General features: G+C 59.3%; 232 protein-coding genes, 1 tRNA gene, 2 pseudogenes, 2 riboswitches and 1 other annotated feature (1 of these 238 running past the window's edge). Of the genes and pseudogenes, 136 read left to right on the top strand and 99 right to left on the bottom strand.

The annotated features are described in order from the left end of the window. The 3 genes from JNB91_RS08740 to JNB91_RS08730 all read left to right on the top strand — a co-directional run. Window positions 1–552, top strand: the 3' end of a protein-coding gene (locus JNB91_RS08740; protein WP_220325115.1) for a cytochrome P450. It extends 696 nt beyond the left edge of the window; 552 of the gene's 1248 nt are visible here — the last part of the coding sequence; its start codon lies off the left edge, out of view; its stop codon occupies window positions 550–552. 132 nt (window positions 553–684) lie between these two features. Then, the gene (locus tag JNB91_RS08735) at window positions 685–1104 is read left to right on the top strand and encodes a CidA/LrgA family protein (protein ID WP_220325114.1); all 420 of its coding nucleotides are present in this window, start codon (window positions 685–687) and stop codon (window positions 1102–1104) included. Beyond that, window positions 1091–1789 (top strand): LrgB family protein, encoded by a 699-nt coding sequence (locus tag JNB91_RS08730; protein WP_220325113.1) that lies wholly within the window; start codon window positions 1091–1093, stop codon window positions 1787–1789. Before JNB91_RS08735 ends, JNB91_RS08730 begins: the two co-directional genes overlap by 14 nt. Here JNB91_RS08730 and JNB91_RS08725 read toward each other — a convergent pair. Then, window positions 1786–2583, bottom strand: coding sequence for an SDR family NAD(P)-dependent oxidoreductase (locus tag JNB91_RS08725; protein ID WP_220325112.1), 798 nt, complete (start codon window positions 2581–2583; stop codon window positions 1786–1788). The two genes, JNB91_RS08730 and JNB91_RS08725, sit on opposite strands and share 4 nt — an antisense overlap. Before the next feature lie 165 nt (window positions 2584–2748). Between JNB91_RS08725 and JNB91_RS08720 the strand changes: the two genes are divergently transcribed. Then, window positions 2749–3222, top strand: a complete 474-nt coding sequence (locus tag JNB91_RS08720; RefSeq protein ID WP_220325111.1) for a MarR family winged helix-turn-helix transcriptional regulator — start codon at window positions 2749–2751, stop codon at window positions 3220–3222. Between the two features lie 24 nt (window positions 3223–3246). On the opposite strand, the gene JNB91_RS08715 is transcribed toward JNB91_RS08720, so the two are convergent. The 3 genes from JNB91_RS08715 to JNB91_RS08705 form a co-directional block, all read right to left on the bottom strand. After that, on the bottom strand, window positions 3247–3486 hold the full coding sequence (locus tag JNB91_RS08715) for a hypothetical protein (RefSeq protein WP_220325110.1): 240 nt from the start codon (window positions 3484–3486) through the stop codon (window positions 3247–3249). A gap of 104 nt (window positions 3487–3590) precedes the next feature. Beyond that, on the bottom strand, window positions 3591–3935 hold the full coding sequence (locus JNB91_RS08710) for a cupin domain-containing protein (RefSeq protein WP_220325109.1): 345 nt from the start codon (window positions 3933–3935) through the stop codon (window positions 3591–3593). Window positions 3936–3971: 36 nt separating this feature from the next. After that, entirely contained in the window at window positions 3972–4583 is a 612-nt protein-coding gene (locus JNB91_RS08705; RefSeq protein WP_346269294.1) for a TetR/AcrR family transcriptional regulator, read from the bottom strand. 84 nt (window positions 4584–4667) lie between these two features. On the opposite strand from JNB91_RS08705, the gene bdcA reads away from it, so the two are divergent. Both bdcA and JNB91_RS08695 read left to right on the top strand, forming a co-directional pair. Beyond that, window positions 4668–5381 carry an SDR family oxidoreductase gene (bdcA, locus tag JNB91_RS08700; protein WP_220325107.1) on the top strand — a complete coding sequence of 238 codons (714 nt, stop codon included), beginning with the start codon at window positions 4668–4670 and terminating at the stop codon, window positions 5379–5381. Window positions 5382–5752: 371 nt separating this feature from the next. After that, a complete protein-coding gene (locus JNB91_RS08695; protein ID WP_220325235.1) occupies window positions 5753–7330 on the top strand; it encodes a TerC family protein in 1578 nt (525 codons plus the stop codon). 68 nt (window positions 7331–7398) lie between these two features. Here the strand turns inward: JNB91_RS08695 and JNB91_RS08690 are convergent, their stop codons facing one another. The 3 genes from JNB91_RS08690 to JNB91_RS08680 all read right to left on the bottom strand — a co-directional run bounded on the left by JNB91_RS08690 (window position 7399) and on the right by JNB91_RS08680 (window position 10304). After that, window positions 7399–7809 carry a response regulator gene (locus JNB91_RS08690; RefSeq protein WP_220325106.1) on the bottom strand — a complete coding sequence of 137 codons (411 nt, stop codon included), beginning with the start codon at window positions 7807–7809 and terminating at the stop codon, window positions 7399–7401. A gap of 134 nt (window positions 7810–7943) precedes the next feature. Continuing rightward, on the bottom strand, window positions 7944–8864 hold the full coding sequence (locus tag JNB91_RS08685) for a cation diffusion facilitator family transporter (RefSeq protein ID WP_220325105.1): 921 nt from the start codon (window positions 8862–8864) through the stop codon (window positions 7944–7946). A gap of 153 nt (window positions 8865–9017) precedes the next feature. Next, window positions 9018–10304 carry an O-acetylhomoserine aminocarboxypropyltransferase gene (locus tag JNB91_RS08680; protein WP_220325104.1) on the bottom strand — a complete coding sequence of 429 codons (1287 nt, stop codon included), beginning with the start codon at window positions 10302–10304 and terminating at the stop codon, window positions 9018–9020. A 54-nt stretch (window positions 10305–10358) separates the two neighbouring features. Here JNB91_RS08680 and JNB91_RS08675 point away from each other — a divergent pair, with 54 nt between their 5' ends. Beyond that, window positions 10359–10850 carry a DUF6455 family protein gene (locus tag JNB91_RS08675; RefSeq protein WP_223218107.1) on the top strand — a complete coding sequence of 164 codons (492 nt, stop codon included), beginning with the start codon at window positions 10359–10361 and terminating at the stop codon, window positions 10848–10850. An 86-nt stretch (window positions 10851–10936) separates the two neighbouring features. Here the strand turns inward: JNB91_RS08675 and JNB91_RS08670 are convergent, their stop codons facing one another. Next, entirely contained in the window at window positions 10937–11365 is a 429-nt protein-coding gene (locus tag JNB91_RS08670) for a CoA-binding protein (protein WP_220325103.1), read from the bottom strand. Between the two features lie 519 nt (window positions 11366–11884). On the opposite strand from JNB91_RS08670, the gene rplM reads away from it, so the two are divergent. Then, complete coding sequence (rplM, locus tag JNB91_RS08665) at window positions 11885–12349, top strand: 50S ribosomal protein L13 (RefSeq protein WP_148145307.1); 465 nt, start codon at window positions 11885–11887, stop codon at window positions 12347–12349. A 2-nt stretch (window positions 12350–12351) separates the two neighbouring features. Further along, window positions 12352–12819 (top strand): 30S ribosomal protein S9, encoded by a 468-nt coding sequence (gene rpsI, locus JNB91_RS08660; protein WP_220325102.1) that lies wholly within the window; start codon window positions 12352–12354, stop codon window positions 12817–12819. Between the two features lie 147 nt (window positions 12820–12966). Here the strand turns inward: rpsI and JNB91_RS08655 are convergent, their stop codons facing one another. Next, window positions 12967–14226: a TadE/TadG family type IV pilus assembly protein gene (locus JNB91_RS08655; protein WP_220325101.1), complete on the bottom strand. Its 1260-nt coding sequence runs from the start codon at window positions 14224–14226 to the stop codon at window positions 12967–12969. Window positions 14227–14491: 265 nt separating this feature from the next. Between JNB91_RS08655 and JNB91_RS08650 the strand changes: the two genes are divergently transcribed. From JNB91_RS08650 to JNB91_RS08635, 4 genes are all read left to right on the top strand, one after another. Beyond that, window positions 14492–14836 (top strand): antibiotic biosynthesis monooxygenase family protein, encoded by a 345-nt coding sequence (locus JNB91_RS08650; protein ID WP_220325100.1) that lies wholly within the window; start codon window positions 14492–14494, stop codon window positions 14834–14836. Window positions 14837–14844: 8 nt separating this feature from the next. After that, window positions 14845–15795 carry an agmatinase gene (gene speB, locus JNB91_RS08645; RefSeq protein ID WP_220325099.1) on the top strand — a complete coding sequence of 317 codons (951 nt, stop codon included), beginning with the start codon at window positions 14845–14847 and terminating at the stop codon, window positions 15793–15795. A gap of 73 nt (window positions 15796–15868) precedes the next feature. Then, complete coding sequence (argC, locus tag JNB91_RS08640; RefSeq protein WP_220325098.1) at window positions 15869–16801, top strand: N-acetyl-gamma-glutamyl-phosphate reductase; 933 nt, start codon at window positions 15869–15871, stop codon at window positions 16799–16801. Further along, window positions 16801–17640, top strand: a complete 840-nt coding sequence (locus JNB91_RS08635) for an aminoglycoside phosphotransferase family protein (protein ID WP_220325097.1) — start codon at window positions 16801–16803, stop codon at window positions 17638–17640. Before argC ends, JNB91_RS08635 begins: the two co-directional genes overlap by 1 nt. 6 nt (window positions 17641–17646) lie before the next feature. Here JNB91_RS08635 and JNB91_RS08630 read toward each other — a convergent pair whose 3' ends face one another. Next, window positions 17647–18747: a COX15/CtaA family protein gene (locus tag JNB91_RS08630; protein ID WP_220325096.1), complete on the bottom strand. Its 1101-nt coding sequence runs from the start codon at window positions 18745–18747 to the stop codon at window positions 17647–17649. Between the two features lie 191 nt (window positions 18748–18938). On the opposite strand from JNB91_RS08630, the gene JNB91_RS08625 reads away from it, so the two are divergent. Together JNB91_RS08625 and JNB91_RS08620 are read left to right on the top strand one after the other, a co-directional pair. Beyond that, window positions 18939–19163, top strand: a complete 225-nt coding sequence (locus JNB91_RS08625) for a DUF2842 domain-containing protein (protein WP_430736258.1) — start codon at window positions 18939–18941, stop codon at window positions 19161–19163. Window positions 19164–19271: 108 nt separating this feature from the next. Further along, window positions 19272–20480, top strand: coding sequence for a GNAT family N-acetyltransferase (locus JNB91_RS08620; protein WP_223218106.1), 1209 nt, complete (start codon window positions 19272–19274; stop codon window positions 20478–20480). Window positions 20481–20499: 19 nt separating this feature from the next. Here the strand turns inward: JNB91_RS08620 and JNB91_RS08615 are convergent, their stop codons facing one another. Beyond that, on the bottom strand, window positions 20500–22791 hold the full coding sequence (locus JNB91_RS08615) for an exopolysaccharide transport family protein (RefSeq protein WP_220325095.1): 2292 nt from the start codon (window positions 22789–22791) through the stop codon (window positions 20500–20502). Window positions 22792–23016: 225 nt separating this feature from the next. On the opposite strand from JNB91_RS08615, the gene JNB91_RS08610 reads away from it, so the two are divergent. From JNB91_RS08610 to JNB91_RS08565, 11 genes are all read left to right on the top strand, one after another. Further along, a complete protein-coding gene (locus JNB91_RS08610; protein WP_430736261.1) occupies window positions 23017–23553 on the top strand; it encodes a polysaccharide biosynthesis/export family protein in 537 nt (178 codons plus the stop codon). A 6-nt stretch (window positions 23554–23559) separates the two neighbouring features. Beyond that, complete coding sequence (locus JNB91_RS08605) at window positions 23560–24717, top strand: glycosyltransferase family 4 protein (RefSeq protein ID WP_220325094.1); 1158 nt, start codon at window positions 23560–23562, stop codon at window positions 24715–24717. 77 nt (window positions 24718–24794) lie between these two features. Further along, window positions 24795–26342, top strand: coding sequence for an undecaprenyl-phosphate glucose phosphotransferase (locus JNB91_RS08600; protein ID WP_220325093.1), 1548 nt, complete (start codon window positions 24795–24797; stop codon window positions 26340–26342). After that, a complete protein-coding gene (locus JNB91_RS08595) occupies window positions 26339–27589 on the top strand; it encodes an O-antigen ligase family protein (protein WP_220325092.1) in 1251 nt (416 codons plus the stop codon). The genes JNB91_RS08600 and JNB91_RS08595 overlap by 4 nt, the downstream gene beginning before the upstream one ends. Window positions 27590–27619: 30 nt before the next feature. Continuing rightward, complete coding sequence (locus tag JNB91_RS08590; RefSeq protein WP_220325091.1) at window positions 27620–27910, top strand: helix-turn-helix domain-containing protein; 291 nt, start codon at window positions 27620–27622, stop codon at window positions 27908–27910. Between the two features lie 71 nt (window positions 27911–27981). Continuing rightward, a complete protein-coding gene (locus tag JNB91_RS08585) occupies window positions 27982–28131 on the top strand; it encodes a hypothetical protein (protein ID WP_220325090.1) in 150 nt (49 codons plus the stop codon). A gap of 92 nt (window positions 28132–28223) precedes the next feature. Continuing rightward, the gene (locus JNB91_RS08580) at window positions 28224–28412 is read left to right on the top strand and encodes a hypothetical protein (RefSeq protein WP_220325089.1); all 189 of its coding nucleotides are present in this window, start codon (window positions 28224–28226) and stop codon (window positions 28410–28412) included. Between the two features lie 184 nt (window positions 28413–28596). Continuing rightward, window positions 28597–28929 (top strand): hypothetical protein, encoded by a 333-nt coding sequence (locus JNB91_RS08575; protein ID WP_220325088.1) that lies wholly within the window; start codon window positions 28597–28599, stop codon window positions 28927–28929. 157 nt (window positions 28930–29086) lie between these two features. Continuing rightward, a tRNA-Pro gene (locus JNB91_RS08570) sits at window positions 29087–29163 on the top strand. Between the two features lie 351 nt (window positions 29164–29514). Further along, window positions 29515–29649 carry a hypothetical protein gene (locus tag JNB91_RS31125; RefSeq protein WP_262927999.1) on the top strand — a complete coding sequence of 45 codons (135 nt, stop codon included), beginning with the start codon at window positions 29515–29517 and terminating at the stop codon, window positions 29647–29649. A gap of 188 nt (window positions 29650–29837) precedes the next feature. Further along, window positions 29838–30827 carry a GSCFA domain-containing protein gene (locus JNB91_RS08565; RefSeq protein WP_220325087.1) on the top strand — a complete coding sequence of 330 codons (990 nt, stop codon included), beginning with the start codon at window positions 29838–29840 and terminating at the stop codon, window positions 30825–30827. A 16-nt stretch (window positions 30828–30843) separates the two neighbouring features. Here JNB91_RS08565 and JNB91_RS08560 read toward each other — a convergent pair whose 3' ends face one another. Further along, entirely contained in the window at window positions 30844–31899 is a 1056-nt protein-coding gene (locus tag JNB91_RS08560; RefSeq protein ID WP_220325086.1) for a glycosyltransferase family 29 protein, read from the bottom strand. A gap of 148 nt (window positions 31900–32047) precedes the next feature. Between JNB91_RS08560 and JNB91_RS08555 the strand changes: the two genes are divergently transcribed. Both JNB91_RS08555 and JNB91_RS08550 read left to right on the top strand, forming a co-directional pair. Further along, window positions 32048–32869, top strand: coding sequence for a polysaccharide pyruvyl transferase family protein (locus tag JNB91_RS08555; protein ID WP_220325085.1), 822 nt, complete (start codon window positions 32048–32050; stop codon window positions 32867–32869). Window positions 32870–33284: 415 nt separating this feature from the next. Next, on the top strand, window positions 33285–33596 hold the full coding sequence (locus JNB91_RS08550; protein ID WP_220325084.1) for a c-type cytochrome: 312 nt from the start codon (window positions 33285–33287) through the stop codon (window positions 33594–33596). Between the two features lie 75 nt (window positions 33597–33671). On the opposite strand, the gene JNB91_RS08545 is transcribed toward JNB91_RS08550, so the two are convergent. The 7 genes from JNB91_RS08545 to JNB91_RS08515 form a co-directional block, all read right to left on the bottom strand. Further along, window positions 33672–34160: a BA14K family protein gene (locus JNB91_RS08545; RefSeq protein WP_220325083.1), complete on the bottom strand. Its 489-nt coding sequence runs from the start codon at window positions 34158–34160 to the stop codon at window positions 33672–33674. A gap of 115 nt (window positions 34161–34275) precedes the next feature. Then, a complete protein-coding gene (locus JNB91_RS08540) occupies window positions 34276–34812 on the bottom strand; it encodes a MerR family transcriptional regulator (RefSeq protein WP_220325082.1) in 537 nt (178 codons plus the stop codon). Between the two features lie 227 nt (window positions 34813–35039). Further along, window positions 35040–35378: an integration host factor subunit alpha gene (locus JNB91_RS08535; RefSeq protein WP_139673127.1), complete on the bottom strand. Its 339-nt coding sequence runs from the start codon at window positions 35376–35378 to the stop codon at window positions 35040–35042. Between the two features lie 118 nt (window positions 35379–35496). Beyond that, on the bottom strand, window positions 35497–36468 hold the full coding sequence (locus JNB91_RS08530) for a beta-ketoacyl-ACP synthase III (RefSeq protein WP_220325081.1): 972 nt from the start codon (window positions 36466–36468) through the stop codon (window positions 35497–35499). A 19-nt stretch (window positions 36469–36487) separates the two neighbouring features. Further along, window positions 36488–37534: a phosphate acyltransferase PlsX gene (gene plsX, locus JNB91_RS08525; protein WP_220325080.1), complete on the bottom strand. Its 1047-nt coding sequence runs from the start codon at window positions 37532–37534 to the stop codon at window positions 36488–36490. Window positions 37535–37680: 146 nt separating this feature from the next. Next, window positions 37681–38247, bottom strand: a complete 567-nt coding sequence (locus JNB91_RS08520) for a YceD family protein (RefSeq protein WP_220325079.1) — start codon at window positions 38245–38247, stop codon at window positions 37681–37683. An 18-nt stretch (window positions 38248–38265) separates the two neighbouring features. Beyond that, window positions 38266–38805 carry a ubiquinol-cytochrome C chaperone family protein gene (locus tag JNB91_RS08515; protein WP_220325078.1) on the bottom strand — a complete coding sequence of 180 codons (540 nt, stop codon included), beginning with the start codon at window positions 38803–38805 and terminating at the stop codon, window positions 38266–38268. 220 nt (window positions 38806–39025) lie between these two features. Between JNB91_RS08515 and JNB91_RS08510 the strand changes: the two genes are divergently transcribed. Next, window positions 39026–39544, top strand: coding sequence for an outer membrane protein assembly factor BamE (locus JNB91_RS08510; protein WP_220325230.1), 519 nt, complete (start codon window positions 39026–39028; stop codon window positions 39542–39544). A 68-nt stretch (window positions 39545–39612) separates the two neighbouring features. Here the strand turns inward: JNB91_RS08510 and JNB91_RS08505 are convergent, their stop codons facing one another. From JNB91_RS08505 to ribH, 4 genes are all read right to left on the bottom strand, one after another. Further along, window positions 39613–41754, bottom strand: coding sequence for a sodium-translocating pyrophosphatase (locus tag JNB91_RS08505; RefSeq protein ID WP_220325077.1), 2142 nt, complete (start codon window positions 41752–41754; stop codon window positions 39613–39615). A gap of 190 nt (window positions 41755–41944) precedes the next feature. Next, window positions 41945–43168, bottom strand: a complete 1224-nt coding sequence (locus JNB91_RS08500) for an MFS transporter (protein WP_220325076.1) — start codon at window positions 43166–43168, stop codon at window positions 41945–41947. Between the two features lie 13 nt (window positions 43169–43181). Then, window positions 43182–43655 (bottom strand): transcription antitermination factor NusB, encoded by a 474-nt coding sequence (gene nusB / locus JNB91_RS08495; RefSeq protein ID WP_112510313.1) that lies wholly within the window; start codon window positions 43653–43655, stop codon window positions 43182–43184. Then, window positions 43655–44116, bottom strand: a complete 462-nt coding sequence (gene ribH, locus JNB91_RS08490; protein WP_220325075.1) for a 6,7-dimethyl-8-ribityllumazine synthase — start codon at window positions 44114–44116, stop codon at window positions 43655–43657. The genes nusB and ribH overlap by 1 nt, the downstream gene beginning before the upstream one ends. Window positions 44117–44425: 309 nt before the next feature. On the opposite strand from ribH, the gene JNB91_RS08485 reads away from it, so the two are divergent. Next, window positions 44426–45565: a GAF and HD-GYP domain-containing protein gene (locus JNB91_RS08485; RefSeq protein ID WP_220325074.1), complete on the top strand. Its 1140-nt coding sequence runs from the start codon at window positions 44426–44428 to the stop codon at window positions 45563–45565. 6 nt (window positions 45566–45571) lie between these two features. On the opposite strand, the gene JNB91_RS08480 is transcribed toward JNB91_RS08485, so the two are convergent. The 7 genes from JNB91_RS08480 to JNB91_RS08450 form a co-directional block, all read right to left on the bottom strand. Continuing rightward, window positions 45572–46186 (bottom strand): riboflavin synthase, encoded by a 615-nt coding sequence (locus JNB91_RS08480; protein ID WP_220325073.1) that lies wholly within the window; start codon window positions 46184–46186, stop codon window positions 45572–45574. Beyond that, window positions 46186–47271 carry a bifunctional diaminohydroxyphosphoribosylaminopyrimidine deaminase/5-amino-6-(5-phosphoribosylamino)uracil reductase RibD gene (gene ribD / locus JNB91_RS08475; protein WP_220325072.1) on the bottom strand — a complete coding sequence of 362 codons (1086 nt, stop codon included), beginning with the start codon at window positions 47269–47271 and terminating at the stop codon, window positions 46186–46188. Before ribD ends, JNB91_RS08480 begins: the two co-directional genes overlap by 1 nt. Further along, window positions 47271–47762, bottom strand: coding sequence for a transcriptional regulator NrdR (gene nrdR / locus JNB91_RS08470; protein WP_220325071.1), 492 nt, complete (start codon window positions 47760–47762; stop codon window positions 47271–47273). Before nrdR ends, ribD begins: the two co-directional genes overlap by 1 nt. A gap of 9 nt (window positions 47763–47771) precedes the next feature. Continuing rightward, window positions 47772–49061 (bottom strand): serine hydroxymethyltransferase, encoded by a 1290-nt coding sequence (glyA, locus tag JNB91_RS08465; RefSeq protein ID WP_220325070.1) that lies wholly within the window; start codon window positions 49059–49061, stop codon window positions 47772–47774. 137 nt (window positions 49062–49198) lie between these two features. Beyond that, window positions 49199–50275, bottom strand: coding sequence for a linear amide C-N hydrolase (locus tag JNB91_RS08460; RefSeq protein WP_220325069.1), 1077 nt, complete (start codon window positions 50273–50275; stop codon window positions 49199–49201). A 34-nt stretch (window positions 50276–50309) separates the two neighbouring features. Continuing rightward, complete coding sequence (locus JNB91_RS08455) at window positions 50310–51146, bottom strand: porin family protein (RefSeq protein WP_223218105.1); 837 nt, start codon at window positions 51144–51146, stop codon at window positions 50310–50312. Window positions 51147–51315: 169 nt separating this feature from the next. Continuing rightward, window positions 51316–52644, bottom strand: a complete 1329-nt coding sequence (locus tag JNB91_RS08450) for a L,D-transpeptidase family protein (protein ID WP_220325068.1) — start codon at window positions 52642–52644, stop codon at window positions 51316–51318. A 569-nt stretch (window positions 52645–53213) separates the two neighbouring features. On the opposite strand from JNB91_RS08450, the gene JNB91_RS08445 reads away from it, so the two are divergent. After that, the gene (locus JNB91_RS08445) at window positions 53214–53414 is read left to right on the top strand and encodes a hypothetical protein (protein ID WP_112510327.1); all 201 of its coding nucleotides are present in this window, start codon (window positions 53214–53216) and stop codon (window positions 53412–53414) included. A gap of 145 nt (window positions 53415–53559) precedes the next feature. Here the strand turns inward: JNB91_RS08445 and ldtR are convergent, their stop codons facing one another. Together ldtR and JNB91_RS08435 are read right to left on the bottom strand one after the other, a co-directional pair. Beyond that, entirely contained in the window at window positions 53560–54072 is a 513-nt protein-coding gene (gene ldtR / locus JNB91_RS08440) for a transcriptional regulator LdtR (RefSeq protein WP_148145573.1), read from the bottom strand. A 234-nt stretch (window positions 54073–54306) separates the two neighbouring features. Then, entirely contained in the window at window positions 54307–54744 is a 438-nt protein-coding gene (locus tag JNB91_RS08435) for a DUF6163 family protein (RefSeq protein ID WP_220325067.1), read from the bottom strand. Window positions 54745–54875: 131 nt separating this feature from the next. Here JNB91_RS08435 and hemB point away from each other — a divergent pair, with 131 nt between their 5' ends. From hemB to JNB91_RS08400, 7 genes are all read left to right on the top strand, one after another. After that, window positions 54876–55886 carry a porphobilinogen synthase gene (gene hemB, locus JNB91_RS08430; protein WP_220325066.1) on the top strand — a complete coding sequence of 337 codons (1011 nt, stop codon included), beginning with the start codon at window positions 54876–54878 and terminating at the stop codon, window positions 55884–55886. Between the two features lie 81 nt (window positions 55887–55967). After that, window positions 55968–56426 carry an RDD family protein gene (locus tag JNB91_RS08425; RefSeq protein ID WP_220325065.1) on the top strand — a complete coding sequence of 153 codons (459 nt, stop codon included), beginning with the start codon at window positions 55968–55970 and terminating at the stop codon, window positions 56424–56426. 146 nt (window positions 56427–56572) lie between these two features. Further along, window positions 56573–57346 (top strand): arginyltransferase, encoded by a 774-nt coding sequence (locus tag JNB91_RS08420; RefSeq protein ID WP_220325064.1) that lies wholly within the window; start codon window positions 56573–56575, stop codon window positions 57344–57346. A gap of 3 nt (window positions 57347–57349) precedes the next feature. Next, window positions 57350–58225, top strand: coding sequence for a DMT family transporter (locus JNB91_RS08415; protein WP_220325063.1), 876 nt, complete (start codon window positions 57350–57352; stop codon window positions 58223–58225). A 59-nt stretch (window positions 58226–58284) separates the two neighbouring features. Continuing rightward, window positions 58285–58506 (top strand): AbrB/MazE/SpoVT family DNA-binding domain-containing protein, encoded by a 222-nt coding sequence (locus JNB91_RS08410; protein WP_220325062.1) that lies wholly within the window; start codon window positions 58285–58287, stop codon window positions 58504–58506. Further along, a complete protein-coding gene (locus JNB91_RS08405) occupies window positions 58503–58895 on the top strand; it encodes a type II toxin-antitoxin system death-on-curing family toxin (RefSeq protein WP_220325061.1) in 393 nt (130 codons plus the stop codon). The genes JNB91_RS08410 and JNB91_RS08405 overlap by 4 nt, the downstream gene beginning before the upstream one ends. Before the next feature lie 114 nt (window positions 58896–59009). Continuing rightward, complete coding sequence (locus JNB91_RS08400; RefSeq protein WP_223218104.1) at window positions 59010–59252, top strand: AbrB/MazE/SpoVT family DNA-binding domain-containing protein; 243 nt, start codon at window positions 59010–59012, stop codon at window positions 59250–59252. Window positions 59253–59437: 185 nt separating this feature from the next. Here JNB91_RS08400 and parC read toward each other — a convergent pair whose 3' ends face one another. Then, the gene (gene parC / locus JNB91_RS08395) at window positions 59438–61693 is read right to left on the bottom strand and encodes a DNA topoisomerase IV subunit A (protein WP_220325060.1); all 2256 of its coding nucleotides are present in this window, start codon (window positions 61691–61693) and stop codon (window positions 59438–59440) included. Window positions 61694–61887: 194 nt separating this feature from the next. Here parC and JNB91_RS08390 point away from each other — a divergent pair, with 194 nt between their 5' ends. Continuing rightward, complete coding sequence (locus JNB91_RS08390) at window positions 61888–63078, top strand: hypothetical protein (RefSeq protein WP_220325059.1); 1191 nt, start codon at window positions 61888–61890, stop codon at window positions 63076–63078. A gap of 69 nt (window positions 63079–63147) precedes the next feature. Here the strand turns inward: JNB91_RS08390 and JNB91_RS08385 are convergent, their stop codons facing one another. From JNB91_RS08385 to aspS, 4 genes are all read right to left on the bottom strand, one after another. Beyond that, window positions 63148–64635: a SulP family inorganic anion transporter gene (locus tag JNB91_RS08385; RefSeq protein WP_220325058.1), complete on the bottom strand. Its 1488-nt coding sequence runs from the start codon at window positions 64633–64635 to the stop codon at window positions 63148–63150. Window positions 64636–64702: 67 nt separating this feature from the next. Continuing rightward, window positions 64703–64760: a sequence feature (sul1 is cis-regulatory element that is thought to sense ions involved in sulfur or methionine metabolism; They are found in Alphaproteobacteria), on the bottom strand. Window positions 64761–64877: 117 nt separating this feature from the next. Then, window positions 64878–65198: a DUF1236 domain-containing protein gene (locus JNB91_RS08380; protein WP_220325057.1), complete on the bottom strand. Its 321-nt coding sequence runs from the start codon at window positions 65196–65198 to the stop codon at window positions 64878–64880. Between the two features lie 176 nt (window positions 65199–65374). Then, a complete protein-coding gene (locus JNB91_RS08375; protein WP_223218103.1) occupies window positions 65375–67486 on the bottom strand; it encodes a methyl-accepting chemotaxis protein in 2112 nt (703 codons plus the stop codon). Between the two features lie 198 nt (window positions 67487–67684). After that, complete coding sequence (gene aspS, locus JNB91_RS08370; protein ID WP_220325056.1) at window positions 67685–69475, bottom strand: aspartate--tRNA ligase; 1791 nt, start codon at window positions 69473–69475, stop codon at window positions 67685–67687. Between the two features lie 281 nt (window positions 69476–69756). On the opposite strand from aspS, the gene JNB91_RS08365 reads away from it, so the two are divergent. The 4 genes from JNB91_RS08365 to rnd all read left to right on the top strand — a co-directional run bounded on the left by JNB91_RS08365 (window position 69757) and on the right by rnd (window position 73292). Further along, window positions 69757–70125, top strand: coding sequence for a hypothetical protein (locus JNB91_RS08365; protein WP_220325055.1), 369 nt, complete (start codon window positions 69757–69759; stop codon window positions 70123–70125). A 42-nt stretch (window positions 70126–70167) separates the two neighbouring features. Continuing rightward, the gene (locus JNB91_RS08360) at window positions 70168–70629 is read left to right on the top strand and encodes a DUF411 domain-containing protein (protein WP_346269293.1); all 462 of its coding nucleotides are present in this window, start codon (window positions 70168–70170) and stop codon (window positions 70627–70629) included. A gap of 198 nt (window positions 70630–70827) precedes the next feature. Then, window positions 70828–72066, top strand: a complete 1239-nt coding sequence (locus JNB91_RS08355) for an MFS transporter (RefSeq protein WP_220325054.1) — start codon at window positions 70828–70830, stop codon at window positions 72064–72066. An 80-nt stretch (window positions 72067–72146) separates the two neighbouring features. Then, window positions 72147–73292 carry a ribonuclease D gene (gene rnd, locus JNB91_RS08350; protein ID WP_220325053.1) on the top strand — a complete coding sequence of 382 codons (1146 nt, stop codon included), beginning with the start codon at window positions 72147–72149 and terminating at the stop codon, window positions 73290–73292. Window positions 73293–73318: 26 nt separating this feature from the next. Here the strand turns inward: rnd and JNB91_RS08345 are convergent, their stop codons facing one another. Then, on the bottom strand, window positions 73319–73726 hold the full coding sequence (locus JNB91_RS08345) for a DUF2000 family protein (RefSeq protein WP_220325052.1): 408 nt from the start codon (window positions 73724–73726) through the stop codon (window positions 73319–73321). 22 nt (window positions 73727–73748) lie between these two features. On the opposite strand from JNB91_RS08345, the gene JNB91_RS31400 reads away from it, so the two are divergent. From JNB91_RS31400 to JNB91_RS08330, 4 genes are all read left to right on the top strand, one after another. Then, on the top strand, window positions 73749–73928 hold the full coding sequence (locus JNB91_RS31400) for a hypothetical protein (RefSeq protein WP_346269292.1): 180 nt from the start codon (window positions 73749–73751) through the stop codon (window positions 73926–73928). Then, complete coding sequence (locus JNB91_RS08340; RefSeq protein WP_346269291.1) at window positions 73925–74617, top strand: AraC family transcriptional regulator; 693 nt, start codon at window positions 73925–73927, stop codon at window positions 74615–74617. The genes JNB91_RS31400 and JNB91_RS08340 overlap by 4 nt, the downstream gene beginning before the upstream one ends. Window positions 74618–74749: 132 nt before the next feature. Further along, window positions 74750–76108, top strand: a complete 1359-nt coding sequence (locus JNB91_RS08335) for an esterase-like activity of phytase family protein (RefSeq protein ID WP_220325051.1) — start codon at window positions 74750–74752, stop codon at window positions 76106–76108. A 170-nt stretch (window positions 76109–76278) separates the two neighbouring features. Continuing rightward, window positions 76279–76722 (top strand): SRPBCC family protein, encoded by a 444-nt coding sequence (locus JNB91_RS08330; RefSeq protein WP_220325050.1) that lies wholly within the window; start codon window positions 76279–76281, stop codon window positions 76720–76722. A 51-nt stretch (window positions 76723–76773) separates the two neighbouring features. Here the strand turns inward: JNB91_RS08330 and ppx are convergent, their stop codons facing one another. The 4 genes from ppx to JNB91_RS08310 form a co-directional block, all read right to left on the bottom strand. After that, window positions 76774–78294 (bottom strand): exopolyphosphatase, encoded by a 1521-nt coding sequence (ppx, locus tag JNB91_RS08325; protein ID WP_220325049.1) that lies wholly within the window; start codon window positions 78292–78294, stop codon window positions 76774–76776. Window positions 78295–78299: 5 nt separating this feature from the next. After that, entirely contained in the window at window positions 78300–80498 is a 2199-nt protein-coding gene (locus tag JNB91_RS08320; RefSeq protein WP_220325048.1) for an RNA degradosome polyphosphate kinase, read from the bottom strand. Between the two features lie 63 nt (window positions 80499–80561). After that, on the bottom strand, window positions 80562–81269 hold the full coding sequence (hdaA, locus tag JNB91_RS08315; RefSeq protein WP_220325047.1) for a DnaA regulatory inactivator HdaA: 708 nt from the start codon (window positions 81267–81269) through the stop codon (window positions 80562–80564). A gap of 42 nt (window positions 81270–81311) precedes the next feature. Next, a complete protein-coding gene (locus JNB91_RS08310) occupies window positions 81312–82478 on the bottom strand; it encodes an AI-2E family transporter (protein ID WP_220325046.1) in 1167 nt (388 codons plus the stop codon). Window positions 82479–82684: 206 nt separating this feature from the next. Between JNB91_RS08310 and purM the strand changes: the two genes are divergently transcribed. The 4 genes from purM to JNB91_RS08290 all read left to right on the top strand — a co-directional run bounded on the left by purM (window position 82685) and on the right by JNB91_RS08290 (window position 85400). After that, entirely contained in the window at window positions 82685–83758 is a 1074-nt protein-coding gene (gene purM, locus JNB91_RS08305) for a phosphoribosylformylglycinamidine cyclo-ligase (RefSeq protein WP_220325045.1), read from the top strand. Window positions 83759–83784: 26 nt separating this feature from the next. Beyond that, on the top strand, window positions 83785–84444 hold the full coding sequence (gene purN / locus JNB91_RS08300) for a phosphoribosylglycinamide formyltransferase (RefSeq protein WP_220325044.1): 660 nt from the start codon (window positions 83785–83787) through the stop codon (window positions 84442–84444). A 78-nt stretch (window positions 84445–84522) separates the two neighbouring features. Next, window positions 84523–84885 carry an MbcA/ParS/Xre antitoxin family protein gene (locus tag JNB91_RS08295; protein ID WP_220325043.1) on the top strand — a complete coding sequence of 121 codons (363 nt, stop codon included), beginning with the start codon at window positions 84523–84525 and terminating at the stop codon, window positions 84883–84885. Continuing rightward, window positions 84882–85400: an RES family NAD+ phosphorylase gene (locus tag JNB91_RS08290; RefSeq protein ID WP_220325042.1), complete on the top strand. Its 519-nt coding sequence runs from the start codon at window positions 84882–84884 to the stop codon at window positions 85398–85400. Before JNB91_RS08295 ends, JNB91_RS08290 begins: the two co-directional genes overlap by 4 nt. A 9-nt stretch (window positions 85401–85409) precedes the next feature. Here JNB91_RS08290 and JNB91_RS08285 read toward each other — a convergent pair whose 3' ends face one another. The 3 genes from JNB91_RS08285 to JNB91_RS08275 form a co-directional block, all read right to left on the bottom strand. After that, complete coding sequence (locus tag JNB91_RS08285; protein ID WP_220325041.1) at window positions 85410–86579, bottom strand: alpha-D-ribose 1-methylphosphonate 5-triphosphate diphosphatase; 1170 nt, start codon at window positions 86577–86579, stop codon at window positions 85410–85412. 99 nt (window positions 86580–86678) lie between these two features. Beyond that, the gene (locus tag JNB91_RS08280; RefSeq protein ID WP_220325040.1) at window positions 86679–87290 is read right to left on the bottom strand and encodes an NUDIX domain-containing protein; all 612 of its coding nucleotides are present in this window, start codon (window positions 87288–87290) and stop codon (window positions 86679–86681) included. A gap of 40 nt (window positions 87291–87330) precedes the next feature. Further along, entirely contained in the window at window positions 87331–89463 is a 2133-nt protein-coding gene (locus tag JNB91_RS08275) for a molybdopterin-containing oxidoreductase family protein (RefSeq protein ID WP_220325039.1), read from the bottom strand. Window positions 89464–89546: 83 nt separating this feature from the next. On the opposite strand from JNB91_RS08275, the gene JNB91_RS08270 reads away from it, so the two are divergent. Next, a complete protein-coding gene (locus tag JNB91_RS08270; RefSeq protein ID WP_220325038.1) occupies window positions 89547–90416 on the top strand; it encodes a 23S rRNA (adenine(2030)-N(6))-methyltransferase RlmJ in 870 nt (289 codons plus the stop codon). A gap of 3 nt (window positions 90417–90419) precedes the next feature. On the opposite strand, the gene JNB91_RS08265 is transcribed toward JNB91_RS08270, so the two are convergent. Beyond that, window positions 90420–91403, bottom strand: a complete 984-nt coding sequence (locus JNB91_RS08265) for a lysylphosphatidylglycerol synthase domain-containing protein (RefSeq protein WP_220325037.1) — start codon at window positions 91401–91403, stop codon at window positions 90420–90422. A 134-nt stretch (window positions 91404–91537) separates the two neighbouring features. Here JNB91_RS08265 and JNB91_RS08260 point away from each other — a divergent pair, with 134 nt between their 5' ends. From JNB91_RS08260 to JNB91_RS08250, 3 genes are all read left to right on the top strand, one after another. After that, window positions 91538–92236, top strand: coding sequence for a ribonuclease T2 family protein (locus JNB91_RS08260; RefSeq protein WP_220325036.1), 699 nt, complete (start codon window positions 91538–91540; stop codon window positions 92234–92236). Between the two features lie 23 nt (window positions 92237–92259). After that, the gene (locus JNB91_RS08255; RefSeq protein ID WP_220325035.1) at window positions 92260–92856 is read left to right on the top strand and encodes a glutathione S-transferase family protein; all 597 of its coding nucleotides are present in this window, start codon (window positions 92260–92262) and stop codon (window positions 92854–92856) included. A 347-nt stretch (window positions 92857–93203) separates the two neighbouring features. Next, a complete protein-coding gene (locus tag JNB91_RS08250; protein ID WP_220325034.1) occupies window positions 93204–94193 on the top strand; it encodes a Bug family tripartite tricarboxylate transporter substrate binding protein in 990 nt (329 codons plus the stop codon). A gap of 71 nt (window positions 94194–94264) precedes the next feature. On the opposite strand, the gene JNB91_RS08245 is transcribed toward JNB91_RS08250, so the two are convergent. Continuing rightward, complete coding sequence (locus tag JNB91_RS08245; protein ID WP_220325033.1) at window positions 94265–94903, bottom strand: outer membrane protein; 639 nt, start codon at window positions 94901–94903, stop codon at window positions 94265–94267. A gap of 580 nt (window positions 94904–95483) precedes the next feature. Here JNB91_RS08245 and uvrC point away from each other — a divergent pair. The 4 genes from uvrC (at window position 95484) to JNB91_RS08225 (ending at window position 99146) form a co-directional block, all read left to right on the top strand. Beyond that, window positions 95484–97550 carry an excinuclease ABC subunit UvrC gene (gene uvrC, locus JNB91_RS08240; protein WP_220325032.1) on the top strand — a complete coding sequence of 689 codons (2067 nt, stop codon included), beginning with the start codon at window positions 95484–95486 and terminating at the stop codon, window positions 97548–97550. 271 nt (window positions 97551–97821) lie between these two features. Beyond that, window positions 97822–98409, top strand: a complete 588-nt coding sequence (gene pgsA, locus JNB91_RS08235; protein ID WP_220325031.1) for a CDP-diacylglycerol--glycerol-3-phosphate 3-phosphatidyltransferase — start codon at window positions 97822–97824, stop codon at window positions 98407–98409. A gap of 10 nt (window positions 98410–98419) precedes the next feature. Continuing rightward, window positions 98420–98677: a molybdopterin converting factor subunit 1 gene (gene moaD, locus JNB91_RS08230; protein WP_220325030.1), complete on the top strand. Its 258-nt coding sequence runs from the start codon at window positions 98420–98422 to the stop codon at window positions 98675–98677. Between the two features lie 4 nt (window positions 98678–98681). Further along, window positions 98682–99146 (top strand): molybdenum cofactor biosynthesis protein MoaE, encoded by a 465-nt coding sequence (locus JNB91_RS08225; protein WP_220325029.1) that lies wholly within the window; start codon window positions 98682–98684, stop codon window positions 99144–99146. A 114-nt stretch (window positions 99147–99260) separates the two neighbouring features. Here the strand turns inward: JNB91_RS08225 and ndk are convergent, their stop codons facing one another. After that, entirely contained in the window at window positions 99261–99683 is a 423-nt protein-coding gene (ndk, locus tag JNB91_RS08220; RefSeq protein ID WP_018898730.1) for a nucleoside-diphosphate kinase, read from the bottom strand. Window positions 99684–99799: 116 nt separating this feature from the next. After that, window positions 99800–100492: a glutathione S-transferase family protein gene (locus tag JNB91_RS08215; protein WP_220325028.1), complete on the bottom strand. Its 693-nt coding sequence runs from the start codon at window positions 100490–100492 to the stop codon at window positions 99800–99802. 151 nt (window positions 100493–100643) lie between these two features. Between JNB91_RS08215 and JNB91_RS08210 the strand changes: the two genes are divergently transcribed. Further along, the gene (locus JNB91_RS08210; protein ID WP_220325027.1) at window positions 100644–101156 is read left to right on the top strand and encodes a DinB family protein; all 513 of its coding nucleotides are present in this window, start codon (window positions 100644–100646) and stop codon (window positions 101154–101156) included. A gap of 125 nt (window positions 101157–101281) precedes the next feature. Then, on the top strand, window positions 101282–102316 hold the full coding sequence (locus JNB91_RS08205; protein ID WP_220325026.1) for a GGDEF domain-containing protein: 1035 nt from the start codon (window positions 101282–101284) through the stop codon (window positions 102314–102316). 82 nt (window positions 102317–102398) lie between these two features. On the opposite strand, the gene JNB91_RS08200 is transcribed toward JNB91_RS08205, so the two are convergent. Both JNB91_RS08200 and JNB91_RS08195 read right to left on the bottom strand, forming a co-directional pair. Further along, the gene (locus tag JNB91_RS08200) at window positions 102399–104012 is read right to left on the bottom strand and encodes a methyl-accepting chemotaxis protein (protein WP_220325025.1); all 1614 of its coding nucleotides are present in this window, start codon (window positions 104010–104012) and stop codon (window positions 102399–102401) included. After that, complete coding sequence (locus tag JNB91_RS08195; RefSeq protein ID WP_220325024.1) at window positions 104009–104314, bottom strand: hypothetical protein; 306 nt, start codon at window positions 104312–104314, stop codon at window positions 104009–104011. The genes JNB91_RS08200 and JNB91_RS08195 overlap by 4 nt, the downstream gene beginning before the upstream one ends. A 225-nt stretch (window positions 104315–104539) precedes the next feature. On the opposite strand from JNB91_RS08195, the gene JNB91_RS08190 reads away from it, so the two are divergent. From JNB91_RS08190 to JNB91_RS08170, 5 genes are all read left to right on the top strand, one after another. Beyond that, on the top strand, window positions 104540–106426 hold the full coding sequence (locus JNB91_RS08190) for an ABC-F family ATP-binding cassette domain-containing protein (protein ID WP_220325023.1): 1887 nt from the start codon (window positions 104540–104542) through the stop codon (window positions 106424–106426). A gap of 186 nt (window positions 106427–106612) precedes the next feature. Further along, complete coding sequence (locus JNB91_RS08185) at window positions 106613–108655, top strand: prolyl oligopeptidase family serine peptidase (protein ID WP_220325022.1); 2043 nt, start codon at window positions 106613–106615, stop codon at window positions 108653–108655. A gap of 102 nt (window positions 108656–108757) precedes the next feature. Continuing rightward, a complete protein-coding gene (locus JNB91_RS08180) occupies window positions 108758–109018 on the top strand; it encodes a type II toxin-antitoxin system VapB family antitoxin (protein ID WP_220325021.1) in 261 nt (86 codons plus the stop codon). Then, window positions 109018–109410, top strand: coding sequence for a type II toxin-antitoxin system VapC family toxin (locus JNB91_RS08175; RefSeq protein WP_220325020.1), 393 nt, complete (start codon window positions 109018–109020; stop codon window positions 109408–109410). The genes JNB91_RS08180 and JNB91_RS08175 overlap by 1 nt, the downstream gene beginning before the upstream one ends. A gap of 111 nt (window positions 109411–109521) precedes the next feature. Beyond that, the gene (locus tag JNB91_RS08170) at window positions 109522–110394 is read left to right on the top strand and encodes a polysaccharide deacetylase family protein (RefSeq protein WP_220325019.1); all 873 of its coding nucleotides are present in this window, start codon (window positions 109522–109524) and stop codon (window positions 110392–110394) included. 24 nt (window positions 110395–110418) lie between these two features. Here JNB91_RS08170 and JNB91_RS08165 read toward each other — a convergent pair whose 3' ends face one another. Together JNB91_RS08165 and JNB91_RS08160 are read right to left on the bottom strand one after the other, a co-directional pair. Then, window positions 110419–110868, bottom strand: coding sequence for a DNA polymerase III subunit chi (locus tag JNB91_RS08165; protein WP_220325018.1), 450 nt, complete (start codon window positions 110866–110868; stop codon window positions 110419–110421). Beyond that, entirely contained in the window at window positions 110868–112352 is a 1485-nt protein-coding gene (locus JNB91_RS08160) for a leucyl aminopeptidase (RefSeq protein ID WP_220325017.1), read from the bottom strand. Before JNB91_RS08160 ends, JNB91_RS08165 begins: the two co-directional genes overlap by 1 nt. A gap of 251 nt (window positions 112353–112603) precedes the next feature. On the opposite strand from JNB91_RS08160, the gene JNB91_RS08155 reads away from it, so the two are divergent. From JNB91_RS08155 to rsmA, 6 genes are all read left to right on the top strand, one after another. Next, complete coding sequence (locus JNB91_RS08155; RefSeq protein ID WP_220325016.1) at window positions 112604–113782, top strand: LptF/LptG family permease; 1179 nt, start codon at window positions 112604–112606, stop codon at window positions 113780–113782. Beyond that, window positions 113779–114867, top strand: coding sequence for an LPS export ABC transporter permease LptG (gene lptG / locus JNB91_RS08150; protein ID WP_220325015.1), 1089 nt, complete (start codon window positions 113779–113781; stop codon window positions 114865–114867). The genes JNB91_RS08155 and lptG overlap by 4 nt, the downstream gene beginning before the upstream one ends. Continuing rightward, window positions 114867–117200, top strand: a complete 2334-nt coding sequence (locus tag JNB91_RS08145; protein ID WP_220325014.1) for an LPS-assembly protein LptD — start codon at window positions 114867–114869, stop codon at window positions 117198–117200. Before lptG ends, JNB91_RS08145 begins: the two co-directional genes overlap by 1 nt. Before the next feature lie 140 nt (window positions 117201–117340). Beyond that, on the top strand, window positions 117341–118270 hold the full coding sequence (locus tag JNB91_RS08140; protein ID WP_430736260.1) for a SurA N-terminal domain-containing protein: 930 nt from the start codon (window positions 117341–117343) through the stop codon (window positions 118268–118270). A 21-nt stretch (window positions 118271–118291) separates the two neighbouring features. Next, window positions 118292–119332: a 4-hydroxythreonine-4-phosphate dehydrogenase PdxA gene (pdxA, locus tag JNB91_RS08135; protein WP_220325012.1), complete on the top strand. Its 1041-nt coding sequence runs from the start codon at window positions 118292–118294 to the stop codon at window positions 119330–119332. Continuing rightward, window positions 119332–120180, top strand: a complete 849-nt coding sequence (rsmA, locus tag JNB91_RS08130; RefSeq protein ID WP_220325011.1) for a 16S rRNA (adenine(1518)-N(6)/adenine(1519)-N(6))-dimethyltransferase RsmA — start codon at window positions 119332–119334, stop codon at window positions 120178–120180. Before pdxA ends, rsmA begins: the two co-directional genes overlap by 1 nt. Before the next feature lie 5 nt (window positions 120181–120185). On the opposite strand, the gene JNB91_RS08125 is transcribed toward rsmA, so the two are convergent. Further along, window positions 120186–120674 carry a hypothetical protein gene (locus JNB91_RS08125; RefSeq protein WP_220325010.1) on the bottom strand — a complete coding sequence of 163 codons (489 nt, stop codon included), beginning with the start codon at window positions 120672–120674 and terminating at the stop codon, window positions 120186–120188. A gap of 495 nt (window positions 120675–121169) precedes the next feature. Continuing rightward, complete coding sequence (gene zigA, locus JNB91_RS08120; RefSeq protein ID WP_220325009.1) at window positions 121170–122375, bottom strand: zinc metallochaperone GTPase ZigA; 1206 nt, start codon at window positions 122373–122375, stop codon at window positions 121170–121172. 127 nt (window positions 122376–122502) lie between these two features. Beyond that, window positions 122503–122699: riboswitch (cobalamin riboswitch) on the top strand. Between the two features lie 144 nt (window positions 122700–122843). On the opposite strand from zigA, the gene JNB91_RS08115 reads away from it, so the two are divergent. From JNB91_RS08115 to JNB91_RS08095, 5 genes are all read left to right on the top strand, one after another. Beyond that, on the top strand, window positions 122844–123863 hold the full coding sequence (locus JNB91_RS08115; RefSeq protein ID WP_220325008.1) for an ABC transporter substrate-binding protein: 1020 nt from the start codon (window positions 122844–122846) through the stop codon (window positions 123861–123863). Window positions 123864–123940: 77 nt separating this feature from the next. Next, a complete protein-coding gene (locus JNB91_RS08110; RefSeq protein WP_220325007.1) occupies window positions 123941–124954 on the top strand; it encodes an ABC transporter substrate-binding protein in 1014 nt (337 codons plus the stop codon). After that, window positions 124951–125982, top strand: a complete 1032-nt coding sequence (locus JNB91_RS08105; protein WP_220325006.1) for a FecCD family ABC transporter permease — start codon at window positions 124951–124953, stop codon at window positions 125980–125982. Before JNB91_RS08110 ends, JNB91_RS08105 begins: the two co-directional genes overlap by 4 nt. After that, complete coding sequence (locus JNB91_RS08100; RefSeq protein ID WP_223218101.1) at window positions 125979–126752, top strand: ABC transporter ATP-binding protein; 774 nt, start codon at window positions 125979–125981, stop codon at window positions 126750–126752. The genes JNB91_RS08105 and JNB91_RS08100 overlap by 4 nt, the downstream gene beginning before the upstream one ends. Before the next feature lie 9 nt (window positions 126753–126761). Continuing rightward, entirely contained in the window at window positions 126762–127541 is a 780-nt protein-coding gene (locus tag JNB91_RS08095) for a class I SAM-dependent methyltransferase (protein WP_220325005.1), read from the top strand. On the opposite strand, the gene gmk is transcribed toward JNB91_RS08095, so the two are convergent. The 7 genes from gmk to fabD form a co-directional block, all read right to left on the bottom strand. Beyond that, complete coding sequence (gene gmk, locus JNB91_RS08090) at window positions 127542–128219, bottom strand: guanylate kinase (protein ID WP_220325004.1); 678 nt, start codon at window positions 128217–128219, stop codon at window positions 127542–127544. 3 nt (window positions 128220–128222) lie between these two features. Further along, the gene (locus JNB91_RS08085; protein WP_220325003.1) at window positions 128223–129110 is read right to left on the bottom strand and encodes a YicC/YloC family endoribonuclease; all 888 of its coding nucleotides are present in this window, start codon (window positions 129108–129110) and stop codon (window positions 128223–128225) included. 52 nt (window positions 129111–129162) lie between these two features. Continuing rightward, window positions 129163–130434, bottom strand: coding sequence for an endolytic transglycosylase MltG (gene mltG / locus JNB91_RS08080; protein WP_220325002.1), 1272 nt, complete (start codon window positions 130432–130434; stop codon window positions 129163–129165). Between the two features lie 109 nt (window positions 130435–130543). After that, window positions 130544–131806 (bottom strand): beta-ketoacyl-ACP synthase II, encoded by a 1263-nt coding sequence (gene fabF, locus JNB91_RS08075; protein WP_220325001.1) that lies wholly within the window; start codon window positions 131804–131806, stop codon window positions 130544–130546. Between the two features lie 117 nt (window positions 131807–131923). Continuing rightward, a complete protein-coding gene (locus tag JNB91_RS08070; RefSeq protein ID WP_003502080.1) occupies window positions 131924–132160 on the bottom strand; it encodes an acyl carrier protein in 237 nt (78 codons plus the stop codon). Between the two features lie 285 nt (window positions 132161–132445). Then, window positions 132446–133183 (bottom strand): 3-oxoacyl-[acyl-carrier-protein] reductase, encoded by a 738-nt coding sequence (gene fabG, locus JNB91_RS08065; protein ID WP_220325000.1) that lies wholly within the window; start codon window positions 133181–133183, stop codon window positions 132446–132448. A 16-nt stretch (window positions 133184–133199) separates the two neighbouring features. Continuing rightward, window positions 133200–134168 (bottom strand): ACP S-malonyltransferase, encoded by a 969-nt coding sequence (gene fabD, locus JNB91_RS08060; protein ID WP_220324999.1) that lies wholly within the window; start codon window positions 134166–134168, stop codon window positions 133200–133202. Between the two features lie 267 nt (window positions 134169–134435). Between fabD and JNB91_RS08055 the strand changes: the two genes are divergently transcribed. Beyond that, a complete protein-coding gene (locus tag JNB91_RS08055) occupies window positions 134436–135479 on the top strand; it encodes an aldo/keto reductase (RefSeq protein ID WP_220324998.1) in 1044 nt (347 codons plus the stop codon). A 14-nt stretch (window positions 135480–135493) separates the two neighbouring features. Here the strand turns inward: JNB91_RS08055 and JNB91_RS08050 are convergent, their stop codons facing one another. Continuing rightward, window positions 135494–137131 carry a peroxidase family protein gene (locus tag JNB91_RS08050; protein ID WP_220324997.1) on the bottom strand — a complete coding sequence of 546 codons (1638 nt, stop codon included), beginning with the start codon at window positions 137129–137131 and terminating at the stop codon, window positions 135494–135496. A gap of 399 nt (window positions 137132–137530) precedes the next feature. Between JNB91_RS08050 and rpsF the strand changes: the two genes are divergently transcribed. The 7 genes from rpsF (at window position 137531) to JNB91_RS08015 (ending at window position 145067) form a co-directional block, all read left to right on the top strand. Beyond that, the gene (rpsF, locus tag JNB91_RS08045; protein WP_220324996.1) at window positions 137531–137989 is read left to right on the top strand and encodes a 30S ribosomal protein S6; all 459 of its coding nucleotides are present in this window, start codon (window positions 137531–137533) and stop codon (window positions 137987–137989) included. 24 nt (window positions 137990–138013) lie between these two features. Continuing rightward, a complete protein-coding gene (rpsR, locus tag JNB91_RS08040; protein ID WP_112457119.1) occupies window positions 138014–138262 on the top strand; it encodes a 30S ribosomal protein S18 in 249 nt (82 codons plus the stop codon). A 165-nt stretch (window positions 138263–138427) separates the two neighbouring features. Next, a complete protein-coding gene (locus JNB91_RS08035) occupies window positions 138428–139405 on the top strand; it encodes a DUF2232 domain-containing protein (RefSeq protein WP_220324995.1) in 978 nt (325 codons plus the stop codon). Between the two features lie 21 nt (window positions 139406–139426). Further along, window positions 139427–140002 (top strand): 50S ribosomal protein L9, encoded by a 576-nt coding sequence (rplI, locus tag JNB91_RS08030; RefSeq protein ID WP_220324994.1) that lies wholly within the window; start codon window positions 139427–139429, stop codon window positions 140000–140002. Window positions 140003–140164: 162 nt separating this feature from the next. Then, the gene (locus tag JNB91_RS08025; protein ID WP_220324993.1) at window positions 140165–141145 is read left to right on the top strand and encodes a TAXI family TRAP transporter solute-binding subunit; all 981 of its coding nucleotides are present in this window, start codon (window positions 140165–140167) and stop codon (window positions 141143–141145) included. An 85-nt stretch (window positions 141146–141230) separates the two neighbouring features. After that, window positions 141231–143285: a TRAP transporter permease gene (locus tag JNB91_RS08020; RefSeq protein ID WP_220324992.1), complete on the top strand. Its 2055-nt coding sequence runs from the start codon at window positions 141231–141233 to the stop codon at window positions 143283–143285. A 279-nt stretch (window positions 143286–143564) separates the two neighbouring features. After that, window positions 143565–145067 (top strand): replicative DNA helicase, encoded by a 1503-nt coding sequence (locus JNB91_RS08015; protein ID WP_220324991.1) that lies wholly within the window; start codon window positions 143565–143567, stop codon window positions 145065–145067. A 56-nt stretch (window positions 145068–145123) separates the two neighbouring features. On the opposite strand, the gene JNB91_RS08010 is transcribed toward JNB91_RS08015, so the two are convergent. Both JNB91_RS08010 and JNB91_RS08005 read right to left on the bottom strand, forming a co-directional pair. Next, complete coding sequence (locus JNB91_RS08010; protein WP_220324990.1) at window positions 145124–145801, bottom strand: energy-coupling factor ABC transporter permease; 678 nt, start codon at window positions 145799–145801, stop codon at window positions 145124–145126. A 34-nt stretch (window positions 145802–145835) separates the two neighbouring features. Next, window positions 145836–146031: riboswitch (cobalamin riboswitch) on the bottom strand. Window positions 146032–146137: 106 nt separating this feature from the next. Next, window positions 146138–146644 (bottom strand): ClbS/DfsB family four-helix bundle protein, encoded by a 507-nt coding sequence (locus JNB91_RS08005; protein WP_220324989.1) that lies wholly within the window; start codon window positions 146642–146644, stop codon window positions 146138–146140. A 230-nt stretch (window positions 146645–146874) separates the two neighbouring features. On the opposite strand from JNB91_RS08005, the pseudogene alr reads away from it, so the two are divergent. The 15 genes and pseudogenes from alr to cimA all read left to right on the top strand — a co-directional run bounded on the left by alr (window position 146875) and on the right by cimA (window position 160625). Next, a pseudogene (gene alr / locus JNB91_RS08000) lies at window positions 146875–148046 on the top strand (alanine racemase). Between the two features lie 37 nt (window positions 148047–148083). Continuing rightward, window positions 148084–148401, top strand: coding sequence for a type II toxin-antitoxin system ParD family antitoxin (locus tag JNB91_RS07995; RefSeq protein WP_223218099.1), 318 nt, complete (start codon window positions 148084–148086; stop codon window positions 148399–148401). After that, a complete protein-coding gene (locus JNB91_RS07990) occupies window positions 148397–148708 on the top strand; it encodes a type II toxin-antitoxin system RelE/ParE family toxin (protein ID WP_220325223.1) in 312 nt (103 codons plus the stop codon). The genes JNB91_RS07995 and JNB91_RS07990 overlap by 5 nt, the downstream gene beginning before the upstream one ends. Before the next feature lie 7 nt (window positions 148709–148715). Continuing rightward, on the top strand, window positions 148716–150131 hold the full coding sequence (radA, locus tag JNB91_RS07985) for a DNA repair protein RadA (RefSeq protein ID WP_220324988.1): 1416 nt from the start codon (window positions 148716–148718) through the stop codon (window positions 150129–150131). A gap of 115 nt (window positions 150132–150246) precedes the next feature. Continuing rightward, the gene (locus JNB91_RS07980) at window positions 150247–150834 is read left to right on the top strand and encodes a CvpA family protein (RefSeq protein ID WP_220324987.1); all 588 of its coding nucleotides are present in this window, start codon (window positions 150247–150249) and stop codon (window positions 150832–150834) included. A gap of 138 nt (window positions 150835–150972) precedes the next feature. Next, window positions 150973–152475: an amidophosphoribosyltransferase gene (gene purF / locus JNB91_RS07975; RefSeq protein ID WP_220324986.1), complete on the top strand. Its 1503-nt coding sequence runs from the start codon at window positions 150973–150975 to the stop codon at window positions 152473–152475. Window positions 152476–152585: 110 nt separating this feature from the next. Next, entirely contained in the window at window positions 152586–153326 is a 741-nt protein-coding gene (locus JNB91_RS07970; RefSeq protein WP_220324985.1) for an SDR family NAD(P)-dependent oxidoreductase, read from the top strand. A gap of 99 nt (window positions 153327–153425) precedes the next feature. Then, a complete protein-coding gene (locus tag JNB91_RS07965; protein ID WP_223218098.1) occupies window positions 153426–154034 on the top strand; it encodes a DedA family protein in 609 nt (202 codons plus the stop codon). A 228-nt stretch (window positions 154035–154262) separates the two neighbouring features. Continuing rightward, complete coding sequence (gene cysS / locus JNB91_RS07960) at window positions 154263–155660, top strand: cysteine--tRNA ligase (protein WP_220324984.1); 1398 nt, start codon at window positions 154263–154265, stop codon at window positions 155658–155660. A gap of 301 nt (window positions 155661–155961) precedes the next feature. Next, window positions 155962–156324: an endonuclease domain-containing protein gene (locus JNB91_RS07955; protein WP_220324983.1), complete on the top strand. Its 363-nt coding sequence runs from the start codon at window positions 155962–155964 to the stop codon at window positions 156322–156324. 2 nt (window positions 156325–156326) lie between these two features. Further along, window positions 156327–156818, top strand: a complete 492-nt coding sequence (locus JNB91_RS07950) for a GFA family protein (protein ID WP_220324982.1) — start codon at window positions 156327–156329, stop codon at window positions 156816–156818. After that, the gene (locus JNB91_RS07945; protein ID WP_223218097.1) at window positions 156815–157324 is read left to right on the top strand and encodes a GFA family protein; all 510 of its coding nucleotides are present in this window, start codon (window positions 156815–156817) and stop codon (window positions 157322–157324) included. Before JNB91_RS07950 ends, JNB91_RS07945 begins: the two co-directional genes overlap by 4 nt. Next, window positions 157321–157812, top strand: a complete 492-nt coding sequence (locus tag JNB91_RS07940; protein WP_220324981.1) for a GFA family protein — start codon at window positions 157321–157323, stop codon at window positions 157810–157812. The genes JNB91_RS07945 and JNB91_RS07940 overlap by 4 nt, the downstream gene beginning before the upstream one ends. Continuing rightward, window positions 157809–158768: a prolyl aminopeptidase gene (pip, locus tag JNB91_RS07935; RefSeq protein ID WP_220324980.1), complete on the top strand. Its 960-nt coding sequence runs from the start codon at window positions 157809–157811 to the stop codon at window positions 158766–158768. The genes JNB91_RS07940 and pip overlap by 4 nt, the downstream gene beginning before the upstream one ends. A gap of 237 nt (window positions 158769–159005) precedes the next feature. Next, window positions 159006–160625: a citramalate synthase gene (gene cimA / locus JNB91_RS07930; protein ID WP_220324979.1), complete on the top strand. Its 1620-nt coding sequence runs from the start codon at window positions 159006–159008 to the stop codon at window positions 160623–160625. A 15-nt stretch (window positions 160626–160640) separates the two neighbouring features. Here cimA and JNB91_RS07925 read toward each other — a convergent pair. The 3 genes and pseudogenes from JNB91_RS07925 to JNB91_RS07915 all read right to left on the bottom strand — a co-directional run. After that, window positions 160641–160913: pseudogene (locus JNB91_RS07925) on the bottom strand (type II toxin-antitoxin system RelE/ParE family toxin); the annotation flags it as partial. A 21-nt stretch (window positions 160914–160934) separates the two neighbouring features. Then, window positions 160935–161195 (bottom strand): ribbon-helix-helix domain-containing protein, encoded by a 261-nt coding sequence (locus JNB91_RS07920; protein ID WP_220324978.1) that lies wholly within the window; start codon window positions 161193–161195, stop codon window positions 160935–160937. Window positions 161196–161420: 225 nt separating this feature from the next. Then, window positions 161421–162320 carry an alpha/beta fold hydrolase gene (locus JNB91_RS07915; protein WP_223218096.1) on the bottom strand — a complete coding sequence of 300 codons (900 nt, stop codon included), beginning with the start codon at window positions 162318–162320 and terminating at the stop codon, window positions 161421–161423. Between the two features lie 104 nt (window positions 162321–162424). On the opposite strand from JNB91_RS07915, the gene JNB91_RS07910 reads away from it, so the two are divergent. After that, window positions 162425–163333 carry a LysR family transcriptional regulator gene (locus JNB91_RS07910; RefSeq protein ID WP_220324976.1) on the top strand — a complete coding sequence of 303 codons (909 nt, stop codon included), beginning with the start codon at window positions 162425–162427 and terminating at the stop codon, window positions 163331–163333. On the opposite strand, the gene JNB91_RS07905 is transcribed toward JNB91_RS07910, so the two are convergent. Then, window positions 163330–163956 carry a pyridoxamine 5'-phosphate oxidase family protein gene (locus JNB91_RS07905; protein ID WP_220324975.1) on the bottom strand — a complete coding sequence of 209 codons (627 nt, stop codon included), beginning with the start codon at window positions 163954–163956 and terminating at the stop codon, window positions 163330–163332. The genes JNB91_RS07910 and JNB91_RS07905 overlap by 4 nt on opposite strands. A gap of 184 nt (window positions 163957–164140) precedes the next feature. Beyond that, window positions 164141–165019, bottom strand: a complete 879-nt coding sequence (locus tag JNB91_RS07900; RefSeq protein ID WP_220324974.1) for a protein-L-isoaspartate O-methyltransferase family protein — start codon at window positions 165017–165019, stop codon at window positions 164141–164143. A 201-nt stretch (window positions 165020–165220) separates the two neighbouring features. Here JNB91_RS07900 and rarD point away from each other — a divergent pair, with 201 nt between their 5' ends. Then, window positions 165221–166147, top strand: a complete 927-nt coding sequence (gene rarD / locus JNB91_RS07895) for an EamA family transporter RarD (RefSeq protein ID WP_220324973.1) — start codon at window positions 165221–165223, stop codon at window positions 166145–166147. An 18-nt stretch (window positions 166148–166165) separates the two neighbouring features. Further along, a complete protein-coding gene (locus JNB91_RS07890; protein WP_220324972.1) occupies window positions 166166–166495 on the top strand; it encodes a DHCW motif cupin fold protein in 330 nt (109 codons plus the stop codon). Window positions 166496–166621: 126 nt separating this feature from the next. Here JNB91_RS07890 and JNB91_RS07885 read toward each other — a convergent pair whose 3' ends face one another. Beyond that, window positions 166622–167239 (bottom strand): LOG family protein, encoded by a 618-nt coding sequence (locus tag JNB91_RS07885; protein ID WP_220324971.1) that lies wholly within the window; start codon window positions 167237–167239, stop codon window positions 166622–166624. A 160-nt stretch (window positions 167240–167399) separates the two neighbouring features. On the opposite strand from JNB91_RS07885, the gene JNB91_RS07880 reads away from it, so the two are divergent. Beyond that, on the top strand, window positions 167400–169124 hold the full coding sequence (locus tag JNB91_RS07880) for a LysM peptidoglycan-binding domain-containing protein (RefSeq protein ID WP_220324970.1): 1725 nt from the start codon (window positions 167400–167402) through the stop codon (window positions 169122–169124). 476 nt (window positions 169125–169600) lie between these two features. On the opposite strand, the gene JNB91_RS07875 is transcribed toward JNB91_RS07880, so the two are convergent. Further along, window positions 169601–170449 carry a DUF6920 family protein gene (locus tag JNB91_RS07875; RefSeq protein WP_220324969.1) on the bottom strand — a complete coding sequence of 283 codons (849 nt, stop codon included), beginning with the start codon at window positions 170447–170449 and terminating at the stop codon, window positions 169601–169603. A 127-nt stretch (window positions 170450–170576) separates the two neighbouring features. Here JNB91_RS07875 and JNB91_RS07870 point away from each other — a divergent pair, with 127 nt between their 5' ends. The 3 genes from JNB91_RS07870 to JNB91_RS31120 all read left to right on the top strand — a co-directional run bounded on the left by JNB91_RS07870 (window position 170577) and on the right by JNB91_RS31120 (window position 173440). Further along, window positions 170577–171176 (top strand): TetR/AcrR family transcriptional regulator, encoded by a 600-nt coding sequence (locus JNB91_RS07870; RefSeq protein ID WP_220324968.1) that lies wholly within the window; start codon window positions 170577–170579, stop codon window positions 171174–171176. A gap of 170 nt (window positions 171177–171346) precedes the next feature. Then, the gene (locus JNB91_RS07865) at window positions 171347–173263 is read left to right on the top strand and encodes an ABCB family ABC transporter ATP-binding protein/permease (protein ID WP_220324967.1); all 1917 of its coding nucleotides are present in this window, start codon (window positions 171347–171349) and stop codon (window positions 173261–173263) included. 42 nt (window positions 173264–173305) lie between these two features. Further along, window positions 173306–173440, top strand: coding sequence for a hypothetical protein (locus JNB91_RS31120; protein ID WP_262927998.1), 135 nt, complete (start codon window positions 173306–173308; stop codon window positions 173438–173440). Between the two features lie 73 nt (window positions 173441–173513). Here JNB91_RS31120 and JNB91_RS07860 read toward each other — a convergent pair whose 3' ends face one another. Both JNB91_RS07860 and JNB91_RS31115 read right to left on the bottom strand, forming a co-directional pair. Continuing rightward, window positions 173514–173780 (bottom strand): hypothetical protein, encoded by a 267-nt coding sequence (locus tag JNB91_RS07860; RefSeq protein WP_220324966.1) that lies wholly within the window; start codon window positions 173778–173780, stop codon window positions 173514–173516. A gap of 312 nt (window positions 173781–174092) precedes the next feature. Beyond that, complete coding sequence (locus JNB91_RS31115; RefSeq protein WP_262927997.1) at window positions 174093–174218, bottom strand: hypothetical protein; 126 nt, start codon at window positions 174216–174218, stop codon at window positions 174093–174095. A 337-nt stretch (window positions 174219–174555) separates the two neighbouring features. Between JNB91_RS31115 and JNB91_RS07855 the strand changes: the two genes are divergently transcribed. The 3 genes from JNB91_RS07855 (at window position 174556) to JNB91_RS07845 (ending at window position 176433) form a co-directional block, all read left to right on the top strand. Next, window positions 174556–175254, top strand: coding sequence for a phosphatidylserine decarboxylase (locus JNB91_RS07855; RefSeq protein ID WP_220325220.1), 699 nt, complete (start codon window positions 174556–174558; stop codon window positions 175252–175254). 28 nt (window positions 175255–175282) lie between these two features. Beyond that, entirely contained in the window at window positions 175283–176095 is an 813-nt protein-coding gene (locus JNB91_RS07850) for a CDP-alcohol phosphatidyltransferase family protein (RefSeq protein WP_220325219.1), read from the top strand. 200 nt (window positions 176096–176295) lie between these two features. Next, window positions 176296–176433, top strand: a complete 138-nt coding sequence (locus JNB91_RS07845) for a hypothetical protein (RefSeq protein WP_220324965.1) — start codon at window positions 176296–176298, stop codon at window positions 176431–176433. A gap of 5 nt (window positions 176434–176438) precedes the next feature. Here the strand turns inward: JNB91_RS07845 and JNB91_RS07840 are convergent, their stop codons facing one another. Genes JNB91_RS07840 through JNB91_RS07820 form a run of 5 tightly spaced genes read right to left on the bottom strand, consistent with a single transcriptional unit; the run spans window position 176439 to window position 178890 of the window. Continuing rightward, window positions 176439–177056 carry a LysE/ArgO family amino acid transporter gene (locus tag JNB91_RS07840; RefSeq protein ID WP_220325218.1) on the bottom strand — a complete coding sequence of 206 codons (618 nt, stop codon included), beginning with the start codon at window positions 177054–177056 and terminating at the stop codon, window positions 176439–176441. Between the two features lie 50 nt (window positions 177057–177106). Further along, a complete protein-coding gene (locus tag JNB91_RS07835; protein WP_220324964.1) occupies window positions 177107–177871 on the bottom strand; it encodes an SOS response-associated peptidase in 765 nt (254 codons plus the stop codon). Between the two features lie 55 nt (window positions 177872–177926). Further along, window positions 177927–178253 carry a YnfA family protein gene (locus JNB91_RS07830; protein ID WP_220324963.1) on the bottom strand — a complete coding sequence of 109 codons (327 nt, stop codon included), beginning with the start codon at window positions 178251–178253 and terminating at the stop codon, window positions 177927–177929. Between the two features lie 6 nt (window positions 178254–178259). Continuing rightward, a complete protein-coding gene (locus JNB91_RS07825) occupies window positions 178260–178577 on the bottom strand; it encodes a type II toxin-antitoxin system RelE/ParE family toxin (RefSeq protein WP_220324962.1) in 318 nt (105 codons plus the stop codon). Continuing rightward, window positions 178558–178890: a type II toxin-antitoxin system ParD family antitoxin gene (locus JNB91_RS07820; protein WP_346269290.1), complete on the bottom strand. Its 333-nt coding sequence runs from the start codon at window positions 178888–178890 to the stop codon at window positions 178558–178560. The genes JNB91_RS07825 and JNB91_RS07820 overlap by 20 nt, the downstream gene beginning before the upstream one ends. A 58-nt stretch (window positions 178891–178948) precedes the next feature. Between JNB91_RS07820 and JNB91_RS07815 the strand changes: the two genes are divergently transcribed. The 19 genes from JNB91_RS07815 (at window position 178949) to JNB91_RS07725 (ending at window position 198187) form a co-directional block, all read left to right on the top strand. Continuing rightward, the gene (locus JNB91_RS07815; protein ID WP_220324961.1) at window positions 178949–179227 is read left to right on the top strand and encodes a type II toxin-antitoxin system RelE/ParE family toxin; all 279 of its coding nucleotides are present in this window, start codon (window positions 178949–178951) and stop codon (window positions 179225–179227) included. Window positions 179228–179250: 23 nt separating this feature from the next. Then, window positions 179251–179559, top strand: a complete 309-nt coding sequence (locus JNB91_RS07810; RefSeq protein WP_220324960.1) for a HigA family addiction module antitoxin — start codon at window positions 179251–179253, stop codon at window positions 179557–179559. A 16-nt stretch (window positions 179560–179575) separates the two neighbouring features. Next, window positions 179576–179992 (top strand): NUDIX hydrolase, encoded by a 417-nt coding sequence (locus JNB91_RS07805; protein WP_220325216.1) that lies wholly within the window; start codon window positions 179576–179578, stop codon window positions 179990–179992. A gap of 80 nt (window positions 179993–180072) precedes the next feature. Next, the gene (locus tag JNB91_RS07800) at window positions 180073–180510 is read left to right on the top strand and encodes a TIGR02301 family protein (protein WP_223218095.1); all 438 of its coding nucleotides are present in this window, start codon (window positions 180073–180075) and stop codon (window positions 180508–180510) included. 116 nt (window positions 180511–180626) lie between these two features. Beyond that, entirely contained in the window at window positions 180627–180884 is a 258-nt protein-coding gene (locus JNB91_RS07795; RefSeq protein WP_220324959.1) for a hypothetical protein, read from the top strand. Between the two features lie 14 nt (window positions 180885–180898). Then, window positions 180899–181636 carry a hypothetical protein gene (locus JNB91_RS07790; protein WP_220324958.1) on the top strand — a complete coding sequence of 246 codons (738 nt, stop codon included), beginning with the start codon at window positions 180899–180901 and terminating at the stop codon, window positions 181634–181636. Window positions 181637–181818: 182 nt separating this feature from the next. Then, window positions 181819–183534 carry an ABC transporter ATP-binding protein gene (locus JNB91_RS07785; RefSeq protein WP_220324957.1) on the top strand — a complete coding sequence of 572 codons (1716 nt, stop codon included), beginning with the start codon at window positions 181819–181821 and terminating at the stop codon, window positions 183532–183534. Window positions 183535–183657: 123 nt separating this feature from the next. After that, a complete protein-coding gene (locus tag JNB91_RS07780) occupies window positions 183658–184542 on the top strand; it encodes a helix-turn-helix domain-containing protein (protein WP_220324956.1) in 885 nt (294 codons plus the stop codon). Window positions 184543–184714: 172 nt separating this feature from the next. Continuing rightward, window positions 184715–186901, top strand: coding sequence for a TonB-dependent siderophore receptor (locus JNB91_RS07775; RefSeq protein ID WP_220325214.1), 2187 nt, complete (start codon window positions 184715–184717; stop codon window positions 186899–186901). A gap of 112 nt (window positions 186902–187013) precedes the next feature. Continuing rightward, window positions 187014–188099 carry a DUF2218 domain-containing protein gene (locus JNB91_RS07770; RefSeq protein WP_346269289.1) on the top strand — a complete coding sequence of 362 codons (1086 nt, stop codon included), beginning with the start codon at window positions 187014–187016 and terminating at the stop codon, window positions 188097–188099. A gap of 71 nt (window positions 188100–188170) precedes the next feature. Further along, window positions 188171–189013 carry a CAF17-like 4Fe-4S cluster assembly/insertion protein YgfZ gene (gene ygfZ / locus JNB91_RS07765; protein ID WP_220324955.1) on the top strand — a complete coding sequence of 281 codons (843 nt, stop codon included), beginning with the start codon at window positions 188171–188173 and terminating at the stop codon, window positions 189011–189013. A gap of 32 nt (window positions 189014–189045) precedes the next feature. Further along, window positions 189046–189627 (top strand): YfbR-like 5'-deoxynucleotidase, encoded by a 582-nt coding sequence (locus JNB91_RS07760; protein WP_220325212.1) that lies wholly within the window; start codon window positions 189046–189048, stop codon window positions 189625–189627. After that, the gene (locus JNB91_RS07755; RefSeq protein ID WP_220324954.1) at window positions 189624–190139 is read left to right on the top strand and encodes a tyrosine phosphatase family protein; all 516 of its coding nucleotides are present in this window, start codon (window positions 189624–189626) and stop codon (window positions 190137–190139) included. Before JNB91_RS07760 ends, JNB91_RS07755 begins: the two co-directional genes overlap by 4 nt. 129 nt (window positions 190140–190268) lie before the next feature. After that, window positions 190269–191102 carry a mechanosensitive ion channel family protein gene (locus JNB91_RS07750; RefSeq protein WP_220324953.1) on the top strand — a complete coding sequence of 278 codons (834 nt, stop codon included), beginning with the start codon at window positions 190269–190271 and terminating at the stop codon, window positions 191100–191102. Between the two features lie 343 nt (window positions 191103–191445). Further along, on the top strand, window positions 191446–194193 hold the full coding sequence (locus JNB91_RS07745; protein WP_220325211.1) for a DUF2339 domain-containing protein: 2748 nt from the start codon (window positions 191446–191448) through the stop codon (window positions 194191–194193). Window positions 194194–194195: 2 nt separating this feature from the next. Further along, window positions 194196–194846 carry an HD domain-containing protein gene (locus tag JNB91_RS07740; protein ID WP_220325210.1) on the top strand — a complete coding sequence of 217 codons (651 nt, stop codon included), beginning with the start codon at window positions 194196–194198 and terminating at the stop codon, window positions 194844–194846. A gap of 30 nt (window positions 194847–194876) precedes the next feature. Continuing rightward, a complete protein-coding gene (locus JNB91_RS07735; protein WP_220324952.1) occupies window positions 194877–195725 on the top strand; it encodes an MOSC domain-containing protein in 849 nt (282 codons plus the stop codon). Between the two features lie 212 nt (window positions 195726–195937). Further along, window positions 195938–196834, top strand: a complete 897-nt coding sequence (locus JNB91_RS07730) for a DMT family transporter (RefSeq protein ID WP_220324951.1) — start codon at window positions 195938–195940, stop codon at window positions 196832–196834. A 114-nt stretch (window positions 196835–196948) separates the two neighbouring features. Continuing rightward, a complete protein-coding gene (locus tag JNB91_RS07725) occupies window positions 196949–198187 on the top strand; it encodes an MFS transporter (protein WP_220324950.1) in 1239 nt (412 codons plus the stop codon). 2 nt (window positions 198188–198189) lie between these two features. Here the strand turns inward: JNB91_RS07725 and recO are convergent, their stop codons facing one another. Continuing rightward, complete coding sequence (recO, locus tag JNB91_RS07720; RefSeq protein WP_220324949.1) at window positions 198190–198945, bottom strand: DNA repair protein RecO; 756 nt, start codon at window positions 198943–198945, stop codon at window positions 198190–198192. 282 nt (window positions 198946–199227) lie between these two features. Here recO and JNB91_RS07715 point away from each other — a divergent pair, with 282 nt between their 5' ends. Then, window positions 199228–199620, top strand: coding sequence for a hypothetical protein (locus JNB91_RS07715; RefSeq protein ID WP_220324948.1), 393 nt, complete (start codon window positions 199228–199230; stop codon window positions 199618–199620). A gap of 55 nt (window positions 199621–199675) precedes the next feature. Here JNB91_RS07715 and JNB91_RS07710 read toward each other — a convergent pair whose 3' ends face one another. From JNB91_RS07710 to JNB91_RS07670, 9 genes are all read right to left on the bottom strand, one after another. Beyond that, window positions 199676–200191: a PAS domain-containing protein gene (locus JNB91_RS07710; RefSeq protein ID WP_220324947.1), complete on the bottom strand. Its 516-nt coding sequence runs from the start codon at window positions 200189–200191 to the stop codon at window positions 199676–199678. 227 nt (window positions 200192–200418) lie between these two features. Continuing rightward, the gene (gene era / locus JNB91_RS07705; RefSeq protein WP_220324946.1) at window positions 200419–201363 is read right to left on the bottom strand and encodes a GTPase Era; all 945 of its coding nucleotides are present in this window, start codon (window positions 201361–201363) and stop codon (window positions 200419–200421) included. Between the two features lie 10 nt (window positions 201364–201373). Then, window positions 201374–202084 carry a ribonuclease III gene (gene rnc / locus JNB91_RS07700; RefSeq protein ID WP_220324945.1) on the bottom strand — a complete coding sequence of 237 codons (711 nt, stop codon included), beginning with the start codon at window positions 202082–202084 and terminating at the stop codon, window positions 201374–201376. Further along, window positions 202084–202833, bottom strand: a complete 750-nt coding sequence (gene lepB, locus JNB91_RS07695) for a signal peptidase I (protein WP_220324944.1) — start codon at window positions 202831–202833, stop codon at window positions 202084–202086. Before lepB ends, rnc begins: the two co-directional genes overlap by 1 nt. A gap of 88 nt (window positions 202834–202921) precedes the next feature. Beyond that, window positions 202922–203362 carry a holo-ACP synthase gene (gene acpS / locus JNB91_RS07690; protein WP_220324943.1) on the bottom strand — a complete coding sequence of 147 codons (441 nt, stop codon included), beginning with the start codon at window positions 203360–203362 and terminating at the stop codon, window positions 202922–202924. Between the two features lie 16 nt (window positions 203363–203378). Further along, window positions 203379–203903: a DUF2062 domain-containing protein gene (locus tag JNB91_RS07685; protein ID WP_220324942.1), complete on the bottom strand. Its 525-nt coding sequence runs from the start codon at window positions 203901–203903 to the stop codon at window positions 203379–203381. Between the two features lie 284 nt (window positions 203904–204187). Continuing rightward, complete coding sequence (locus tag JNB91_RS07680) at window positions 204188–204343, bottom strand: DUF3563 family protein (RefSeq protein WP_220324941.1); 156 nt, start codon at window positions 204341–204343, stop codon at window positions 204188–204190. A 269-nt stretch (window positions 204344–204612) separates the two neighbouring features. Beyond that, window positions 204613–206556, bottom strand: a complete 1944-nt coding sequence (locus JNB91_RS07675) for a methyl-accepting chemotaxis protein (protein ID WP_220324940.1) — start codon at window positions 206554–206556, stop codon at window positions 204613–204615. A gap of 451 nt (window positions 206557–207007) precedes the next feature. Beyond that, on the bottom strand, window positions 207008–208930 hold the full coding sequence (locus tag JNB91_RS07670) for a methyl-accepting chemotaxis protein (protein ID WP_220324939.1): 1923 nt from the start codon (window positions 208928–208930) through the stop codon (window positions 207008–207010). A 385-nt stretch (window positions 208931–209315) separates the two neighbouring features. On the opposite strand from JNB91_RS07670, the gene JNB91_RS07665 reads away from it, so the two are divergent. The 3 genes from JNB91_RS07665 to JNB91_RS07655 all read left to right on the top strand — a co-directional run bounded on the left by JNB91_RS07665 (window position 209316) and on the right by JNB91_RS07655 (window position 212896). Further along, window positions 209316–210359, top strand: coding sequence for an SMP-30/gluconolactonase/LRE family protein (locus JNB91_RS07665; protein WP_220324938.1), 1044 nt, complete (start codon window positions 209316–209318; stop codon window positions 210357–210359). Window positions 210360–210823: 464 nt separating this feature from the next. Continuing rightward, complete coding sequence (locus tag JNB91_RS07660) at window positions 210824–211774, top strand: YiiG family protein (RefSeq protein WP_220324937.1); 951 nt, start codon at window positions 210824–210826, stop codon at window positions 211772–211774. Between the two features lie 288 nt (window positions 211775–212062). Continuing rightward, window positions 212063–212896: an undecaprenyl-diphosphate phosphatase gene (locus JNB91_RS07655; protein ID WP_220324936.1), complete on the top strand. Its 834-nt coding sequence runs from the start codon at window positions 212063–212065 to the stop codon at window positions 212894–212896. A gap of 169 nt (window positions 212897–213065) precedes the next feature. Here JNB91_RS07655 and JNB91_RS31110 read toward each other — a convergent pair whose 3' ends face one another. The 5 genes from JNB91_RS31110 to rpoZ all read right to left on the bottom strand — a co-directional run bounded on the left by JNB91_RS31110 (window position 213066) and on the right by rpoZ (window position 217160). After that, window positions 213066–213197, bottom strand: a complete 132-nt coding sequence (locus tag JNB91_RS31110) for a hypothetical protein (protein WP_262927996.1) — start codon at window positions 213195–213197, stop codon at window positions 213066–213068. Window positions 213198–213293: 96 nt separating this feature from the next. After that, window positions 213294–213539, bottom strand: a complete 246-nt coding sequence (gene rpsU, locus JNB91_RS07650) for a 30S ribosomal protein S21 (protein ID WP_220324935.1) — start codon at window positions 213537–213539, stop codon at window positions 213294–213296. Between the two features lie 374 nt (window positions 213540–213913). After that, on the bottom strand, window positions 213914–214123 hold the full coding sequence (locus JNB91_RS07645) for a cold-shock protein (RefSeq protein ID WP_220324934.1): 210 nt from the start codon (window positions 214121–214123) through the stop codon (window positions 213914–213916). Between the two features lie 251 nt (window positions 214124–214374). Beyond that, a complete protein-coding gene (locus tag JNB91_RS07640) occupies window positions 214375–216618 on the bottom strand; it encodes a RelA/SpoT family protein (RefSeq protein ID WP_220324933.1) in 2244 nt (747 codons plus the stop codon). 137 nt (window positions 216619–216755) lie between these two features. Beyond that, a complete protein-coding gene (rpoZ, locus tag JNB91_RS07635; RefSeq protein WP_220325209.1) occupies window positions 216756–217160 on the bottom strand; it encodes a DNA-directed RNA polymerase subunit omega in 405 nt (134 codons plus the stop codon). A gap of 470 nt (window positions 217161–217630) precedes the next feature. On the opposite strand from rpoZ, the gene JNB91_RS07630 reads away from it, so the two are divergent. Both JNB91_RS07630 and JNB91_RS07625 read left to right on the top strand, forming a co-directional pair. Continuing rightward, on the top strand, window positions 217631–218206 hold the full coding sequence (locus tag JNB91_RS07630) for a LabA-like NYN domain-containing protein (protein ID WP_112457052.1): 576 nt from the start codon (window positions 217631–217633) through the stop codon (window positions 218204–218206). A gap of 80 nt (window positions 218207–218286) precedes the next feature. Next, window positions 218287–219387 (top strand): bifunctional transcriptional activator/DNA repair enzyme AdaA, encoded by a 1101-nt coding sequence (locus JNB91_RS07625; RefSeq protein ID WP_220324932.1) that lies wholly within the window; start codon window positions 218287–218289, stop codon window positions 219385–219387. Here the strand turns inward: JNB91_RS07625 and JNB91_RS07620 are convergent. The 3 genes from JNB91_RS07620 to dapA form a co-directional block, all read right to left on the bottom strand. Further along, complete coding sequence (locus JNB91_RS07620) at window positions 219360–220328, bottom strand: lysylphosphatidylglycerol synthase transmembrane domain-containing protein (protein WP_220324931.1); 969 nt, start codon at window positions 220326–220328, stop codon at window positions 219360–219362. The two genes, JNB91_RS07625 and JNB91_RS07620, sit on opposite strands and share 28 nt — an antisense overlap. A 173-nt stretch (window positions 220329–220501) precedes the next feature. Continuing rightward, a complete protein-coding gene (smpB, locus tag JNB91_RS07615) occupies window positions 220502–220978 on the bottom strand; it encodes an SsrA-binding protein SmpB (RefSeq protein WP_112511092.1) in 477 nt (158 codons plus the stop codon). 131 nt (window positions 220979–221109) lie between these two features. After that, the gene (gene dapA / locus JNB91_RS07610; RefSeq protein WP_220324930.1) at window positions 221110–221994 is read right to left on the bottom strand and encodes a 4-hydroxy-tetrahydrodipicolinate synthase; all 885 of its coding nucleotides are present in this window, start codon (window positions 221992–221994) and stop codon (window positions 221110–221112) included. 218 nt (window positions 221995–222212) lie between these two features. On the opposite strand from dapA, the gene JNB91_RS07605 reads away from it, so the two are divergent. Then, window positions 222213–224330: a lytic transglycosylase domain-containing protein gene (locus JNB91_RS07605; RefSeq protein ID WP_220324929.1), complete on the top strand. Its 2118-nt coding sequence runs from the start codon at window positions 222213–222215 to the stop codon at window positions 224328–224330. Window positions 224331–224578: 248 nt separating this feature from the next. Here JNB91_RS07605 and JNB91_RS07600 read toward each other — a convergent pair whose 3' ends face one another. Then, window positions 224579–225682, bottom strand: a complete 1104-nt coding sequence (locus JNB91_RS07600) for a porin (protein WP_220324928.1) — start codon at window positions 225680–225682, stop codon at window positions 224579–224581. Between the two features lie 275 nt (window positions 225683–225957). Beyond that, window positions 225958–227070 carry a porin gene (locus tag JNB91_RS07595; RefSeq protein WP_220324927.1) on the bottom strand — a complete coding sequence of 371 codons (1113 nt, stop codon included), beginning with the start codon at window positions 227068–227070 and terminating at the stop codon, window positions 225958–225960. Window positions 227071–227207 lie beyond the last annotated feature (137 nt).

Here is a 227207-nt window from a genome sequence, read left to right as displayed (position 1 = left end):
ATCCACACCGAGCATAAGGGCCAGCATCTCACGGACGATGAGCTGGTATCGACGACGATCGTGCTGCTCAATGCCGGCCACGAGGCGACCGTTCATCAGATCGGCAACTCGGTCCGGGTCATCCTCGAAAGCGGCCTCTCCCCTGCTCAGCTTTTTCGCGATGAAGCTGCCACAGAGAGGACGGTGGAAGAGACGCTGCGCATCTGTGCTCCCGTCCATATCTTTCAGCGCTGGGCACTGGAGGACGTGGAGGTCGACGGCGTTACGCTGAAGCGCGGCGACAAGGCCAGCCTCATTCTTGCCGCCGCCAATCTCGATCCCAAGGTGTTTTCCGATCCCCTCACCTTCAAGCCGGAGCGCAAGGAAGCGCAGAACCTCTCCTTCGGAGCGGGCATCCATTTCTGCATCGGTGCGCCGCTGGCGCGGCTGGAACTGAACACGGTTCTGCCGATCCTGTTTCGACGCCTGCCCGAATTGAGGCTGAAGGCCAAACCCACAGTCAAAGACGTCTATCATTTCCATGGGTTGGAGCGGCTCGATCTCGTCTGGTGATGCAAATTCGGGCATCGAGCGACAGTACGCCACATCGAAAACACATGGCACTTATGCAATCTGTTCGATTGTTTAGCGGAAACAGTACCTTATAGTACGGATGAGGGAGGATCGTTGAACAGGATCCTTCCCGTGACCAAGCGCAAGACCGCTATTTTCCTGCACAAGAGCCTTCATGGCAACCGCTACGCACAGGTGGCGCTGATCGTGCTTCTATGGCTTGCCGGCGAGGCCGTTTCGCGCGGCACAGGAATACCAATCCCCGGCAGCGTGCTTGGCTTGTTCGGCCTGCTCTATCTTCTCATAACCGGTACGATCCGCCTTTCGACCATGCGGCGCGGGGCCAATCTGCTTCTGGCCGATATGCTGCTTTTCTTCGTGCCGGCTGTTCTTGCCGTGCTCGAGCATTCCGAATTCCTCGGTCTCATCGGGCTGAAGGTACTCGCCGTCATTCTGGCCGGAACCCTGATGGTCATGTGCATGACGGCACTGGCCGTCGATGTGGGATATCGGCTGATGCTCCGCTTGGAGAGCAGACATGCCGCCTCTTGAGCCGATCCTGATCACCGTCTTCTGGTCGGCGGCAACGATCGCGATCTATCTTCTTTCCAAACGAACCTATCGCCGGTGGCCGGCAATCTGGTCCTCGCCACTGGTGTTGACCCCGGTCCTGCTCGCGGCACTGGCGCTGTCACTGCACACGACCTATAGCGAATATATCGGTGCGACCCGCTGGCTCATGGCCATTCTCGGCCCCGTAACCGTCGCGTTTGCAATCCCAATCTACGAGCAGCGGGCGATGATCATGCGCTATTGGCCCGTGCTTGCATTCGGCATCGTGGTCGGCAGCGGCACTGCCATCCTGACCGCCTGGGCCCTGGCAAGCCTGCTCTCCATTGACGGCGCGCTTCGCCTCAGCCTGCTTCCCCGTTCCGTCAGCTCTCCATTCGCCATGGCGATCTCGGAAAAAGTCGGCGGCGTACCGGACCTGACAGCCTTGTTCGTGGTCATCACCGGCGTGCTGGGCGCGGCTCTCGGCGAAAAGCTGCTGCGCATTCTGCCGCTCAAATCCTCACTCGCACGTGGAGCCTTGTTCGGCATGGGCGCACATGGGGCGGGCGTTGCAAAAGCCAACCAGATCGGCGCCGAAGAGGGTTCGGTCGCCGGACTGGTCATGGTGCTGGTCGGCCTTGTCAACGTGCTTGCCGCACCGCTTCTCGCCTATATCCTGCGTTAACGTCCCACACCGTATCGGGTCGCCGGTTTGCGCAACGAAAGATTGGGGCGCAGAGCGTTTCGTGCGTCCAGGAAAGCCTCGTAGAGAGAGTAGTCTGCCAAGGAAGGCATCGTCACTAGCTCTTTCCGGTCGAGGCCAGCCAAAGCAGCATCAACGAGATCGCCGACCTCCATCACCGTTTCCGGGTCAAGCCCGTCCATCGAACCGCCGACGCGATCGAAAATCTCTGTGCGGGTGTACCCCGGGAGAACGGCCTGGACCTGCACGCCGCTATCCTTCAGATCGGTTGCCAGCGATTCCGTCAGCGCCAGCAGGAAGGCCTTGCTGGCAGCATAGGTCCCATGGAAGAAAGGCGCGGCCATAGCCACCGCGGAGGCTATGTTGATGATCGCTCCCCTCTTGCGCCCGGAAAACACCCGCGCGGCCGTAACCGCCAGCCGGTTGGCTGCGGTAACATTGATGTCGACGATGCGGTCGAGATAATCGGGATCGGTGGCCAGAAGCGGACCGGACGGCCCGATACCGGCATTGTTGACGAAAAGCGTGATCGTATCGTCCTGATTGAGCTTGTCTTCGACCTTGAGGACGTCGGTGCGATCGCTGAGATCGGCACGCAGCACGTCCGCCTTGATACCGTGGGCGGTAGACAGCTTGTCGGCCAGTTCGCCGAGGCGACCGGCGTCACGTGCGACAAGGATGAGGTCGTAGCCTCGGCGGGCAAGCCGATCGGCATAGGTGGCGCCGATGCCGGAAGAAGCTCCGGTTACGAGTGCAGTTCCAAGCTTCGAGGTCATGGCAATTCTCCTGTTTCGATGGCGACTGGAATTTACTGGTATATGCCACTATATTTGAGCGAGGATTTACTTGTGCAAGTGGGCAGCTGAAATTTTGTGGAGCGACTGCCGGAACGGGACACCTCAAGCGTTGCCTGAACCGGCAAGGTCGGAAATGATCGGAACATGGAAAAGCAGGAAGACAGTATCTGGGCGCATTGCAGCAGCAGTTCCGTCCGCCGGGCATCGCGCCAGCTAGGGCAACTCTATGACGATGCGATGGGGCTGAGCGATCTGCGCGGCACGCAGTTCTCGCTGATCACCCAGATCGGCTATTTGAATGAGCCAACCCAGAAGGAGCTGGCCAAGGCAATGGTCATGGACCTGTCGGCGCTTGGCCATACGCTGAAGCCGCTGATCCGGGATGATCTGGTGGAACTGGTGCCGGACGAGAAGGATCGTCGCGCCAAGCGGGTGCGACTGACGCCAGGTGGTCGCAAAAGGCAGGCTGAGATGGTGGCGAACTGGCAGGAGGCCCAAAGGCGCTTCGACGCCGTGCTGGGTGCGGAAAAATCGGAGGAGCTTCGCCGAACGCTTGCCTTCATCGCTTCGGAGGATTTTGCCAAAGCATATGAGGCGGCGGGCGAGAAGGGCGACTAAACTGCCGCCCAAAGCCTCAAGGGCTTACAGCCAGCTGCGCCCATCGGCACCGGACTGGCAGCCATAAGGCGGCAGGACATTGCCGAATGTGGCATGCAGCTTGTCGCAGCCCCATTTGCGCAAAGGTGTCGGAAGGCGGCTGTTGATCTCGATGCCGACCTCGTCATAGGGGCTGTCGGTATTGCCGACGTAACGGTACCAGCGGAAGCCGACGACCACCGAGATGGCGATCACGACGGTCAGGAGAAGTCTCAAAATACGCATTGCGATGTCCGGATTGCTTTCGATCACGGATGTCTATCGCGATCGATATCGGGGCGAAAGCCTCCGCTCAGGCTTTCCCCAATTCGCGCCGAGCCTCGATAATTCTAAAGCCGGATGACGTAATCCTTGCGAGTCGTTTCAACGACTTGCCAGGTTCCCTTGAAGCCGGGTCTGAGCACCATACGGTCTCCGGCGCGCAGGTGGATCGGCTTGCCTCCCTCCTCCGTCACGATGGAATGGCCGGAAAGGATGTGGAAATATTCCCACTCCTCATAGACGATCCTCCACGTTCCCGGCGTTGCCTCCCAGACGCCCGCGTAGATGCCGCCTTCGGCCTCCTCGATATTCCAGGTGCGGAAATGCGGAGTTCCCTCGATGACCCGATCGGATGCCGGGGCACCCTCCTCCGGCTCTATCGTTGCGAGATCGAATGTCATCCAGGCCTGCATCGTCACTCCTTGCTTTTGCTTCTGCGATTCCACCGGTCAGGCAGCATTCTCCAGATAGCCCGAAAGCCCTTCCGCAGCTATCGCGGCCATGACACGCAAGCGTGCTGTCGGCATGCCGTTGCGGGCGCTGGCAGAGAGACCTGCAAGAGACATCATCACATAGTCGGAGGCAAGATCCGCATTACCGGCATCGAGGCTGGAAATCTTCTGATGGATATAGGACTGGCTTGCCTCCATGCGTTCGCGCGCCTTTTCGCCAGCCGCTGCATCCGCCGAGCCCCTCGCCGCCTCGATCACCATGCAGCCGCAGGCGCCGCCGCTGGCATAGGCATCAGCCGCGTAGCGCAGGAGTTTTGCCACACCGTCGGAAAGCGGTGTGCCCGGCGCAAGTGCCGTATCGACGTCCAGCCCCTCGGTCTTTTCGTAGCGCCGCAATGCTTCATCATAGAGCTCAAGCTTGCTGCCGAAAGCAGCGTAAAAGCTTGGAGGATTGATGCCGAGCGCCTGCGTCAGGTCGGCGACGCTCAGCGCATCGTAGCCCTTTGCATGAAACAAGGCCTGAGCCTTGGCCAGCGCCTGTTCACGATCGAATGCACGGGGCCTTCCGCGCCTCGCCGTTGCTTGCGTATTTATTTCTGTATCACTCACTACAAAATCCTTGACGCCGTCCATTCGCAGATTTATGTAATGCCCACTACATTAAATCTCAAGCCTGATACAGGGAGAATGACAATGACAGACTTCCATGGAAAGAAGGTACTGGTTCTCGGCGGCAGCCGCGGCATCGGCGCCGCAATCGTCCGCCGCTTCGCAAATGACGGCGCCGATGTGACATTCACCTATGCCGGATCAAAGGATGCAGCCGACGCCCTTACAGCTGCGACCGGTGCAGAAGCGGTGAAATCCGATGCAGGTGATCGCGGCCAGACGATCGCAACGGTCAAGGCTGCAGGGCCGATCGATGTTCTCGTCGTCAATGCCGGAACGCTGGTGCTCGGCGATCCGCTCGAAACCGATCCCGACGCCGTCGACCGGATGATCGACATCAATGTGCGCGCACCCTACCACGCTTCGGTGGAAGCTGCCCGCCTGATGCCGGAGGGTGGCCGCATCGTCATCATCGGTTCTGTGAATGGCGACCGGATGCCGTTTGCCGGCGGGGCTGCCTATGCGCTGACGAAATCGGCTGTGCAGGGCATGGCGCGTGGCCTTGCCCGCGATTTTGGTCCGCGCAACATCACCGTCAACGTGATCCAGCCCGGCCCGATCGATACCGACATGAACCCGGCCGATGGCCCGATGAAGGATACGATGCACGGTTTCATGGCACTGAAGCGTCACGGCCGTCCGGAAGAGATCGCAGGGTTCGCCGCCTATCTCGCCGGCCCCGAGGCGGGCTTCATCACCGGTGCGATGCACACGATCGACGGTGGTATGGGCGCCTGATCCGGCGCCCGATCTTCAACGATAACAGGGCGTTTCACGATCCGGGAACGCCCTGCCAAGCCCGTATTCCCAAAAAAATGAACAACGCCCCGATGCAATTGTGGCGATAATCGGCTATAGCGCTTCGCCATGGACAGCCGATTGCGTGTGTCCGGCCTGACTGTCCGATCGAAATCGGCAAGGACATCGGACCGGACGTTCCTCATTCCAGGTCGAGAGATGACCGTGCCCCGCCGAAAGCCGGGGACGCCTGGGCACGCCATCCCCCAACTTCATAGTCTGCTGCCGTCCTCGTCCTGGGGCGGCATTTTTTGTTTCCCCTTTCAACCACAGAAGGATTGGCCACCAGAAACGGTGCGCCGCTTGTCATCATGATATTCGAATGGATGTCCGACCCCGCCGCATGGGCGGGTCTCGCCACCCTCATTGTTCTTGAAATCGTTCTCGGCATCGACAATCTCGTCTTCATCGCGATCCTTGCCGACAAGCTACCAGAGCATCAGCGCGAGAAGGCACGCCTTATCGGCCTCAGCCTTGCGCTCGGCATGCGCCTCATATTGCTTGCCTCCGTCGCCTGGATCGTGACGCTGACGGCACCGCTGTTCACCGTCGCCGGGCTGGAAATTTCCGGTCGCGACCTCATCCTGCTATTCGGCGGCGTGTTCCTTCTGTTCAAAGGTACGATGGAACTGCATGAGCGGCTGGAAGGCCATTCCGGCCCGAAGGAAGGCAAAATCGAACATGCCGTATTCTGGCAGGTTCTGGTGCAGATCGTCGTTCTCGACGCCGTCTTCTCGCTGGACAGCGTCATCACAGCCGTCGGCATGGTGCAGCACCTCTCGGTCATGATGATTGCCGTCATCGTCGCAGTCGGCGTCATGCTTCTGGCTTCCAAGCCGCTGATGGCCTTCGTCTCGAAACACCCGACCGTGGTTATCCTCTGCCTCGGTTTCCTGATGATGATCGGCTTCTCGCTGATCGTGGAAGGCTTGGGCTTCCATATCCCGAAGGGCTATCTCTACGCCGCGATCGGCTTCTCGGTTCTTATCGAGGCCTTCAACCAGATTGGCCGTCGCAACCGCGAGCGCTTCATGAGCACTGGCGACCTGCGCGAGCGGACCGCCAGCGCCGTACTTTCGCTGCTTGGCAGCCGACGCAGCGAGACCTCGCTAGGTGATACTGCCGACGTGATTGCCGAACGCGCTTCGGAAAACGAGCTGTTCACGCCGGTCGAGCACGAGATGATCGAAAGCGTTCTGACGCTTGCCGATCGCCCGGCGAAGTCGGTCATGACTCATCGTCTCGACATCGACTGGCTGGATATCGAAGACAGCGACGAGGAGCTGCGTCGTAAGGTTCTGCAGTCGGGCCATTCCCGCTTTCCGATTGCGCGTGGCAGTCTCGACGAATTCCTTGGCGTAGCCCTTGCAAAGGACCTGCTTCGCGACTTCATCGAGACCGGCAAGATCGATTTCGAACGCTCACTGCGTCAACCGCTCGTGGTGCATGAAAGCGTCAATGCGCTGCGCCTGCTCGAACAGCTGCGCCAGTCGCCGCTGCAGGTGGCGATCGTACTTGACGAATACGGATCGGTCGAAGGCATGGTGACGGCAACGGATCTTCTGGAAGCTATTGCCGGTGATTTTGCCGATGACGACGAGGAACAACTGACTGTCGTGCGGGAAGAGGACGGTGCACTGCTGGTCGATGGATGGATCGATATCCGCCACATCTCGCGACTGGTGGAGGCCGATCTGGTCGATGACGCCGACCGGTATTCGACGCTGGCAGGCCTGCTTCTATGGCGCCTAGGACATCTGCCGGAACAGGGAGAGACCGTCTCCTTCGGCGATCTTACCTATGAAGTCGTCTCGCTCGACGGCCGCAATATCGACAAGGTGCGGATCAGGACCACATCGTCGGTCGGCGCTGTGGCCGAAACGGCCTGATTTTCAACTTGAAACAAAAATGCCGCGGCTTCGATTGCCGCGGCATTTTCATATCGGGAACAGATGCATTACGCGCTTTGGCGGCGAGCCTCCTTGCCGGCGCGCTCCTTGGCTTTCAGCACGTTTCCGACAGTCGATAGCAGCTGTGACGCGGTGCAGGGTTTTGCGAGGCGATGCGCCACCTCCGGCAGGCCGGCGAGATCACGCTGACTGCGGGCGGAGGAAACGATGATGCTGATTCTGGGCGCGCATTCGGCGACCATTTTAGCCAGATCGATACCATTCAATCCACCGGGCATGTCGATGTCGGTCAGGAGGAGATCGATATGTTCATATTGGCCGAGCTTGCCGACGGCCTCCAGAACGCTTGCTGCCTCCAATACCGCATAACCGGCATCCTCAAGCGTGTCCGCAATCGTGAAGCGGATCAGCGCTTCATCCTCTACGACCAAAATCGTCTTCTGCCGGAAGCTATCCATATGCAATACCCTCGCTCTAGGTTCTGGCTATCAACGCATATGGATGGGAAAGGATTACGGCGGCACCTGTGCCAATTCGAAACATGTTTAATAAAATGCGAACGAATGGCGCAACGGATCCGTCGAATTAACGATCAGTCCGCCCATTCAGGATCGCTAGTGAACACGATCGTCAGCCAGCGGTCAGGCCCCTCGTCTCCAATCGCCTCTCCGATCTCGTCACGGATCGCATCCCACTCGGAAAGATGGCGCGCAGGCCAATCGGACGGCGCGATGAAGAAGAGTTCGATTTGCCGTCCCCTCCCCACACGCGCAACGTAGGCCCGATAGGACAGAAAACCGTGGCGCTCGACGATTGCTTCGGCGACCGCATCGACATGCTGTTTCAGTTCGACCGGGGTTACCAGAAGGATGTCGGCAACCGCCTGGCGCACATTCGAGAACGGCACCGGGGCGATGATCAGGCAGATGAGGGCCAGCGCACCGGGATCGATGTAAGGGCTCAGCCATTCGAACTGCGTACCCTCGATCGCGTGTCCGGCGGCAAAGGCTATCAGCAGTGCAGAGGTCAGTGCCGCCGTCATGGCCCAGGCCTGGCTGTCGAGCGCGACGAAGCTGGACTTGAGTTCACGATTGGCGCGACGGCAGAACAGCCACATGGCAAGCGATACCGTTACGGTAACGACAGTAAAGATCACCGCGGGGCCGAAATCGATCGGACGCCCGCCGGCCAGCAAGCTGCCGACGGCACTGATGAAGGCATAAACGGCTGCCCCCATCAAAAGCGTGCCGTTGAGACCAAGCACCATCGGCTCCAGATGCCAGAAACCGACACTGAACCGGTCGATCAGCTTTCCCTTTGCGGTGGGCTGAGCGGATGTCACGATCAGCCTCGATACCAGCAACGCAAGAAGCGTCATGAAGGCATCGGTCAGGGAGTAGAAGCCATCGAAGACGATGGCGAAAGAGCCGGATATAAGACCGACGGTAATGCCGAATGCAGCCAATAAGGCCGTGACGGCGATGGACAGCCTAAGAAGTGACTGCTCGCTCACGGGTATTCTCCATCGAGGCGGACGCACGGCCCCCGCCCCTTATCTGTTTTATCGTCCAGGCCGAAAAGCAGCGCATCGGACGAGCGCCGCCACGGCCAGCCGATAGCGGCCGACCATGTCGGAATGATTACATGAGCGGCTTCTATAAAAGCCTCAGCCGACTTTCGCCAGTGCCTGTTCGATGTCAGCGATGATATCGGCGGCATCCTCGATACCGATCGACAGGCGCACGACGTCAGGCCCCGCTCCCGCCGCGATCTGCTGTTCCTCGGTCAGCTGGCGGTGCGTCGTTGATGCCGGGTGGATGACCAGCGAGCGGGTGTCGCCGATATTGGCGAGATGGGAGAAGAGCTGCATTCCTTCGACGAAGCTCTTGCCGGCCTCGTAGCCCCCTTCGATGCCGAAGGTGAAGACCGAACCAGCACCCTTCGGCGAATAATGCTGCTGCAGCGGATGGTTGGGATTGTCCTCAAGGCCTGAATAATTGACCCAAGCGATTTTCGGGTGCTGCTTCAGCCATCTGGCGACCGCCAGCGCATTGTCGCAATGTTTCTGCATCCTGAGCGGCAGGGTCTCGATACCGGTCTGGATCATGAAGGCGTTGAAAGGTGAAATCGCCGGCCCTAGATCGCGCAGACCCAGCACGCGGGCGCCGATTGCGAAGGCGATATTACCGAAGGTTTCGTGCAGGACGATGCCGCCATATTCCGGCCGAGGCTCCGACATCATCGGATATTTGCCGGATTTCGACCAGTCGAAGGTTCCGCCATCGACCAAGATGCCGCCCATCGAATTGCCGTGGCCGCCAAGGAATTTCGTCAGCGAATGAACGACGATATCAGCACCGTGCTCCAGCGGCCGCAACAGATAGGGGCTGGCCATCGTATTGTCGACGATCAGCGGCAGGCCATGGCGGTGGGCAATGTCGGCGATCGCGGAAATATCCACAAATGTGCCGCCCGGATTGGCGAGGCTTTCGATGAAGATCGCCCGGGTCTCGCCGTCGATCGCCGCTTCGAAACTTGCCGGGTCATCGGTGTCGGCCCAGCGCACATGCCAGTCGAAATTCTTGAACGCGTGGCCGAACTGGTTGATCGAACCACCATAGAGGCGGCGGGCCGCGACGAAATTCGCGCCGGGCTGCATGATCGTGTGGAAGATCAGCATCTGCGCCGCATGGCCGGATGCGACGGCAAGCGCTGCCGTGCCGCCCTCAAGCGCCGCCACCCTCTCCTCCAGCACGGCCTGGGTCGGGTTCATGATGCGGGTATAGATATTGCCGAACTGCTGGAGGCCGAAAAGTGCTGCCGCATGATCGGCATCGTTGAAGACGAAAGACGTCGTCTGATAGATCGGCGTCGCACGCGCACCGGTGGTAGGATCGGGTGCCGCGCCGGCATGAATGGCAAGTGTGGAAAATCCGGGATTTAATGGCGGCATTATACCCTCCCAAAATGTGACTTGAATTTATGTTGTCGCAACAAAGCGCGGACGTTGACGGGGATCAAGGAATATAATTCCGCCTGGCGCATCTTTCTCAAAACAAAGGAGGACGTCATGGGAAGGGTGGCATTCGAGGAACATACAAGCATTTCGCGGCGCTTTTTGAGTTGGTGCGCGGAGGCCTGGTCGGCGGCAGCGGAATCGGAGGAGATTGCGATGCTGGACGAAGATACGATCCGGCAGATTTCAAAGGATTGCGCGATCGCACCGGATGACCTTTTGCAACTGGTCAAGGCAGGGCCGCACGCCGCCGATGAAATGATCGAGATGATGCATGCGCTGAATATAGACCAAAGCGATGTGGCGACATTGCATCCGGCCCTGTACCGGGAAATGCAACTCACCTGCACCAAATGCAGATCCAAGAACCGGTGTCGCCATGACCTTGAGGCCGAGGTCGCGGGGCAGGAATTTACCGGCTATTGCGGCAATGCGGTCAGTCTCAATACGATGCGTGCCGACCCCGAACTCTTGCTTGGCTAAGGACGGCACACGCAAAACATACGACAAAGCAGGGTATTAATGTGCGCAGTGCGAATATGGAGGATCGCTGCGCACATTCACTGCAGTCAGCCAACAAGCCTTGGATATTCGATCGCCGGGCAGCGGTTCATCACCACCTTGATGCCCGCGGCTTCGGCTTTTGCGGCCGCCGCATCGTCACGCACTCCGAGTTGCGCCCAAATCGCTGCCGGCTGCGTTTCCAGCGACAATGCTTCCTCAACCACGCCGTCGAGATATTCAGGCGCGCGAAACACGTCGATCAGATCGACCTGCTCTGGAACATCTGCAAGCGTCGCATAGGTTTTCTGGCCTAGAATTTCCTTTCCGGCCTGTCCCGGATTGACGGGATAGACGGTATAGCCACGATCAAGCAGAAACCGCATGACGCCATGGCTGGGCCGATCCGGTTTTGGGGAAGCTCCCAGAAGCGCGATCGTGCGGGTTTCCTTCAAAATCCCGGCGATATAGTCGTCTTCATAGCGATCATGGTTCATATACGGCTCTCCCGGCGGCTTTCTGCGCCCATTCGGTCGTCTGTCCAACTTATGTAGTCTTTCACAGTTGCCATCGCCAACATCCTGCAGCGCTTCACATGGTCGCTGGGAGCCACCCGAGGATGAAATCGGGAAATCGCTTCATTTTGTTGCGGGAACATTCCAGCTTTGTTCACAGCACTTTAGAAGTGACTAACAATTTAACGAGAAGTTACCGCCACAGGTAGGGTACGGCCGGTTCCACCAACCGGCGTCAAGATGACAGCCTAATATTAAAGCCCGCCAAATTTATGGTATCAAAATACCACACTGTCAACACATTGATTTAATTGATTTTATTTTTCAATCAGCCAAATCGTCAAAGTTGACCGCCGCCGCTCATCACGTTATAAGCGCGCCAGATTGCGGACCCTAACAGGCCCGCTTTCTTTTTGGCGCTTCAAAGGCTGCCAATACAAGCAACAAGAAACGCCCCGGCGACCAGTTTCTGGCCTCGGGGATCAAACGAAAGAGAAAATCATGTCTACCTTCGTTCAGAAGCCTGCAGAGGTGGAGAAGAAGTGGGTGATCATCGACGCCGAAGGGCTCGTTGTCGGCCGCCTCGCCACCATCGTTGCCAACCGTCTGCGCGGCAAGCACAAGGCTACCTACACCCCGCACGTTGACGACGGCGACAACGTCATCATCATCAACGCTGAAAAGTGCGTCCTGACCGGCAAGAAGTACACCGACAAGAAGTACTACTGGCACACCGGTTACCCGGGCGGCATCAAGGAACGCACCGCACGCGCCATCATCGAAGGCCGCTTCCCGGAGCGCGTTCTCGAAAAGGCTATCGAGCGCATGGTTCCGCGCGGCCCGCTCGGCCGTCGCCAGATGAAGAACCTTCGCGTTTACGCCGGCTCGAACCATCCCCATGAAGCACAGCAGCCGGTCGTTCTCGACGTGGCATCGCTGAACAGCAAGAACACAAGGAGCGCCTGATAATGGCCGATCTTTCCTCTTTGAAGGACCTCGCTCCGGCTGAAGGCCAGGCAGCACCGGTTCACGTCCGCAAGGTCGATGCGCAGGGTCGTTCCTACGCAACCGGCAAGCGCAAGAACGCCGTTGCCCGCGTCTGGGTCAAGGCTGGCTCCGGCAAGATCATCATCAACGGCCGCGACTTCACCACGTATTTCGCACGCCCGGTTCTGCAGATGATCCTTCAGCAGCCGCTGGTTACCGCTGCCCGCACCGGTCAGTTCGACATCATCGCAACCGTCACTGGCGGTGGTCTTTCCGGTCAGGCCGGCGCTGTTCGTCACGGCGTTTCCAAGGCCCTCACCTACTTCGAACCGGGCCTGCGCTCGGTCCTGAAGAAGGGTGGCTTCCTGACCCGCGACAGCCGCGTTGTCGAGCGTAAGAAGTACGGTAAGGCCAAGGCTCGCCGTTCCTTCCAGTTCTCCAAGCGCTAATCGCTTTTGGATTTATGCTTTTCGAAAGGCGGGGCTTCGGCTCCGCCTTTTTCTTTGCGTGCTCATCAAAACGGGAAGCAGCCATCAAAAAAGCCGCCGCGATCCTTACGGAAGGCGACGGCTGAATTTTGCAGGGGTATTTTTCGGTCAGTTTATCAACCGGACGGTACTCGATCCCGAGCCGGTTCCCGGCTGAGTGGATGACGAGCCACCTTGGTAAGGCTCTATATTCCAATTGGACGAATTCATGATCATCGTGTTGACGACCATGTTGATACGGCTCGTCTGGTTCGTCTTCGAGTTATAAGTGACGTCGCGGTTGGGCAGATAAATGATGCCGCTCAGCGTTTCGCCGACCGACCCGTTGAAAATATACTGCTGCTTGTTCGAATTGTTGGAGGCGCTGCTGGTTTTCTCGTACATGAGGATACCTGCGTAAGCGCCGGACGCAGGAGATGAGGCATTGAAGGTCAGGCCGCCATTGGCGCGGATCTCGCTGTAGACGTCCGGAAAATAGAAGGTGACGCCCTCGGCATTCACGGTCGCCCCGGAATTGATGATCATGCGGCCCTTGATGATGTGAAGGCCAGGCAGGAAGGTGATCTTCGGGCTGCCATTGAATGTCACATCGCAATGCATGCCGGGCTTCAGGGTGAATGTCGAGCCGTTCGGAACGCCGGATGTCTCGCATTTTGCCGGCAGCGTCGGCTCGGCAAAGGCACCGGCATAAGGATCGCTGGCAGCCGGACAGCCGGTCTTCAAGTTTCTAGGTTCAGTACCGTTCCTGATATTGTTCGTGCCCCTGACGCAGAAGCGCGGCGTCTCGATCTTCGCACCGGCATTCATGATGAAGGCCGGGTTGGAGGTGGAAAGAACATCAACCCCACATTTTTCAGACTTCACGTTTGCACCGGAGTTGATCAGCACGGCTTGAGACGTATTGGCAAGCACGTGAATACATGCTGCCCCGTCACTAACGGCCTCTCCTCCTGATTTACTGGACGCCATGGCCGTTGCGGTGACAACCAGCTTGAAATTGTCGATGCCGACTATGCCGAGGAACGAGTTCTGCGCCACATAGGTGTAGGTGCCGGTTACGCTGCCATCACTGTTATTGGTCACAACGAGAGGTTTTTCATCCGCACCGCCCGATATGGCCGGCATAAATCCTGCAGCGGTGGCATAGCGCTTGGTGCTGTCGCTTTGACCGGCGGCAGCAAGCACAGCGGCATCTAGCCGGCCCTGGATCCTGTTCCTCTCGAAATAGGCGGAAGATGCGTCAACCGCGCCCCCGCCTGCAAGAATCATGACCGGCAGCATGATTGCCGTGGCGATGGCAAAATTGCCGCCGCGATCCCGCGCAAGCCTTTTGCCGCAAGCGGCGCTTACTTTCAAAAACTCTAACATTATCAATCGCCCCCGCGAAATCATGACAGAGTGTCCGAATACGCCTCTCGCTTTAAATGTCTCTCAATGAAATGTTTCGGATTTTAACCTTCATCGCCTGGTAACCATCACACACGCTGGAGACCGCTCAATCAGTCCCGGTCCGATACAATTCAACAGAGGCAAGCCACCGCTCCCTTACTCCCGATCGATCAATATTTGAGATTTGCGTATCAAGCGCGAGGCATCAACATGGAGCGCTTGCGAAACGAGGAAAGAACATTCCATGTCCAGCCTGCCGGCCACTTCCTTTGCCCGACTGCCCGCCCCGCCCTATTATGTCGTCGCTTTCTCCTCCTGTCGCACCGAGGGCGACCATGGATATGGCAGCATGGCCGATGCCATGGTCGAGCTGGCCAGCCAGCAGCCCGGATTTCTCGGCGTTGAAAGTGCGCGCGGCATTGACGGGTTCGGAATTACCAATTCCTATTGGAAGGACGAAGACAGTATCCGGGCATGGAAGGCCGTCGTCGCGCATGCTGCGGCCCAAAAACTTGGCCGGGAGCGCTGGTACGAGGATTATCAGGTGCGGATCGCGCGGGTGGAACGAGCCTACGGGTTCGAAAAATAGGATCAGGAATGGCGAGTAAATCGATCGACAACGCCTTTACGGCCAAAGCTCTGCGGGGTGCTGCGACCGACCCGACCTATGCGGGCGCGCTCTCGTTCATGCGGCGGCGATATTCCAAGGATGTCGAGGGCGCCGACGCCGTCGTGCTCGGCATTCCTTTCGATGCAGCCGTTTCCAACCGGCCCGGTGCCAGATTCGGGCCACAGGCGATCCGGCGTGCCTCTGCGATCTTCGACAATGATCCGCAATATCCATTTGCCCGAGATCTCTTCGAAGCGATGGCCGTTGTCGATTATGGCGACGTGCTGCTCGACTACGGCAATCATCAGAAAACGCCAGGGCTGATCGAGGACACGGCAGCCGCGATTATCGCCTCCGGCGCATTCCTGCTGTCGCTCGGCGGCGATCATTTCGTGACATGGCCTTTGCTGAAGGCCCATGCCGCAAAGCATGGCCCCCTCGCCCTCGTCCATTTCGATGCCCATCAGGATACATGGGATGACGATGGCGAGCGGATCGACCACGGTTCGTTTGTCGCGCGTGCGGTGCGCGAGGGCGTGATCGATGCGGCGCATTCGATCCAGATCGGCATCCGCACCCATGCGCCGGAGGATTTCGGCATCAGAGTTCTGCATGGCTACGATGTGGAGGATATGGGCGCGCAACAGATCGCCGATGCCATCCTTGCCCATGTCGGCGACCGTCCGGTCTATCTCACCTTCGATATCGACTGCCTCGACCCGGCCTTTGCGCCTGGCACCGGCACGCCGGTCGCGGGCGGACCGTCGAGCGCGAAAATCCTGTCGGTTTTGCGCAAGCTCGGCAGCCTCGATATCCGCGGGGCCGACGTGGTGGAGCTGGCACCTGCCTATGACCATGCCGATATTACCGCCATTGCCGGGGCAACGGTTGCAATGTATATGCTCGGGCTCAGAGCCGAGCGACTGGCCCGGCTTTAACAAACTGATTCAACGGGCTGGCAAAGTGATTCCGGCTCCTTCTCCAAGGCACTGATTTAACAGGATAAAGGCAATGACACCGAAGATCTTCATCGATGGCGAACACGGTACAACGGGACTGCAGATCCGCACCCGCATGGCCGGCCGCCGCGACGTCGAGCTTCTGTCGATCCCTGAAGCCGAGCGGCGCAATGCCGCCATGCGCGAGGATCTGCTCAACAGCGCCGATATCGCTATCCTCTGCCTGCCCGACGATGCTTCGAAGGAAGCCGTCGGCATGCTGTCCGGTAACAACAAGGTTCGCGTCATCGACACCTCGACCGCCTATCGGATCGCGCCCGACTGGGCCTATGGTTTTGCCGAAATGGACAAGGCGCAGGCCGACAAGATCAAGGCCGCGCGGCATGTTGCCAATCCCGGCTGCTATCCGACCGGTGCGATCGGCCTCATCCGGCCGCTGCGTGCTGCCGGCATCCTGCCCGACAGTTATCCGGTCTCCGTCAATGCGGTCTCCGGCTATACCGGCGGCGGCAAGCAGATGATCGCGCAGATGGAAGATTCCTCCCGCGAGGACGCGATCTCGGCCAACAATTTCGTCTACGGCCTGCCGCTGAAGCACAAGCATGTGCCGGAAATGAAGACCCACGGCCTGCTCGACCGCGCACCGCTGTTTTCGCCCTCGGTCGGCCGCTTCGCGCAGGGCATGATCGTGCAAGTGCCGCTGTTCCTCGATGACCTGAAGGATGGCGCGACGATCGAAAGCATTCATGCGGCGCTCGTCGCGCACTATGCCGGTCAGGATATCGTCACCGTCGTGCCGCTTGAAGAAAGCGCGAAGCTTGGTCGCGTCGATGCGGAGGAACTGGCCAATACCGACCGCATGAAGCTCTTCGTGTTCGGCACGCCGGGAGGCGCGCATGTGAACCTCGTTGCCCTGCTCGACAATCTCGGCAAGGGCGCATCGGGTGCAGCCGTTCAGAACATGGACCTGATGCTGTCGGCGTGATGGCGGGCAAGACGCCCATCTTTCCAAAATACTGGCGGGTGGAAAACGCCCGCCAGATTGCCGATACCGTGGCCGGAATCGTGTTTGAGGTCACTGCGGATGGTAAACCCGCAGTCGTCAAGGTTTTGAAGCCGAAGGCGCTGAGCGACAGTCTTCGCGGTGCCGATTTTATGCGCTGGCGAGATGGCACGGGCTGCATAAAGCTGATCTCACAATCGTCAGACATGCTGCTGATGGAACACGCAGGCGACATCACTCTTCGCGATCACCTCATCAGCCACGGCGACGAAGACGCCACGCATATCGCAGCCGAAGCCTTGCTTGCCTATCACCAGCCATCACGGATGCCGGCACCGAGCAGCCTGCAGCCGCTCGATCGCTATTTCGCCAGCCTGTTCGAAAGGGCGGAAGACGATCGTCGCGACGGAACAGACAGCGTATTCGTCGAAGCCGCATGGATGGCAAAAAAACTGATCGGCAGTCAGCAGGACATCAAACCGCTGCATGGCGATCTTCACCATGAGAATATCATGTTCGGCCCACGCGGCTGGCTGATCATTGATCCGGCGGGATTGATCGGAGATGCCGCGCTGGATGTCGCCAACATGTTTTCCAATCCGCTCGATCGGTTCGACCTCACGCGCAGCCAGGAACGGATTGCATACATGGCAGCGGTCTTTGCCAAAACGTTGAGGCGCGACGTCCGGACCATCCTGCGTTATGCCTTCGCCTATGGCTGCCTGTCGGCGGCATGGCACGAGGAAGACGGCAACGCCAAGGATCGCGACGACGAGCTTGCAGTCGTCACGGCGATCAAAGCCGTCTTGGCACAGGCGTGACGAAGATCAGCCCCTGACCTCGATTGCCGCTTCCCGCTGGTATTCGCCGAAGAAGGCGCGGAAATGGGCGACGGCGAAGCCGAGCACGATCAGCGCCATGCCCTGATGGGCGAGCGCCATGTCGAGCGGCACCTGAAAAATGAGCGTCGCGATCCCGATTGCCGCCTGAATGCAGACGAGGATGAACAAAAGCACGGCGCGGCGCGCATGGGTCGTTGCCGGAGCCTTGGACAGCGCGATGATCATGTGCAGGAAGACGGCTGCGAGGAGAACATAAGCACCGCAGCGATGGACGAACTGCACCGTCTTCGGGTTCTCGAAGAGATTGATCCACCAGGGATTCTGAATGAAAAGGTCACCTGGGATGAATGCGCCATCCATCAGCGGCCAGGTATTGTAGCTCAATCCGGCATCGAGACCGGCAACAAGCGCGCCGAGATAGATCTGGAAGAGCACGAGGAAGGCGATCGCGCCAGCTGCCCATTTCGACCTGTCTGTCGGCGCACGGTCTTTCGCATGAGGCGCCAGTCCCCGCATGATCCAGACGCAGGCCGAGAAGATAAGACAGGCAATGACCAAGTGGGTGGCAAGGCGGTATTGTGACACGCTTACAAGCTTCGTGAGGCCGGACGAGACCATCCACCAGCCGATGAAGCCTTGAAAGCCGCCGAGCGCCAATGTGCCGAGGAGCGGCAGGCGCACTCGCTTTTCGATACGGCCCGTCACCCAGAAAAAGGCGAGCGGAAGCGCGAAGATGAGGCCGATGGAGCGGGCGAGGAAACGGTGCGCCCATTCCCACCAGAAGATCGACTTGAATTCATCGACGGTCATATGGCTGTTGAGCAGCTGATATTGCGGAATGCGCTGGTAAAGCTCGAATTCTTCCTGCCACTCGGCGGCATTGAGCGGCGGGATGACTCCGTGGATCGGCTTCCATTCGGTGATGGACAGGCCGCTATCGGTCAATCGGGTGGCGCCGCCGACAAGCACCAGACAGAAAAGCGTGAAGATGACGAGACCGAGCCAGATGCGGACCGCCTTGCGGTTCCGCTCGACCCGTCCGGTTTCGCGCGTCGCTTCGATGATGATCGTGTCCGTTGCCGACATGGTGACGCTCCTGCCATTCATGGCTTCGCTCGGGCCGCAATCGGGGTGCTCATCGGCCCGTTTTCATGGGACGCCGTGAGACAACGCGCCACAGCGGCAGATCGTCTCCGGTTTCAACGTTGCTTTGCCCCATGGACCCGTGCAAAACAAGCCCCAAGGCTTTGCGGCATCCGGTCGCGGCATACACAAGAATGGGAGGGCTGCTGGTGCCGCGTTGGAGAAGTTTTGTCGGTACCATCCTGATCATCATTCTGGTGATTACCTACGCGCTTGCCGCCACGACGATAGCGACACTGACGCTCGCCACCTCCCCTTGGTGGGTGCATTTCCTGTATTTCCTTCTCTCCGGCCTTCTGTGGATCCTGCCGGCGATGCTGATCATCAAATGGATGGCCGGCCCGAGGCCGAAACGGTAGGAATACACTGCAAGTTAACCAGACCGACCGCTTCCATCCCGCGAAACGCGGCCATAAACGCATTCTTGGTGTTCATCATCCAATATGCCGATGAATGATGGGTGATGGATGACTGCAAGGGCCAATCCGAACGCGATGAATGCTCCGCCGGTTCTCTCTGAGCAGGCGGGAATGCCGTCAGCACATTTCGGTGACCTCGATATTGCCCTGGTGCGCGATATCCCTTCGATCGAGAATGAATGGCTGTGCCTCGAACGCCGCGATTGGAATTCCCTGAACCAGAGCCTCGAATGGTGCCGCGCCTGGACCACGGCTCATAGCAGCAATCTTCTGGCCGTTACGGGGGCGATCGGTTCCCGCATTCTATTTCTGCTACCACTGGAGATCGTTGAAGGTCGGTTCGGACGTATCGCCCAGCTGCCCGGCGGACGGTTCAACAATATCAATACCGGGCTTTTCGACGATTCACTTGCCGCTCCGACTGCGGAGGAGTTGCGGCAGTTCAAAACCAAGCTTGCCCGGTGCCTAAGGGGCATTGCGGATCTTGTCGTCATTGATGGCGTTCCGCTCGAGTGGAACGGCGTCACTCATCCGCTGAGCGGTCTGGCCTCGATCGAGAACCAGAACCATTCGTTTCAGCTGCCACTCTTCAAAACGATGGAGGCCACGCTTGCGCAGGTAAATGCCAAAGCGCGGCGGAAGAAATATCGTGTCCAGGTGCGCAGGCTCGAGGCGATCGGTGGTTTTGAATACGTCGTGGCCCAGACCGTGGACGAGCAGCACGCGCTTCTCGACGTCTTCTTCGCTCAGAAGGGCGAAAGGCTGAAAGCCTTCGGCTTTCCGGATGTCTTTGCCCCGGCATCGACGCGCGACTTCCTGCACCGACTGCTCGACACGCCTCAACACGGTGACGACAGGCTGCTCGCCATGCATGCCATCCGCCTGAAAGGCCAGCATGACGGTCATATCGCGGCCGTTACCGGACTTTCGCGCAAGGGCGGCCATGTGCTCTGCCAGTTCGGCTCGATCGACGACAGCGTGGGGGCCGTTGCAAGTCCGGGAGAACTGCTTTTCTGGCTGGCCATCGAGCGCAGTATCGAGGAAGGGGCCGCGCTTTTTGATTTCGGCATCGGCGACCAGCCCTACAAGCGCAGCTGGTGCAATCAGGAAACCGTGCAGCACGATATTCTTCTGCCGGTCTCCGCCAAAGGCTCAGTCCTGTCCGGCCTGCATCTGGCACAGACCGGCATAAAGACGCTGATCAAACGAGATCACCGGCTTTATGCACTGGCACAACGCTGGCGCTCCCGCCATTAGGGACAGGACTGAGAAAATATCAGGCGGCGCTTCGGTTGCGCGATGATGGCGACTGGCTGTCGTTCGGCTGCGCCATGACGAGCAGGTTGCGGAAACCGGCGTCGGCATAGGAGACGACAAGCTCGGCAATCGCTTCTTCCGAGAAGCCCGGAACGGAAAGAATGATCTCCGTTCCATCTGCCCGCACCAGACGTTTCAGGCTGGCGAGATCTGCAGGACCACATTCGATCAGCACCAGATCATAGGCATCGGAAAGTGCATCGATGATCATCGTCAGACGATCCGCGGCCCGCATGGCGCGGACAGGATCGGATATGCCCTGCGGCACGATATGTGCTTCGGACAGGCGGTCCGGATGGATTGCCTCGCCGAACGCGGTTTCACCACAGAGAAGGTCGGTAATCCCCGGCAGGCGGTCATGCTCGGCCATCAGGCGCGTCGGGCAGGCCGATCCGGTCAGGTCAACGAGAATGACCGTACGCTCGGTTTCAGCCACCGCACGCGCCAGCATGACGCTGGCCGTCGAGCCTTCATCGCCGCTCGGAGATACGGATACGGCAACGGGCACGGCGTGACGCTGCAGGTAGTGGGCGACCGAGCCGATCGTGAAGCCTGTATCGATAGCAGACGCCGTTTTGGTCTCTTCAGATACGACCGGCTCCGGCGTTGCGACCTCGACCGCTTGCGACGGCGGAGTGGTCACGGGGACGGGCGGCAAGACCGTGGTGCGGATTTCCTGCTTCCGCTCGATCAATACCTTCTGCTCCGGCTGGGCTTTCGTCTCGACTTCCGTTTTGGAAACGACAGCAGCTGTTGTCGCGACGGCAGTCGTTGCTGCGGCGACAGTCACCGGCGCGTCAGCAATCTTTTCGCGTTCCTGGACCGGCGCCGGCTCCAGCGACGCTTCCCGATTGACAGGCCGCAGCGCCCTGCCACTGAACAGTTCCGAAATCATCACGATCAGGCAGCTGACGATCAATGTGGCAAGCGTCACGACGATGACGATCGGAATGACTTTCGGGAAATAGGGCTCCGACGGTTCAACGGCTTTTGAGACAACGCGGGCATCGGCCGGCGTCGCATTGCCGTCGAGCCTTGAAGTCGCCTCGCGGTAGCGGGCCAGATAGGTTTCCAGCAATTGCCTCTGGGCCGCCGCCTCACGCTCCAGCGCGCGCAGACCGACCTCCTCCTGTCCGGCACGGGCAGAATCGGCCTTCAACGTGTTGAGCTGCGACATGAGTTGCTGCTCGCGCAAGCGCGAGACCTGAGCCTCGCTGTCGAGGCTTTCGAGCACCTTGCGGGTCTCGCTGGTGATCTGCTGGCGGATTTGGGCGAGCTGCGCCCGCAGCCCCCTGATCCGGGGATGAGCATCCAGAAGCGATGTCGCCTGATCAGAAATCTGCGCCTGAAGATTGGTTTCTGCTTCCTTCAACCGCTGGATGACCTGCGAGCCGACAACATCCGCGATCGTATCGGGCGCGCGCCCTGCGCTCAGCGCCGTGCGAACGTTTTCCGCCCGTGCCTCGGCATTGGCGCGTTCGCCGCGCACGCGGGCAAGCTCGGTGGAAATGTCGTTCAGCTGCTGATTTGAAAAACTGTTGGCTTCCGTTGTCTGGAACAGGCCGTTGCTGGAGCGATAGTCCGCGACTTTGCCCTCGGCCTCCCTCACCTTCTGGGTCAGATTGGCAATCTCCGGTTCCAGCCATTTGGCCGTTTCCGAATGGGTATCGAGCTTCGCGCCGCTCTGCAGTTGCAGATAGACCTCGGCCATCTTGTTTGGAATTGTGGAAGCCAGGATCGGATCATGCGACGAAAACTCGACGCCGATCACGCGGGAGTTCTCGACCGCATAGACTTCCAGCCGCTCGCGGAATTTCTCGACGACGCGATCTTCGGGATCAAGCGCCATCGGATCCGGCTTCAGGCCTGCCATGACCAGAAGATCGGGCAGCGCGGATCGCGAAGCCGGATCGAATTCCTTGTACTGAGCAAGGTTCAGTTCGCGGGCGACACGGCGGATCAGATCCGTCGATTGCAGAAGCTGCGCCTGGCTGGTGATGTTGAGGCTGTCGAGCACCGGATCGTTGGCGGCTGCGGCCCCCTCTCCACCGGTCAAGTTGGGTGAGCGGGATTCGATCAGAAGCCTCGTCTCCGCCTTGTAGCTCGGCGTCATCATGCTGGTGATGACCAGCGAGGCGACGGCGGCAAAGGCGGTCACGGCAATGATACGTCCCTTGCGCGCCCAAACGGCGGCAATCACGCGGCCAAGATCGATATCCACGTCCTGGAAATTGCCATTGCCACCAGACATCACACACTCCACCGTCTCAATTCAGCGAATGGTAAAGGAGCATGGTAACCCTGTGGTTAATACTCTTCCATTTTCGACGTTGCTGATTTCCTGCGCCGTTTTTACCGGCCATTAACCCTAACAGATCCATAACTGGTGAAACGACATGAACAGCCGGAGCCTGAGTGGGACATGGTCCTTGCCCGACGCAAACAAGTGCAGACCCATAAGGCAGTGGCAGCAGCCATGCTCGCCGCAGTCGCGCTTCTGAGCGGTTGCGCCACCAGCCCACCGCCGACAAGGGGTTTCGAGACCGCTGCGTTGCAGCCCTATCGACTGGATAGCGGCGACCGCCTGCGTGTCACCGTTTTTGAACAGCCTGGGCTGACCAATACCTATACGGTCGATCAGGCGGGCTACATCGCCTTCCCGCTGGTAGGCCAGGTCGCGGCGCGTGGCCAGACCCTGCCCGCACTCGAAGGTTCTATCGCAAGCCGCCTGAAAAAGGGGTATCTGCGCGATCCAGACGTCAGCATCGAAATCGACCGATATCGCCCCGTTTTCGTCATGGGCGAGGTCGGGCGACCGGGTCAGTATTCCTATGTACCGGGCATGACGGCACAGAATGCGATAGCCATTGCCGGCGGCTTTACCTCGCGTGGCAACGAGCGGGATGTCGATGTGACACGCAAGATCAACGGACAGGTGGCAACCGGACGAACCGTCGTCACGGCCCCCATTCTTGCCGGTGACACCATCTATGTCCGTGAGCGCCTGTTCTGACCCAAGATGCAGCCCTCCCCTCCCTTGCGCATCCTGCATTGCTTCCGCAATCCGATTGGCGGGATATTCCGGCATGTGCGCGATCTGGTGGAGGAACACAACGCAGCCGGCCATCAGGTCGGCATCCTGTGCGACAGCTTGACAGGCGGCTCTTACGAGGACGCGCTGTTCGAAACAATCAGGCCGCGGCTTGCGCTGGGGCTTACTCGCTTTCCAATGCGACGGGCAATATCGCCGTCGGACATGATCGCTCTTGCCAAGAGCTATCGACATATAAAAAGTTTGCAGCCGGATATCCTGCATGGACATGGCGCCAAGGGTGGCGCAGTGGCCCGGATGATCGGCTCAGTGTTGCGGGTAAACAGGTATCGCGTAGCCCGCGTCTATTCTCCGCATGGCGGCAGCCTGCATTTTTCCCGGTCATCTGCGACCGGGCAGATTGTGCTGAGGCTTGAGCGTTTTCAGGAAAATTTCTGTGATGCCATCGCCTTCGTCTGCGACTACGAGAGACGAACATACGAAGCCAAGGTCGGCAGGCCGAGACCGCATTCGCAGGTCATCTATAACGGCATCAACGAGACGGAATTCTCCCCCGTCTCTCTGGCTCCGGACGCAGCGGATTTTCTCTTTATCGGCATGATGCGGGACATGAAGGGACCGGATGTCTTCATCGACGCCTTCCTGCGCACGGAACGCCGCATCGGTCGCCCCCTGACCGCCTTGATGATCGGTGACGGTCCCGACGAGGACAAGTACCGGGCGATGATTTCCGAATTCGGGCTTGATCGGCGCATGCAGATGCTGCCCGCCATGCCTGCCCGCAAGGCCTTTGCCCTGGCGAAGACGATCGTGGTGCCCTCTCGCGCCGAGGCGATGCCCTATATCGTGCTCGAGGCGCTTGCTGCGGGCAAAGGCGTCATCGCATCACGGGTGGGAGGCATACCGGAAGTGCTGGGCGAAGATAGCGAAGCGCTCGTCATTCCGGGAGATGCACAGGATCTTTCCCGCATCATGACGGCGGCCGCCACACAGCCGGACTGGCGCAACCGAACCATGCCGAAGCCCGCCGCTTTCAAGTCCGTATTCTCCGCGCCGGTCATGGCACGCGACATGCTCGGCCTCTACCGGGATGCCATTCCGGCCACCACGCGAAAGCCGGGCTAAAGGCTTCCTTAGCATCTTCCTGATAAGCGATCCCTCATGATCTTCCCGATAACAACCGGGAAGCAAAGGACCGTTTCATGAGCGATTTGGGCAAACGGCAGGACCTGGACCTCGACGCGTTGCGCCGTAGCGTCGCTGATGGCGGATTACACAATGATGAGCCCGCTGCGTCCGTCGAACTGAACCCATTCGCCAAGCAGATCGCCGACCAGTTCCGCGACAACAATTACTCACCGACAATACTGATCGGACAGTTCCGCCTGTTCGAACTCGCATCGCTTCTCGCGATAGGTCTCTTCGCCTGCTATATGGAGCCTGTTCCGGCGGACAGTCACTTTTTGACGCGGTTCGCCGTAACCGCTGTTGGCGCGACGCTGACGGTGCTGTTCCTGCAGCTTGCCGACACCTATCTCATCCCCTCGATCCGGGCTGCGCGGCGCAATGCCAAGCGCGTGCTTGCCGCATGGGCACTGGGATTTGTTCTGTCATATCTCGGCGTCTCGGTAGCAGAGGGTGTCCTTTATCCCACAGGTGCAGCAGCGATCTGGTTTGTGTTCGGCGCCGCATTCCTGCTCGGCGAACGCCTTTTGACCGCCTATGCGATCCGCAACTGGGCGCGCAATGGCGTTATGGAGCGCCGTGCCGTCATCGTTGGCGGCGGCGAGCCCGCCAAGCAGTTCATCCGCGCCCTCGAACAGCAGCCGGACAACGACATCCGCATCTGCGGCATCTTTGACGACCGCGGCAGCGAACGCTCTCCAAGCGTCGTTGCAGGCTACCCCAAGCTCGGCACCTTTGCCGAACTGGTCGAGTTCGCGCGGCTCGCCCGCATCGACATGTTGATCATAGCGCTGCCGGCGAGCGCCGAGGCGCGCATCCTGCAGCTCCTGCGCAAGCTCTGGGTGCTTCCCGTCGACATTCGGCTCGCCGCCCACGCAGACCGATTGCGTTTCAGGCCCCGCTCCTATTCCCATGTCGGCTCGGTGCCGATGTTCGATCTTTTCGACAAGCCGATCCGCGACTGGGACTCCGTTGCAAAGCGCGCCTTCGACATATTTTTCACGGTAATCGGGATTTTGGCTCTGTGGCCGGTCATGCTTGCTGCGGCGATCGCGGTAAAAGCCACGTCAGAAGGCCCCATCCTGTTCAGACAGAACCGACACGGCTTCAACAACGAGGTCATCAACGTTCTGAAATTCCGCTCCATGTATACGAACATGACTGACCAGACGGCGGTAAAGGCCGTGACGAAGGGGGATCCGCGCGTCACCCCGGTCGGCCGGTTCCTGCGCAAATCCTCGATCGACGAGTTGCCGCAACTGTTCAACGTGTTGAAAGGCGAGCTTTCGCTGGTCGGCCCACGCCCACATTCGGTTCACGCACAGACGGGCGAACGCAAATATGTCGACGTCGTCGATAGCTATTTCGCCCGCCACAGGGTCAAGCCCGGCGTTACCGGCTGGGCGCAGGTCAAGGGGCTTCGTGGCGAACTCGATTCGGATGAAAAAATCCGCGCCCGTACCCAGCACGATCTGGATTATATCGAAAACTGGTCCCTGCTTTTCGACCTGAAAATCCTGCTTCTGACCCCGATCAGCCTTTTCAACACGGACAACGCGTATTGACCACGGCGAATTTCGAAACACCGGCCTCCAGGCTTTCCGCGGTACAGATCGCCCGGCTTCTCGGATCCGGCCTGCTTGCCTTTGGGGTTTTCCTGTCGGGTTTCGTCATCTCGGAGCCGGCGCCATACGAACTCATCATGGTGGTGCAGGTCGCCATATGGTTCCTGCTCGGCCTGCGTATTTCGCGCACGGTCTGCCTGCTGCTTGCCCTGCTGCTCGTCTTCAATATCGGGGGCATGTTTTCCATCACCGTCATGAAGGACATGAGCGGCGCGCCGATGTATATCGCCGTCTCCGTCTTCCTGGCGTTGAGCTCGGTCTTTTACGCGGCGATCATCGAAGACGATCCGAGCCGGTTCGTGCTGATTTTCCGCGCCTGGGTGGTTGCAGCAATCATCACGGCGCTGCTCGGCATTCTCGGTTATTTCAACGCCTTTCCGGGCGCGCATGTCTTCACCCGCTACGATCGGGCCATGGGGGCATTTCAGGATCCGAATGTTTTCGGTCCCTATCTCATCGCCCCGATCCTCTATCTGGTCTATCGGCTGCTCACGGGCCGCATCCTTGCGGCACCGTTTCTGATCGCCGGCATTCTGGTGCTGGTTCTCGGGGTTTTCCTCTCCTTCTCCCGAGCAGCCTGGGGCCTGCTGCTGTTCAGCGGCATAGCCTTGGTCGTCGTCATGCTCTTGAAGGAAAGAACGACGGCATTCCGATTGAAGATCCTGACCATTTCCGCCGTTGCAGCCGTACTGCTCATTCTGGCGCTGGTGATCGCTCTGCAAATTCCGCAGATATCCGATCTCTTCACCAATCGCGCCCGGCTGGTGCAGGAATATGATGGCGCACGCCTTGGGCGCTTCGAGCGGCACAAGATCGGCTTCCTGATGGCGATGGAACGGCCCTTCGGCCTGGGCCCGATGGCATTCGGCAAGATCTATGGCGAGGACGAGCACAATATCTGGCTGAAGTCGCTGACCACCTATGGCTGGCTGGGCGCCGTCACCTATCAGATCATGATCTGGTCGACGATCTGGATGGGTTTCCGCTATCTGCTGAGAGACAGGCCGTGGCAGCCCTATCTGATGATCTGCTGGGTGATGATCGCCGGTCACGCTCTCATCGGCAACGTCATCGACACCGATCACTGGCGACATTTCTACCTGCTTCTCGGCCTTCTGTGGGGCTGCTTTGCACTGGAACATCGGCATATGCGCCGACAGCGGGCAACGATGGCCGTGCTGGCTTGACTTCGGCCAGGGCCATTCCAAATCATAGGAATGCTGACCACATCACAATTGCGCGCAGCCCGGGCCATGATCGGGATTTCAATAGAAGAACTCGCAGAGGCGACGGGCGTCGCTGCCGTGTCTATCCGTGACACGGAAACTTCCAGCGGTAACGTCGAGCCTGAATTTTCCGACAAGCTGAAGCGCGCGCTGGAATCCCGTGGCGTCATCTTCGTCGCCGCTGGCCAGCAGGACGCATCCGGCCCCGGCGTCAGACTGCACCAGCAGCCCGCTGATGAGGGCATCAGGCCTCAGAATTTGAATGCCACAAATGACGACTAAGTTTTATAAATTCTCTGGAACCATTTGACTTCCAAGGCGTTTCTCCGCCGAAATCACTCTCGGGGAAGCATATGGCTCGCAGCAATAACCTTTATCTCATCATCGGTGCACTTATCGTCGTGGTCGCAGGCCTCAGCTTCTACGTCTACCGTGAAGAAACAAAGCCGGAAGGCGTTTCGATCAGCATCGGAGAAAACGGCGTGAAAGTTCAAGAGGACTAAACGTAAAATTGCGCATATAAACTTAACTACATAAGCGCATCCTTTATTTCAGATTGCCTTTAGCAAGTCTCTGGACACGAAGAGGGGTTCACATGACATCGCATCTGAGCAGTGCCGACATCGAGGAAAAGGGCCTGAAGACGGTTTGGAGCGTCGCGGATTTTGCGCGGCGCTATCGTCTGAATAGCGAGGAGGAAACAAGGCTTCTCAAGCTTCTTGGCCCGTTCGCCACTCAGCAGGAACTGTTGATGAACGCCAGCCGGGCACCGCGTTTCCGCTAGGCCGCATCTAGGTCGCATATTGAGATGCATTGATCAAAAAAAGCATCTCATTCCCACAGCAATCAACTCTCCAGATAGTCTCTGACGCAAAGTCGGTAGCGGAACTTTCCAGCCGTCTGCCGGTTAGGTCTCCATAAGCATGAATGGAGCGCGACATAAGAACTGTTCGCGCGGAGGAGAAGAGATGATCAAAATGGCCTCGAAGATCGGGCTGGTCGCAGCCTTATCCATTACGGCTTCCCTGGTGTCTGCAATGCCAAGTGCAGCCCAGGATGTCGAACTTCGGATCGGCCCTGATGGCGTGCGGCCGGTTATCCGCGATCGCGACAGGGATCGCTATGGTGATCGGGATCGCGGTTGCAGCCCCGGCGAAGCCCGCGCTGCTGCGCGCGACGAAGGTCTGCGCCGGCCTGAAGTCGTTCGGGCAACGTCTCGCAGCGTGACCGTCGAGGGAATGACACGCAATGGTCCGGATCGGATCACTTTCGCGAACCGCCGCGGTTGCCCGATCATCTGATCGCCGAATGTCAGCAAGGCAAATACGGTCCTGCCGAGCCCCAAGAGCACGGCAGGACTTTTTTCGTTGGATGATGTGCAGCCAGCATCGCGACCGGGATTTTTCGCTTGCACCGGGAATGTCATGCCAGTATGGAAGTCTTGCTCTCGAAGCAGGTCGGAATGTAGCGCAGCCCGGTAGCGCACTTGACTGGGGGTCAAGGGGTCGTGGGTTCGAATCCCGCCATTCCGACCATTTATCTCCCCCCTGATAATCCGAGAGAATATCCATATTTGCCAGCCGCTTGGTTCAGCCATATCGGAACAAAAAGCGCTCAGATCGTCCTTCCGAGTACATAAAGTCCCGAACAAACGCTGAGCATATTCTTGCTTCGTGCACGTTCCGCGCCCCTCTTCCGAGATGATCTTGATTCGGAATTTGCATAGGTCTTTGCGCAGCCCACCTCCCGAAAGGCGATGGCTTCGCGAAAGCTCACCTTTGCCGGAGCAGGCAAACTAGTTTGATCTCAATCTGTCCGGGCCTTTTCAGTGAATCGGTCCGCGAACGGTCCGCTTCCGGGTTTGCTCTGAGCGCCGGGAGCCAATGATGAACATGACGTTCCGGCCGATTATTCCGGCCACATCAATCCAGCCTTACTGCGCTTTCAAAAGCTTTGTGGAAGCAGCCGGCAGCTACATGAAGCACGGCGGTGATCGTAAGCATCTGCCTATGATCCTGTAGCTTATCGGCGCCATGCCACTAGGCAAGATTTTCTCTTTCGATGTCGCACAGTTGGCGAAGGAGCTCTTCCCTGCCCACATCAACAGCATCCGTAGCGGCTGCTGGATGTTGCTTCTCCTTGCCAATCGAGAGATAACCCGTCCAACTCTCACAGTGCACAAGCCCTCGCACCAGCATCTGGAAAATAGATGATGAAGCTCTTCGACCGATTTTTTAAACGCCCAAGCAAAGACTTCTCAGTCGGCGATAACGCCACCCAACGCGAAGACATGGTCTATTACAGCATGGGCGGCAAGAAACGCAGGGCGCACGGAACGTGGTACCGAGGCGAAACCACCAATTTTCATCCGGTTAAAGAGAGCCTCGCCGAACCCGACGCGGTGACAAAGTATGTTGGCCATGGCTGGTTTCCCGCTGCTCCATTCGTGACAAAGACCCACCGGATAACCGCGTTTGGCAGTTGCTTCGCAGCTGAGGTGACAAAGTTCCTCAAAACCGAAGGGTACAACGTCCTTGGAGCAAAACTCGGACTCGACGCTTTCGTTGTCAGATGCGGAGAAGGCATTGTTAACTCGGCGGCAATTCTTCAGCAGTTCGAGTGGGCCTACAACGATAAATCGCCAGAAACTCAAGTGTGGCACGCCAAGTCTGGAGAAGCCATGGAAGCTTCGGACAATATCAAGGACGACACGCGGCGCATCTTCAACGAAACAGACATATTCATCTTCACGCTGGGGCTTTCCGAAGTCTGGTTCGACAAGCAAACAAACGATATATTCTGGCGCGCCGTCCCCAAACTTGAGTTTGATCCAAATCGCCATGGCTTCCGCGTCATTGGTGCAGAAGAGAATCGTGACAATCTCTCCCGTGTTTACCAGCTGATACGAAAACACAGGCCCGATGCGCACATCGTATTTACCCTTTCTCCCGTTCCCCTCGCAGCCACCTTTCGTCCCGTTTCATGCATAACCGCCAATTCAGTATCAAAAGCGTCCCTTAGAGTCGCTATCGACGAACTGATGCGCGAATTCTCCGCGGACCCGCAATTACATTACTTCCCGTCCTACGAAATAGCGACAGCGTACTTAGAGGACGCTTTTGGCGATGATTTGCGGCACCCGCGCCCGGAGACCGTCGACTTCATTATGAAAACATTCAAAGCGAGCTACCTCGTCTGACCCGCGTCAACTGGAATTACCTGATTTCGAAACGTGGATCTCGGGCGATGAGTGCCCTCACAAAATTCTCCTCATTGTCGAATTGATGGGGAGCATTTTCTATAGTCTGATGCGACGATGATGATTGGCTCTGGTAAAAGTCGAAACCAAAAAGACTTACTTTCTGAGCTTTGGATTTAGACAATAAATCAATAGCTGTCAGACCGGTGGTGGGACGCATCACTTTCGAACGTTCAGCAAGTGAATCTATCTCACTAACGGGATGAAGATAGAGGTTTTGGATCGCGGTAGTTTCACCGGGAATTTTTCGACGATAACGAGATAACCAAAGTACGTGGCTACCACCGAGAGAGGAAAGTCGCGATTGGCTAATGGGCACGCCGGTTGCAACCCATGAGGTACGATAGCCATGCGACCTCCGCGAGATAATTGGGACGCGATTGAACCTAATCACTAAGTCGTGCGCATCAATGTCGGCACCTAACTCTGCTTGCGCTAACGAGCGCGCATTGCCGACGACCGCAACGGTCCGCCCCTCAAGAGCAGCAAACAAAGCATCTCGGTTGACACAGTTTCTAGCAAGGAGCCTCCACCCAAGTGCTACTCGACTGGTTAGGCGCGAAAACTCACGCTGCATAGACGACGTCTCACCGAGCTTTGCAATCTTCGACTTAGCGACATCCGACAGCCTGAAGTTAACGCAAACAAGCTCGCTGTCTCGTCGAGACTTCACAAAATCCACCTGAGGGAAACTACTTTCGAAAAGCGCCTTCCACCATTCCAACGGCTGCACCGTGCGATGTAAATTCAATCCGGAGGCGGAAAGCTCATCCGAATAATAGATTGAAACAAGTGCGATCACCTTCTGTTGGGATGCAGCGAAACTTGACAACACGCACTTAAGCTCGTCTTCACAGAGTTGCGGAAGCAGAGCACCAAGACTTACAGGACCACTTCCAACCTGACCGGAAATCAATTCCGCCAACGATGGAGCAGGCATATCGCCACCGTAGATAGCCTGATCCTCGCAAACGATGGAGGTCAATTTTCGACAGAATTCCAACTGGTCCATCGAAGCTTCGCTCCTCCATTAATAGACGGCCTTAAATCGAAACTGCCACAATCTATGGCAGTGGCGTTGTATGCCATCCCGCGAGACTTGACGAGTTGCTATTTGGCCTAACCCATATTATTCGGATGGAAATTTTTCCGGGGCACTTATGAACATCCTTGCGCTAAACTGGCTAAGCAACAATATCGGGGACGATGTGCAGACCGTAGCGGTTATGCAGCACCTACCTCGTGTCGACGCCTTCATCGACAGAGATCACCTAAGCATGTACGACGGACCGGAAGCGATCCTCGTGACCAACGGCTGGTTTCTGGAGAAACTCGACAATTGGCCGCCGAGCGCAAACATAAAGCCGATCTTTTTCGGCTTTCACGTCCAGGATAGGGCCAAACCCACGATTGCCAGGCACGCTTCGTATCTGAAAAAACACGAACCGATCGGCTGCAGAGACCGCAGCACCGTGGAGTTCATTCGATCTCTTGGCGTCGAGGCATATCTATCTCTATGTGCGACATTAACATTTGAGCCGCTGGCCGATCGCGCGCCGGATTCAATCTATCTCGTCGAAGCTGATGAGGACGCCTTCACTCGTACTTTCCGCAAAAACCACGGCCTAAAGCTGAAAGAAATTAGCCATCGCGTGGCTGAAACACCTACCGATGTTCGATTGTCTTTCGCCAAAAACATGATCGAGACTTACGGCAGAAAGGCAGCCTTGGTCGTAACTAAACGAATTCACTGCGCAATGCCCTGCATCGCCATGGGTGTTCCTACAGTCTTCATCGGCCCCAAAACCGACCGCACATCTATCGTCGAAGAAATCGGATTGGAGCGCAGGGATCGATGGCACCCTTTAACGAGACCGTTTGCGCCACGCATTTCTGAGATCCCTGCGCCGCTAGACATCTCTGCAATCAAAACAAAAATCAAGGCGGATTTGCTGGCCCGGATAGCCGCCGCGCTCGCTTGAGCGGCTATCCGGTCGATATCAGGGCGGCAAGTCAGTTCTCACATTGCTTTGTCGTGCGCGGAGGCCTCTTCTGCCGTCCAAGCTTTGGCTCCGCAGATGCTATCGGTATCGTCGATTTTTTCTGGTCCCGCGCCGTCGCCTCACGCGCGCCGATCAGCGAGGCTCCGATAATAGACCTAGCCGTCGACTGCATTCTGGCTTTTGACAGCACTGACCTGTTTCCTTGAGGTACAGGCCGCCAGCCGATTACCCGGCGGAAATAGAGGTCGATGACGGCTACGAGATAGGCGCCCCTCGAAGGTTCGAATTTAGGTGATGTCCGTCACCAAAACAATGTCCGGAGCCGTCGCGTCGAATGCCAGTCGAGCGTATTCGCGACGACTGCGGACAGCCTGTGTGAGTAGGTGCCAAGGCGGTGCTTGTAATCGATCTGTGCCCTGATCCCGGCAAGGCGGGTCCCTGTCATTCAATCGACAGCGATACCAACAAAGCCGGTCCGCATCTGAAAGGTGTGTTCGCAAGGCCTGCGGGCAGTGTTGCCGATTTCCGGTATTCAAAAGCGATGTCCGAGGCTGGTGCGGCAGGCTTGATCTGGGATGACGCGGCGCTTGCCGAATTCCTTTCCAGCCCCAAAACCAAAGTGCCAAATACCAGCATGCGCTTCTGGGGCATGTGGTTCCAGTCCGAGATCGACGATCTGATCGCCTACCTCAAGGCCAATCCTTAGAGCGTTTCTGCCTTCACAAAAAAGCCGCCCCGGAGCCCGGAGCGGCATGGATTGCTTCAGAAAGTGCTGTAAGCCTTACCGGTAAGGCGAATAGCACTGCTGGCGCGGGCCGTTATAGGGTTGGAAGGTGTTGTCGTAGGCCCGATACGAACGGTAGCGCGAATAGCACCAATTCACATGGCTGTTGCCGCCGCCGACATATCGACGCTCCTGCGGCGGTGCATAACGAGGTGCAGCCAGCGCCCCACCGATCAGTGCACCTGCGGCCAGGCCACCGATGATCGCACCGGCATTCGAGTTGCGATGGCGGCGATGATCGCGCCAGCGACGGTCACCGTAATAACGGCGGTCATCGCGCCAGCGACGGTCATCCCGCCAACGGCGATCGGAATAACGCGGGCCATAACGGCGCCAGTCATGGCGACCTTCGCGCCATTGCACCTTTTCTACCGCTTGCGAGGTCTGTACGGTGGGTACGCCGACTGTCGGAAATGCATTTGCGGGCGCTACACCGGTCAAGGCCGTAACTGCGGACACCAGAATGATTGCAAGTTTCTTCTTCATTTCATTCTCCTTGGAATGTCTCCCTAGGTGAAATGATGTAACTTGCGCTGTGAACCAGAGGTGAATGGTCAATTTTGGGTGATCACAGATAGTTGTAGAGTTCACCTTTGGCCGTTCAGCGGACCTGATCGAGCAGGCGCTTGCATTCCAGAAGATCAAACAGGGCTTCCTGCAGCAGGGCGCGATCCTCCTTGCCGACACTCGACTTTCCAATCGACACTTCCAGAGTGTCATCATCGCTGGACGAGCCGAAACCGAAGAAGCGGCCGCTCGGCTTCACTTTCGGGCGACCGAGAACTTGATCTTCTTCGGAACCACCGACCTTCGGCTCTGAATGTTTTTCACCGCTGGAAGCGATGATCGCATCCATGGTGGCAACATCCCCCGATGCGATGGCAGCAACGAATTTGTTGCCGTTCGTCTTCAGGAGCTTCTGGACGCCCTTGATCGTGTAGCCATGATCGTAAAGCAGATGACGGATGCCCTTGAGCAGCTCAACGTCTTCAGGCCGGTAATAACGGCGGCCACCGCCACGCTTCATCGGCTTGATCTGGGTGAAGCGGGTTTCCCAGAAGCGCAAAACGTGCTGCGGCAGATCCAGATCATCTGCCACTTCGCTAATCGTACGGAACGCATCCGGACTTTTTTCCACGCTCAAACCTCCAAGCAGCAGCCGCCAAGCCGACCCACCGCGCAAAGCCGCGCGCCGGATATGGCGCGAAACAGCCCTGCGAAAACTCATAGTCCACGCCAGCATCTTCCGAACAGCGATTCAGGCCTTCGGAGCGATGAAGAAGACTACGCCGCGTTTCCCACTTATCTCAATGGGTTGAAGTGGCGGATTCAAGCATGTTCACAGGAATGAGGTAAAATACGGGATCAGGCGACTGGAGCCGCAGACTTCTGCTTGGCCTTGCGGCTGGTATGAGACTTCAAGATTCGCTGCTTCAGAACATTGGAAGCCTTGAAGGTCATCACCCGGCGCGGAGAAATCGGCACTTCCTCACCAGTTTTCGGATTGCGGCCGATGCGTTCGTTTTTCGAACGAACCTGAAAGGTCGCGAAAGAGGAAAGCTTGACGACCTCGCCGCGAATGATCGCGTTGCAGATCTCGTCGATCACCGTCTCTACCAGCTCCGCCGACTCAGTCCGGGAGAGCCCAACCTTGCGAAATACCGATTCCGCCAAGTCTGCACGCGTCACTGTCTTTCCGGCCATGATCCCCGCCCAGTTTGCAAATTGATCTCGTCAAAGCCACCCAAGACTATTTTGCTTGGCGACGGGGGTCAAGCACCTGTCGCCAATCAGTTATTTGTTCCAGGTGGGCGTGACATTCCTACCAGCGAACCAGCACGGAGCCCCAGGTGAAGCCGCCGCCCATCGCTTCGAGCATCACGAGATCGCCCTTCTTGATCCGGCCATCGGCAAGAGCGACGGAAAGAGCCAAGGGGATGGAGGCCGCAGAGGTATTTCCGTGCAGATCCACGGTCACCACGACTTTTTCCGGCGGGATGCCGAGCTTCTTGGCCGATGCATCGATGATGCGGCGGTTGGCCTGGTGCGGGACCAGCCAGTCGATATCCTCGGCCGTCGTGCCGGTTGCTTCGAATGCCCCTTCGATCACGTCGGTGATCATCGCAACCGCATGCTTGAAGACCTCCCGGCCTTCCATTCGCAGATGGCCAACGGTCCCGGTCGAGGACGGGCCGCCATCGACATAGAGCTTTTCCTTGTGGGAGCCGTCGGAGCGCAGCTTGGATGTGAGAATGCCGCGATCGCTCGTGGTCCCCTCGCCTTCCTCAGCTTCCAGAATGAGGGCACCTGCACCGTCACCGAAAAGCACGCAGGTGGTGCGATCCTTCCAGTCGAGAATGCGCGAGAAGGTTTCGGCGCCGATGACCAGAGCACGGCGCGCCATTCCACCACGGATATGCAGATCGGCAGTCGCCATCGCATAAACGAAACCGGTGCAGACGGCCTGCATGTCGAAGGCGTAACCGTGTTCCATGCCGAGACGGCGCTGGATGTCGACGGCGGTTGCCGGGAAGGTGTTGTCCGGTGTCGAAGTGGCGACGAGGATGAGATCGATATCGGCAGGCGTCAGGCCGGCATTGTCGAGTGCTGCGCGTGCCGCCTGTTCGCCGAGCGAAGCCGTCGTCTCGCCTTCGCCGGCGATGTAGCGCTGCGTGATGCCGGTACGCTGCACGATCCATTCGTCGGTCGTGTCGACTATGCTTTCCAAATCACGGTTGGTCATTACCCGTTTCGGGAGCGCTGCTCCATAACCGCGAACTACTGATCGGATCATTCTCAATCACATCCTGTCGTCATGCAGCTTCAGGACCAGCCGGCGGCTGATGCTTGGCATGGTAAAGTGTCAAATCCTGCGCGATCTTCGCGTTCAGGTCGTTACGTGCCATGTCATAGGCGACATCGATTGCAGCGGCGAAACCTTCGGCATTGGTTCCGCCATGGCTCTTGATGACGATGCCGTTCAGGCCGAGGAATACGCCGCCATTGACCTTGTTCGGGTCCATTTTCTCACGAAGGCGATCGAAGGCCGGCTTGGCCAGCAGATACCCTATCTTAGCCAGAAACGTGCGCGACATCGATTCACGCAACAGTGTAGCGATCTGACGAGCCGTGCCTTCAGCCGTCTTCAGCGCGATATTGCCCGTAAAACCTTCGGTGACGACGACGTCGACCGTGCCCTTGCCGATATCGTTGCCTTCGACAAAGCCCTGATAGGCGATTGTCGGGAGGTTTGCTTCGCGCAGCAGACGACCGGCTTCCTTGACCTCTTCCTGGCCCTTGACCTCTTCAACACCGACGTTGAGAAGGCCAACGGTCGGGCGGTCGATCTCGAACAGAGCGCGCGCCATGGCGCCGCCCATCAGAGCGAAATCGAGAAGCTGCTGGCTGTCGGCACCAATCGTTGCACCGATATCGAGAACGATGCTCTCGCCCTTGAGGGTCGGCCAGATGCCGGCGATTGCCGGGCGCTCGATATTGGCCATGGTGCGCAAACAGAATTTCGCCATGGCCATCAGAGCACCGGTATTGCCGGCAGAAACGCAGACATCGGCCTCGCCGAGCTTTACCGCCTCGATGGAGCGCCACATGGAGGAAACATAGCGACCGCGCCGCAAGGCAGCGCTCGGCTTTTCGTCCATGGAGACTGCGACTTCGCACTCGTGGAAAGTCGAGCGGTCGCGCAGCTTCGGGTATTTGGCGAGCCACGGCTCGCATTCGGCCTTCAATCCATAGATGATGAAGGTCGCTTCGGGGTGCCGTTCGAGAGCCTTTGCAGTACCGGGTATGACAACCTCGGGACCGAAATCACCTCCCATGGCATCCACAGAAATTCTGATCACGCGTATCTGATCCTTATCTTCGACCGAGCAGACCGGCCATTCAAACCCGTCCAGCGGTCGTCGTCAGCATTCCGGCCATGCTCATGCTTGGCCCTGCCGGCGAAATCGTGGCCAAAATATAGTTTTCGCCGCCGCTTACAACAGGCCTAGTCTTTTTTCCAGTCCTTGAGCGCCGCGAATGGGTTTGGCCGATCACTCTTGGCATCGGCAGTGCTCTCGATATGGTCAGAAAACTCCACCCCCTGTTTGCGGGGATATGGATCGATCGCAAGCGCTGCGAACTCGGTGATCGCCTCGCCGATATCGATCGCGTCTCCGGCGAACTCCTCGGGAAGATCCGGGCCGTCAGGATCAAGCACCATCTCGGCTGCATCCTTAGCGACGACGCGGGCAAGCTTCGAGCCCTCGGGCACGAAGATCTGCTCAAACTCTTCGTCGATGCGCGATTCGACCGGCTCCAGCGTGACGACGCAAGCCTGTACGATCTCGGCCTCGACCCGGCCCTTGACGCGGACACCGTCCTTCTTCCAGCGCGACAGATAGACTTCCGCCTTGATCGACTTCACCTCGAGCACCTGCCACATATCGGCAAGTTCCTTGCGCTCCCGGTCGTCGGCAGAAACTTTCACCGTCACGGCGTTGGCGGAGATGTTTCCAACCTTGACGGAATAGGAAAATGGCGGTTTGCCGCCCGTGTTGTTATCGTTTTTCATCTTTCCTCACTTTTCCCTTCAGCCATTCACAGGCGACGGGATGACCGCGTTGCCGCGGGCGATATCGTCTTCCGGCGTTGCGGCGAGATGCCGCTCCGTTTCTACCATCCATATGGCCAGGCGGCTCATATCCGGCGAAGACTGGTTTTCCGGGTATATATTGCGGGCAAGGCTTTTAGCCAACTCCGCGGCATCACCGGCGTCCAGCGCCTTCGCATAGGTCTCGAGCCGGCCGTAAAACATGCCGGCGAGTTTCTTCATGCGTTTCGGCACGCCCTGGTCGCCAATTCCGAGTTCGCGGATAGAGTGGTCAAGATCCTGGAAAAAGGCATCCACGATCTCCTGCGCCAGTTCCTGTCCGCTAGTCGAGGACTTTGCTGTGCGGCGAAAAAACAGGATCATCACGACCGACAGCATCTCGTAGCGCCCCATGACAGTGTCAGGCACGCCGAGATCGGTATAGAAAAAGGGAATGCGCGCAGCAGAGGTCAATGCAGCGTATTGGCGCTCGACAATGACCTGATTGTGTTTTTTCTTTTTGAATAGCCCGAAGATCATCGATAAGTCCCGCGAATGACCGGGCCCAATGTTGCATGGAAACGAAAGCTGGTTTACCGAAGCAGGCGCGAATTGCAATGCCGTTCGGCCGGGGCCGTAGTCGGGATGCTTTCGATCCGTAAAACGTTTGGCGTTCCAAGGGTTCTCGTCCCCGGAATAGCCACAATGGTGATGAACAGCAGAAGTCCGGCCTCAAGCGCCGGTCTCGTTTACCTGGGGGATCCCGTTGAAGAAGCGGACAGTCGAGTACGGTATGAAATTTCTGAATAAAACCGCCATCAGCCTGGTACTTATCGCTTCCGTTACCGCCGCTGGCTGCACGTCGATGGATATCGGCGACACCATGTATAACGGCTATGTGATCGACCAGAAGTCTCTCGCTCTGATCCCGGAAGGTTCGAGCCGCGAACAGGTCCTGCTGACGATGGGCACGCCTTCGACGACGGCGACCTTCGATTCGGAAGTTCTCTATTACATTTCCCAGCGGCGCGAACGCGCAGCCGCCTTCATGAAGCCGAAGTTGGTTGAGCAGACGGTTCTGGCCATCTACCTCAACAAGGAAGGCGTTGTCGCGCGCAAGGCGAACTACACGCTTCAGGACGGCAAGGTGTTCGACACCATCTCGCGCACGACGCCGACCGGCGGTCGCGACCTGACCTTCCTGCAGCAGATTCTTTCCGGCGGCTCCGGCCCCGGCGGCGCGGGTGCCGCAGCAATGCGCAGCCTGCTCAGCAATTAACACGACATCGAATACAAAGAAGCCCGCGGAGCGATCCGCGGGCTTCTTTCGTTTAAACGTAGCCTGTTTTAGCCAGCAAGAATCGCCAGCAGCAGCAAGGCCACGATATTGGTGATCTTGATTGCCGGGTTGACGGCCGGGCCTGCCGTATCCTTGTAGGGATCACCGACGGTATCGCCCGTAACCGATGCCTTGTGCGCGTCAGAGCCCTTCAGGTGACGCTGGCCGTCCTTGTCGACGAAACCGTCCTCGAAGCTCTTCTTGGCGTTGTCCCATGCGCCGCCCCCCGAGGTCATGGAAATGGCGACGAAGAGACCATTGACGATGACGCCGAGAAGCGAGGCACCAAGGGCCGCAAAGGCCGAAGCCTTGTCACCACCGGAAATCAGCAGAACACCGAAATAGACGACGATCGGCGCAAGCACCGGCAGAAGCGACGGGATGATCATTTCCCGGATCGCGGCCTTGGTGAGGATATCGACGGCGCGGCCATAGTCGGGACGATCTGTGCCCTGCATGATGCCCGGTTTGTCGCGGAACTGGCGACGCACTTCCTCGACGATCGAGCCTGCCGCCTTGCCGACTGCGGTCATGGCAATGCCGCCGAAGAGATAAGGGATCAAGCCACCGAAGATCAGACCTGCCACGACGTAAGGATTGGCAAGGCTGAACGAGATCGCCCCTACCCCTTCGAAGTAGGGATATTGCTGCGGATTGGCGGCAAAATACTGCAGGTCGTTGGAGTATGCGGCAAACAGCACGAGCGCGCCGAGACCAGCGGAACCGATCGCATAGCCCTTGGTGACGGCCTTGGTCGTGTTGCCGACGGCATCGAGCGCGTCGGTCGACTTGCGGACCTCCGGCGGCAGATGGGACATTTCGGCGATACCACCGGCATTGTCGGTGACCGGACCGAAAGCGTCGAGCGCAACGATCATGCCGGCAAGGCCGAGCATGGCGGTGACGGCAATACCGGTGCCGAAGAGGCCGCCAAACTGGTAGGTGGCGATGATGCCGCCGACGATGACGATTGCCGGAAGCGCCGTTGATTCAAGCGATACGGCAAGGCCCTGGATAACGTTGGTGCCGTGACCGGTGACCGACGCCTGGGCAATAGAATTGACCGGCCGCTTGTTGGTGCCGGTATAGTATTCGGTGATGACGACGATCAAGGCGGTGACGACGAGGCCGACAAGGCCGCATACGAACAGGCTGGTGCCGGTGATTTCCTTACCCGCAACGGTGCCGATCACACCCCAGCCGACCGTCATCGACGTGGCGACAGCCAGACCGAAGATGGAAAGAACGCCGGTTGCGATCAGGCCCTTGTAGAGCGCGCCCATGATCGAACCATTGCTGCCGAGCTTGACGAAGAAGGTGCCGATGATCGAGGTGACGATGCAGACGCCGCAGATGGCTAGCGGATAGAGCATTGCCGATTCGAGCACCGGAGCGCCGGCGAAGAAGATCGCTGCGAGCACCATGGTCGCAACGACAGAGACCGCATAGGTCTCGAACAGGTCGGCCGCCATGCCGGCGCAATCACCGACATTGTCGCCGACGTTATCGGCAATCGTAGCCGGGTTGCGTGGATCGTCTTCCGGAATACCGGCTTCGACCTTGCCGACAAGGTCACCACCGACATCTGCGCCCTTGGTGAAGATGCCGCCGCCGAGACGGGCAAAGATAGAAATCAGCGAGGCGCCGAAACCAAGCGCGACGAGCGCATCGATGACCTCGCGCGAACTGCTTGCATGGCCGAGACCGGAGGTCAGCACCCAGTAGTAGATCGACACGCCGAGGAGTGCGAGACCGGCCACCAACATGCCTGTGATAGCGCCCGACTTGAAGGCGATATCGAGGCCTGCTGCAAGGCTATGCGAAGAAGCCTGCGCCGTGCGGACATTGGCCCGGACGGAGACATGCATGCCAATAAAACCTGCGGCGCCGGACAGGACCGCGCCGATTATAAAGCCCAAGGCTGCCGTGCCGGACAGAAGCAGCCATGCAAGGATGGCAACGACGACGCCGACTATGGCGATCGTCAGATACTGGCGTGCGAGATAGGCCTGTGCCCCTTCGCGGATATAGCCAGCGATTTCCTGCATGCGCTCGTTGCCCTGATCGGCGGCGAGAACGGAACGCGTCGCCCACACGGCATAAATGATCGACAGCAGACCGCAGACGATCACACTCAAAATGACTGTCATACTATTTTCCTCTCCCTAACCGCCGGGCCGAAAAATCCCGGTCGCGCATCTTCCATACGGGCGCGCTCCCCTCCCAAGGATGCGTTTCCGCCATGCGAAGATGAGATTGCGGTGGAGATGAAATGACGTCAAGCCCTGCACGGACAAGGGCTCAAATGGACGCAGGTTGTAATATGAGTTAACGCTCGCCTTACGCAGACTTCGCAGAGGACCGTCTGAACAGCAGGGCTGCAATCAACAGAAGGCAGATCACCGCAACCGGCCAGATGACCATGTTGATGAAGGACCAACCCCAGGTGACGAAGACCTTGCCTGAGGAGAAGGACGACAGCGCTACGGTGCCGAACAGCACGATGTCGTGAAAGCCCTGGACCTTGTCGGCCTCATGCGGGCGATAGCTCGACGCAACGATCGCGGTCGAGCCGATAAAGCCGAAATTCCAGCCGATGCCGAGCAGCACCAGCGCGCCCCAGAAATTCCACAGCTCGATGCCGAGATGCGCGACAACGGCGCAGCCCATCATAACGAGAACGCCTGTCGCGACCACCTTTTCCGCGCCAAACCGAGAGATCAGCGATCCGGTGATGAAGCTCGGGCCGAACATGGCCAGCACATGCCACTGGATGCCGAGCGTGGCCATTTCAGGCGGGAAACCGCAGCCGATCACCATGGCAAGCGGCGCGCCGGTCATGACGAAGGTCATCAACGCATAGATGCAGATGCCGCAGATCATGCCGGTCAAGAAACGCTGCGTCAGCACGATCTCTTTCAGCGGCCTTGCAGGTTCGGAGCTTTGGGCGACGGTCTTCTTTTCGGGAAGACGGAGAAAGGCGAAGATACCGATCGCGACGAGGCAAACCGGAACGAGCGCGATGAAGGTGCCGGCAAAGGTGACTGGTGCAAACCAGTCCTTGGCCCATATGACGATCTGCGGCCCGAGCACGGCGGAAACGATGCCTGCCCCGAGGATCCAGGAAATCGCCTTCGGCTTGTAGGACGATGGCGAGGCATCGGCAGCGGCAAAACGGATTTTTTGGGTGAAGCCAGAAGAGGTGCCGATGAACAGAAGCGCAAGAGCAAAGAGCCAGAAGCTTTCGCGGAAAAGTGCGATCGCGGCGAAAGCGCCGCCAGCGGCCCCGATCAGGCAGCCAGCCATGAAGGCTTCGCGACGGCCGAGAAAACGTGACAGAAGCGCGATGACAACCGCGCCGCAGGCGGTACCCACATTGAATGCAGTGATCGGAGCTGTAGCGAGAGACTTGTCGTCGCCGAGCAACTGATATCCGGCAATCGATCCGACCGCGATCGACAGGGGTGCTGCCGATCCGAGGATCGCCTGGCTTGCGGCCAGAAGCGCGACATTGCGGCGGGCGGCGCGCATCTGCGTCTGAAGACCGTCCACCACACCGTCCATGTCTGCCTACCTGTTATTTCTTGTCGCTACGGACCTGTTTGGCGATCCGGTCGAGAACCGCATTGACGATGCGCGGCTCGTCTTCCTCGAAGAAGGCGCGCGCGATCTCGACATATTCGGTGACGATGACCGGAACCGGAACATCCTTGCGCTCGAGGATTTCGAATGTGCCGGCGCGCAGGATCGCACGCAGCGTCGAATCAAGGCGCGAGAGCGGCCAGTCTTCCTGCAGCGAGGAACGCACGATCGGGTCGATCTTGGTCTGGTCGCGGACGACGCCGGAAACGATGGAGCGGAACCAGGACGGGTCGGCCTTCAGATAGGTGTCGCCGTCAAGTTCCTGGCCGAGGCGATGGGCCTCGTATTCGGCCACGACTTCCAGAACGCCGGTGCCGCCGATATCCATCTGGTAGAGCGCCTGCACGGCTGCGAGACGCGCTGCACCGCGCTGGTTAACCGGCTTGATCTGTTTTTCTTCGTTAGACATCAGCGTGCACCGTTCAGCTTTTCGCGCACGGCGATCATGGTCAGTGCCGCACGGGCTGCAAAGCCACCCTTGTCCTTGTCCGAACGGCGGGCACGCGCCCAAGCCTGATCGTCGTTCTCTACGGTCATGATGCCGTTGCCGATGGCAAGTGATTCAGAGACGGCAAGATCCATCAATGCGCGCGAGGATTCGTTCGAGACGATGTCGAAGTGATAGGTTTCGCCGCGGATCACCATGCCGAGAGCAACGAAACCGTCATATTCGGCGCCACCGTTTTCGGACGCATCGAGCGCCATGGCGATGGTCGGCGGAATTTCCAGCGCACCGGGAACCGTGATCACGTCAAAGGTCGCTCCCGCCTCCTTGAGTGCCGAGGTTGCTCCGTCGAGCAGTGCATCGGCCATATCATCATAGAAGCGAGCTTCTACGATCAGGATGTGTGGAGCGGTTTCGAGCGACATGGATCACCTTAAGATACGTGTATTCGGTCCGGCAAGTGGCGGACTTTGAGCATGGGCGCGGTCAAAACACGCCGTGAGGCACTTGGCAAGCGATTTTGCGGGAACGAGGCCTGCATGCCGGGAATAGGATGACATAAGGCTGCCCCATAATACTTCATCAATCCCGGTCCGGATCATCTCTGTAGCCAGTAATTAATTATCTGTTAAACTAAAGAAACAAAGCGTATCACTCTTGCCACCTTCGTTTTATTAGACATCTATTATTCGACGCATAGATGCAGGTGGATAATGGAAAAGCACCGTTTCCAGATGGATGACATGGACGACCTGCTGCTGAAGATATCGATGGCCCGCGGTCTTGAGGAGATCATGACCGTGGTCAGGCAGTCCGCGCGCCGCCTGATCGGTGCCGATGGTCTCGCCTTCATCCTGCGCGACAAAAACGAATGCTTCTATGTGGATGAGGATGCTATCCAGCCGCTTTGGAAAGGCCAGCGTTTTCCAATGGAGGCCTGTATCTCCGGCTGGGCGATGCAGCATTCGCAAGTGGTGGTGATCGACGATATAACCAAGGACCCGCGCATTCCGCAGGACGCCTATCGCCCGACCTTCGTCAAAAGCCTGGCAATGGTTCCATTGCGGCCGGGTGATCCGTTGGGTGCTATCGGGGCCTATTGGGCAAAGGTCGGCACGCCACCGGACGATAGCGTCTACCGGCTGCAGCGCATCGCCAATACCGCAGCAGTGGCGATGGCCAATGTGGCACTGACGAACTCACTTGCCGAAGCGCGGGACGAAGCGGCGCGCGCCCGCGATGCGATGATCCTTGCCATGGCATCGCTTGCCGAGACGCGCGACCATGAAACCGGCGACCATATCCGCCGCACGCAGCATTACGTCCGGGTGCTTGCCGAGGCGCTCAACCGACGTGAGCCGGAAACCAACGGTCTCGATGAGGAGTTTGTCGACCTGCTCTACAAGTCGGCTCCGCTCCACGATATCGGCAAGGTGGGCATTCCCGATCGCATCCTGCAAAAGCCGGGGCGGCTCGACCGGGCGGAATACGACATCATGAAGACCCATGCCGATCTCGGCCGCACGGCGATTGCCACGGCCGAGCGCTATATCGGCTCGAGCAATCCCTTCCTAAGCCTCGCCAAGGAAATTGCCCATTGCCACCATGAAAAGTGGGACGGGACGGGCTATCCACGAGGCCTGAAGGGCGAGGATATTCCGCTTGCCGGCCGCATCATGGCTGTCGCGGATGTCTATGACGCGCTGGTATCGGAACGGGTCTATAAACCCGCTATGAGCCACAACGAAGCGGTTTCCATCATCACGGAAGAAAGCGGCAAGCATTTCGACCCGGCCGTCGTTGCCGCCTTCGGCGATGTGGCTCCGCAGTTTGCGGAAATCCACCGCCAGTTCTCACAGCCGATCGGACACTGAAAGACCTCAGGCCTTGGCGGGGAACTCCGCCAGGCGGGCCGCATACCGCGCCATAGTGTCCACTTCGAAATTGATGAAATCGCCCGGCTTGCGGTCGCCCCAGGTGGTGACGGCAAGCGTGTGGCGGATGAGCAGGATGTCGAAATCCGTGCCGTTGACGGCATTGACCGTCAGCGAGGTACCGTCGAGCGCAACCGAGCCCTTGGGAGCGACGAAGCGCGCCAGATCTTCAGGTGCACGCAAGGTGATGCGAACCGCCTCGCCTTCTGATTCAACCGCCAGAATTTCGGCCTTACCATCGACATGGCCGGACACGATGTGTCCGCCGAGTTCGTCGCCGATCTTCAGCGCCCGCTCAAGGTTGATCCGCGTGCCCTTTTCCCAGGATGCGATCGTCGTCAGGCGCAGCGCCTCTTCCCAGGCCTCCACCTCGAACCAGCGCTCGTTGCTGCCGTCTTCAGGAAGCGTGGTCACTGTCAGGCAGACACCGCCATGGGCAATCGAAGCGCCGAGATCGATCGTCTTCGGATCGTAATTCGTCGAGATGCGCAGCTTCACGCCCTCATCGAGAGGGGTCAGTTCGGAAACGGTGCCGATATCGGTAACAATACCCGTAAACATCAAAGGCCTCTTTCATATTCGAAGCTGCGGTCGGCGCCGAAGCGCTCCTGCCGCACACACTGAAATCCCACAGGAATATCGGAGGGCGTGGCGGGCGATTCAATGCCACCCGCACCGACGACGAGTTCCGACTGAGCAAGGACAAGGCGGTCGACCAGCCCGGCCTCAAGGAAACTGCGGCCGACCTTGGCCCCGCCCTCGACCATCAGCGAGGAAATCCCACGCGTTGCGAGATTGGCGAGAAGATCATCGAGATTGGCGGCCTGCAGAACTTCCACGCCCGCCGACATCAGCGCCCTGACACGTCCTTCGTTGGACGGATGGGTATCGCAGAAAGGATCGGTGACGGCGACGACGGGAACGGTCGAGGTCGATTTCACCAGCTTGGACGACAGAGGCAGTTCCAGCCGGCGATCGAGGACGATCCTGAGCGGAGAGCGGTTTTCCAGTCCCGGAAGGCGAACCGTCAGTTCCGGATCGTCCACCAGCGCCGTGCCGATACCGACAAGGATCGCGTCGTTTTCGGCGCGCATCATATGCACCTGCGCACGCGACTGGGGACCGGTGACCACCAGTTCCTCCCCCTTGCGGCCGAGCATGCCATCGGCGGAAACGGCAAGTTTGAGAGTCACATAGGGCCGTCCTCTCACCTGACGCGAGAGATAGGCGGCGAGCACCCGGCGCCCCTGCTCTTCCAGCAATCCGGCTTCGACGACGATACCGGCTTCACGCAGGATGCCGAAGCCGCGACCGGAGACGCGTGGATCAGGGTCGTTGAGGCAAACGACGACGCGGGCAACACCTGCAGCCACCAGCGCATTGGCGCAGGGCGGCGTGCGTCCGTAATGGGAGCAGGGTTCGAGCGTGACGTAGACTGTTGCGCCCCTCGCCTTTTCACCGGCAACGGCAAGCGCCTGGGTTTCGGCATGGGGGCGGCCGCCAACGGCGGTCACGGCCTGGCCGACGATCGCACCGTCTTTAACGACGATGCAGCCGACCGAAGGATTGGTTGCCGTCAGGCCGGAGTGCCATTGCGACAGCCGCAATGCGGCTGCCATGAAACGCCGGTCTTCGGCAACGCTCATCAGCTGTCGCTCCCGGATTCCAGCCCCGGATCGCGTGCGAGCTTGGCGTTGATCTCCTCGATCACCTTCTCGAAATCCTCCGCATGGGAGAAATCGCGATAGACCGAGGCATAACGCACGAAGCCGACATCATCGAGGCTCTTCAGCGCTTCGAGCACCTGCAAGCCGATCTGTTCGGATGAGATTTCCGACTCACCGGAGCTTTCAAGGCGGCGCACGATACCCGAGACGGCGCGTTCGATCCGGTCGGGTTCGACAGGACGCTTGCGCAGCGCGATCTGGAAGGACCGCACCAGCTTGTCGCGGGCAAACGGCACCTTGCGGCCGGTCTTCTTCAACACCATCAGTTCGCGCAATTGCACGCGTTCGAATGTGGTGAAACGGCCACCGCAATCCGGACAGATGCGGCGCCGGCGGATGGAGGTAAAATCCTCCGCCGGACGACTGTCCTTGACCTGGGTATCTTCAGAGCCGCAGAACGGGCAGCGCATCGGCTCTCCTTAGAGGTAGGGGTACATCGGGAAACGATCGGTCAGACCGACGACCTTTTCGCGGACAGCCGCTTCGACGGCAGCATTGCCCTCGTCGGAATTGGCAGCCTTCAGACCATCGAGAACCTCGACGATGAAGTTACCGATTTCCTTGAACTCGGCTTCCTTGAAGCCGCGCGTCGTGCCGGCCGGCGTGCCAAGGCGGACGCCGGAGGTTACGAACGGCTTTTCAGGGTCGAACGGGATGCCGTTCTTGTTGCAGGTGATGTAACCGCGACCGAGAGCAGCCTCGGCGCGCTTGCCGGTGGCGTTCTTCTTGCGCAGATCGACCAGCATCAGGTGGTTGTCGGTGCCGCCCGAGACGATGTCGAGGCCGCCGGCAACCAGCGTTTCCGACAGAGCCTTGGCGTTCTTGACGATCTGGGCTGCGTAATCCTTGAATTCCGGCTGCAGTGCTTCACCGAAGGCAACGGCCTTGGCGGCGATGATGTGCATCAGCGGGCCGCCCTGCAGGCCGGGGAAAACGGCCGAGTTGAATTTTTTCGCCAAATCCTCGTCATTCGTCAGGATCACGCCACCGCGCGGGCCGCGCAGCGACTTGTGGGTCGTGGTGGTGGCAACGTGGCAATGCGGGAACGGCGACGGATGCTGGCCACCGGCAACGAGACCGGCGATATGCGCCATGTCGACCATCAGGTAAGCGCCGACTTCATCGGCGATCTCGCGGAAACGCTTCCAGTCCCAGATGCGGGAATAGGCAGTGCCGCCGGCGATGATGAGCTTCGGCTTGTGTTCGCGCGCCTTGGCGGCAACGTCGTCCATGTCGAGCAGGTTGTCGTCTTCACGCACGCCGTAGGAGACGACGTTGAACCACTTGCCGGACATGTTGACCGGCGAACCGTGGGTCAGGTGACCACCCGAATTGAGGTCGAGACCCATGAACGTGTCGCCTGGCTGCAGCAGCGCGAGGAACACGGCCTGGTTCATCTGCGAACCCGAATTCGGCTGGACGTTGGCGAAGTTGACACCGAACAGCTTCTTGGCGCGCTCGATGGCAAGTTCTTCGGCGATATCGACGAACTGGCAGCCGCCGTAATAACGCTTGCCCGGATAGCCTTCGGCATATTTGTTGGTCATGATCGAGCCCTGCGCTTCAAGAACGGCGCGGGAGACGATGTTTTCGGACGCGATCAGCTCGATCTCGTGGCGCTGACGACCGAGCTCCTTCTGGATCGAGCCGAAGATTTCCGGATCGGTTTCGGCAAGCGGGCGGGAGAAGAAGACTTCGGTATGCGACATGGACGAGGCTCCTCGAACGGGATGGCAAGCGATGTGACGCGTCTTAGCGCTCCGCCCCGTCTAGGGCAATACGAAGAGCGACATTTGCACGCTCTGCCGCGGTCCCTGCCTGTAGGATCTCGCACATGCCGCCCGGATCAGGTTTTCAGACCGAGGAAATGGAAGGCGGGAGCCGGCTTGAAATCAGTCGTCGCATTGCCTGAAAAGGTGTGATCCTGGTTGGCCCCGAGATCGAGCCGCATCACCTTGCCCGTATCCGCCGAAAAATCGATCGCCTTGAGGTCGATCCAGAACGTGTTCGGTGTCAGCGCGGATTCAAAGAAATAGAGTCTTCGCTTGTGATCGACGACCGTGCGCCAGCGCGTTGAGGAAATGTTGGGTTCATCCGGCGTATTCAGCCCGAAAGGCACCGACACATTGCGGATCACGCTGAAAACACTGGCGACCGAGCGGTTGGGATCCTCGAATTTCGGGATGGCATTGACGTAGAACGAGGCACGGGCGAAGCGATCTGCAGCGCGGTTGGTACCCGGAAGCATGACGGTGCCGCCGATCTGCTTCCAATAGGCATTCAGCGCCAGTTGCTGATCGAAGATCGGCGAATTGGTCATCACCTGATAGTCGCGGCTGTGATGGATGACCTGCTTGCCGCCGATATATTCGACAATGGCACTGTCGCCCGAAGCGTCCGAGATGGAGAGATGCAGCGTCGTAAGCCGATCTTCACCCGGCACATTGTCGGTGACGATGGTGAAAGGCTGTTTCTCGAGATCGGCAACGGCTTCTTCCACCGTCGCGAAATTGTCGAGCACATATTGGGCCCAAGCGGCGATCGTCAGGCCCGGTTTGCTATCCTTGCCGAAGGGCGGATATTGGGATTCGACCAGCCACAAGAGGTTTGCCGCCAACCCCGCCTCGTTGACACCATCGGTGGTCGAGACATCGTAGCCCGTGGCGACCACGCTTCCGTATTTCGACGTCCACTTGATCGAGTTCGGCCCCGCTTCCCCTGTCCGCTCCATGCCCTTCGGCAGGACATAGAGATTGGTCATCACATCGCTTTTCCAATCCATGGACCGCGCCGTCATGACCTGACCGTCTGCTCCGAGATAAACGAAGCGGGTGCATGCTTCTGCGACATTGGCAATGCAGAGACTGGAAACAGACAGAGCTAATGCGGCGACCCGGAAGACCTTGGCTGGCGAGAACGTCATCACTCACTCCTTATAAATGGATGGATGGAAGCGATCAGAAGCGCATGGACAGGCCGACCACCGGGCCATGCTGGGTCACGTCCCAGCGAAACTTGTTGGCGCCGGTGAAATCGTCGTTTTCGTAATCCTGATAAAGCGCCCTGTAGCCCGCACGAAGAATGGTCGGGCGACCAAGCATCATGGTGCGATAGCCAAGATAGGCCTGGGCATTGACGCTCAGCCGTGAGCCGACGCCAAACCCGCCGACATCGGCCTCCGCAAACAGGTTCCAGCGTTCCGTCAGGTCGGCGTTCATGCGCAAGCCGATGAACGGGTCGGTCCAGTCCGCGCTTTTGGAAGCATTGAAGCCAGGCACAGAGACATCCGCCTCCAGCTTGGTCCAGCGTATCCCTGCCGTTGGTTCGATGGACAAGGTACGCGGACGGGCGAAAACCGTTTCACCGCCAAGCTCCACCTCATAGGCCTTGAAGAAGGCACCGGCAGCGAGCGAGGTCGTGCGGATCTTCAGGCCTATCTCGTTGCTCAGCAGTTCTTCATCCTGCGAGGTGCGGACATGCTGGGCATCGACATAAAAACCCCATTGACCGTTCGTTACCTCGATATTGCCCATCAGCACGAAATCGAGATGATCGAAGACATCGGAAAACGGCACATCGACATCAGTATTGAAACCTGCAAGAGACGCATCGCCTTTCAGCGACGCAGCCCAGGCATAGGGACTGACGATCACTGCCCACTCGCGCTCCGGGCGCGTCTGTTCGGGTGTCATTCGTGTCTGGTCGAAATCTGCCGCAGAGGCGGCATGAGACGTGAGCAAAGAGGCAGCGGCCAACAAGGCAACGCTACCGACAAGCAACAGGCACCGGGTCATCCGCGATCTCCGCCCCAATCGGAGATTGCAGATTAGCCTTGACTGACATGAAAGCAACCTAAAACCGGATGGCCAATTACATTTGACGACACGGCCCCGCCGCGACATCGGGACAAACAGAAAGGCCGGGCGATTGCCCGGCCTCTCCTTCAAACTCTAATTGCTAGCCTTATTGCGGCAGCATGTCGCTTTCGGTGAGAGCACCCTGGCGCTGCTCGATGCCGGTCGTGGTCTGCAGTGCGAGTTCCTGATTACCATCCTTCTGATAGATGTCGTCGCGGAACTGCACGACCTGGTCCTTTGCCGACCATGCGGTGACGTAGACGATATAGACCGGCACTTCCTGGGAAAGCTTGATCGGGTTGTTCTGGCGGGTCGAGATAACGCGCTCGATCTCCTGACGTGACCAGCCGGATGTGTCGCGCAGCAACCAGGTGATCAGGTCGCGAACGTTCTGGATACGCATGCAGCCCGAAGATTCGAAACGCATGAGCTTGTTGAACAGGCCCTGCGAGGGCGTGTCATGCATGTATTCGTTGTTCGGGTTGTGGAAGTTGATCTTGGTCGAGGCCATGGCGTTGATCTTGCCGGGATCCTGCCGGAACATCAGGTTCGGCGCCTTGGGCGCAAACCAGTCGACAGTCTCGGGCGACACTTCCTGACCGCGTCCGTCGAACAGACGGATGCTGTTTTTCGTCAGATAGGTCGGATCCTTGCGCATCAAAGGCACGATGTCCTTTTCGATGATCGAGCGCGGCGCCGTCCAGTAAGGGTTGAGGATGACTTCGTAGATCTTGGAGTTGATCGCGTGGGTCGGGCGGTCGATGCGGCCAACGACGGCGTTGGTGCGCAGCGCCACACGGTCGCTTTCGACGGCCTCCACATAGGCGGCCGGAATATTGACCATGACGTAACGGGACCCAAGGTCTCCCGACATAGACTGAAGACGAACGAGATTGGTCTGGAGCTGCATCAGGCGCGTCTGGGCGGGAACATTCATCGCCTTCAGCGAAAACTCACCGAGAACGCCGTCAGCCGGGAGACCGTGGCGCGCCTGGAAACGCTTGACCGCACCATCGACATAACTGTCAAAGGCGTTCGACATGCCGGCAGACTGATCGAGGTCGCCTGCAATCATCAGGCGGCGACGCAGGTTCTGGACGGACGGATCGACAACGCCGAGCTGGAGGCGGGTCGACGAGCCGACGTCCGGCCAGCCGCCGTTCGAAACGATCTGCTGATAGGCGTAGATTGCCTGCTGGATGTTGCCCGGACCTTCCGGTCCGAGAACAGGATTGTTGGACACGACGCCGACGGCCGTGCGCGAACCGCGCGCATCGAACTGATCATCCCAGCTGCCACGACGCGGCGCATTGATGAGGTTGTCAATCGGGCTTTGCGCAAGCGCCGGCACAGCCAGAGCCGCGGCACCTGCTGAAACAGCCGAACGCAGCAGCGCGCGGCGAGACAAAACTTCAGAACCGATCTTCTTCGACATCATCCTATCCATCTGACCCAGGTCAACACGACAGCGCTACCGGGATATGGTTAAAAAAGGCGCAAAGCCAAGCAGGCGCCTTTTTCGGCCCGCTCTGCCACGACGGGCAAAGCCCCTTTTACCAATTGCTTGAACAAGCCCGGTCCCATAGCAATATGGCCAATTCGTGTCGGTGCGCAGAGGGTCACAAGCCCGTGTAGCGCTGTGACTTTTCTGCCGTGGCTCGCATGCCGTCGGAGACGTCTTGCTAGGCCTTATGGGGATGATAGCACCAGGCTCCAAAGCCACTTTTTTCAAAGATGCTCACGAAAACAGACACCGTTTCTCACTTCGCCGACGTCCGAATCGCGCTCCGCTGTCGCCAGAGCAGCAAAATGCAACAGCTGCCACTACCCTAAATTTTGCGATCTTGCCCTTTCGAAAGCTTTCCGCAAAACAGGCTGCCGTCGAAGAATCACCCTTGGTACGAGCGATCACCTTCCACAGAGGTTTTTCTTAAAAAGCACCAGCTTCAAGCAAGGCGATAACAATAAATTGTATGACTTAGAATATAGGGGTGGAGAAATTACATGCAATGGAAGCCGATAAACACTCTCATTCCAAACAAGCTCGTCTTTCTATTGTTCGATCATCTTGAGAGCGCTCAATGGGTCGGCTACGTCAACGAAGACGGCATTTGTGAATGGCCTGACAAGGTCCGCGGATATCGTCCGACGGGCTGGCAGGAAGTGATTGTCGACCTGACCCGCATCAAGGCCATCGGCGGCTGACGTCTTCGAAAAATGTAGATGCAAACAAGCAAAACGGAGCGTAGGCCTACGCTCCGTTTTGCTTTTGTGCGTCACCGCATGACTGGAGGTAATGAGGAACGCCAAGCCCCTAGTGGTTTAAAGGCTGATCGCAGTTCCGTTCAGATTACATCCGGTATGCGATCGAGTCGTTCCAGAAGCGATCGAGACGCTGCAGCAGACGGTTCATCTGGGAGAACTCGCCTTCGCCGATGCCGCCGACCTTTTCGATCGAGCCGATGTGGCGCTCGTAAAGCTTTGCGACGGTTTCAGCGATTTCCTGGCCAGCCGGCGTCAGGCTGATACGGACAGAGCGACGGTCGATGCGCGAACGGGCGTGGTTGATGAAACCGAGATCGACCAGCTTCTTGACGTTGTAGGAAACGTTGGAGCCGAGATAGTAACCGCGGGAGCGGAGTTCACCGGCAGTCAGTTCCGAATTGCCGATGTTGAAAAGAAGAAGTGCCTGTACGGCGTTGACGTCGTCGCGACCCTGACGGTCGAACTCGTCCTTGATAACGTCGAGGAGACGGCGGTGGAGACGTTCCACCAGGTGCAGCGATTCCATGTAAAGGCCACGGATGGTGTCTTCGTGCGGATCTGCGACTGCCGGTGCCTGCGGCTTGAGCTTCGTGTTCATCATAACTGCCTCACTGTTTTGTTTGGCGGTGTGTTTGTTTGTTCCCGCCTTGAGACAGACCCTATCGAATGCGCATAAAATTCGACTTAAAACATTTGCTTAACAAATACCTACCCGCATTTTTCGATTTTGTCGGCACTGTGGCGCACACCTCTCAGCCACTCGTTCTCCTTATAAAAATCAAAAGCTTAGCATGCAAAATTCGCTAAAATTTGAGCGAAAATTCCCTTAATTTCATGGTAAATCGATCCTTACCCTTTCCTCCTTGCGCCGGCCTTCCAGCCACAAGGCGACCCGAAACACGACGTAAAGGCTCGCAACAAGGACGTTCAAGATCGGCACAAGATGGTTCTCGCCGAAGATTTCCGGCCACACGACATACATCAGAAGCTGGATGATGGCGGCCATTGCCCAAAGCACAGCCCCCCAGGACACGGCAAGCCAGAGACCGAGAGACGCGACCGGAAACAGCACGGCAAGCGTTGGAGCGGCAGCACGCCAGGGCAGGTTGAGAAGATCGAAGCGCGCCCGGCCTTCCAGCGAATATCCGACGAGCATCGCCCAATATTGCATGCCGAACCAGAAACAGGTGACGGCTATCATCCTCAGGAAGAGAACGAAGAGGAGCTCGGTCAGCGTGCGCCGGGGCGTCGAGGGTGAATCAGGTTCCATGGGTCAATGATATATAGGGGCGTGACGCAAGCCGCCAGTCACGCGCATGGCAGCAATGCTTGATCCCGACCATTCATAAACAAGTTGTCGCATGCTAAGGACCGGCCAACAAAAACAACGGAGACACCGTCATGGACAAGACGCATCTCGTCGACGAGATCACCGGACACCGCAGGATGCGGCGAAACCGCAAGGCTGACTGGGTTCGGCGCATGGTGCAGGAGAACCGGCTGACCGTCGACGATCTTATCTGGCCGATCTTCATCACCCACGGCACCGGCATTTCCGAGCCACTGGCCGCCATGCCGGGCGTCAACCGGATGAGCGTCGACAAGGCGGTGGAAGCGGTGAAGGAAGCGGCAGATCTCGGCATTCCGGCAATCGCCCCCTTTCCGGATATCGAGATGGATCTGCGCGACGCGACCGGGTCCCACATTCTCGATGCAAACAACCTGATGAACCGGTTCATCCGGGAGACGAAGAAAGCCGTGCCGAATATCGGGCTTATCACCGATGTGGCGCTCGACCCGTTCACCAGCCACGGCCATGACGGCATTTTGCGCGAAGGCATTATCGTCAACGACGAGACCGTCGATCATGTGGTGAAGGCAGCCGTCATGCAGGCGGATGCGGGTGCAGACATTATCGCACCGTCGGAAATGATGGATGGCCGTATCGGCGCCATCCGTCGCGGGCTGGATGCGGCCGGCCACCAGGATGTCGGCATCATGTCCTATGCAACGAAGTTCTCATCCGGCTTCTATGGTCCTTATCGCGAGGCGATCAATACCGGGGGACTGCTGAAGGGCGACAAGAACAGCTATTACATCTCGCCGGCCAACGGCACCGAAGCCTTGCGTGACGCAGCGCTCGATGTCGAGGAAGGCGCCGACATGATGATGATCAAGCCCGGCCTGCCCTATCTCGATATCTGTTGGCGGGTGAAGGAGGCCTTCGGTCTTCCGACCTATGCCTATCAGGTCTCGGGTGAATATGCGCAGATCAAGGCCGCGGCCATGAACGGCTGGATCGACGGCGACCGGGTGATGATGGAAACGCTTCTCTGCTTCAAGCGCGCGGGCTGCGACGGCATCCTCAGCTATTTCGCCGTGGACGTGGCGAAGAAGCTGTCGAAGAGCTAACGCCCGGCGCTTTGGCGCACGACTTGCTAAGGTTGCAATCTCTCCCCATATGTTTGGGGAGAAACAGGAGACTGAATATAAATGAGCCTCGACCCGAACCCGACCTATGCCGCACCCGACGACTGGCGCGCCTATAGCGGCGTTCTTTCCCGCCGGGTGTTCGCCTTCATTCTCGACTACATGATCGTGCTTCTGCTGTGCATTCCGGCAGCGGTCATCGTGTTCTTTCTCGGCATCATAACGCTCGGTCTCGGCTTCATGCTCTATCCGGCGCTGTTCGTGATCGTCGCGCTTCTCTATTTCGGCATGACGCTCGGCGGCCCTTCCCAGGCCTCGCCCGGCATGCGCGCCATGGGCATCACGCTGATGCGGATGGACGGACGGCGCATGGATTTCATGACCGCAATGGTTCACACCGTGCTGTTCTGGCTGATCAACTCGGTCCTTACACCGCTCATCCTGCTGGTCGGCCTGTTCACCGACAAGTCGCGGTTGGTGCATGACATGCTGCTCGGCACGGTGACCGTCAGGACATCCTGACCATTTTATTCGCGCGGCCGAACACCGGATTTTTTTGTGATTGGCCGCGCTTAAAACCAGGCCCCTAAAAGCGCATGGTTGACGTTTTCCATTTATGCGCCATGGTATGACATTTCACACTCCATGACGGGATCGGCCGCAACTCGATGAATACCCAGACAACGCCTTCCCCGCAGTTTTATCTGACGGCTCCGGCAGTTTGTCCTTATCTTCCGGGTGAAATGGAACGGAAGGTGTTCACCCACCTCGTCGGCCCCCGTGCAGCGGAGATGAATGACCTCCTGACCCAAGGTGGCTTCCGCCGTTCACAGAACATCGCCTACCGTCCGGCCTGCGAAGCTTGCCGCGCCTGCGTCTCGGTGCGTATTCTGGCCGGGGAGTTCGAGCCGACGCGCTCGATGAAACGTGTCATGACGGCAAATCGCGATCTGATCGCCACCGTCCAGCCGGCCCAACCATCTACCGAACAATTCGCCCTTTTCCGCCGTTATCTCGATGACCGTCATCAGCATGGCGGCATGTCGGATATGTCGGCGCTCGACTATGCGATCATGGTCGAAGACACGCATGTGAATACGCGGTTGATCGAATATCGTATCCGCGAGCCCGGTTCGGGCCTCAGCAAACAGCCGCAGGGCGAACTGATCGCCGTAGCACTCACCGACATGATGAGCGACGGGCTTTCGATGGTCTACTCCTTCTTCAACCCGAAGTATGAAAAGCGCTCGCTCGGGACTTTCATGATCCTCGACCATATCAACAGGGCGCGCACGCTCGGCCTGCCGCATGTCTATCTCGGCTATTGGGTCAAGGGATCACCAAAGATGGATTACAAGACCCGCTACCAGCCACAGGAGCAGTTGATGGCACGTGGCTGGGAACGCTCACTGCCGCCGACAGACGACACTGACGAACGGTAGCCGATGCGTAATCATCATCGAAGGGGCCTTCTGATTACGGCGACGGGCGGTATCGCGCTCTCCTTCGATGTGCCTCTGGTGCGACTCGGTGGCGGTGAGCTGTGGCAGACACTGGCGCTGCGAAGCCTTTCCACTTTCGCGCTTGGCATTCTGATCTGGCTTCTGGTGCGCCACTTTCAGCCGGGCAACACGGCGTTGCGTCCCGGCAAGGCGGGGCTTATCGCCGGCATCTGCTACGGCCTGTCGACCATCACCTTCCTCGGCGGCGTGTTCAATACGGCAACAGCCAACGTTGTCTTCATAGTCGCATTCACGCCGATGTTTGCAGCCCTGTTTGGCTGGCTGTTTCTCGCAGAGCATCCTTCACGCGCCACCCGGATCACCATGCTGGCGATGATCTTCGGTGTCGGCCTGATCGTTTCGGGCGGTCTTTCAGCGGGAGAGACGCTCGGTAATCTCTCAGCCCTTGCGACGACCGTTCTTCTTGCGGCAGCGATCACCATCGGCCGCAAGACCAGGATCGATCTCGGGCTTGTGCCACTTGTGGCGACCATCATTCCTGCTGTGATCGGATTGGTGATGATGCAACCCGGCGGACTGACTTCCGTCCCCTCCCCGTTCTGGGTGCTATTCGATGGACTGATCATGCTGCCCATAGCATTCTGGTGCCTCGCCACCGGGCCGAAATATCTCACCGGGGCGGAAGTAGGCATGTGCTACCTGCTCGAAACCGTGCTCGCGCCGATCTGGGTCTGGCTGGTCTTTCATGAAGAGATGCATCAAAGAACGCTTGCGGGCGGGACCATCCTCGTCCTTGCACTGATCGGACATTCGCTCTGGCAGATGCGGCAAAGGCGAGGCTATACCGCAGCGCCCTGACTTCGTTGTCGCGCTGATGGTCTCGTGTTATAACAGCGTTGCAACATGAGGATCCGTCCATGAACACGACCATCCGTAAGATCGGTAATTCCGAAGGCGTCATCATCCCGAAGGAAATCCTGGATCGCCTGGGTTTGAAGGCGGGGGATAATGTCGAGATCAGGGAAGAGAACGGCAGTATTTCCTTGGTTCCCGAGCAGGCGGACCTTGCAGAGCAATTGAAGGCTGCTCGCCTTGGCATGGAAAAATACCGTGTTGCTCTGCGGGAGCTTGCGAAATGAGTGATTTCAAATGGCTGTCTCGACCAGCCATCGAGATCATCCACGACGAGCAAATCGCGGAACATGGGGGCCTGCCAGGCCTAAAGGATGAAAATGCGCTGGAGGCCGCGCTTGCTCGCCCTCTTCATAAGCGCGCTTACGGCGAAAACGATATTTTTGTCCTTGCTGCGGCCTATCTCTATGGATTGGCAAGAAACCATCCGTTTTCGGATGGCAACAAGCGCATAGCTTATCTGGCAGCTTTCACTTTCCTGCTCATCAACGGCCATATGATTGAAGCAACGCAGGCTGAGGTTGTCGCCTTCGTTCTTTCCGTTGCAGCCGGCGAAATCGACGAGGAAGGCGCCACGCGCTTTCTGCGCGATCATTGTGTGCCCCTCCCAGAATAAGCGTGCCACGCAGCGGCAAGGCAGCGCTTTGTCAAATACCGTACAATTGAACGGCGCAGTGTATTTCAGACCGAAGACATGATAATTTATCATCTCCATCGACGGAGGGCGGTGATGAGTGAGATGGTTACTATCCAGAGGATAGGCGAAAGATGCGGGATATTGGTCCCGCAAGAGCATCTCGACAGGCTTGGCTGGAAGGAAGGGGATCAGGTAGAGATCCGATCGAACGGGGATCACATCGAATTCCTGCCCCCTAGTCCGGATGAAGCTGAAGAGCAAAACAGGGCAGATTTCAGCGCCAGCATGGCGATGAAAAACTATTACGCAGCGCTCAGGGAATTGGCCAAACATTAAAAAAGCCGTGCGCCAGAGGTGGCGCACGGCTTTTTGCTCGTCATGATTTCTACCGGAAGCCTCTGAGACTTCCGGAGCGTGATCCTAGAGCTTTCCGCCTTTCTTCGAAACGCGAAACGGCTCTATCTCTTTGTTTCAACGCAATTCCGGACGCAAAACCGGTTCCCACTTTTGCTGGAATTGCTCTATCCGGCAAATTTTCCGCTACGGGGGAAGCCCTTCGGAACAGCGCGGCCGGCCGAAGCGCGATCGCCCATCCATTCCAGAAGCTCGTCCTTGGTTCGGTTGAAGGCGCGGCCGGCGCTGTCTTCCCAGGAAAGGCCTGCCTCCATGGAGAAGCACTTGATGTCGGAAATGCCGCCATCCTTGTAGCGCTGCAGGCGCACGCCCTTGCCGCGGGTCATTTCCGGCAATTGCTCCAGCGGGAAGACAACCATCTTGCGGTTCTCGCCGACAATCGCCACGTGATCGCCCGAAACCGGCACGACGAGCTTGGCTTCGTCCGGCATGCCGACATTCATCACCTGCTTGCCCTTGCGGGTATTGGCGACCATCTCGCTTTCAGCAACGATGAAACCATAGCCGGCAGTCGAGGCGATGATCATCTTGCGACTGGAATCGTGGACGAAGGCGGTCAGGATGTCCTGATCGTTCTCCATGTCGACCATGATGCGGATCGGTTCGCCATGGCCGCGACCACCCGGCAGCTTGTCGGCGCCGAGGGTGTAGGCCTTGCCGCCGGTCGTCACAAGCAGCAGCTTGTCGGTCGTCTGCGCGGGGAAAGCGATCTTCGGTCCGTCGCCTTCCTTGAAGGAGAGGCTCGACGTATCGGCGACGTGCCCCTTCAACGCGCGGATCCAGCCCTTCTGCGAGATGATGACAGTGATCGGTTCCTTCTCGATCATCGCCTGCTGGATGGCTTCGAGATCCGCTTCAGGGGCTTCGGCAAACTGGGTGCGGCGGCGGCCGAGTTCGGTCGCCTTGGCATACTTCTTCTTGACGTCCTGAATCTCGACCTCGATCATCCGCCACTGCTTGTCGTCGGATGCGAGCAGAGCCTCGATATCGGCCTTTTCCTTGGTCAGGTTCTCGTGCTCGGTGCGGATCTCGAATTCTTCGAGCTTGCGCAATGCACGAAGGCGCATGTTGAGGATCGCTTCGACCTGGATTTCGGTAAGCGCCCAGCGCTCCATCATCACAGGCTTCGGCTCATCCTCTTCGCGGATGATGCGAATGACTTCATCGATGTTGAGATAGGCGACCAGCAAGCCACCCAAAATCTCCAGGCGACGGTCGATCACAGCAAGACGATGCTGAGAACGACGGACGAGTACGTCCTTGCGGTGCGCCAGCCATTCGACCAGCACTTCATTCAGCGCCATCACCTTGGGCACGCGGCCCATGGACAGCACGTTCATGTTGAGCGGAATGCGGCTTTCAAGCTCGGTGAGCTTGAACATCGATTCCATCAGCAGGGTCGCATCGACGGTGCGGCTCTTCGGCACGATGACGATACGCACGTCTTCAGCCGATTCATCTCGAATATCGTCGAGAAGCGGCAGTTTGCGGGCGATCAGAAGCTCGGCGATCTTTTCGATCAGGCGGGACTTCTGCACCTGGAAAGGAATTTCGGTAACGACGATCTGGTAGCCGCCACGGCCGAGATCCTCGACTTCCCACTTGGCGCGAACGCGAAAACCGCCGCGGCCGGTCTTGTAGCTTTCGATGATCGATTCACGGCTGTCGATGATGATGCCGCCAGTCGGAAGGTCCGGGCCGGGCACAAAATCGACCAGCGTTTCAACCGTCGCATCCGGATGCCTGATCAGGTGAAGCGCCGCGTCGCAGAGTTCGTGGGCGTTATGCGGCGGGATTGAGGTCGCCATGCCGACGGCGATGCCCGTCGCACCATTGGCCAACAGGTTCGGGAAAGCGCCCGGAAGAACTGTCGGCTCGGAATTACTCTCGTCATAGGTATCGCGGAAATCGACGGAATCTTCGCCGATGCCTTCGAGCATGAGTTCGGCAACGGCCGTCATCTTGCTTTCGGTGTAACGCATGGCGGCGGGGCTATCGCCGTCGATGTTGCCGAAATTGCCCTGGCCGTTGACCAGCGGATAGCGCAGCGAGAAATCCTGCGCCAGACGCGCCAGCGCGTCATAGATCGACTGGTCGCCGTGCGGATGGTAGTTACCCATCACTTCGCCGACGATCTTGGCGCATTTGCGGAAGGCGGCGTTAGGGCGAAGGCCCATCTCGCTCATCGCGTAGACGATGCGGCGATGGACTGGCTTCAGGCCGTCACGAACGTCCGGCAATGCACGGTGCATGATGGTGGATAGCGCATAGGCGAGATAGCGCTCTTCGAGCGCTGCCTTGAGGTCCACCGGTAAAATATTGTCGCCGCCGTCGTCGCCGGGCGGATTCACGATCTGTCCCATGGGCTTTGACTAGCTCAAAGCCCGGTTTTCAGCAACAAAGCGGGGGATATCTGCCTGTGGAGAAACTAACCGTTTGATAAGGGCGTCACAAAAATGGCTCAAGCGCCGCACCACAAAGCGATGGACCTTTCATCTACCCGACCTATAAATGCGATTGATTTCATGGGCAGATCGCTGCCCTCAGGAGGCTTTTCATGCGTTATACTTCCACGATGCGGCTGCTTGCAGCCGGAACGACCCTCATTGCACTGAGTGCGCCGGCCCTCGCACTCGACGGGAATGATCTGGTTAAGAAGCTGAACAGCGCTCTCTATATGCAGAAGGGCGCAGGCATCGTGCCGGGATCCGTGGAGGTCAACGGTTCCAGCATCACGCTCAGAAACAGCCGTTTCGAAGCAGGCACCGGACAGGGCAGCCTGCCGCTCGGCACGATCGAGATGGAAGGCGTGGAAGAGGATGCCGGCGGCTACACGATCGACAGCATCAGCTTCGAGAATGTCGCATTCGAGCAGGACGGCACCGAGATCACCGCTTCCGACATGGTCATGAGCGGCGTCACGGTACCGGCCGAAACAACCGGCAACTCGCTTAACTCGGTGCTGCTCTACGAAGAAGCCTCGACCGGCCCGATGGAAGTCAAGGTCAGGGGCAAAAGCGTCGCGTCGATCGGCTCCTCCAAGCTGACTACGGAAGTCTCCGAAGGCGACAAGAAGGTCGACTTCGATCTGCAGGTGGCAGACATCAAGGCGGATCTGGCCACGATCGAAGCGCCCAGCACCAAGCAGACCGTCATCGATCTCGGCCTCAGCTCGCTCAATGGCAAGATCAGCATGGTTGGAAGTTGGGATCTTGAACCGGGTACGCTGGCAATCGAAGAATATGCCTTCGACTTCGCCAATATCGGCAGGCTCGACCTGGCGTTCAGCCTGTCCGGCTACACGCTCGACTTCGTGCGCTCCGCCAACGAGACGGCCAAGGCGATGGAAGCCAATCCGAACAAGCAGGAAGCGGAACAGGCCGCCAATCTCGCCATGCTCGGCCTGATGCAGCGCCTGACCTTCAACAGCGCGATGATCCGCTTTGCCGATGACGGCATTACCGAAAGAGCGCTGGATGTCGTCGGCAAACAGCAGGGCACGAGCGGCGACCAGCTCGCGCAGATGATCAAGGCGATGACCCCGATCGTGCTGGCCCAGTACAATGTACCGGAATTGCAGAATATGCTCAGCCAGGCGGTTAACACCTATCTGGACAATCCCGGCAGCCTGACGATCACGGCACAGCCGCAGAACCCGGTTCCCTTCCCGATGATCCTCGGCGCCGGCATGGGCGCTCCGAACACGCTGCCGGAAGTTCTCGGCGTGACGGTCAAGGCGAACGACTAAGGTCTCCGCCCCAGATTTTTTAAAGCCCGGCAGGCGACTGCCGGGCTTTCCCTTTGCCCAATTCTTTAGTCAATGCGCCGGGGACGATGCGAGCGAAGCGTGTTCCTTGTCGTGCAGCGCAAAGCGATCGATCATGCTGGCGCTTGCCTCATTGGCGCCCCTCACTTCGACCTCTACGCCACGACGACGGAATTTCAGCACGACCTGATCCAGCGCGTCGACGGCGGAAATATCCCAGAGATGCGCACGGCTGACATCGATCGTCACGCGCTCCAGCTTTTCCTCGAAATCGAAGGCTTGCAACAAATAGTGGGTCGAGGCGAAGAAGATCTGCCCCTCGATGTCGTAGGTTCGCGACACGCCATCGCTGGTCGATCGGGATGCAACCCTGAACATACGTGCCACCTTGCCGGCGAAAAAGACGCCCGAGAGCAGCACGCCGACGATCACGCCCTTGGACAGGTCATGGGTGGTCAGCACAACGGCGACGGTCGCCAACATGACGATCGACGACGTGCCCGGATGTCGCTTGAGATCGATGATCGACTTCCATGAAAAGGTCCCGATCGAAACCATGATCATGATCGCCACCAGAGCGGCGACCGGCACGATGCGCAGGATATCGTCGAGCACGAGCAGAAGGATCAGCAGGAATGCACCGGCAACGAAGGTGGACAAACGCCCGCGCCCACCCGATGAGACGTTGATGACAGACTGGCCGATCATGGCGCAGCCGCCCATGCCGCCGAACAGGCCGGAGACGATATTGCCCGTGCCCTGCCCGACGCATTCGCGGCTTTTGCTGCTCACCGTATCCGTCATGTCATCGACGATCTGCGCCGTCAGCAGCGATTCCAGCAGGCCGACGGCAGCGAGCGCCAACGAATAGGGAAAGATGATCTGCAACGTCTCCAATGTAAGCGGCACCATCGGGAGCGCGAAGACAGGAAGCGCCGTCGGCATCTCGCCGAGATCTGCAACAGTGCGGACATCGATGCCGAAACTCAGCGTCACGATCGTTACCACGACAATTGCGACAAGCGGCGACGGAACGGCCTTGGTCAGATAGGGAAAAAGGTAGATCACCGCGAGCGCCAGCGCGATCAGGGGATAGGTGATATTCGGAACGCCGATCAGTTGCGGCAACTGCGCCGTGAAGATCAGGATCGCAAGAGAATTGACGAAGCCGGTCATTACCGACTTCGAGACGAAACGCATCAGCCGACCGAGCTTCAGCATGCCTGCAATGATCTGCAGCACGCCCATCAACAGCGTTGCGGCAAACAGATATTCGATGCCGTGCTCCTTCACGAGCGGCCCCATAAGCACGGCCGTGGCGGCGGTTGCCGCCGAAATCATGGCCGGGCGGCCGCCGGTAATGGCCGTGGTGCAGGCGATCGCCACCGAGGCGAAAAGGCCGACCTTCGGATCGACGCCGGCGATGACGGAAAAACCGACTGCCTCCGGGATCAGAGCAAGAGCGACTACGATGCCGGAGAGGACATCGCCACGGATATTGGAAAACCACTCGCGGCGGTAATTTGTAAAAGCTGTCATGAAAAATCGCACACATTCGCGCATCGCCGCAGGATATATCCGGGGTGTGAAAACGGCTGATGCTTTGCGTTGTCCGGCGGATCGGCGGCCGGAAGAGCCACCCGGGAGTTTCACCCGAGTCCTTGTGGTGCGTGATATTTAGCCGCGGGCGCGAAAGGCGGCAACAACAAATGGCAAAGCCCGGAAGTTTTCAAACTTCCGGGCTTTATTTTCCGGTCGACCGGAAATGATCTTGGCGAGTATTACTCGAGAACCTGGATCACCGTATGTGTCTGGGGATCGACGATCACACGGCGCTCGTTGACGATCGTGTAGCCGTAATTGTCATATCCCTCAACCGGGCGTACTTCGACTGTATCGGGCAATACACGCCCAACCAGCACGTCGCCCTCATAGGGCACGGATTCGATCGGCTGCTCCATCACATAGGTGCGGACTTCACCCGGCAAAACGACTGTCGAATTGGTCGTCACCGGGTCCTGGGTGATGACGGTCGTCTGGGCGAATGCCGCACCGGAAAGAGCCATCAGGGCCGCGGAGGCGACCAGCAGGTGTTTACGCATGTTGCTTCTCCCTTGCTACTTGCTGGCAGTAACAACACCGTCGCCTTGAGATGGTTCCGTATTTTTACCCGCCTTAATTGGGGCAAAAACTATGGCAAAACTGTAGCAATACTTAAGCGCCCGCCCGCAGGGCTTTTGAGGGCCGGCGCGATCTCGGCACGCAACTTCTGATGCGATCAGGCCGCACGGATATCGAGGTATCGGTCTTCCCGCGAGATTTTCTCGGCGCGAAGCGTGAACATGCCGACGAGCTCGCGCAGTCTCCGGGCTTCCGTCATCAGAAGCGCACTGGCGGCATTGTTTTCCTCAACCATGGCCGCGTTCTGCTGTGTGCCCTGATCAAGCAGGTTGACGGCACTGTTAATCTCGCCCAAGCCGACCGACTGCTCGCGAGCGGACACCGCGATCGCTTCGACCTGAACGTTGATCGACGCGATATGGGCACCAATCCCGGTCAAGGCTTCGCCGGTATCGCGAACCGAGCGGACGCCATCCTTCACCTCGTCCGTCGAGACCTGAATGAGTTGTTTGATCTCGCGCGCGGCATCGGCCGAGCGGCTGGCAAGCGCACGTACTTCCTGCGCCACAACCGCGAAGCCACGGCCTGCTTCCCCTGCCCTCGCAGCCTCCACACCGGCATTCAGCGCCAGCAGGTTCGTTTGGAAGGCGATCTCGTCGATCACGCCGATAATGCCCGAAATCCTTGCAGACGACCCTTCGATGCGCCGCATGGCATCCAGCGCATTCTCAACAAGCACGCGCGTATGCTCCGCCGCCTTGTTCGCATCGCCTGCAAGACCATGCGCCTCCTGCGACCGGCGCGACGAGTTGCCGACATTGGCGGTGATCTCGTCAAGAGCCGCTGCGGTTTGCTCAAGCGAGGCCGCCTGCTGCTCTGTACGGCGGGACAGATCGTCAGCACTGCCGGCAATCTCCCGGCTTCCGCCTTCGATCGAGCCGCTGGCATGAGCGATTTCGGCCATGACATCAGAAAGGCGTGCCACAGTCTGGTTAAGGTCGCTTCGCAGAGCCTCAAAATCGGGAGCGAAGGGCTCGGCGAGCGTGAAGGACAGGTCGCCGGCGGCCAGACGGTGCAGGCCCGCAGCAAGGCCTTGCGTCGCCTGCTGCAGCATGTCCCGTGCCTCTGCCTCCGCATGTTCCTGGATGCGCCTGCGCTCGATCTCGGCACGGCTACGCGCTTGCTCGGCCTCCTGTTCAAGACGACGGTTGGCTATTGCCGCCTGCCGGAAGGTATCGAGCGCCTGCGCCATCGCGCCGAACTCGTTACGGGCATTCAGCGAGGGGATTGAGATATCCGTCTCACCACCGGCCAGCTTGCGCATTGCATCGGTCATGGCAGCGACGGGTCGTGTGATGGATCGGCCAACCAGCCAAACGGCAGCTATTAGCGTTGCGACGGCGCCAAACAACAATGCTGCGACAATCATCAGATTGCGACCGGCTATCCTGCTGTTTTCCGCCAGTGCAGCCGTTCTTTGCGCTTCATAGGCGGCACGTACCGCCTCCACCTGGGGCTCCATCAACTGATAGGCTGCCGATACGTTTCGAGCAGACTCGATCTGCTTCAGACTTCCTTCAACATAAAGCCTGAAGGCCGTGCGATAGACCTCGAGCGAATCCATCACCCGGCTGCGCTGCGCGCCGGGGCGAAAGGCCTGTTTCACCAGCGCGGCGAATGTTTCGGCCTCAGCGGTATGTTTTTCCAGATAGGAGGCATTGCCGCGCAGGATGAAATCCTTCTCGTGGCGGCGCAACATCAACATGCTGGCGCGAATGGCCGGCTCCTCAACAGCTTCCAGCCTCTGCTCAATTGAATGGACCGCAGAACGCATTGCGCCTTCAAGGCCGCTATTCTGGTCGAGACCCAGATTTTGATTGTCCGCAACCAGTGCGGCGAAGGCGTCTTCATAGACCTTTAGGCCATCGGCAAGATTTTCAGTCCGGCCGACCAACTCGCCCGTCGCGGAAGCTTTCAGTCCATCAAGCCCGGTGCGAACCTCACCGATCGCCTTCTGGAATTTCTCGACCGCCGTCATATCCTTGTGCAGCAGAAACGACTGCTCCCACAGAAGACTGTCGCGCACACTCGCAGACATGCTGGCAACCGCGGCCTGCTTTTCCGTCAGGGCATCCGCCGTCGCTCTATATCCAGCCTCCACCTGTCGCTGACCGAGAAAGATCGCGGAGATGGCCACGATCCCGACCAGAGCCAGAACGGCAAGCAAAAAGACACGATGCGAGATGCGAAGATTAGAAAAGAAGGCCAAGTCTGAAAATCCCGAGGCAGATGCGTTTTCCGGGATAAGTGCCTTGCGGACCTTAAATAAACATCAATCCAGAAGCGAAATTTCGATGACAGTTCTGCAACGCAGAAATGCACACATGCATTGCACGGCCATGCAAAAACGGCGACCCTAGGGCCGCCGTCGAAATTGCTTGACAATTGGCAGATTGAGGGACTGAGATCAGTCCTTCTTTACCGGCGGGATCGGGCGGATCGCCAGTTCGCGCAGCTGGGTCGGAGTTGCTTCCGACGGGGCGCCCATCAGAAGGTCCTGTGCCTGCTGGTTCATCGGGAACAGCGTGATTTCGCGCAGGTTCTTGGCACCAGTCAGGAGCATGACGACGCGGTCGACACCGGCTGCCATGCCGCCATGCGGAGGCGCACCGTACTGGAAGGCACGGTAGAGGCCGCCAAAACGGTCTTCGACGTCCTGCTGGCTGAGGCCGACCATTTCGAAGGCCTTGACCATGACTTCCGGCAGCTGGTTACGGATCGAGCCCGAGGCGATTTCAAAGCCGTTGCAGACCATGTCGTACTGGTAGGCCTTGATCGTCAGCGGATCCTGGCCTTCGAGTGCTTCAAGGCCGCCCTGCGGCATCGAGAACGGGTTGTGGGCGAAATCGATCTTCTTTTCTTCTTCGTTGTATTCGAAGAACGGGAAGTCGACGATCCAGCACAGCGCGAACTGGTCCTTGTTGGCCAGACCCAGTTCGTCGGCAGCGCGGTTACGCGCTTCACCTGCGAACTTGTAGAACTTTTCCGGTTCGCCGGCGACGAAGAAGCAGGCATCGCCTGCTTCCAGACCGAGCTGAGCGGCAATCGCTGCGGTGCGCTCTTCACCGATGTTCTTGGCAAGCGGACCGGAGCCGGCAACCTTGCCCTCTTCTTCCTTCCAGAAGATGTAGCCGAGGCCCGGCTGACCCTGCTGCTGTGCCCAGGCGTTCATGCGATCGCAGAATGCGCGGCTACCGCCGGTCTTGGCCGGGATAGCCCACACTTCGACCTTCGGGTTGGAGGCGATCATGCCGGCAAACACCTTGAAGCCGGAACCGGCGAAGTGTTCGGTGACAGCCTGCATCTCGATCGGGTTGCGTAGGTCCGGCTTGTCGGAACCATACTTGCGGATCGCGACGTCGTAAGGGATGCGCGGGAATTCCTTGGTGACCGGCTTTCCTTCAGCGAATTCTTCGAAGATGCCGCGCATGACCGGCTCCATCGTTTCCCAGACTTCTTCCTGGGTGACGAAGCTCATTTCAAGGTCGAGCTGGTAGAACTCGCCGGGCAGACGGTCGGCACGCGGGTCTTCATCGCGGAAGCACGGCGCGATCTGGAAATAGCGGTCGAAACCGGCAACCATCATCAGCTGCTTGTACTGCTGCGGTGCCTGCGGCAGAGCAAAGAACTTGCCGGGATGGATGCGCGACGGCACGAGGAAGTCGCGTGCGCCTTCCGGCGAGGAAGCCGTCAGGATCGGCGTCGAATATTCGGTAAAGCCACCGGCGGTCATTTCGCGGCGCATCGCGGCGATGATCTGGGTGCGCTTGACGATGTTCTTGTGCAGCGTTTCGCGACGCAGGTCGAGGAAGCGATACTTCAGACGCACGTCTTCCGGGTATTCCGGCTCACCGAAGACCGGCAGCGGCAATTCCTTGGCGGCCGAAAGAACTTCGATTTCCTTGGCGTAAAGCTCGATTTCGCCGGTCGCCATGTTCTTGTTGACGGTGTCTTCCGAACGCGCCTTGACGGTGCCGTCGATGCGGATGACCCATTCGCCGCGAACGACTTCAGCCGTCTTGAAGGCCGGTGAGTCCGGGTCGCAGACGACCTGGGTCATGCCATAGTGGTCGCGAAGGTCGACGAAGAGAACGCCGCCATGATCTCGCACGCGGTGGACCCAGCCGGAAATGCGGACATTGGAGCCGACATCCGACTTGCGGAGGGCTGCACAGGTGTGGCTGCGGTAACGATGCATGACTTCAATCCTGGACTGATGCTTGGGAACGGCTTTTACGGCGTGCGAAGCACGGCCGCCGATCGCATGGAAAATCGGCGCGAAAAGCGCATGTGCGCTCCGATTTGTCAAGGTTGCAATGCTTGCGCAAGCCCGGTTAGCACATGATAGTCGGCCAAGCCTCCCATCTCCGGCACGAAACCAATGTGCAAGTTAGTCGACATTGGGAGGGCTGGGCTGCGTACTTATGTCCTTGGCGGCACCACTTTCCTTATGACCCGAGCCGGTGCAATCATAGGTTCATGGTCAAAACCGTCCGGATCCTGCTGATGCTTCTGGCTGCGCTGTCTCTATCGCGCGGACCCGAGGTTTATGGCGCATCCATGCCCGGCCGCGTGTTCGCCACCCAGATAGAATTCGTCCTTCATGGCAGCCGTATGCCGACGCGCGGCTATCGGATCGAAAAGCAGTGTTCCAAAGCGGGTTGCGTGCTCGTGCCTTACGTTACGCAATCGCCAACGCTGGCGATCCTGCCGGATTGCCAGATAACCTTCCAGCCACCGCTTGCCGCTGCCTATGAGCTTGCGGTTGAGATATCGTTCGAAGCCGTGCTTTGCGGTCCGCTGCCGCCTCCCCCAAAATCCCTCCCTGGACAACAGCACACGGCCTGACGGCCGAACCGAAAAACGTTCGCTGATCCAAGGAGACCTATCGTGAACAGACACAGTTTCATGGCGAGATCGTTCGCCTTCGCGCTGATGAGCGCCGCATCCCTCATTTCCACCACCACCCTCGCTGCCGAAATGGTCGTCTATAAAGGCGCGGCCTGCCAATGCTGCGACCGCTGGGCCGAAGCACTCAAGGCTTCCGGCATTCCGCTTCGCGTGGAAAATGTCGAAGACATGGACATCATAAGAGCCAGTTACGGCATACCGGACGAATTGCAGAGCTGCCATACGGCATTCGCGGCCGGTTATATCTTCGAAGGGCATGTGCCACTCGAAGTCGTCCAGAAGATTTTGGCAGACCGACCCGCAATCGTGGGCGTCGCTGTTCCGGGCATGCCGGCAGGTTCCCTGGGCATGGGTACTGACCCTGATGCATCCTATGATGTTATCGCGCTCCATAGGGACGGCAGCCAATCCGTCTTCATGGAAGTCAGGCCCCAACAATAGCTTCCGCCTCTTGCGGCCAAGCCGATAACAACGCACGCTCCGGCTGTCCAAATCATCCGGGGCGGCGACCAGCCGATGCTTACTCGCAGCATCCTGATATTTTCCAGCAACATGAACAGCTTTCGGTGGAAAAGGCCTGTCGCAGTGCTGCCAAGCAAGCTACAGCTTGGGGCGACATCCCCGCGCAAAGATTCCCCGATGAGCCATATCAAGCCCCTCGTGCCACTTCTCGTCACCGCAGGCATCCTGATCGGCGGAAACGGACTGCAGGGCACCTATATCGCACTACGCGGCACGGCCGAGGGCTTTTCACCGACGACAATCGGCATGATCGGCGCCGGATACAGCGTCGGTTTCGCCGTCGGCTGCATCTACGTCTCGCGGCTTTTGCGCTCGATCGGACACATCCGTACCTTTGCAGCAATGGCGGCGATCGGCGCGTCCTGTTCCGTCGTGATGGCGCAGGTGATCGATCCCGTCGCATGGACTTTTCTGCGCTTCCTGATCGGCATCGCTGTCGCCAGCCTATTTGCAACTGTCGAGAGCTGGATCAACGCCAAGGTCACGAATGAAAACCGGGCGAGAACGCTGTCGATCTATCGTTTCGTCGATCTCGGCTCCGTCACCTTCGCCCAATATCTCATTCCGACGATCGGCATTGAAGGCCAGGCGCTTTTCGCCATCATTTCGATAGCGATGACCTTGTCGCTTGTGCCGATTTCTATCGCCGACAAATCCAGTCCGGCCCCGCCGGACGCCGTGGCCTTCGACCTCAAGGCGGTCTGGCAGATCTCTCCGCTTGCCGTCGTGGGCGTTATCGCCGTCGGTCTCTCGATGGCGGCCTTCCGTAATATCGGGCCTGTCTATGCGCATGAGATCGGCATGGACATCACCTCGATCGCCACATTCATGAGCGCCGGCATCATCGGCGGCGTGGTGCTGCAATATCCGCTCGGCGCCTACTCGGACAAACTGGACAGACGGCGCGTGATTGTCTGGGCGACGATAGGATCGATCCTGACCGGCGGTTATCTCTCCTTCGGTGCGGGCACCAACGAGACGGCCAATATTATCGCCGTGTTCCTGTTCGGCGCGTTTTCCATGCCGCTCTATTCCCTGTGCTCTGCGCATGGAAACGACCATGCCAAGCCCGGGCAATATGCGCTTATCGCGGCCGGGCTGCTTTTCTTCTGGTCGGTCGGCGCGATCGTCGGGCCGCTGCTCGCCGCCATCCTGCTCCAGTATTTCGGCCCGCGCGCCTTCTTCGCCTATACGTCCTTCATCTTCGCCGGCTTTCTCATCTTCACGCTCCTGCGCATGGGGGTGAGACCGCCCGTGCCTCTGTCCGAACGGCATTCCCGCTTTCGCGCGCTCCTGCGCACATCCGCCTATTTCAACCGGCTGGCGGCACCGCCTGAAAAAGATGGCAGGGACTAACGCCTTAGCAAGCCTCTGCCGGTCTTGACATGCGCTGCTCAACGCGAAAGGAAGGTTGATCACCGCTTGTGAACGGACCAATGATCGAAACAACCGCAGCTCTTCAAGACGCCTGCGCCAAGCTGGCGCAATCGGATTTCATCACCATCGACACGGAGTTTCTGAGAGAAACGACGTTCTGGCCGGAACTCTGCCTCATCCAGATGGCGAGCCCGGACCTGGAGGTTCTCGTCGATCCGCTGGCAAAAGGGCTTGATCTTGCGCCCTTCTTCGAGCTGATGGCGAACCCCGCGGTGGTGAAGGTTTTCCATGCCGCACGGCAGGATATCGAAATCGTCCATCATCTCGGCAAGCTGGTGCCGCATCCGATCTTCGATACGCAGGTTGCCGCCATGGTTTGCGGCTTCGGCGACAGCGTCTCCTATGACCAGCTCGTCAGCCGCATCAAGAACGTCCATATCGACAAGTCGTCGCGCTTCACCGACTGGAGCCGCCGGCCGCTGTCGGAAAAGCAGCTCGATTACGCACTGGCGGACGTCACGCATCTGAGGGACGTCTATTTGGCGCTCAAGGAACAGCTGGAACGTGAAGGCCGCGCTTTGTGGCTGACCGAGGAAATGGCGATCCTCGAAAACCCGTCCACCTATGATCTGCATCCGGACGACGCATGGCAGCGGCTCAAGGCGCGGCTGCGCAAGCCTTCAGAACTCGCCATCCTGAAATTCGTCGCCGCATGGCGCGAGCGGGAAGCCCGCAGCCGCAATGTGCCGCGGTCGCGTGTCCTGAAGGACGATGCGATCTACGAAATCGCCCAGCAGCAACCGAAGGATACCGAAGCGCTCGGTCGTCTGCGCACCATCCCGAAGGGCTGGGAGCGTTCGGCCTCGGGAACAGCCATCGTGGAAGCAGTCAATGCCGCGCTCGCATTGCCCAAGGCCGACATGCCGCATCCGCCCAAGCATTCCCATGTGCCCGAAGGCACGGCTGCGGCTGTCGAACTGCTGAAGGTGCTGCTCAAGCTCATCTCCGACAAGCAGGGCGTGGCTGCGAAAGTCATCGCCAATACGGATGATCTCGAAAAGATCGCCTCCGAAGGCGAGAAGGCCAATGTCGCGGCGCTTTCCGGCTGGCGCAAGGAGCTTTTCGGCGACACGGCACTGAAGCTGATCGAAGGCGGAGTAGCACTGCGCTTCGTCGACAAGAAGGTCGAGGCGGTCGAGCTTTAAGCTTCGACGCTCGAGCACTGCCACCATCAGGGATGCATCTTCGCGCCCTTGGTGATCTTGTCGACCTGTTTCCTTTCCGCCCTCATAGCGATGCCGACCAGCTTGGCATCGTCAGGGCTGAACTGCGAGAACACCTCGCGATTGGCCGCATCGTGACCGGTCGCAAACATCTCCTCTATATAAGCTGATGTGGTGACTTCACGCTCCAGAGAGCGCCTTTGGATGGTGCGCAGCGTCTGCTGATCCGCGCTAAGCACCACGATCGGCTGGATCGACAGCGGATTATAGACATTGCCCACCGCGTCCCGGTATGTTTCACCGATGACAGCCGGTGACTGAGCGATAATACCGCTTGTCAGAAATGCAGTAACGTTGAGCTTCTGCCAGGTGGCGAGGTCGTCGCGAACAACAATCGCGATCTTGGTGTCGAACATGCGGGAAAACTCCGTTCGGGGTATGGAAAGAGCCGAACATTTAGCGGCTACCGGCGCGGACGGTCTTGAACGTTCGTGCAAAGGGCAATTCCGCGACGGCATGCGTATCGCCATGCCGAGCCAGGGCGTCGAGCGTATCGAGGCGCGTTTTCGTGGAAACGGCTTTTCACCGCACCGCCACGATACCTATGCACTGGGATGACGCTGCATGGCGTGCAGACATTCCGTTATCGTGGCTCCGAACGCTTCAGCAATCCCGGCAATGTCATCGTGCTGCATCCCGACGAGGTGCATGACGGTGCCGCCGGCACCGCTGATGGGTTGATCTACCGGATGATCTACGTGCCGCCCGAACTGATCGGGGCCGTTGACGGCCATGGAAGCGCCCTGCCTTTTGTCAGCGACCCCATCGTCGCAGATGCCGGCCTCTGGCAGGCGCTTGCCGACATTCTCGGCGATCTGGATCGCGAGCCGGATGACCTCGTGCTCGATGACGCGGTGATGCGGATAGCCGCCGGCCTCTCGCAACAGGCAAGCATGCCTCGCAAAGCGATGACGGCAATGGCTCGGACCGCTGTTCTGTCCGCCCGCGATTTTCTTGAGGATAACAGCACCGAGGCGGTGCGCTCCGAAGATCTGGAAGTGATTACCGGCATCGACCGTTATGAGCTTGCAAGGCAGTTCCGCCGGTTGCTCGGCACCAGCCCGCATCGCTATCTCGTCATGCGTCGACTGGAGCAGGCCAAAAGGCTGATGTCGATCGGCACAGGACTTGCCGAAACAGCTGCCGCAGCAGGATTTTCCGACCAGGCCCATTTCACCCGACACTTCCGCAAGGCCTTCGGCATGACGCCGGGCCGCTGGAATGATTTGCGCAGCGGATCGCGATAATCACGCCCAAATCGGTGGCAGGCGGGCACAACAAAATCCCAGTCATCAAATCTTCATCGCACCATCACCTGCCCGTCATGCGGGCAACCTATCGACACTCGCATGTTCAATGCGAAACGATCAGGTGTTTTCATGACCAAAACCTTTATCACTTCCGTTGCGATGGCCGCACTCCTCGCCGGTTCCGCCTTTGCGGACGACAAGGAATTTCCGGCCAAGCTCGCCGGCCAGGCGATCCTGCCGGCCAACACGATGACGGCGGCACCTGCCGATGCACCTGACTTCCTGAAGACCTCCGGCAAGTTCACGACGCCGGGCAAGCGCGTCGAGAAACTTGGCACGGTCGACGGCAAGGATGGCGCGCGCATCACCGACGTGAAGCTGCCGATGGACGGCCAGCCGATTCAGGGTTTTTCCGGCATCAAGGCGATGGCTGACGGCACGTTCTGGACGTTGTCCGACAACGGCTTCGGATCCAAGGCCAACTCTTCCGACGCGATGCTCTTCCTGCATCAGGTGAAGTTCGACTGGTCGACCAACAAGGTGGACGTGGTCAAGAACATCTTCCTCTCGGATCCGAACAGGATCGCGCCTTTCCCGATCGTCATGGAAGGCTCGGAAAAGCGTTACCTGACGGGCGCCGATTTCGACATTGAGTCTATCCAGCCGGTCGGTGACGGTTTCTGGCTCGGCGAGGAATTCGGCCCCTATCTCATCAAGGTCGATGCTCTCGGCCAGCTCACCGACGTCGTCGCCACCATGGTCGACGGCAAGTCGGTCAAGTCTCCCGACAATCCGACGCTCTCCATGCCCGCCAATCCTGCGGCCAAGCTGCCTGTCTTCAACCTGAAGCGTTCGGGCGGTTATGAAGGCATGGCGATGTCGAAGGACGGCTCCAAGCTTTACGGCTTGCTGGAAGGCCCGCTCTTCCTCGAAGACGGCAAGGTCGAACAGGCCGATGGCCGCACCGCGCTGCGCGTCATCGAGTTCGATATCGCCTCGAAGACCTGGACGGGCCGCTCCTGGCTCTATCCGCTGGCTGAAAAGGGCGTCGCCATCGGCGATTTCAACATGCTCGACGCGACCACCGCCCTCGTCATCGAGCGCGACAATGGCGCCGGCACCAAGGACAAAGCCTGCGCCGATCCGAAGCAGCCGAAGGCGGATTGCTTCGATGCGCCGGCCGAACTGAAGCGCGTCTACAAGATCGAGTTCAATGACGCCAATGTCGGCAAGGCCGTCCGCAAGATCGGCTATATCGACCTGATGAACATCCAGGACCCGGACAACAAGAAGAAGGTCGCAGGCGGTAAGTCCGGCGTCTATGACATGCCCTTCGTCACGATCGAAAACGTCGATCAGGTCGACGCCACCCATATCGTGATTGGCAACGACAACAACCTGCCCTTCTCTGCCGGCCGTGCCGTCGACAAGGCGGACGACAATGAGTTCAGCCTGCTGGAAGTCGGCGAGTTCCTGTCGGCCAAGTAACGCGCCTTAAAGCGATTTCTGCGGACGCGATCGGTTCCAGCCGGTCGCGTCTTCGTTTTGCCGATACGCTACTCGCAATCGATCACGATAAAAATCAGCGGCCGATGTCGGAACATATGGGCCTGTCTCGTCCTGAGAGCATAATGCTCATCATCAAGGAGGAAACGAGCATGTCGAGCACGATCAAACTGCACCGCGTTCTGACGGCCAGCCCGGAAAAGGTCTACCGCGCCTTCATTGAACCCGATGCACTCACCAAATGGTTTCCACCGAACGGCTTTACCTGCACCGTGCATTCTCTCGATGCAAAGGTCGGCGGTACATTCCGGATGTCCTTCCGCAATTTCACCACCGGCGAAAGCCACTTCTTCGGCGGCGAATTTCATGAACTCGTTGCCGGTGAGCGCATCCGTTACGCCGACAGGTTCGAAGACCCGAATCTGCCGGGCGAGATGCAGGTGACGATACTTTTGAAGAAAGTCTCGGTCGGAACCGATCTCGACATCACCCAGGCGGGTGTGCCCGATATTATCCCTGCGGAAGCCTGCTACCTTGGCTGGCAGGAATGCCTGCGCAATCTCGCAAGGCTGGTGGAGCCGAATATCGAGGAATAACGCAGCGCGGAAACGGAGGTCGGCGATGGAAAAACCGCCGACCTTGCCTGATTATTCGAACTTGAAAGCCAGCCGTTTACCGGTCAACTTCGCCAGTTGCTGGAGGCGTCCATCCAGACGCTCGCCGGCGAAATTGGCATATTCATGCGGCACGACGAATTCTAGATCGAGATCCGGCGTCGTCGACTGGCGGAAAGTCAGGTGGTGGACGAGGCCCGGCATGGAGGCGGAGAACAGGTAAACCACGCGCAGCAATCCGCCCAGCAGCTTGGCAAGGTCCAGAAGGCGCGGTGTCGCAATCGTCGCTAGTGCACCCGTATCGCCATTATCGCCTACCCCTTCGAAGCGATAATAGTTGGCGAGCGCCAGGTAGGCGCGCCCGGGATGGCTGATGCCGACGAAGGACGAATGGGCGATGACGTTCATCGCCTGCGCGCCGCGATAATCCGGATGGGCACGCCAGCTAATATCGGCAACGAGGCAGGCAGCGCGCCGATAGCGGTTCTCTTCTTCTGTCTCTACGATGCCGAAAAACGGCATCATGCGGCCGGTCCAGTCCGCCAGTTCGCGGGCGTGTTTTGGGGACCGGGCGCGCAATATCGCGAGCTGATCGGCGGCAACAAGAAGCGGGTCCGCCTCACGTTCAGCATCCGGCAGGCGCGAATAGAGATAGCCCTCGCGAACGCCCTGCGCCGAGAAAGTGATCTTCGCCGGCTTCATCACGCTCAGCACTTCCTGCATGGCGATCGCGCCGTAGGGAAGAAGCGAGCGGCGGTTCTTGGAAACCGCCTGCCATGCGCCGTCCTTCGAGTCCTTGGCTGCAATCACCTCGTCAAGGAACCTCTGTATTTCCTCAAGCGAAAGCTCATAGCCCTGCATCATGTGCAGCGGATAATTGATCATCTCCATATGGAGCTTGGCGATATTACGCCATGTGCCGCCAACAGCGTAGAAGGTCCGGCCCTCGCCCTTTTCCAGAAAACGCGCGGTGTTGACCTGCTTGCGGGCGAAGGTGCGTGCCTTGGCAAGCGAGTTGCCCGAGCTTTCCGAAAGCCTCAAGCCACCGAGCGGCAGCGTAATGCCGCGACCGAATTCATGCCCCTTGATGTCGATGAGTTCCAGCGAGCCGCCACCCAGGTCACCGGCGATCCCGTCGACATCATGAAAGCCGCTGATGACGCCGAGCGCCGAATATTTCGCTTCTTCCTCGCCGGAAAGAACCTGAATTTCCTGCCCAAGGATCGCTTCCGCATTGCGAATGAAATCCGGACCGTTGCTCGCCTCGCGGGCAGCTGCGGTTGCGAGGACGTGGATCTCCGTGGCGCGCGCCTGATCGGAGAGCGCCTTGAAGCGCCTCAACGCCGCAAGCGCTCGCTCGACGCCTTCGTCGTCCATGCGACCATTGGCGCCGAGGCCCTTGCCAAGGCCGCACAACACCTTCTCGTTGAAAAGCACCGTCGCAGCCCGGGTCAGTCCCTCGTAGACGACCAGACGAACGGAGTTGGATCCGATATCTATAACGGAAACAGGGGCGATGCCCGGAAGCCGCCCCTGAGCTTCAGAAATTACCATACTGCCTATTTCTTACGGCCAGACATTACTCCGGCAATCAGTTTCGGTGCGCTAGACTTCAAGGCTTCCCCGCGGCCGGAAAGGCTCGGGTTGGTCATGAAATAGTGCTGGGCGTTGAAAGGCTCCTCACCCTTGCGCACCTCCATGCGCCTCGACGTCCCGTCCGGCAGTATCTCGTAGCTCTGCTGGTTGTCAATCAGATTGCCCAGCATAATCTGCGATAGAACCTGTTCATGCACCGTCGGGTTGAGCAGCGGCACGAGCGTCTCGACACGGCGATCGAGATTACGCGGCATCATGTCGGCAGAGCCGATGTAAACCAGCGCCTTGTCGGAGGGCAGGCCTTGGCCGTTGCCGAAGCAGAAGATGCGGCTGTGTTCGAGGAAACGACCGACGATCGACTTGACGCGGATGTTGTCGGAGAGACCCTTGACCTGGGGTCGAAGGCAGCAGATGCCGCGCACGACGAGATCGACCTCAACGCCGGCATGGCTGGCGCGATAGAGCGCGTCGATGATTTCCGGGTCGACCAGGGAGTTCATCTTCATCCAGATCGCAGCCGGACGACCAGCCTTGGCATGGACGATCTCTTCCTCGATATGGCGGAGGATGCGCGGGCGCAACGTATAAGGCGACACAGCAAGCTTCATGCTCTCCTTCGGCTCACCGTAACCGGTGATGAAGTTGAAGATATTCGCCATGTCATGGGCGATCTTCGGATTGCAGGTGAAGAAGGACAGGTCGGTATAGATCTTGGCGGTGATCGGGTGATAGTTGCCGGTGCCGAGGTGGCAATAGGTGCGCAGCTTGCCGTCTTCGCGGCGCACGACCATCGACATTTTCGCGTGGGTCTTGAGCTCGATGAAGCCGAAAACGACCTGCACGCCGGCGCGCTCAAGGTCGCGCGCCCAGCGGATGTTGGCTTCTTCGTCGAAACGCGCCTTCAATTCGACCAGCGCCGTCACCGACTTTCCGGCTTCGGCAGCATCGATCAGCGCCCGGACGATCGGGCTGTCGTTGGAGGTTCTGTAGAGGGTCTGCTTGATGGCAAGGACGTCGGGGTCGCGGGCGGCCTGCAGAAGGAACTGCACAACCACGTCAAAGCTTTCATACGGATGGTGGACCACCATGTCCTTTTCGCGGATGGCAGCAAGGCAGTCGCCAGCATGGTCGCGAACCCGCTCCGGAAATCGGGCATTGTAGCTGTCGAAACGCAGGTCTTCGCGCGGTGCCTTGGTGATTTCCGACATCGTATTCAGCGCGAGAAGACCGGGCAGAACCGCGACGCGGTTTTCCGGCACGCCGAGCTCCTGAACCACGAACTGGCGCAGCGATGCCGGCATTTCGCTATCGGTCTCGATGCGGATGACCTTGCCGCGACGGCGGCGCTTCAGCGCCGTTTCGAAGAAGCGCACCAGGTCTTCGGCTTCTTCTTCCACTTCAAGGTCGCTGTCGCGGATGATGCGGAAGGTACCGGCGCCCTTGACCTCGTAACCGGGGAACAGCCGGTCGGTGAACATACCGACTACGTCTTCCAGCGTGATGTAGCGGATCGTCGAACCATCATCCGGCAGGCGGACGAAACGGTCGAGCGTGGTAGGCAGGCGAAGCAGCCCCGTCATCGGCTCCTTGCCGTGCAGGCTGTGCAACTGCAGGCCCATGGAGAAGCCGAGGTTCGGGATGAACGGGAACGGATGGGCAGGATCGATGGCGAGCGGCGTCAGGACAGGGAACAGGTCTTCCTCGAAATCGGTCGCAAGCCATGTCTTGTCTTCGGCGGACAGAGCGTTGGGGCGAACGATGAGGATGTCTTCTTGCGCCAGATATTGCTGCAGCACGGCGAGAGAGGCCTGCTGCTCCATCTGCAGGTTGTCGATCTCCTGCAGGATAGAGTCGAGCTGTTCGGCCGGCGTCTTGCCGTCGGGGCTGCGGATGACGATGCCCTGACGGACCTGGCCTTCGAGACCGGCAACGCGTACCATGAAGAATTCGTCGAGGTTGGCGGCCGAGATCGACAGGAACCGAACGCGCTCAAGCAGCGGATGGGCGGTGTTCAGCGTTTCTTCCAGAACACGGCGGTTGAACTGCAGCCAGGAGAATTCGCGGTTGATGAATCGGTCGGAGCTTGCAAGCTGCTCCTCGAAGCTCGGGATCGCGTCAACAACGACTTCCTTAGTTTCCGACGTTTCGGCGATCTGGTCCATGAGCTCCATCCTCAGTGTTAAGCCTTTCGGCCGTATAATGTTTTGACGACGGAACTGTGACAGTCAATCTCCCGCGTCAGTCTGACCGAAACTCTCCAGCACTTCCGCCGCCAGCGCCCGGTTGATGCGGGTGCCGCGCGAGAGCGCCAGATGATCCAGCTGCTCGACGACACGCTGCGCTGTTTCGAGCGAACGCTCCATCCGGTTGACGATATAGCTGACAAGCTTGTCATCAATATTAAGCTGCCGGTCGGAAAACAGCTTGATCATCACCTGGGCGAGAAGCTCTTCGTCAGGCTCGCCGATTTCCACCACCGTCGCGGCCTTAAGACGCGACTTCAGATCCGGCAATTCAACTGCCCATGAGGTCGGCCAGAGGCGCGACGTCATCAGCAATGTCTGGCCATGCTGGCGTACAGCGTTGATGACGTGGAAAAGCTCGGCATCGTCAAAACCGCGGCGATCGGCATCCTCGAACAGGACAGGGCCGCCGGCCGCAATCTGCGATGCGTTGGAACCGGCGGCGGGATGGATTTCCTGCGCGCCCGACTGTTCGCGCCAGATATGGGCTAGATGCGACTTGCCCGATCCGACCGGGCCGGCGAGTACGACGACCGGCGACGGCCAGTTCGGCCATTCATCGACAATCGATACGGCAGCGGCCATACGCTCGGAGACCATGAGGTCATCACGGCCGCGGGCTGCATCGTGGGAAAATTGCAGGGGCAATTGTTCGCCCTTGCCTTGCGGGCGGTCTATCGGGTCAGTCATTCAATTCGGGTCGTTCTGGCGATTCAGCCGTTCTGGGCGATTTCAATTGTTCTTGGGAGCTTCAATTTCACGCGCGTCGTTCTGGTGATCGACGGCATGCGGCGCGCCCTCCTCCCAAGGAAGTTCGGCGGAGCGGCCATAATAGATATCGCTATCAAGATATCGTGCCAAGGCGAAACGGACAAGCACGCCGACCACCGCCGCGGCAGGCACCGCGATCAGCAGGCCGACAAAGCCAAACAGTGCACCGAAGGCAAATAGCGCGAACATCAGCCAGACGGGATGGAGGCCGACGCTCTGGCCAACCAGTTTCGGCTGCAGGATGTTGCCTTCAAGGAACTGGCCGGAGAAGAACACGGCTGCGACGGCGAGAATCCAGGGGAAATCCGGCCAGAACTGCACAAGCGCCACGCCAATCGCCATGACGAGGCCGATGAGTGAACCGATATAGGGAATGAAGGAGATCATGCCTGCGACGAAGCCGATCAGCAGGCCGAAATTCAGCCCAACCAGCGACAAGCCGACAGCGTAATAGATGCCGAGGATGAGGCAGAGCGACCCTTGGCCGCGGATGAAGCCCGCCACCGACTGATCCATGTCACGGGCGATCTGGCGAACCACTTGCACCTGATCGCGCGGAATCCAGCTGTCGACCTTGCGCACCATGCGGTCCCAGTCGAGCAGGATATAAAAGGCGACGACAGGCGTGACCACCAGAAGCGACATGACATCGACGATCGCCTTGCCGGAATTCCAGATCTGGCCGAGAAGCGAACCGATAAAGCCGGCGCCCTGGCTCAGGACCTGCGAGAAATTCTCTTTTACTGTTTCTATCTGCGCCGAGATCCAGGGTGGCAGGAAAGATGTCTGCGGGCTGGAAATGATCGTCTGCAATTCGGAAATGTAGCCGGGAAGCGCCGCCGCGAACTGGGTGAACTGGCTGATGATGATCGGAATGACGAGCATCAGGGCCAGCGCGAATATGGTCACGAAGCAGACGAGGATGACGACGGTTGCCATCGCCCGGCTCAAGCCACGCCGCTCCAGCCAGTCGGCGACCGGGTCGAGGAAATAGGCAAGTGCCATGCCCGCCACGAATGGCAGGAGGATCGAGGAAAAGAACCAGAGGAAAAGGATGAACCCGACAAGCACACCCAGCCAGAACAGGATGTGGCGCTTCAGGCTTGCGCCACTGACGTGATATGGCATGTCTGCTCCTTAACTCTCTGCAAGCTCCTGCCTGCGGTCCATGAGGCATATGAGGGGCTTGAGGGATGAGGTCAAGTTCACATCCCGGTTAGCAACCATGCCTGTGAAATGCCTTTAAAACATGGCCGGAACGCTTGCATATCCGGGCGCGTCGTGCAATTGGCGGCAGCTTATAGTTCCCTTTGGGTCCGGACTGGAGATGGATTATGAGCGAGGCAGGCAAGAACGGTCTCACCTATAGCGATGCGGGCGTCGATATCGATGCCGGTAACCTGATGGTCGAGAAGATCAAGCCGGCGGTGCGTTCGACCCGTCGTCCCGGCGCTGACGGCGAGATCGGCGGTTTCGGCGGCCTGTTCGATCTGAAGGCCGCGGGCTTCAACGACCCTATCCTGGTTGCCGCCAATGACGGCGTCGGCACCAAGCTGAAGATCGCCATCGACGCCGATTTCCACGACACGGTCGGCATCGACCTCGTCGCCATGTGCGTCAACGATCTCGTCGTTCAGGGTGCGGAACCGCTGCTGTTCCTCGATTATTACGCCACCGGCAAGCTCGATCCCGACCAGGGTGCGGCGATCGTCAAGGGCATTGCAGCGGGCTGCGTCGAATCCGGCTGTGCGCTGATCGGCGGCGAGACGGCTGAAATGCCGGGCATGTATTCCGACGGCGATTACGACCTTGCAGGTTTTGCCGTGGGCGCTGCCGAACGTGGCCAGCTTCTGCCGGCCGGCGACATCGCTTCGGGCGATGTCATCCTCGGGCTGACCTCTTCCGGCGTGCATTCCAACGGCTTCTCGCTGGTGCGCAAGATCGTGGCGCTTTCCGGCCTCGGCTGGGATGCCCCTGCCCCGTTCGCGGCAGACAAGAAGCTCGGCGAAGCGCTGCTGACGCCGACCCGCATCTATGTGAAGCCGCTCCTGAAGGCGATCCGCGAGACGCATGCGCTCAAGGCTCTCGCCCATATCACCGGCGGCGGTTTTCCGGAAAATATCCCGCGCGTCTTGCCAAAGCACCTCGCAGCTGAAATTGAACTCGGTAACATCCCGGTTCCGGCCGTGTTCTCCTGGCTGGCAAAGACCGGTGGCGTTGAGCCGAAGGAAATGCTGCGCACCTTCAACTGTGGCGTCGGCATGATCGTCGTTGTCTCGGAAGAAAACGCCAAGGCGGTGACCGACGCTCTTGCGGCCGAAGGCGAGACCGTCGTGCAGCTCGGCCGCATGGTCGAACGCGCTGAAGGCGGCGCCGGCGTCATCTACAAGGGTACGCTCGGCCTGTAATTTCTCAACGTCTTGAGGATGAGATCATGAACTCGGCCAAAAAGCGCGTCGTCGTCTTCATCTCGGGCGGCGGCTCCAACATGGTGTCGCTGGCCGATGCCTGTGCCGAACCCGGCTTTCCGGCCGAGATCGTCGCCGTGATTTCCGACAAGCCTACGGCAGGTGGGCTCGCCAAGGCCGAGGCGCGCGGCATCAAGACTTTTGTCTTCGAGCGCAAGGCCTATGCGGGCAAGGCCGAGCACGAGGCGGCAATCCTCGATGCGCTTGCCGAGATTAACCCGGACATCATCTGTCTCGCGGGTTACATGCGGCTGATCTCGGGCGACTTCATCCGCCCTTATGAGGGCCGCATCCTCAACATCCACCCTTCCCTTCTGCCGCTATTCCCCGGCCTTCACACGCATCAGCGCGCCATCGATGCCGGAATGAAAATCGCCGGCTGCAGCGTACATTTCGTTACCGAAGGCATGGATGAAGGCCCGATCGTGGCGCAGGCGGCCGTGCCGGTCATCTCCGACGATACAGCCAACACGCTGGCGGGCCGCGTGCTGACGGTGGAACACAAGCTCTACCCGCTGGCGCTGAAGCTATTTGCCGAAGGCAAGGTGAGAATGGAAGGTGGAAGGGCTGTGTTTGCAGATGTCCTGCCCGGAGACGATGCAACGCTGATTTCACCGGCTCTCTGATCGATACTCAACAGACTCGACAGAATTACGCTGTCGGCGTATTTTTGTACGCTAGTGACGTACAAAAAGGCCGCCGCCATGAACAAGCATGCGATCGCACGCGACTTCAAGGAAATGCCCACCATCGATATCGATGCGGTATCTGTTCGCCTAGGCATCTCCAAACGCGAACTCGCTGAAACCGCAGGCCTTTCAGCTAATAGTCTGCAGCGGAAAGAGCGCGCTCAAGCCCCCGCAGTCGTCGCACGGATCGGCGAGATGGCCGAAATCATTCACAGGGTGACCGAATGGTCAGGTAGCGAACGACAGGCATTGGCCTGGTACCGCGCTGAGCCACTCCCCGCCTTTGGCGGACGCACGGCAGAAAGCCTGGTCAAAAGCGGCAAGGCAGCAGCAGTCAGAGATTATCTGGACCATCTTGCACTTGGCGGGTTCGCTTGAGATTTCAGGGCATTTGTTATCGTGCCCATGATCCGCGCTGGGCAATGAGCCCCGTTTCGGGAGATGGCGCGGCCATCCGCGGTGCCCGCTTTAATCCGAAAGACGTTCCTGCGCTTTATCTGTCGACCACTATCGAGGGCGCTATTACAGAGGCCAGTCAAGGCTTTGGGCATAAAATCCACCCACTGACGATCTGCGCTTACGAGGTTGACTGCGAGGACATCGCCGATCTCGGCGATGAAGGCATTAGACAGGAGTACGGTATTTCTTACGAAAACATGTCTGATGCCTGGGCAAGCGCCCTGTCGGAGAATCGGCGCCCTCAGTCATGGACGATCTACGACGCGCTCTCCAAAAAATTCGCTGGCATACTCGTACCTTCATTCGCGCATCGAGCCGCGGCTTCAATTCGAAACCTTGTACTCTGGAAATGGTCCAGCGAAATGCCGCATAGAGTCGTAGTCATAGACCCGACTGGCCGATTGCCGAAAAACCAGAAATCCTGGGAAGATTAAACGGCAGTCTCAAGCCGCCATCATCTGCAACGGGTGCAAGGTCCCATCGCTATAGACGAAACGGCCGTCGCGGAAAGTGGCGCGGATGCGGTGGACGTCGCCGGTTTCGACCACCACCAGATCGGCACGCTGACCGATCGAGATTTCGCCGCGATCGGTCAGGCCTGCAGCGCGGGCAGCGTTCGACGTTGCCATGGCAACCGCCTTGGGCAGGCCAATGGTCATGATGTCGGCGAGCTTGAAGATTGCGGGAACGAAAGCGGCCGGGTGGTAGTCAGCGGCGATGGTCGACAACAGTCCAGCGCTCGCCGCATCGAGCGCGCTCAGATTACCGGACATGGAGCCGCCACGCAGCGCATTCGGAGCGCCCATCAGCGTATGGAGGCCGCGGCGGATGGCTTCCTCTGCAGCCGCCATCGTCACCGGAAACTCGCTGATCGTCACACCGAGTTCGAACATCTCGATGACTTTTTCGGCGCTGTCGTCATCATGCGAGGCGAGCGACAGGCCGTGCTTTTTCGACAGCGCGACGATTTCCTTCAATCGCGTCTCGATTTCCGGGTTGCTGCGCATCTCGATACGCTTGTTGATCATCTCCTGCGCAGTCTCGATCGAGATCGAGCGGCGCTCGGACATGCTCAGCACGTAGGCTTCGATATTGTTGTACTGACCCTGCCCCGGCGTGTGGTCGGTCAGCGACACCATGTCGATCTCGCCGGCTTCCAGCAGCCGTTCCAGCGTTGCTGCTGCACCGACATTGGTGATCTCGTAACGGGCATGGACGCGGTGGTCGATCAGCAGATCGTCTCGCAGCCGGTTGATGCCCTCGATAACGGCAGAGGTCGTCGCCAGCGACCGGACATTGCCGTAGACGCTTTCGGTGGCGAAGGAGACGGCCGCATAGGCGGTCGTCACACCATGGGCGGCAAGCTTCTTGTCGAGTTCATGGATGCCGAAATCGATCGGCATCTCTGCCTTGGGGCGCGGGGAAATCTCGCGCTCGATCATGTCGCCGTGGAGATCGACGAACCCCGGCATCAGATAGCGCCCGCCGCCATCGATCACGGCATCGGCGACCGCCTCATCACGGATTTCGGCGATCGCGCCGTCCTCGATCCTGACCGATCCGCCTTCAACGATCTGGTCCGGCAAAACGAGGGTGAAATTGCCAAGCCACATGATCATCTCCTAAAGCTTTCGGTCCTGCAGGCTGGAGCCGTTAGGCGCGTTTCGTGACATTCGTATGAAGCCGCGAGGATTTTACACCGAGTATGTGTCTCAGGCTGGAGCCAGTTCCGCACGGTGCAGCATTGCCCACTGCAATGCTATGATCGTCTTGGCATCGGTGATTTCGCCGGTGCCGATCATCCTGTAGGCCTCATCGAGGCCGAGTGTGACAACCTCGATATCTTCTGCCTCACCCGCAAGGCCGCCACCGAGACCGGTGCGCTTTTCGGCATCGACGCTGGCGACAAAGAGCGACAGCTTCTCCGTCAGCGCGCCGGGACTGGCATAGACGTCGCAGATGTAGCGGGCCTTCGCTATCCCGAAGCCGGTCTCTTCCATAGCCTCGCGGACCACAGCTTCGGCCGGGATTTCTCCTTCGTCGACCAGCCCCGCCGGAATTTCCAACATGTAAGCCGGGTCGCCATTGGCAAAGGCACCCGAGCGGAACTGGCGCACGAGAACGATAGTATCATCGGCTGGATTATGCAGGAGAATGGCCGCAGCACTGCCGTGGTCATGGACCTCGCGAGTGACCGTGACCACACTCCCATCCCGCATCTGTTGTTCGAAGGTCAACATCTCCAGCGTCACAAAACCCTTCCATAGGGTCTTTCTCGATACGAGGCGCACGCGCTCTGCTTCGGAAGTGTCGATGTCGATCATGTCCGTTCCTGTTCTTGTGATTCTCGTCGATGATGCAGGATCAGGCCTTGCGGAGCCAGACCTTGTTGTCGTGGACGGCGGCACCTCCGAAGGGAGCAACCGGATCAGCACCGGTCAGGACGTTGATCCCCTCTCCGTCAAGATGCGCGTCGTTGGGCCACAGACCTTCGGCAATCAGCACGCCCGGCTTTGCCCCCGGCACCAGTTTCGCATGAAGGCGGATTTCGCCACGGCGATTACCGAGACAGACGATATCGCCGTCGACGATGTCCAGACGTTCGGCATCGGTCGGTTCGATCATCACTTCCGGCCTGCCCTCCTTCTGGATCGAGCTTTTCGTTTCGGCAAAGCTGGAATTGAGAAAACTGCGCGATGGCGAGGTCGCCAGCCGGAACGGATGTTCGGCATCGACCGCCTCGATCACCGCGACATGATCAGGAAAGCGCGGCAGTTCCGTGTGCGGGCCAAGCGGACCGACGCTGTCCGGTGTGCGGTCGGGCGACGGGCCGTTTATCCAGTCAGGCGAGAAACGGAATTTTCCATCGGGATACCCAAAGCCGTTGATGTAATGGGCCGTGTCGAAATCCGGCTGTGCATCGATCCACTTGTCTGCCTTCAGGTTGTCATAGGAACCCCAGCCGCTATCCTCGAGGATACGGTCGATATGGCTGCGTTCGTCTTTGCCGAAACCGGCAAAGTGATCGACGCCGAGACGTTTTGCAAGTTCCTCGATGACGAAGAGATTGGTGCGTACGGTCGATGGCGGCTCGACGAGTTTGGGCCCGAGCAGGATATGCTGCTGTCCGCCGGCACGATAGAGATCGTCATGTTCGAGGAACATCGTGGCTGGAAGCACGATATCGGCCATCTTCGCCGTATCGGTCATGAACTGCTCGTGCACGGCAGTGAACAGGTCGTCGCGCATAAAGCCCTGTTTTACCAGACGCTGCTCGGGCGCAATGTTCATCGGATTGGTGTTCTGGATCAGAAGGGCCGTTACCGGGCCGCGATGGCGAAGGGCCACCGGATCGCCGGTCAGCACGCGGCCGATCTGCGACTGGTCGAGCATGCGGATCTGCGGATCCATATAGGCCGTGCCCATCAGCTCGGACTTGTTCAGCCGAAAGATCTCGCCGTTATTGTGGAAGGCTCCACCACCCTCATATTGCCAGGAGCCGAGAACAGTGGCGACGGAAAGCGCTGCATGCATCGCCGCCGTGCCGTTGCGCTGGCGGGAAAAACCGTAACCGAGGCGGAAGAAGGTTTTCTTCGTCGTGCCGATCAGACGCGCGAAATCCTCGATCTCCTCGACCGAAAGACCGGTGATTTCGGACGCCCATTGCGGCGTGCGGGATTTCAGATGCGCTTCGAGGCCAGCCGGATCATCGGCATATTTCGCCATATATTCGCGGTCGGCATAACCGTCGCGGAAGGCGATATGCATCAAAGCGCAGGCGAGTGCGGCGTCGGTGCCGGGGCGAAGGACGATCTTCACGTCGGCCTGTTTCATCGTCGGGTTGTCGTAGATATCGACGACGACGATCTTCGCTCCGCGCTCCTTGCGCGCCCTTATCGCATGGGTCATCACATTGACCTGGGTGGCGACCGCATTGGTGCCCCATATGACAACGCAATCGGACTTGGCCATCTCGCGCGGATCGGGACCGCGCAATGCGCCCGTGCCCATCACATAACCGGTCCAGGCCATGTTGGTGCAGATCGTGCCCATGAAGCCGGAATACTTTTTCGCATGGCGCAGGCGCTCGATGCTGTCGCGCTGCACCTGCCCCATCGTGCCGGCGTAAAAATACGGCCAGACGGCCTCGGAACCATGTTTTGCTTCAGCCTTGACGAAGGCGTCGGCAATCTCGTCGAGTGCCGCCTCCCAGGAAAGCTCCTGCCAGTTGCCGTCGCCTTTCGTCCCTTTGCGGCGCTGCGGCACCATCAGGCGGCCCGGATGATAGATGCGCTCGGAATAGCGCGCGACCTTGGCGCAGATGACGCCCGCCGTATAGGTGTTGTCCGACGACCCGCGCACACGGCCGATCCTGCCGTCCTCGGTCAGGTCGACATCCAGCGCGCAGGCGCTCGGACAGTCGTGGGGACAGACGGTATGGCCGACGGAATTGTGGCCGGGCTTGCTTTTGGCAGAGATGGGGGTCGCGATGTTCATGGCTTTTCTATATTGCAACCAGAGGCGCGCCAAAAGCGCCATTTGGCAGCCATCAATTTTATTCAAGCGAGACACAAGCTCAGATGAACTACCGGCATATCTATCACGCGGGCAATTTTGCCGATGTTCTCAAGCACGCCGTTCTGGCGCTGCTGGTTCGTTACCAGCAGAAAAAGGACAAGGCCTTTCGCGTGCTCGATACCCATGCCGGCATCGGGCTTTACGATCTGTCGTCGGAAGAAGCGCAGAAGACCGGCGAATGGGTGGATGGGATCGGTCGGTTGATGGAAGCCGAGCTTCCCGCAGATGTGGCCGAAATCCTCGAACCCTATTTCGCCGCAATCCGGGAACTGAACCCCAATGGCGGCATCAAGCTTTATCCCGGCTCGCCAAAACTCGCGCGTATGCTGTTTCGTCCGCAGGACCGGCTTTCGGCGATGGAACTGCATCCGGAAGACTATAACCGCCTGCACAATCTGTTCGAGGGGGACTTCCAGGTTCGCGTGACCGAACTCGACGGCTGGCTGGCGCTCGGTGCGCATCTGCCGCCGAAGGAAAAGCGCGGCATCGTTCTGGTCGACCCGCCTTTCGAGGAAGCCGGCGAATACGAGCGACTGGTGAAGGGACTGGCGACGGCCTATCGCCGCTTTTCCGGCGGCACCTATTGCCTCTGGTACCCGATCAAGAAGGGTGCGCCGATCAAGAGCTTCCACGAGGAGCTACAAGCGCTGGAAATCCCGAAAATGCTCTGCGCCGAGCTTTCGGTGAAAAGCGATCGCGAGACGACGGGCTTGTCCGGCACCGGCCTCATCATCGTCAATCCGCCCTTCACGCTGAAGGACGAACTGCATGCGCTCCTGCCGGTGCTGAAGACCGTGCTGGGTCAGGACTGTTTTGCCTCGCAACGCGCCTTCTGGCTGCGCGGCGAAGAGAGCGGACGCGGCGAGGAATAATCGCTACGCCTTTTCCTGCTGCTTGGCCCGCTGGATGTCCAGCGGCTCATCGCGGCGAAACTGCGAGCGCTCGAAGACGAAGATGACCACCAGCGCCATAATGAAGGGGATGATCAGGTAGAAGAGCCTGAAGACCAGCAGCGCGGCGATGACATCGGCCGGGTTCATGTCCGGCAGGCCCATGACGAAGACCAGTTCCAGCACGCCAAGCCCGCCCGGTGCATGTGACAGAAGTGCTGCGGAAAAGGACACGAGAAAAATCCCGAGGACGACCATGTATCCGGGATTTCCCGCTTCCGGCAGGGCGAAATAGATGATGCCGGCAGCGCCGATCAGTTCGATCGGGGCGATCAGAAGCTGCGGCAGGACCACCCGCGGCGCGGGATAAACGATATTCACCGAGCCGAGCTTCCAGAGTTTCAGCGTCAGCGGCCTGAGCTTCATGAAGCTTGCCAGCACATAAAGGCCGATCAGCAGAAGCAGGAAATAACCGAGCGCCGCGGAAGCCTCGACCGGGATCAGATCACCGAAGCGCTGGATTACCTCCGGCTCGATGACGAGGATGATGCCGATCAGCATCAGCGTACCGAGCATGAAGGTGAAGGAACACATGGCGATGAGAACGCCGATTTCCGCAGGCGTCATGCCCCTTGTCGAATAGGCGCGGTAGCGGACGACGGCACCGGAGACGACGGAAGCGCCTATATTGTGAGACAGAGCATAGGTGGTGAAGGAACAGACGGTGATGAAAAACCAGTCGATCTTGCGCCCGAGATGCATCAGTGCGATTCGATCATATCCCGCCAAAGCCCAGTAGGCGACAAGACTGGAGGCCGCCGCCAGACACCAATGGGTACCGGGTATCGCGGCGAGACTTCCCCACAGATCATCGAGCGAAAGCCCTCGCAATTCCTTGTAGAGAAGCCACGCCGAAAGCGCTATCGTCAGGCCGCCAACGGCAGGCCACAGGTATTTCTTGAATGTCATTCAGCTGTTTCGCTCTTTGCTCCCCACCTCGATCACTGCACGCAGCCATCAGCGAATTTGCACTCTATTCGCTTGGACACTGAACATTCAACAATTACAACGCTCTCGTGTTCCAATGGTGAGGATTCGTGATCATGATGAAGAAATCGTCGGCTCTCCGCGAGGTCCTTTTTGCCGCAGCGATCATGCTCGCAACCGCGGTTTTCACATTGTCCCCGGTCAATGCGCAGGAACGTCGTCAGGATCGTCAACAGGACCGCGCCGGAAATTTCGACTTCTATGTGCTGTCTCTTTCATGGTCCCCCACCTTCTGCGCGACCAACAAGGGCGGCCGGAACGATCAGCAATGCGGACTGGACAAACAGTACCGCTTCATCGTCCATGGTCTGTGGCCGCAGCATGAAAAGGGCTATCCGGACTTCTGCCGCACATCCGAGCCGGAACGGGTACCGCGCGGACTTGGCGAAACGATGTTCGACATCATGCCGTCGATGGGGCTTGTCGGCCATCAATGGCGAAAGCACGGCAGCTGCTCCGGACTTGGCCAGAAGGCCTATTTCGAAAAAGTCCGGGCGGCCTTCGAGCGAGTGGAGATCCCCGCCGATCTTTCAAGCGGCAACAGGCCGCTCACTTTTTCCGCAGATGAAATCGAGCAGAAGTTTCTCGGCGCCAATCCCGGCATGAGCCGCAAAGGTATCGCCGCAAGCTGTGAGGGTCGGCAGCTCGAAGAAATCCGCATCTGCCTCAGCAAGGATCTTCAATTCCGCGACTGCGCAGAGGTCGATCGCCGCGGCTGCACGATCAGCCAGATCAATCTTCCACCAGCACGCTGACAAAATTCAAAGAGGAAAGCCCGATGAAAATCCTATATTCCCCAGCCTCCCCCTACTCGGCCAAGTGCCGCATGGCGGCGCGCCATCTCGGCATCGAACTGACCGAGGTGAAGACCGATACAAATGCGGCACCGGCGGAACTGACCGACAACAATCCGCTCGGAAAAATACCGGTGCTGATCCGCGACGGCGAAGCGCCGATCTATGACAGCGTCGCCATCATGCATTTCCTTGACCGCAAGTCGGGCGGCAAGCTTTATCCGAAAAAGGACGAAAAGCGCACCGAGGCGGAGGTGCTCGAAGCGCTCTGCGACGGCGTGATGGATTGCCTTCTTTCGATCGTCTACGAGCGCCGCTTCCGCGGGGAAGAGAACGCCTATCAGCCGTGGATCGACAAGCAGTGGGCCAAGGTGGTCAAGTCGCTCGACTATCTGGAAAAGAACCTGCCGAAGACGGCCAAGAAGCTGCATGGCGGCCATTTCGCGCTGGCCGCGATGATCGGCTATCTAGACCTGCGCTTCAACGGCCAATGGGCCGAAGGCCGCCCGGAACTCGCTTCCTGGCCGGATATCTTCGCCAAGAAGTTTTATCATTATGCGGAGATGAAGGCGGCTGGCTGATCGGCTTGCCGGCGTCGGATTTTCTTTCGCCGTTCTCTAGGTGCGCATGAAAGAAAGTCCCCTCCCAACCCTCCCCACAAGGGGGAGGGCTTAACCCAGCCGATCCGCTGCAGTCGAACTTGAGAAGCCGTTTGCCGCCGGTTTTCTCCCCCCCCCTCGTGGGGAGAGATGGTCGGCAGGCCAGAGGGGACTTTGCCTCAAGCCCAGTTGGCAAACCTCCCACCCCACTCAACTAGCACTCTACTTAGACTTTCCTCCTATATCCCCAAGCACCTCAATTGCTTGCCCTCACCCCTTCCTCCGCTACTATGAGACGAGCGGCGGGAGGCCGTGATGGAGGAAAACAGATGAAGCTCACTGCATTTACGCGCCGCGCCGCGCTTGTTCTTGCCGGAACCGCCCTGTCGGCACTCTCTTTCGGCCAGCAGGCCAATGCGCAAACCTTCCCCGACCGGACGATCACGCTCGTCGTGCCCTTTGCCGCCGGCGGTTCGACGGACGTGGTCGGGCGTGTCGTGGCGCAGAAGATGGGCGATATTCTAGGCCAGCAGGTGGTGGTCGAAAACGTTGCAGGAGCCGGTGGCAATCTCGGTGCCGACCGCGTCGCCCGCTCGGACCCGGACGGCTACACTATCCTGATGGGAACCGTTGCAACACACGCGCTCAACCCGTTGATCCTGAAACAGAAACCCTATGATCCCGAAAAGGACTTTTCACCCGTTTCGTTGCTCGTCGTCGTGCCGAATGTGCTGGTCGTCAACCCGAAGCTCGAGGTCAATTCCGTGGCGGAACTGATCGAACTGCTGAAAAAAGACCCGGACAAATATTCCTATGCATCGTCCGGCAACGGCACGCCGCTGCATCTCTCGGGCGAGCTGTTCAACAGCATGGCGGGCGTCAAGATGCAGCACGTGCCCTATAAGGGCGCCGGCCCTGCGCTCAACGACCTGCTCGGCAACCAGATCTCGATCATGTTCGACAACCTCCCCTCGTCCTCCAGCCATATCAAGGGCGGGACGCTGAAGGCGCTCGGCGTGACAACCAAGGAACGGGCGCCCTCCTTCCCCGACGTGCCGACGGTTGCGGAAACCGTGCCGGGCTATGAGACCTATACCTGGAATGCGCTGTTTGCGCCGGCAGGCACGCCGCCGGAGGTGGTCGCCAAGCTCAACCAGGCAGCCAACGAAGCGATCAAGGATCCGGCCGTGGCCGGTCGGATGAAGGATTTTTCCGCGACGATCGTCGGCTCCACGCCGGAGGAACTCGGCAAGCATGTGACCGCCGAGCTTGCCAAATGGAGCCCGGTCGTCAAGGCCGCCAATATCCAGATGGATTGATGGCTCCAGACGCAAAAAGCCCGCGGCATTCACGCCGCGGGCTTCCCCAGCCTGTTAGGGCTATAGACTGATTAGAACTTGACGCCGATACCGACCTTGACGCTGTGGTCGTCGTAGCCCTTCGAGAAGGAGCCGCTGTCGAGGTTGTAGTCCTTGGAACCGAAATCGGTGTAACGGTATTCCAGACGAGCCGTGATGTTGTTGGTGACGAAAGCTTCCGCACCGGCACCGACCGTGTAACCGACGGCAGTCTTGCTTTCCGACGAGGTTGCGTCAGACAGCTTGTTGTCCTGGATGGCAACACCGGCCGTACCGTAGATCAGGAATGGGTTCATGTCGTAACCGACGCGACCACGCAGCGAGCCGTTCCAGCCAGCCTTGCCTTCGAGATCCGGATAGGTGTCGGCCTTTTCGCCGTTATAGGCAACGTCGCCTTCAACACCGTAGACGATCTGGCCGCTCTGCCAGTTGTAACCGGTGTAGAGACCGCCGCCGAGCTTGCCGTCACGATCGCCTTCGCCAAAACGACCCCAGTCGTAAGCGCCGGTTGCACCGAGGTAGTAGCCCTGCCAGTTGCCAACGGCCGGAGCCGGTTCTTCAACAGCAACAGGTGCCTGCGGGATCTGGTCTACAGCGTCAGCAGCATTGGCCGCGGAAATTGCGATGAAGCTGGTAGCCGAGGCCATCAGAGTTGCGATGAGGATACGCATATATAAATCTCCTTTTAGTGCTGCCGGGAAGGTCGTCACATCAACTTGGTGGCGACGAGTTGGTTCCCTGCTGGCTGAGGAGAATTTGGAGGGCAATTGAGGAATTGAGAGAGCCGAATTGTGAATTGTTTGCGGCACACAGAAGGCTAAATCTTGATGTTGCATCACCGCAACATGTAATTCATTAACCTTACTGAAATACTAATTCATCCATTAACTTTTTTACATTTCTTTCTTATTTCTTAACAAGCCTGAACATCCAAGTCAATACATACAAATCCAGATGACAATCATCAATCCTCGACAAAGATACACTTACTGTTCGAGTTTAGCTCAAGCAGATCTATCAATAACCGTTGCCACTGATGCTTCAAAATGCCTTCTCGAGCCTCAAGCTTTCAGCTCCAGACCGGCATGACAACCCAAATGCGGCCGCATTTCATCACGCATCACGGTTGAGACGCGGCAGTCGCGCCTGCTTCCAAACCGCGCCGTCGAACACTATCTGTGAGAGCAGCAATCGGCTTCGATTCGAGATATGGCGAGCCCGGCACCGATCGCGTGCCGGCGGAGATATGGAATGAACGACAAGAAGCTGCCGGATGGCGGCGTTCTCTATGACGATATCGATGATGACGAGGATGACGTCATGGCGCCGGATACGGCTGCCGACGCCATTACGGCGTCGATCGACTGGAACGAGGCGCTGAAGAATGAAAGCGGCCTCAAGGGCGCCGATCTGATCGCCGAATTCGTCAAGCATCTGCCCAATGCTCCGGGCGTCTATCGCATGTTCAACGAGGCCGGCGACGTCATGTATGTCGGCAAGGCGCGCAGCCTGAAAAAACGCGTCGGCAATTATGCGCAAGGGCGGCTGCATTCGAACCGCCTCACCCGCATGGTGCGCGAGACGGCGCATATGGAATTCGTCACGACGCGGACGGAAACCGAAGCGCTGCTGCTCGAAGCGAACTTGATCAAGCGCTTGCGCCCGCGTTTCAACGTGCTTTTGCGCGACGACAAGTCGTTTCCCTATATTCTCATTAGTGGCGATCACCGCGCCCCTGCCCTTTTGAAGCACCGTGGTGCGCGGGCACGAAAGGGCCAGTATTTCGGGCCGTTTGCATCGGCCTCCGCCGTCGGCCGCACGATCAACTCGCTGCAGCGCGCCTTCCTGCTGCGAACCTGTACCGACAGCGTATTCGAAACCCGCACGCGCCCCTGTCTTCTCTATCAGATCAAGCGCTGTTCCGGCCCCTGCACGCACGAGGTCAGCGATGCGGGGTATGCCGATCTCGTCAAGGAAGCCTCGGACTTTCTCTCGGGCCGCAGCCAGAACGTGAAAAACACGATCGCTACCCAGATGCAGGAAGCGGCGGAAGACCTGGATTTCGAACGCGCCGCGATCTACCGTGACCGTCTTGCGGCGCTTTCGCATGTGCAGAGCCACCAGGGGATCAATCCGGCCGGCGTCGAAGAGGCGGACATTTTCGCCATCCATCACGAGGGCGGGCTCACCTGTATCCAGGTCTTCTTCTTCCGCACCGGCCAGAACTGGGGCAACCGCGCCTATTTCCCGAAGGCCGATCCGCAGATGCCGGCAGCGGAGGTGCTGAACGCCTTCCTTGCGCAGTTCTATGACGACAAGCCGGTGCCGAAGCAGATCCTGCTGTCCGAAACGGTCGAGGAACAGGAGTTGCTGGCGCTCGCCTTTTCCGAAAAGGCCGGCCACAAGGTTTCGATTCTCGTGCCGCAGCGCGGTGAAAAGCGCGATCTGGTCGATCATGTTCTTTCCAACGCCCGCGAAGCGCATGGCCGCAAGCTGGCCGAGACCTCATCGCAGGCGCGATTGCTCAAGGGGCTGGCCGAGACATTTGCCCTGCCCTATCAGCCGCGCCGTATCGAGATCTACGACAACTCGCATATCATGGGGACGAATGCCGTGGGCGGCATGGTCGTGGCGGGGCCGGAAGGTTTCGTGAAGGGCCAGTATCGCAAATTCAACATCAAATCGACCGACATCACCCCCGGCGACGATTTTGGCATGATGAAGGAAGTGATGACGCGGCGCTTTTCCCGTCTCATCAAGGAAGAGGGTATTCCAGATCGCAGCATTTCGGCGGGCACGAATGCCGAAGCCACAGCGGAAACGGCTGGCGACGATATCAACGATGCGGCCTTCCCCGCATGGCCCGACGTGATCCTGATCGACGGTGGCCAGGGACAGATGACCGCAGTCCGCGCCATTCTCGACGAACTCGGCATTCGCGATGTCGTCACCGCCATTGGCGTCGCCAAGGGCGTCGATCGTGACGCAGGCCGCGAGCGGTTCTTTGCCGATGGCAGAAGCGACTTTTCGCTGCCGCCGCGCGACCCGGTTCTCTATTTCATCCAGCGCATGCGTGACGAAGCCCACAGGTTCGCCATCGGCTCACACCGGGCACGCCGCAAGAAGGAGATGATCAAGAACCCGCTCGACGAGATTTCCGGCATTGGACCGGGCCGGAAGCGCAAGCTTTTGCAACATTTCGGAACGGCGAAGGCAGTGTCACGCGCAGGCCTGAACGACCTCATGGCCGTCGAAGGGATTTCGGAGGCCGTGGCCAAGCAGGTCTACAACCATTTTCACGAAACGAGGGCAAATTGAGAAGATGAGGCTGCCCTTCATCCGCCTGCCGGCACCTTCTCCCCGTTTTAACGGAGAGAAGGACGCAAGTCGCGAGCCTTTCCATCCGTCGATGACATCGAGCCGGGCATGTCCTCTGGCCCCGTTTACGGTGAGAGGATTAGGGTGGGGGGCTGATGCGCTGGGACCAATTGCCCGCCTGTCACAATCGTCTGTAAAAAAGCCGCGAAACCGGTTGACGCTTGGCTTTCAAAACATCAACTAGGGGACAACCCGCAAGCATAGGTACGATATGGCTTCCCGCGCATACAATATCCCCAATCTTCTCACCTATGCGCGCATCCTGGCCGTACCGGTGATTGTCCTCTGTTTCTTCGTCGAGGGTAAGCTGGAAAGCTCCGATACGGCGCGCTGGACGGCCCTGTGGCTGTTCATCGCCGCGTCTGTCACCGATTACCTCGACGGCTATCTCGCGCGCATCTGGAACCAGACGTCCAATATCGGCCGAATGCTCGATCCGATTGCCGACAAGCTGCTCATCTCGGCCATTCTGCTGTTGCTTGCAGCCGACGGGACGATCAAGGATTGGTCGCTCTGGGCTGCGATCACCATTCTCTGCCGCGAAATCCTCGTCTCGGGCTTGCGCGAATATCTTGCTGCGCTGAAGGTCTCGGTGCCAGTCACGCGGGTCGCCAAGTGGAAGACGACGATCCAGATGGTGTCGATCGCCTTCCTTCTTGCCGGTCCCGCCGGCGACAAGGTCGTTCCCTACATTACCGAGATGGGCATCGCGCTTCTTTGGGTCGCTGCGATCCTGACTTTCTACACCGGCTATGACTACTTCAAGGCTGGTGTGAAGCATCTGGTGGATGCTGACTGAGGGCTCGAGAATGAAGGTCAATCTCATCTATTTCGCCTGGGTTCGCGAACGCATCGGCAAGGCCGAGGAGGAGGTCGAGCTTCCAGAAAGCGTCGTGACGGTTGACGATTTGCTGAGTCATCTGAAAGGCTTGGGCGAGGAATACGAGACCGCGCTTGAATTTCCCGATGTGATCCGCGTGGCGATCAATCAGGAACATGTGGAGCATGACGAGGCGATTTCCGGCGCCCGCGAGATCGGCATTTTTCCACCGATGACCGGCGGGTGATACGGTGAGCGTCCCCTCTCCCACCATCCGCGTGCAGGCGCATGATTTCGATCTTCAAATGGAGGTCAATGCCCTGACCGGCGGCCGAACGGATATCGGCGCCGTCGTCTCCTTCGTCGGACTTTGCCGCGGTGAACAGGGCAAGCTTTCGGCGCTGGAGCTGGAGCACTATCCCGGCATGGCGGAAACAGAGATGAAGCGGATCGCCGATCTGGCGATCGAGCGCTTTTCACTGACCGGCGCGACCGCTATCCATCGCTACGGCCGGATCGAGCCGGGCCAGAATATCGTGCTTGTCATTGCCGCAGCACCGCATCGGCATGCCGCATTCGACGGCGCCAACTTCATCATGGACTTTTTGAAGACCTCGGCCCCGTTCTGGAAGAAGGAACATGTGGCTGACGGCACGTCCGGAGCATGGATCACAGCCAAGGACATCGACGACAAGGCGAAGGACAAGTGGCGGTGATCCCGGGTTGATCTTGCGCGATTAGCATACAGCTTTCGATGGCCTGGAACATAAGGCACAATAAAAAAGCCGGAGCGTCAGCCCCGGCTTTTTCAATCATCAATCGTATGGCGATTAGCCGACGATTTCGGTTTCTGCGAACCAGTAGGCGATTTCCTGAACGGCGGTTTCCGGAGCGTCGGAACCGTGAACCGAGTTTTCGCCGATCGACAGGGCGAACTGCTTGCGGATCGTGCCTTCGTCAGCGTTTGCCGGGTTGGTCGCGCCCATGATTTCGCGGTTCTTCAGGATGGCGTTTTCGCCTTCGAGAACCTGAACGATGGTCGGGCCGGAGGTCATGCCTTCAACCAGTTCGCCGAAGAACGGACGTTCCTTGTGAACTGCGTAAAAGCCTTCGGCTTCGCGCTTCGACATCCAGACGCGCTTGGACGCGATGATGCGCAGGCCGTTGTCTTCGAATACCTTGGTGATAGCGCCGGTCAGGTTGCGCTTGGTGGCGTCCGGCTTGATCATCGAGAAGGTGCGTTCAATCGCCATCTTGTCTATCCTTTGTTTCCAGGGGCACTTTGCCAGGGGAAAGTTGGCGGTATTTACCCGCCCCAAGCGCCGGAAACAAGGGGGGCCCGGCTATTGTGACGCAGCAAACCTGAATTTCACGCAGCAGTCACACTGCGCCCGACGCCCTGATGCAGGTCGAGGCAGCGCTCGAACCACTCTGCGACCGGGTCATCTGCAGCCAGCACATTCCCGCCGGTGGTGATCCGCATCCACTGCAAAGCGCCGAACAGGATATAATCGGCAAACAGCGGTCCATCGCCGCCGATAAAATCCTGATAACTCAGCATCTGACGCATCGGCTCCAGCTTTGCCGCGAAGGTGGCAACCGCAGCCTCACGCCCGGCGCGCAGATCCTCCAGCGACCTGCCCAGCATCTTTTCGCGCGTCGTCCGGAAATAGGTCCGGTCGGTCTCGTCCAGCATGTCGTGGATATCGGCGACTGCGATACCGGTGATCGCAGGGTGGATGATGCTTTGAGAGAACCGCTCGACGAACCGCGACAGCGCCTTGCCGCCCTCCCCGCCGAACAAGGTCGGCCGGTTCGGATAATGCTCCTCCAGATAAAGCGCGATATCGAAACTGTCGCGGATCAGTTCGTTACCGTCCCGCAGGATCGGCACGGTCTTGGAAAACCCGTTCTCCAGTTCGGGGATCCGGGTGAAAGGCGTCGGCTTTTCGATGAAATCCAGCCCCTTGTGCTTCAGCGCCAGAACCACCTTCCAGCAATGCGGGGAGAAAGGGCGGCTCTCGTCGGCACCGCAGAGGGAATAGAGGATACGGGTGGTCATGCAGGGAGCTCCAAATCATCCGTTCGAAACCTGATGATGATCAGGAATTCGGCTGCAATCCAATCAGAAGATTTCATGCATTGCATAAGGCCCGCGTGATGCGCTTTGCTGTAGAGGGAAATTCTCGAAACGGGTCACGCGGGAGGATCATATGCAGCGCCATTTCCAGATGCTTGCCGATTATAATCACTGGGCCAACAACCGCGTCTATGATGGCTGTGCCGCGCTGAGCGACGAGGATTACCGTGCCGACCGTGGCGCATTTTTCGGCTCTGCGCATCGCACACTCAACCACCTCCTGGTCGCCGATAGGATCTGGCTGCGGCGGATCACCGGCATCGGCACCGCGCCGATGGAACTGAATGTCATTCTGTTCGAGGATTTTGCCGAGCTTCGCGCCGCGCGGGAGGCGGAAGACGATCGGTTTATCACACTGACCAAATCTCTCTCGCCTGAAGATTTCGAGCGCGCGGTAACCTACACGCCGGTCAGCAACCCCATCCCGGTTACCGATCCGCTCGCCGGCATGCTGGCGCATGTGTTCAACCACCAGACCCATCACCGTGGGCAAATCCATACGATCCTGACGTCGCTCGGCCAGCCTTCCGTTGTGCTGGACATGATCGCCTTCCTGCGGACTGACGGGAAACACTGGATGTCGTGAACCGGGCCTTAACCCTCTTTCGCACGAATCCGAGCCTCGATTGCAATCCATGGCCGTATTTCAGCGGATGTTAACGCGCGCCCGCAATCAATCGTCGTGACGCACGAACCATCAGGAGACGACGGATGCCGACCCAGGCCCGCAAGACAGCTCAGGACAGGACATTGCAGGCGGTCAGCCAACATATGGCCCGCATCGAGGTGAGCGGCCTGCCACGCAATTACGAGCTCTTTTACGAGGCCCATTGCGGCACCGAGGTTGGATTGTCCCGCGAAGTCATGGCGCTTCCGGTCGCACCGAACCAGACTGTGCTGGACGAGATCGGCATCCGCTATCAATTGCCGGGTTTCGTTGCCAGCAGCCTGCCGAAATCCCGCGATCCGGACATCCAGATTCTTGCCAATCTGCGCGAGAAAATGGCGAGCGGCGCCGAGCAGAAGCGCGGTTTCAGCCGGGCGCTGGAAGCCGTCGCCAAAAGCCTTCGTGAAGATAATGGCGCAGGTCCCGGCGATATTCTTGCTGAAATCGAATATCTCAGCGTCTCGCTTTCCGATGCCGTCGTGGCCGAAACCGAACTGGAAGCCGCCCTGCGTTCCGGCGCCAATCTTCTGACCATCGCAGAACAGAACGTGTCGGGCGCCCGCGCCGTGATGATGCGCGACCGGATGACCGGCCTTCCCAACCATGCCGCCTTTACCGAACGGCTGGAAGCGCTTTATGCCGATGAAAACGATAGCCGCGATACAGCGCTCTTCCTCGTCGCCGTCAGCGATATTTCCGAGATTGCCGATACCTACGGGGAGGCTGCGGCCACCCGGATCGTCAAGAAGGCGGCTGCGATCTTCCGCAAAACGATCAAGAAGGACGATTTTCTTGCCCGCATCGGCAAGGCGGAATTCGCCTTCCTGTTCCGCCATGTCGGTCGCGACGCGATCAAGCCGATAGCAACCCGCCTGACGGCCTCGATCAACGATAACCTCATCGTCGCGACTTCCGAGGGCGCCCCCGCCATCCGGCTTTCAATGGGGGCTGCCATTGCGACCGAAGCGTTTTCACCGCAGCAGTTGCGCCAGCAGGCCGTGCTCGCGGCCGAGGCATCACGGGCCAATCCACGCACGAATGTCATCATTCACGGCGATACGGGGCGACCGGGCGCCTGAAAATTGCACGGCCGTGGATCACCCCTCATGTCGCGTTGTGCGGTAACCTCCATGGCTGCCGGACAGCACCGATAAAGCCTTGTCAGGCTGCGTGGCGGGCGGCCTTCTCCGATCTGACGTCAGGCGTGTGCGGTTCGCCGACAATGCGGAAGCGGAGCATCAATCCTTCCAGTGCATTCGCTTGGCTGGCCAATTGCTGGATCGAGGCCGAGCTTTCCTCAACCATCGCTGCGTTCTGCTGGGTGCCTCGATCGATTTCGGAAATCGTGCCCTCGATCTCAGCCAGACCGCTGGCCTGCTGCCGGGCGCCTGCGACAATCTTGTCGATCTCGCGGCTGATCTCGGTCACTTCGCTGGCGATGACGCGCAGTGCTTCGCCGGCCTGCCCGACCAGGGCGACGCCGGTAGAAACCTGCTGTCCAGACGCCGTGATCAGCGTCTTGATATCTTTCGCCGCGCTGGCCGAACGTTGTGCAAGCTCCCGCACCTCCTGGGCAACCACGGCGAACCCCTTGCCCGCTTCACCGGCGCGTGCTGCCTCGACACCGGCATTCAAGGCCAGAAGGTTGGTCTGAAAGGCAATTTCGTCGATCACGCCAATGATCTGGCCGATCTCGCGCGAAGAGGCTTCAATACGGCTCATCGCATCAACTGCATCCGTGACAATGACGCCGGAGCGCTCGGCACCGCCGCGCGCCTGCTCGACCATACGCCCGACCGCATCGGCCACCTGCGCAGTCTGCTTTACGGTGCCGGTCAATATGCCGAGAGCGCTTGCGGTTTGCGTTACGGAAACAGCCTGACGTTCGGTCCGGGTCGAGAGATCATGCGTGGCGCTGTTTATTTCGGCCGTGCCACCGTGAATGGTCTGAACAACATGGCCGACCTGAGAAAGCACGGCATCAAGGTTTTCAACCGAGGCATTGAAAGATCCCCTGAGCGTGTCGAGCGCACCGTGAAACGGCTGGGTGATGCGGTAGGCAATGTTGCCGGACGACAGCTGTTGAAGCCCCTCCCCCAAACGATCCACCGCATTGCGTACAGCTTGCGCTTCGATCGCCTTTTCGTCTTCGTGCCTTAACCGCTCATCCGCGGCCAAGCGATCGGAGGCACTCGCCCGTTCGGACATTTCGATTGCGCTGCGCTCGGCCTTGTTGGCAGCGAGTAGAGCCGCATCCGATGCTTCAAAGGCATTGACGACAGCCCGCGTGAGTGCTGCCAGAACGCAGGTCTGAACGACGAGAATGACCGCATGCAGGCCGACCCGCAGCAAATCCGTCTCGCCAGGAAAAGCAGCAAGCGGCATGATCAGAAAGAGCAGCAGATGATGGGCCGCCACCAGCGCCGCGTAACCGGCAATTGCGCGCCAGTCGATCCAGGCGGCGCAGATTGCCAGAGATGCGAAGAAATACATGTGCAGATCGATCTGCAACGGCGAACCGGAGAAATCATAAACCAGGATCGCAACAGTTGCCGCCTGGGCCATGGATGTTACGATTCTCGTCGTTTCTCCCGTGCGCTCCCGCCACCAGAGTGCGGTAGCCGATGCGACGATGAGAAGACCGGCCGCAACGGAGAGAACACCAAACTCACCTGTATAAAACAGATTGCGGACAAGGATAAAAATCAGATTGACCCAAAGCAGGCCGACAATTCCGATCGAGGCGGTGCTGCGAAGTTGTGCAAGCGAGTTCATTCCTCATTCCCTTTGAGACAGCCGAGGGCCAATTGATGATTGAGTACGAGCAATGCGCCCGCTCTCATGAGCTTTGTCGGGAAATCTCGCTCCTCAGAATAACCGACCGTCATCCAGTCATAGCGTCCGGTTGCCACGAACGAGCCACCCGCACGACCTATCACTGAGATCCCGTAGCCGGTTTTTTGTGTGGGATCTGTCAGGACCAGGACAAAATGCCCGGAAGGTGCTGCCCAAACGGCGAGAACGAGCGCCAGATAGATGACGAAATTCAAACCTATGATGGTGCGACTTATCTTCATGCCATTCCCCAGCACCAAGTGGCTAACCGTTCGGCATGCATCGTCTGCCGCTTTGCAGCAGGCTTGCGAAGGAGAGCCACATTCCCGATAGCACCCTACGCAAACACAACTAATGCGCGATAAATTGCAATTGCCAGTTTATCAGCGCGATTTCCCGGGCCCGACACCACCCGTAGCAAGCCAGCCGTCTTGCGTTGACAGCGTGTTTCGGCCAAAACCGCCGCCATGATCACGATCACAGACCTTTCCGCCCGCATTGCCGGACGCCTTCTCATCGACCATGCCAGCGTGACGCTTCCGGCGGGCACGAAGGCGGGCCTTGTCGGCCGCAACGGCGCCGGAAAATCGACGCTGTTTCGCGTCATCACCGGCGATCTTGCATCTGAAAGCGGTTCGGTCTCCATCCCGAAGAATGCTCGGATCGGCCAGGTGGCTCAGGAAGCGCCGGGCACGGAAGAATCGCTGATCTCCATCGTCATGGCCGCCGACAAGGAGCGTACAGCGCTTCTGGCTGAGGCCGAGACGGCGACCGATCCCAACCGTATTGCCGAAATCCAGATGCGGCTGGTCGATATCGACGCCCATTCGGCGGAAGCGCGTGCGGCGAGCATTCTTGCCGGTCTCGGCTTCAATGCCGAGGCGCAGCTTCGCCCCGCCTCGTCGTTTTCCGGCGGCTGGCGGATGCGCGTGGCGCTGGCGGCGGTGCTGTTTGCCGAACCGGACCTGCTTCTGCTCGACGAGCCGACCAACTATCTCGATCTCGAAGGCACGATGTGGCTTGAGGACTATGTGCGGCGGTATCCGCACACGGTCATCGTCATCTCCCACGATCGCGACATGCTGAACAATGCGGTCAATTCGATCGTGCATCTCGACCAGCAGAAGCTGACATTCTATCGCGGCGGTTACGACCAGTTCGAACGACAAAAGGCCGAAGCCGACGAATTGCAGATGAAGGCGAAGGCGAAAAGCGACGCCGCCAGAAAGCATATCCAAAGCTATATCGACCGTTTTCGCTACAAGGCCTCCAAAGCTCGCCAGGCGCAGAGCCGCATCAAGGCGCTGGAGCGCATGGGCACGGTTTCCGCCGTGGTTGAGGATCATGTGCAGCCGATCACCTTCCCGGCTCCCGAAAAGCAGCCCGCGTCTCCGATCGTTGCCATTTCCAAGGGTGGCGTCGGTTACGAACCGGGCAAACCGATCCTGAAGAACATTTCGCTCAGGATCGACAATGACGACCGCATCGCCCTGCTCGGCTCGAACGGCAACGGCAAGTCGACTTTCGCCAAGCTGATTTCCGGCCGCCTTGGTCTCGATGGCGGCGAGATGAAACTCGCTCCTTCGCTGTCGATCGGCTTTTTCGCCCAGCACCAGCTGGACGATCTGATCCCGAACGAATCCCCTGTCGATCATGTGCGCCGGCTGATGCCGGATGCGCCGGAAGCCAAGGTGCGCGCGCGCGTGGCGCAGATGGGGCTTGCGACGGAAAAGATGGCAACCGCAGCCAAGGATCTCTCCGGTGGCGAAAAGGCGCGTCTGCTGATGGGCCTTGCCGCCTTCCACGCGCCGAACCTGCTTATCCTCGACGAACCGACCAACCATCTCGACATCGACAGCCGCCGGGCGCTGATCGAGGCGCTCAACGATTACGACGGCGCCGTCATCCTGATTTCCCACGATCGCCATCTGATCGAGGCAACTGTCGACCGGCTGTGGCTGGTCAACGATGGTACGGTCAAGGCATTCGAAGGCGATCTTGAGGAATATCGCGACCTGATCGTCGCTTCGAACCGCAAGAAGGACGACAAGCCGCAGGTGGCAGCCGACGAGCAGGTCAACAAGGCCGACCAGCGCAAGGCGAATGCCGAAAAGCGCGCCTCGCTTGCGCCGTTGAAGAAAAAGATCAACGAAATCGAATCCTTGACGGGCAAGCTTGAGACGCTGATTCAGGCGCTTGATAAAGAACTTGCAGACCCCGCCCTTTACGAAAAGGCGCCAGCCAAGGCGGCCCAAAAGGCCAAGGAACGAGGCGAAGCCGCCGCAAAGCTTTCGGCCGCCGAAGAGGAATGGCTGATGCTGTCTTCGGAATATGAAGAGGCGATGGCGGGGTAACCTGAGCCCCTTCCGTCATCCTCGGGCTTGTCCCGAGGATCTATCCACGTTGCAGCCAGCCTAAATGGCAGCAGATGCTCGGGACAAGCCCGAGCATGACGGCGTCGTGGTTTTGCCGCCAGAACGGTTGCCACCGCCCTCCCCGATGCATAGGTAAAGGCTTCCCGAGTGCACGAGGAGGCCATGATGAACCTGTTTCTCGAAACAGACGACGACCAGAACACGATCGCTTTCGTTACCGAGCAGAACAGCAAGTCGGACCGCCAATTCAGGACACCGGAGTTCGAAAAAGACCGCGACTCGCTGAAAGCGATGATCGAGCGCGAGGACCGGCTGATCGTGCCGGTGCGGCGCGGCAAGTGGCTGTTCGATTTCCATCGCTCGAAGGACAATCCGCTCGGCATCTGGCGCCGGTTGCCGGCATATGTTGAGCCGCGGCACGATGCGGCCTGGGAAACGGTCTTCGATTTCGATGCCTTCTGTCTGAACGAGGGCAAGCGCTGGATCTATTCCGGCGCGATCACCTCCCCTTACGAACCGACGCGGGTACTGTTGATCCTGTCGGATGGCGGTTCGGATCAGTTACGGCTTCTGGAATTCGACACGGAGACGAAGACGATCGTCGAAGGCGGTTTTGACACGCCGACGGCACGCGCCCATGCGGCATGGCTGAGCCCGGACGAAATCGCCTATTTCGGCTCGGTCGACGAGTTTTCGGCCACCCGCTCCGGCTGGCCAAGGGTTGGCCGCATTCTCAAGCGCGGCATCGATCCCAAGGATGCGCCGATCCTCTTTGAAGCGGGACAGGACGACGTCTATGGCGCAGCCAGCTTCCTCGATCCGCTCTTCTGGGGCGGCAAGCCGGATGAGCGCAAGATCGAGTTCTTCACGGTGGGCCACGAGATCGGCAAGGCGAGCACCCATATCCGCAATGCAAGTGGCGAGATAAAACGCTTGGATCTGCCCGTCGAAAGCGACAGCGATTTCAATCACACCCATGCGATCTGGCGGGCGAAGACCAACGAGCGGTATCCAACCGGAACGCTCATCCTGCAGGATTTTCATCCTTTCGGGGCAGAGCCGCTGACGAACCCGCGCGTGCTGTTTTCGCCGAAGGACGGGCAGTCGGTTTCACAGTTCACCTTACTCAAGACCTGGGCCGTGTTCATCGTCATCGATCGCATGGTGCCGAAATTCTATCTGGTCGACCTGACCAAGCCCGACCCGAAACCGGAAGAGCTTCCCCTGCCGGAAGAGCTGCAGACGGTCGGCTTCCGGATGTTCGATGCCGACCTGACACTCGGCGAAGAAATCCTCACCGTCATCGGCCAGGGCTTTCTTCTGCCCTCCAGCAGCTTCCGTCTCGACCTGACGGACCACGATGCCGAACGCGAGCTCGTGCCCACCGGAACCTCGCCCGCCTATTTCGATGAGGAAGGCATGACTTCTGAACTGCTCGAGGCAATCTCGGAAGATGGGATCAGAGTGCCCTACCACATCACCCTGCCCCGCAATTGGACCAAGGGCGAGTTACCTGTCCTGATGTATGGCTATGGCGGTTTCGGCGTCTCGCTGTCGCCCGTCTATTCCGGCGCCTATGGCATGCTGCTCGAACAGGGCGGCGCGTTCGTGCAGGCCTATATCCGCGGCGGCGGAGAGCTTGGGCCGGACTGGCATACTGTCGCCAAGGGCAAGGGTCGCCACAAGGCGTTCGAGGATTTCGTTGCCGTCGCCCGCGATCTCGTCAAGCGCGGCTACAGCAAGCCATCCCGCATCGCCTGCAACGGCGGCAGCAATGGCGGACTTCTGACCGCCGTCATGGCGACACGGTACCCGGATGATTTCGGCGCGGTCTGGACCTCGGTGCCGGTGATCGACATGTCCCGTTTCCACGTTTTCCCGGCAGGCCGGGCGTGGATGGACGAGTACGGTAATCCGGACGTGCCCGAAGAGCTGAACCAGATGCTGCCCTATTCGCCGCTGCACCAGGTGAAGCCGAAAGGCGAGATTACCTACCCACCGATCTACATCGAAAGCTCGACCAATGACGACCGGGTGCATCCGTCCCATGCCCGGCGTTTTGCCAAACGGCTGATCGATGCGGGGCATGAGCCTTTCTTCCGGGAATACGGATCGGGCGGCCATGGCGGCGCCGGCGACACGACCGAAATGGCCGAGCGCCGCGCGATGGGCTACAGTTTTCTGCGCCAGACGATCATGAGAGATTGAGGGAAGGACAGGCGTCTCGCTCTCCAGAAGCCCTATTTTCCAGCAGTTGTCGGCCTTGCGGAGATACACTATTTTGAAGGTGTATTTCTGCGAGGTGCTGCCATGGCGCTGTTTCTGACTGACGAAGAACTCGACACGCTTGCCGAAAAGGCGAAAAAGGTGCTGAACGCACCGACGAAAGAGGATGCCGTGCGCCAGGCGCTGGAGCGCGTGGTGGCGGATACGGATACGCCTACGACAGATACTGAGGAAAAAACGCTGGCCGAGAAGGTGAAAGCGATTCAGGATGAAGTCAGGCGACTTGGGACACCCAATCCGAATTTCGATCAAAAAGCCTTTCTTGATGAGATGTGGGAGATCTGATGTTCATCGAGACTTCCGCTCTCGTGGAAATTCTTATCGATGGGCCGAAGTCCCGAGAACTGCTTGAACAGATCGATCTGGACTCCTCCGCCCGTTCAACAGGGCCAACAGTGATCTACGAGGCTACCGTCGTGCTCGCCGGAAAGCAGAATCTGGCTGTTAAAGAGGCCGAGCGGTTGGTTCGTTCTTTGCTTGCGGCGATGAAGGTTTCAATCGCCAACGTCGATGACCACACCGCCTCCATCGCGCTCGACGCTTTCGCCCGCTACGGCAAGGGACGGCATCCGGCAAAACTCAATTTCGGTGATTGTTTTTCTTATGCGGGTGCCCGTTCGGCAAATGTGCCGCTTCTTTATGTCGGCTCGGACTTCTCTCAAACCGATCTTGCCTAGGTAACCAGTGTACTGGCGTCGACAAAGCCGGAAATAACCACCCATTAACCATGTTCGACGAAAGATCGCGCGTAATCGATTCACGCGTCATTTTTCATCGAGAACTCCTTCATGCCGGTCCGTGCCGTCTGTGCCGCTGCTGTTGTCATCAGCCTTCTTTCCTCCTGCGCGGGCAAGCCACCGTCTGAAGGCGGATCACTCAGATCGGCCTTTGCCGCCGGCGACGCCGCCGGCTCGCTCAGGCCAAAGGACGATGCCAGGTCGCCGGTCGCACTGACGCCCGCCGCCTGGGGCCGGCTCAACAAGATGGGCGGCCTTGCCGGGCGCGAACTGACGGTCAGCTCGATCTCAGACATAAAATTGCGCGACAAGGAAGTCGTGCTCACTTTCGACGATGGCCCTATGCCGAAAAAGACCGAGCGCATCCTTGCCACGCTCGACCAGTTCGGCGTGAAGGCCTCGTTCATGATGGTCGGCCAGATGGCCAAGGCGCATCCGGACATCGCCCGCGAAGTCGTGGCCGAGGGGCATACGATCGGCAGCCATACCTATCGCCACCCGAATCTCGCCCACCTGTCATTCGACGAAGCCGTGGCCGAGATCGAGAAGGGTCGCAGAGCTGTCGAGGCGGCAACCGGCGTAGATGCAGACTTCTTCCGCTTCCCCTATCTCTCCGATTCGAGGAAGCTGCGGCACTGGATGGGCCGCCACCGAATGGTTGTTATGGACGTTCAGGTCGATTCGAAGGATTATTTCAGCGATACGCCGGCCGCCGTTGCGACGCGGACGATGGAGGCGCTGCGCGCCCATCGCAAGGGCATTATCCTGATGCACGACATCCATCCGCGCACCGCCTCCATGCTGCCAGCACTGCTGACCCAGCTCAGGGCGGAAGGTTACAAGGTGGTGCAGCTGAAATACGGCAAGCCGTCGTCGGACATGCTGGTCGCTTCGACCATAAGGCCGCTATTTGCGGCCAACTGAATAAACAAAGAGACAGAAGGCCGATCAGGCCTTCTTCACCCAACGGCCTTCGGGCGATTGCTGCCAGTAGGTCAGCGCATGCCCCTCGCCTTTCAGCCGTTTCCATTCGGCGCGGGCACTTTCTAGCTGTTGCTGGTCATAGCCATCGAACATGAAGACGACGCGCTCGTAAGGGTCGAGCGCTGGCGGGGCGGCACCATCCACCATGAAGCGGACGGTCGCACTGTTGGCGTTTTCGCTTTCCGTCGTCAGCAGCACGGGCTGTACTTCCGCCATAGGTACGGCATCCGTTCCATGCGGCAGAAAACTCTCGTCGCGAAAGGTCCACAGATGCGCGTCGAGCATATCCCGACGCGCTTCGTCGTTGGTCTGGACAACCACTTTCCAGCCGCGTTCGACGCTCTTTTCGAGGAGCGCCGGCAGCGCATCCTCGAGCTTCGATTCGGTCAGGTGGTAGAAGAGAACTTCGGTCATCAGCCCTCGTAATTCGCCCGGACGAGTTCGTCCAGAAGGCGAACGCCATAACCCGACGCCCAGGACGTGTTGATCTCGGTCTGCGGCGCGCTCATTGCGGTCGCCGCGATATCGAGATGTGCCCAGGGTGTATCGCCAACATAACGCTTGAGGAATTGCGCGGCCGTGATCGAACCGGCCGGACGGCCGCCGCTGTTCTTCATATCGGCAAAGCGGCTATCTATGATCTTGTCGTATTCCTTGGCGAGCGGCATGCGCCACAGCTTTTCCGAAGTCACTTCGCCTGCCGCGGTCAACTGGCCGGCGAGCGTGTCGTCATTGGAAAACAGGCCGGCATGGGCGTTGCCGAGCGCGACAACGATCGCGCCTGTCAGGGTCGCAAGATTGACCATGAAGCGCGGCTTGAAGCGCTCCTTGGTATAAAACAGCGCGTCGGCCAGAACGAGACGGCCTTCGGCATCGGTGTTGATGATCTCGATAGTCTGGCCGGACATGGAGGTAACGATGTCGCCGGGGCGCTGGGCGTTGCCATCCGGCATGTTTTCCACAAGGCCGAGAATGCCGACGGCGTTGACCTTCGCCTTGCGGGCGGCAAGCGTATGCATGAGGCCGATGACCGCGGCGGCACCGCCCATATCACCCTTCATGTCCTCCATGCCGGCACCCGGCTTGATGGAGATACCGCCCGTATCGAAGACGACGCCCTTGCCGACAAAGGCAACCGGCTTGTCCTTCGCCTTACCACCGTTCCAGTGCATGACGGCCAGACGCGGCGGACGCACCGAACCCTGTGCCACACCAAGCAACGCGCCCATGCCGAGCTTTTTCATTTCCTTTTCGGTGAGGACTTCGACCTCGACGCCAAGCGCCGTCAGTTCCCTGGCCTTCTCGGCAAATTCGACGGGGCCGAGCACATTCGGCGGCAGGTTGACGAGATCGCGCGCCAGGATGACGCCACCGGCAATCGCCTCGGATACAGCGAATGCCTTCTTTGCGGCGGCATGGCCGGCCATGACGATCTTCACGTCAACGGAAACGGGCTTGTCGTCGTCTTTCTTCGCCGTCTTGTAACTATCGAACGAATAGGAGCGAAGCAGCATGCCGAGAGCAAAATCAGCAGCCTGAGCTGCGGTCACTTCGAGGCCCGGCACATCAAGAAAGACGACGGCCTTCTTGGCAGTCTTGAGGTTTGCGGCCGCAACGCCGCCTGCCCGCAGCCAGTCATAGGCAGTCAACTCATCCGCCTTGCCAAGGCCGATAACTGTCAGTCGATCCGCTTCGGAACCATGCGGAGCGATGACGTCCAGCACAGTCATCGCCTTGCCGGAAAACTTAGCAATCTCAGCTGCTCGCGTCCCCACGCCCTGCGGGTCTGCTTCCGACGAACCGGAAGCCGGTTGATCGCCGAAAAGCTTGAACTGGATGGCTGCCGAAGCGGCCAAGGATGAGGATTTGGCAAAAGAGATATTAAGCTGGACGGACATTGGCACTCCACGTCTTTTATTCAAAACATGGCCCGATCTTCACCCTTTCGACCACGAAGGCAAGCCCGCAGGAAGAAAGGTGCTATGACCTGTGCGCGAATGTCAGCGGTTTTGAAATGTCACAACAAAAAATAAAAGTCGGCTAGCCAACATTTTTGTGACGTGGCATCTGTCGCAAAGACCTCATCGATCACATAGATAGGCTCGGCGTCATCGAAGGGATGGCGCGGCAGCAACAATGTCGGACGGGAATGAAGCTTCTCGAAACTTACATATTGCGCCGGATATTCCAGATGTTCCTGGTGGCACTCATTCCGGTGCTGACCATCATCTGGACCATCCAGGTGCTCGGGCGTATCAATCTGGTCACGGACACGGGCCAGTCGATGGGCTCGTTCATGCTGCTCGCAAGCTACATTCTGCCGACCATCCTGCCGGTCGTCATGCCGTTCGCTTTCGTTATCGGCATCACCCAGACGCTGACCGCGATGAACAACGATTCGGAGTTGCCGGTCATCGATGCCGCTGGTGCCAGCCGCAGCATCATCTATAAGCCGGTCATCGGGCTGGCTGTCGCGCTCAGCATCGTATCCTTCTCGGTAACGAACTTCCTCGAGCCGGCATCACGGATGGGCGTGCGCACGATGATTGCCGCTGCCTATGCCGACCTGCTTTCTTCGGTCATCGAGGAAAAGACGTTCCGCAGCATCGAAGACGGTCTCTATGTGCAGATTTCCGAGCGGCATTCGGGCCGCCTGCTGAAGGGACTGTTCGTCGTCGATTATCGCGACCCGAATTTCGATCTCATCTATTATGCGAAGGAAGGCTCGGTCGATCCGGGCGGCACGTCGCTGACGATGCGCGATGGCGAGGTCCACCGCAAATCGCCGGATGGCCGCATCTCTATCGTCCGCTTCGATTCCTATGCCTTCGATCTCTCGGCCATGACAAAGTCGGACGGCGAGGCTTTGCCCATGTCGTCGGGCGACCGTGGCCTCGGATTCCTGCTCAATCCCGACCCGAATGATCCGGCCTATCAGCGATCCCCGAGCAAGTTTTACTCGGAACTCCATCGCAGGCTTTCCGACTGGCTTTACCCAATTGCCTTTGCCCTTGTATCGCTGGTCGTCGCAGGCAGCAGCCGTTCGCATCGCCAGGCGCGCGTTCATCCGATGATCTATGCGCTGATCGTCGCCTTCGGCTTGCGCTGGCTCGGCTTTTCGGCGACGAACCTGGTGGAGCGCAGCCCGTCTTACATGCCGCTCGTTTATGCGATCCCGCTCGTCACGATTGCTGTTTCTTCCTATATGCTGGCAACCAACCGGCAGCTCTACATGCCGCGCACCATCACCCGTAACATCGGGCGCATGAACAGCATGCTGATGCGTCGCCTGAAGATAACATCCAATTCCGGTGGAGGTGCATCATGATCTTCTCCACGCTCGGCCGGTATTTCTTCCAGCGCTATATCGTCACCGCCTTCTGGTTCCTTCTGGGGGTGAGCGCGATCATCATGCTCGCCGATTTCAGCGAGACGACGCGCAAGCTTTCGGGCCTTGCCGAATACAGCGTTCTCGGCGCCCTGGGCATCACGCTCATGCGCCTGCCGCTCATCCTGCAGCAGACGATCCCGACACTCAGCCTGTTCATCGGCATGACGGTGCTGATCGCGCTGAACCGCCGTTACGAACTGGTCGTCACGCGAGCAGCCGGCATTTCCGTCTGGCAGTTCATCTTCCCGTTCATTGTCGGCTCCTTCCTGCTTGGCCTGTTCACGATCCTGGTCATCAATCCGGTCGGCGCATGGGGCCAGCGCGAATCAGTTTCCGTCGAGGCCAACTGGCGGCAGGCGAGCAATCGCGCCAAAGCCAGCAAGTTCGTGCCATGGATTCGCCAGATCAGCGGCGATGAGGACGTCATCATCGGCGCCAAGAGCTACAAGGATCAGGGTGCAGAACTGATCGACGTGGTGGTTTTCCACTTCGACAAGGGTGGCGCGGTGACCATGCGACAGGATGCGCGCACAGCAAAACTCGAAAATGGTTACTGGCTTCTTACCGACGTCCTGGAGAATCGCCCCGGAGAGATTCCCGCGCGCAAGCCCACGGAACAGGTGCGTACCAACCTGAAACAGGAATATCTTCAGGAAAGCCTGGAGCAGCCTGAAAACGTTGCATTCCTTGATCTTTCCCGAAAGATCGAGATCAGCCGGTCATTCGGCATCTCAACCAAAGCGCTGGAAACCCAATTCCACTCGCTTCTGTCGCTCCCCATCCTGCTTGTGGCCATGACTCTCATTGCTGCAACAGTTTCGTTAAAATTCAGTCGCTTCGCCCAGTCCCGCTCGATGATTCTGGGTGGAATAGTTTCCGGCTTCGTGCTTTATGTCGTCAGCGTGCTTGTAAAAGCGTTCGGAAGCAGCGGAGCGATTCCTCCGTTCGTGGCGGTCTGGATACCAGTCGTCGTTGCAACGGCAGTGGGGGCTACGATCTTGCTTCATCAGGAGGACGGCTAGTGGCGGTCAGTAACCGCAGAAATATAAGACGGCTTGCCGCCGCTCTGCTGACAGGTGTGTCTGCGTTCGTATGTGGTGTCACGGCGGATGTCGTGCATGCACAAGGACTCGTGCCTGTCCAATCGGACGACGCGAAGATGCTTCTGCGCGCCAATGAGCTCACCTATAATCAGGATGCTCAGCGCGTGACCGCCCGTGGCGGTGTGCAGATTTATTACAATCGTTACCGCATGGTCGCCCAGCGGGTCGAATATGACCAGAAGTCTGGACGCGTCATGGCGTCCGGCAATATCGAACTCATCGAGCCGGGCGGTACGCGCGTCTATGCCGAAGAACTGGATGTCACCGACGATTTCGGTCAGGGATTCCTGAATTCGCTGCGCGTCGAGACGACCGACAATACCCGCCTTGCCGCCGAAAGCGCCGAGCGTCAGACCGGCGACGTGATGGTGCTCAACAACACCGTCTACACAGCCTGCCTGCCCTGCGCGGCAACGCCTGGCAAGGCGCCTCTGTGGCAGGTCAAGGCTCAGCGCGTCGTTCGCAACGGCCAGACGCATACGATCCGCCTGGAGAACGCTCAGTTCGAGCTGTTCGGCATGTCGCTTGGCCGGCTGCCCTTCCCGATCACCGTTCCCGACGAAACCGTCGAACGCAAGTCGGGCTTGCTGTTCCCGCGCTTCAGCGCAGATGACAATCTCGGTTTCGGGATAAGCGTCCCGTATTACCATGTCTTCTCGCCGAGCATGGATGCGACGCTCACGCCGACCTATTACAGCAACCAGGGTCTGCTCGTCGAAGGCGAAATCCGCAACAAGTTCGAGACCGGCGAGCACACGTTCCGCTTCGCCGGCATCAACCAGCAAAATTCGGATTCGTTCGAAGCAGGAACTGCCGACCGAGAAGACGACACTCGCTTCATGGCTGCGTCCAAGGGCGAGTTCCACATCAATCCACGCTGGACCTTCGGCTGGGATGTGATGGTGCAGAGCGACAACAATTTCTCGCGCACCTACAATCTTGAGGACTTCGACAAGGAGACGTTCACGAACGACGTCTACCTGACCGGTCTTGGCACGCGGAACTATTTCGATCTGCATGGCTACTATTTCGACGAGCAGGACGATGCGGAAACCAGTTTCCTGGAACGCCAGCAGGCGATCGTCTATCCGGTTCTCGACTATAGCTGGTATGCACCGGAGCCCGTTTTCGGCGGACAGCTGTCGATCAATGCCAACCTGACGAACCTGTCCCGCCGGGCAGATGACAACTATCTCGTTGGCGCAGACAGCTACCGTTTCCCGGGGCTTGAAGGCAGCTATACCCGTTTCACCACCGAAGCGGAATGGAAGCGCACCTTCACCACCGAACAGGGACTGCAGTTGACGCCGTTGCTGGCATTGCGTGGCGACGGCTTGCGCAGCACCTCGTCCAGCGCTGGCGGCCCTTATGACGGCTCTCTGGAAAATGATCCGAGCGGACGTTACATGGCGACAGCGGGTCTCGAAGCCCGTTATCCGTTCCTGATTACGGCCGGCAGCAGCAGCCATATCATCGAACCGATCGCGCAGCTCTATGTGCGGCCGGACGAGCAGATGGCCGGTGGCCTGCCGAACGAAGATGCGCAAAGCTTCGTCTTCGATGCGACCAGCCTGTTCGAGCGTGACAAGTTCTCCGGTTATGACCGGATCGAAGGCGGCACGCGCGCCAATGTCGGCATCCGTTATTCGGGTTCGTTCGATAACGGCGTCGGACTGCGCGGTATTTTCGGCCAGTCCTATCAGATTGCTGGCGAAAACTCCTTCGCAAGTGCCGATCTCGTCAACGCGGGTGCCAATTCCGGCCTCGAAAACGACGTGTCGGACTTCGTCGCGATGGCAGCGATCGACCTGCCGCAGGGCTTCAGCCTGTCGACGAACACGCGGTTCGACAAGGATACATTCGATGTCCGTCGCACCGATGTGGGCTTCGACTATAAGACGCCTCGCGTGACCGGAAAGCTGGTCTACACCAAGGTCGAGGCTCAGCCGGATTACGGTTCGACGACGTCGACCAATATCCTGGAAAAGTCGATGAGCTTCAGGATCAACGAGAACTGGTCGATCGCCGGCAAGGCGACGTGGGATCTCGACGAAAACGAAGTTACGCGTCGCGGTCTCGGCTTCAGCTATGCGGACGAGTGCACGATCTTCACGATCGCCTATACCGAGAAGACCGACTCGAGCAAGGCGAACGACTGGAGCGTTGGTGCACGCCTGAGCTTCAGGACGCTTGGCGACGTCAATATCGGCTCGACAAGCGATTACGACGAGCAGCAGACTTTCCGTTATTGATCGCGCAGAATTGACGGCGTCCCCGTGGCGCCGTCATGGTTTTGCCGCAACGATTGCGCATTCGGGCACGCTTATAGTAAAAGGCGGCCCGTAAGTCGCATGACTAGTCCGAGCGCAAGAGGAGTGGACTGATGTTTGGAGTGATCGGAACGCGCAGGCTGGCAATCGCCATGACTGCACTGGCGGCTTCGCTCGTCATCGATCCCATCGTGGCCGCGGCCCAGAGCAGCGGCGTGGCCGCCGTGGTCAACCGCACGCCAATCACCACCGCCGACGTCGCGCGTCGCGCGGCTTTTCTTCGCCTGCAGCGCCAGAAGGCCGATAGCAATACGGCCCGCGAGCAGCTGATCGACGAAATGCTGAAGCGCCAGGAAATCGCCCGCGTAAAAATGTCGGTCAGCACCGATGATGTGGATGCGTCTTTCGCCCGCTTTGCTGCGAGCAACAAGATGACGCCCGCACAGATGGGCAAGGTGCTGGATCAGGCCGGCGTCACGTCGGAACATTTCAAGGCCTTCATCGCCGTGCAGATGAGCTGGCCGCGCCTGCTCAACGCCCGTTACGGTGGCGGCGGCAGCCGCATGTCGAGCCAGGAACTCGTCACCCGAATGAAGGAAAGCAAGGAAAAACCGGTCACGACCGAGTATTTCCTCAAGCAGATCATCTTCGTCGTGCCGGCTGCAAAACGTAATGCGATCCTCAACAAGCGCAAGGCGCAAGCCGAAGCCTCCCGCTCTAAGTTCCCGGGCTGCGATCAGGCCAAGGATTTCGCCGCGACGATGATGGACGTGTCGGTCCGTGATCTTGGTCGTGTGATGACGCCGAACCTACCGGATGACTGGAAGCCGCTAGTCGAAAACGCCAAGAACGGAACGACCGCCGCCAAGGTTACCGAGCGCGGCGTCGAGTTCCTTGCCATCTGCGACCAGCGCCAGGTTTCCGATGACGTTGCCGCAGAAGCCGTCTTCCGTGCCGAAGACCTCGGCAAGACGGAAAGCAGTGGCGAAAACCCCAACAACAAGAAATATCTCGACGAACTGCGCGAGAAGGCGCAGATCGACCGTCGCTGATCACAGCATTCCGGAGTATCCATGGCGACCGATCGCCCGCTTGCATTGACCCAGGGCGATCCCGCAGGGATCGGCCCGGATATCACCTTGGCTGCATGGGCGGCGCGGCGGGAAACCGGCCTGCCGCCTTTCCTTTTCATCGGTGATCCGGTTGTGCTCAAATCACGGGCGGCAATGCTCGGCCTTGATGTGCCGATTCGCGAGGCTTCGCCGGAAACGGCAGCGTCGGTCTTCGACAACGCAATCCCGGTACTTCCGATTTCCGCAGGCGTCGACGTCGCGGCAGGTGAACCGCATGTGGCAACCGCCCGCGGCACGATTTCGTCGATCGAGACGGCAGTCGACCTTTGCTTTTCGGGCCGGACTTCGGCCGTCGTCACCAACCCGATCGCGAAATCGGTTCTCTATCAGTCCGGTTTCAAGTTTCCCGGTCACACCGAATTCCTTGCCCACCTGGCTTCGAACGTAACGAAGCGGTCCTATCTGCCGGTGATGATGCTCGCCGGTCCGAAACTGCGCGCCATCCCGGTCACGATCCATATCCCGCTGAAGGATGTTCCGGCGGCGCTGACGGAGGATCTGATCGTCGATACGTGCCGTATCACCAACCAGGATCTCAAGAACCGTTTCGGCATAGAGCGGCCGCGCATCGCCGTGGCAGGTATCAACCCGCATGCGGGCGAAGACGGCGCGATCGGGCTTGAGGATCAGCAGGTCATCCATCCGGCGATCGTCAGGCTGCGCGAAGAAGGCCTGCATGTGTTCGGGCCGCTTCCGGCGGACACGATGTTCCATGATGAAGCGCGCTCCCGCTATGACGTGGCGATCTGCATGTATCACGATCAGGCGTTGATCCCGGCGAAGGCGCTGGGCTTCGACACATCTGTCAATGTCACGCTTGGACTTCCCTTCATCCGGACCTCACCCGATCATGGCACCGCTTTCGGCATCGCCGGCCAGGGTGTGGCGCGCGAGACGAGCCTCGTCGAAGCGCTGAAGCTTGCGGCACAACTCGCAACGAACATTGACGCGGCCACACCAGCATTCGGCGTGACCGTCTGATGGCGACACTCGACGGCCTCCCCCCGCTTCGCGATGTCATCCAGCGCCATGGCTTGGATGCGAAGAAGTCGCTCGGCCAGAATTTTCTCTTCGACCTCAACCTGACCCAGAAAATCGCCCGCTCTGCCGGTTCGCTCGAAGGTGTGACGGTGTTCGAAGTCGGCCCGGGTCCTGGCGGCCTGACGCGATCCATCCTTGCGCTCGGCGCCAAAAAAGTGATTGCCGTCGAACGCGATGCCCGCGCGCTGCCGGTGCTTGCGGAAGTATCCGACCACTATCCGGGCAAGCTCGAAGTCATCGAAGGCGATGCGCTGAAGACCGATTTCAAGACGCTTGCCGCGGAAAAGGCGGATGGTGGACCGGTCAGGATCATCGCCAACCTGCCCTATAATGTCGGCACGCAGCTGCTCCTCAATTGGCTGCTGCCGGAAGACGGACAATGGCCTCCCTTCTGGGAAAGCCTGACGCTGATGTTCCAGAAGGAAGTCGGCCTCAGGATCGTTGCGGACGAAGAAGACGATCACTACGGCCGTCTCGGGGTGATCTGCGGCTGGCGGACCGATGCGCATATGGTGTTCGACGTGCCGCCCCAGGCCTTCTCACCGCCGCCCAAGGTGACGTCGACCGTCGTGCACCTGACGCCGAAGACCAATCCCCTGCCCTGCGATGTGGCGAAGCTGGAGCGCATCACCCATGCCGCCTTCGGCCAGCGCCGCAAGATGCTGCGCCAGAGCCTCAAGCCTGTTGGCGGCGAAGCGCTGCTCAACAAGGTGGGCATCGATCCGCAACGCCGCGCCGAGACGCTTTCGGTCGAGGAATTCGTTGCCTTGGCCAACGCACTGCCGTAACCGGCCTAGATCGACCTGCCGGGAACATCCCGCAGCTTGGCCTGCCAGGCCTCCCGCTTGAACACCAGGCTGCGGTAGCTGACCGTTGCGACAAGCACGGCTGCGGACAGGAATTCCAGCGTCTCTTCGACAAGCGACAGGTGGCGCTGGGTCTTCAGATCCAGAATGACGGCCAGCGCAACCAATGATGCGCTTGCAGCCACGCCGAGCAGAAGCGGGTTGGACTTTATATCGCTCCACAGACGAAGCCCGAGATGGCGCCATCGATATGCCGCCCATCCCGCCGTCACCGAGATGAAAGCCACGATCAGATAGAACCAGCCGGACAACTGCCCGTCACGGATGAGGCGGAGGATGAGAATGAGAGCGTCATGCCCTCCGTCAAATTCGCCTCCCCCATACATTGCAGGCGGCGACAGCAGGCCCAACCGGGCGCCGAAGCTGATTTCGCTCAGAGCGAGAACGAGCGAGGCGGGGACCAGAAGCACTGTCACCACTGTCTCCAACCGACTGCACGTGTTCCTTCCGGCGATCAGGCAGTAGAGCGAGACGACGGCTGCAGCAAAGAAGAGTGCCGCACCGGCAGTCTCGATTAAACCGTCCTCGATGAATAGGACAGGGTAGAATAGGCCGACAACAAACAATATCAGCCCAAAAAATATCAGGACAACGGCGACATATAATGAAATTCTGAACACGCAGACCTCCCGGATCTACTAGGGCGTCACACAAGCTTCACACGACTGTCACAATTTTCGTGTCAAATTTTCGTGCATCGCCGATAAAGGGTCTACCTGATCAGGACACCCTGTTGCTGGATTGCTCAACACAGACTGACCTGTCGACCGTGTTCGAACAGTTCAGCCTGCGCTTTCCATGGGGAGTAACGTGGCAGCGAGCGGAATATTCCCACGATCGTGGCATGAGCATGGGCTACGTCGTCGGCAAAGGTCGGCTCTCATCAAGAGAGCCGACAGGATATCCTGATGTCAGGATGCCTTGCGTTCCCAGCTGACGAACGGATCGGGCATGTCTTTCCACAGTTCGGGCGCGAAGGCAGGCGCATCCACCAGGCAGGCATCCAGTTGCGCGCGAATGCTTCGCTCGTCCATCGGATCGGCGCCGATGAAGACGATTTCCTGCCGCCTATCGCCCCAGACGGGATCCAGATAGGGTTTCATCATGGCGGCAAATTCCGACGTCTGCGGCCAGCGTTCCTTCGGCACGGACGACCACCAAAGCCCGGCCCGGCCGGTGCGGACCAGAGCGCCCGCCTGGCTGATCTCGCCGACGAGATGCGGCCGCGTCGCCAGCCAGAAAAAGCCTTTGGCACGCACGACACCCGGCCATGGCCTGTCGATAAAATTCTGGAATTTGGCAGGATCGAACGGCATTCTTGCTCGATAGACGAAGGAGCGAATGCCATATTCCTCCGTCTCCGGCACATGATCCTTGAAGCCGTGCAGTTCCTTGAACCAGAGCGGGTGCTGTTCCGCCTTGTCGATATCGAAACGGCCGGTGCCCAGCACATCCTTTAGGTCCACCTTGCCGAAATCCGTCTCGATCAATTTGGCATCGGGATTGAGCGCCACGATGATTTTTCGCGCGGCATCACGTTCGTCCGGGGTCGCGGTGCCGATCTTGTTCAGCACGACCACATCGGCGAATTCGATCTGCTCGACCAGAAGATCGACGATGGTGCGGTTATCTCCCTCTCCCGCCGTCTCACCACGATCGGCAAGGAAATCGGCAGAGCCGTAGTCCTTCAGGAGGTTGGCGGCATCGACGACCGTCACCATGGTATCCAGTCTAGAGACATCCGATAGGCTCAAGCCGTTTTCATTGCGAAAATCGAAGGTTGCCGCTACCGGCAGCGGTTCCGCTATACCGGTCGATTCGATCAGCAGATAATCGAAACGCCCCTGCTCGGCGAGTGCGCGCACCTCCTTCAGGAGATCATCCCGCAGCGTGCAACAGATGCAGCCATTGGTCATCTCCACCAACTGTTCATCGGTACGTGACAGATTGGCGCCGCCATCGCGGACAAGGGCTGCGTCGATATTCACTTCGCTCATATCATTGACGATCAAGGCCACGCGCATTCCCTGCCGGTTTGCGAGGATGTGGTTGAGCATGGTGGTTTTTCCGGCCCCAAGGAAGCCGGAGAGCACGGTGACGGGGAGCTTGTTTTTCATTTCAAATGTCCGTTGCGCCTTAGGTTACGTTATACTATTACGTATCCATGTGATCGAGATGCTGTCAAGCCGTCGCGTTGGAAGCAACTCGTCATGCAAGTTCACTGGACAAGCTTCGGTACGTCTCCTATCAAGAGTGCGCTACGGTTCTGCATTCGCAGATGAAAAGGGAACGCGGTGAGGTCTTTTTGACTGAGCCCGCGACTGCCCTCGCAACTGTAAGCGGCGAGCCTTTCGTCACAGCCACTGGTCTTTTGACCGGGAAGGAGATGGAGGGCGCTCGAGCCGCGAGTCAGGAGACCTGCCGTCAGCTTAAGGCCTAACCAATACCGGACGAGGTGTTCCGGCGGGAGAATGATATGACGCAAGCGACCCTGTCGCCCGCCATTTTGATGCAGACTGCAATTGCGGTCGTGCGTCGTCCTGCCTTTCATCCCGGCAAAGCCATTTCCTTCGAAAGGACAGGACATGAAACTCGGCTTGATCGCCGCACTGTTTGCGGTCTCCACCGCGACGCTTCCCGCAACGGCATTCGCAGCCCCGACCAGCTATCCGCTGACGGTTGAGAATTGCGGACAGAAGGTGACCTTCGACAAGGCACCTGGCAAAATCGTCTCCATCGGCCAGGGCATGACCGAAGTGCTGTACTCGCTCGGCCTTGCCGAGAAGGTCGCCGGAACTGCCGTCTGGGTCGGCCCTGTCCTGACGCAATATGCTGAGGCCAATGCCAAGATCAAACGGCTCGCCGACAACGATCCGAGCTTCGAATCCATCGTCGGGCTTGAGCCGGATCTCGTAGCTGCAGAATTCGAATGGCATGTCGGGCCGATGGGCTCGGTTGCCAAGCGCGAACAGTTCTCCGATATCGGCGTCAACACCTATATCTCTCCGGCCGATTGCGTCGCCAAGACCAATCTTGAAGGCGGCGATGGGGTGCGCAAAGAACTGTTCACGATGGACCTGATCTATCGGGAGATCGCCGAACTGGCGCAGATCTTCGACATCCAGGACCGCGGGGCCAAGCTGATCGCCGACCTCAAGGCGCGTGAAGCTGCCGCCGTCGCCTCGATCAAGGGTGCAGAGGCGAAGAACCTGCCGATCGTCTTCTGGTTTTCCAGCAAGGAAGTGAAGGGCGAAGCCTATATCGCCGGCAAGAACAGCGCGCCCGCCTATATCCTCAAGACGCTCGGAGCCAAGAACGTGGTGACGACCGAAGAGGAATGGCCGATGATCGGCTGGGAAACCATCGTTCAAGCCGATCCAGCCGTGATCGTCATCGCTACGATGGATCGCCGCCGTTACGCTGCCGATGATCCGGCGGTAAAGGTCTCCTTCCTCGAAAGCGATCCCGTCGTCAGCCAGCTCGATGCGGTGAAGAACAAGCGCTTTGTGATGATGGATGCGCAGGCGATGAACCCGACGATCCGCACGATCGACGGCATCGAGACGCTCGCCAAGGGCATCCAGTCCTTCGGACTTGCGAACTAGGCCATGCCGCCTGCACCGCCCGCCATATGGCCGGGCGGTGTTTCCGGCACCTCATCCGTCATCCGAAAGGACTGGACATGAAATACGGCCTGATCGCCGCTCTTGTTGCGCTTCCCCTCACCGCCCTCACCTCCACGGCATTCGCCGCCCCGACCGCCTACCCGCTGACGATCGAGAATTGCGGTTCGAATGTCGTCATAGACAAGGCTCCGCAGAAAGCCGTCGGCCTCGGCCAGAACAGTACCGAAATCCTGCTGATGCTCGGCCTTGCCGACCGCATGGCCGGTAGCGCCATCTGGGTCTCGCCGGTTCTGCCGGAGCTTGCCGCCGACAATCAGAAGGTTCACCGAATCGCCAACAGCACGCCGAATTTCGAGGCGGTTGTCGCGCGTGAGCCGGATTTCATTGCCGCCCAGTTTCTCACCTCTGTCGGGCCGCAGGGCCGTGTCGGCACGCGCCAGCAGTTTGCCGATCTTGGCGTACCGAGCTACGTGTCTCCCACCGATTGCGCGGTGACGGATAATGCGATTTCGGATGGCTCGCGCAAGAAGATGTTCTCGATGGAGCTTCTCTATCAGGAGATCGACGAGCTTTCGCGCATCTTCGATGTGGCCGATCGCGGTGAAAAACTGATTGCCGAGATCAAGGCGCGCGAAGCTGCCGTACGCGCACGTGTCGCCGACAAGGCGAAGGATGTCAGCCTCGTTTACTGGTTCTCCTCGCCGGAAATCACCGGTGACGCATGGGTGGCCGGCAAAAACGGCGCATCCGGTTACATCACGCAGGTTCTCGGTGCGAAGAACATCGTCGCATCGGAGCAGGAATGGCCGCTGGTCGGCTGGGAGGCGATTGCCGCCGAAAATCCGACGGTCATCGTTATCGGCACGATGGACCGCCGCAACCAGCCTGCCGATGATCCGGTTGCCAAGAGGCAGTTCCTCACCACGGACCCGGTCGTCAGCAAGCTCGATGCCGTCGAAAAAGGCCATATCGTCGAGATGGACGCCCAGGCGATGAACCCGACCATCCGCACGATCAACGGGCTTGAAACCGTTGCGACATCCCTCGAAAGCTTTGGATTGCTGAAGTGACGCCATCCCGCATCAGGCTATTGGCCGCCGGCACTGCCGGCGTCCTTTTGGTGCTCGTCGCGCTTCTCGTCGCGATCACCGCAGGCGTGGCGATCGGCGAGATGACCATTCCGATGAAGACAACGGCTGCTGCGGTGACCAACCGTCTCGGCCTCACGGATATCGCCGTGCCGCGTATCCAGGAAGCGGTTATCTGGGATTATCGCCTGTCGCGCTCGCTGGTTGCCGCCTTCTGTGGCGCTGGCCTGGCGCTGTCCGGCGCGATCCTGCAGTCGCTCTTGCGCAATCCGCTGGCTGAACCCTATGTCCTCGGCATATCGGCTGGCGCCTCCACCGGTGCCGTCTCGGTCATGCTGCTCGGTTTTGGTGCGGGCGCGATCTCGCTGTCGGCAGGAGCTTTCGCCGGTGCGCTCCTCGCCTTCGCCTTCGTCGTTATGCTCGCCAGTGGGCGGCAGACGGCGGACAGGACGATCCTTGCCGGTGTCGCGGCCTCGCAGCTCTTCAATGCGCTGACTTCCTATATCGTCTCAACCTCGGCCAATGCCGAACAGGCGCGCAGCGTAATGTTCTGGCTGCTCGGCAGCTTTGCCGGGGTGCGCTGGCCGGATGTGGCGCTTGCCGCCTCCGTCGTCAGCATCGGGCTTGTCGTCTGCATCTGGCATTCCCGCGCCCTAGACGCCTTCACCTTCGGCGAAGACGCCGCCCGCTCGCTCGGCATCGCCGTCCAGCGGGTGCGGGTCGTGCTTTTGCTCGTCACCGCGCTGATGACCGCCACGATGGTCAGCATGGTCGGCGCGATCGGCTTCGTCGGTCTCGTCATCCCGCATGCAGCCCGCTTCATCGTCGGCCCGGGACATATGCGGCTCCTGCCCGCCTGCGCCCTTGTCGGCGCCCTGTTCATGGTGGTTGCCGATATCGTCTCGCGCATCATCATCGCGCCGCAGGTGCTTCCGATCGGCGTCGTCACGGCGCTGGTCGGCGTGCCGTTCTTCTCGGTCATCCTCTACCGGGCAAGGAGGGGCGCATGAGCGCTCATTCCATGCTTGCTGCCAATGCGGTGCGCTGGCTTGCCGGCCGCAAGGTTATCGTCGACGGCGTTTCCGTGTCGGTAGAACCGGGCCAGACGCTCGGGCTGATCGGCCCGAACGGATCGGGCAAATCCTCGCTCATCCGTCTCCTGGCGGGTCTCAGGGCTCCGGCCGAGGGCGACGTCATGCTCGACAACCGCAAGATCTCCGGCTTCGGCCGACGCGAGCTTGCCCGCCGTGTCGCCGTCGTCGAACAGCATTCGATGACCGAGGCGAATGTCACGGTGCTCGATGTGGTGAAGCTCGGGCGGACACCGCACCGCTCCGCACTTTCCCTCTGGACCGGTGCCGATGACGAGATCGTCGAGAATGCGCTCGTCCGTGTCGGGCTGACCGACCGGCGCGACCAGTTCTGGCATACGCTGTCGGGCGGCGAGCGGCAGCGGGTCCAGCTTGCCCGGGCGCTGGCGCAGTCACCGTCCGTCCTTATCCTCGACGAGCCGACCAATCATCTCGACATCCAGCACCAGATCGACATCCTGCGGCTGGTCGAGGATCTGTCGGTGACCACGGTCGTCGCCATCCACGACCTCAACCTCGCCGCCCGCTTCTGCGATCGCATCGCCGTGCTGTCGGAAGGAAAACTCGTCACCTGTGGACCGCCCGCCGAAATCCTGACCGAAAAGATGATTGCCGACGTCTTCGGGGTAGAGGCACATGTCTCCACCTCCGCCCATCACGGCCGTCTTCATATTCAATTCCTGATGTAGGGCATCGACATGCAGAACTGGTCCATCAAGGACGATATCCGTGATTACTGGAGCCTGCGTGCGCAGACCTATGATGCCAGCCCCGGCCATGGCATAGCCAGACATGCGGAGATCGAAGCCTGGAGCCAGTTGATCCGCCGCCATCTCGGTGACGGGAAAGACAGGAAGGCGCTCGATCTCGCCTGCGGCACGGGCGTGATGACCATGCTGATGCACGGCCTCGGCTTCAAGGTGACTGGGCTGGACTTTACCGAGCCGATGATGGCGCGTGCAAGACGCAAGTCGGATGATGCGAATGCCTCGATCCGGTTCCTGACGCGCGATGCGGAAGAGACGATGGAGCCGGACAATACATACGATGTCATCATCACCCGACATCTTGTCTGGATGCTCACCGATCCCGACAAGGCATTTGCCGACTGGATGCGTATTCTAAAGCCCGGCGGACGCCTTTTGATCATCGACGGCGACTTCGTCCGCAAGCACTGGCTGGAGAAACTAATTCCCCTGCTCGATCGTGTTTTCGGCAGACAACAGGATGGTCACAGTCTGCTGACGCCGGAGCAATGGCAGCATCATGAGCGCATCGTCGGTCAGGTGCATTTCAACAACGGCATCCGGTCAGATGACACGGTGCAGCTTTTCGAGAACGCCGGCTTTGGTGAACTGAAGATCGATACGAATCTCGCCGACATTCGTCGTAGCCGCGGGATCAAGCTCCTGTCGCGCAAGGGGCTCACCTCGACGCTGCAGCACCGTTTCGCGATTTCGGGGCAGAAGCCGCTCTGATCAGAGGTTGGGCTCTTCGGTCAAAAGCGTGCCGACAAATTCGAACAGACCATGACGGCGGTCGCGGCGGACGCGCTCGGCGTTGACGATGCAGTTGACGTTGCGAAAGGCTTCGTCGAGATCGTCGTTGACGATGACATAGTCATATTCGCGCCAGTGCTCGATCTCGGAGCGCGAGTTCAGCAGGCGCGTGCGGATAACCTCTTCACTGTCTTCCGCGCGGCGGTGCAGGCGCGACTGCAGTTCGGTCATGGTCGGCGGCAGAACGAAGATCGAGACGATATCGGCCTTCATCTTTTCCTGCAGCTGCAGGGCGCCCTGCCAGTCGATATCGAATAGCATGTCGCGACCATCGGCCATGGCGGCTTCGACCGGCTCGCGCGGCGTGCCGTAGAAATTGCCATGCACTTCCGCCCATTCCAGAAGCTCGCCGCTGTCGCGCATGCGCTCGAACTGCGGAATGGTGATGAAGTGGTAGTGCTTTCCGGCAATCTCGCTCGGACGACGCTGGCGGGTCGTCACGCTGATGGAGATTTCCAGATTGCCGTCGTTTTCCAGAAGGTTGCGGGCAATGGTGGACTTGCCGGCGCCGGAGGGAGACGAGAGCACCAGCATCAGCCCCCGACGGGCAATGCTGCTTTGCGTCTTGGCGGGCTGGTTGGACGGTGCCGGGCTCATCTTTTACTCCAGATTCTGGACCTGTTCGCGGAACTGGTCGATCACGACTTTCAGTTCGATGCCTGCAGCCGTTACAGCAGCAGAATTGGATTTGGAACAGATGGTATTCGATTCCCGGTTAAATTCCTGTGCAAGGAAGTCGAGCTTGCGGCCGATCGGCCCGCCCTTTTCGAGAAGTTCGCCAACGGCGGCCACATGGCCCTTCAGCCGGTCGATCTCTTCGCGCAGGTCTGCCTTGGTCGCCAGCAGCGCCACTTCGGCATAAAGCCGGTCGCGATCGAGCGCTGCCTTGTCCTGCATGATCTGGTCGAGCTGCAGGTTCAGGCGGCGTGCGATCTCGTCGGGCGAGCGCGATGCATCGGTCTCGACGATATGGGTCAGCTCGGCGATGCGAGCGACATGGGCCGCAAGCACGGCGCGCAAAGCCGCGCCTTCTGTCTCGCGCATGCGCTTGAGGTTGGAGAGCGCCGTCTTAAGGCCGGACAGGATCGCCGCATCACGGGCGAGAAGCGCGTCCTCACCATCCTCCTGCTCGCGGATATCGACGAGGCCGCGTATCGAGATCAGCGTATCAAGGCGCAGCGGCGACGGATCGATGACATCCTTCAGCTCATCGCGAAGGGCAAGCACGGCGGCCAGCGCATCACGATTGACCACGGCTTCCATGCGCGTCTCGTCGACCGATATCGACAGGGATGCCTGGATATTGCCGCGGGAAAACGCCTCGCCGATCATACGGCGGGTGTCCGGTTCCAGCCGCTCGAGACCCGGCGGCAGGCGAAGCCTGACATCCAGGCCCTTGCCGTTGACGGATCGGAGTTCCCAAACGAAGCGGCTACGCCCGCTGACCCCTTCGCTGCGCGCAAAACCGGTCATCGACTGCAATGTCATTCAATTCACTCCAAGTGCGAACCACCGGCCATCAACGCCGGTGGCATCCACCTCAATTTGCGGGCTTTTCGGCATCCGCGCCGTCCGGCTGGCCGTCAACAACCTCTTCCGCCGCGTTTGCGGCGGCGGCGGTGCCAGCCTTGCGCTCGGCTTCGATCCGGCGCCAGCGACGCACATTTGCGTTATGCTCTTCCAGCGTCGGTGCAAAAACGTGACCACCGGTTCCGTCGGCTACGAAATAGAGATCCTTGGTGCGCCACGGATTGGCGACCGCTTCAAGCGCCGCACGGCCCGGATTGGAAATCGGCGTCGGCGGCAGGCCCTTGATCTTGTAGGTGTTGTAAGGCGTCTCTTTCTGCAGATCCGACCGGTAGATCGGGCGATCCGACGGTTTTCCATCACCACCGAAGATGCCGTAGATGATCGTCGGGTCGGACTGAAGGCGCATGCCCTTCTGCAGGCGGTTGAAGAAGACCGAGGCGACATGGGCGCGTTCGTCATCCTTGCCGGTCTCGCGCTCGACGATCGAGGCCAGTACGACAAACTCTTCCTTCGTCTTGATCGGCAGGTCCGGATCGCGGCGCTCCCAGATCTGGTCGATCAGCTTCTCCTGAGCAGCGTGCATCTGCGACAAGATTTCGGACCGGTTGGTTCCGCGGGAGAACTTGTAGGTATCCGGGCGAAGCGTGCCTTCCGCCGGAAGATCGGCAGGCAGATCACCTTCGAGGATCGTGTCTTCCCTCAGCCTCAGCGCCATCTGACGGACGGTCAGGCCTTCCGGCATGGAGATCGAATAAAGGATCGACTTGCCGGATTCCAGAAGATCAGCGATCTCCTGCATCGAGGCATGGGCCTTGATCTCGTATTCACCGGCCTTGAGGCTGCGGCGGTTTGCAGCCAAACCGGCGTAACCGAGATTGACCGAGGTGACGTAACGGAAGACCCGCGCGTCCTCGATGATCTCGTTGCGCTCGAGGCTCGTGGCAATCTCGGCAATGCCTGCGCCATCGCGCACGACAAAATTGGTGTTGGCTGCGAGCGGCCCCGGACCATGATATGTCGACAGCGCGTAATAGAAGATCGCTGCGCCCGCCAGACACACGAGAACAAGCATCGTCATCACGAAGTTGAAAAAGATGATGACCTGGCTGCGGGCTTTCTTGGAACGTCGCGGCGGATCCGGCACGCGCTCGGGCTTCAGGGCTTCGTTCGGCGACTTCGGAATGATCGGACCGCGGCTGCTGCCGTTGTTGGCTGGATTGCTACCGCCGGGCGGAAGCTCGCCACCATTATCGGAATTGCTCAACCGCACCCCCCTTTGCATTAACTGGAATCACTGCCCGCTGTTTGACCAAGCAATACGGCAAAAAGCAGGTTCAGAACATGGTGTCGGCCAGACTGTAGCGCCCAGCCGACGATGGAGGCGATCACATTTACGCGTCGTAACGCTTCAGAACCAGCGACGCATTGGTGCCGCCAAAACCGAAGGAGTTCGACAGCGCGACATTGACGTCACGCTTGCGGGCCTGATGCGGCACCAGATCGATCGCGGTCTCGACATCGGGATTGTCGAGATTGAGGGTCGGCGGCACGATGTTGTCGCGGATCGCCAGCGTCGCGAAGATCGCCTCGACGGCACCTGCGGCACCGAGAAGATGGCCGATCGCCGACTTGGTCGAGGACATGGAGACCTTGGAAGCCGCATTGCCGACCAGACGCTCGACAGCGCCGAGTTCGATCGTGTCGGCCATGGTCGATGTGCCATGGGCGTTGATGTAGTCGATGTCGGCAGCCGACAGACCGGCACGCTTCAGCGCCATGGTCATGCAGCGGAATGCGCCCTCGCCGTCTTCCGACGGTGCAGTGATGTGATAGGCGTCACCCGACAGACCGTAGCCGACAACTTCGGCATAGATTTTTGCGCCGCGCGCCTTGGCGTGTTCCAGCTCTTCCAGAACAACCACGCCTGCGCCCTCGCCCATGACAAAACCGTCGCGGTCGCGGTCATAGGGGCGCGAAGCCTTCGTCGGATCGTCGTTGTGCTGGGTCGACAGCGCCTTGCAGGCGGCAAAGCCGGCAAGACCGATACGGCTGACGGGCGATTCAGCACCGCCGGCAACCATCACGTCGGCATCGCCGAACATGATCAGCCGGGCTGCATCACCGATCGCGTGCGCGCCGGTGGAACATGCCGTGACGACCGCGTGGTTGGGACCACGGAGCTTGTGCTTGATGGAAACCTGGCCGGATACGAGATTGATCAGACGGCCGGGAATGAAGAAAGGAGAGATACGGCGCGGCCCCTTGTCGCGGAGCGTGTAGCCCGCCTCGACAATGCCTTCGAGACCACCGATGCCGGAGCCGATCAGCACGCCGGTCATGATCTGGTCTTCATCGGTCTGAGGATGCCAGCCGGCGTCTTCGAGCGCCATATCGGCGGCGGCCATGCCGTAGAGGATGTAGGGATCGACCTTGCGCTGCTCTTTCGGCTCCATCCACTGATCGGCATTGAACGTGCCGTCGGAACCGTCGCCGACCGGGATGCGGCAGGCAATCTTTGCAGGCAGATCGTCGACTTCGAATTCGGTGACCAGTCTTGCACCGCTCTGGCCGGCGAGAATACGCTGCCAGGTAACTTCCGTTCCGCATCCAAGCGGTGATACCATGCCGGTACCGGTGATAACGACACGCCTCATCGCCAACAACCCACCCCGTATTTCATGATCCATTTGCTGAAACGGCCCGAACTAGCGGGCCGTCATGTGAGATCGATGCCCGCCAAAAGCGGGCGATCGTCCCAGATATGTCGTCGATTAGGCCTGGGCCTTTTCGATGAACTTGACAGCGTCGCCGACGGTCAGGATCGAGTCAGCAGCGTCGTCCGGGATTTCAACGCCGAACTCTTCTTCGAACGCCATGACCAGTTCGACGGTGTCGAGCGAATCCGCACCCAGATCGTCGATGAAGCTTGCGCCTTCAACAACCTTGTCGGCATCGACGCCGAGATGATCAATAACAATTTTCTTAACGCGTTCTGCGATATCGCTCATGTCGGTTTCCTCGACCTTTATCTTTCATCGGATGCCGATGTGGCATCCTCGTCCTGTTAAACCTTCAACTGCACCTTCACGGGTGCCGATGTCGGCAAACCCCGCCACCCCTTTTCCGGTTCCGTAACGCATTGCTCACGCAATGTGACGACCTGAATTTCAGGGTGACTTTTCACAGTCATGGCCCGATTAACACGGTTTGACTGTTCCGAAAAGCCAGAATTTGTTCCATCCCACAGCGCAGAACCCTTGTTCTCCACTGGTTTTACGAACAAAGACCGGCAATCAGATCATTGCCATGCCACCATTGACGTGCAACGTCTGGCCGGTGACGTAACCTGCCTCGTCCGAAGCAAGGTAGAGAACGGCGGCTGCGATGTCCGATCCGGCGCCCATGCGCTTCATCGGGATCGCTCCCATAATGGCTTCCTTCTGCTTGTCGTTCAGCTTGCCGGTCATGGCGCTTTCGATGAAGCCCGGAGCCACGCAGTTGACCGTGACGTTGCGGGTGGCGATTTCCTGGGCGAGCGACTTGGAGAAGCCGATCATGCCGGCCTTCGACGCGCAGTAGTTGGTCTGGCCCGGATTGCCGGTCACACCGACGATCGAGGTGATGTTGATGATGCGGCCATGGCGGCGGCGCATCATCGGATGGGTCAGCTCGCGGGTCAGGCGGAAAACCGAGGTCAGGTTGACTTCCAGAACCGCATCCCAGTCCTCGTCCGACATGCGCACGAAGAGGCCGTCCTTGGTGATGCCGGCATTGTTGACGAGAATGTCGACGCCGCCCAGAACCTCTTCAGCCTTCTCGCCGAGCGCCTTGACTTCAGCGCGGTCGGAAAGATTTGCCGGGAAGATGTGGACGCGTTCGCCGAGTTCGGCGGCCAGTGCTTCCAGCTTTTCGACGCGGGTGCCGTGCAGGCCGACGATGGCGCCCTGTTTGTGGAGAAGGCGGGCGATCTCTTCGCCGAGGCCGCCTGTAGCACCCGTGACAAGAGCCTTGCGGCCGGTCAGATCAAACATATCGAAATCCTTTTCTTCAGCCGAGAATGGCGGCGATTGCCGCGTCGATATCGGCCGGGGTGTTGATGGCTACGCCGGAAATATTCTTGTCGATGCGGCGGGCAAGACCCGTCAGCACTTTTCCGGAGCCGATTTCATAAAGCGTGGTGATGCCATTGGCGCCGAACCACTCGACGGTTTCGCGCCAGCGGACCTGGCCGGTGACCTGGGTCACCAGCAACCCTGCGATCTCTTCGGCATCGGAAACCGGAGCGGCGCGCACATTGGCGACGACCGGGACGACCGGGCTCTTCTTCTCGACCTTGGCGAGCGCATGACGCATCGCGTCGGCGGCCGGCGCCATCAGGTCTGAATGGAAGGGAGCGGAGACCGGCAGCATGATGGCGCGCTTGGCCCCCTTTTCGGTCGCAAGCGCCGCAGCCTTCTCGACAGCCGCCTTGGAGCCGGAGATGACGAGCTGACCGCCGCCATTGTCGTTGGCGATCTGGCACACGCCCTCTGCCTTTGCCTCGGTGCAGATGGCATCGACGTCACCGTGTTCGAGGCCGATGATCGCAGCCATCGCGCCCTGCCCGACCGGAACGGCCGACTGCATGGCATCACCGCGGATGCGCAGAAGCCTTGCGGTATCCGACAGCGAGAAGGTGCCGGCAGCACAGAGAGCCGAATATTCGCCGAGCGAATGGCCGGCGACATAGGCGACCTTGTCGGCCAGCTTGAGACCGCGGGCTTCGAGCACACGCATCGTGGCGATCGAAACCGCCATCAGCGCCGGCTGGGCATTTGCCGTCAGCGTCAGCGTATCTTCCGGGCCATTCCACATGATGTCGGAGAGTTTCTGGCCGAGCGCCTCGTCGACCTCCTCGAAAACCGCGCGGGCTTCCGGGAATGCTTCAGCGAGATCCTTGCCCATGCCGACGGCCTGGCTGCCCTGACCGGGGAATGTGAATGCAATGCTGGATGAATTGCGCTCTGAAGTGCTCATGGGGGATAATCCTTCCCTTATGTTTTGCCTCTCCATTCACATTTGAACCTTGAGAGTCAAGGGCGACACCCTTCGGCTGCCCTGCCATTCCAAAGCAAATCGGCCTTGAGCGACGGTTTGTCGAAGTGGTTTGGGGCGAAATCACGACCGGGCCTGTCAAGTTGATCGCGCGATGCCCTTGCGATTCATCAACCGGGCGCTAAAGTCCCCCGCCTTGCCTTTCCTCCCGGCCCCTCCCACCCGGCCTCCTCATCCAGGACTGCATTGATGAAATACAACAAACTCGGCCGCACAGACTTTTCCGTGTCCGAAATCTGCCTCGGCACCATGACCTGGGGCACCCAGAACACCGAAGCCGAAGCGCATGCCCAGATGGATTATGCCGTCGAACACGGCGTCAACTTCTTCGATACGGCTGAACTTTATCCGACGACGCCCGTCAGCGCCGAAACCTATGGCCGCACGGAACAGTATATCGGCACATGGCTGAAGAAACGGGCCAAGCGCGACGACATCGTGCTCGCCACCAAGATCGCCGGCGCCGGTCGTCCGCATATCCGTGAAGGCCGCCCGATCGAGGCTGCGACCATTCGCGAGGCCGTCGATGCCAGCCTCAAGCGCCTGCAGACCGACCATATCGATCTTTACCAGATCCATTGGCCGAACCGCAGCCATTATCATTTCCGCAATTCCTGGACTTTCGATGCCTCGACACAGGATCGCGAGCAATCGATCGCCGAGATTACCGAAAAGCTGCAGACGCTCGACGACCTCGTGAAGGCCGGAAAGATCCGCGCGGTCGGTCTTTCCAACGAGACCGCCTGGGGCACGATGCAATATCTGCGCCTGGCGGAAGAAAAGGCGCTGCCGCGCGTCGCCTCGATCCAGAACGAATACAATCTGCTTTACCGCACCTTCGATCTCGATCTCGCCGAAGTCGCCCATCACGGCGATGTCGGGCTGCTTGCCTATTCGCCGCTGGCAGCCGGCCTGCTGACCGGCAAATATCTTGATGGCTCAAGGCCTGCCGGATCACGCGCAACGATCAACACCGATCTCGGCGGCCGCCTGCAGCCCAAGCAGGAACCGGCGGTCAAATCCTATGTCGAAGTTGCCGGTAAACACGGTCTCGATGCCGCACAGATGGCGCTCGCCTTCTGCCTGGAACGCCCCTTCATGGCCTCCGTCATCATCGGCGCCACGACGATGGAGCAATTGAAGACGGATATCGGTGCCGCAGAGATCACGCTATCGGACGACGTGCTGAGCGATATCGCAGAGGTCCACCGCCACTATCCGATGCCGATCTGAGGCCCGATTGGCAATCAGACCAAGCCCGCCGACGCGGGCTTGGCGACAATCCCGTCAAAGTCGTCTCCCTTGACGGGAAGACCCGACAATCTGATAAGCGTCGACAATCCCCACTCGTTATTGTCCGGCGCATGCTCAGGTCCAGGGTGATCGATGTTGTCGTCGGGCCGTAGCAGCGGATCGTCACTCGGGTGCCAACCGGGCTCTATATTGAACCACGATAAAGGATCGCCTTTCAGCAGGCCTGCAAAGGTCGCACAGACGATGATCGAGCCGACCAGTCCAAGCCGTAGACCGGCGCCGCCGGAGCTTCCCTCATCAGCAGCCTCCTTGAGGATGTAGTACCAAAGCGTCTTGGGCTCTTCGTCAGTTATTACGATCGGCTCAAAGCCTAGAGCCTTGGCAACATCAGCACCCGCGGGCAGGCTCATCTTGACCCCACGAACGAGATTGCGCGCAGCGAGTACATTGAGCACCCTCTTTGGGTTACCAGGCTTGTCTGGATCCTGCGGCATGTGAAGCAATGCGCGGGACAGCTTGGTGTCGAATGCCCTCGCCCTCTGCGGAAATAATCCCTTTGCGGAAGACCCCATGTTCAAGAACCAATCCCATTGAACGATCCGCCTCACCGTCAAAGCCCTGCCACCGCCGATATCGTTGTCAGGTCTCGTCGAAAAGATGGGAAAGAACTTTCCAAAACCCGCTGCAGGCCTGAAGCTGTTCGTCTGGTATGCGTTTCGCACCAGCGTATGGCCGAACCGGTAGGCTGCAACCGAAAACTCCACCGGCATGAAGGGCTGGTGCTTCCAGTGGAAGACATCATCCTTGTAGCCGAGCTTCCAAATCAGCCTGTGGTCCGGCTGCTCCTCTTTCGTCAGCGCTATTTTGTGGACATCCGGATGAGATATTCGCTTCACATAGTCGTTCCAGACAATCCATTGATACAGCCACTTCAATGTCTTTCGAGCGCGTTCAAACAACAGCCCGCCAGTGAGCGCGTCGCCACCCGGCTGGCTCCGCGCGCGATCCACCAACTCGTTATGCGCCAGAAGAAAGGCCGTGTGGATCTGTGCAACAATGGCATTTTCATCGTTGCGCGGATCTCCGAGCAATGCGGCCCCGGCACTGTTGCGCGGCAAATCGTGAATGGATGCGGGAATTCCCTCAAAACCTGGATCAGAGACAGGCGAGGTCAGAAATTTCCCGGTAAATCCGCGGTCACCATGCTCGTAGATATACGGCTGCGCATCGGGTCCAAGCCCGTAAAGACAGTCCAGATCAAGGCGTGGAGTGCGAAAATTGAGAAGCCGGTTGGGATCACTTTCCGCATCGCTCAAGGGTGTTACGTCCAGCGTAATATCATGATCGACGAACTGACCGAAATAGACATAACCTGAAGGCAAGGACGAATTACCATTGCCCACCACACCGGCCGCACCGGATGTTTCAGCCTCCGCCAGTTCGTCAGGTGTGCCATCCACAGCTTCAGACATGAGGCGGGAAGCAACTTCGAGGAAATGCTCTTCCAGCTTGTGAGCCTGGATATTTGGCGGCCCCCACGGCTCAAGTTCAGGAAAAAGCCTTCCGAACCCTCCCTGATAGAACTTCGAGCGCGGCGCGACGACGTCGAAAACCTTCGTTCCATGCTGCATTTCACCCTCCCAAGGACAGAACAATTTCCGCCACCATTTTAAGAGGAACCGCTAAAATACGCAATTATAGATTTGCAATCATAGTTTTGCACACTTAATAAGTGCACGTTGTTGCGATAGAACACCTCGCCTCTTGCCTTTCCGCCAAAAATCCGTATAAGCCGCCGTGTTCGAAACACCCGGTCTTCTGGCTGGTGGCTGAACGGAGGGCCGATCGGCATCGGGTTATCCCGGCGCGGATCGCAGGAACCACAAGTGTTCCGGCCTCCCGTGTCTCCGCTCTCGACCGTCTCGATACAACACTTTTCTTGCCGACCCACAAGGTCAACAGGAGCAGTCGTTGAGGCTTAGCCGCCGAACCCGGGTGACACAACAACCGCAAGAAAAGGCAAAGCTTACATGGCTCTTTACGAACACGTATTCCTTGCCCGGCAGGATATGTCCGCTCAGCAGGTTGAAGCCCTCGTCGAACAGTACAAGGGCGTCATCGAAGCTAATGGCGGCAAGGTCGGGCGCGTAGAAAACTGGGGCCTCAAGTCCCTGACCTACCGCATGAAGAAGAACCGCAAGGCTCACTACGCTCTGATGGACATCGATGCTCCGGCTGCTGCCGTGCACGAAATGGAACGCCAGATGCGCATCAACGAAGACGTTCTTCGCTACATGACGCTCGCCGTCGAGAAGCACGAAGAAGGCCCGTCTGCCATGATGCAGAAGCGCGACCGTGACGACCGTCCGCGTGACGACCGTGGCCCGCGCCGCGAATTCGGCGATCGTGGCCCGCGCCGCGAATTCGGCGATCGCCCTCCGCGTGAAGGCGGCTTCGAGCGCGCACCGCGCCCGGCTCGCGAATCCTAATCTGGGTCTCAAGGAGAAAACACAATGGCTGACGTATCCTCGTCCCCGGCACGCCGTCCTTTCCATCGTCGTCGCAAGACCTGCCCCTTCTCGGGCGCAAATGCACCGAAGATCGACTACAAGGACGTTCGTCTCCTGCAGCGCTACATTTCCGAGCGCGGCAAGATCGTACCTTCGCGTATCACCGCAGTTTCCCAGAAGAAGCAGCGCGAACTGGCCCAGGCCATCAAGCGCGCCCGTTTCCTCGGCCTGCTGCCTTACGTCGTATCGTAATTGATACCGGACCTGCCGATCTTTTCGGCGGGTCCATTCTCCCTTCCGCGTTGGGCGCGGATCGGAAACAGAAGTAACCAAACCCCATGTTGGGGATGAAGCGCCTGTCAAATTGATTCAGGCCTGTCCCCTAACTGCTTGATCTGGCAGGACAGCGAGAGCGTAATGAACAAGACACAGACAGTACTGCCCACCGGCATTCTGGCCGGCGTTGTTGCTACCCTCCTCGTGATGGGTGCGAACGCGCAGTCGTCTCTTGCCGCCATCCTTTATGCTGCATCCGCCCTGCCTATCCTGATTGCCGGCCTCGGCTGGGGCAATCGCGCCGCAATTACCGGCATCGTCACCGCAGCCATTCTTGGCGCGATCCTGATTTCCCCGATTTTCGCCGTGACCATGGCGGTCGCCACGCTGATCCCGGCCGGCTGGCTGTCGCATCTCGCCAATCTGGCGCGCCCGGCCTCCGAACTGGGCGGTCCCGATCATCTCGTCGCCTGGTACCCGATTTCCGATATTCTGCTGCATCTGTGCGGCCTCGTGACCATCGCTGTCATCGCGCTCGGCGTCGCCATCGGCTATGGACCTGAACTGGTCGGCCAGGTGGTCGATGCCATGACAGCTGCCATCCAGACGCAGGAGCCGGGCCTTGCGCTCGATCCCGCCGGTGTGGCCCAGTGGAAATCCACGATGCTTTTGATGCTGCCGATGGTTCAGGGCGGCATGTGGGTGCTCTTCCTCTTTGCGGCCTTCTATATCGCCATGCGCATCGTCTCGCGCTCGGGCGGCGCACTGCGCCCTCGCGAAGACATGCCGTCGGCGCTGCGCATGAACCGCCACGCCATCTTCATTTTTCTCGGCGGTATCGTGCTGACCTTTTTCGGCGGCGTGCCTGCGATGGTCGGCGCCACGATCTGCGGCACATTCGGCGCAGGCTTCCTGATGTCGGGCTTTGCCACCATCCATTTCCGCAGTCAGGGCAAGGACTGGCGTCTGCCTGTCCTTATCCTCGCATACCTCTCCTCCATGCTCGTCTTTCCTGCTTTCGCGATCCTCGTGCTCGGTCTCATGGACACCCGCCGAACCATCGCGCTGACGCCGGCTAAGAACGACATGGATCAGAACACACCCAATCCAGAAAATTGAGAACTAGAAAGGAACTCCAACATGCAAGTCATTCTGCTTGAACGCATCGCCAAGCTCGGCCAGATGGGCGAAACCGTAAAGGTTCGCGACGGTTACGCTCGTAACTTCCTGCTGCCGCAGGGCAAGGCGCTGCGCGCCAACGACGCCAACAAGAAGCGTTTCGAAGCTGAGCGTGCAACGCTCGAAGCCCGTAACCTCGAGCGCAAGGGCGAAGCCCAGACGGTTGCCGACGCTCTCGCCGGCAAGACCTTCGTCATCGTTCGTTCGGCTGGCGAAACCGGCCAGCTCTACGGTTCGGTTGCTGCCCGCGACGTCATGGACGCCCTGGCTGCCGAAGGCTTCAACATCGGCCGCAACCAGGTCGACCTGAACCACCCGATCAAGGCTATCGGCCTGCACGAAGTCACCCTGCACCTGCACTCGGAAGTCGAGATCCAGATCTCGGTCAACGTTGCCCGTTCGGCTGAAGAAGCCGAGCGTCAGGCCCAGGGCGAAAGCCTCACCTCCGCTGACGCCATCTACGGCGTTGACGAAGACGCACTGCGTCCGGAAGACTTCTTCGATCCGGAAGCTGATCGCGACGGCGACGACGAATAAGATCTGGCCTTACCGCCAACAGAAGCCTCCGGTTCCGCCGGGGGCTTTTTTTGTTCTGCGAGACACCCGATGCAATCACGAATTCGGGCAAAATTGTGTCAACGCTTGACAGACGATCACTCCCTTCTCCATCCTGTCGGTAATGACAAGAAAGGGAGCATCATGACCATCAGCAGAAAATTCGTGGCGCTTGGCGCTGCAATTGCAATCGTGGCAGGCGTCGGCATTGCCGCCGCGCAGACGCCGGCCTTCTTCCGCATCGGCACAGGCGGCACGGCCGGCACCTATTACCCGATCGGCGGCCTGATCGCGAACGCCATCTCCGGCGCCGGCGACAAGGGCGTTCCTGGCCTCGTTGCCACGGCCGTCGCCTCCAACGGTTCGGTCGCCAATATCAACGCCATCCAGGGCGGCTCGATGGAATCGGGCTTCACCCAGTCCGACGTCGCCTTCTGGGCGCATAGCGGTACCGGGCTTTACGAGGGCAAGGGCAAGGTCGAAGACCTGCGCCTGATCGCGACGCTGTATCCGGAAACCATCCATCTCGTCGCCTCGAAAAATTCCGGCATCAAGTCGGTGGCCGACCTCAAGGGCAAGCGCGTCTCCATCGATGAACCCGGCTCCGGCACGATCGTCGACGCACGCATCGTTCTTGCCGCCTACGGGCTCAAGGAAAGCGACATCAAGGCCGAGCACCTGAAACCAGGTCCGGCTGGCGAGCATCTGCGCGACGGCGGCCTCGACGCCTATTTCTTTGTTGGTGGTTATCCAACCGGCGCAATTTCCGAACTCGCCACGTCCTCGGGCATCTCGCTCATCCCGATCAGCGGCCCGGAAGTGGACAAGCTGATGTCGGAATACAAGTTCTTCGCCAAGGACACGGTGCCGGAAGGCGCCTATCAGGGTGTGGGTGCCACCGAGACGATTTCTGTCGCTGCCCAGTGGGTCACCAGCGCCAAGCAATCGGAAGACCTCGTCTACAACATCACCAAAACGATGTGGAACGACGCCACCCGCCAGGCACTCGATGCCGGCCATGCCAAGGGCAAGATGATCACGCTGCAGAACGCCGTCACCAGTCTCGGCATTCCGCTGCATCCGGGTGCGGAAAAATTCTACAAGGAAGCCGGCGTGCTGAAATAGCCGTCGATCGACCACCGATCAGATGCGGCGGCCCGCAGCCTGCAGGCCGCCGTTTTCGACTGTTCGCATAACAGGATGAGATACGATGGCGACCGAAAACGGCGACAAGATCGCACCGATGGAACTCGATGAAGCAAAGGCGCGTGAACTGGAAGAGCAGTTCGACGCCGAAATCCGCTTCCGCGCACTGGCGCCGGCGGCAGCAAAGCTGATCGGCGCGCTGCTCGTCGCGCTGTCGATTTTCCATTATTATACCGCCGGTTTCGGCCTTCTGTCGGAAATGGTCCATCGCGGCATCCATCTTTCCTTCGTTCTCGGCCTGATCTTTCTGGTTTTTCCGTTCAAGCGCCGCGATTCGGCGGAGCCTCCGAAATCGACCCTCCTGCGTCCGCTTGGCATTTCATTGCTTGACTGGGCGCTGGCGATCGGCGCCGTCGTCGCGGTCCTTCATGTCCCCCTCATCCCGCTTGATGATCTCGCCTTCCGCGTCGGCAATCCGACCACAACCGATGTCGTGCTCGGCGGCCTTCTGGTCCTCGTGCTTCTGGAAGCGACGCGCCGCTCGGTCGGCTGGCCGCTGCCGGTCATCGCGCTTCTGTTCATGGCCTATTCCATCTGGGGGCCGTCCATGCCGGGTATTCTCGTACATCCCGGCGCGACCTTCTCGCAGCTGATCAACCATCTCTATCTGACGACGCAGGGGATTTACGGTATCGCGCTCGGCGTGGTGGCGACCTATGTCTTCCACTTCGTCCTGTTCGGCGTGTTTGCCACCCGCATCGGGCTTGGCCAGTTGTTTCTCGATTGCGCCGCCTGGGTCGCAGGGCGTTATGCCGGCGGCCCGGCGAAGGTGTCGATCTTCGGATCGGCGCTGTTCGGCATGATTTCCGGCTCTTCGGTCGCCAATACGGTGACGGTCGGATCGCTCACCATCCCGGCGATGATCCGCCTCGGCTACAAGCGCACCTTTGCTGCCGCCGTCGAATCGGCCTCATCGACAGGCGGCCAGATCACGCCGCCGATCATGGGGGCTGCTGCCTTCCTGATGATCGAGTTCCTCAACCTGCCCTATACGACGATCATCGTCGCCGCGATCGTGCCGGCCTTCATGCACTTCTTCGGCGTGCTGGTTCAGGTTCATTTCGAAGCCAAGCGCAACGGCTTGCGCGGCATGACGTCCGACGAAATGCCTGACCTGAAGGAAGCCTTCAAGCGTGACTGGCCGACCGTCATCCCGCTCGTCGTACTGATCGCGGTACTGATGTCGGGCTACACGCCCTATCTTGCAGCTTTCTGGGGCATCACGCTCTGCATCGCCGTCGGCCTTCTCAATCCGCGTCGGCGCATGTCGTTCACCGAACTCTTCGAAGGCCTGCGCGACGGGGCGAAATACGCGCTTGCCGTCGGTGCGGCTGCGGCAACCGTCGGCATCATCGTCGGCGTTGTGACGCTCACCGGCGTCGGCTTCAAGATTTCCTATATTGTCACCTCGACGGCTGCGCAGATGGCAACCTTTGTCGGCGCTATCCTGCCAACGGGCATGTTCTCCGCAACCGGGTTGACGCTGCTGTTCACCCTCATCATGACCGGCGTCGTCTGCATCCTGATGGGCTGCGGCATTCCGACGACGGCGAACTACATCATCATGGCGACGATTGCCGCGCCGACGCTCGGCATGCTTGGCGTAGAACCTATCGTGGCGCATTTCTTCGTCTTCTATTACGGCGTGCTGGCCGATATCACGCCGCCGGTGGCGCTTGCGGCCTATGCGGCGGCGGGCATGGCGGGGGCCGATCCGTTCAAGACGGGTAACACCGCTTTCCGGCTCGGGCTCGGCAAGGTTCTGGTGCCATTCGTCTTCGTCTTCTCGCCATCCCTGCTGTTGGTGACCGCCGATTTCACCTGGAGCAATTTCTTCCTCGCCTTCTTCGGCTGCGTGCTCGGCATCACCTGCCTGGGGGCAGCCCTTTCCGGCTGGATGCTGACGCGGACGCAGAAATGGGAACAGGTGCTGCTGATAGTTGCCGCAATCCTGCTGGTCGTACCCGAACTGATATCGTCGCTCATCGGAGTGGCCCTGATCATTCCGGTTCTGCTGCGGCAGGTTTCGGCATCACGGGCACCGGCTGCGGCCGCCTGAGCCCCATTTCCACCATCCCACCCAAAACGCCCGGCGCATTGCCGGGCGTTTTTTTGTCTCTTTCACGGCGTATAATGGGCCGGTTCCAGTTGAGTCGCCGCCAGCCTTCGGGCGATCACAGTCAACCGGATTTATCGCTTCATTAGTTTTTTTGTTTCGCGTAAATGACGCCTGCTGTGGATAGCTGTGGGTAACAGCCGAAGGCGAAATGCATGGTTTCGGGGCGGTGCAGTTACCACTAGAACCGAGACCTTGAACGGACAGGACGGGTAGAAGATCATGAACGAAGTCGCGCGCAATCTGGCATCTCTGAGCAACAAGGATGCAGCGCCGCACTATCGCGAGGCGCCGAACAACATCGAGGCCGAACAGGCGCTGCTCGGTGCGATCCTGGTCAATAACGACGCCTATTACCGCGTTTCGGACTTCCTGAAGCCGCCGCATCTCTACGAGCCCCTGCATCGCAAGATCTACGAGGTCGCCGGCGATATCATCCGCATGGGCAAGACCGCCAACCCGATCACGCTGAAGACTTTTCTGCCGGCCGACGACAAGGTGGGCGATCTGACCGTCGCGCAATATCTCGCGCGTCTTGCCGCCGATGCCGTATCGATCATCAACGCGGAAGACTACGGCCGGGCGATCTACGATCTGGCGCTTCGCCGCGCGCTGATCACCATTGGCGAGGATGTCGTCAACATTGCCTATGACGCACCACTCGACATGCCGCCGCAGAGCCAGATCGAAGACACCGAACGCCGCCTGTTCGAACTTGCCGAAACCGGTCGTTACGACGGCGGTTTCCAGTCGTTCAACGATGCGGTGGCAATCGCCATCAATATGGCCGGTGAAGCGTTCGAGCGTGATGGCCAGCTATCGGGCATCTCGACCGGCATCCTGTCGCTGGACGGCAAGATGGGCGGGTTGCAGCGCTCCGACTTGATCGTGCTTGCGGGACGTCCGGGTATGGGCAAGACCTCGCTTGCCACCAACATCGCCTATAATATCGCGGCAGCCTACGAGCAGGACATTGCGCCTGACGGATCGTTCAAGGCCAAGAATGGCGGCGTCGTTGGCTTCTACTCGCTCGAAATGTCGTCCGAACAGCTGGCGACACGTATCATCTCCGAGCAGACGGAAGTGTCGTCGTCCAAAATCCGTCGCGGTGACATTACCGAGGCTGATTTCGAAAAACTCGTCGCCTGCTCCCAGATGATGCAGAAAGTGCCGCTGTTCATCGACCAGACCGGTGGTATCTCGATCGCCCAGCTTTCCGCCCGTGCCCGCCGCCTGAAGCGACAGCGCGGCCTCGATTGCCTGGTGGTGGACTATATCCAGCTGATGACCGGTTCCGGCAAGTCGGGTGAAAACCGCGTGCAGGAAATCACCCAGATCACCACGGGCCTGAAGGCGCTCGGCAAGGAACTCAACGTGCCGATCATCGCACTGTCGCAGCTGTCGCGCGGTGTCGAAAGCCGCGAAGACAAGCGCCCGCAGCTCTCCGACCTTCGCGAATCGGGCTCGATCGAGCAGGACGCCGACGTCGTGCTCTTCGTGTTCCGTGAGGAATACTATGTGAAGAACATGGAGCCCCGCGATCTTTCCGATCCGAAATATCCGGAATGGGAAGCGCATATGGAGCGCGTCAAGGGTACGGCGGACGTCATCATCGCCAAGCAGCGTCACGGACCGACCGGCACCGTCAAGCTCGCCTTCCAGTCGGAATTCACCCGCTTTACCGATCTGGCCGAACCGAGCTTCGTCCAATACGAGGAACCTTGATCGAACCAGCCTCGCCGGGCAACCTCGGCGAGGCTGAATGGTCTCAGGCGCTCGCTTTAGGCTGCGTTATGCACACGCCTCGTGACGAAGCCGGAACCGTTCAGAGCGCTCAAGGTCTTGGCAACGGCAAGCACGGCAAGGTCGGCCAGCGGCTCGATCAACACGACCGACATATAGGCAATCCCGAACGTGCCAATCGCCATCAGATTGTCAGCAGCAAAGCCTGCGCCGTAAAACGCCCAGAACGCAACCCAGGCCACGACACCGGCCTGATAGGCTGTCGATAGTTTCAACGCCTGCATATAGGTGAGGTCGACATAAGCGGTTCCCGGCGCGATGACGCGGTCCGCAAGCGCCTTTACCGCAAACAACGGAACCAGCAGCGTCGTGACATTCATTCCATATTGCGGCAGGTCCGCCGGGGCGAAGAACAGGCCCTGGATTGCAAGACCGAGCGCCAAACCGATTGCCGCAGGGGCTGCACCGAACAGCAGGAATAACGTCGACCCGAGAATGAAATGCACCTCGGACACGCCGACTGCATAATGCGGCAGAAGTTCAAAGAACGAGAAAACTGCCGCGGCCGTAATCACTGTGCGCGAGGCCAGCGAGACGAGCCCCTGTTGCCGGATCGTGTCCCGCGCCAGTTTCAATGTGAAAAGCCCCGCCCCTGCTGCGGTGGCATAACTCAGAATGATTTTTGCCCCGTCCACGAGGCCCGGTTCGATATGCATATGTGCTCCTGTCCGTCACACCCGACGGTCGTTGATTGATCAGATGCACAGGGTCGGTCTCCTGACTCACGGGTCGATGCCTTGTCGAACCTTCCCATGGCGCAAGGCCACAGTGGTGTTTCGAAAAGCTCGCCGCTCACAGTCGCGGGGGCGGTCGGGTTCAGTTTGAAACTGCCCTTGTTCCCATGCGGTCGACTAATGCCGGCCGCACCATGTGCGGGAATGAGGTATCAATTTCCCGCAAAGGCAGCAAACGGCAGCAGTCGAAATCGCACCAATCTACAGCTGTCATAGGGTCGCATGCCGCAAGGCGGGATCATCAGGCGTCGGCGACACTCACCCCTGCGCCTTCAGCCATTTGCGAAGGCGTGCCCGTGCATTGGCGTAGGGCGATGACGTGTTGAACTGGATCATGCGCCCCTTGGTCCATTTGCCGTACCAGCCCTTGCCGTAAAGCTCGTCGTTTGACCGATCGGTGATTGTCGAGACCAGTAGTTGCTTCACTGCCCTCAGTCGCTCCAACCGCTCGGGCCATTCGAGCGCCTCGTGGTCCGCATAGAATTTTCGGGCAAGTGGTCCCAGCTCATTCCATTTGAACCCCGTCTCAGGGAAATCGACCGGCTCGCCCCTGTCATCCCGGTCCAGCCATTTCAGCACCAGCTCGTTCCAGCCGATCAGATAGGCAACGAGATCGGTCGGGCTCATCATTGTGCCCGTCACGTGTCCCTGCATGGATGCCTCCCCCGCCCGCGCTTCTGGCACGCGGGCAAGATCGGCCCAAAGCCTTTCGAAACTCGTGGAGATCGCCGCAAGAAGGTCTCGCCTGGAACCTGGGACAGCCATGGATGCGCCTGCAGATATCGTTCAAATACGGCCTCAAGGCTACGCCCCACTCTGCGCGAGATGAAGTCGTCCAGCTGTCGCAGTCGGATCGCGAACTGGAGACGACCTGACTGGCCGCTTGTCAAAAGCCTGTGCGGAGAACCTGAATCTCGTCTACCGGCCTTTTTCCGGCTGACAAAAAGTTTAGGATCGATCACCCACAGTTCAGAAGCATACCGATCGAGACCATCATGACAGAACAGACCGATTTCGACAGCGAAGACACCTATCCGGATGATTTCGACATCGCCCCCGTCCGGCTGACCGTCGATCTCGGCGCGCTCGTCGATAACTGGAAAGAGATGGCGCGCCGCTCCGGAACGGCCGCGACCGCTGCCGTCGTCAAAGCGGATGCCTATGGCCTGGGTCTCGAAGACTGCGGCACGGCACTTTACGAAGCCGGTGCGCGCGACTTCTTCGTTGCCGTAGTGCAGGAAGGCGTGACGCTCAGGACTTATGCGCCCGACGCCCGCATCTACGTTCTCTCCGGCATCTGGCCGGGCCAGGAACGACTGTTTTACGAAAACGATCTGGTTCCCGTGATCATCTCCGAAGAGCAGCTCGCCTTCTGGATGTCGGTGACGGCAGAACATGGCGACCATCCTTGCGCGCTGCACGTCGATACCGGCTTTAACCGGCTGGGCCTGCCGCTGGAGGAAGCGATCGCCTTTGCCGAGGACGTCTCGCGCCCGGCGAGCTTCTCCCCGGTTCTCGTCATGTCGCATCTTCACAGCGGCGATTCGCCGGCCTCGCCGCTCAACCGGGCACAGCTTGAGTCTTTCCAACGGGTTGCCGCGGCTTTCGAAGGCGTTCCTGCAAGTCTTTCGGCTTCTGCCGGCATCTTCCTCGGTCCCGAATACCATTTCGACCTCACCCGCCCCGGCATTGCCGCCTATGGCGGTGAGGCCGTCAACGGCATGAAGGGGTTGAAGCTGTCGCCAAGGCCGAAGCCCGAATCCTGCAGATCCGCGAGGCACCTTCCGGCTCGACGGTCAGCTATGGCGCAACCCACCAGCTTTCGCGCAACAGCCGGCTTGCCATCGTCTCGGCCGGTTACGCGGACGGCTATATCCGCTCGCTGTCCGGTTCCGGCGTGCCGATCCGGGCGGGCGGTGCGCCCGGCGCCTTCGGCTTCATCGCCAATACCCGCGTGCCCGTCATCGGTCGGGTGACCATGGACCTCACCATTTTCGATGTCACCGACGTGCCGGAAGGCGCAATCCGCGCCGGCGATTATATCGAACTGTTCGGCCCGAACATCGCGCTTGACGATGTGGCACGTGCGGGCGGCACGATCGGCTACGAAATGCTGACCAGCATCGGCCTGCGCCACGAGCGGCGTTACCTCTACCCGGACAACTGATCGTCCGGGCCGATCTCCGCTTGAAAAACCTTCCCTCTTGGAAGCTGAAAATCTTCGTGCTAAAGGAGAACAAAAGGAGATCGAAATGACCGGGATCCATCTCAGTGATGAGCATCAGGCCTTTATCGATAAATTGGTGAAGGCCGGTTTCTACAAGGATGCAAATGCGATCGTGGCCGGCGCCCTGCGCCTGCTGCAGCAGAAGGATGACGAGTTCTTCGAGCTGCAGAGGCTGATCCAGGAAGGGATTGACGATGTAGAGGCCGGGCGCGTCCATCGCTATGAATCGGCTGAGGATATGCTGAGCGACATCCAGAAGATGTCCGCGACCAAGAAGACGGGGACCCGCTATTAGGAGCCGGAAACCCGCCTGGTCGCCCCGAGCGAGGGCGGATCTCTTCGAGGACCATGGCTATATCGCCCATGAGAACTCGCTAGCCGCCGACCGTTTCTTTCTTGATATCTACCGTAAAGTCGAAGCCTTTGCCCGCAACGGATTGACGGGGACGGATCGCCGTGAATTCGGCGACGGCATCCGAAGCTTTACCTACCGTGAGCGGATTATCTTCTTCAAACTGTCCGACACCGAACTGACTGTTTTACGTGTCCTGCACGGGCGCCAGAACATTTCTCCAAGCTATTTCCAAGACAGCGAAACCTGATCAACTCATGGCAAAAACCAAAACCCAATTCGTGTGCCAGAACTGCGGCACGGTGCATAGCCGCTGGGCCGGCAAGTGCGATGGCTGCGGCGAGTGGAACACGATCGTCGAGGAAGACCCGATGGGCGGCATCGGCGGCGGTCCCGGAAAGGCGCCGAAAAAGGGTCGCGCCGTGGCGCTGACCACGCTTTCCGGCGAAACCGAACAGGCGCCGCGCATATTCACCGGCATTTCCGAACTCGACCGCGCCACCGGCGGCGGTTTTGTGCGCGGCTCGGCCGTGCTGATCGGCGGCGATCCGGGCATCGGCAAGTCGACGCTGCTGATGCAGGCAGCCGCCGCCCTTTCCCGCCGCGGCCATCGGATCATCTACGTCTCGGGCGAAGAAGCGGTCGCCCAGGTACGCCTGCGCGCCCAGCGCCTCGGTGCGGCGGATAGTGATGTGCTGCTTGCCGCCGAAACCAATGTTGAAGACATTCTTGCAACCATTTCCGAAGGCAAACGCCCCGATCTGGTGATCATCGATTCTATCCAGACTCTGTGGAGCGATACGGCCGACAGCGCCCCCGGCACCGTCACCCAGGTGCGCACCGGCGTGCAGGCGATGATCCGCTTTGCGAAGCAGACGGGTTCTGCCATGGTTCTCGTCGGGCATGTGACGAAGGAAGGCCAGATCGCCGGTCCCCGCGTCGTCGAGCACATGGTCGATGCCGTGCTTTATTTCGAGGGCGACCGCGGCCATCACTACCGCATCCTGCGCACGGTCAAGAACCGTTTCGGACCGACCGACGAGATCGGCGTGTTCGAAATGTCCGATAACGGCTTGCGCGATGTTACCAACCCGTCGGAACTGTTTCTCGGCGAGCGCAATGCCAAGTCTCCGGGGGCCGCTGTCTTCGCCGGGATGGAAGGTACGCGTCCGGTTCTGGTCGAAGTACAGGCGCTGGTGGCGGCCACCTCGCTCGGCACGCCGCGCCGCGCCGTGGTCGGGTGGGATAGTTCCCGTCTTGCGATGATCCTTGCCGTGCTCGAAGCCCATTGCGGCGTCAGGCTCGGTCAGCACGATGTCTATCTCAATGTCGCCGGCGGCTATCGTATCTCGGAACCTGCCGCAGACATGGCAATTGCATCGGCGCTCGTCTCCTCGCTTGCCGGCACCGCCCTGCCCCCGGATTGTGTCTTCTTCGGCGAAATCAGCCTGTCGGGAGCCGTACGCCCCGTCTCGCAGACATCCCAGCGATTGAAAGAAGCGGAAAAACTCGGCTTTGCCGGCGCCATGCTGCCGGCCACCTCGGCGGAACTGCCGAAAAACAGCAGCGCGCGCTGGACGATGATCGAGGATCTGCCCGATCTCGTTGCCCGCATTGCCGGATCGGCCAAGAAACTGGGGAAAGGCCATGAAAATGCCGGTGAAGATGATTGATCTTCCGTTAATGACTTGGCTGATGTAAGACACTGCGCCCAATGCTGGAATGCCGGACGGAAATGCCGGTTTCAGCCGGCAGGTGTGGAACGGCAGGTTCTGGAGTAGAGTTTACATGCCCATTACGATCTTCGACGGTGTTGTCATCGGCGTCACCCTGTTTTCTGCGGTGCTTGCCATGGTCCGCGGCTTTTCCCGCGAAGTGCTGTCGATTGCAGCCTGGGCCGGCTCGGTTGCCGCTGCCTATTACCTTTATCCGCTGGCTGTGCCCTATGCGGAAAAATACACGTCCGACCATCGTATCGCGATTGCCGCCTCGGCCGGCATCATCTTCCTGATCGCGCTGATCGTCATCTCCTTCATCACCTCGCGGATCGCCGATTTCATCATCGACAGCCGCATCGGCGCGCTGGACCGTACGCTCGGCTTTCTCTTCGGCGCTGCCCGCGGCATCCTGCTGCTCGTCATCGCTACTGCCTTCTGGAACTGGCTGGTGCCGGTCAAGGCGCAGCCGACCTGGGTGGTGGATGCGAAGTCAAAGCCTTTCCTCGATACGCTTGTCGGTCGTTTGGAAGCCGTATTGCCAGAGGATATCGAGCCGCAGATCCGCGCTCGCATCACCGGCAAGGAAGAAGCGCCGGCGGATGTCCAGCCCGGCCAGGAACTGCCGCCGGTGGGCGACGCACCTGCTACAAATAATTGACGCTGTGTTGCGCTTGATGCAGCGCAATTCGTCACCATTTGTGGTATGACTTGAATTCAGGTAGAGAGCGGGCTGGCACCGGGGACGTAAATTCCCCGGCCGGCCTTTCCATTTTAAGATCAAGGGCACAGGCTCACGATGGACCAGTCGGCTTCACAATCCTTCGACATCAACCATTCCAACGAATGGGAGGACGATACGCTGCATGAAGAATGCGGCGTGTTCGGCATTCTCGGTCATCCGGATGCGGCAACACTGACGGCACTCGGCCTGCATGCGCTTCAGCATCGTGGTCAGGAAGCCGCCGGTATCGTTTCCTTCGACGGTCTGCGCTTCCATTCGGAACGTCGCATGGGCCTCGTCGGCGACCATTATACGGACCCGGCAACGCTCGCCAAACTGCCCGGCAATATCTCCATCGGTCACGTCCGTTATTCGACAACCGGCGAAGTGGCGCTCAGAAACGTGCAGCCGCTGTTTGCAGAACTGGAAGTCGGCGGCATCGCGATCGCGCATAACGGCAATTTCACCAACGGCCTGACACTCCGCCGTCAGCTGATTGCCGGTGGCGCTATCTGTCAGTCGACATCGGATACCGAAGTCGTCCTTCACCTCATCGCCCGCTCCCGTTACTCCTCCACTGCCGACCGCTTCATCGATGCAGTCCGCCAGATGGAGGGCGGTTATTCGATGGTGGCGATCACCCGCACCAAGCTGATCGCCGCCCGTGATCCCACCGGCATCCGTCCGCTGGTCATGGGCGAGCTTGATGGTAAGCCGGTGTTTGCATCGGAAAGCTGCGCACTCGATATTATCGGCGCAAAGTTCGTCCGTGACGTCGAAAACGGCGAAGTCATTATCTGCGAAATCCAGCCGGACGGCTCGATCTCGATTGACGCCCGCAAGGCCGGCAACGGCCAGCCGGAGCGCCTCTGCCTGTTCGAATATGTCTATTTCGCCCGTCCTGACTCGGTCGTCGGCGGCCGCTCGGTTTACGTGGCGCGCAAGAACATGGGCATCAATCTGGCCAAGGAAGCTCCGGTCGACGCCGATGTCGTCGTGCCGGTTCCGGATGGCGGCACGCCGGCAGCGCTCGGTTATGCCCAGCAGAGCGGCATTCCGTTCGAATACGGCATCATCCGTAACCACTATGTCGGCCGTACCTTCATCGAGCCGACGCAGCAGATCCGCGCTTTCGGCGTGAAGCTGAAGCATTCGGCCAACCGGGCGATGATCGAGGGCAAGCGCGTCGTGCTGGTCGACGATTCGGTCGTTCGCGGCACCACGTCTTTGAAGATCGTGCAGATGATCCGCGATGCCGGTGCCAAGGAAGTGCACCTGCGCGTTGCCAGCCCGATGATCTATTATCCCGACTTCTACGGCATCGACACGCCGGACCGGGAAAAGCTGCTCGCCAACCAGTATGAGAACCTGGAAGCGATGTGCAAATATATCGGTTGTGACAGCCTTGAATTCCTGTCGATCAATGGCCTTTATCAGGCTGTCGGCGGCGAGGATCGCAACGATGCGCGCCCGCAGTTCACCGACCACTATTTCACCGGCGACTATCCGACCCGTCTTCTCGACAAGGACGGCGAAGCGGTGGGTCGCAAGGTCTCGCTGCTCGCCAGCAACGGTTGAACCTGACGCGAAGACCGGTTTCCAACAACCGATAAACATTCTAGAAGGCTGCGGAAACGCGGCCTTCTTTTTTGGCCTCGAAATCAGATTGACTAAGCGGGGCGGGAAACATGACCATCGATCTCAAAGGCAGGATTGCGCTTGTCACCGGCGCATCGCGGGGCATCGGCTATTTCACGGCGCTGGAACTGGCCAAGGCCGGTGCGCATGTGATTGCCTGCGCCCGCACGGTCGGCGGGCTGGAAGAACTGGATGACGCGATCAAGGCCGCCGGCGGCTCGGCGACGCTCGTTCCCTTCGATCTTTCCGACATGGAAGCGATCGATCGTCTGGGGGCATCGATTTTTGAACGCTGGGGCAAGCTCGACATTCTCGTCGCCAATGCCGGCATTCTCGGCGTCATCGCCCCGGTCGCCCATGTGGAAGCCAAGGTGTTTGACCGCGTGATGACCACCAATGTCACGTCAATGTGGCGCCTGGTCCGGTCGCTGGAACCGCTGCTGGTCAAATCCGATGCCGGTCGCGCGATCCTGCTCTCTTCCGGCGTCGCCACCAATCCCCGTGCCTTCTGGGGCGCCTATGCGATGTCGAAGGCGGCGGTCGAGACGATGGGCCGGATCTGGGCCGAGGAAATGGCGCATACGCCGCTCAAGATCAACATGGTCAATCCGGGCGCGACCCGCACCGCCATGCGCGCCCAGGCCATGCCCGGCGAAGACCCGGAAACCCTGCCGCATCCGTCGGAAGTCGCTGCAAAAATCCTGCCGCTTGCCTCACCGGAGATGATCGACAGCGGCCGCCTGTTCGTCGTGCGCGAAAACCGCTTCGTCGATTACCGGCTGCCGGAGTGAAGAGGGCATAGTGCGATAAGATCCGGCATGACTTTGGCTGCGGTTCCCCTAATTTGATGACGCAGACCTGAAACATCCCGCCATGCCGGAGACTTGTCCTTGCCGTTCGAACATTTCTCGCTGGAACACCTGATTTCCCAATATGGCGTGCTGGCGGTATTTCTAGGCGCAGCCTTCGAGGGAGAGACTGCGGTTTTTCTTGGCGGGGTTTTCGCGCATCGACATTTTATGCAGTGGTGGGAAGCTGCCACGGCAGCCGCACTCGGTTCATTTGCCGCCGATCAGGCGTGGTTCTTCGCAGGGCGTTATGCCAACCGGCTCGCTATTGTGCAGCGATTTCTCGCAACCGATGCGGCACAGAAGGTCAATGATCTGCTCGAAGCCCATCCGACCGGCTTCATCCTCGCCTTCCGCTTCATCTATGGCATGCGGACGGTCAGCCCGATTGCAATCGGCCTCAGTTCCGTGCCGGCGATCCGTTTCGTCGTCCTCAATTTCATCGCAGCCGTTGTCTGGGCCGTGCTGATCACCACGATCGGTTATCTGTTCGGCGACGCGGTCGAAATGCTGTTCGGGCGTTTGAGGCTGCATCTGCATCTGGTCATCGCAATCCTCGTGATCGTCGCCGTCGTTGTTGCCCTGGCATTCGTATCGAAACGGTATCTCGCCACACTCTTTCAGGATGCTTCGACAGGATCCGGCAAATAGAGCGAAAAGCACATCGGCGCTGCCGGCACGCGCCTCCCTCCCCTTGACCAAATCCGCCACCCGCGCCATAACCGACCGCATGAAAACGACGATTTCCATTTGTGGGAAGATTATCCGCTAGCGTTCGCGCTGGTCCGGCCGTTTTCGTCTCTCGAAAAGCCTTGAAGACAAACGCCCCGGTCCGGTACCGGTCGCGGCACGTCTTGATGACCTTGGGAGAATTTTTCGATGAGCGCCACGCTCAAGCTATACAATACCTTGATCCGCGAGAAATCGGTGTTCCAGCCGATCGATGCCGACAATGTGCGCATGTATGTCTGCGGCCCGACGGTCTATGATTTTGCCCATATCGGCAATGCCCGCCCGGTCATCGTGTTCGACGTGCTGTTCCGGCTTTTGAGCCACGTCTACGGCGACACCCATGTCACCTATGCCCGCAACATCACCGACGTCGATGACAAGATCAACGCGCGTGCCCTGCGCGACTTTCCGCATCTGCCGCTCAACGACGCCATCCATGCGGTGACGGAAAAGACGGCAAAGCAGTTCCATGCGGATGTGGCGGCGCTGGGCTGCCTCGAGCCGAGTGTCGAGCCGCGCGCCACCGACAATATTTCCCAGATGATCGAGATCATCGAAAAGCTGATCGCCCGCGGCCATGCCTATGTGGCGGAAGGCGAAGTGCTGTTCGACACGAAATCGATGAGCGATTACGGCCAGCTTTCCAAGCGTCCTCTGGATGAACAGCAGGCCGGCGCCCGCGTGGCCGTCGATGCGCACAAGAAGAACCCGGGCGATTTCGTGCTGTGGAAGCTGTCTTCCCATAACGAACCCGGCTGGGAGAGCCCATGGGGCCGCGGCCGTCCGGGCTGGCATATCGAATGCTCGGCAATGAGCGGCCGTTATCTCGGCGAAGTGTTCGACATCCATGGCGGTGGGCTGGACCTGATTTTTCCGCACCACGAAAACGAGATCGCCCAGTCGCGCTGCGCCCATGGCACTGAAGTGATGGCGAATGTCTGGATGCATAACGGCTTCGTGCAGGTCGAAGGCAAGAAGATGTCGAAATCCGACGGCAACTTCATCACCATCAACCAGCTGCTGGAGACCGACACATTCGGCGGCCGCAAGTGGCCGGGCGAAGTGCTGCGGCTTGCGATGCTGATGACGCATTACCGCGAGCCGATCGACTTTTCGGTGAAGCGGCTTGAGGAGGCAGAAAGGCTTCTGGCCAAGTGGCCTGCTGTCGATCCGTCCGAAATCCCGGAAGGCACCGCGCCCTGCCCGATCGTGATCGAAGCACTTGCCGACGATCTGAACTCGGTTGCCGCCGTGCAGCGCATCCACGCCTTGGCGCAGGAAGCCAATGCCGACAGGACTCTTCTGCCGATGTTTGCTGCCAGCGCCGCACTTCTCGGTGTGCTGCCGACGAAGACGGAAGTTGATGAAGCGCTTGCGGGTGCCGTCGATGCGCTTGTCGCCATGCGGCTTGAAATGCTGAAGGCGAAGAACTTTGCCGAGGCAGACAAGATCCGCGACGAACTGTCGGCCAAGGGCATCCAGCTGAAGGACGGCAAGGATGCGGCTACCGGCGAGCGGGTGACGACCTGGGAGGTCAAGCGGTAGAATGGTTACGGCAGCGGCAGTTGCTACCCCCCTCTGCCCTGCCGGCTTGCCTGGGCCGAGCCACGGGTCTCGTCCCGCCCTTCGAGCCCCCCACAAGGGGGGAGATCAGCAAGCCGCATGCTCCCCGCCAAATAGGGATCGCCGGGAAGTATTCGCCTTTGCGCGAGAAAAAAGCGGCAATCTCAGCCTTGGATTGAGCCGGCGGGTTCGCTACTCTCCAATCTCCCCCCTTGTGGGGGAGATGTCCGGCAGGACAGAGGGGGGCGATCTCCACACCGCAGCAGACCACGAGGAGCATGACATGCCGCATGCCCCGGTCTCACCCAAGCTTCGCACCAACGCCAGACGCATGCGCAAAGCGTTGACGGATGCCGAACTGAAACTCTGGAACGCCCTTCGCGCCCATCGCCTGATGGGGCTTGGCTTTCGCCGCCAGGTGCCGATTGCCGGATATGTTGCGGATTTCGCCTGCCCCACGCATCACCTTATCGTCGAGGTCGATGGTTCCCAGCACGGCAATGATCACGACCTCGCTTATGACGCGGCAAGAACCCGGCGCCTGCAACAGGACGGCTGGACGGTTTTGCGTTTCTGGAATGACGATGTCATGACGGATATCGACAATGTCTGCCTGCATATCCTGAAGACAGTCGGGGAGGCATGATGATGACCCAGATCCATACCGGTGGCTGCCAGTGCGGCGCCATCCGTTATCGCGCAGAAGGCGAGATCGGTTTTCCGCATGTCTGCCATTGCCGCATGTGCCAGAAGGCGGCGGGGAATTATTTCATGCCGTTCGGCGGCGTGAGGCATGAGAATTTCACGCTGACCCGCGGCGAGCCTGCATGGTTCCAGTCCTCCGACACCGTGCGGCGCGGCTTCTGTCGTGATTGCGGCACGCCGCTGTTCTATGACAGCGGGCACGATCATGTCAGCATCACGCTCGGCTCCCTCGATGCTCCGGAAAGCGTCAAGCCGGAGATGCAGACCAATCTTGAGCGCAAGATGCCGTGGTTCGGTCAGCTCGACGGGCTCCACCATGAACCCGGCATGGATACGACGCCGCAGCAGGCTGCCGGGATTGTCAAAAGCAGCCGGCAGCATCCCGACCACGATACGCAACATTGGCCGAAAGCCGGATCGGAGTTCTGGATTTGACCCATCATTTCCATACCGGCGGCTGCCAGTGCGGTGCGGTTCGTTTCGTCATCGAAGGCAAGCCGAGCCAGTCGTCGATCTGTCACTGTCGCATGTGCCAGAAGGCGTTCGGCGCCTATTATGCACCGTTGATCTCGACACGCGGCGCAAGCTTTCGCTGGACACGCGGAGCGCCGAAACAGTTTCCTTCATCGAACCATGTCGTTCGCGGTTTCTGCGGCAATTGCGGCACCCCGCTGACCTATGAGGCCGCCGACGGCATTGCCGTGTCTGCCGGTGCGCTGGACGATCCTTCGGCCCTGCCGCCCTCGATCCAGTACGGTGTCGAGGCGAAGGTGCCGTTCGTCGATCACCTCGGCGCACTGCCGGCGCATCATACGATGGACGATATCGCGGAAGCCCCCTTCCTTGCCGATATCGTCTCCAACCAGCATCCCGACCACGACACGGACACATGGCAACCGGTTCCCGCCTCAGGCGGAACCACCAAGGAGGATGATGCATGAGCGAGACGACGAGATCAGACGCCCCAAGAACCGGCGGATGCCAGTGCGGCGCCGTGCGCTTCAGGATCCATGGCCAGCTTGGCCGCGCCTCGATCTGCCATTGCCGCATGTGCCAGAAGGCTTTTGGCGGCTTCTTCGGGCCGCTTGTCTCGGCACCGCAGGATGGTGTCGAATGGACCCGCGGCGAGCCGACCTATTTCCAGTCTTCGGTCAATATCGACCGCGGCTTCTGCAAGCGCTGCGGCACGCCGCTCACCTATCGTCACCCTCAGGGCATCGAGATTGCCATCGGCGCCTTCGACGAGCGCGATGATCTGGCGCCGCAGGTTCAGGTCAACCATGCGTTCAAGCTGCCCTGGGTCGAGACGATCTTCGATGCGCCGGTGCACAAGGACGTCGATTATTACGACCGGCAGGAGCAGATCATCTCCTTCCAGCATCCCGACCACGATACCGAGAACTGGCCCGAGAAAGGCTTGCATCTGTGACCGACATTCTGCGCACGCTCTATCCCGTCTCCACCCCTTACGACACCGGCACGATGGATGTCGGCGACGGGCATGTAATCTACTGGGAACGCCATGGCACCAAGGGCACGAAACCCGTCGTCTTCCTGCATGGCGGACCGGGCGGCGGGATCACGCCGATCCAGGCACGGCTGTTCGATCCGGACCTTTACGACATCCTTCTGTTCGACCAGCGCGGCTGCGGCCGCTCGACACCGCATGCGGGGCTTGAAGCCAATACGACCTGGCATCTCGTCGCTGATATCGAACGGCTGCGTGAAATGGTCGGCGTCAACAAGTGGCAGGTCTATGGCGGTTCCTGGGGTTCGACACTGGCGCTGGCCTATGCCGAGACGCACCCGGATCGCGTTACCGAGCTTCTTTTGCGCGGCGTCTATACCCTGACGAGGCCGGAGCTTGACTGGTACTACCAATTCGGCGTCTCGGAAATGTTCCCCGACAGGTGGGAGGCCTTCGTCGCCCCCATTCCTGAGGCCGAGCGCCACGAAATGATGGCCGCCTATCACCGCCGCCTGACCGGCACAGACCGGGCGCAGCAGATCGCCTGCGCCAAGGCATGGAGCGTGTGGGAAGGCTCAACGATCACGCTTTTGCCGGAACCGGCCCTCGCCTCGAAACACGACGAAGACCATTTCGCCCTCGCCTTCGCTCGGATCGAAAACCATTTCTTCGTCAATGCCGGCTGGCTGGATGAAGGTCAGTTGCTGCGTGATGCGACGAAGCTTTCCGGTATTCCGGGCGTCATCGTGCACGGCCGCTACGACATGCCCTGCCCGCTCAAATATGCCTGGCAACTGTCGAAGGTCTGGACCGATGCGGATTTTCACATCGTAGAAGGTGCAGGCCACGCCGTGTCCGAACCGGGGATCACCGACCGGCTGATCCGGGCGACGGATAGGTTTGCGGGGAAGAGTTAGGGCAATGCACCCAGCTTTTACCCCCCTCTGCCCTACCGGGCATCTCCCCCACAAGGGGGGAGATCAGCTGGGCGCGCGCTCCCAACTCCCAACTGATGTTTCAGCTGGAGGCTGTCGTTTTTCGGGAGCAGAGGTCCTGCCACTTGTGATCTCCCCCCTTGTGGGGGAGATGGTCGGCAGACCAGAGGGGGGTAACGCCGCCGCCATCATAACCATACCGCTCTGGGAGGAGCATCCATGACGACCCGAGACCGCATATATCTCTTCGACACCACCCTTCGTGACGGGCAACAGACGCCCGGCGTCGATTTCTCCGTCGAGGACAAGATCGCGATTTCGGCGATGCTGGATGAATTCGGCTTCGATTATGTCGAGGGCGGGTATCCCGGCGCCAATCCGACCGACACGGCCTTTTTCACCGAAAAGCGCACGTTGACAGCAAAATTCGTCGCCTTCGGCATGACCAAGCGCGCCGGCATTTCCGCTTCCAACGATCCGGGCCTTGCGACACTGCTGCAGGCCAAGAGCGATGCCGTCTGTTTCGTCGCCAAGAGCTGGGACTATCACGTCAAGGTCGCACTCGGCTGCACAAACGAGGAAAACCTCGTCTCCATCCGCGAGAGCGTCGAAGCGGCCAAGGCTCAGGGCAAGGAGCCGCTGGTCGATTGCGAGCACTTTTTCGACGGCTACAAGGCCAATCCGGAATACGCGCTGGCCTGCGCCCGCACCGCCCATGAGGCCGGAGCGCGGTGGATCGTGCTTTGCGACACCAATGGCGGCACGCAGCCGAACGAGGTGCGCGAGATCGTCTCCGCCGTCATCGCGGCCGGGATTCCCGGCGAAAATCTCGGCATCCATGCCCATGACGACACCGGGCAGGCGGTCGCCAATTCGCTTGCCGCCATCGAGGCGGGCTGTCGGCAGGTGCAGGGTACGCTCAACGGCATCGGTGAGCGCTGCGGCAATGCCAATCTGATCACGCTGATCGCCACGCTCTGTCTGAAGGAGGCCTATGCCTCCCGCTTCGAGACTTCGATCGACCCGGAGCGGCTGTCGGGGCTGACGCGTCTTTCGCATTCCTTCGACGAGCTTCTCAACCGCTCGCCCAATCATCAGGCGCCTTACGTTGGAGCATCCGCCTTCGCCACTAAGGCCGGCATCCACGCCTCGGCGCTGCTCAAGGACCCGCGCACCTACGAGCATGTGACGCCGGACAGCGTCGGCAACCTGCGCAAGGTCATGGTGTCTGACCAGGGCGGCAAGTCGAACTTCATCAACGCGCTGAAGCGCCGCGGCATAGAAGTCGCCAAAGACGATCCGAAGCTCGATCACCTGATCTCTATCGTCAAGGAACGCGAAGCCTCGGGCTATGCCTATGAAGGGGCCGATGCGAGTTTCGAACTGCTTGCCCGCCGTACGCTCGGCACAATCCCGGAATTCTTTTCGATCGACGGTTTTCGCGTGATGGTCGAGCGTCGTTTCGACAGTCTAGGACGCATCAAGATCGTGTCTGAGGCGGTGGTGAAGATCGTCATCGACGGCGAAAACCATATGTCGGTGGCGGAGGGCGACGGCCCGGTCAACGCGCTCGATCTGGCGCTCAGAAAAGACTTTGGGAAATACCAGAACGAGATCGATGATCTGGTTCTTGCGGACTTCAAGGTACGTATCCTCAACGGCGGCACCGAGGCCATCACTCGCGTGTTGATCGAATCCACCGATGGAAGCGGTGTTCGCTGGTGGACGGTCGGTGTGTCGGAAAACATCATCGATGCCTCGTTCCAGGCCCTGATGGACTCGGTCATCTACAAGCTGATGAAGAACCGGGAACTGGCGGGTCGGATCGCGGCGGAGTGAGCGGACGACATCACGTCACGCAGGATCATCGGACATCCAGTGCGATGTATCCCGCATGCCGTGCACGACGGCAATGACGAGAATTCCATAGGGCGCTGGCTCATAGATAGCGATGTAGCGCCCCTCGATGAGCAACCGCGCCCGTTCGGCGATATCCGGACGGGCGACACCCATTTCGGGATGCAGGGCGGCAAGATCGAATTTGTCGAAGAGCCGATCAATAAAGCCGTCCGCGGCCGGTTCGTTGTCCGCGGCAATGGTTCGCCAGATTTCCCGCAGGTCGTTTTGCGCGCGCGGGTCAGGCGATAGTCAGGCACGTGAGGAGCGTCCCTGCTTCAAGCCTTGAAGAAATTCGTGCCGGTCGACGCTCTCCCCCTCACCGCTTGCTTTGCCGTCAGCATAGGCGCGCCGGAGATATTCAAGCTCAATCGCCCTGACCTCTTCGCGCTGCTCCCAAAGGCGCAGGGCATCACGAACGATTTCACTGTTGGAGGCGTAGTCGCCGCTATCAACAGCATCCTTCATCCGTTCGGCCTGTTTAAGCGTCAACGAAACAGTGAGTGTGCGCATGGACGTTGCTTTCATGGGAAGCAGCTTACCACAAGCTACAAATCCTAACAAAGCTTGTTGGGATTTGTGACATCAAAAATTGGATCGCCAAGTTTCATCCAGACCAATCCTCATTTCCGCAATGCTTTTTTTTGCGGCCGGCGCTCCTTCAGGATGCTATCGTATCGTCGCACCAACCGGAACATTCTTCGGGCGGCGCAATACACGCCACCCGAAAACAGAGGCCTACCGGTTCAGCAAGGCCCGGTCGAGAAAATCGTTCATCAGCGGCGCGATCTCGTCCAGCTTGTCTTCCAGTGCAAAATGCCCGGTGTCGAGGAGATGCAGTTCGGCATCGGGAATATCTCGCAAATAGGGATGTGCTCCCTCTGCCGGAAAGATCTTGTCGTTCTTGCCCCAGACGATCAGCGTCGGTGGCTGGCGGTCGCGGAAGAAGGCCTGGATTTCGGGATAGAGCGCCACATTGGTGCGATAGTCGTAAAACAGGTCGAACTGGATTTCGTTATTGCCTGGACGATCCAGAAGCGGCTGGTCGTGCGCCCAATTGTCCGGGCTGATGCGGGATATGTCCTTCACACCGTCCGTGTACTGGAACTTGGTCGCCTCCAGCGTCACCATGGTGGCCTGCGCGTCGCGATCCTTCTGCGAACCACTTGCCCAATAGGCCTTGATCGGATCCCAGAATTCCTTCAGCCCTTCTTCATAGGCGTTGCCGTTCTGCACAATCAGGCCGGTTACCCGCTCGGGATGCTTGAGCGCCAGCCGATAACCGACCGGTGCGCCGTAATCCATTACATAGAGGGCGTAGCTTCTGGCGCCCAGCTGGCCGAGCAGATCATCGACCATGTCGGCATAATGGGCGAAGCTGTAGGTGAATGTCTTGTGATCCGGCGCATCACTATAACCAAAACCCGGATAGTCCGGCGCAATGACGCGGTAGCGATCGGCGAGCAACGGGATCAGGTTGCGGAACATATGCGAGGATGTCGGGAAGCCATGAAGCAGAAGGACCACTGGTCCATCGGCGGGGCCGGCTTCGCGATAGAATATCTTCAAGCCCTCGACGGTGGCGGTGCGATAATGCACCGTGACCGGCTGACGGCGGGCGTTCTTCACTTCAGTCATTTCCATTCTCCAAGTGGTTGACATTACAATCGAAACTTTCGACGCTGGCCAGATTCTCGGTCAGCGACATGAATGCCCGGCAAAGGCCGGCGAACGGGGAGACGATGGACCGCATAGAAGCCATGTCGATGCTGATCGAGGTTGCCGACACCGGCAGCCTTTCTGCTGCCGCGAGGGCGCTCAACATCCCGGTCACCACGCTTTCGCGCAAAATCTCCGATCTCGAAGCAGCTCTCGGGGCCAAGCTTCTGGTTCGCAGCACCCGCAGGATCGATCTCACCGACGCCGGCATCGGTTACCTTGCGGCTGCCCGGCGCATCATCGAGCAGGTCGAGGAAGCCGAGCGGGAGGCTGCAGGCGAGTTCACCGTGCCGAAAGGCCGGCTGGTGGTCACCGCGCCGATCCAGTTCGGCCAGTTGCATGTTCTGCCGGTCGTCACCGACTTCCTTGCCCGTTTCCCGCAGATCGACATCCGCCTGCTTCTGCAGGACCGGAACCTGCAGCTGGTCGAAGAGCATATCGACATGGCCGTGCGGATCGGCCATTTGCCGGACAGTTCGATGATCGCGACCGCTGTCGGATCGGTCCGGATGGTCGTCTGTGCCAGCCCCCGGCTGATCGAGGCGCAGGGCATGCCGCAAAGCCCGCAGGAGCTTTCGCGTTTCCCAGCAATCACCATCGAGACGCCTCTGTCGCAATCCGCCTGGCAGTTTCGCGATCCGGGAGATCGCTCCCTCCTGACGCTCTCTCCGCCCCCTCGCCTTTCAGTCACCACGGTCGAGGCGGCATTGCGGGCGGCGACCCGTGATGCCGGCGTCATCCGTCTGTTCCACTACCAGGTCGCCGACGCGGTAAAGACCGGTGATCTCAAGATCATCCTCGAAGACTACGAAATCGACCCCGTGCCGGTGCAGTTGATCCATGCCTCGCGGGGCCAGATGCCGATCAAGATGCGCAGCTTTCTCGATTTCGCGGTTCCGAGGTTGCGCGCGGTCTTCCCGATCGGGACCTAGATTGCCCCTGTGCCTGCCTTGGCCCTCAATTCCGCATTTTCCTTTTCAAGCTGGGCAAGGCGCTCCTGCATCGGGCGCATCGCGGCGGCGATCTCCCGTTCGGTGAAGCGCGGGGTGATATGCTGCGGGCAGTTCCAGTCGAAGGCTTCCAGCCGCACCTTGAAGATGCGCTCGGCCCGGCCCCGATAACCGGCATCGGTAACGAGTGCGGTGATCGCCGGATCCTCGTCCAGCGCCAGCTTTTCGACATGGGCATAGATCTTCAGCCGGGCGCGGCGCGGGTAATCCATCAGGAAGAGGCAGGCCTTGTCGCTGGCGGCCAGATTGCCGGTCGAAATATACTGGCGATTGCCGCGGTAATCGGCAAAAGCGAGCGTCCGGTCGTCGACGACTTTCAGAAAGCCTGCAGGCCCGCCGCGATGCTGGATATAGGGCCAGCCGGTTTCGGAAACCGAGGCCATGTAAAAGCTGTCGCGCTCGGCGATGAAGGCCTTTTCGCCTTCGGTGAACCGATCCATCGTGCGATCGCCGGAAAAATCGGACCAGAACTGATCGACACCCATTTCGGCCTGTGCTGACCGCACGCTTGGCGTTGAGGCGATATCCAGAAATCCGTAGGACATGGCGTTCTCCCTTCAAACTCGAGCTGGTGATCGTAGAAGATCCCGGCCGGCTCGTTGGGAGGACTATGCCGTTTTTCATTCATCGCCGTAATCGGGTATTTCCGGAGATCATCTCTCCGGAAAATGGAGAGATGAAACCGAGTTCGAGACGATGATTCTTAGTGCGTGGAAAAATGACGGCCAGTCAGGGCTCATCAAAGGACAGGCCCCAATCCTTCTCGCCATACCACTCTTCACCTTTCGGCGGGGTCTTCCAACGCAGGCTCTTCACCTTGCGCAGGCCACGGGCACGGAATGCGGCCTCCAGCCCGGCATGTCGCCCTTCAGGCACCGGCTTGCCGCTTTCACCCCAGATGAACGACACAATCTGGATAAACCGCGCACCAAAACCCCGGGCCTGACGGTCGATCATCAGATAGGCCGCATTCCGGGTAAAACCGGAGCGGCTGCTGTTCTGGACTGCCGGAATGCCGAGGGGCAAGATCAGACGGCCATAGGGCGCCAGTTTTTCGATCCATGCTTCCGGCGGATGGTCGAGGGCAAAGTTGGCATAGATGACATCGGCGTCCTCCCTGGGCCAGTCCGATGCGTCGCCCTGGACGATCTCGACATTGTCGTATGCGGCAAGATTGGCTCTCGCCCTTTGCGCCAGCGCAGCATCGTATTCCACGCCGATCACGCGACCTGACGGGCCGACCAGTTCGGCCATGATCGCCGTATAGTAGCCGGCACCGGCGCCCATATGCACGACCGTCTCGCCTTCGCGGATATTGAAAGCATGAAATGCTCCCGCATGCAGGGAGGGAGAGCCGTTATTGATGCCCTTCTCCGTATCGAGGCCAACGAGAACATCCTGATAGAGCACGATAGGATCGGTCGAGGCGACGGAACGGTATCCATCGCTATAGACATCATCGAAGATCCAGGGCGGGGGACCAACATAGTCTTCGCGGGCCACGCGCGCGAAAGCTGCGAGCAACCTGTCGTTCTTGTCTATTCCTGCCTTGGCAAGCAGTTGAAGCGCATAGTTGCCGCGATGCGCGGGTTCGTCTTCCAAATTCATCTATGTCCCCTGGGTTTTCTTGAACCATGCAGCCCTCTCGTCGTGGTCAGGTTGCACGGCCGTTTCGCGCCATAGTGGCAGGATGAATAAACTGTCTCAATGCAAGGTTCAAAGAAATGAATTGGTAGCACAGGGCGCGATCCTGTAATTGCGCCATGTTAATTACACATGCCAATTACAACAGAATGCCGGAAACACCCCATGGCCAGCCAAAACCCAGCGTCTCCCGCCACAAATCCGGTTGCCGTCAATGAAGACACGCCGCGCGGTTTTGCCTTCGGTCTTACGGCCTATCTACTCTGGGGCTTTCTGCCATTCTACCTGAAGGCGGTGGGACACCTTCCGGCAATGGAAGTGCTGGCGCACCGCGCGATATGGTCTGTGCCGGTGGCCGGCATCGTGCTGGTGATACTCGGCCGGCTGAAAGATGTCCGGGCGGCGCTCAAGAACCCGCGCATGCTCGGCATGGCCTGCGCCACCGCGACGCTGATTACCCTCAACTGGGGCGTCTATGTCTGGGCGGTCGCCGCCGGACACGCTCTTGATGCCGCGCTCGGTTATTTCATCAATCCGCTGTTCAGCATTTTTCTGGCCGCGGTGATCCTGAAGGAAAAGCTCGCTCCGCTGCAGATGGTGGCCATCGGGCTTGCGGTCGTGGCGGTCGCCATCCTCGCCTGGGGCGCCGGCGGGCTGCCGTGGGTCTCGCTGGCGCTGACCGTTACCTGGGGCATCTACGCGCTTTTGCGCAAGACGCTGCCGATCGGTCCCAACCAGGGCTTCTTCCTCGAAGTGCTTTTGATCAGCATTCCGATGCTGCCCTATGTGATCTGGCTCGAAGCGACCGGACAGGGGCATTTTCTCGGCGGAACCGGTTTCGACATGGGCATGCTGGCGCTGTCCGGCGTCGTCACCGCCGGTCCGCTGATGATCTATGCCAATGGGGCAAAACTGCTGAAACTGTCTACGATCGGCATCATGCAGTATATCGCCCCGACGATGATCTTCCTGATCGCCATCTTCGCCTTCGGTGAACCACTGAGCCCGATAAAGCTGACAAGTTTCGTGTTGATCTGGGCGGCGCTGGCGCTCTACACCATCGCCATGCTGCGACAGCTGCGCGGTCGCTGATTTTCAAGGACAAACTTCATGCAGATGTCAGACATTCCCTTCGGCACGACCGACTGGTCGAGCATCGAGCCGACCGTGCACAAGGGCGATACGGGCCACTCCACCTGGCGGACACGGCATTTCGGCGGCATTCGCGTGCGGATGGTCGAGCACTCACCGGGATATCTTGCCGACCACTGGTGCGAAAAAGGCCATATCCTTCTGTGCCTGGAAGGCGAGATGACGACTGAACTCGCCGATGGACGTGTCTTCGTGCTGAAGCCCGGCATGAGCTATCAGGTCGCCGACAATGCCGAGCCGCATCGCTCCTCGACCACGATCGGGGCCAAGCTTTTTATCGTCGATTGAAAACCACGTTCGCCGTCATCCTCGGGCCTGTCCCGAGGATCTATTCACGTCGCTGCGGCTAAGACGTAGCAGATGCTCGGGACATCCTCGGGTTTAACCCGAGGACGAGCATGACGACCGTGCACTTCAAAGCTTCGAGATAACGGCCTCTTCGCCTTTGGACGAAGTCGTCACCTCATCACGTTCCAGAATTGCCGGAACGATATCGTCCACCTCGGATATGACCAGCGGCCGGACGAGATTGGCGCGGTGGATGAAACCCTCTGCGCGCATGTGATCGACAAGTGCCATCATCGGATCCCAGAAACCGCCGATATTGGCGAAGACCATCGGCTTTTCGTGGCGGCCGAGCTGGCCCCAGGTCATGATCTCGACGATTTCTTCCAGCGTGCCGATACCGCCGGGAAGCGTGACGAAGGCGTCGGAGCGCTCGAACATCTTGTGCTTGCGCTCATGCATGTCCGACGTCACGATCAATTCGTTCAGCTGGCCGAGCGAATGGCGGGTCGCCTCCATGTCGACGAGGAATTCCGGGATGATGCCGGTCACTTCTCCGCCGTTCGACAACACGCCTGATGCAACCGCGCCCATGATGCCCTTGGTGCCGCCGCCATAGACGAGTCTTAGGCCATGCGCGGCAATCGATTTTCCAAGTGCGCGACCGGCAGCGATATAGGCAGGATCACGGCCGGGCTGGGAGCCGCAATAGACGCAGATGGATCGTATTGGCACAGTTTTCTCCATTGGGCATTCAAAGGGTGCGACAGTTGAGACCGCACAACGCAGATTTGACGGGAAAATCCCGCAAGAGCAAGGCTTTATGACGTGAAAAGCTTGTTAAGAAGTCTGGAAAGAGCTAATCGGTAAAGTAGCGGAAACTCAGGCCCTTAAGAGGCAATAGACGATGAAGAACCGTGCCGGCTGGCTCGCCCTGATTGTACTTGCAATTGCTTCGCTGCTGATGATCTTCTTTGTCATGCCGAGGATCAACCAAGAAAGCAAGCCAGTCGCAGCTGCGATCAATGCTGCCGGTGACGCGGTGAAGGATGCCGTAACCGAGGGCAACAAGCCTGCCGAGACCGCAAAGGTCGAGCCGCAGGCAACCGCCCCTTCCGCGCCAGCGCCAGCCAATGCGCCTGCAGCCTCGCCGGCACCCACAGCCGCCCCTGCGCCGCAAACGGCTGCAACCGATACGCCGACATTCGATGTGTTGCGCGTCGAGCCGGACGGTTCCGCGGTTATCGCAGGCCATGCAGCCCCCAATTCGACACTTGAGATCACCAGTGGCACATCCGTCATCGCCAAGGTGGATGTCGGCCCGAGCGGTGATTTTGCCGCCGTGCTCGACAAGCCGCTTCCCCCCGGTGACCACCAGCTCGTGCTGAAGGCGACCGCCAAGGACGGCAAGGTTACAAGCTCGGAAGAGGTCGCGACGGTCTCGGTTCCCGCCGACAAGAATGGCAAGCTTCTCGCCATGGTGACCAAGCCCGGCAAGGCAAGCCGCCTGATCGCGGTTCCGGAAGAGGCCGGCAAGGCGGCCTCCGCAGCGGCGACAAACCAGCCTGCAGCGCCTTCAGCAGGTGCCGACGCCGCCACGACAGCACCGCAATCCGGCGGCGTCGCATCCGCGCCTGCTCCCGCTACGACCTCCCCTGTGCCTGCCACCTCTCCCGCTCCGGCCATGTCGAGCGAATTGCAGATCACGGCGGTCGAAATCGAAGGGTCGAAGATCTTTATTGCCGGCGTTACGAAATCGGGCCGTCAGGTTCGCGGCTCCGCGGATGGTTCCGTCGTCGGTCAGGCTCAGGCGGGCGGAGACGGGCATTTCGTCATCGACGGAAGCGCCAATCTGACCGTCGGTGATCATCGCATCGCAGTCGAAGCACTCGGCAGCAACGGACAGGTTCTGGTTCGCGTGGAAGTGCCGTTCAACCGACCGGCCGGCGAACAGGTCGCAGCAATCGCATCACCGGCACCGGCAAGCCCGGTCACGGTCGCCGATGGCGGCGCGTTCGACAATCTGCGCGGACAGGTGGCCAAGGCTTTCTCTCTGCTCAAGGGCCTCTATGACGCCGGCAAGGTTCCGGCGCTCGAAAACATGACGGCGGCCCGCTCGTCGACGTCCATCGCGCTGCAATCGCTTGCCGAATACAGACTGCCGGCAGGCGCCTCAGTCAATGCAACCGAGGCTGTCGGCGTCACGGCCGGTCATGCCAATGCGGCCCGTCAGGCGCTGGAAGCCCTGCCCCGCGACGTGGCAGCGGTAAGCGCAGCGCTCGACAGCCTGACCAAGCTGATTGCCGAGGCCGTCGGCCCGGCGCTGGCCCAACAGTTCGGTGGTGCACCGCAGACGATGGCTGCCACCGATGGAACGCGCACGATCGAACAGGCGCCACTCACCCAGAGCAGCAGCAACTCCGTCATCATCCGCCGCGGCGACACGCTATGGCAGATCGCACGGCGCGCTTATGGCCAGGGCGTGCGCTACACGACGATCTATCTCGCCAACGAGGAACAGATCGCCAATCCCGACGTCATCCAGCCCGGCCAGATCTTTGGCGTGCCTGAGCAGTTCCGTCCCGATTCCGAGGAGTTGCATCGCGAGCGGCTGCAGCATCGCAAGGGATGATTTTGGACGATCAGGCCTCGATGATCGAGATTTTCCCGGCCGGCGCTCTGACAAGGAGCGTCGGCCGAAGCATTTCGGGGCTACGGTTTCCTTTCCGAAAACGGGGATGCTGAGACGGCCAGGAAAAAAATCTCCGGCACGATGTCAGCGGCTTAGCGATATTCTTCGCGCGTCATCATCCCCGCTTATGCCGACAGGCGGATAATCATGCCGTCATCGGATGGGAACCGGGTTCGCGAACCGGCATCCTCAACGGGTTGCAACTCGGTTTCCGGTGATGGTCGAGAACGGCGATCCGACGGGAACTGACACGTCTCGAAGGATCGATGAAACGGCCGGGGCAGGCGGAAAGCCTGAAATACCAAATCCCCATACCACCCGCCTGCCCCTTCCCTTCTCACCGACCCGGTCTCGCCGGTGCGGCTATTGGTGTTTGCCTATAATGCTGTCATGTCCGCTTGCCCGGCCCTTCACGATTATTCGAAGACAATCGAGGTGATCCTGCCGCGCCAAAACGGATAGGTCCGTCCCCCCGCCGCACGGGCTATGACGAAGCCATGAGGGATCATCATGCCGGAGACGCGACGATAGTCGCTGCGCGCCGCATGTTCGCCCGAGCCGTGATAGGACGTGGTCAGGTCGCCATCCTGCTCCGCGTCGAAACTCGCAAGACTGCCGTCGGGGTTGAAGGTTGCGACAAGCGCCGCCTCCAGGCCGAAACCCGACACGATGGCGCGTGCGTGTTTATCATCTATGGCTTCCCAGCGGACGGGACCGCCCGGCAACAATGCCATGGGATAAAGAGGGCTTTCCAGCAGCCATCGGCGAAGTGAGGTGCGGTTCAGATCATTCGTCGCACTTTCATCGACCACCGTCAGGGTGGAGACGATCCTTGCACGCATCTCCATGCGGCCATCGGCGAAGAAGTCGTAGGCGCGCGCCCAAATTCCCGGCGCGACCGGTGTCGTCGCAGCGAATATAAGGGCCGGTGTCGCGACGGCAATTGTCTGGGAGGCGGTAGTGAACGCAAAACCGTCAGTCAGAGGACGCCGGAAACTCCCTTCCACCGCGAGGGACACGACCCGGAAAGGCGTCTGCGGATCAGGGACCGCAAATTCCAGGTATCGCCTGACCGGAGCAGGCAGCGTTTGCATGGCAGCTTGATCACCAGACACAGCGGGACCGGCATCGGCGATCCGGCGAACGGTTTCGGCATGGGCTTCAATCTCGCTTTCGGTCAGGAACGAACCCAGCGCAACTGTCCCGACCACCGCGACGAAGGATGATGAAACAGCCATGAGCACAAGCAGGTGAAAACGACGCACGGCAATTTCCTCTCAAGCAGGAAGGATCAGCGAAGCAGGTCATCAACATTGTCCGTACATATACTTACGCCTTTACATATCCGTACATTTGTGTACGCCTCAAGTAAAGCGGCCGATGGAGAGAAATGTGGACAAGGACGCGCGACGAATACGTCAAGCCGAGATCTTCGAGGCGGCCTACCGGCTACTGGACGAGAATGGCTACGGAGCCACTTCCATGCTTCGCATCGCGAAGACGGCAAAAGCATCGAACGAGACGCTCTACCGTTGGTATGGCGACAAGGACGGCCTCATCAAAGAAATGGTGCGCGCCAATGCCGCCGAAACCAAAAGAATGCTCGCGGATGCGATCGCGCGCGGAAACGATCCCTGGACAACCCTTCAGGACGTCGCCCCAGTATTTCTGCGCATGCTTCTCGGAGAACGGGCAATTCTGCTGAACCAGGCAGCGGCCGCCGATCCGAGCGGCGTGCTGGGAGCAATGATTTCCGCCGGTGGGCGAAACGAGGTCATGCCTCTGTTGAGCCGGTTGCTGGAACGCGTCTGCGCCGGCACGGCATGCAACCCGAAAGATGCCGGCGAATGGTTCATCGGCCTGCTGGTGGGCGATCTTCAGATCAGGCGCATCATCAACGAACGCGCAGCCCTCTCTGAAGAAGAGATAATGGAGAGATGCGGGAAGAGCCTGAAGGCGCTGCATCGGTTGATTGGTGATAGGCCCTCCTGAGGCCCGGATCACGCAGCTATGACATCGGCGTCCCCAGAGACCAGCCAACCCTCACAATTCAAACCCCATCAGCTTCATTTCCAGCGGAAACACCCGTCGTGACATTGCATCACCGGGTTTTGCCGCCTATGTGCCGGGTAGCGCCTCTTTCGTGCGTCCCGGAGACCTGTATGTCGAACAAGAAGAAGATCGTTTCCGCGGATGACGGCAATCCGTTGGGAACACTCGTCAACCTGTGGCCCTATATGTGGCCGACGGGGCGGGCGGACCTGAAGGCGCGGGTGCTCTGGGCAACCTTTTTTCTGCTCCTTGCCAAGCTGGTGCTTCTCTCGGTTCCCTATTTCTTCAAATGGGCAACCGACGCGCTGAACGGCAAGCTGGATCTCGCCGGGACCGTGGCCGGCCTGCTGCCGGCCTTTCTGCTTGGCGCCGTGGTTCTGGTGATCGCCTATAATTTCACCCGCATCCTGCAGGTGGGCCTCAACCAGTTGCGTGACGCGCTGTTTGCCTCTGTCGGGCAGCATGCGGTGCGCCAGCTCGCCAACAAGACCTTTGTGCATATGCACCAGCTGTCGCTGCGCTTCCATCTGGAGCGCAAGACTGGCGGCCTGTCGCGGATCATCGAGCGCGGCACGAAGGGTATCGAGACGATCGTCCGCTTCACCATCCTGAATTCGGTGCCGACGCTGATCGAATTCGTGCTGACGGCCATCATCTTCTGGGCGGCCTACGGTTTTGCCTATCTGGCGGTGACGGCGATTACCGTTGCCGCCTATATCTGGTTCACCATCAAGGCCAGCGACTGGCGTATCGCCATTCGCCGGACGATGAATGACAGCGATACGGACGCCAATACCAAGGCGATCGACTCGCTTCTGAACTTCGAAACGGTCAAGTATTTCGGCAATGAAGAGATGGAGGCCAAGCGCTTCGACGTGTCGATGGCGCGGTATGAAAAGGCTGCCACTCAGGTCTGGACCTCGCTCGGCTGGCTGAATTTTGGCCAGGGCGTGATCTTCGGGCTCGGCCAGGCTGTCATCATGATCATGTCGGCGCTCGCGGTTCAGCGCGGCGAACAGACGATCGGCGATTTCGTTTTCGTCAATGCGCTTTTGATGCAGCTTTCGGTTCCGCTCAACTTCATCGGCTTCGTCTATCGCGAAATCCGCCAGGGACTGACCGATATCGAGCAGATGTTCGAGCTTCTGGAAGTCGAGGCGGAAGTGACCGACCGACCGGATGCAAAGCCGCTGACGCTCAATGCGACGGGAGCACAGAAAGGCGCCATCGCGTTTAACGACGTCCGCTTCTCCTACGACCCCGAGCGACCGATCCTCAAGGGCATCTCGTTCGAGGTACCGGCCGGCAAGACGGTTGCGATCGTCGGCCCATCGGGTGCGGGAAAGTCGACGATTTCCCGCCTGCTCTATCGCTTCTACGATATCCAGGGCGGATCGATCACCATCGACGGCCAGGATGTGCGCGACGTGACGCAGAAATCGCTGCGCGCGGCGATCGGCATGGTTCCGCAGGACACGGTTCTGTTCAACGATACGGTCGCCTACAATATCCGCTACGGACGGCCGAGCGCAGACGATACGGATGTGCAGACCGCGGCCGAAGTCGCCCAGATCGACACATTCATCAAGCAGCTTCCGGATGGATATGAAACCAAGGTCGGCGAGCGTGGCCTGAAGCTGTCGGGCGGTGAAAAGCAGCGCGTGGCGATCGCCCGCACGATCCTGAAAGCCCCGCCGATCCTTATCCTCGACGAAGCGACCTCGGCGCTCGACACGACAACCGAACATGAGATCCAGTCGGCGCTCGACAGGGTTTCGGAAAACCGCACGACCTTGGTCATCGCCCACCGGCTTTCGACCGTGATCAGCGCAGACGAAATCATCGTGTTGCGCGCCGGCGAGATTGCCGAACGCGGAACGCATGCGAGCCTGCTAGCAGAGGGCGGGCTTTACGCTTCGATGTGGAATCGTCAGAGGGAAGCAACGCAGGCGGAAGAACATCTGCGTCAGGTTCGCGAAAGCGACGATCTGGGTGTCGTCACGCGCGGCACGCCTGCGGCAGAATAACGAGTCCCTAAAACGGGTTAGGCAAAGACAATGAAAAGACGGATGAACTATTCGTGGAAACGCATGGCGGTGGCGGGCAGCCTCGTGCTCGCCTACCTTCTCGTGCTGACCTTCTGGGGCTCACCGCTTCTGGCACTGACGACCTGGCTCGGCCACGTCGATCCGGCGAAAATCTGAAATCCCAGCGCGCCTAAGGGTGCACGCCGGGCAACGGGGCCGATGCTGTGCAGGCTATCAGCCGGATGGCAGGTCACCAACCAAGACATGGAACACCTGCCTTTGGCTGCGCCTTGCCGGCGATGATGTTTTCGCGGCGGTCGGGTGCGAATTCCGCCGTCTCGCAAAGCACGAAAGTCGTCTTGTCGGCTCGGCGCGACATAGGTTTGCCGGCGCTGTAGATTTCCGCCGCCGAACGCATGAACTGCGTGAACTCCTGCACGGAAATACCATCGGCCTGCCGAAGCTGGGCGATCAATGGGTCGGATAATACGTCTTCGATAGTCAGGTCGCGTTTCATGGTTTTGTCCTCTATCAAAACCGGTACACGGGGCGCACTACAGTCACATTGCAAAACTACGGCCAAAAAGGGGCATTTGCGATGTGGCAAATTCTCCTTATGCGAGAAATTCCATCAAAAGCTCGCGCAGATTTCCGATCACAATCAAGATCGACAGCGCCCGGCCTATCCGCAGGTCATCAAACGCATAAGACCGCCAAGCGGGCGGCCTTGATCAAGAACGGTCAGCGTTAGTGCTCATTACGGAAGCAAGGTCCGCTCATGAGAAAGGCAGAATTTGAGCGAGGAAGATCCTCAAGCTCGACTTCCAGCTTATCTATGCGACGAGCCGTAGCGCATACGTTCACGGTAACGACGCTGGCTCCATACCGTATAGACGACTGCGGCAATCACGATCGCGATATCCGCCATTGCTATCAGGCACCATGTAAGGGTCATTTCAAACTCTTCCGTTCTTTACCAAAGTCGCAGTACCAGAAGTGCTTCCAACAATGGTTTAAGCGTATTCCATGCATTTGACCTTGATGTAGGTCAGAGGTCTCCTGCAGGACTTTCATGACAGTCTCATGAAAATCGAAGCAAGAACCGTGCCTATTTGCTGCAATGCACCAAAAAAGCGGATTACCTGTCGGAAATTCAACGCATCGCCCCCCGCAATGGTTGCAATCCCCACACGGTTTGGGGAGCGGAGCGGAACCGCATTGCCGCGAGTATCGTTTTTCGCTAGTCAGTGCCGGATAACCAAGACAATAAGGCCCTCAGGGAGAAACAGTTGATCAACCTCTTCGACACCATTCGCAACACGCTCGTGCCGATCCACAAGGAAGGCTATGTCTTCGTTGCGATCTTCTTCGTCGTATCCTTGATCCTGGGCTACTTCGCCGAGCCGCTCTTCTGGATCGGCCTCGTTCTGACGCTCTGGTGCGCCTATTTCTTCCGCGACCCCGAGCGTGTCGTGCCGCAGGATGACGACCTGATCGTCAGCCCGGCCGATGGCCGTATCAGCCACGTCGCCATGGTCGTGCCGCCGGCGGAACTGGGCCTCGGCTCCGAACCGATGCTGCGCATTTCGGTTTTCATGAACGTCTTCAACTGCCATGTGAACCGTTCACCGGTCCGCGGTGAAATCAAGGTGATCGAATATCGCGCCGGTCAGTTCGTCAATGCGGAACTCGACAAGGCAAGCTCCGACAACGAGCGCAACGGCCTCGTCATCGAGAGCCGCCACGGCAATGTCGGCGTCGTGCAGATCGCCGGCTTCGTGGCGCGCCGGATCGTCTGCTGGGTAAAACCCGGCGAGCCGCTCAATGCCGGCGAACGCTTCGGCCTTATCCGTTTCGGCTCGCGTCTCGACGTGTTCGTGCCGAATGGCGGACAGGCGCGTGTGTCCATTGGCCAGCTTGCCATCGCCGGCGAGACCGTGCTGGCTGAGTTCGGCTCGACCAAGGGCCCCTCGCTTGGCCGTCGCAGCTGATAGAATTGCATAAAGGAGCAGACGGATGATGGATTTGCCGCCGGGAGAGCCGAACCGCTCGACAGACGAGGCTCGCGGTCCGCGCCTCAGGGAAATCCCCATCCGGCTGATGGTACCGAACCTCATCACGGTTCTGGCCATCTGTGCAGGCCTGACAGGTATCAGGCTCGCATTCGAAGCACGCTACGAGCTGGCAGTCGCGATGGTGCTGCTGGCCGCCTTTCTCGACGGCATTGACGGGCGGATTGCCCGTCTCCTGAAGGCAACGTCGAAATTCGGCGTACAGATGGATTCGCTTGCCGACATCATCAATTTCGGCGTCGCCCCTGCCCTCGTGTCTTATGCCTTCCTGCTCGATGGCGCCCGTTCGCTGGGTTGGATCGCTGCCCTGCTCTACGCAATCGCCGCAGGCCTCAGGCTGGCACGCTTCAACGTCATGGAAGATCGCGGCATCAAGGCGCCCTGGCAGTCGGAATTCTTTGTCGGCGTGCCGGCTCCCATGGGAGCCCTTTTGATGCTGCTGCCGGTCTATCTTGGCTTCTTGGGTGTCGAACGCACGCCGTTGTTCATCTATGGCAGCGTCGCCTACACGGTCGGCATCGGCTATCTGCTTGTCAGCCGCCTACCTGTCTGGTCCGGCAAATCGAGCAGGATCCGCCGGGACATGATGTTTCCGATCATGCTTCTCGTCGTTCTCTATGTCGCGCTGTTGATGAGCTACACATGGGAAGTGCTTTCGGTCACGGTCGTTGCCTATCTCTGCGTGCTGCCGTTCAGCGCAAGGGCATGGAAGCGACGCTACGGCACGATCACCATCGAAGACGAAGGCACGCACGTCTGACGCGTAGCCAGGAAATCAGGCACTCGCTGCAATGCACTGAAATTGCTGCATTGCAGCTCCCGCCTGCGGCAAGTTGCCACGCGTAGACTCACCTCATCGAAAAGGGACGGATAAGCCTTTATTCCGCCCCTATTGCCGGTGATTTCCCGGCGCCCCGCGGCACGTGAGAATCACGCGGGTGACATGATGAGGATAAAGACGTGAGCAATACAACCAACAACGACAAACCCGAAGCAAAGCCGGACTTCACCAAGCATTTCCGTCCGCTCGGCATCAAGGCCGTGGCAGCAGCAGCGATGATGCTGAAGCGGAAGCCGAAGCTGACGCCCGTCCGGTAAGCGGCTCAGACTTCACTGAACGCACTCCACAAGAGACCGAGCGCCAACACGCTCATGACGAGGCCGATCAGGCCGTCCAGAACCCGCCAGGCGGCGGGTCGGGCGAAGATTGGCGCGAGAAGACGAGCACCGTAACCGAGCCCGAAGAACCAGATGAACGAGGCGGTGGCAGCACCAGCGCCATAGGCCAGACGTTCTTGCCCTTCAAAGCCGGCAGAAAGACTGCCGACGAGCAGGACGGTGTCGAGATAGACATGCGGATTGAGGAAGGTGAAGGCAAGGCAGGTCAGGACCGCCGCCTTCAGCGACAGGCTTCCCGTTTCCCCCGCCACCATGGCCGCGGGCCGTAAGGCACGCTTGAAAGCCAGTGCCGCATAACTTCCCAGAAAGACCGCGCCACCGAGCGTGACGATCAGGATCAGCGTTTGCGACTGCGATATGATCGCCCCCATGCCGCCGACACCGGCTGCGATCAGCGTCGCATCCGACAGCGCGCAGATCAGGCAGAGCAGGAAGACGTGGCGGCGCAACAGGCCCTGACGCAGGATGAAAGCGTTCTGGGCGCCGATCGCAATGATCAGCGAGCCCCCGAGAGCAAAGCCGGACAGGCCGGCAGACATGATGTTCATTAAAAAGAATTCCGGTGGGGAGAAACTGGAAGGACGACAGGAGACTAGAAGAGAGACATCTGGGATGTGTCTTTGCCGGGCTTCGGAGGTTTTTCCTCAAGCTCGGCGACAGCAACCGGCTTTTGCACATCCGGCCCCATGTTGGAAACCTTGTTGACCAGATCGGAAACCGGGATGGCCTCGAAGAAATCGTCTTCGACGGGCCTCAGGAGATCGGCGACCTGGCGCGGTTCCTGCGTCTTGCATTCCAGCCAGCGCTCGAAATCCTGCGGCCGGATGACGACCGGCATGCGGTCATGGATGCTGCGGATCATACGGTTGGGCTTGGTCGTCATGATTGCGGCGGTATCGACTTCCGATCCGTCGGCCGATGCATAGGTTTCCATCAAACCCGCAAAGGCGATGACGCCGCCACTCCTCGGCCTGATCCAGTAGGCCTGCGAACTCATCCCGCTTTCCTTCGGCGGCCGCTTCCACTCATAGAAGCCGGAGGCCGGAACGAGAATGCGGCGATGGCGCATGGCGGCGCGGAAGGACGCCTTGTCGATCGCCGTTTCCGAACGGGCATTGATCAGCAACGGAAAGTCGCGCATGTCCTTGACCCAGCCGGGGATCAGCCCCCAGCGGGCAAGCGTTGCCCGACGATCCGGCAGGTTGCTGCCCGGTTGGCGATCCGTCTTTCCGACCACGAGGATGGGTTGCGTCGGCGCGATGTTGAACCGCGGCGGAAAATCATCGTCGAAATCGGCGACACCAACTGCGCCAAGAACCTCGTCCGGCTTGTGGGTCAGGGCATAACGTCCACACATCGGTTTTAGATGGCATCCGGTTTGATAGCGGTCAAGAAACCCGACTGAGCAAAAATCAGGCGCTGCGCGGCCCGAACAGGATAATCGCCCCGCCGACAAGGCAGATAACGGCGCCCGTAACATCCCAGCGATCGGGCGAACGCCCCTCGACGCCCCAGAGCCAGAGAACCGAGGCAACGATATAGATTGCGCCATAGGCGGCATAAGCACGTCCCGCCGCTTCCGCAGGCACCAGCGCCAGCGCCCAGGCGAAGGCGGCTAGCGACACCATTCCCGGCGCCAGCCAGATAGGCGACTTATCGAGTTTCAGCCAGGCCCAGAAGGCAAAGCAGCCGGCGATTTCGGCAAGAGCGGCGAAGGCGTAAAGGAGATAGGTCTGCATGGAGTGCTATTCGAAATCCTGTCGTTTGACGTCTTGCGCCATGTGCAGAACGCGTAGAATCACGATGCGATCTGCGTAGGAACGATAATAAATGCAGCGCTGCCGATAAGGAAAGGCTCGCAACCCGGGAGAGATATCGTTGCGCGGAGAACCTGTAAAATCAGCCTGCGCAATCCAGACGATCTTGGCAGTCAGGTCCGTCAGGAATTCCGCTGCATAGTAGACGCTGGTTGCAGCAATAAAGCGCCGAATGCCGCGCAGGTCCGCACGAGCCAGCGGAGAAATGATAAGACGTTTTGCCCTCTTAGCGCCCTTCGTCGTCATTCATGACATCCGCGAGCAGAGCTTCGTGAGTATCGTACTCGATCCCAAGACCCTCTTCGATCTGGCTATCAGCCGACTTGATTGCCTGACGAAGCGACTGCACGCGCATCTCGTAGTCGGCAAGCATACGTATACCCGCCCGAACGGCTTCAGTCTCCGTTCCAAAGCGGCCATGTTTTACAAGATCCGCCAGGATGCCGTCATAAGCGTCACCAAGGGAAAAGGTCTTCGCACGCGCCATGGGATGCTCCTCAAGTGCTGCAAATATGGCATTTTCCAATACTTTTGCAATATCAAGTGAATCGATCGCCACCTGAGAACATCAACGCCCGGCCCCTTGACGGAATGTAAGCTAGATACTTACATTCATCATGATCAAGTCGTTCAAGAGCAAGGCACTGGCAAGCCTGTTCGAAACAGGCAAGACGGGCAAGATCGACGCCAAAATGCACAAGCGCATTCTGGTGCGCCTCGACCGTCTGGATGTCGCCGAAGCACCACAGGACATGAACCTGCCGGGGTTCGGTTTTCACGCCCTGAATGGCTTCGATCCAACGCGCTATACGATCCACGTCAATGGACCGTGGTGCATCACATTCGAATTCGACGGCAAGGATGCAGCTCGCGTCGATTTTGAGCAGTACCATTGATAAAATGCCGGGAGACGACAACGATGAGCGAATACGAAGTGAAGCGACCTATCGAGCGCAGCCCGTCTCACCCGGGAGCACTGCTCGAAGACGTTATCGCGGCGACCGGCAAGACCAAGGTCGAGATTGCAGAACTGCTGGGTATCTCGCGTCAGCAGCTCTATGACATCCTGCGAGAACGCAAGCCGGTCTCGCCGAACGTAGCCGCAAGACTGGGGAAGATGTTCGGCGATGGCGCGGCGATCTGGCTGCGAATGCAGGCGAGCTACGATGCCTGGCATGCGGAGCGAGATGTTGATGTAAGCCGGATTCCGACCCTGACTGCAGCCTGACACCCAGATGATGCCGATGCCCCTCTCCCCCCAAGCCGCTTCTTCCGCAATCCTTGAACGCAATGGTCGCTTTCTGCTGATCCGGCGAAAGAACCCGCCGATGGCGGATCTTTTTGCCTTTCCGGGCGGCCGGGCGGAGCCGGGCGAGACGCCGGACGACACGGCACTGCGAGAGTTCTTTGAGGAAACCGGCATTCAGGCGCGCAATCCGACGCTCTTTGCCACCTATGACTTGAAGAGCGAAAAGGATGGCGGAAGCCACTTCTTCCTTTCCGTGTTCAGGATCGAGGCCGATCGGCATGTCGAGGCGATCGCTGCCGACGATGCCGCCGATCCGGGCTGGTACACGGTTGAAGAGATCCGTCGCCTGCCCTGCCCGCCCAGCGTTCGCGACTGCGCCGAAAAGCTGGCGGCGCTCGCAACCGACCGGTAGTATCGGCGCGTCGGATCGATGCCGAATCATGAACATGCGAATCGGCTCTCCACCCCGGACACGAACCCAAGGAATTCCATTTGAAATCCGCCGCCTGCCTGGCCCTGCCGCTTTTTCTCATCATCGCCTCGCCGCTTGCAGCGCAGGCGACGAAGAAGCCTGCGGCCGAGACCAAGGCTCCGATACAGCAATCGGCACCGCCCGAGACCGCCCTGCCAGCCCCCTATGACGGCCAGCTTTTAAGGCTTTCCGAAGTGCTGGGCTCGGTCAGTTACCTGAGGGAATTGTGCGGCGCACCGCAGGAGGACTGGCGCCGGACGATGCGGCAACTGCTCGATTCCGATGCGGCAAACGAGCCGGCGCGGCGCGAGCGGTTGACGGCGGCCTATAATCGTGGATACCGCTCCTTTGCTGCCGTGCACACATCCTGCACGCTTGCGGCACGCACCGCGGAAGAGCGCTACCGTAACGAAGGCGCAACACTTGCGACGGAAATAACCTCCCGCTTCGGAAATTAGCGGATTATTTACCTCTTTCGTCAGGAAGGCGTGTCGTTTCGATAAAAGGCTGATAAAGTTCTTAACGGCGCAGTAATCAAATCGGCCTCTTTGGCCGGCACCGAGGAAAGTTCAGTATGCAGTCAGGCCTCAACGAAATCGATGACATGATCGTCCACGAGAAGATGCAGGTCGCGCTCGAATATCAGAACGATGCCTGGGCAGACGGACGCGCAGACGGTATCGAGCCGGAAATCATCGCCGACGCAGCAATTGCCTTTGCCATGCGCGAAACGATCCGCCTGCGTGGCGAAGAGGGTGCCGAAGCGCTGCTCGAATCGCTTCGCGAGCGTATGCTCGCCGGTGAGTTTTCTCCCGGACGCAACATTCAATAATAACCGAGCTTCCCATGCGGAACGCGGCTTTCAAATCGATGACGCTTTCGCTGCTGGCTTCAGCGGCGCTTTTGGCGTTTGCGCCCTCCTCCTTTGCACTCACCGACGGGCGCAATGTGCCCAGTTCAGAAGAAGAGCAGGAAGCACTGGAGCAGAACGCCTTTGAAGGCACGACGCTGCCGCGCCCCGGCCTCGCGCTGGAGGGCAATGACGCCGCCCCGTCGGGTGACGGCAACGCTGTAACGCCGGATGCGGCCGCCGCGGACAAGCCTGCAGCCGATGCACCTCCTGCCGAAATCATTCGTGACCTCTCCACCCTGCCCGCACCGGTCAAGTCGATGCGCGAAAAGCTTGTCGAGGCTGCCGCTTCCGGTGATATCGAACGGTTGCGCCCCCTCATCGAAGGTACGCCGAAACCGCCGCAGGTGATGAATAATGAGAGCGACGACCCGATCGATACGCTGAAGAATTTTTCGGGCGATCCGGACGGCCAGGAAATCCTCGCCATCATGCTTGATCTTCTGGCGACGGGTACGGCCCATGTCGACAAGGGCACGCCGGAAGAAGCCTATGTCTGGCCCTATTTCACCGGCAAGACGCTGTCTTCGCTGACGCCGCCGGAACGCGTGGAACTGTTGCGCATCGTCACCGCCGGCGACCTGATGGGCATGGAAGAAACCGGCAATTACAATTTCTACCGGATCGGCATTTCCCCGGATGGCCAGCTGAAATTCATCTCCGGCGGTGATTGATTCGTTAAGGCCCGCCTCTCTCGCAGTCCAGGCACAGGCTCACAGTCTTCCCATTTTACGTCTTCAGCAGCCATATTTAGGCTTTCCGAACGCGATCATTTTCGAATATGGAGGGTGCGGCTCATGTTTTGCTGCTTTCTTTCTGGCGCTCCGTCGCCGCACCACATTCCAGAGATGCCGTGATGCTTTCCCGTTTCTTCGCCTATTATCGCCCCTACAAGGGTTTGTTCATTGTCGATTTCAGCTGCGCGGTTCTCTCCGGCCTGCTGGAGCTCGGCTTTCCGATGGCGGTCAAGCTGTTCGTCGACCGGCTTCTGGTGACGCAGGAATGGTTCCTGATCGTGCTTGCCTCGGCCGCACTGCTCATCTGCTACGCGCTGAATACCGGCCTGATGGTGGTCGTCACCTATTGGGGCCACATGCTGGGCATCAATATCGAGACCGACATGCGCCGGGAAGCCTTCAACCACATGCAGAAGCTTTCCTTCCGCTATTACGACAACCACAAGACCGGACATCTGGTCGGGCGGTTGACCAAGGATCTGGAAGAGATCGGCGAGGTTGCGCATCACGGGCCGGAAGACCTGTTCATCGCCATTATGACATTCATCGGTGCCTTGGCGCTGATGATCTCGGTCAACTGGAAGCTCGCCATGATCACCGCGCTGGTCGTACCGCTGACCGCCTGGGTGACGAGCCGCTACGGCGCGCGGATGAGTGCCAATTTCCGCCGGCTGTTCGAGCGGGTCGGTGATTTCAACACGCGGATCGAAGAAAATGTCGGCGGCATGCGCGTCGTGCAGGCCTTTGCCAACGAACCGCATGAACGGGCGCTGTTCGAACGCGACAACCAGAATTATCGCCGCGTGAAGCTCGAAGCCTACAAGATCATGGCCGCCAGCACCTCGCTCAGCTATATGAGCATGCGCCTGACGCAGATGATCGTGATGATCTGCGGCGCCTGGTTCGTGCTGCAGGGCGAATTGACCGCTGGCGGCTTCATCGGTTTCCTCTTGCTCGTCACCGTGTTCTTCCGCCCCGTCGAGAAGATCAATTCGGTGATCGAGACCTATCCGAAGGGCATTGCCGGTTTTCGCCGCTTCACCGAGCTTGTCGATACCGAGCCGGATATTGCCGATGCGCCTGACGCGGTTGCCGTCGGTGCGCTCAAGGGCGCGATCGACTATAACAACATCTCTTTCGGCTACAGCAGTGACAAGCCGATCCTCACCGATGTCAGCCTGTCCATCCGCCCCGGCGAGACGATCGCATTCGTCGGTCCTTCGGGTGCGGGCAAGACGACGATGTGCTCGCTTCTGCCGCGCTTCTACGATGTTTCGAGCGGCTCGATCACGATCGACGGGATGGATATCCGCAGGATGACCAAGGCGTCGCTGCGCCAGCAGATCGGCATAGTGCAGCAGGACGTTTTCCTGTTCGGCGGCACGATGCGGGAAAACATCGCCTATGGCCGTCTCGGCGCCAGCGATGCCGATATCATGGAAGCGGCCCGCCGGGCGCGGCTTGAAGAGATGATTGCCGACCTGCCGGACGGGCTCGACACGATTGTCGGCGAACGCGGCGTAAAACTGTCGGGCGGCCAGAAGCAGCGTGTGGCGATCGCCCGCATGTTCCTGAAAAACCCGCCGATCCTGATCCTCGACGAAGCGACGTCGGCGCTCGATACGGAAACCGAACGGGCGATCCAGCGGTCGCTTTCCGAACTTTCCGTCGGCCGTACGACACTGATCATCGCGCACAGGCTTGCCACCATTCAGGGCGCAGACAGGATCGTCGTCATCGATGAGAGCGGCATTCTGGAACAGGGCACACATCAGGAACTGATCGCGCGGCGCGGCGCCTATAACCGCCTGCATTCCGCCCAGCACGGCGCCTGACCAAAAAAGCCGTGGCGAGCGACATGCGATTCGCCACGGTTGAAGACAGGCAAAAAACTTGATAAAAGAAGGATAGTTTTACTCGTGGTCATTGGCACGAGAATGGAGCCGCGGGGTCGGAGCATGACGTTTCAGCCGAGAATGCGTAACCAGATCGAAGGCTTTTCGGTTCTGGGCGGATTGCGCCGGCGATACTGGAACGGAATTACTGCCGATCTGTGGGACGTGGAATGTGCCGCTTATGCCGGCGGCTATTACGTCGCGCGTGATCCGCGCCTGTTCATCCTTCTCGACCAGCGCGGCCAGGGCCGTCCGGCTTTGAAGCGCAGCCCGCGCGAAACGGGCCTGATGCAGGATGCCAGCCTCAGCCCGATATCCTATATTCCCGCCGAAATGGATCTTTGGATCGACATCAAGGACGTGCAATATGTCCGCCATCTCGACATCCATTTCGAAGCGGATGCCATGAGCCGGCGGCTGGGCGACAATCTCGATCCGCGCCGGCTGAAGGATCCGCAGCTCGTGTTCGCCGACCAACGTGTCATGGCGCTTGCCGAACTGATCGCCGCAGAAATCGCCAATCCTGATCCCTTGCACGATCTTTACGGTGACGGGCTGGCGCTGGCGCTTTTGATCGATGTGTTGAAGCTCTCCAAGTCGGAGCCGCGCAAGCGAGGGGCACTTGCGCCCTGGCAGTTGAAGCGGGCGACAGAATTCATCGAACAGCATTGCCTTCGCAATATCCGGCTGGAAGAGCTGGCGGTGCTGACGGGCCTGTCGCAATCGCATTTCTCCCATTCATTCAAGGCGTCAACCGGCATGGCGCCGCACGAATGGCAGATGAATGCGCGGCTTTCCCGCGCCAAGGACATGCTGAAATCCGGCGAGCAACCACTGACCGAAATCGCTGCTGAGACTGGGTTTTCCGACCATGCGCATTTTTCCCGCGTGTTCCGCAAGCATGTGGGCCTTGCCCCGTCGCAGTGGAAAAAGTCACAGTCGGAATAAAACGCATGGGCAAACGCGCCGGTGAGCGAACTTTGCCCAAGATCGTTCAAGTCCCGCACTTGAGAACAAGCGCATAAATCAAATCTGAGTTAACCACTCACCTTATTACATTACCGCATGAAACGCGGCGCGAGTGGGGCAAGAAATGAAGAAAACGGTGAAGTCTTCCGCAATGAGTGCGGGTGTCGTCAGGACAGCCTTGGGGGCAAGTCTGCGGACAGGGGTCGCTGCTATAGGGCTCATCGCAGCCTGGAGCGCACAGGCGCAGGAAGCGCAGAGCCAAAGCGGCACGACGCTTGCACCGATCGTTCTCCAGGGCGAAGGCGAACAGGGCGGCACCGGCCCGGTGAAGGGTTATGTCGCCAAAGAGACGACCACCGGGTCGAAGACGGATACGCCGCTGAAGGAAATCCCGCAGTCGGTTTCCGTGATCGGTCGTGAAGAGATGGACGACCGCGGCGTTGTCTCCAAAGTTGACGAGACGCTCTATTACACACCCGGCGTATTGGCTCAGCCCTATGGTGCAGACCCTGATACAGACTGGATCTACATCCGTGGCTTTGAAGCAAGCCAGACCGGCATCAGCCTCGACAACATGCCGTTCACCAGCACGGCCTACGGCAACTTTCAGATAGACGCTTTCGCTCTGGAGCGGGTCGAGGTGCTGAAAGGCCCGGCATCAGTGTTGGTTGGCGGTTCCAATGCTGGCGGCGTCGTCAATCTGGTGCGCAAGCGGCCGACGGACAGCCCGTATTTCTACACCGAGACCGGCATAAATAGCGACGGCAACGGGTTCTTCGGTTTCGATTTCTCCGACAAGCTGGGCGGAAACGATGCCATCAGCTACCGCCTGACCGGTAAGGTCGCAGGCGGTGATAACTACATGGACTATACGGACGATCTGCGTGGTTTCATTATGCCGCAGATCACCTTTTCGCCGAACGACGCCACAAGCCTCAACGTCTATGCCTATGTCAGCGGCATCGACCAGACGCACACGACGAACGGTCTGCTTCCCTATATGGGCACGGTCGTCGATAACCCGCTCTACGGAAAGATCGACCGCGATACGTATCTGGGCGAAAAGGATTCCGATATCGGCAAGGCCAACCAGACAATGGTGGGCTATGAATTCTCTCACGAATTCGAAGGCGGTGTGACGTTTACGCAGAGCGCTCGTTATTCGAACCTCTATAAGCACGAAGCATATATCTATGCCTTCGATGGTACACAGGACGACGCGGAGATCGGGCGCTGGGCGGAAGACATTACCTCCAAGGCTAATGCCTTCAATCTCGATAACCGCCTCGAAACCGAAGTCGAGCTCGGCGGCGCAACCCATAAATTGATGGGCGGCCTTGAGTATCGCTATTTCCACCTCAATACCAACAAGTATTCCGGTTTCCCCACCCCCATTCTGAACCCGAACGATCCCGTCTACGGCGCACCTTTCCCGACGATGAACGAAGGTTCAAATCAGACCATCAACATCCACCAGATCGGCGTTTATGCGCAGGACCAGATCAAATTCGGCGACGGCTGGATCGTCACCCTGAACGGGCGCTATGATTATCTCGACAGCGAAGGTGACGACCCTCGTGATGTAGTTCCGGATTACAGCCTCAACGATAGTGCGTGGAGTGGTCGTGCGGGTGTAGCCTATGAATTCAAGAACGGCCTGACGCCTTATGCCAGCATTGCCACCTTCTTCAGCCCGCTTTACGGCGCAAGCGCTGACGGTGCCCTGAAGCCGGAAGAAGGTGAACAGTACGAAGCCGGCGTGAAGTACGAGCCCACCTGGTTCGACGGCATGCTGACCGCATCGGTATTCCAGATCGACAAGGAGAACTACACGGTCGCAGTACCGATCCCCGGCGGTGGCGGCACGACCGAAGACAGGCAGCTCGGCAATGTTCGTTCGCGTGGCGTAGAACTTGAAGGGAAGGTCAATATCGACCAGAACTGGAAACTGCTTGCGTCTGCATCCTACACGGATCTCGAATTCACCAAATATCCGGGCAGCCCGGAAATGGTCGGCAACACACCCTATATCGTACCGAACACGCAGGCGGCTCTGTGGCTTGACTACACCTTTACCGAAGGTGCTCTCGAAGGCTTCGGCGTTGGCGCGGGCGTCCGCTATCGCGGCAAATCCTGGGCTAACAATACCAACACGCTGCGCGTCCCCGACGCCACTGTGTTCGATGCTGGTATCCGTTATGAAAAGAACGACTGGAAGGCTTCGCTCAACGTGACCAACCTGTTCGACAAGGAGTATGTCGCGGGCTGCGGGACGGAATTTTTCTGCGGCTACGGTCAGGCCCGGACATTCACTGCAAAGATCAGCAAGACCTGGTAACCCGACCGCTCGAAGCGTCAAGTTGACAATTCCAGTGAACTTAATCAGGAAGGCCCTCCACACGGGGCCTTCCTTTTTGTTTTCGGGCCCCCATCCGCATGGAGCAACGACCGTGAACGCAGCCTCATTTCCGCATCGGGAATTCGTCCTTACCGGCACGGCCATTCCTGTCGATGCCGAAGACATGCTTGCGGAGATCTGCGAGCATTTTGTCGACCATGCCGACGTATTTCGCGATGGCGATCATGTGACGCTGTCGAGCGAAATCGGCGAGGCCTATATTTCACGAGTGAGCGAGCAGCTCGACATCAAGCTTGCCTGTTCGACCGAAGACATGCTGTCGATGACGCGTGGTATCATTGCCGAACATCTTTTCATGTTTGCCGGCGACGATCCGCTGACACTCGACTGGGCCGACCAGCCAAAGCCGGCCAAGCTTGCCAATCTCAGCGAGATCACCGTTGTTTCTGCAGAAAACATCACGCCACGGATGCGCCGGCTCACGGTCTCCTGCGCGGATACCGCCCGTTTTGATACGACCGAAGGCCTGCATGTGCGGCTGCTGATGCCTCCGAAGAGCCGCGAGCCGATCTGGCCAAAGACGCTTGCCGACGGGCGCATCGGCTGGCCGGAAGGCGATGATGAAATTGCTGTGCGCTATTACACCATCCGTAGCCTCGACCTCGAACGCTGCGAAATGGTGTTGGATTTCGTCGTGCATGAGGATTGCGGCAAGCGCATGCCGGGTGCCGAATTCGGCCTCAACGCACAGCCGGGAGACCGCGCCGCCCTGCTCGGCCCCGGTGCGGGCGGCATGCCGGACGCGAAAGATCTGTTGCTTGCCGGTGACGAGACGGCGCTGCCCGCAATCGCGCGGATGATCGAGCTGGCAACGCCCCGGATGAAGGTTCACGCGATCATCGAAGTTGCGGACAAGGCGGAAGAACAGGCACTTGCCTGCGCTGCCCATGAATTTTCGATCGAATGGCTGCATAGAAACGGCGCCGAACCGGGCACTGCCGGATTGCTGGAACCCGCCATTGCCGCAAGGCTTGCCACGCTCGGTGCGGAGACATTCGTCTGGGCGGCCTGTGAAAAGACCGAGGCGCAGGCGATCCGTGCGCGGTTGAAGGACAGCGGACTTGACCGGACGCGGATGACGTCGATCACCTATTGGCGTCGCGGCCATACGAACTGATCCGCCGCATCCGGCTTGCTCCGCTCGTCGCGAAGACTTATCTCCGTGATGAGTAGAGGGATTCCCGTTCCATGACCAAAGCCTATCTTCCGACACGCAGCCTGATCCGCATTTCCGGCAAGGATGCGCAGGATTTCCTGCATTCGCTGATTACCACCGATGTCGAGGGACTGCCGGAAGCCGAGGCTCGTCCCGGTGCGCTTTTGACACCGCAGGGCAAGATCCTGTTCGATTTCCTGATCTGGCGGGATGGCGAGGGTTTTGTCATCGAAACCGATGCCGGCCAGCGCGATGCGCTCGTCAAGCGGCTGACGATGTATAAGCTGCGCGCCGCAGTCGAACTCTTCGCTCTGCCGGAGGATGGCGTGACCGTGTTATGGGGTGACGAAGCCGATCAGGGTGCGATCGTCGATGGCGCATTTGCCAAGGCGGGGACCGCACTCTCCCGGACACCCGGCCGGCATACAGATGGCCCGGCAGAGGCCTATCAGGCGCTGAGGATTGCGGCCGGTCTCGTCGTTTCCGGCGAGGATTATGCCCTGCAGGATGCATTTCCACATGACATTCTGCTCGACAAAAATGGCGGGCTTTCCTTCCGCAAGGGTTGCTATGTCGGCCAGGAGGTCGTCTCGCGCATGCAGCATCGCGGCACTGCCCGCCGTCGTGTGGCGCATGTGGCGGCTGACGCCGCACTTCCGGCGGCCGGGACGGAGATCACGGCGAACGGAAAACCAGTCGGAACGCTCGGCTCGGTTTCGGACAGACGCGCACTTGCCATCGTGCGGATCGATCGGGTCGGTGATGCGGTCGCCAATGGCGTGCCGCTTCTGGCCGGTGACGTGCAGGTGACGATCGCGCTTCCCGAGTGGACAGGCCTGACCTTCCCTGCCGAAGCTGAAGGGGCAGAGACTTGAGCACCACGACCGGGGCACGTGCCTGGCAACGCATGCTGTCGGGGCGACGGCTCGATCTGCTCGATCCCTCGCCGCTCGATGTCGAGATTGCCGATATTGCCCACGGGCTTGCCCGCGTTGCGCGCTGGAACGGCCAGACACGCGGCGACCATGCATTTTCGGTCGCGCAGCATTGCCTTGTCGTCGAAGAAATCTTTCGTCGCTGCAACGAGGCTGCATCTGCCGATGCGTTGCAGATGACGCTTCTGCATGACGCGCCGGAATATGTGATCGGCGACATGATCTCTCCGTTCAAGTCGGTGGTCGGCGGTGGTTACAAGACGGTCGAGGCGCGGCTCGAAGCCGCCGTGCATATCCGCTTCGGCCTGCCGCCGCATGCAACCAAGGACTTGAAGGTGCTGATCAAGAAGGCTGACACGATCGCGGCCTATTTCGAGGCGACCGAGCTCGCCGGGTTTACCACAGCCGAGGCGCGCAAATTCTTCGGTCAGCCGCGCGGCATTACCCGCGAGATGCTGCCGCTCTCACCGCTCTCCGCCGTCGAGGCGCAGGCGCTGTTCATCGCCCGGTTCGAGGCAATCGAGGCAGAGCGGACGAAGGTGCTGGTTCCATGAGTTACATCGTCGTCTGCCCGCTTGCCAGCATAGCCGAAACCGCCGTTCGCCACGGCGCCAAGGAAATGGTCAGCCTCATTGCCGAGAAACAGGATTTTCACCGGCCGGGCGTCATCCGGGCCGAACGTCATTTGAAGCTGGCGATGAACGATATCGGCTTTGCCGGCACCGGCGGGCTGATTGCGCCGAGCGAGGCGCATGTGGCGCAACTGATCGACTTCGTGCGTGAATGGGATCAGTCGGCACCGCTTGTCGTGCATTGCTGGATGGGGGTTTCGCGCTCACCGGCGGCGGCCGTCATTGCCATTTTGGCGCTGCATCCAGAAGAGGACGATTTTGCGCTGGCAAGGCGTCTGCGCAAGGTGGCTCCCCATGCGACGCCGAATTCCAGACTGATTGAGATCGGCGACCGGATGTTAAAGCGCGAAGGCCGGCTGATTGCGGCGGTGAAGTCGATCGGCCGTGGTGCAGAAACGGATGGACGGGCCTTGTTTAAGATAGAAATACAATAAAAAACTTCGCCAATTAGTTGAATAATATGATATCTTTTTAAAACTAAAGAAAACCTGCCGCGATCGACTTGACCTCTCCACCCTTTGCGCCAATTACGAGCGCAAAGGAATAAAGGAGTTATTTACGGTATGGATCAGGCATCCGATTTTGTTGTCGCGACACAAACGGCGCTTGCCCAACTGACGGCTCTGGCCGTTCAATATTCCTTCTCCGTCATCGGCGCGATAATCCTGCTGGTGCTTGGCTGGCTGGTCGCGGGGCTGCTCAGCCGCTGGGTCTATAACGGCCTGTCGCGGATCAGCGGTATCGATGCGACGCTGTCGCAATTCTTCTCCAATATCGTTCGGTATGCGGCGCTTATCCTCGTTGTCGTCATGGTGCTGGGCCAGTTCGGCGTTCAGACGGCTTCGATCCTTGCCGCACTCGGCGCGATCGGCTTGGCCGTCGGCCTGGCGCTGCAAGGCACGCTGCAGAATATTGCCGCCGGCATCATGCTGCTCGTGCTGCGCCCCTTCCGTGTCGGCGAGACCATCGAGACGGGATCCGTCACCGGCACGATCGTCGATGTGGGACTGTTTGCGACCGAGTTGAAGACTGCCGAGGGCGTCTATCGGCTGGCGCCGAATTCCACCCTGTGGAACGTCCCGATCACCAATTACAGCCGTCTTTCCAGCCGCCGCCACGAGATCACCATCTCGATCGGCGCGGATGAGAATGTCGATGTGACGGAGAGCAAGCTCATCAATCTGGCGGCGTCAGACAAGCGTGTGCTGAAGTCCCCCGCCCCTACCGCCTTCATTTCCGATTTCGATGCCGGCAGCGCCAAGATCACCCTGCGCTACTGGATCGGCAGCAAGCAGTGGTGGGAGGTGAGCCGCGACATGACCAAGGCCGTCAAGCTCGCCTTTGGCAAAGAACCGGAAACCGAGGCGGCGCAGTCCTCCGAGGAGGTTACGGTCTAACAGAGATCCCTATCCATCGTTGTTGCGTGGCAGAGTACCGGTGAGAGCGGACCTCCGTGGCCCTTATGGGTGCGGACGAGCCGGAGCCAGGCGCAGATGATGGCAAGGATGTATCGGGTCCGGTTACGAGGACCGGACCCGATACCTTTTGGATCGATCCGATCCCGCTGAAATCCATTTGACGACCGTCATTCTCCAGACAGCCATGTTCAAGATGCGCCAGATCAGGTCATGGCCTGTGGAAGGTGAGTTGTGGCCCTTTTTTCCAAAAGCCGTTCCTCTACATTGAGCTGGCTGGCTTCTGCGACATTTTCGCGCCGGCTTGAGGGGAGTAAACGTGTTCCTGATCGATATCCTGCTGGTCATCCTTGTGTTCTATCTGGTGTCGCAGAACCGGAAAGTGTCTGCCCGCGTCGACGGGGTGGAGAGAGAGCTCGCGGCGCTCAGGCAGATGATTGCCGAAGGCGGTTTCGACCCGACGGCTGCACCACGGGCGATGCGTGAAGAGGCTGCACAGGCAGTGCTCGACGAGATCAAGGGCGAGGAGCCGACAGCCCGGCCCGACACTGCATTGCCCGCACGAACGGGCGAGGAAATCGCCGAGCCGGCCGCGCCTGACTTCAAGGACGCAGAGCCTGTATCGGAGCCTTCTCGCCCGATCCGGGAAAAGCCGTCGCGGGAAAATCTCGAAAGTTATCTCGGTGCGCGCTGGCCGGTCTGGGTCGGCGGCGTAGCGCTGGCCTTTGGCGGCATTTTTCTCGTGCGCTATTCGATCGAAGCCGGGCTTCTTGGTCCCGCGGCACGGCTGACGCTGGCGTCATTGTTCGGCCTGTTGCTGATGGCAGGTGGCGAGATCGTGCGTCGCCGCGCGCTGCCGAAGATTTCCGAGCTTTACGCCAATGCGATGATCCCCGGCGCGCTGACGGCAGCCGGCGCGGTGACGCTGCTTGGAACCGTGTTTGCCGCCTATGCCTTTTACGAATTCATCGGCTCGGGCACGGCATTCGTGCTTCTGGCGTTGGTCTCTTTCGCGGTAATTGCGCTGTCGCTTCTGCATGGGCAGGCGCTTGCGGGTCTTGGCCTGCTCGGTTCGCTCGTGACGCCGGTGCTGGTGACGACGGATGAACCTAATGTCAACGCTCTGTTCCTCTTCCTCGGCGTCACGTGGCTTGCGGTCAATGCCGCCTCGCGCATCCGCCGCTGGACGGTCGTTCCGATGCTTGCCAATATCGGCACCGGGCTTTGGGTTCTCGCTTATGCGGCGATCGGCGTGGGCTTCGATCCCGCTCCTCCGGCGCTCATCATGCTCGTCATGATCGCCGGCACCATCTTCCTCTGGCCCGGACAGCACTATGCCGAAGCCCGCAAGGACGGCTGGAAGGCGCTTTTGAAACGGCCGCCACTGAAGATCACGCTGTCGCTGTCGATCATGATCATGCTCGGCGCGCTGGCGACGGTCGCGGGCGGAGCGTCGATCGGGATCGATCCGCAATTCGCCTTCCTTGCGGTGACGGCGGCGCTTGCCGCTTTCGGCGCGGGCCGTGCCTATGCGTTCTGGCCGACGGTGATTTCGGCCGGAGGTGCGGTGCTCGGCACATTCGTCATCGCGCTATCGCTGCTCGATTATATCGCGCCGGAAGGCTTGGACGGCACACCGACCCCGCTTCCGCTTTCCGGTAACGAGATCGCAGTCAGCCTGCTGCTCGGCGCGATCTTCACCCTTCTCGGCTTTATCTTCCTGAAGCGATTCCGCCGCGAGGAGCGAGAATTTTCGATCGTCTGGGCCGTGCTGATGGGGGCGATGCCGGTAACACTCGGTTTCATCTCCTTTCTCAACTTCGGCAATTTCTTCCGCGACTGGACGCATGGGTTTTATGGGATCGCGATCGGTGCGGCTCTTATTGCGGCTGCCGAATGGCTGTTCCGCAGAAATGAGGACGAGGCTGCGGACAGTATAGACTGGCCGGCCAATCTAGCTGTCGCCGGCTCATTCGCTGGCTTCACGCTGGCGCTGCATGCACTGACTAATGGTATCGTGACGACCATTCTCGTCTCGGTGCTCGGTTTTGCCTATCTGCTTGCCATGCGCGTCCGGACATGGCCGGCGCTGCCCTGGATGATGGCGGCGGCGATCATCATCGTTTTCGGCCGCATCGCCTGGGAACCGACGTTGATCGGCGCCAACAGCCTTGGCACGACGCCGTTCTTCAATGCGCTTCTCGCCGGTTACGGCATTCCGACGCTGCTCGCCATCGTCTCCGCCTGGCTGCTGCGCGGTTCTTCCGATTTCCGCGTGCGCAACATCATGCAGGCGCTCGCCTCGCTCTCAGTGCTGATTACGATTGCGGTTCTCGTGCATCATGCGATGAATGGCGGCAAGCTTTCCGGCGATGTGCCGACGCTTGGGGAACAGTCGATCTATACGCTGATCACGATCGGATTCTCGGGCATATTGATGACGCTCGATGCGAAATCCCCCTCGCCGGTCTTCCGCTTCGGCTCGATGATTGCCGGCGTGGTGGCGACCGCGAATGTGCTTTCGCTGCATGTGTTCGCCCTCAACCCGTTCTTCTCGGGCGAGGACACCGGGCCTTGGCCTTTCGTCAACCTGCTGTTGCTCGGTTATCTCCTTCCGGCTCTGGCTTACGCGCTTGTTGCCTATCTGGCGCGCGGACGGCGGCCGGTGCCTTATGTGGCGATGCTCGCCGTCTCGGGCGCCGTGCTCGGTTTCCTGTGGGCGACGCTTTCGGTGCGGCGCTTCTGGCAGGGCATCAACATTGCCGACTGGAAGGGTTTTCTTCCCGGCGAAACCTATACCTATTCGGTCGTCTGGCTGGTCATCGGCGTCGGGCTTCTGGTGCTCGGCTCGAAACTCGACGCCAAGGGCATAAGGCTGGCATCCGCGGGACTGGTGCTGATCGCGGTGTTGAAAGTGTTCCTGATCGACATGTCGAACCTCGAAGGAATACTCAGGGCGCTTTCCTTCATCGGGCTTGGCGCGGTGCTGATCGGGATCGGGCTTTTCTACCAGCGGATATTGGTAAAGAAGAGCGATGAACCTGATGCCGATTCCAAGGAAAGCACTGCATGACACTGACCCTCGCCGCCGCGTTTGCCCCTTACGAAGAGCTGGCGCGGCAGCTTATTCCGCACGCAACCGATAGCGACGACGGAAGCCACGACATCGCGCATATCCTGCGGGTGTTCAGGAATGCGATGCGCATCCATGCGAAGGAAGGCGGCAATCGAGAGGTTCTGGCCGCTGCCGTGCTGCTGCATGATTGCGTGGCGGTGGAGAAGAATTCTCCCTTGAGAGCGCAGGCCTCCCGGCTTGCGGCGGAAAAGGCGAGCGCGATTCTCGCCGGGATGGGCTGGGAGAGACAGGCCATCGAAGCGGTCACACATGCCATCACAACCCATTCTTTCTCAGCCAACATCCCACCCGAAACGCTGGAGGCGAAGATCCTGCAGGATGCGGACCGGCTGGATGCAATCGGCATGGTGGGAGCGGCGCGCTGTTTCTATATTGCAGGACGGATGGCATCCGGTCTTTATGACCCGGTTGACCCTCTTGCCAAGGAACGCCCGCTGGACGACAAGAATTTTGCAATCGACCATTTCGAGGTAAAGCTGTTCAAACTCGCCGATGGTTTTCAAACCGAGGCAGGGCGGGCGCTGGCCGGGGAGCGGCACGAACGGTTAAAACAGATAAGAGACCTGTTCCTGGACGAGATACAGGGATGAGGTCCGGGAACAGGATTTGAGGACGAAACGATGAAAGTCGCGGAACTGAATTTCTATCCATTGAAGAGCGGCCGCGGCATCTCGCTGAATGAGGCGGTGATCTCTGCTGCCGGCATTCCCGGCGACCGGCAGATGATGGTGGTCGATCCGTCCGGCCAGTTCATCACCCAGCGGGAATTGCAGGAGCTGGCGCAGGTGGTAGTCGAACCCCGCGATGTGGGCTACCGGTTTGCGGTTGAGGGTAAGGGCGAGATCCTGGTTGCTGTTCCGCCCGCCGATCGACGCATGGATGTCGTGGTGTGGAAATCTCCCGTCAGCGCAGCAGTTGTGGATGACGGCGCCAATGCCATCCTTTCCACCTGGCTGGGTCGCGAGGTGAAGCTCGTGTTTTTCGACAAGATCGCCGAGCGCATGGCAAGTGCCGAGTGGGCGGGACCGGATACGCCGGTGACCTTTGCCGATGGTTATCAGGTGCTCGTCACCACGACCGGATCGCTTGCGGCGCTCAACGCCGACATGGCGAAGAACGGTGAAGGAGCAGTCGGCATGGATCGGTTCCGGCCGAATATCGTGCTCGACCATGACGGAGCCTGGGACGAAGACAACTGGGAGGGGATCGAGATCGGAGGTATCCGCTTCGATTTCGTCAAACCCTGCGCCCGCTGCATCATGACCACGCAGGACCAGCAGACCGGTTCACGCGAAGGCCCTAGCCCGATCCCGGCAATGGGCCGTATCCGCATGTCGGGAGACAGGCGTGTGCCCGGCCCGCTTTTCGGCTGGAATGCCGTGCCACGCGGCGAAGGAACTGTCCGCGTCGGCGATGCCGTGACGATTACCGGCATGCGCGATGCCTGGGCGATCAAGCGGCGGGCCTGAAACCGCTTAAGCGGTCCAATTTCCATGATCGAGCGTACCAAGGGCGGCGACGCGGCCCTTGACGCATAGCTGCCATGCGCAATGGTGTGTTGTCGGCATGGCATGCTGGCGGTGAAAACGGTTTCATTCACAAATATCAAGATTCGGGCCTTGCGTTGTCATCATGCTTCCTAGGCGCTTTCTGACCGGAAAACGCTTAAGAGCATTTGTTCATGACACCACGCGCCCAAGGCCTCATCTTCGCATTGACCGCAGTCTCGATCTTCGCGGTGCAGGACGGGATTTCCAAACATCTCGGCCAGGCTTACCCGCCGGTCTTCGTGGCGATGATCCGCTACTGGTTTTTCGCGGTGTTCGTGCTGGCATTGGCGACCCGCAATCCGGGCGGCGTCAGGGAAACGGCCAAGAGCAACCGGCTTGTGCTGCAGATCATCCGAGGCGCACTTCTCGTCTTCCAGATCGTTGTGTCGATCTATTCCTTCGCAAATGTGGGGCTTGCCCAGACACACACGATCTTTGCCGCCGGGCCGCTGGTCGTTGCCTGTCTTTCCGTGCCATTGCTCGGCGAAACCGTGGGCTGGCGCCGCTGGGCCGCCATCGGCATCGGTTTTCTCGGCATTCTCATGATCATCGATCCGACGCATGCCACCTTCAACAGCAACATCTTCGTGCCGGTCGCATGCACCGTGATGTTCGCGCTCTATTCGGTTCTGACGCGGATGGTGAGCCGAACGGATACGTCACATACCAGCTTCTTCTATACCGGGATTGCCGGCGCAGTGGCGATCACGCTGATCGGGCCGTTCTACTGGACGACAATCACGCCCGACTACTGGTTCTGGATGCTGGCGCTGTGCATCACCGGCATGAGCGGCCACTATCTGCTCATCCGTGCCTTCGACGTGCTCGATGCCGTGGTCGTGCAACCGATCTTCTACCTGCAGACGGTACTGGTCTGCATCATCGGGACCTTCATCTTCGGTGAAGTGATGAGCTGGAACATGATTGCCGGCGGCGTCATCGTCATCGGCGCAGGCCTGTTCACCATCCTGCGCGAGGCGCAGCTCGGCAAGCGCCGCCCACCGGTACAGCCGCCGGGTTCGCTCTGAACCCTTTGACTGCCTGATCTTCATCAATTCGGCTGATGGATGACTTGCGCAAAAGTCGTTTCACCAACGCGTGATGAGAGTATATGAACGTCCTCTGGTTTCAGGAGGACACCCATGTCTCACGCCGCCCCCGCCTCTACCCGAGCGACGATGCCCTGGCTGATCATTTCGGCCGGCGCGCTGATCGCGCTTTTGACCTTCGGGCCGCGTTCGGCCATGGGTTTCTTCCAACTGCCGATGCTGGCCGACAGGCACTGGGATCGCACGACCTTCGGGCTTGCCATGGCGATCCAGAATCTTGCCTGGGGGCTGGGCCAACCGATCTTCGGCGCAATCGCCGACAGATGGGGCACCGGCCGGGTTTTGGCCTTCTCCGGCCTGCTCTACGCGGCCGGCCTGGCACTGATGTCGACGGCGCATTCGGAAAGCGTTCTGCATCTCTCCGGCGGCGTGATGGTGGGGCTTGCGGTCGGTGCCGGATCATTCGGCACCATTTTGTCCGCCTTCGCCCGTAACGTGACCCCGGAACAGCGGTCTTTGGCCTTTGGGATTGGAACAGCTGCCGGTTCTGCCGGCATGTTCCTGTTTGCACCCCTCAGCCAGGCCCTGATTTCCACCTATGGCTGGTCGGACAGTCTCGTCATCATGGCGGTGATGATGCTGGCGATCCCGCTTCTGGCCATTCCATTGCGCGGCAATTCAAGCTCAGGGACGCAGTCGCAGACCGCTTTCAAGCAAACCGCCGGTGAAGCCTTGAGGGAGGCATTCGGCCACAAGGGTTATCTGCTTCTGACCAGCGGCTTCTTCGTCTGCGGCTTTCAGGTCGCCTTCATCACTGCGCATTTCCCGGCCTATCTTCGCGATATCGGCATTGATGCCCGTTATGCGGTGATCGCGATGGCGCTGATCGGCTTCTTCAACGTCATCGGCTCTCTCTCGGCCGGCGTCATCGGCCAGCGTTATTCGAAGCCGTATTTCCTCGCCTATATCTATCTCGCCCGCTCGGTGGCGGTGACGGCCTTCCTGCTTCTGCCGCAGACGCCGCTTTCGGTGATCATCTTCGCCATCGTCATGGGACTGCTCTGGCTTTCCACCGTGCCACCGACGAACGGGCTGGTGGCGATCATGTTCGGCACGCGACATCTGGGCCTGCTGGGTGGTATCGTGTTCCTGTCGCACCAGGTGGGCTCGTTCCTCGGCGTGTGGATGGGCGGCACGCTCTATGACCGGCTCGGCTCCTACAACGCCGTCTGGTGGTTCGGCGTGGCGCTCGGCATCTTTGCCGCGATCGTTCACTGGCCGATCCAGGAAAAGCCGGTCGATCGGTCGGCAGCGATCCAGCCGGCAGAGTAAGGTCAGCCGGCCTGACGGTCAGCAGGAAGCGCTGAAAGCGCCTTCAATGCGGCCTGAACAAAGCCCTCGCGAGCATCGCCGGCGGTGATGCCACGCGGCTCGTAGACATGCCGGTGAAGAAAGAATTGAGTCAGCCGGAAGGCCGCCAGCATGCTTTCGCGGGTCGCAGCCGGTTTCGGCCCATCGCCCAGGAATGCAGGCAGCGCCAGCATGCGGTCGGCATAGGGTGCGCCCGCCTCGCCGCAGACGGCGCGTCCGCTTTTCGGCGAGACATATTTGAGGTTCTGCCGCACGCCGGTCGCCGCGCATTCGGTGAGATCCAGGCCGTAACCGAGATCATTCAGAACGGCCAGTTCGAACCGGACGAAGAGTTCACCCGCATCGGCAGGATCGTCCATCGTATCGAGAATGATATCGAGTGCATCGAAAAGATGCGGATGCGGATCGCGTTCGGGCAGAAGCCGCAGCAGCGCCCCCATGGCCTGCACGCCGTAGACGGCGGTGGCAGTTTCCATCAGCTTTGCGGCTCTGAGCCTTACCGGCTCGAGCTTCAACTCGCCCAGATGCTCGTCAAGCCTTGCACGCCAGACGGCCTCCACACGATTTCCCGGCTGCAGCACCGGCTGCATGGAGCGCGAGCGTCCGGAACGGACAAGCCCCAGATGGCGACCGCGCTCACGCGTCATCAGTTCGGCTATGACGCTGGTTTCGCCATGCCGCTTGACGCCGATGATGATCGCTTCGTCCTGCCACTGCATCGATACGTGAAGACCTTTCTGAACCGATTCAGTTCTACCGCATAAGTCGTTCAGATTGAATCGGTTTCCCTAAAGCACGTCGCGATCTTTCAGCGTTGCTTCCCGTGCTTTAGCTCCTTGTTTTTGCGCATGTCTTTCTCCCGAAACCGGGGACCACTTTCGGGAGACATGCTGGATCTGCGACAGATGTTGAAAAACTGCGATCTTGTGTCATCTCCCTTGGAACAAATTGACTGCCAGCGGAATTCTCTCGCCAAACAATATCGGGTTCAGGGAGTTCCCATGAGACATCTCGTTTTCGCCGCAGCCGTCGCATCTGCGGCCCTTGCCGGTTTGCTTCAGGCACAGCCGGCTGCGGCGCAATCACCGCAACTGGAACAGGCTTGCGTGGCGGTGGCAAAGAATTTTCTGCTGGTGCAGTCGATCAAGACCGGGATCGTGCAGTCCTTCCCGGAACTCGACCCGCCCGGCGCAAGACTGACCTATTCGACCCGCGAGGACGCCAAGCCGACCGACTATAACAACGAGATCGATTGCGAATTCGACAAGGCGACACCGCCTTTCGGGCTGGTGCGTTTCTGCATATCGAAAACCTGCTACGGCCCCGGTGAACAGGAGCCGGAGAACCGCCGTCGTTTCGAGGAAGTCAAAGCGTTGATGGCGCGGCAGAAATGATGATCGAAACCGGCGGTGGATCGAGCATACGCCGCCGGTTTTGGACGCTGATGGATCAATTATCGGCGCGGCGGCCGAGCGCTCCCAATGCCGATGTCAGGTATCGTTCTGCCAAGGCATGCCGACGACGCTTGGCGAGTTTCAGCGCTTCCATGCAATGCGATGCCAGTGGATCCGCTTCCTGAGCTTTCGCACCATTTTCCTCGGCCGTGACCAGACCTGTATAGATCGACGGCATTCCGTCACCATTGCGCAGGCAACGTCCCTGCCCGGTCACGACAATGCTTTTACCGGTCGGATGGCTGATCCTGTAAGTCTGAAAACACGGCTTTCCGGAGACGATGGTCTCATGCAATGCTTTGGCCACTCGCGGCATATCGTCCTCCGCGACATGCTTTATGACCTGCTCGATCGGGGCTCCGATCTCTAGCTCATGCGGCGGGATACCGTAGATGTAAGCGAAAACGCTGTCCGCGAAGACCTTGTTTTCGTTCAGATCCCAGCTGAAGAACCCAACAGCGTCCTTCAGATCCACGCCCTTGTCTCGTCCCATGTATGTGCTGGTGCCCATGCGGCTCGCAATCCCTGTGGCGCTTTTTTCATCCCTATTTGTCGCCAATATGAATCAGGCAGGCGACAAGGTCGATCAGAAGTCCACAGTTGCGTCGTGTCAAGTTCACCGCGCAGAGTTGTGCATATATATAGGATATATCACGTTTGCCTGTGGACTATTTTCATCCAGATCGGGCACCGGCTTTAGAAATCAAGGGCACGGACAACGAGAAATCCGTGAGCTGATCAACCCTTGGGGAATTCCAGGCCCATTTCACGGAAGCGTTCCGGGTCGTCGCCCCAGTTTTCGCGAACCTTGACGAAGAGGAAAAGATGCACCGGCTGTTCGAGGATTTCGGACAGTTCCTTGCGGGATGCGCTGGAGATTGCCTTGATCGCCTCGCCGCCCTTGCCGAGCGCAATCTTCTTCTGACTGTCGCGTTCCACATAGATGACCTGCTCGATGCGAACCGAGCCGTCCTTGCGCTCTTCCCACTTTTCCGTCTCGACGTGAGACGCATAGGGCAGTTCCTGATGCAGGCGCAGGAACAGCTTTTCACGGGTGATTTCGGCCGCGAGCTGACGCATCGGCAGGTCGGAAATCTGGTCTTCCGGATAATACCACGGGCCTTCCGGCAGGGTCGTTGCGAAGTAATCCATCAGGTCGTCGCAACCGGAGCCGGTGGTGGCCGAGATCATGAAGGTACGCTCGAACTCAACCTTTTCGTTGGCAGCGGCAGCGAGTGCCAGAAGGTCCTCGCGCTTGACCTGGTCGATCTTGTTCAGAAGCAGGATTTTGGGCTGACGGACTTCCTTGAGGCCTTCGAGGATCGTCTCCGCATCGCCGCGAATACCGCGCTCGCTATCGATCAGCAGTGCGATGACGTCGGCATCCTTGGCACCGCCCCAGGCGGTGGTAACCATCGCGCGGTCGAGCCTGCGGCGCGGCTTGAAGATACCGGGCGTGTCCATGAAAACGATCTGGGCATTGTCGTGAATGGCGATGCCGCGCACGATGGCGCGCGTCGTCTGCACCTTGTGGCTGACGATCGAGACCTTGGCACCGACGAGCCGGTTGACCAGCGTCGACTTGCCAGCATTGGTGGCGCCGATCAGGGCGACGAAGCCGGAATGGGTCGGGCCGCCGGCTGCTTTATTGTCTTCGCCGGCGATGTTGTGGTCTTCAGTCATATCGGTCCAATCAATCCTGACTCTTCGGCCAGATGCCCTCGCGTTCGAGGAGCTTCGTTGCGGCAACCTGTTCGGCTGCCCGTTTCGACCGGTCGGTGCCGGTTTCGGGCGCGACGCCCTTGATTTCCACCGTCACCGTGAAGCGCGGATCATGATCCGGTCCGGAGCGATCGTCCACCCTGTAGGATGGGGTCGTGGCGAATTTTGCATGCGCCCATTCCTGCAGTTCGGTCTTGGCGTCACGTCGTGCCGCATCGGGTTTGCTTGCCCGATCCTTCCAGTAACGCAGGATGAAGGCGCGGGCAACTTCCAGACCACCATCAAGATAGAGCGCGGCAATGAGGCTTTCCACCACGTCGGCACGCACGTTCAGCATGCGCTTGCCGGTCAATTTCTTGACGTCGGCGCCGGTGCGGATGAAGCGGTGCAATTCCAGCTCATCGGCAACGATGGCGCAACTGTCGGCGCTGACCAACTGGTTGAGGCGCACGGAAAGTTCCCCCTCTTCCGCCGAACGGAAGGTGGTGAACAGGAGTTCGGCGACACACAGGCCAAGCACGCGGTCGCCCAGAAACTCGAGACGTTCGTAGTTGGCATTCTTGGCGGTGCCGGTGCTGGCATGGGTCAGCGCCCGGTCAAGCCACTGCTTGTCGGCGAAGACATGGCCGATCACCGTTTCCAGCTGACCCCGCTCATCCGCCGACAAAGGTTTCATTTTCATCAGTTAACGCCCTTGAACAGACGATCCCAGCGCATGTTGGCCGGCCATTTCCAGATTTCGCGGAACGAGGTGTCGTTGCCGAGCGAGAAGAAGATGACGCTGGCGCGGCCAACGAGATTTTCCGCCGGGACGAAGCCGACGTCGAAGCGGCTATCCAGAGAGTTGTCGCGGTTGTCGCCCATGAAGAAATAATGGTCGGCCGGGACGGTGAATTCCGGCGTGTTGTCGCCGCGCGAGTTCTGAATCTGGTCGAGCGTGTCGTAGGTCTTGCCGGTATCGAGCGTTTCGCGGAAGACCGGGACATTGGCACCCGGATCAAGACGATAATCCGAGGTGAAGCTGCCGTCTGCCTGCTTGGGCACGGCCTGACCGTTGATATAGAGAATGCCGTCGCGCATCTGGACCTTGTCGCCCGGCAGGCCGATCAGACGCTTGATATAGTCGATGTCAGGCTGCTGCGGCAAACGAAAGACGATGACATCGCCGCGCTTTGGCTCGCTGAACTGCAGGACACGGCCGTCAAACACGTCCGGCGAAAAGGGCAGCGAGTATTTGGAATAGCCGTAAGCAAATTTGTTGACGAAGATGTAGTCGCCGACCAGCAGGGTCGGCATCATCGAGCCGGACGGGATTGTGAAGGGCTGGAACAGAACCGTACGGATGACCATGGCAAGCAGCAGGGCCTGGACAATGACCTTGATGTTTTCCCAAAGGGCATTCGGCTGCTTCGTCTCGGCGTTATCGGACACGTCAAAAATCTTTCTATCTCGGGGCGAGTGGCTGAACTGTCTAAACGCTTAGCCAAGCTGCGGCAATGGTGGTGAGATTACTAAACCTTCATGGTTCGCGCGAAGCGACCTTTTCGGCATGACCTTCAGGGGATACCGGCCTGGCCTCGATGATCACGAAGGCCTGGGCATAGGGGTATTCATCGGTGATGGTGAGGTGGATGACGGCTTCATGGGCTGCGGGCATGAGTTCGGCCAGCCGCTCGCCGGCACCGCCGGTCAGCACCATGGTAGGCTTGCCACTGGGCAGGTTGACGACGCCCATGTCCTTCCAGAACACGCCATTGGCAAGGCCAGTGCCGAGCGCCTTCGAACAGGCTTCCTTGGCAGCAAAACGCTTTGCGTAGGATTCCGCCCTGTTCTTGCGCCGCTCGGATTTGGCGCGCTCGATTTCGGTGAAACAGCGATGGGTAAAACGTTCGCCGAAGCGTTCGATCGATTTTTCCACGCGCCTTATGTCGATGAGGTCGCTCCCCATGCCGATAATCATCAAGCCAATCCCATGCTCAAATTGCCGATCCGGTTTCGGCTGACTTGAGGTGTCTTGCCCGTTCCGTCAAGCGGCTGATGCGACGATTACGGAAACCGCGCACGGCAAGATAGGTCAGGACGTAGAAGAAAAGCGCGCAAGCGAGGCCGAGCGGCAATGAGCCAACCAGCATCGGCTCGAGCACCGGACGCCATAACTGCGAGAGATCCAGGTGAGCAAACAGTGCTTCAAGGTCGATATGGCGTGAGGTCGGTTCGGCACCGAGCATGAATTGGCCGACTTCCCAAGTGAGCGGCCAGATGATCGGACAGGTCAGGGGATTTGCGAATGTGGTGCCGATGGCGGCCGCAATCATGCTGCCGCCCAAAAGCCAGGCGATCGGAATAGCAAACAGGACGTGGAAACCGAGAAACGGTGTCCATGCGCTCAGCACGCCGACCGCAACTCCGGCAGCCATTGCGTGCGGAGAGCCGCCGATGCGCATCACCTTGAGGCGATAATAGCCAAGCATGCGGCGAAAACCTCTCTTCGGGACGAACATCCCGAAAAGCCTCTGACGCAGGGAAAGAGGAGTACGGCGGCGAAACGGCATCTGGTCAACCTGTCCCAATCGATCCGGGCAGGGCCGGCCTCTTTGGCTATATTATCACGCGATACTATAGCGGAAGCCGATAATCGTGTCGTTTTTTGGGATATTATCAACGACAGACAGCGCTGGCGCGGAAATCGCGACCTATATCACCGGTGAGACGGCTGCCCTCACCTTCCTGAGTGCCAAAGGCGATGGCCGATGGCACTGCGACTTAAGCGGTTAAACCCGACTTTTTAGAAACCGGACTTGCGGAACAGGCCGCGATCAACCTGGCGCATGCGATATTCGAGGTCGATACGATCACGGCTTTCGTTGAGATATGCCATCTCGCGATCCTGGGTCGAAGGAACGCGGAAGTTGCGTGCAAACTTGCGGACTGTGTCAAACATGGTCTTATCTTTCGTTCGGATTACTGTGTTGTTGCTAAAATACGATGTCCTGATCTCTTTTACCAACGCCAACCCAGCGACACAGACTTGCTCCCAACGCATGGCAGCAGCATTGATTACCGTCAAATCTGCGAAGCACGGTGTGAAAAGAGTATCCAGCGAACAAGATTGCTCAAAAAAGAACCGCGAAAGCCGGTGAGCTTTCGCGGTTGGACATATCGTCGCAGGCAAGGGCCCGAAGCGCCCTCACCCCATATCAGGCCGGAAAATCAGAACTCTTCCCAGCTGTCGTTCTTGAGAGCCGCGTTGCCGGAGAAGGCTCCAGCCAGCTTGCGGCCGAGCGCGCGTGCCGGCGAGGCGGCGGGAGCTTCGCCCGGCTGGGCGGCGCGTGCCGGTCTCTGCGGCTGACTTGTCGGACGTTCCGCCGAAACGCTCTCCAGCTTGAACTGGCCAAGCAATGCGTTGAGCGAGGCGACATCGCGGGCAAGTCCATGGCTTGCGGCAGTCTGCTCTTCGACCATGGCAGCATTCTTCTGCGTGTCCTGGTCCATCGTGTTGACCGCGGTGTTGATCTGCTGCAGGCCGGAAGACTGTTCCTGCGCGCTTTCGACAATCGCAGTCACGTGGCGGTTGATCTCCTGGACTTCCGACACGATCATTTCGAGTGCCTTGCCGGTCTCGCCGACCAGATGCACGCCACTCTGGACCTGATGGTTGGAGGCGGTGATCAGCGTCTTGATCTCCTTGGCGGCATTGGCCGAACGCTGCGCCAGTTCACGCACTTCCTGCGCCACGACAGCAAAGCCCTTGCCGGCTTCACCCGCACGCGCAGCTTCGACGCCGGCGTTGAGCGCCAGAAGGTTGGTCTGGAAGGCGATGTCATCAATCACACCGATGATATTGCCGATCTCTCCGGACGATTTTTCGATCGCTTCCATGGCCTTGACGGCATTGTGGACGACCTCGCCGGATTTTTCCGCGCCCTGGCGGGTGCGGGCGACAAGCGTCCCGGCTTCGGCAGCGCGATTGGCGGCATCCTTGACGGTCGTGGTGATCTCTTCGAGTGCTGCCGCGGTCTCTTCGACGGATGCAGCCTGCTGTTCAGTGCGCTTGGCGAGATCATCGGCAGCCGAGCGGATCTCCGCCGATCCGGCCTCGATACTGCGGGCATTTTCCGCGACCTGTTCCAGCGCTCCCTGCAGCTTGGAGGCTGAGGCGTTGAAATCGTTGCGGACACTGTCGAGCGCTGCGGTGAACGGCTGTTCGATGCGATAGGCAACATTGCCGTTGGAGAGTTCGCTCAGAGCCGCTGCGAGATTTTCGACCGCGAAGGTTACATTTGCGGCCTCCTGTGCCGTGACTTCGTCGCGGTCCAGGCGTTCCTTTTCCGACAGAACACGGTTGTCCTCGGCTTCCTGACGGAGCCGCTGGCGGTCGATAGCATTGCTGCGGAAGACAGCCACAGTCTGGGCCATCTGTCCAATTTCATCCTTGCGATCGAGACCATCGATCTCCGCTTCCTGTTCGCCGGCAGCAAGTGCGGCCATCCGGTTACTCAGCCGGGTCATAGGCGTGGTGACCCCCTTCTGGGCGATAACGAGGGCAATGACGATAGCAATCAGATTGCCGGCAAGCATGCCGATGACGGCAAAAAGAATGTTGGAACTGACCTGAGCAGACAGTGTCTCGGCGCCATTCTTGATGAGGTCGGCCATGGCGGCATTGTTGGCGCCGGATTTTGCCGACAGATCGATCGTCAACTGCTCAAGACGTTGCGACATGGCATCGAACTTGGCCTTGTCATCGGTTGCATGCGCCGTAATCATCTCACCGCCAACCGACTTGACCGCGTCAAAGCCGACGAGAAGCTCATCGATTGCTGCGGTGCGGCTCGGCACCAGGGCCGGGATCTGCGCCAGGCGTGCGCGTGCACCGGTCATCTCATTGCTGAAGCGGGCTGCAAATTCGGTGAACTTGTCCGACTGGGGGTCCTGATCGACGGTTCGATTGAGCCAGTTGATCGCCGTCCACATGCCGGCAGCGCCTCGCGGGCCGAAGGTCGCGGCATTGCTCTCGTTCTGGAGGAAGCTGAAATAGGTTTCGTTAGCGGCATAGAAGCGCTCTATCGTGAACGCCAAACCTGCCAGCGAGATAACGTTCAGGACGGCAATCGCCATCAAAAACTTGGTTCTAATCTTTAAATTCTTGAGCATCGGATACCTCCACAACGCGATGAACCCAGCACATCGAGCCGACAGCCGGAGGCTCTCGGATACACGATGGGCAGATCTATTTGCTGCAACGCCGATAGACGCGGACAATGCCGACAGGCGCAGCAGTGCAGGCTCTCGACGAAAGAGCCGGCCAAACAGGAGCCGTCCAACCATTTAACGTGGAGAGGCGGCGCGCATCATGCGCGCTTGAGAGCAAGGGGGTATCTCGAATGTCCTTAAGCGGACCGTAGAGCCGCGCCCCATAATAAAATCTTACGTTGTATCAAATTTTGCAGAAATCATGACAAAATGTCGCATCTTGTTTTCCGGCATGCAGTAAGCGCTCAACAAGAAAGGGTCGTCGGCTTTACGCCGGCGACCCTTTTTGAAGTCATGAGCTGAAGCCCGCCACCTTCGTCAGTCTTTCAACGAAGGCGGTAGGCTGTTTGAGTTAAAACTCTTCCCAGCTGTCGTTCTTGACGGCGGCATTGCCGGAGAAAGCGCCGGCCAGCTTGCGGCCGAGAGCACGTGCCGGAGACGCAGCAGGCGTCTCGTTTGCCTTCACCGCACGAACGGTCGACTTGTAGGTCTGAACCGACAGCTTGAACTGGGCGAGAAGCGCGTTCAGCGATGCGGCGTCGCGGGCAAGACCATGGCTTGCGGCGGTCTGCTCTTCAACCATGGCCGCGTTCTTCTGCGTGTCCTGGTCCATCGTGTTGACCGCGGTGTTGATCTGCTGAAGGCCGGAAGACTGTTCCTGCGCGCTCTCGACGATCGCGTTGACGTTGCGGTTGATCTCCTGAACTTCGCCGACGATCGTCTGCAGTGCCTTGCCGGTTTCGCCGACCAGATGCACGCCGTTCTGGACCTGCTCGTTCGACGCGGTGATCAGCGTCTTGATTTCCTTGGCGGCGTTTGCGGAACGCTGGGCAAGTTCACGAACTTCCTGGGCAACGACGGCAAAGCCCTTGCCGGCTTCACCGGCACGTGCCGCTTCAACACCAGCATTGAGCGCCAGAAGGTTTGTCTGGAAGGCGATATCATCGATGACACCGATGATGTTGCCGATTTCGCCGGACGATTTTTCGATCTCTTCCATGGCCTTGACGGCCTTCTGGACGACTTCGCCGGACTTTTCGGCGCCCTGACGGGTGCGGGCAACAAGGTTGCCGGCTTCAGTTGCGCGGCGGGCGGCATCCTTCACCGTGGTGGTGATTTCTTCCAGAGCTGCCGCCGTCTCTTCGACGGACGCGGCCTGCTGTTCGGTGCGCTTGGCAAGATCGTCAGCGGCCGACTTGATCTCGGCAGAACCTGCCTCGATGCTGCGGGCGTTTTCGGCAACCTGTTCGAGAGCTGCCTGAAGCTTGGACGCCGAGGCGTTGAAATCGTTGCGGACGCCGTCCAGCGCTGCCGTGAACGGCTGCTCGATGCGGTAGGAGACGTTACCGTCGGACAGCTGGCTCAGCGCCTGGGCGATGTTGTCGACGGCAAACTTGACGTCGCCGGCTTCGCGGGCCTTTGCCGCTTCGCGCTCGATGCGCTCTTTTTCCGACAGGCTGCGGTTGTCGTCGGCTTCCTGCTCAAGGCGGGCGCGCTCAAGGGCGTTATGGCGGAAGACTTCGACGGCTTCTGCCATCTGGCCGATCTCGTCCTTGCGGTCGAGACCGTCGATTTCGGCGCGGGTTTCTCCGGCGGCGAGCGAGGCCATACGTTCACGCAGGCGCGCCATCGGAGCGGTAATCCCCTTCTGGGCGATCGTCAGGGCGAGGACGACAGCGACGGCAATGCCGATCAGCATGCCGACAATCGTGAACTTGATGGTCGAGGACACTTCAGCCGACAGCTTGTCTCCGCCGTTCTTGATCAGGTCCGCCATGGCGCCGTTGCTTGCACCGAACTTGGGGGACAGTTCGACAATGGCCTTATCGAGATCGGCTTCCAGAGCATTCACCCTGGCTGCATCGCCGGCAACATGCGCCTTCAGCAGGTCGTCACCGATTGCCTTCAGCTTGTCTGCACCTGCCAGCAATTCGTCGGTCGCGGCCTGACGGCTCGGGACAAGTCCGGGAACCTGTGCCAGACGGGCGCGCGCACCGGTGATTTCCTTGCCGAAGCGCTCGGACAAATCCTTGAAGGCAGCCGATTGCGGATCCTGTGCAAGGGCACGGCTCAGCCAGGTCGTGGCCGTCCACATGCCTGCGGCACCGCGCGGAACGAAGGTCGCAGCCGTGCTCTCGTTATGCAGGAAATTCGAATAAGACTCGTTGGCGGCGCTGAAACGCTGGGTCACGAACAACAGACCGGCAAGCGAAATGACGCCAAGGATGGCGATCGCCATCAAAAACTTGGTCTTGATATTTAAGTTCTTGAGCATGGGGGGACCTTCTCAGGAAAACTGAAAACACGCATTCAGGGGAGGAAGAAGAAAAAGCAGGAACCATCTTGAGACGGCGCGCATCATGCGCGTGAAGGATCAGCCAGGCGATCTCGTGTCCTTGGTCCACCCTAGGCCGACTTTCATAAAGAAAATCTTACATTTGCTGCAGTGCATTGCGATTTTTGATAAAGCCGAAAAATATGACGAGGAGTCACATAAAAAGCTCTTCATCCCTCCTTAATCATGGGGTTAAAACGCCGCAGAATTATGTTGCGACGCACAATACAGCGACGCTAACAGGGCGCATGGGCCATGATTGCCGCCTCCCGCCAAGCGGGCAGATTGATATGAAATCAACGACTATTATCAAAGGAATTTTCCCGTGGATCTTAGCCGCCGCAACCTCATGACGTTCGGCGCTGCCGCAGCAGCAACCGTCGTCACCACAAAGATCGCCTCCGCCCAGGCCATCAGCTTCACCCCCTCGCCGATCTATCCCGATCCGGCAATCCAGGTTCTCGACCCGAGCTTTGCAAAGTATCGCGTTGCCAGCGCCTCGCTGGAACAGGTCGCAACCGGCGCTCGCTGGCTGGAAGGCCCGGTCTATTTCGGTGATGGCAAGTATCTGCTGGTCAGCGACATCCCGAACAACCGCGTCATGAAGTTCGACGAAACGAACGAGACCTGGAGCGTATTCGACGCCAATTCGAACTATGCCAACGGCCATTGCCGCGACCTTCAGGGCCGCCTGATCTCCTGCGAACACCTGACCCGCCGCGTCACCCGCACGGAGCATGACGGCTCGATCACGGTTCTTGCCGACAACTACAAGGGCAAGAAGCTGAATTCGCCGAACGACATCGTCTGCAAGTCGGACGGCTCGCTGTGGTTCACCGATCCGCCATTCGGCATCGGCGGCATGTGGGAAGGCGAAAAGGCAGATCCGGAACTGCCGCATTCGGTCTACCGCATTTCCGCGGAAGGCGAGCTGTCGCTGATCACCGACGAGCTTAAGGGCCCGAACGGGATCGCCTTCTCCGAAGACGAAAAGAAGCTCTATGTCGTCGAAGGCCGTGCGCAGCCCTACCGTATCGTCTGGTCCTACGACGTCTCGAAGGACGGCAAGACGGTTTCCAACAAGAAGGCGCTGATCACCGCTGACGACAATGGCGGCCTCGACGGCTTCAAGGTCGATGTCGACGGCAACCTGTGGTGCGGCTGGGGTTCGTCCGGTGCTGCCGGCGCAAAGCCGGAAGAGCTGAACGGCGTCAAGGTGTTCAACAAGGAAGGCAAGGCGATCGGCTTCATCAAGCTGCCGGAGCGCTGCCCGAACCTCGTTTTCGGCGGCCCCAAGAAGAACCGCCTTTACATGGCGTCCAGCCACTCGGTCTACGCGCTTTATGTCGAGACCAAGGGCGCCGTCTGATCGCCTATACCAGCGTCACCGAATTGAGAGACGGGCCGGAGCAATCCGGCCCGTTTCCGTTTCACCGGACGGGCAAATGTCAACCGAAAGCCGTTTTCGGGGTGACAAGCGGGGATTGCGCCAATAGGAAACATTCTCACATTCTGCAGATCATGTAATTTTGGATGGTCGACGCCTTTCCCGAGCGGAACTCCGGGCGCAGATGGATAAACTCCCCAGTCATTTCAGCAGAACACGGGGAGAAACGGCGTGAGCGCCTGACCACCATGGCTCGGCATGAGCCATCGGACGCCACCAGTGACGAGGAGGTAGTTGGAGCGGATACCAGACCCTGAACAGGATGAACCCTGATCGGTCCGAGACGCTGCCCAGATGATCTCGACAAGCGATCCCGATATGCGGGCTGCACGTCACGGCTGCCGATCCTGCGGTTTCAAGCTGATATTTCAAACGAGGATAATTTGATGAACACCGGAACCACGATCCGGTCGCTGGCCGTTGCGGCCTGCGTCCTGATGCTTTCTGCCTGTGACGAGAGCAAGACCACTAAGGCAGAACAGAGCCAGCCGTCCGCCGAGCAGGCGGAAGTGTTGAAATATAACGCCTATGTCGAAGTGGCGAACTCGTTCCAGCGCTCCTATGCCAAGGAACTGGCGACCTTCCAGAGCTATGTCCAGCCCGTGCTTGACGGCAAGGACAAGAATGACAACCTGTTCTACTCGACCAACAATCTAGATCGGCTGAAGAACGCCCTTGCCAAGGCGCGTGAGATGAAGCCCGACATGGCCGAACTGGATGGCCCGGCGGAGGCCTATCGTGAAGCGGCTGGAAAAGCTGAGCCGCTCGATCGCGACATGGGCAACTATATCTCTGCCAAGACCTATCTGAGCGACAAGGGGGCACATGGTCGCGAGATCCGGCCAGCGTTCATCGCAGCCATGGAGACGCTCGCGAGCGCGCAGGTGAACTTTATCGCCGCCATCGACGCCAAGGACCGCGCCCGGATCAAGGCCGAATTCGAAAGCACGGAAAAAGATACGCGCGATTATTTCCGTATCGGCATGATCTATCACATCAAGGAAAGCATGGACGCGGCCGACAGCTTTCTCCAAGGGAATGGCCTGGGCGACAAGAAGGAGCCGTTCAAAGCCTCGCTCGACCAGTTCAACACGATGGCAACAGGCTATGATGCCAAGGTGCGTGAGGCGAACAATGCCGGATGCCCCTCGATGATGCTGAATTTCAACGCCTATCTTGCCACCGGCCGCCAGATCATCCTGCGGACCGAGAACGGCCGTTATCAGGAAGACAAGAAGGCGCAGTTCCAGATGATGTCGTCGGAACGGCAGGACGCACAGCAGTTCCTGCAGGACTATAACAACGTCATCAACGCGATCAATTTCAACAAATGCTGAGGTGATGCGGCATCACTGTTTCAGCATTGGCTGATCCATGGCGGGCCGGAGCAATCCGGCCCGTTTGCGTATGGTGAAGCATGGCGGCATCCGGATTACGGAAGTTGAGAATAGCCGTGATATGTTTGAGACATGGATCGCGTAACCGTAGAATTGTCACATTGAGCGGTTCCAAGCTTTGCAGCTTGACGATCGCAAGCTGCCCGACCTATGCCAACATGACTTCCAGCCTGCCCCCCGGAAATCATGTCTTACCCTTGAAGCCTATCCCCAACCTTCGGAGCTGCCATGAGCGTGAGTTGGACTGATGCCGCCATCCTTGGACTTGTCCAGGGACTGACCGAATTCCTGCCGGTTTCCTCCAGTGCACATTTGCGCGTTCTCGGCGAGTTCCTGCCTTCGGGGACCGACCCCGGCGCGGCATTCACGGCCATCACCCAGCTCGGCACCGAGACGGCGGTTCTCGTCTATTTCTGGAAGGACATCATCAGCATCGCGACCGCCTGGCTGCGGCAGGTGTTCCGCATCGGCGATTATGACAAGGATGCCGCCCGCATGGGCTGGCTGATCATCATCGGCTCTCTGCCGATCATCATCCTCGGCCTCGCCTTCAAGGACCAGATCGAGCACGGCCTGCGCAACATGTATATCACCGCGGTGATGTTGATCGTTTTCGGCCTGATCCTTGGCTGGGCCGACCGGATCGGCAAGAAAAAATACGCGCTGAAGCAATTGATCTGGCGCGACGGCATCATCTTCGGTTTCGCTCAGGCGATGGCGCTGATCCCCGGCGTCTCCCGCTCCGGCGGCACGATCACCGCCGGCCTGCTGATGGGATATACGCGAGAAGCGGCGGCACGCTATTCCTTCCTGCTCGCCGTTCCGGCCGTCTTTGGCTCGGGCTTCTACCAGCTCTTCAAGACGATGGGCGAGGAAACGGCCGTTGCCGCCGGCCCGACGGCACTTGCGACGCTGATCGCCTTCGTCGTCGGCTATGCCGTTATCGTCTGGTTCCTGAAACTCGTTTCGACCAAGAGCTATATGCCGTTTGTCTGGTACCGCGTGGTCATCGGCGTGGCGCTGCTCGGACTGCTCGGCTTCGGCTATGTGAGCCCGATCTGAGGGTGAACGCCCAGCTGTAAAAGCGGAGCTGGAACTCAGTTCACACACATGAAAAACCGTCGATGTTTTCGGCGGTTTTTTTTGGATAGACGGGATCGAGGCGTCCCGATTATTTCTCGGAGCGGAATGTATCGGCTGCGGCGGCCTGCGCAAGTCGCAGCGAGCGACGCTACTGCGTCTTCTTTTCCTTGGCGGCAGCCTCGGAAGCCGGAATGTCGGAAAGAATGGAACTGGTATGCTTTGACTTGGCGTCAGCGGAAAGCTTCGCTGGTTTGACGAACTGGTCTCTCGTCGCAGTCATGTTCATTCTCCTGCGTTTCCAGTCAAAAACGCGCGAAACAATCGGAGAAAGATACCCCGGCGACGGTTGCCACCGGGGAAAATATCGAATTGGCAATCAACGAGCCCGAGAAGCAACGACCTTCTTCTTCGGAGCCGGCAAAAGTCCTTCGCGCTGCATCTGCTTGCGGGCCAATTTGCGGGCACGACGAATCGCTTCAGCCTTTTCGCGGGCGCGTTTTACCGACGGCTTTTCGAAAGCCTCACGCGCCCTCATCTCGCGAAACATGCCTTCGCGCTGCATTTTCTTCTTCAGGACGCGAAGCGCCTGATCGACATTGTTGTCCCTTACGAGTACCTGCAAAATATCTCCTGACGCGGTAAAACCGCACTTTTCCGATCTTGGTCGTGTTCACTTATATCCACGAGTCGCCGGTTAATGGCGACGTCGCGATCGATGTTTGCGAGGCATCTCAAGATGTCTCAACATTGGTATTGCCGCGCTTTATGCGGCGCTCGCAGTTTTCCAAATCAAACCCGACTTGAGACTGCATTCAGTCATGGGAACCGGGCAAAACAGTTTTGCTCGGACATCGTGTTTCAACGGAGTGAAACGCTCCGCTGCTTATGACCTGCGAAGGGTCAAAACAAAAGGCCGGGGTTTGACGCCCGACCTCCTTATATCATCAAGCGTCTCGCGTGCCAGTATAACCGTGGTCACGCAGGCGCGACGACATATTATTCTGCGCGCAGGTTGTCTGCAGAGCTTTTGCCGGAACGCTTGTCCTGCACGATTTCGAAGCTGACCTTCTGGCCGTCGTTCAGACCGCGCAGACCTGCACGCTCGACAGCAGAAACGTGAACGAACACGTCCTGACCGCCATTGTCCGGCTGGATGAAGCCATAACCCTTGGTGCTGTTAAACCACTTTACTGTACCAGTGTTCATAACGATTTCCTTTCAATCGTTGGATATGCCGAAAGCCGGCGGTAAATCGACGATGAGAGAAAATCCAGAAGAGCCGTAAAGGCTGCCGACAAGAGTCGCTAGCAAGGTTCGATGCCCCCACACTAGCAACTAATGCGATTTAAACAAGGCAGGCATGACAATAAGGCGTGGCGTGTGCATCGAACCTTGTGCAACCCGGTTCGGATGAACCGCAGAAGCTCGTCCATTGGCCAGTCCAAAGCCTTCACCTGTCAGTCGTAAATCCGCTTGAGGTTCGCCACGCAATCGAGTTCCTTCAGTTGCGAGAGAAGCTGGTTAAGCTGGCGCAGGTCCCAGACCTCGATTTCCATCGCGATCTCGGAGAAATCGTCAGCCCGGTTGGAGCCCATGGACATGGTGCGGATATTGATGTCGAGCGCACCGATGGTCTTGGCGACCGTTGCGAGCGTGCCGGGTTCGTTGATCGTGTTGATCTCGATCTTGGCCGGGAAGCGCGACTTGTTGGCTTCGTCGAGATCCCAGCGGACATCGATCCAGCGTTCAGGCTCGTCATCAAATTTCTGCAGCGCAGGCGCCTGGATCGGGTAGATGGTAATGCCCTTGCTCTTGCCCGCATCCATGATACCGACGATGCGATCACCCGGCACGGCACCGCTCGGGGCAAAACGTACCTGGGTATTGGCAGCGAGGCCGCGGATCGGCAGCAATGTCGCCACGAGATCTGCTGCCTGGGCATTTTCCAAATCAGTCTGGGATTGCGCCGGCAGTTTGAACATCATGCCGGTTGCGCTCGGGACATTGAACCAGCCCTGATCGGCGGCCGGCTTCACAGTGACGCGCTCGTCCTTGTAGTCCGGGAATACGGCGCGCAGCACGTCGAGCGAGGAAAGTTCACCACGGCCAACCGAAGCGATCGTATCCTCGACATCCTTCTGGGCCAGGCGGTGCAGCGCTGGCTTCAGCGCCTCACGGGAGAAGGTTTTTCCGGCGCGCTCGAAGGTACGCTCCAGAATGCGGTGGCCTAGGCCGGCATATTGCTTGCGGATCGCCATACGGGTGGCGCGACGGATGGCCGAACGCGCCTTGCCGGTGACGACGATCTCTTCCCAGGCTGCCGGCGGCACCTGCACGCCGGAGCGGATGATCTCAACTTCATCGCCATTGTTCAGCCTAGTTACGAGCGGCATGATGCGGCCGTTGATCTTGGCGCCAACCGTGGTGTCGCCGATATTGGTGTGGACCGCATAGGCGAAATCGATCGGGGTTGCGCCACGCGGAAGCGCAATCAGCTTGCCCTTCGGGGTGAAGCAGAAGACCTGATCCTGGAAGAGTTCGAGCTTTGTGTGCTCGAGGAATTCTTCCGGGTTGTCCCCTTCGGCCAGAGACTCGATCGTGTGGCGCAGCCAGGAATAGGCGTTCGATTGCTTCGGCAGCAGTTCATCACCCTTGGCCGGCCCCTGCCCGTCTTTATAGAGGGCGTGGGCAGCAATACCGTATTCGGCGATTTCCTGCATCAGTTGGGTGCGGATCTGCAGTTCGATACGCTGGCGGGATGGGCCGACGATCGTGGTGTGGATCGAGCGGTAATCATTCTGTTTCGGGTTGGAGATATAATCCTTGAAGCGGCCCGGCACGACGCGCCAGCGGGTATGGACGATGCCGAGCGCCTTGTAACAGCAGGCAACGTCATCGACGATGATGCGGAAACCGTAGACATCGGAGAGCTGTTCGAAGGAGAGCGACTTCGACTGCATCTTGCGGAAGACCGAATAGGGCTTTTTCTGCCGTCCCTTGACGAAAGTGTCGTTAAGGCCGTTGGCGACGAGAAGCTCGCGCAACTCGTCCTCGATCTTCTTGATCAGGCCTTCATTGTGGGCGGAGAGTTCGGCCAAACGCTGGGTGACCGTCTCATAGGCTTCCGGATTGATGTGGCGGAAGGACAGATCCTCCAGCTCGTCGCGCATGTCCTGCATACCCATGCGACCGGCAAGCGGCGCATAGATATCCATCGTCTCTTCGGAAATGCGCGCCTTCTGCTCGGGCTTCATATGGTCGAGCGTGCGCATGTTGTGGAGACGGTCGGCGAGCTTGACGAGAAGCACGCGCACATCGTCGGAAATGGCAAGCAGCAGCTTGCGCAGGTTTTCCGCCTGCTTGGCCTTTTTCGACACGAGGTCGAGGCGTTTCAGCTTTGTCAGCCCCTCGACGAGGCGGCCGATATCCTCGCCGAACAGTTCGTCGATCTCGGCGCGAGTGGCCGTGGTGTCCTCGATCGTATCATGCAGAAGAGCGACCGCGATGGTCGATTCGTCGAGATGCATGTCGGTGAGGATGGCCGCGACTTCGAGCGGATGGGAAATATAAGGGTCGCCGGAAGCACGCTTCTGCTGGCCATGCTTCTGCATGGCGTAAACATAGGCCTTGTTGAGAAGAGCTTCATTGGCATCGGGCTTGTATTTCTGCACCCGCTCAACAAGCTCGTACTGCCTCATCATTCCCGGATATGCCCTTCAAACCCACAGTGCCAACAAAGAAAATGGCGCGCCAACCTTCGGTTAGCGCAGCCATCATAAAAGAGACAACCAGATTAGGGCGATAGAATGAACGATAAGTTGCCCGAAGGCACCTATGATCAGTAATCGTCACTCTTTTCCGGCGGAACCAGACCTTCGATACCGGCCAGAAGATCTTCTTCCGACATCTGGTCGAAGGTAACGACTTCCGGAGCGTCTTCGTCTTCGGAGTCGGCTGCAACCGAAACGCCGCCGGCAGCGAGGAGCGCGACCGGATCGGGCTCGGGCTCGTCAACTTCAACATGCTTCTGCAGCGAGTGAATCAGGTCTTCCTTCAGATCGTCGGGAGACAGGGTCTCGTCGGCAATCTCGCGAAGGGCGACAACCGGATTCTTGTCATTGTCGCGGTCGATGGTGATTGCAGCGCCCTGCGAAATCTGGCGAGCGCGATGGCTTGCGAGCAGAACCAGCTCGAAACGGTTGTCGACTTTGTCAATGCAATCTTCTACTGTGACGCGGGCCATTGCCTGTCCTTTGCGGTCCTGGATTTCCGGAATTGATACGCCCGATACAGCCATCGGACGGGAAATTCAAGTTTTTCCTGACCTGGGACCAATCGAGACGTGAGTTACGAGGCGTTTACTGAGGAGAAAACGTCTCGTTGAAGGATGCAAATCGATGATGGACCTGATCTCCATCAAGGCTTGCGGGCAGATAAGAAGGTGAATTTCACCTTTGAGCGGATCTAAAGTCCGATCATGCCGAATCTTTAAAAATCACCACTGGATGGTCCAAGCTTCGGATATGCTACTAAAGTGTCCAGGGGGAGAGGACTATATTCAATCAACACGTGCTTGGAATATTGCAAATCCTATCATACATGACAGATATATGAATAGTTCGTAATGTAAGAGAATTATTCCGGTATCGTCGATTCAACTTTTCGTTTTGCCGATACGCTCGGGAAACGCGCATAAAAAAGGGATGGAGACATATGTTTGACCCGAGAGAGAAGATTGCTCTCTTTATCGATGGCGCGAATTTATACGCCGCCTCAAAAAGCCTCGGCTTCGATATCGATTATCGCAAGCTTCTGAAGGCTTTTCAAAAACGCGGATACCTGCTTCGCGCCTATTACTACACGGCGCTGATCGAGGACCAGGAATACTCCTCCATCCGCCCGCTGATCGATTGGCTCGATTACAATGGCTACAAGGTCGTGACCAAGCCTGCGAAGGAGTTTACCGACAGTCTCGGCCGTCGCAAGATCAAGGGCAATATGGATATCGAACTGGCCATCGATGCGATGGAACAGTCTGAAACCGTCGACCACCTGGTGATCTTCTCCGGTGACGGCGACTTCACGAACCTAGTGGAAGCGCTGCAGCGCCGCGGCCGCAAGGTTTCGGTCGTGTCGACGATGCAGACGCAGCCGCCGATGATTGCCGACGACCTGCGCCGCCAGGCCGATCACTTCATCGACCTGATGACGCTGAAGGCCGAAGTTGGCCGCGACCCGAGCGAGCGGGCTGCACGTCCGACCGAACCTACCGAGCCGGCTGATGCGTAACTGTCTCAGCTGACATGATCAAAAAAATAGGCGCCCGTTTTTCGGCGGCGCCTATTCCTGTTTCGGGCTAAAACAGTGTCATGCTGTTTCAACGCCCTTCCGACGACATTCTTTATGATGCGCTGATCGCTCGCGACCCCTCCTATGAAGGGTTTGCCTGGGTAGGCGTGAAGACAACCGGCATTTTCTGCCGCCTCACCTGCCCGGCCCGCAAGCCGAAACGCGAAAACTCCTCCTTCTACGGGACAATCGCCGAATGCCTCGAGGCGGGGTTTCGCCCGTGCAATCGCTGCCGCCCGATGCTGAAGCTTGGCGAGACCGATCCCGTGGTGACACGGCTGATCGATGCACTCGACTCCGATCCGATGCGGCGCTGGAGCGAAGGCGATGTAATCGCCTTAGGCGTCGACCCATCGACCGTACGACGCGCTTTCAAGCGACAATTCGGAATGAGTTTTCTGGAAATGGCGCGGCTCAGACGGATGGGCAAGGCTGCGGAAATCCTGAATGACGGCGCCAATGTCATCGACGCGCAGCTCGACGCCGGTTACGAATCCGGTAGCGGCTTTCGTGCCGCCATTGCGAAACTGTTCGGGGAGGCACCGGCAAAACTTCGAGGCAAGGCCCTGCTGCGTGCCGACTGGATCGATACGCCGATCGGCCCGATGATCGCGATTGCCGATGCGCACGCCTTGCATATTCTGGAATTCGCCGAGCGCAAGACTTTGCCCGCGGAAATCCGCAGGCTGCAGAAGGCGAGCGGCAGCAGCATCGTGATGGGACGGTATCCGCCGATCGACGAGATCGAGGCGGAGCTGAATGCCTATTTTTCTGGCGAAAACAGAGGGTTCAAGACGCGGCTGGCCGAGCACGGATCGCCGTTTCAGCGGCAGGTTTGGCAGGCGCTGCGGGAAATCCCGACCGGAGAGCTGCGAACCTATGGCACGCTCGCTGCCGACATGAACATGCCTTCTTCCACCCGCGCCGTTGCCGGCGCCAACGGCGCCAACCAGATCGCCATCGTCATCCCTTGCCACCGGGTGCTTTCGGCGGATGGCAGCCTGACGGGTTATGGCGGCGGGCTTTGGCGCAAGCGCTGGCTGATCGAACATGAACGGCGCATGGCTGCGGGCACCGGCGAACGATCCCGCGATTATCCGGCCGACGTGGCAGCACGCTGATCAGCGTTTGGCGGCGCATGACTGCCTGACTTTCGCGCCCGGAACATCGCCTCAACGATGAGCGAGAGCGGCAGGCCGATAAAAAGCGGAATGAAGAAGTAGATCACCCGGAAAGCGACCAGCGATCCGATCGAGGCCTGATCGCCCATGACATGGCGGACTGTCGCCTCCAGTACACCAAGGCCGCCCGGCGCATGGGTGATCAGGATCGCCACATTGGCGAGCACGAAGGCGGTTGCCGCCTTGAGGTAGCTGACATCCGCACCTGCCGCCATGACCTCGCGCAGGCAGGCCGAAACGAAGGCAAAGTTGATCGTGCCGATCACTACCTGCGCCACCGCAATTTTCCAGGTGGGCATCTGGAACGTCCAGCTGCGGATCTTCAAAGGTGTGCGCAGGAAGGCGGCCAGCGCAATGTAGAGCGCAGTTGCGACGAGGCAGCCGGCACCGATCACGACGACGATCTCCTCTCTCAAGCGCAGTACTGCTGCCGCGTCCTTCGGATTGAGCACCAAAACGATACCTGCAAGCACGGCCATTCCGAGCCCCACCGTGACGCCCGAAAGCAGCACGATCTTTGCCACATCCTCGGTGGTCATGCCCCAATGGGCGTAATAGCGATATCGCAACGCACCGCTGCTGAGGCCCGACATGCCGACGCTCTGGCCGATCGAAAGCGCGATGAAGGATGCGAGCGCGATCTTCGGATAAGGCAGATCATTCTTCACATAACGTACACCGCACCAATCGAAGCCGGTGAGGCAGAGATAGGATGCGAAGGCGAAGAGAAGCGCGAGAGCCAGGTTGGCAGCAGGTATATCGCGGACCGACTGGACGATTTCCGAGAAAGAGTGCTCACGGAAGACTTGATACAGGAGCCAGGCAGCAAGGCCGAAGCCCACGACCAGCATCAGGTAGGTGAAAAACTGCTTCTTCGTCATTATCCGCTTGCCCGCATGATTGTGCGGGAAAACGGCGGGGGATGAGTTTTTGTTCCGGTGGAGGCGTGCCTGCGCCTTTGCGGCGGCCCCTCATCCACCTACCGCACCCTCGCCCTTGCGGGGAGCGAGCTAGCCTGGGGGCAGAGATTAGGCCGAATGCGCTGCGGTGAGCCTCAGCCGCCCTTCAACAGTCGCGACTTCTGGCGGTTCCAGTCGCGTTCCTTCTCGGTCTCGCGCTTGTCGTGCAGCTTCTTGCCCTTGGCGAGAGCAAGCTCCAGCTTGGCGCGGCCGCGGTCGTTGAAATAGATTTTCAGCGGCACGAGCGTCATGCCTTCGCGGTTGATGCCGTTGCGAAGCCGGTTGATCTCGCGTTTCGACAGAAGCAGCTTACGGCGGCGGCGCGGCTCGTGGTTGAAGCGGTTGGCCTGCAGATATTCCGGAAGGTGGCTGTTGATCAGCCAGATCTCCTCGCCTTCGTCCGATGCATAGGATTCAGCGATATTGGCCTTGCCGTCGCGCAGAGACTTGACCTCCGTGCCGGTCAGCACAATGCCTGCCTCGTAGGTATCGATGATCTCGTAGTTGAACCGGGCCTTGCGGTTTTCCGCAACGATCTTGTTCACCACGCGCTGGCTGCCTTTGGGTGCCATCAGACGAATTCCATTCCGCTTTATCCATAAAAGAACCCCGCCCAAAAGCGGTGAGCGGGGTTCGGAAATTCATATAATGCGGCCGGGGCCGAATGTGAAGCTTATGCGTCAGCGCAGCCGACGCTTAAACCTCAGTTCAGGAGGCCTGCATGGCGCAGGGCGGCGTCGATTGCCTCTTCCGTCGAAGGTTCAAGCGAGGAAACCAGCGGCGAGCGCACGGTGCGATCCATGCCGCGCAATCTGCTCAGGCCATACTTGGCGCCGCAAAGGCCCGGCTCCAGGAAGATAGCCTTGTGCAGCGGCATCAGCCGATCCTGAAATTCGAGCGCCTTCTTGTAATCTCCGGCAAGCGTTGCCGCCTGGAATTCCGCACAGAGGCGCGGCGCGACATTGGCCGTGACCGAAATGCAGCCGATGCCGCCATGCGCGTTGAAGCCGAGCGCTGTTGCATCCTCGCCGGAGAGCTGGATGAAATCCGGGCCGCAGGTGATGCGCTGTTCGGATACGCGTTCGATCTTGCCCGTCGCATCCTTGACGCCAACGATATTCTTATGCGCCTTGGCGAGCTTGCCCATGGTTTCCGGGGTCATGTCGATGACCGAACGACCCGGAATATTGTAGATGAAGATCGGCAGGGAGACCGCATCGGCGATTGCCGAGAAATGGGCGAAAAGCCCCTTCTGGGTCGGCTTGTTGTAATAGGGCGTGACAACGAGCAGCGCATCCGCGCCAGCCTGTTCGGCATGCTGGGCAAGCTCGATCGCTTCAGTCGTATTGTTGGAGCCTGCGCCTGCAATGACCGGCACGCGCTTATTCGCCACCTCGACACAGAGCTCGACCACGCGCTTATGCTCATCATGGGAAAGGGTCGGCGATTCTCCCGTCGTACCGACGGGCACGAGGCCGGAGCTGCCTTCCGAAATCACCCAGTCTACATGGTCTGCAAACGCTTTTTCATCGACGGCCCCGCCAGCAGTGAACGGCGTTACGAGCGCGGGGATCGATCCCTTGAACATGCAAAAACTCCCATGGCCGCGGTCCATGCTTCGGCCGTAATCAACAACTAAGGTGGCGCACCATAAAGCGGTGACAGATCGCCGACAAGCGCAAAGCTCACGGGAAACTGATCGTTCGCAGATGGTTGTTTTAGGGGGTCCGGTAAGGTTTCGTTAACGACACCGGAGCCTAATGGGAGAGCCCGACGGGGGTAGATGTCTTTTTCGAGAGTTGCCGGATGAAGAAGCCCGCTCTGATCCTCACATTGGGATTGAGTGCAGCCAGCATATCGAGCCTTGTGCTCGCCGAGAGCGGTGGCGCAGGCAGCGGCATCGTGCCCCTACCCTTTGCCCGTCCGAACGCACCTGCAAGCATACCTTTGCCAACGCGACCGGGCTCAAAAGCGCTGCCTACACCTGCGGCCATGCCCGTTCCCGAAATAACCGGCTCCATACCGAGGCTCGATCGACCGCTTGCATCCTCTGCGCTCAAAGCCGGGCTTGACGCGCTTTCCGGCAATGATGCGGCGCAAGCGATTGCAGCACGGGATAGCTTGCCTGCAGGCTCGCTTGACCGAAAGATCCTCACCTGGGCGATTGCCAGCTCTGGAATGAAGGACGTGCCTTATCGCGAGATCGCGGCTGCTTCGCGCGAACTGACCGGCTGGCCGGGACTTGGCGGATTGCGCGAGAGAGAAGAGCGGGCGCTTTATCGCGAAAACCCGCCCGCTCAGGCCGTTCTATCCGCCATGGGCAATGCGCGGCCGCAGACGCCGGAAGGCGCAATGATCCTTGCCCGGGCGCAGATGGCGACAGGAAAGGCGGCGGACGCCACCCGCACGCTGCGCAGTCTTTGGGTTTCCGAAACGCTCGATACGGCGACCGAAGACAAGCTGCTTGGCGAGTTCGGCAGGTTGTTCAGCGCAGCCGACCACAAGACGCGCATGGACTATCTCATGTATCGCGGCCGTGTGGCACAGGCGAAGCGCTTTTCCGGCCTCGGCAATGCCCAGTCACTTTACAATGCATGGGCAGCTGTTGCGAACAATGCCAGGAATGCCGGCAATCTCATCGATGCCGTTGCAGGTTCATGGGCCGGCGATCCCGCCTATCTGTTCGTGAAAATCGAATATGCAAGGCGGCAGAACGATTATGCCCAAGCCGCAAAGCTGCTTGAACGCGTGCCGCGCGATCCGGCAAAGCTGGTCTATGCGACCGAGTGGTGGAACGAGCAGCGGATCGTCTCGCGCGGGCTTGCCGATCTCGGGCAGTTCAGCGCGGCTTACAAGCTCGTCGCGAACCATGTGGCGCAATCAGCGGTCGATCGGGCAGATGCGGAATTCCATGCCGGGTGGTATGCGCTACGAGCCCTTCAAGACCCAACTACGGCGGAGACGCATTTCCGCAAGATATACGAGGCCTCCAACAGGCCGCTTTCGGCATCGCGGGCGCTCTACTGGCTCGGCCGCTCGGCGGAGGCCGGCGGACCGGGACAGGCGCGCAGTTTTTATGAACAGGCGGCGCGCTACTCCGGCACATTTTACGGCCAATTGGCCGCTGCGAAGCTTGGCAAATCGGCGCTGGATGTCAGCTACCCCTCCCCCACGGCGCAGGATCGTGAGCGCTTCGCTTCCCGCGAGGTCGTTCGGGCCATCGCGCGACTGGACGCTGTTGGCCATGACCGGCGGTCGGCGGCACTTTATGCGGCACTCGGTGAGCAGATCGACAGTCCCGGCGAGCTTTCGCTCCTGACGGCGCGCGCAGAAGCGCAAGGCGACCATGCGCTGTCGCTTCGGATCGGCAAGTCGGCCTTTTCCCGCGGTGTAGATGTAGCAGCCCTTGCCTATCCGATCGGTGTTATCCCCGCCGGGGCCAATATCGCCGGATCAGGCAAGGCGCTTGCCTATTCGATCGCGCGGCAGGAAAGCGCGTTCAATCCGGCAGCGGTTTCCGTCGCCAACGCCCGTGGCCTCCTGCAGCTTCTGCCCGGAACGGCACAGGGTGTGGCCAAGCGGCACGGGATAAGCTTCAAGGCAGACCGTTTGACCAGTGATGCGGGTTATAATGCGACGCTTGGCGCGCATTATCTCGGCGAGCAGATCGATGCCTTTGGCGGCTCCTACGTGCTGACCTTCATTGCCTATAATGCCGGGCCGAAGCGCGTGCCGGAATGGATTGCCCGTTACGGCGATCCGCGCGGCAAGCCGCTGGACGAGGTGATCGACTGGGTGGAGCGCATCCCCTTCCCCGAGACACGCAACTATGTGCAGCGCGTGCTGGAGAATTATCAGGTCTACAAGACAAGGCTGGGACAGAAGGCCGATATCGTCACTGACCTGAGATTTGGCCGGCAATAGGCTTCAACTCAAAAGGAAATCAGCAGGACACGGTGGCTTCAGCCGAGCCATCTTTCGTGCCTTCCTTTTTTGGCATTTGAAAACAGGCCCTGACCGGCACCACCCTCCCCCGAACTTCGTACCGATAACACGCGGGTTGACGGCACGTAGCTGCGTGAGGCGTGGTTCAGGGAGATTATCAGCGCACCCCATAAACGAGAAAAGCCCGGCGCGAGGCCGGGCTTTCCAGATAAGATCCGAGAAACGGATTAGAACGAGCGCTGCAGACGCAGGAAGCCGTCCCAACGATCGCCGTCGCCAACACCGCCGAAGTCAACGTCAACGTCGGTGTAATTGACGGTCGCCTTGGCAGTGAGACCTTCGGTGATCTTGTAGTCAGCGGTTACACCAAGGCGCCATGCGCTGCCACCGGCATAATCATCATCACCATAGAGCGGTACGATGTTATCCCAATACTGTGCACCGGGGGTGATGGTAAGCTTGTCGGTTGCCTTGATGGCGTATTCTGCACCGATGCTCCACTCGGAGAAATCCCAGTAACGGCTAGGACCGAAGGAGTAGACACCGAAGACGCCGAGTGAACCAGGGCCGATTTCAGCAGTCAGAGTAGATGCGATGACTGCATCTTCGTGGTCGAAATCATAGGCAGCGAAGAGGTCGATCGCGACTGCACCGAACTTGCCTGCGATCATACCGTTGATACCAAGCTCGTCAGAACCTGCACCCGTGCCGTCAGCAAGAATGCGATCGTCCTTCCAGCCGTCCTGCGAATCGAATGCGTCACCCTGTAAGTAGGCCGTAAAAGCGCCGCCTTCATAGGTATAACGGATCGAGTTGTTCAGAGTGTCGCCACCGATGTAACCACCACCGAGCGGACCACCGTCAGAGAGAACGGTTTCACCCGGAAGGCCGGTATCGAAGTAGTTGTAGAAGTAACCTACGCGAAGACCGCCGAGTTCAATGAAGGTTTCATCGAGGAAGAAGTCTGTATCGCTGTTGGTATTGGCTTCCAACGTGATGACGGAAGCGAGCGTGCCGTATTCGGTATCAGACTTGGCTTCGAGGACCAAGTGGCCGCGGGTGTTGGTGCGGTAGCCCGAGCTATCGATGTCGCCTGCGATGCCGTCGAGGCTGAAATCGCTGCGACCGTCAACCTGAACGCGGACATAGCCGCCGATCTTGAGGCAGGTTTCGGTGCCCGGAATGTAGAAATAGCCCGTGCCGAAGGCGTCGCAGACGCGAACATATTCCATCGGTTCCGGTTCGGCAGCGACGATTGCGTCGGCAGCCTGAGCGACGGTGACGCTCGCGAGCGCCGCGGTCGATGCGATGAGTAAGCTGGTGATCTTCATTTGGGGTTCCCCGGTCAACTCTAGGCTTTACAATCATCAAGCTACAGTTGGGGGGGCGGCCTTCACAAGCGATTCCTCATTCAAGAGCAGGTTGCACGAGGCACTTGCAGATCTGCAGTTACTTATTTGTCACAAACTTCACCGGGAAATGAAGTCGCAAGCCGTATGGACCAGGTTGCGGGCCCCGAAAATTTACGAGGCGTTAACATTCTCGAATCAGAAAACAAAAAGCCCGGCACATGGCCGGGCTTTTCGCTCATATCCGAAAGATCAGATTAGAAAGAACGCTGCAGGCGGAGGAAACCGTCCCAACGGTCGTCATCAACCGGACCGGTGTCAACGTCGGTGTAGTTGACAGTTGCCTTGGCAGACAGGTTGCTGGTGATCTTGTAATCGCCAGTGATACCAACGCGCCATGCATCACCACCGTCGAAGTCGCCGTCAAGGCCCATTACGACGTTATCCCAGTACTGGGCGCCAGGGGTGACGGTGAACTTGTCGGTGACCTTGATTGCGTATTCCGCACCGATCGTCCACTCGGAAGCGTCGAAGTAACGGTTTGCACCGGTTGCGTAGGCAGCAAAGACGCCGAGCGAACCCGGGCCGATAGCAGCCGTAAGCGTGGAAGCGAACGCAGCTTCTTCAGCGTCGAAGTCGTAACCAGCGAAGAAGTCGAGGGTTACGCCACCGAACTTGCCGGTGATGACGCCGTTGATGCCGATTTCGTCATCGTTGCCAGCTGCATCGGTCTTCCAACCAGCTTCAGCGTTGAACGCGTCAGCCTGACCGTAAACCGAGAACGAACCAGCGTCGTAGGTGTAACGGATGGAGTTGTTCAGCGTGTCGCCACCGAGGTTGTTGAAGCGCTTGAACGGGAAGGAGTCAGACCAAACGGTTTCGCCCGGAAGGCCGTTATCGAAGTAGTTGTAGAACTGACCAACGCGCAGGCCACCGAGTTCGAAGTAGGTTTCTTCGAGGTAGAAGGTGTTGGCGCCGTTGTTGTTGGCGCGAAGCGTGATCTTGGAGCCGAGCGTACCGAATTCGGTGTCGTTCTTGGCTTCAACTACCAGCTGAGCGCGGGTGTTGGTGCGGTAGCCGCCGTTCTGGCCGCCGAGAACTTCAACGAGGTCGCCAGCAGCGTCTTCAACGAGCGAAGTGCCGACAACGTCGGAGTCCGAACGAGCGTCAACCTGTACGCGAACGTAACCACCGATCTTGAGGCAGGTTTCCGTGCCCGGGATGTAGAAGTAGCCGGTGCCGAAAGCGTCGCAAACGCGAACGTATTCCATCGGCTCGGGCTCAGCAGCCACGATTGCGTCGGCAGCCTGTGCGCCAGAAACTGCTGCCAGGGCAGCAGCGGAGCCGAGAAGAAGGCTCTTGATGTTCATTTTTGACCTCCAGTCAAAATCAGGAGGTCGTTAGTACTATTTCTCGTCAGATGGCGGCTCTGATGGCCTTCGGAGAAGAACGGGTAAACACACGTCCAGGTCGTGTGAGGCAAGGTGAGCGTAGCGCATCGTCATCT

The organism is Aliirhizobium wenxiniae (genome assembly GCF_019511445.1).
GTDB lineage: Bacteria > Pseudomonadota > Alphaproteobacteria > Rhizobiales > Rhizobiaceae > Neorhizobium > Neorhizobium wenxiniae_A.
The sequence above is the reverse complement of the archived record's forward strand: the minus strand, read 5'-3'. Positions and strand labels throughout refer to the sequence as shown.

Excerpts from the sequence above, each read along its gene's own strand:
- JNB91_RS08505 (WP_220325077.1), bottom strand. The coding sequence starts at position 41,754 with ATGACAGTCATTTTGAGTGTGATCGTCTGCGGTCTGCTGTCGATCATT.
- JNB91_RS08055 (WP_220324998.1), top strand. The coding sequence starts at position 134,436 with ATGAAATACAACAAACTCGGCCGCACAGACTTTTCCGTGTCCGAAATC.
- JNB91_RS07860 (WP_220324966.1), bottom strand. The coding sequence starts at position 173,780 with ATGAAACGCGACCTGACTATCGAAGACGTATTATCCGACCCATTGATC.
- fabD (WP_220324999.1), bottom strand. The coding sequence starts at position 134,168 with ATGAGCACTTCAGAGCGCAATTCATCCAGCATTGCATTCACATTCCCC.
- JNB91_RS07760 (WP_220325212.1), top strand. The coding sequence starts at position 189,046 with ATGCTGTCGGGGCGACGGCTCGATCTGCTCGATCCCTCGCCGCTCGAT.
- JNB91_RS08170 (WP_220325019.1), top strand. The coding sequence starts at position 109,522 with ATGCCGGTCCGTGCCGTCTGTGCCGCTGCTGTTGTCATCAGCCTTCTT.
- hemB (WP_220325066.1), top strand. The coding sequence starts at position 54,876 with ATGGACAAGACGCATCTCGTCGACGAGATCACCGGACACCGCAGGATG.
- JNB91_RS08605 (WP_220325094.1), top strand. The coding sequence starts at position 23,560 with ATGCAGCCCTCCCCTCCCTTGCGCATCCTGCATTGCTTCCGCAATCCG.
- JNB91_RS08285 (WP_220325041.1), bottom strand. The coding sequence starts at position 86,579 with ATGTGGCTTGGCAATTTCACCCTCGTTTTGCCGGACCAGATCGTTGAA.
- rplM (WP_148145307.1), top strand. The coding sequence starts at position 11,885 with ATGTCTACCTTCGTTCAGAAGCCTGCAGAGGTGGAGAAGAAGTGGGTG.
- JNB91_RS08280 (WP_220325040.1), bottom strand. The coding sequence starts at position 87,290 with ATGATCGACATCGACACTTCCGAAGCAGAGCGCGTGCGCCTCGTATCG.
- JNB91_RS07825 (WP_220324962.1), bottom strand. The coding sequence starts at position 178,577 with ATGACGACGAAGGGCGCTAAGAGGGCAAAACGTCTTATCATTTCTCCG.
- bdcA (WP_220325107.1), top strand. The coding sequence starts at position 4,668 with ATGACAGACTTCCATGGAAAGAAGGTACTGGTTCTCGGCGGCAGCCGC.
- JNB91_RS07785 (WP_220324957.1), top strand. The coding sequence starts at position 181,819 with ATGCTTTCCCGTTTCTTCGCCTATTATCGCCCCTACAAGGGTTTGTTC.
- JNB91_RS08480 (WP_220325073.1), bottom strand. The coding sequence starts at position 46,186 with ATGTTTACGGGTATTGTTACCGATATCGGCACCGTTTCCGAACTGACC.
- rsmA (WP_220325011.1), top strand. The coding sequence starts at position 119,332 with ATGGCGACACTCGACGGCCTCCCCCCGCTTCGCGATGTCATCCAGCGC.
- JNB91_RS08515 (WP_220325078.1), bottom strand. The coding sequence starts at position 38,805 with ATGATCTTCGGGCTATTCAAAAAGAAAAAACACAATCAGGTCATTGTC.
- JNB91_RS08715 (WP_220325110.1), bottom strand. The coding sequence starts at position 3,486 with ATGCGTATTTTGAGACTTCTCCTGACCGTCGTGATCGCCATCTCGGTG.
- JNB91_RS07645 (WP_220324934.1), bottom strand. The coding sequence starts at position 214,123 with ATGAACACTGGTACAGTAAAGTGGTTTAACAGCACCAAGGGTTATGGC.
- rnd (WP_220325053.1), top strand. The coding sequence starts at position 72,147 with ATGATCGAAACAACCGCAGCTCTTCAAGACGCCTGCGCCAAGCTGGCG.
- JNB91_RS07630 (WP_112457052.1), top strand. The coding sequence starts at position 217,631 with ATGTTTGACCCGAGAGAGAAGATTGCTCTCTTTATCGATGGCGCGAAT.
- JNB91_RS07910 (WP_220324976.1), top strand. The coding sequence starts at position 162,425 with ATGGACCGCATAGAAGCCATGTCGATGCTGATCGAGGTTGCCGACACC.
- JNB91_RS08630 (WP_220325096.1), bottom strand. The coding sequence starts at position 18,747 with ATGTCGGCAACGGACACGATCATCATCGAAGCGACGCGCGAAACCGGA.
- JNB91_RS07640 (WP_220324933.1), bottom strand. The coding sequence starts at position 216,618 with ATGATGAGGCAGTACGAGCTTGTTGAGCGGGTGCAGAAATACAAGCCC.
- JNB91_RS08195 (WP_220325024.1), bottom strand. The coding sequence starts at position 104,314 with ATGAAGATAAGTCGCACCATCATAGGTTTGAATTTCGTCATCTATCTG.
- lptG (WP_220325015.1), top strand. The coding sequence starts at position 113,779 with ATGATCTTCTCCACGCTCGGCCGGTATTTCTTCCAGCGCTATATCGTC.
- JNB91_RS31120 (WP_262927998.1), top strand. The coding sequence starts at position 173,306 with ATGAACTATTCGTGGAAACGCATGGCGGTGGCGGGCAGCCTCGTGCTC.
- JNB91_RS07900 (WP_220324974.1), bottom strand. The coding sequence starts at position 165,019 with ATGAATTTGGAAGACGAACCCGCGCATCGCGGCAACTATGCGCTTCAA.
- JNB91_RS08670 (WP_220325103.1), bottom strand. The coding sequence starts at position 11,365 with ATGAACCATGATCGCTATGAAGACGACTATATCGCCGGGATTTTGAAG.
- JNB91_RS07950 (WP_220324982.1), top strand. The coding sequence starts at position 156,327 with ATGACCCAGATCCATACCGGTGGCTGCCAGTGCGGCGCCATCCGTTAT.
- JNB91_RS08410 (WP_220325062.1), top strand. The coding sequence starts at position 58,285 with ATGAACACGACCATCCGTAAGATCGGTAATTCCGAAGGCGTCATCATC.
- JNB91_RS07625 (WP_220324932.1), top strand. The coding sequence starts at position 218,287 with ATGCTGTTTCAACGCCCTTCCGACGACATTCTTTATGATGCGCTGATC.
- JNB91_RS08320 (WP_220325048.1), bottom strand. The coding sequence starts at position 80,498 with ATGGACCAGATCGCCGAAACGTCGGAAACTAAGGAAGTCGTTGTTGAC.
- fabF (WP_220325001.1), bottom strand. The coding sequence starts at position 131,806 with ATGAGGCGTGTCGTTATCACCGGTACCGGCATGGTATCACCGCTTGGA.
- gmk (WP_220325004.1), bottom strand. The coding sequence starts at position 128,219 with ATGAGCCCGGCACCGTCCAACCAGCCCGCCAAGACGCAAAGCAGCATT.
- JNB91_RS08600 (WP_220325093.1), top strand. The coding sequence starts at position 24,795 with ATGAGCGATTTGGGCAAACGGCAGGACCTGGACCTCGACGCGTTGCGC.
- cimA (WP_220324979.1), top strand. The coding sequence starts at position 159,006 with ATGACGACCCGAGACCGCATATATCTCTTCGACACCACCCTTCGTGAC.
- rpoZ (WP_220325209.1), bottom strand. The coding sequence starts at position 217,160 with ATGGCCCGCGTCACAGTAGAAGATTGCATTGACAAAGTCGACAACCGT.
- JNB91_RS08380 (WP_220325057.1), bottom strand. The coding sequence starts at position 65,198 with ATGCGTAAACACCTGCTGGTCGCCTCCGCGGCCCTGATGGCTCTTTCC.
- pdxA (WP_220325012.1), top strand. The coding sequence starts at position 118,292 with ATGGCGACCGATCGCCCGCTTGCATTGACCCAGGGCGATCCCGCAGGG.
- JNB91_RS08260 (WP_220325036.1), top strand. The coding sequence starts at position 91,538 with ATGATGAAGAAATCGTCGGCTCTCCGCGAGGTCCTTTTTGCCGCAGCG.
- JNB91_RS08365 (WP_220325055.1), top strand. The coding sequence starts at position 69,757 with ATGGTCAAAACCGTCCGGATCCTGCTGATGCTTCTGGCTGCGCTGTCT.
- JNB91_RS08175 (WP_220325020.1), top strand. The coding sequence starts at position 109,018 with ATGTTCATCGAGACTTCCGCTCTCGTGGAAATTCTTATCGATGGGCCG.
- JNB91_RS07660 (WP_220324937.1), top strand. The coding sequence starts at position 210,824 with ATGAACACCGGAACCACGATCCGGTCGCTGGCCGTTGCGGCCTGCGTC.
- JNB91_RS08085 (WP_220325003.1), bottom strand. The coding sequence starts at position 129,110 with ATGACATTGCAGTCGATGACCGGTTTTGCGCGCAGCGAAGGGGTCAGC.
- JNB91_RS08420 (WP_220325064.1), top strand. The coding sequence starts at position 56,573 with ATGAATACCCAGACAACGCCTTCCCCGCAGTTTTATCTGACGGCTCCG.
- JNB91_RS08155 (WP_220325016.1), top strand. The coding sequence starts at position 112,604 with ATGAAGCTTCTCGAAACTTACATATTGCGCCGGATATTCCAGATGTTC.
- JNB91_RS07605 (WP_220324929.1), top strand. The coding sequence starts at position 222,213 with ATGAAGAAGCCCGCTCTGATCCTCACATTGGGATTGAGTGCAGCCAGC.
- JNB91_RS08035 (WP_220324995.1), top strand. The coding sequence starts at position 138,428 with ATGAACAAGACACAGACAGTACTGCCCACCGGCATTCTGGCCGGCGTT.
- JNB91_RS08520 (WP_220325079.1), bottom strand. The coding sequence starts at position 38,247 with ATGAAAAACGATAACAACACGGGCGGCAAACCGCCATTTTCCTATTCC.
- JNB91_RS08710 (WP_220325109.1), bottom strand. The coding sequence starts at position 3,935 with ATGCAGGCCTGGATGACATTCGATCTCGCAACGATAGAGCCGGAGGAG.
- JNB91_RS08205 (WP_220325026.1), top strand. The coding sequence starts at position 101,282 with ATGCCGACCCAGGCCCGCAAGACAGCTCAGGACAGGACATTGCAGGCG.
- JNB91_RS07795 (WP_220324959.1), top strand. The coding sequence starts at position 180,627 with ATGCAGTCAGGCCTCAACGAAATCGATGACATGATCGTCCACGAGAAG.
- speB (WP_220325099.1), top strand. The coding sequence starts at position 14,845 with ATGGCGAGTAAATCGATCGACAACGCCTTTACGGCCAAAGCTCTGCGG.
- JNB91_RS08435 (WP_220325067.1), bottom strand. The coding sequence starts at position 54,744 with ATGGAACCTGATTCACCCTCGACGCCCCGGCGCACGCTGACCGAGCTC.
- JNB91_RS07750 (WP_220324953.1), top strand. The coding sequence starts at position 190,269 with ATGGATCAGGCATCCGATTTTGTTGTCGCGACACAAACGGCGCTTGCC.
- JNB91_RS08390 (WP_220325059.1), top strand. The coding sequence starts at position 61,888 with ATGCGTTATACTTCCACGATGCGGCTGCTTGCAGCCGGAACGACCCTC.
- JNB91_RS08095 (WP_220325005.1), top strand. The coding sequence starts at position 126,762 with ATGCAGAACTGGTCCATCAAGGACGATATCCGTGATTACTGGAGCCTG.
- JNB91_RS07685 (WP_220324942.1), bottom strand. The coding sequence starts at position 203,903 with ATGTTCGTCCCGAAGAGAGGTTTTCGCCGCATGCTTGGCTATTATCGC.
- JNB91_RS08100 (WP_223218101.1), top strand. The coding sequence starts at position 125,979 with ATGAGCGCTCATTCCATGCTTGCTGCCAATGCGGTGCGCTGGCTTGCC.
- JNB91_RS08615 (WP_220325095.1), bottom strand. The coding sequence starts at position 22,791 with ATGTCTGGTGGCAATGGCAATTTCCAGGACGTGGATATCGATCTTGGC.
- JNB91_RS07830 (WP_220324963.1), bottom strand. The coding sequence starts at position 178,253 with ATGCAGACCTATCTCCTTTACGCCTTCGCCGCTCTTGCCGAAATCGCC.
- JNB91_RS08565 (WP_220325087.1), top strand. The coding sequence starts at position 29,838 with ATGATGAAGCTCTTCGACCGATTTTTTAAACGCCCAAGCAAAGACTTC.
- glyA (WP_220325070.1), bottom strand. The coding sequence starts at position 49,061 with ATGTCGCATACCGAAGTCTTCTTCTCCCGCCCGCTTGCCGAAACCGAT.
- JNB91_RS08295 (WP_220325043.1), top strand. The coding sequence starts at position 84,523 with ATGAACAAGCATGCGATCGCACGCGACTTCAAGGAAATGCCCACCATC.
- JNB91_RS08025 (WP_220324993.1), top strand. The coding sequence starts at position 140,165 with ATGACCATCAGCAGAAAATTCGTGGCGCTTGGCGCTGCAATTGCAATC.
- fabG (WP_220325000.1), bottom strand. The coding sequence starts at position 133,183 with ATGTTTGATCTGACCGGCCGCAAGGCTCTTGTCACGGGTGCTACAGGC.
- purF (WP_220324986.1), top strand. The coding sequence starts at position 150,973 with ATGGACCAGTCGGCTTCACAATCCTTCGACATCAACCATTCCAACGAA.
- rnc (WP_220324945.1), bottom strand. The coding sequence starts at position 202,084 with ATGAAAATGAAACCTTTGTCGGCGGATGAGCGGGGTCAGCTGGAAACG.
- JNB91_RS08070 (WP_003502080.1), bottom strand. The coding sequence starts at position 132,160 with ATGAGCGATATCGCAGAACGCGTTAAGAAAATTGTTATTGATCATCTC.
- JNB91_RS08190 (WP_220325023.1), top strand. The coding sequence starts at position 104,540 with ATGATCACGATCACAGACCTTTCCGCCCGCATTGCCGGACGCCTTCTC.
- JNB91_RS08275 (WP_220325039.1), bottom strand. The coding sequence starts at position 89,463 with ATGAACATCGCGACCCCCATCTCTGCCAAAAGCAAGCCCGGCCACAAT.
- JNB91_RS08655 (WP_220325101.1), bottom strand. The coding sequence starts at position 14,226 with ATGTTAGAGTTTTTGAAAGTAAGCGCCGCTTGCGGCAAAAGGCTTGCG.
- JNB91_RS07835 (WP_220324964.1), bottom strand. The coding sequence starts at position 177,871 with ATGTGTGGACGTTATGCCCTGACCCACAAGCCGGACGAGGTTCTTGGC.
- JNB91_RS08650 (WP_220325100.1), top strand. The coding sequence starts at position 14,492 with ATGTCCAGCCTGCCGGCCACTTCCTTTGCCCGACTGCCCGCCCCGCCC.
- JNB91_RS08460 (WP_220325069.1), bottom strand. The coding sequence starts at position 50,275 with ATGACGTTCTCGCCAGCCAAGGTCTTCCGGGTCGCCGCATTAGCTCTG.
- JNB91_RS07885 (WP_220324971.1), bottom strand. The coding sequence starts at position 167,239 with ATGGAGAAAACTGTGCCAATACGATCCATCTGCGTCTATTGCGGCTCC.
- JNB91_RS07735 (WP_220324952.1), top strand. The coding sequence starts at position 194,877 with ATGAAAGTCGCGGAACTGAATTTCTATCCATTGAAGAGCGGCCGCGGC.
- zigA (WP_220325009.1), bottom strand. The coding sequence starts at position 122,375 with ATGAAAAACAAGCTCCCCGTCACCGTGCTCTCCGGCTTCCTTGGGGCC.
- rarD (WP_220324973.1), top strand. The coding sequence starts at position 165,221 with ATGGCCAGCCAAAACCCAGCGTCTCCCGCCACAAATCCGGTTGCCGTC.
- pgsA (WP_220325031.1), top strand. The coding sequence starts at position 97,822 with ATGGCTTCCCGCGCATACAATATCCCCAATCTTCTCACCTATGCGCGC.
- rplI (WP_220324994.1), top strand. The coding sequence starts at position 139,427 with ATGCAAGTCATTCTGCTTGAACGCATCGCCAAGCTCGGCCAGATGGGC.
- JNB91_RS08355 (WP_220325054.1), top strand. The coding sequence starts at position 70,828 with ATGAGCCATATCAAGCCCCTCGTGCCACTTCTCGTCACCGCAGGCATC.
- JNB91_RS08580 (WP_220325089.1), top strand. The coding sequence starts at position 28,224 with ATGACATCGCATCTGAGCAGTGCCGACATCGAGGAAAAGGGCCTGAAG.
- hdaA (WP_220325047.1), bottom strand. The coding sequence starts at position 81,269 with ATGACTGACCCGATAGACCGCCCGCAAGGCAAGGGCGAACAATTGCCC.
- JNB91_RS07905 (WP_220324975.1), bottom strand. The coding sequence starts at position 163,956 with ATGTCCTACGGATTTCTGGATATCGCCTCAACGCCAAGCGTGCGGTCA.
- JNB91_RS08310 (WP_220325046.1), bottom strand. The coding sequence starts at position 82,478 with ATGCCATATCACGTCAGTGGCGCAAGCCTGAAGCGCCACATCCTGTTC.
- JNB91_RS08625 (WP_430736258.1), top strand. The coding sequence starts at position 18,939 with ATGGGAGGGCTGCTGGTGCCGCGTTGGAGAAGTTTTGTCGGTACCATC.
- JNB91_RS08050 (WP_220324997.1), bottom strand. The coding sequence starts at position 137,131 with ATGCAGCATGGAACGAAGGTTTTCGACGTCGTCGCGCCGCGCTCGAAG.
- JNB91_RS08530 (WP_220325081.1), bottom strand. The coding sequence starts at position 36,468 with ATGATCCGATCAGTAGTTCGCGGTTATGGAGCAGCGCTCCCGAAACGG.
- JNB91_RS07775 (WP_220325214.1), top strand. The coding sequence starts at position 184,715 with ATGAGTGCGGGTGTCGTCAGGACAGCCTTGGGGGCAAGTCTGCGGACA.
- smpB (WP_112511092.1), bottom strand. The coding sequence starts at position 220,978 with ATGGCACCCAAAGGCAGCCAGCGCGTGGTGAACAAGATCGTTGCGGAA.
- JNB91_RS08160 (WP_220325017.1), bottom strand. The coding sequence starts at position 112,352 with ATGTCCGTCCAGCTTAATATCTCTTTTGCCAAATCCTCATCCTTGGCC.
- JNB91_RS07815 (WP_220324961.1), top strand. The coding sequence starts at position 178,949 with ATGATCAAGTCGTTCAAGAGCAAGGCACTGGCAAGCCTGTTCGAAACA.
- JNB91_RS07680 (WP_220324941.1), bottom strand. The coding sequence starts at position 204,343 with ATGTTTGACACAGTCCGCAAGTTTGCACGCAACTTCCGCGTTCCTTCG.
- JNB91_RS08555 (WP_220325085.1), top strand. The coding sequence starts at position 32,048 with ATGAACATCCTTGCGCTAAACTGGCTAAGCAACAATATCGGGGACGAT.
- JNB91_RS31125 (WP_262927999.1), top strand. The coding sequence starts at position 29,515 with ATGAACATGACGTTCCGGCCGATTATTCCGGCCACATCAATCCAGCCT.
- JNB91_RS08590 (WP_220325091.1), top strand. The coding sequence starts at position 27,620 with ATGCTGACCACATCACAATTGCGCGCAGCCCGGGCCATGATCGGGATT.
- JNB91_RS08185 (WP_220325022.1), top strand. The coding sequence starts at position 106,613 with ATGAACCTGTTTCTCGAAACAGACGACGACCAGAACACGATCGCTTTC.
- JNB91_RS08255 (WP_220325035.1), top strand. The coding sequence starts at position 92,260 with ATGAAAATCCTATATTCCCCAGCCTCCCCCTACTCGGCCAAGTGCCGC.
- parC (WP_220325060.1), bottom strand. The coding sequence starts at position 61,693 with ATGGGACAGATCGTGAATCCGCCCGGCGACGACGGCGGCGACAATATT.
- JNB91_RS08730 (WP_220325113.1), top strand. The coding sequence starts at position 1,091 with ATGCCGCCTCTTGAGCCGATCCTGATCACCGTCTTCTGGTCGGCGGCA.
- JNB91_RS07890 (WP_220324972.1), top strand. The coding sequence starts at position 166,166 with ATGCAGATGTCAGACATTCCCTTCGGCACGACCGACTGGTCGAGCATC.
- JNB91_RS08110 (WP_220325007.1), top strand. The coding sequence starts at position 123,941 with ATGAAATACGGCCTGATCGCCGCTCTTGTTGCGCTTCCCCTCACCGCC.
- JNB91_RS08200 (WP_220325025.1), bottom strand. The coding sequence starts at position 104,012 with ATGAACTCGCTTGCACAACTTCGCAGCACCGCCTCGATCGGAATTGTC.
- JNB91_RS08340 (WP_346269291.1), top strand. The coding sequence starts at position 73,925 with ATGACGCTGCATGGCGTGCAGACATTCCGTTATCGTGGCTCCGAACGC.
- JNB91_RS08690 (WP_220325106.1), bottom strand. The coding sequence starts at position 7,809 with ATGGATAGCTTCCGGCAGAAGACGATTTTGGTCGTAGAGGATGAAGCG.
- JNB91_RS08500 (WP_220325076.1), bottom strand. The coding sequence starts at position 43,168 with ATGGACGGTGTGGTGGACGGTCTTCAGACGCAGATGCGCGCCGCCCGC.
- rpsI (WP_220325102.1), top strand. The coding sequence starts at position 12,352 with ATGGCCGATCTTTCCTCTTTGAAGGACCTCGCTCCGGCTGAAGGCCAG.
- JNB91_RS08245 (WP_220325033.1), bottom strand. The coding sequence starts at position 94,903 with ATGCGTATCCTCATCGCAACTCTGATGGCCTCGGCTACCAGCTTCATC.
- uvrC (WP_220325032.1), top strand. The coding sequence starts at position 95,484 with ATGAACGACAAGAAGCTGCCGGATGGCGGCGTTCTCTATGACGATATC.
- JNB91_RS07675 (WP_220324940.1), bottom strand. The coding sequence starts at position 206,556 with ATGCTCAAGAATTTAAAGATTAGAACCAAGTTTTTGATGGCGATTGCC.
- ygfZ (WP_220324955.1), top strand. The coding sequence starts at position 188,171 with ATGACCAAAGCCTATCTTCCGACACGCAGCCTGATCCGCATTTCCGGC.
- JNB91_RS07780 (WP_220324956.1), top strand. The coding sequence starts at position 183,658 with ATGACGTTTCAGCCGAGAATGCGTAACCAGATCGAAGGCTTTTCGGTT.
- JNB91_RS07600 (WP_220324928.1), bottom strand. The coding sequence starts at position 225,682 with ATGAAGATCACCAGCTTACTCATCGCATCGACCGCGGCGCTCGCGAGC.
- ribH (WP_220325075.1), bottom strand. The coding sequence starts at position 44,116 with ATGTCGCTCGAAACCGCTCCACACATCCTGATCGTAGAAGCTCGCTTC.
- JNB91_RS08270 (WP_220325038.1), top strand. The coding sequence starts at position 89,547 with ATGAACTACCGGCATATCTATCACGCGGGCAATTTTGCCGATGTTCTC.
- ribD (WP_220325072.1), bottom strand. The coding sequence starts at position 47,271 with ATGAGCGTTGCCGAAGACCGGCGTTTCATGGCAGCCGCATTGCGGCTG.
- JNB91_RS08385 (WP_220325058.1), bottom strand. The coding sequence starts at position 64,635 with ATGACAGCTTTTACAAATTACCGCCGCGAGTGGTTTTCCAATATCCGT.
- JNB91_RS08005 (WP_220324989.1), bottom strand. The coding sequence starts at position 146,644 with ATGGCTGTCCCAGGTTCCAGGCGAGACCTTCTTGCGGCGATCTCCACG.
- JNB91_RS08720 (WP_220325111.1), top strand. The coding sequence starts at position 2,749 with ATGGAAAAGCAGGAAGACAGTATCTGGGCGCATTGCAGCAGCAGTTCC.
- nusB (WP_112510313.1), bottom strand. The coding sequence starts at position 43,655 with ATGTCTAACGAAGAAAAACAGATCAAGCCGGTTAACCAGCGCGGTGCA.
- JNB91_RS08210 (WP_220325027.1), top strand. The coding sequence starts at position 100,644 with ATGCAGCGCCATTTCCAGATGCTTGCCGATTATAATCACTGGGCCAAC.
- JNB91_RS08635 (WP_220325097.1), top strand. The coding sequence starts at position 16,801 with ATGGCGGGCAAGACGCCCATCTTTCCAAAATACTGGCGGGTGGAAAAC.
- JNB91_RS08560 (WP_220325086.1), bottom strand. The coding sequence starts at position 31,899 with ATGGACCAGTTGGAATTCTGTCGAAAATTGACCTCCATCGTTTGCGAG.
- mltG (WP_220325002.1), bottom strand. The coding sequence starts at position 130,434 with ATGCAAAGGGGGGTGCGGTTGAGCAATTCCGATAATGGTGGCGAGCTT.
- cysS (WP_220324984.1), top strand. The coding sequence starts at position 154,263 with ATGAGCGCCACGCTCAAGCTATACAATACCTTGATCCGCGAGAAATCG.
- moaD (WP_220325030.1), top strand. The coding sequence starts at position 98,420 with ATGAAGGTCAATCTCATCTATTTCGCCTGGGTTCGCGAACGCATCGGC.
- JNB91_RS08725 (WP_220325112.1), bottom strand. The coding sequence starts at position 2,583 with ATGACCTCGAAGCTTGGAACTGCACTCGTAACCGGAGCTTCTTCCGGC.
- JNB91_RS08450 (WP_220325068.1), bottom strand. The coding sequence starts at position 52,644 with ATGTCGAAGAAGATCGGTTCTGAAGTTTTGTCTCGCCGCGCGCTGCTG.
- JNB91_RS08485 (WP_220325074.1), top strand. The coding sequence starts at position 44,426 with ATGGATGACATGGACGACCTGCTGCTGAAGATATCGATGGCCCGCGGT.
- purN (WP_220325044.1), top strand. The coding sequence starts at position 83,785 with ATGAACTCGGCCAAAAAGCGCGTCGTCGTCTTCATCTCGGGCGGCGGC.
- JNB91_RS08545 (WP_220325083.1), bottom strand. The coding sequence starts at position 34,160 with ATGAAGAAGAAACTTGCAATCATTCTGGTGTCCGCAGTTACGGCCTTG.
- JNB91_RS07595 (WP_220324927.1), bottom strand. The coding sequence starts at position 227,070 with ATGAACATCAAGAGCCTTCTTCTCGGCTCCGCTGCTGCCCTGGCAGCA.
- JNB91_RS08250 (WP_220325034.1), top strand. The coding sequence starts at position 93,204 with ATGAAGCTCACTGCATTTACGCGCCGCGCCGCGCTTGTTCTTGCCGGA.
- JNB91_RS08015 (WP_220324991.1), top strand. The coding sequence starts at position 143,565 with ATGAACGAAGTCGCGCGCAATCTGGCATCTCTGAGCAACAAGGATGCA.
- JNB91_RS07620 (WP_220324931.1), bottom strand. The coding sequence starts at position 220,328 with ATGACGAAGAAGCAGTTTTTCACCTACCTGATGCTGGTCGTGGGCTTC.
- JNB91_RS08265 (WP_220325037.1), bottom strand. The coding sequence starts at position 91,403 with ATGACATTCAAGAAATACCTGTGGCCTGCCGTTGGCGGCCTGACGATA.
- ppx (WP_220325049.1), bottom strand. The coding sequence starts at position 78,294 with ATGGTAATTTCTGAAGCTCAGGGGCGGCTTCCGGGCATCGCCCCTGTT.
- JNB91_RS31110 (WP_262927996.1), bottom strand. The coding sequence starts at position 213,197 with ATGACTGCGACGAGAGACCAGTTCGTCAAACCAGCGAAGCTTTCCGCT.
- JNB91_RS07805 (WP_220325216.1), top strand. The coding sequence starts at position 179,576 with ATGCCCCTCTCCCCCCAAGCCGCTTCTTCCGCAATCCTTGAACGCAAT.
- JNB91_RS07715 (WP_220324948.1), top strand. The coding sequence starts at position 199,228 with ATGAGACATCTCGTTTTCGCCGCAGCCGTCGCATCTGCGGCCCTTGCC.
- JNB91_RS07880 (WP_220324970.1), top strand. The coding sequence starts at position 167,400 with ATGAAGAACCGTGCCGGCTGGCTCGCCCTGATTGTACTTGCAATTGCT.
- JNB91_RS07790 (WP_220324958.1), top strand. The coding sequence starts at position 180,899 with ATGCGGAACGCGGCTTTCAAATCGATGACGCTTTCGCTGCTGGCTTCA.
- JNB91_RS08620 (WP_223218106.1), top strand. The coding sequence starts at position 19,272 with ATGACTGCAAGGGCCAATCCGAACGCGATGAATGCTCCGCCGGTTCTC.
- JNB91_RS07810 (WP_220324960.1), top strand. The coding sequence starts at position 179,251 with ATGAGCGAATACGAAGTGAAGCGACCTATCGAGCGCAGCCCGTCTCAC.
- JNB91_RS07655 (WP_220324936.1), top strand. The coding sequence starts at position 212,063 with ATGAGCGTGAGTTGGACTGATGCCGCCATCCTTGGACTTGTCCAGGGA.
- JNB91_RS08455 (WP_223218105.1), bottom strand. The coding sequence starts at position 51,146 with ATGACCCGGTGCCTGTTGCTTGTCGGTAGCGTTGCCTTGTTGGCCGCT.
- JNB91_RS08445 (WP_112510327.1), top strand. The coding sequence starts at position 53,214 with ATGCAATGGAAGCCGATAAACACTCTCATTCCAAACAAGCTCGTCTTT.
- JNB91_RS07670 (WP_220324939.1), bottom strand. The coding sequence starts at position 208,930 with ATGCTCAAGAACTTAAATATCAAGACCAAGTTTTTGATGGCGATCGCC.
- acpS (WP_220324943.1), bottom strand. The coding sequence starts at position 203,362 with ATGATTATCGGCATGGGGAGCGACCTCATCGACATAAGGCGCGTGGAA.
- JNB91_RS07940 (WP_220324981.1), top strand. The coding sequence starts at position 157,321 with ATGAGCGAGACGACGAGATCAGACGCCCCAAGAACCGGCGGATGCCAG.
- JNB91_RS07915 (WP_223218096.1), bottom strand. The coding sequence starts at position 162,320 with ATGACTGAAGTGAAGAACGCCCGCCGTCAGCCGGTCACGGTGCATTAT.
- JNB91_RS08405 (WP_220325061.1), top strand. The coding sequence starts at position 58,503 with ATGAGTGATTTCAAATGGCTGTCTCGACCAGCCATCGAGATCATCCAC.
- JNB91_RS08115 (WP_220325008.1), top strand. The coding sequence starts at position 122,844 with ATGAAACTCGGCTTGATCGCCGCACTGTTTGCGGTCTCCACCGCGACG.
- rpsF (WP_220324996.1), top strand. The coding sequence starts at position 137,531 with ATGGCTCTTTACGAACACGTATTCCTTGCCCGGCAGGATATGTCCGCT.
- JNB91_RS08425 (WP_220325065.1), top strand. The coding sequence starts at position 55,968 with ATGAGCCTCGACCCGAACCCGACCTATGCCGCACCCGACGACTGGCGC.
- JNB91_RS08535 (WP_139673127.1), bottom strand. The coding sequence starts at position 35,378 with ATGGCCGGAAAGACAGTGACGCGTGCAGACTTGGCGGAATCGGTATTT.
- JNB91_RS07980 (WP_220324987.1), top strand. The coding sequence starts at position 150,247 with ATGCCCATTACGATCTTCGACGGTGTTGTCATCGGCGTCACCCTGTTT.
- nrdR (WP_220325071.1), bottom strand. The coding sequence starts at position 47,762 with ATGCGCTGCCCGTTCTGCGGCTCTGAAGATACCCAGGTCAAGGACAGT.
- JNB91_RS07725 (WP_220324950.1), top strand. The coding sequence starts at position 196,949 with ATGTCTCACGCCGCCCCCGCCTCTACCCGAGCGACGATGCCCTGGCTG.
- JNB91_RS08415 (WP_220325063.1), top strand. The coding sequence starts at position 57,350 with ATGCGTAATCATCATCGAAGGGGCCTTCTGATTACGGCGACGGGCGGT.
- JNB91_RS07755 (WP_220324954.1), top strand. The coding sequence starts at position 189,624 with ATGAGTTACATCGTCGTCTGCCCGCTTGCCAGCATAGCCGAAACCGCC.
- JNB91_RS08010 (WP_220324990.1), bottom strand. The coding sequence starts at position 145,801 with ATGCATATCGAACCGGGCCTCGTGGACGGGGCAAAAATCATTCTGAGT.
- JNB91_RS08020 (WP_220324992.1), top strand. The coding sequence starts at position 141,231 with ATGGCGACCGAAAACGGCGACAAGATCGCACCGATGGAACTCGATGAA.
- ldtR (WP_148145573.1), bottom strand. The coding sequence starts at position 54,072 with ATGAACACGAAGCTCAAGCCGCAGGCACCGGCAGTCGCAGATCCGCAC.
- JNB91_RS31115 (WP_262927997.1), bottom strand. The coding sequence starts at position 174,218 with ATGACCCTTACATGGTGCCTGATAGCAATGGCGGATATCGCGATCGTG.
- JNB91_RS08585 (WP_220325090.1), top strand. The coding sequence starts at position 27,982 with ATGGCTCGCAGCAATAACCTTTATCTCATCATCGGTGCACTTATCGTC.
- JNB91_RS07970 (WP_220324985.1), top strand. The coding sequence starts at position 152,586 with ATGACCATCGATCTCAAAGGCAGGATTGCGCTTGTCACCGGCGCATCG.
- JNB91_RS08680 (WP_220325104.1), bottom strand. The coding sequence starts at position 10,304 with ATGCCGCCATTAAATCCCGGATTTTCCACACTTGCCATTCATGCCGGC.
- purM (WP_220325045.1), top strand. The coding sequence starts at position 82,685 with ATGAGCGAGGCAGGCAAGAACGGTCTCACCTATAGCGATGCGGGCGTC.
- dapA (WP_220324930.1), bottom strand. The coding sequence starts at position 221,994 with ATGTTCAAGGGATCGATCCCCGCGCTCGTAACGCCGTTCACTGCTGGC.
- ndk (WP_018898730.1), bottom strand. The coding sequence starts at position 99,683 with ATGGCGATTGAACGCACCTTCTCGATGATCAAGCCGGACGCCACCAAG.
- era (WP_220324946.1), bottom strand. The coding sequence starts at position 201,363 with ATGACTGAAGACCACAACATCGCCGGCGAAGACAATAAAGCAGCCGGC.
- argC (WP_220325098.1), top strand. The coding sequence starts at position 15,869 with ATGACACCGAAGATCTTCATCGATGGCGAACACGGTACAACGGGACTG.
- JNB91_RS08400 (WP_223218104.1), top strand. The coding sequence starts at position 59,010 with ATGAGTGAGATGGTTACTATCCAGAGGATAGGCGAAAGATGCGGGATA.
- JNB91_RS07850 (WP_220325219.1), top strand. The coding sequence starts at position 175,283 with ATGGATTTGCCGCCGGGAGAGCCGAACCGCTCGACAGACGAGGCTCGC.
- JNB91_RS08180 (WP_220325021.1), top strand. The coding sequence starts at position 108,758 with ATGGCGCTGTTTCTGACTGACGAAGAACTCGACACGCTTGCCGAAAAG.
- JNB91_RS07710 (WP_220324947.1), bottom strand. The coding sequence starts at position 200,191 with ATGGGCACCAGCACATACATGGGACGAGACAAGGGCGTGGATCTGAAG.
- JNB91_RS08345 (WP_220325052.1), bottom strand. The coding sequence starts at position 73,726 with ATGTTCGACACCAAGATCGCGATTGTTGTTCGCGACGACCTCGCCACC.
- rpsR (WP_112457119.1), top strand. The coding sequence starts at position 138,014 with ATGGCTGACGTATCCTCGTCCCCGGCACGCCGTCCTTTCCATCGTCGT.
- JNB91_RS07730 (WP_220324951.1), top strand. The coding sequence starts at position 195,938 with ATGACACCACGCGCCCAAGGCCTCATCTTCGCATTGACCGCAGTCTCG.
- JNB91_RS07920 (WP_220324978.1), bottom strand. The coding sequence starts at position 161,195 with ATGCGCACACTCACTGTTTCGTTGACGCTTAAACAGGCCGAACGGATG.
- JNB91_RS08610 (WP_430736261.1), top strand. The coding sequence starts at position 23,017 with ATGCTCGCCGCAGTCGCGCTTCTGAGCGGTTGCGCCACCAGCCCACCG.
- radA (WP_220324988.1), top strand. The coding sequence starts at position 148,716 with ATGGCAAAAACCAAAACCCAATTCGTGTGCCAGAACTGCGGCACGGTG.
- JNB91_RS08165 (WP_220325018.1), bottom strand. The coding sequence starts at position 110,868 with ATGACCGAAGTTCTCTTCTACCACCTGACCGAATCGAAGCTCGAGGAT.
- JNB91_RS08330 (WP_220325050.1), top strand. The coding sequence starts at position 76,279 with ATGTCGAGCACGATCAAACTGCACCGCGTTCTGACGGCCAGCCCGGAA.
- JNB91_RS08215 (WP_220325028.1), bottom strand. The coding sequence starts at position 100,492 with ATGACCACCCGTATCCTCTATTCCCTCTGCGGTGCCGACGAGAGCCGC.
- JNB91_RS08695 (WP_220325235.1), top strand. The coding sequence starts at position 5,753 with ATGATATTCGAATGGATGTCCGACCCCGCCGCATGGGCGGGTCTCGCC.
- JNB91_RS31400 (WP_346269292.1), top strand. The coding sequence starts at position 73,749 with ATGGAAAGAGCCGAACATTTAGCGGCTACCGGCGCGGACGGTCTTGAA.
- JNB91_RS07955 (WP_220324983.1), top strand. The coding sequence starts at position 155,962 with ATGCCGCATGCCCCGGTCTCACCCAAGCTTCGCACCAACGCCAGACGC.
- JNB91_RS07865 (WP_220324967.1), top strand. The coding sequence starts at position 171,347 with ATGTCGAACAAGAAGAAGATCGTTTCCGCGGATGACGGCAATCCGTTG.
- JNB91_RS08575 (WP_220325088.1), top strand. The coding sequence starts at position 28,597 with ATGATCAAAATGGCCTCGAAGATCGGGCTGGTCGCAGCCTTATCCATT.
- recO (WP_220324949.1), bottom strand. The coding sequence starts at position 198,945 with ATGCAGTGGCAGGACGAAGCGATCATCATCGGCGTCAAGCGGCATGGC.
- JNB91_RS08335 (WP_220325051.1), top strand. The coding sequence starts at position 74,750 with ATGACCAAAACCTTTATCACTTCCGTTGCGATGGCCGCACTCCTCGCC.
- aspS (WP_220325056.1), bottom strand. The coding sequence starts at position 69,475 with ATGCATCGTTACCGCAGCCACACCTGTGCAGCCCTCCGCAAGTCGGAT.